This window comes from Streptomyces sp. NPDC025651 (genome assembly GCF_055558735.1).
In genome coordinates this window covers 183,031-408,709 of record NZ_JBVHLZ010000003.1, presented here as the reverse complement: position 1 = coordinate 408,709, position 225,679 = coordinate 183,031, and the positions used below count along the sequence as shown (strand labels likewise).

Genomic DNA, 225,679 nt, shown 5'->3' with positions numbered 1-225,679 from the left:
CTCCTCGTCGGAGGCCGCGAGATCGACCTCCGCGCTGATGCCCCAGTCATGGTCGCCGTTCGGGTCGGCGAACGTCTGGCGGACGCGCCACAGACCGTGCTCAGGATCCTCCTCGATGAGCAACAGCTTGGGGCCGCGCGCGTCGGGACCGGTGCCAAGATCTTCGTACTCGTCCCAGTACTTGTCCATGGCCTCGCCCCACGCGTCCGCGTCCCAGCCGGACTCGGCGTCGAGTTCGCCCAGCTCCTCGACGTGGTCGAGGGCGGCCAGCTCGACCCGGCGGAAGAGGGCGTTGCGCACCAGGACACGGAAGGCGCGGGCGTTGGCCGTGACCGGCTTGACCTGGTCGGCCTTCTCCTGGGCCTCCTCCGCCGTCATGACCTCGGGGTTGGCCAGCTGCTCCCACTCGTCGAGGAGGCTGGAGTCCACCTGACGGACCATCTCGCCGAGCCAGGCGATCAGGTCCTCGAGGTCCTCGGACTTCAGGTCGTCCGGGATGGTGTGCTCCAGGGCCTTGTACGCGCTCGCGAGGTAGCGCAGCACGATGCCCTCGGTGCGGGCGAGTTCGTAGAAGGACGTGAACTCGGTGAACGACAGCGCCCGTTCGTACATGTCGCGGATGACGGACTTCGGGGACAGCGGGTGGTCGCCGACCCACGGGTGGCTGGTGCGGTACGTGTTGTACGCGTGGAAGAGGAGCTCCTCCAGCGGCTTGGGGTACGTGATGTCCTGGAGCCGCTCCATCCGGTCCTCGTACTCGACCCCGTCGGCCTTCATCAGGGCCACGGCCTCGCCGCGCGCCTTGTTCTGCTGGGCGGCGAGGATCTGGCGCGGGTCGTCGAGGGTGGACTCGACGACGGACACCATGTCGAGGGCGTACGAGGGCGACTCGGGGTCGAGCACCTCGAAGGCGGCGAGGGCGAAGGTCGACAGTGGCTGGTTGAGGGCGAAGTCCTGCTGCAGGTCGACCGTCAGGCGCACGATGCGGCCCGTGGCGTCCGGCTCGTCGAGCTTCTCCACGACGCCGCCGTCGAGCAGGGAGCGGTAGATCGCGATGGCCCGGCGGATGTGCCGCAGCTGCTGCTTGCGCGGCTCGTGGTTGTCCTCCAGGAGACGGCGCATCGCCTCGAAGGCATTGCCCGGGCGGGCGATCACGGACAGCAGCATGGTGTGCGTGACGCGGAAGCGGGAGGTCAGCGGCTCGGGCTCGGAGGCGATGAGCTTCTCGAAGGTCGTCTCGCTCCAGGCGACGAAGCCCTCGGGAGCCTTCTTGCGGACCACCTTGCGGCGCTTCTTCGCGTCGTCGCCGGCCTTGGCGAGCGCCTTCTCGTTCTCGATCACGTGCTCGGGCGCCTGCGCGACCACGAAGCCCGCCGTGTCGAAGCCCGCGCGCCCCGCGCGCCCGGCGATCTGGTGGAACTCCCGCGCGCGCAGGGTGCGGACGCGGTTGCCGTCGTACTTGGTGAGGGCGGTGAACAGCACCGTGCGGATCGGGACGTTGACGCCGACGCCCAGGGTGTCCGTGCCGCAGATGACCTTGAGGAGGCCGGCCTGCGCGAGCTTCTCCACCAGGCGTCGGTACTTGGGCAGCATGCCGGCGTGGTGGACGCCGATGCCGTGGCGCACGTAGCGCGAGAGGTTGCGGCCGAACTTGGTGGTGAAGCGGAAGTTGCCGATCAGGTCGGCGATCTTGTCCTTCTCCTCGCGCGTGCACATGTTGATGCTCATCAACGACTGCGCCCGCTCGACGGCCTGGGCCTGGGTGAAGTGCACGATGTACACCGGCGCCTGCTTGGTCTCCAGGAGCTCGGTGAGCGTCTCGGTGATGGGCGTCAGGCGGTACTCGTACGACAGCGGCACCGGCCGCGTCGCGGAGCGCACGACCGAGGTGGGGCGGCCCGTGCGGCGCGTCAGGTCCTTCTCGAACATGCTGACGTCGCCGAGCGTCGCCGACATGAGGATGAACTGCGCCTGGGGCAGTTCGAGCAGCGGGATCTGCCAGGCCCAGCCGCGGTCCGGCTCGGCGTAGAAGTGGAACTCGTCCATCACGACCTGGCCGATGTCGGCGTCCTTGCCGTCCCGCAGCGCGATCGAGGCGAGGACCTCGGCCGTGCAGCAGATGACGGGGGCGTCGGCGTTCACCGACGCGTCGCCGGTCAGCATGCCGACGTTCTCGGTGCCGAAGAGCTTGCACAGGTCGAAGAACTTCTCCGACACCAGCGCCTTGATGGGCGCCGTGTAGAAGGTGACCTTGTCCTGGGCGAGCGCGGTGAAGTGCGCACCCGCCGCGACCAGGCTCTTGCCGGAGCCGGTCGGCGTGGACAAGATCACGTTTGCCCCGGAGACCACCTCGATCAGCGCCTCCTCCTGGGCCGGGTAGAGAGTGATGCCCTGGTCCTCGGCCCACGACGAGAAGGCTTCGAAGAGGGCATCGGGGTCGGCGTCCGGCGGCAGCTGATCAATAAGGGTCACACCCCCATCTTGCCTTCCTTCTCACCCGATCAGGGAACCGGAGGTTCTTACGAAGATCACGAACGCTACGCTGTGTCGCCAACGGGGCGTCAGAACAATGGAAATGGGGCGGGCAACAGCAATGATGGGACCGGCACACTCACTCTCGGGGGCGGCGGCCTGGCTCGGAGTCGGTGCGGCCGCGGCGGCCGCGGGGCACACGATGCCCTGGCCGGTCCTCCTCGTAGGGGCGCTGATCTGCGCCGGAGCGGCCCTCGCGCCCGACCTCGACCACAAGTCGGCGACCATCTCGCGCGCCTTCGGCCCGCTCTCGCGGGGCCTGTGCGAGATCGTCGACAAGCTCTCCTACGCGGTCTACAAGGCGACCCGCAAGCAGGGGGACCCGCGCCGTTCCGGCGGTCACCGCACGCTCACGCACACCTGGCTCTGGGCGGTGCTGATAGGAGCGGGCACCTCGGCGCTCGCGATCTTCGGTGGGCGCTGGGCCGTGCTCGCGATCCTCTTCGTCCACATGGTGCTCGCCATCGAAGGCCTGCTGTGGCGGGCCGCCCGCGGGTCGAGCAGCGACGTGCTGGTGTGGCTGCTCGCCGCGACGAGCGCCTGGATCCTGGCGGGTGTCCTGGACAAGCCGGGCAACGGCTCGGACTGGCTGTTCACCGCGCCCGGTCAGGAGTACCTGTGGCTGGGGCTGCCGATCGTGCTCGGCGCGCTGGTGCACGACTTCGGGGACGCCCTCACCGTCTCCGGGTGCCCGATCCTGTGGCCCATCCCCATCGGCCGCAAGCGCTGGTATCCGATCGGGCCGCCGAAGGCGCTGCGGTTCCGGGCCGGCAGCTGGATCGAGCTCAAGGTGCTGATGCCGGTGTTCATGCTGCTCGGGGGAGTGGGCGGCGCGGCCGCGCTCAACTTCATCTGAGGGCCGGACTCCGCCGGTGCGCCCGCCCTTGCCCACGGGGCGGGCAGGCCCTCACCGAGCCGCACACCGGAGGCCACCGTCCTGGACCCGACCACGGCTTGTCACACAGAGTGCAACTGGTCACACGGAGTGTGCCCTGGTCGTCGTGGTGGAGGACGGCGGACGGGCTCATGCCACGCGTGGGCCGTCCAGGCGTCCCAGGCACTCCTGGTGCTCTTGGTGCTCCTGGTCCGGCGCCCACTGAGCCCGGCCGGGCGCCGGTGTCCCGGGCACCCGGCCGGCAAGGCTGCGGCCGTCCATCCCTACCCGTGCCAGGACCGCCACAGCGCCGCGTACGCGCCGTTCGCCGCCACCAGTTGGTCGTGGCTGCCCAGCTCGCTGATCCGGCCGCTCTCGACCACCGCGATGACGTCCGCGTCGTGCGCGGTGTGCAGCCGGTGGGCGATCGCCACCACCGTGCGGCCGTCGAGGACGCGGGCGAGCGAGCGCTCCAGGTGCCGTGCCGCGCGCGGATCGAGGAGCGACGTCGCCTCGTCCAGGACCAGCGTGTGCGGGTCGGCGAGGACCAGGCGCGCCAGGGCGATCTGCTGGGCCTGGGCGGGCGTGAGCGCGAAGCCGCCCGAGCCGACCTCGGTGTCCAGGCCCTCGTCGAGAGCGCGTGCCCAGTCGGCCGCGTCGACCGCGCCGAGCGCCGCCCACAGTTCGGCGTCCTGCGCCCCGGTCCTCGCCAGGAGGAGGTTGTCGCGCAGGGAACCCACGAAGACGTGGTGCTCCTGGTTGACGAGGGCCACATGGGCGCGCACCTCCTCCGCCGGCATGGCCGACAGCTCCGCGTCGCCCAGGGTCACTCGGCCGGTGCGCGGTCCGTAGATCCCGGCGAGCAGCCTGCCCAGAGTCGACTTGCCCGCGCCGGACGGGCCGACGAGGGCGACGCGCGAGCCGGGCTCGACGGCGAGGGACACCTCGCGGAGCACGTCGACGCCCGGGCGGTAACCGAAGTGCACGTCGTCGGCGAGCACATGGCGTCCGTCCGGAGTCACCGAGGCGTCACCCGAGTCAGGCTCGATGTCGCGGACGCCGACGAGGCGGGCCAACGACACCTGGGCGACCTGCAGCTCGTCGTACCAGCGCAGGATGATCCCCAGCGGGTCGACGAGCATCTGCGCGATGAGGACGCCCGCGGTCAGCTGACCCACGTCGATCCAGCCCTGGAGGACGAAGACACCGCCGATCATCAGCGTCGAACAGAGCACGATCGTGTGGGTGAAGGTGATCACCGGGAAGAGGACCGACCGCAGAAAGAGGGTGTAGCGCTCCCAGGCGGTCCACTCCTTGATGCGGCGCTCCGACAGCTCGATGCGGCGCTCGCCGAGGCGGTGGGCCTCCACGGTCCGCCCCGCGTCCACGGTCTCGGCGAGGGCGGCGGCCACGGCGGCGTACCCGGCGGCCTCCGAACGGTAGGCGGCGGGCGCCCGCTTGAAGTACCACCGGCAGCCCACGACGAGCAGCGGCACCGCGACGAGCACCGCGGGCGCCAGCGGCGGCGCGGTCACGACGAGCCCGCCGAGCAGCAGCGCCACCCACACCACGCCGATGGCGAGCTGCGGCACCGCCTCGCGCATGGCGTTGGCGAGGCGGTCGATGTCCGTGGTGATCCGCGAGAGCAGATCACCGGTGCCGGCCCGCTCCAGGACACCGGGCGGCAGTCCTACGGAGCGCACGAGGAAGTCCTCGCGCAGATCCGCCAGCATCCGTTCGCCGAGCATCGCGCCGCGCAGCCGCACTTCACGTACGAAGAGGGCCTGGACGAGGAGCGCGACCGCGAACAGGCCGATGGTGGGTTCCAGATGGAGGTCGCCCGCGCCGTCCGAAACCTTCTCGACCAGGTCGCCGAGCAGATAGGGACCGACCATCGAGGCGACCACCGCGACGGTGTTCACGCCGATCAGCAGCAGAAAGGCACCCCGGTGGCGCTGGAACAGCTCGCGCACATAGGTACGTACGGTCGCTGCCGAGCCGATGGGCAGGGTCTCCGCCGTGGTGGGGGCCGCCGGGTCGTACTCCGGTGGCGCCAGGCCGATCATGCCGTCTCCTCGATGTCGAAGTCCGTGTCGAAGTCCGTGTCGAAGGTGGTGTCGAAGTCCGTGCCGCGGTCCCTCTTGGCTTCCGCGGCGACCAGCTCCGCCTCGGTCTCACGGGTCACGACCGCGCGGTACCGCGGTTCGGTGTGGACCAGTTCGCGGTGGGCGCCCACCGCGGCGACCTCGCCGTCGGCCAGGAAGACGACGCGTTCGGCGCGGTCCAGGAGCAGCGGCGAGGAGGTGAGGACCACCGTGGTGCGGCCCATGCGCAGCCGCCGGATGCCGTCGGCGACACGGGCCTCGGTGTGCGAGTCGACGGCGGACGTCGGCTCGTCGAGCACCAGGGCCTCGGGGTCGGTGACCAACGACCGGGCCAGGGCGAGGCGTTGGCGCTGTCCTCCGGAGAGGGAGCGGCCGCGTTCGGTGAGGTGGGCGGCCATCGGGTCGTCGTCCACCGACGTCTGCGCCAGCGCGTCCAGGACGTCCGCGCACTGCGCCGCTTCCAGTGCCTCCTCGGCGCTGACGGCTCCCGACGCGGGTACGTCGAGGAGCGCGCGCAGCGTTCCCGAGAGCAGGATCGGGTCCTTGTCCTGGACCAGGACGGCGGTGCGGGCGGTGGACAGCGGCAGATCGTCGAGCGGTACGTCCCCGAGACGCACGGACGGCAGCTCCGCGGCCTCCTCGAACGCCGGGTGTCCGCCGAGTCGTTCGGCGAGGCGGCCGGCCTCGTCCGGGTCGCCGCACACCACCGCGGTGAGCCGCCCGGACGGGGCGAGCAGCCCGGTCGCAGGGTCGTACAGGTCACCGGCCGGCACGCCGGGAACGACGCCCGCGCCGGACGCCGCGCCCGCGCCGGATGCCGCGCCCACGTCGGACGCCGCGCCCACGTCGGACGCCGCGCCCGCGTCCGAAGCCGCGCCCGCCGCCCGCGGCCCCGTCCCGGACCCCGCCCCCTCCACTGCCCGCTCCAACGACAGCACCCGAGCGGCCCGCTTCGCGGAAGGCCGGGAGAAGGAGTACGCCATGGCGATCTCCTCGAAGTGCCGCAGCGGATAGTTGAGCATCATGACGGCGCTGTAGACGGTGACGAGTTCGCCCACCGTGATGCGGCCCTCGCGGGCGAGGTACACGCCGTGCCAGACGACCGCGATCAGCAGCAGCCCCGGCATCAGGACCTGGATCGCCGAGATCGCCGCCCACATCCGGGCGCTGCGCACCGCGGCCGTGCGGACCTCCTGCGAGGCGCGGCGGTAGCGGTCGAGGAAGAGCTCCTCGCCTCCGATGCCGCGCAGCACGCGCAGTCCGGCGACGGTGTCCGACGCCAGTTCGGTGGCGCGCCCCGCCTTCTCGCGCTGGAAGTCGGCCCGGCGCGTGGCGCGGGGCAGCAGCGGGATCACGGCGAGGGCGAGCACAGGGATGCCCACGGCGACGACGACGCCGAGCGCGGGCTGGTACACGACGAGGCCGACGCAGACCAGCACGACCGTGAGGGCGGCCGCCGCGAACCGCGACAGCGCCTCCACGAACCAGCCGATCTTCTCGACGTCGCCCGTGGAGACCGCGACGACCTCACCGGCGGCGACGCGTCGGGTCAGTGCGGAGCCCAGCAGCGCGGTCCTGCGGGCAAGGAGCTGCTGGACGCGGGCCGCCGCCGTGATCCAGTTGGTGACGGCGGTGCGGTGCAGCATCGTGTCGCCCACCGCGGTGGCGACCCCGAGGAGGCCGATCAGCGCACCCGCGAGGGCGAGCCGCTCTCCGGAGCCGTCGAGCACGGCCTCGACGGCGATGCCGACCATGTAGGGCAGGCCCGCGATGGAGGTGAAGTGCAGCAGGCCCCAGGCAAGGGACTTGAGCTGCCCGCCGAGCTGGTTGCGGCCCAGCCACAGCAGGAAGCGCGGCCCCGACCGGGCATCCGGCACGCCGGGGTCGGTATACGGAAGATCGCGAATCTGCATGACGTCCCAGAACTCGGTGCGGCGGTCGTCTGCCCCGGCGAAGCGAACGGGGAGCGGACGGCGGTAACAAACCGTGAAAGGTTCGCCTCGCAGGGTGGTCCGAAGCAAACGGTTTTCCGCCCCGGGGTAAAGAATCGGTCCCCTTCCTCCCGTGAGCCGCCGGCCCGGCCAGGGGTGTCGCGACCGGGTGCGACCATGGACCGATGCGAATAGCCGGTGCGGTGCGAGCGGTGGTCGCGGCAGCGGCCTGCGGTGTCCTTGCGACGTCTGTGACGTCCTGCGCGGGCGGGAGCGACGACGCGTCGAAGCAGGAGAACCGCGGCGCGGGGCACGGCAAGAGCGCGGAGGGCGGGGCCGACGCGCGAGCGGCCGACCTCAAGCGCATCCCCGACGTCGGCGACCGTCTGCAGTCCAAGATCCCCAAGAACTCGCGCCAGGTCGTGGCGGTGTACGGCGACGGCGTGAACTGGGCGAAGTCGACCGTCGTCCTGTACACGAAGTCGGGGAGCTCGGACGACACCTGGGAGGAGGTCCGCAGCTGGCCGGGGCACAACGGCAAGAAGGGCTGGACCACCGACCACCACGAGGACGACAAGCGCAGCCCGGTCGGCGTGTTCACGCTCACGGACGCGGGAGGCGTCCTCGCGGATCCGGGCGCCAAGTTGCCGTACACGCAGTCGTCGTCCATGCAGGCCCCGCACTACTGGCCCAAGACGCACTGGCACGACTTCGACTACGTCATCGCGATCGACTACAACCGCGCCAAGGGCACCCCGCCGAACGACCCGACGCGGCCGCAGGGTCAGTCCAAGGGCGGCAGCATCTGGCTGCACATGGACCACGGCAGCGGCACGTCGGGCTGTGTGAGTCTGTCCAAGTCGGGCATGGAGTACCTCCTTCGTACGCTCGATCCGAAGCAGCACCCGGTCGTGGTGATGGGGGACAGGATGAACCTCAAGGCGTGAGCGCCCCCTTGAGGGGTGTCCCCGAGCCGCGGGCGGTGCCATCGCGGTCATCGCCGGACGTCGCCATTGCGGTGATCGCCAACTGCCCATAGAAATCCCCCATGAGAAGACGCGTCATGTCCATGCTCGCCGGGGCCACGCTTGCGGCGAGCACCCTCCTCGGTGCGGGTCCGGCCGCGGCCGACACGCCCCCTCCGGAGTTCGGCACCGACTGGCACGACCCGGTCACCGCCGCGCCCCCGATCCCGAAGCCGCACACCAAGTCCTGCGAAGTGACCGTCGCCGAGGCGCAGTTCAAGGACTTCACGCCCTACAAGGGCGACTACACGCCGCCCGGCGCATGCGGCCGAGGCCGCTGGGGCAAGGTGGTCCTGCGCCTCGACGGAAAGGTGAAGGGCAGGCAGTACGACCGGCTCGGCTACCTCCGTATAGGGGGCGTAGAAGTCTTCCGTACGTCCACTCCGGAGCCGTCGGAGGACGGCATCGCCTGGTCCGTGGAGAAGGACGTCACCCGCTACAGCGAGACGCTGAGCCGCGACCAGCGGGTCGAGATGCTCATCGGGAACGTCGTCAACGACACCTACACCGGGATCATCGACGTCAAGGCCACGCTGACGTTCTACGAGCCGGAGAAGCGGGAGGAGCCGAAGGGGCCGCCGCGGCCGAACACGACTCCCGACCGCGTCATCCCCCTCGGCGACGGCACCGCCGGAACCACCCTCACCACACCCCGTAACAGCGAACGGATCGTCGCCGAGGTCTACGCCACCGGTTCCGGCGGCGGCTGCGAGGAGTACTGGTACCTGACGGTGCCCGATGCCGCGCCCTACTCCTGCAAGGCGGACCAGGGCCCCTACCGCGAGGTGCAGGTCAAGGTCGACGGCAAGACGGCGGGCATCGCCGCGCCGTTCCCGACGGTGTGGACCGGCGGCTGGTCCAACCCCTTCCTCTGGTACGTGATTCCGGGGCCCCGCGCCTTCGACATCAAACCCATCGAGTACGACCTGACGCCGTTCGCGGGCATGCTCAACGACGGCCGCCCGCACCAGGTGGAGGTCTCCGTCGTCGGCGTACCGAAGGCGCAGACGGGCTGGAGCACCCCGGTGAACGTCCTGGTCTGGCAGGACGAGAAGAGCGACCACGTCACGGGCAGGCTCACCCGCCACGAGGAGGGCGACCTCGCCAACGAGGCCACGTACACGCCCGGTTCGCCCACGGCCGAGCACCGCCTCGACACCGAGGGCGGCCACAGGCTCAGCGTCTCCGGCTATGTGAACACCTCCCACGGGCGCGTCACGACGACCGTCGACCGCACCCTCGCGAACACCTCCGTCCACCGCTGGACCGAGGGCGAGGCGTCGGACGCGCTCAAGGCGACCTGGACCGACCGCGAGACGGTCACCACGGGCGGCCGGTCGGTGCGCACCGACCGGACGTACACGATGGACGGCACCACCACCCTCGGGGACGGCGACCGGCTGCGCACCGAGATCTCCCTGGGCGACCGCGCCGAGAGCGTCACCAGGCACGGCGGTCGGCGCACCAACTGGTCGGTGCTCGACGACCGTTACGACGGCGACGCGACGTACACGGTGAACGTCCCGCGCGACCAGCGGCACGCCGTCGGCACCTCGCGCGAGCGCTACCGGCTGATCGGCGACGCGAGCTGCCACGACCGCACGCTGGCCACGGTCCAGGGAGCCCTGACGGAGGACAGGCAGCGGTGCTGACCGCACGCTGCTGACCGCAAGTCCCCGCCCGCAAGCCGCTGTCCGCGAGAGGCTTGCGGGCGCCCGCTCTTGGAGCAAGATCCAAGATTTACGCCGATGCGGGCCCCGCGCGGGCTCGGCCGTCCAACGGCGTGGACCGCGTCGTGGACGCGATGCGCGTCGCCACGAACCTGCTCGGCAACCGCGTGGCCGTCTTCGTGGTCTCCCGCGCGAAGGAGCCCGGCGGTGCCGAGGTGAGCACCGCCGGGCTCAAGTCCCGTGCCCCGGCTACTCCTTGGGCTTCTGCGAGTCCACTCCCGGACGTGCCTTCTGCCACAGTCCGCGAGTGAAGTCCGGGATCGCCTGAGGCGCGCCCTTCGCCTTGATGGACAGATGGCTCAGCGGCACGGGTGCCGTCCACGTCGCCGCGTCGTACACGTCGAAGTCGGGGACGAGGCCGAGCTGCATGGTCTGCATCAGGCGGAAGATCATGATGTAGTCCATGCCGCCGTGCCCGCCCGGCGGGTTGGAGTGCTCCTTCCACAGCCAGTGGTCGAACTCGGCGGCGTACTTGCCGAAGTCGCCCCACTCGTCGTTCGTGTGGTCCGGCTCGATGTAGATGCGCTCGGGGTAGTCCTCGAAGACGCCCCGCGTGCCGCCGAGGCTGTTGATGCGGCTGTAGGGGTGGGGCGTGGAGACGTCGTGTTCGAGGCGGATGACCCGCCCCTTCGCCGTCTGGACGAGGCTGATCGTGCGGTCGCTCTCGATGTACGTCTCCTTCCAGCTCGGGTCGCCCGGCGGCATGTGCTCCTTGCGGTACTCGGCGAGGCCGAGGGCGGGGGTGCCGAAGCTGGAGATGTGCGTGACGCGGTCGCCGCGGTTGACGTCCATGTAGTTGGCCGTCGGGCCGAAGCCGTGGTTGGGGTAGAGGTCGCCGCGCAGCCGGGTGTGCCACAGGCGGCGCCACGGGCCCTCGTAGTAGTCGGGGTCGAACATCAGGCCGCGCAGATCGTGGTTGTAGGCACCGGCCGCGTGCAGCAGGTCGCCGAACTTGCCCGCGTGCGCCATCCGCAGCACGCGCATCTCGTTCTTGCCGTAGCAGCAGTTCTCCAGCTGCATGCAGTGTCTGCGGGTCCGCTCCGACAGGTCGACCAGTTCCCACAGCTCGTCCAGGCGCATCGCGATCGGACACTCCACACCGACGTGCTTGCCGTTCAGCATCGCCGACTTGGCCATCTCGAAGTGGAAGCCCCACGGCGTCGCCACGTACACGAAGTCGAGGTCGCCGCGCTTGCACAGGTTCTCGTAGTCGTGCTCGCCCTTGGTGTAGGTCGCCGGGGCCGGCTGGCCCGCGGCCGTGACCTTCTTCGCGGCGGCCGCGGTCTTCTCCTTGACCGGGTCGCAGAGCGCGACGACGCGCACGCCGGGTATCGCGAGGAACAGGTCGATCATGGAGCCGCCGCGGTTGCCGAGCCCGATGATCCCGACGCGCACCGTGGAGCGCCGGTCGAACGGTACGCCGATCATGGTGGCGCCCTTGCGGGCGGGCGCGGCGTCGGCTGCCGCCGCGGCGGTCTCCGGGGCGTCCGCCTGGGCGGCCCCGGCCGTGAAGGCGCCGAGGCCGAGCCCCGCGCCCGCGAGACCTGCCGTGCGGAGCACCGCACGCCGTGAGTGGCCGTCGGCGGTGGTGTCGGTCGTTTCGTCCGGGAGCGGTGTCGCGTTCTCGTCGTGCATCGGACCTCCGTCGTCGTGGTCTCTACCACTGGGCGGAAGTCACCTTGATGGCGGTGCGGACGACACGCAAGAGGCTGTAGTGATCGGAGAGTTGGACTTATCGCGCGGGGACGGGATCGCGCGTCGACGAGTGGGCGCCCCCCCCCGGCGCCGACTTCATCAGGGACGGGTCGCGCGCTCCAGCTCAAGCAGCACGGAGTAGTAGCCGCGACCCGTCGCGTGGTCCATGCCGACCTCGCACATGCGGTTCGCCGACAGGTGCGCGTCGAAGGGGCGGGCGGCGACCTCCGCCGCCTCCTTCGCGGTGGCCGACTCCGTGAGTTCCTTGTGGAGCATGCCGCGGTCGCCCGCGAAGGCGCAGCACCCGGCGTCGTCCGGGACGACCACCTCGTCCGCGCACGCCTCGGCCACCGCGCGCAACTGCGCCTCGTCGCCGAGGTGGCGCATGGAGCAGGTGGGGTGCAGCACGGCTGAGCCGACCGTGCGGCGCACGGTGAGGTGGGGGAGCAGTTCGTCGGCGGCCCAGACGATCGAGTCGACGATCGTCAGTTCCCGGTGCAACGCGCGGTTGTCGTCGGTCAGATAGGGCACCACCTCGTGCGCGATGCCGAGCGTGCACGACGAGGCGTCGACGACCAGCGGCAGGCGGCCGCCCGCGGTCCAGCCCCAGGCCGCCTCGACGATGCGGTTGGCCATGACCCTGTTGCCCGCGTCGTACCCCTTGGAGTGCCAGATCGTCGCGCAGCACGTCCCCGCGACGTCGTCCGGAATCCACACCGGCTTGCCCGCGCGCATGGAGACGGCGACGACGGCCTCGGCCAGGGAGCGGTCGCCGGGCCCGCCGAAGATGCGGTTGACGCACGCCGGGTAGTAGACGGCCGACGCGCCCACGCGCGCGGTGCGCGGCAGTCCGCGCGCCGCGGCCCCGGGGATCTGCGGCAGCCACTCCGGTACGAGGTCGGGGCGCACGGCCTTGCGGGCGGTGCGGGTCACCGCGGTGAGCAGGCGGTCGCCGATCCTGTCGGCGGCGGCCACCGCGAGCCGCACGGACGCCTCGACGGCCTTGAAGTTCTTGGCCGTGAGGGCGGCGATCCGCTCCTCGCGCGGCGAGTGACGGGCGTGCCGGAGGTCCTTCATCAGGGCGCCGGTGTCGATGCCGACCGGGCAGGCGAGCTTGCACGTCGAGTCGCCCGCGCAGGTGTCCACGGCGTCGTAGCCGTACGCCTCGACGAGGCCGTCCTCGACGGGGGAGCCCGCGGGCTGGCGCATCATCTCGCGGCGCAGCACGATGCGTTGGCGCGGGGTCGTGGTCAAGTCCTCGCTGGGGCAGGTCGGTTCGCAGAAGCCGCACTCGATGCACGGGTCGGCGATCGGCTCCACCGTGGGGATGGTCTTCAGGCCGCGCAGATGGGCCTTGGGGTCGCGGTCGAGGACGATGCGGGGCGCGAGGACCCCGTCGGGGTCGATGACCTGCTTCGTGCGCCACATCAACTCGGTTGCCTGCGGCCCCCATTCGAGCTCCAGGAAGGGCGCGATGTTGCGGCCCGTGGCGTGCTCGGCCTTGAGGGAGCCGTCGAAGCGCTCCACGGTCAGGCGGCAGAAGTCGTCCATGAAGGCGGCGTAACGCTCCACGTCGGCGGGGACCGCCGCGTCGAAGGCGAGCAGGAAGTGCAGGTTGCCGTGGGCCGCGTGGCCCGCGACGGCGGCGTCGAAGCCGTGCCGCGTCTGCAGGTCGAGCAGGGCCTCGCAGGCCTCGGAGAGCTTTCCCGGGGGCACCGCGAAGTCCTCGGTGATCAGGGTCGTGCCCGAGGGGCGGGAGCCGCCGACGGCGGTGACGAAGGCCTTGCGCGCCTTCCAGTAGCCGCCGATCGTCTTCGCGTCGCGTGTGAACGTGTTGGTCACCGAGGCGACGGGGGCGACCAGTTCGAGCCCTTCGAGGGCCTTGACCGCGGCCGCTTCGTACGCCTCCTGCGTGGCCTCGTCCGGGGCGCGGAACTCCACGAGGAGCGCGGCCGTCGCCTTCGGGAGCCCGGCCCAGTCGGCGGGCACCCCCTGGACGCTGACCGAGGCACGCAGCGTGTTGCCGTCCATCAGCTCGACGGCGAGCGCGCCCGCCGCGTTGAACACCGGAACGGCCGCGGCGGCCGCGGGCAGCGAGGGGAAGAAGAGCAGGGCGGTACTGGTGTGCCGGTCCAGCGGCAGGGTGTCGAAGACGACTTCGGAGATGAAGCCGAAGGTGCCCTCGGAGCCGACCATGAGGCCGCGCAGGATCTCCACGGGGGTCGTCCCGTCGAGGAAGGCGTCCAGGCGGTAGCCGTTGGTGTTCTTGATCTGGTACTTGGCGCGGATGCGGGCGACCAGCTCGGGGTCCGCCTCGATCTCCCGCTTGATGGCGAGCAGACCCTGGCACAGGGCGGGTTCGGCGTGCGCGAGCCGGTCGTCCGCGTCCGGCTCGGCCGTGTCGACGACCGTCCCCGAGGGCAGGACGAAGGTCAGCGAGGCGACGGTGCGGTAGGAGTTGCGGGTGGTGCCCGCGGTCATGCCGGAGGCGTTGTTCGCGACGACCCCGCCGATGGTGCAGGCGATGGCGCTCGCCGGGTCGGGGCCGAGCACCCGGCCGTGGCGGGAGAGCGTGGCGTTGGCGCGCAGTACCGTCGTCCCGGGGCCGATGCGGGCCCGCTCGCCGTCCCCGAGCACCTCGATGCCCGACCAGTGCTTGCGTACGTCCACGAGGATGTCCTCGCCCTGGGCCTGGCCGTTCAGGGACGTCCCCGCCGCGCGGAAGACGACCTCGCGGCCCTTGCCGTGCGCGTACGACAGGACGGTCGAGACGTCGTCGATGTCCTCGGCGACGACCACGACCTGCGGCACGAAGCGGTAGGGGCTCGCGTCGGAGGCGTACCGCACCAGGTCGGAGACCTTTGTCAGGACCTTGTCCGCGCTCAGGAGCGCGGTCAGCTCGCAGCGCAGGGGCTCCGGGGTGCCCGAGGCCTGCCCGTCGGGCACGCGGTCGGGCGAAGGGCCCCGCGCGGGCGACGTGGGGCGCAGGGCGTCCGGATCGGGCTCAAGGAGCGGCATGGGCTCTCCCTCGGCGGTGTCAGCAGCGGCCGTCCGGGTCGTCGAGCAGGGCGGACAGCAGACCGCCGAGCACCTCGCGCTGTTCGGCGGTCAGTGGAGCCAGGATGTCCTCTGCGGCGGCCCGGCGCGCGCTGCGCAGCTTCTTCAGGGCGTCCTGCCCCGCATCCGTCAGTTCGATCCGGATGACGCGGCGATTGCTCGGATCCGGCACGCGGCGCACCAGGCCGCCCGACTCCAGGCCGTCGACCAGGCTCGTGACGGCGCGCGGAACCACTTCCAGGCGCTGGGCGAGGTCGGCCATGCGCGGAGGCGCGTCGTAGTGCGCGAGGGTGCGCAGCAGACGGGACTGGGCAGGGGTGACTCCCACCGGCTCCAGATGGCGCTTCTGGATGCGGTGCAGCCTGCGGGTGAGCCGCAGCAGCTGTTCGGCGAGGGGGCCGTCGGTGTCCGGGGCGCTCATGAGTCGGTGTCCGGGGTGCTCATGACGGGAAGATTATCAGGACCTTGTGCATTGTGAGTATAGGTAACAGTGAGCTATGCTCCCTGAAGTTTTTCATCGTTCACCGATGTCCGTCCCCTGACCCCCGCACCCCGTAGGAGCCCATGCGTCACGACGAACCGACCTGGACGCCGCCGCCCCAGGCCCCCGGCCAGGAGCCGCCGCGCCAGATGCGCCGCATCCTTCGCCTCTTCCGTCCCTACCGAGGCCGCCTCGCGATCGTGGGCCTGCTGGTCTGCGCCGCCTCCCTCGTCTCGGTCACCACGCCCTTCCTCCTCAAGGAGATCCTCGACACCGCCCTGCCCGAAGGCCGCACGGGCCTGCTGAGCCTGCTCGCGCTCGGCATGATCCTCGGCGCGGTCGTCACGAGCGTCTTCGGCGTCCTGCAGACGCTGATCAGCACCTCCGTGGGGCAGCGGGTCATGCACGACCTGCGCACCGCCGTCTACGGCCGGCTGCAGAGCATGTCCCTGGCCTTCTTCACCCGGACCCGCACGGGTGAGGTCCAGTCCCGCATCGCCAACGACATCGGCGGCATGCAGGCGACCGTCACCTCCACCGCCACCTCCCTCGTCTCCAACCTCACGAGCGTGATCGCGACGGTCGTCGCCATGCTCGCCCTGGACTGGCGCCTGACCGTCGTCTCGCTGCTCCTGCTGCCGGTGTTCGTGTGGATCAGCCGCCGCGTGGGCCGCGAGCGCAAGAAGATCGCCACGCAGCGCCAGAAGCAGATGGCCGCCATGGCCGCGACCGTCACCGAGTCGCTCTCGGTCAGCGGCATCGTCCTCGGGCGCACGATGGGCCGCGCCGACTCCCTCACCCGGTCCTTCGCCGACGAGTCCGAGCGCCTCGTCGACCTGGAGGTCCGCTCGAACATGGCGGGGCGCTGGCGCATGGCGGTCATCACGGTCGTCATGGCCGCCATGCCCGCCGTCATCTACTGGGCCGCGGGCATCGCCTTCCAGGCGGGCGGCCCCACCGTCTCGATCGGCACGCTCGTCGCCTTCGTCTCGCTCCAGCAGGGCCTGTTCCGGCCGACCGTGAGCCTGCTCTCCACCGGCGTGCAGATCCAGACCTCGCTCGCGCTCTTCCAGCGCATCTTCGAGTACCTCGACCTGCCCGTCGACATCACCGAGCCCGAGAGGCCGGTGCGCCTGGACAAGGTCAAGGGCGAAGTCCGCTTCGAGGGCGTCGAGTTCCGCTACGACGAGAAGTCCGGGCCCACGCTCCAGGGCATCGACCTCGCGATACCCGCCGGCGGCAGCCTCGCGGTGGTCGGCCCCACGGGATCCGGCAAGTCGACCCTCAGCCACCTGGTGCCCCGGCTCTACGACGTCACCGGCGGCCGCGTCACCCTCGACGGCGTCGACGTGCGCGACCTCGACTTCGACACCCTCGCCCGCGCCGTCGGCGTGGTCTCCCAGGAGACCTACCTCTTCCACGCCTCGGTCGCGGACAACCTCCGCTTCGCCAAGCCCGACGCCACCGACGAGGAGCTCGTCGCCGCGGCCCGTGCCGCCCAGATCCACGACCACATCGCGTCCCTGCCCGACGGGTACGACACGGTCGTCGGCGAGCGCGGCCACCGCTTCTCCGGCGGCGAGAAGCAGCGTCTGGCCATCGCCCGCACCATCCTGCGCGACCCGCCGGTCCTCATCCTCGACGAGGCGACCAGCGCGCTGGACACCCGCACCGAGCGGGCCGTGCAGGAGGCCATCGACGCCCTGTCCGCGAACCGGACCACCCTCACCATCGCCCACCGGCTCTCCACCGTCCGCGGCGCCGACCAGATCGTGGTCCTGGACGCGGGCCGCGCCGTCGAGCGCGGCACCCACGAGGAGCTCATGGAGCGCGACGGCCGGTACGCCGCCCTCGTCCGCAGGGACGCCCAGCTGGAGCCGACCGCATGAGACCGGGGCCGACCGCGTGACGAGCGGAGCCGACTGCATGACGATATGCCGGGAATGCCCGCATCTGCGGGTTACCGTGCCCGCATGCAGACCAAGACTCCGCGACGGGGCACGATTCGACTGACGCGGCGGGGCAGGATCGCCCTGATCGCGACCGGAGCCGTCGCGGCGGCCACCGCCGTGGCGGTGCCGCTGCTGCTCCCGGACGACGCCGCACGGCCCGAGTCGCTGACCATTCCCGAGGGCTGGCGCTCGGGCCAGGTGTACGCGGCCGTGGACAAGGCCCTCAAGGTGCCCTCGGGCACGACGAAGAAGGCCCTTCCCAAGGCCGACCTGAAACTCCCGAGCGACGCCGGGGGCAACCCCGAGGGGTACCTCTTCCCGGCGACGTATCCGATCAGCTCCCAGTCGACGCCGGCGTCCGTGCTGTCGTACATGGTGAACACGGCGAACAAGAAGTTCAGCGGCGGGCACGTCACGGCGGGCGCCGACCGCAACGCCGTGAACGTGTACCAGACCGTCACCATCGCGAGCATGGTCGAGGCCGAGGCGGGCTCGAAGGCGGACATGGGCAAGGTCGCCCGGGTCATCTACAACCGGCTCGACCAGGGCATGCCGCTGCAGATGGACTCCACCATCAACTACGCCCTGAACCGCTCCACGCTGGCCACCAGCGACCGCGACACGAAGATCAGCAGCCCCTACAACACCTACGCGCGCATGGGCCTGCCGCCGACGCCCATCGGCAACCCCGGTGAGGAGGCGATGCGGGCGGCGACCAGCCCGACGCCGGGGGACTGGCTGTACTTCGTGACCGTGAAGCCGGGGGACACGCGCTTCACGTCGAGCTTCGAGCAACACCAGAAGCATGTCGCGGAGTTCAACAAGAACCAGGCGAGGTAGCCGCGTTCGCCTCCCGCGCCCCTCCTGGCCGGCTCCGCCTTGACTTCAACCGCGGTTCAGGTACGACGCTTTCCTCCGGCCACGTCACCGCAGCCCCAGGAGGAGCCGGCCATGCCCGCACCGACCCCCGCAGCCTTCCCCGACGTCCGGCGCCCGGACGCGGGCACGATCCTCGTCAGTTCCTGGATCATGCCCACGCCGGACGTCCAGCGGCAGGCCGCGGACCTCGTCGTCCGGGGGTGGCAGGACGAGGAGCGCCCGGACGCGATGCTCTCGATCACCACGTTCCTGAGCGAGGACGGCACCCAGGTCCTCGTCTACGCGCAGTGGACGGACGACGATGCGCACCTCGCATGGGCGCGGGCCCGGCGCGCCCAGAGCGTCAGTGAGGTCGACCGGATCGTGCCCGGCATCGAGCGCCCCGGCCTCGTGCGCTACGCGCTCCACGGCAGCTACGCGCCCGAGGAGAGCGCGGGCCGCACTCCCGGCGCCCTGGTCACCCCCACGTTCGAGACCGAAGGGCCCGACAGCCAGCGCGCCCTCGCCGACACCGTCATCGCGATGCTGGAGCGGCTGCGCCCGCCCGGCCTGCTCGCGGCCCACTTCCACGCGAGCAAGGACGGCCACAGGGTGCTCAACCACGCGGAGTGGGAGGACCTGACGGCCTGGCGGCGCTTCGCCGAGCAGGGCGGAGCGCATGAACTGGCCGAGGCCATCGCGCGGTTGGACGGCGTGACCACGGCCCACCGCCGGTTCGGCGCGCCCCACTACCTGCCGCACAAGAGCCTGGTGAACGTGGCCGCGCCCTGAGCGGCGTACGAGGGGCACGAGAAGGGGATGCCGGTCGGCGTGTTCCGGCCTCTTGTGCCCTGCGGGACGGCGCGAGAGGCTGGCGTGCGCTCCGCGCCGCACCATCGGCAACGACCGCACCGAGCACCGCACATGACCCGACCCCACCCCTGGTCAACGAAAGGTTCAGGTGCACCGGGAATGAGAATGCCCTCCCGTCGGCGGCCGGCAGCGGTGCTGCTGTCCGCCGCGCTCATGGCCGCCGGACTCCAGCTCGGCGTCGCCCCTTCCGCCACCCACGCGGCCTCCGGCGGCTCCGCCGGGGACGTACGGCTCGCGAGCGGCTCCGAGGCGGCCGTGCCGGACGGCTGGATCGTCGTGCTGAAGGGCGACCGCTCGGCGGCGGCCGCCGACGCCGTGCCCTCCGTGGCGCGCGAGCTCATCGGCCGGGCCGAAGGCGCGCGGCTCGGACACGTGTACCGGGCGGCGCTGCACGGCTTCTCCGCGCGGATGAGCCGGACGCAGGCCGAGCGGCTCGCCGCGGACCCCCGTGTCGCGTACGTCCGTCAGGACACCCGCCTCAGGATCGACGCCCCGCGCTCCGTGCGGCCCGCGGCCGACACCACGCAGCCCAACGCGCCCTGGGGCCTGGACCGCATCGACCAGCGCCGCCTTCCGCTGTCGACCACGTACACCTATCGCACCACCGCTCCCGGCGTGAGCGTGTACGTCATCGACACCGGACTGCGCACCACGCACACGGAGTTCGGCGGGCGCGCCTCGGTCGGGGTCGACACCGTGGGCGACGGCCGCAACGGCGACGACTGCCACGGCCACGGCACCCACGTGGGCGGCGTCGCCGCGGGCAGGACGTACGGGGTGGCCAAGCAGGCCAGGCTGGTGGCGGTGCGCGTCCTGGACTGCCAGGGCTCGGGCACCACCTCGGGAGTCGTCGCCGGCATCGACTGGGTGACGAAGAACGCGAAGCGGCCCGCCGTCGCGAACATGAGCCTCGGCGGTGGGGCGAACCAGGTCCTCGACACGGCGGTGCGCAACTCGATCAGTTCCGGGGTCACCTACGCCGTCTCGGCGGGCAGTGCCGCTCAGTCCGGCGGCGCCTGCAACACCTCGCCCTCGCGGGTGGCCGAGGCGATCGTCGTCGGCGCCAGTGACAGCGGTGACCGCCGGGCTTCGTCGTCCAACTACGGCGCGTGTGTCTCCTTGTTCGCGCCCGGTGTACTGATCCCGTCCGCCTCGAAGGACAGCGACACGTCCACCACGACGCTCAGCGGTACGTCGATGGCCACCGCACACGTGACCGGCGCGGCCGCGCTCCACCTCGCCTTCCGGCCGAAGGACACTCCGGCGCAGGTGAAGAAGGGGATCGTCGACAACGCCACCACGGGAGCGCTGCAGGGCAGCCCGCCGGTCGTGCCGGACAAGCTGCTCTACACGCTGTACCTGCCCTAGCGTCCGGGAGGGGGCGCCCTCACACCGCGACCGGCGCCCCCGCCAGCAGCCGCCGAATGTCCCGTACCGCCGCACGGCCCGCGCGATTGGCACCGATCGTGCTGGCCGAAGGCCCGTACCCGACCAGGTGGACGCGGGGGTCGGCGGCGGCGCGGGTGCCCTCCATCCTGATGCCGCCGCCCGCCTCGCGCAGACGCAGCGGCGCGAGGTGCTCGATCGCCGGGCGGAATCCCGTGGCCCAGAGGATGACGTCGGCGTCCACGCGGCGGCCGTCGTCCCACTCGACGCCCGTCGGCGTGATCCGGTCGAACATCGGCAGCCGGTCGAGCACCCCGTCGGCCCGCGCCTGCCGGATCGCGTCGTTCACGGGCAGCCCCGTCACCGACACCACGCTCTTCGGCGGCAGGCCCTGGCGTACGCGCTCCTCGACCAGGGCGACGGCCGAGCGCCCCCAGTTCTCGTCGAAGGGGCCCTCGCGGAACACCGGCTCGCTCCGGGTGACCCAGGTGGTCGCCGCCGCGTACGGGGCGATCTCCATGAGGTGCTGCGTGCCGGAGGCGCCGCCACCCACGACGATCACCCGCTGGCCCTCGAACGCCTCGGGCCCGGGATAGATCGCCGTGTGCAACTGCCGCCCGCGGAAGGTGTCCTGGCCCGGGTAGCGGGGCCAGAACGGCCGGTCCCAGGTGCCCGTCGCGTTGATCAGCGCGCGCGTCGACCAGGTGCCCGCCGAGGTCTCCACGAGGAGCCGCCCGGCGTCGCCCTCGCGGACCTCGTGCACGTCGACGGGGCGCCGCACCCGCAGGCCGAAGCGGCGCTCGTACTCCTCGAAGTACTCCCCGATGACCTCCGACGACGGGCGCGCGGGGTCCGCGCCCGTGAGCTCCATGCCAGGGAGCGCGTGCATGCCGTGGACCTTGGCGTACGTCAGTGAAGGCCACCGGAACTGCCAGGCGCCGCCGGGCCGGGGCGCGTGGTCGAGGACCACGAAGTCCCGGTCCGGCGCGAAGCCGACCCGCCGCAGGTGGTAGGCGCCGGACAGACCCGCCTGCCCGGCGCCGACGACGACCACGTCCACGTCCTGTACCGCCGTCGTGGCGGCTGCGTCTCGTACCCCGATGTCGTTCACGTTTCTACTAACTCCCTCGGGGGCCGAGATCTTCCCGACGCGCCGGGCCGCTCAGCGCCCGCTCGCTGAGCGCCCGCCCGCCACCAGCAGCGGAGCGCCGCCGGGAGCGGAGGCCGGACGGCCGTTCGCCGCGGGCACGCCGGTCAGCGGCGACGCCGGGATCCGCGCCAGCAGGCCGCGCGCGGCCAGGTCGGGGATGACGCCCTCGCCGAACCAGTACGCCTCCTCCAGGTGCGGATAGCCGGACAGCACGAAGTGCTCGACGCCGAGCGCGTGGTACTCCTCGATGCGGTCGGCGACGTCGGCGTGGCTGCCGACCAGCGCCGTGCCCGCGCCGCCGCGGACCAGGCCCACGCCCGCCCACAGATTGGGCGAGATCTCCAGCCTGTCGCGGGAGCCGCCGTGCAGCGCGAGCATCCGCTGCTGGCCCACCGACTCGCTGCGGCCGAGCGCCTCCTGGGCGGCGGCGACGGTGTCCGCGTCGAGGTCGTCGAGGAGCCGGTTCGCGGTCGCCCACGCCTCGGCGGACGAGTCGCGGGAGATGGTGTGCAGACGGATGCCGAACCGGACCGTGCGCCCCTCCTTCTCGGCGAGCCCCCGGATCCAGTCGATCTTCTGCCTGACCTGCTCGGGCGGCTCGCCCCACGTCAGATACACGTCCGTGTGCCGCGCCGCGACGGGACCGGCCGCCGCCGACGAACCGCCGAAGAAGATCTCCGGCAGCGGGTCCGGCGGCAGCGCGGTGAGCCCGCCCTCGACCTGGTAGTGCTCGCCGGTGAAGTCGTAGGGCTCGCCGCTCCACACGCCCCGTACGACCGAGAGGAACTCATCCGTGCGGGCGTAGCGCCGGTCGTGGTCCACGTGGTCGCCGAACCGCCGCTGTTCGGTCGAGTCGCCGCCGGTGACCACGTTGAGCAGCAGCCGCCCGCGCGTGATGCGCTGATACGTCGCCGCCATCTGCGCGGCAAGCACGGGGGAGATGACACCGGGGCGGAACGCCACGAGGAACTTGAGCCGCTCCGTGTGCTGGGCGAGCGCGACCGTCGTCAGCCAGGCGTCCTCGCACCACGTGCCGGTCGGCGTGAGCACCGCCTCGAAGCCCAACTGCTCGGCGGCCTTGGCGATCTGGGCCAGATACTCGATGTCGGGCGCGCGCACACCGCTGACCGGAGTGACCCGGGAGCGCGTGATGCCGCCGTCGGTGTAGGCGTGCCGGTCGACGAGGGTGCGGCCGTCGCCGCCGGTCGGCAGGAACCAGTGGAGGTGGACGGTCATGGTTCAGGACTCCTTGCTGTTCTTGCCGCTGTTCTTGCCGTACGAGCGCGGCTCGGTGGTGGAGGGCGGCAGGTCGTCGTTGAAGCGGGTGTCGACGAAGTCGCCGAAGTCGATGCGGCGCGGGATCAGCTTCAGAGCGGTGAAGGTGTCCGCGATCTCCTGCTCGGAGGCGACGACGTTCTTGTCGACGGCCACCGGGATCCGGGTGCCGTTGGTGCGCTTGACCGCGTCGAGCGCCACCTCGTAGGGCAGGCCGGTGTCCTTCGCCCAGACCTTCGCCCAGGCCTTCGGGTGCTTGAAGACCCAGTCCTGCGCCCGCCGCAGCCGCTTGAGGTAGTCGTCGATCGCCTCGGACTTCTCCTTGTCGTCGAGCGCGCCGGGCGCCGCCACCTGGAAGCTGAGCCCGTTCACCAGGCCGTCGCCGTCGGTCAGGACGCGGCCCTTCCGCGCCCGCAGGACCTGCGAGGTGTACGGGTCCCAGACCGCCCACGCGTCGACCTTGCCGCCGGTGAACGCGGCCAGCGCGTCGGCCGGCTGCAGGTACTTGACCTCGACGTCCTCGAAGTCGAGCCCGGCCTTCTTCAGGGACGCGATCAGCTGGAAGTGCGCCGAGGAACCCTGGGCGACGGCGACGGACCTGCCCTTGAGGTCCTCGGTCTTCTTCAGGGGCGAGTCGCCCGGCACGAGGATGGTCTCGCCGTCCGCCGTGCCGTGGCTCGCGGCCACCACGGAGATCTTCGAGTTCGCGCCCGCCGCGAACACCGGCGGGGTGTTGCCGACGGCGCCGATGTCGACGGCCTTGGCGTTGACGGCCTCCAGGAGCGGAGGCCCGGAGGTGAAGGTCGACCAGCGGATCTTGTAGTCCAGGTCGTCGAGCTCCCCGGCGGCGCGCAGCACGGCTTCAGAACCGCCCCTCTGGTCACCGACGTTGAGGGTGAGCGACCCCTTCCCGTCGGTGCCGCCGCCCGAGCCGCCGACCGACGTACCGGCGGACGAGGTGTCGGAGCAGGCGGCCAGCAGCAGGGCCAGGGGGAGGAGCAGGGCGGCGGGGGCGAGGTGGGGGCGTGGTCGTCGCATGGGCGGTTCCGTTCGGTGCGATGAGGGGGGCGGGAGCGTCAGGAGGGTGTGGTGGTTGCCTCGGCGGGCGTCTCGGTGGGCGCATCGGTGGGCGCCTCGACGCCGAGCCGCTGGAGCAGCTCCGCGCGGAGCTCGGCGAAGCGCGGATCGGCGATCCCGCGCGGACGCTCCAGATCGATCTCCTTCTCGTACGCGATGACACCGCCGTCCATGACCAGCACCCGGTCGGCGAGCAGCACGGCCTCCTCCACGTCGTGCGTGACGAGCAGCACGGCGCAGCCGCGCCGCTGCCACAGCTCGTCGACGAGCCGCTGCGCCTTGATGCGGGTGAGGGCGTCGAGCGCGCCGAACGGCTCGTCGAGCAGGAGCAGATCGGGTTCGCGCACCAACGCGCGGGCCAGCGAGGCGCGTTGGGCCTCGCCGCCGGAGAGCGTCTTGGGCCAGGCGTTGCCGCGGTGTGTGAGGCCCACTTCGGTCAGGGCCCGTTCGGCTGTCTCGCGGTCGGGCTTGCCCGGCAGGCCGAGCAGGACGTTGCGCCACACCCTCTTCCACGGCATGAGCCGGGGCGCCTGGAACGCGACGGCCTTGCGGCGCGGCACGAGCACGGTGCCCTCGATGTCGCGGTCGAGCCCGGCGAGCACGCGCAACAGCGTCGACTTGCCGCAGCCGCTGCGGCCGAGGAGCGCCACGAACTCGCCCTGGCGGACGTCGAGTCGGAGGTCGTCGATGACGGCGCGGCCGTCGAAGGAGCGGGTCAGCCCGTCGACGCGGACGGCGGACGACGCGCCGCGGGCGGGGGGCACGGGACTCACCGGCCGGTGAACGTCGGTCGCCATTGCAGCAGCAGCCTTTCGAGGGTGCGGACGATGAAGTCGGCGATCAGGCCGAGGAAGGCGTAGACGATCAGGCAGACCACGATCACGTCGGTGCGCAGGAAGTCGCGGGCCTGCACCATCAGGAAGCCGATGCCCGCGTCGGCGTTGACCTGCTCGGCGAAGACGAGGGCGAGCCAGGCGATGCCCAGCGAGTAGCGCAGTCCGGTCATGGCACCCGGCAGCGCGCCGGGCAGTACGACGTGCCGCACGAGCCCCCACCGCGAGAGGCCGAGCGACTCCCCGGCCTCGATCAACTGCGCGTCCACGCCCCGGATTCCGGCGTACACGTTGAGGTAGAGGGGGAAGGAGACGCCGAGCGCGATGATGGCGATCTTGGGTGTCTCGCCGATGCCGAACCAGATGATGAAGAGCGGGATGAGTCCGACGAACGGCACGGTGCGCAGCATCTGCACACCGGCGTCGACGAGGTCCTCGCCGATGCGGAAGAGCCCGGAGACGAGCGCGAGGGCCGTGCCGATCACGGTGCCGAAGAGCAGCCCGACGGCGACGCGCTGGAGCGAGACCCCCATGGCGGACGGCAGGGAGCCGTCCCCGATCAGATCACCGGCGACCTGCGCGATGGTCCCGGGAGGGGCGAGCACGTCACTGGTCAACACGCCGGTGGCGCTGAGGACTTGCCAGAGCGTGAGCAGGAGGAGGGGCCCGGAGGTGCGGCGCAGCCAGCGGGGGACACGGGCGCGGCGGCTGGAGGAGGGGACGAGGGCTTCGAGCTCGGGCTCGGGTCCGGGACCCGTCGCAGATTTCGATATGCCTGATATATCGGATGTGTCGGGTGACGGATGGGGCGGGGCATGGCTGATGCTCATGGGGCTCCACGGCAGGAGGGGAGGGGCCCGGCAGTCGGAGATGCGCCTCAGTCACCCTCGGGCGGGCAGATCGGGCATCCGCGGGGGAGGGCGTACGAGAACGGCGAGAGGGCGGCCGACGGACCGGAGAGAGGTGAGGAGAAGGGTGAAACGAGTGAGAAAGGGCGTCAGCGGCCGCGGCGACACGCGGAGGAGGCCACCCGCAGCAGGTCGATGTGACCGCGCGTGGTGAGCAGGGCTGAACGCAACATGCCGCCGAACGTAGCCAGATGGCGTACACACGGTCAATGGCGTCTCGGAAGGTGGACGTCCCGTATCGCCGATTGGAAGGAGGGGTGGGGGAGGATGGGCGTATGCCCGATGGATTCACCACCCAAGTCCTGCATGTCGCGACCGGCTCCGCCGAAGCCGTCGTCGACCTCACCCACGACTGCGAGGCCTTCCTGCGCGAGGCGGCCGCCGGCCGCGACGGCCTCCTCAACGTCTTCGTGCCGCACGCCACGGCGGGCATCGCGATCCTGGAGACGGGCGCGGGCAGCGACGACGATCTCCTCGCCGCCCTGCACACCCTGCTCCCCGCGGACGACCGCTGGCGGCACCGCCACGGCAGCCCCGGTCACGGCCGCGACCACGTCCTGCCGGCCCTGGTCCCGCCGCACGCGACCCTGCCGGTCGTCGGCGGCAGCCTGGAGCTCGGGACGTGGCAGTCGGTCTGCCTCGTCGACACCAACAAGGACAATCCCCACCGGCAGGTTCGGCTGTCGTTCCTCGGGTGAGGCCGCCCGGTGGAGGGGTGTCCAAGGCCTGACCGCAGGGCGTTCGAGGGGTCCGTTTCCCGGATCGGCAGAGCTGACGATACGTCAAATAGGTCATCCGTCCCGGACTCTTGACTGGTTGTCAGGGCCGGGCCATCCTCGACGGGACCTACGCGCGAGTAAGTTGGTGCGTGCCCATCCCGGACAGCGAAGGTAGCCCCGGATGACCCTCCTCCGCAGACGCGGACTCTTTGCCGCTGTCGTCACCCTCCTGCTGGCTCTCACCGTCGGCTCCCCGCCTGCCGCGGGCGCCGACGCCCCCTGGTGGGAGCCCACCGCGCGGCCCGCCGCCGACTCCCAGATCAACGTCACCGGCGAACCCTTCCGCGGTGCGGACGGCGAGGGCCGAGTCCGCGGCTTCGTCGACGGCCACAACCACCTGATGTCCAACGAGGGCTTCGGCGGCCGCGTCATCTGCGGCAAGGCGTTCTCCACCGAGGGCGTCGCCGACGCCCTCAAGGACTGCCCCGAGCACTACCCCGACGGCTCGCTCGCTCTCTTCGAGAACATCACCGGCGGTTCGGACGGCCACCACGACCCGGTGGGCTGGCCGACGTTCAAGGACTGGCCGGCCCACAACTCCCTGAGCCACCAGCAGAACTACTACGCATGGCTGGAGCGCGCCTGGCGCGGCGGCCAGCGGATCCTGGTCAACGACCTGGTCTCCAACGGCCTGTTGTGCTCGATCTACGTCAGGGACCGCGGCTGCGACGAGATGGACTCCATCCGCCTCCAGGCCCGCAAGACCTACGAGATGCAGGACTACATCGACAAGATCTACGGCGGAAAGGGCAAGGGCTTCTTCCGTATCGTGACCGACTCGGCCCAGGCCCGGCAGGTCGCCGCGGAGGGCAAGCTCGCCGTGGTGCTCGGTGTCGAGACCTCGGAGCCCTTCGGCTGCAAGCAGATCCTGGACGTCGCCCAGTGCGGCAAGGACGACATCGACCGCGGTCTGGACGAGCTGCACGAGCTGGGTGTGCGCAGCATGTTCCTGTGCCACAAGTTCGACAACGCGCTCTGCGGGGTGCGCATGGACTCGGGCGCCATCGGCACGGCCGTGAACATCGGCCAGTTCCTCTCCACCGGCACCTTCTGGAACACGGAGAAGTGCAGCGGTCCGCAGCACGACAACCCCTCCGGCAACGCGGCCGCCCCGGCAGAGGTGGCCAAGCTGCTTCCCGCGGGCGCCGAGGTCCCCACGTACGACAGCGACGCGCAGTGCAACAAACGCGGGCTCACCCGCCTCGGTGAGTACGCGGTCAAGGGGATGATGAAGCGCAACATGATGCTCGAGGTCGACCACATGAGCGTCAAGGCGGCCGACCGCGCCCTGGACATGCTGGAGTCGGCGGACTACCCCGGCGTGCTCTCCAGTCACAGCTGGATGGACGACGGCTGGCTGGAGCGGGTCTACCGCCTCGGCGGCTTCAAGTCCTCGTACATGTCCGCGGCCGACAGCTTCGCCAAGGAGTCCGCCGGCACCGAGCCGCTGCGCAGGAAGTACGGCGTCGGACTCGGCTACGGCACCGACATGAACGGCGTCGGCGGCTGGCCGGGACCGGTCGGACCCGACGCTCCCAACGCGGTCAAGTACCCCTTCCGCAGCGCCGACGGCGGCTCCGTCGTCGACCGGCAGCGCACCGGCGAGCGCACCTGGGACCTCAACACCGACGGCGCGGCCCATGTCGGCATGGTGCCCGACTGGATCGAGCAGATGCGGCTCAGCGGCGGCAAGGACACGGTCCGGGACCTGATGGACGGTGCGGAGTCCTACCTCCGCACCTGGAAGGCGACCGAACGCCACAAGCCCGCCCCCGACCTCGCCGCCGGCGCCCCGGCGAACGCCAGCTCGACGGAGTGGAACCCGTTCACCAGCTACGCCGCCGGGAAGGCCGTGGACGGCGACACCGGCACGCGATGGGCGAGCGGCTGGTCGGACGACCAGTGGCTGCGGCTCGACCTCGGCAGCTCCCGCACGGTCGGCAAGGTCTCCCTCGACTGGGAGAAGGCCTATGCGCGGGGTTACCGGATCGAGGTCTCCGAGGACGGGACCACGTGGCGGAGCGTGTGGTCCACGGACGCCGGGAACGGAGGCCTGGACAACGCGGTGTTCAGCCCGGTGCAGGCCCGGTACGTCCGTGTCCACGGCGTGACGCGGGCGACCAAGTACGGCTACTCGATCAACGAGGCGGCGGTGTACGGCCGCTGAGCTACTCCCGCACCAACGTCAGGATCTGGTCCGCGACGACGTCCAGCACGTCACCCGCCTTCTCCTCGTCGCCGAGCACGAGGAAGTTGAGGGTGAGACCGTCGGTCAGCGCGGCCAGATACCTGGCGGCCGCGCGTTCGGGCACGGCCAGCTCCACGCCCAGGATCGCGGGGAGCTGACGGATCACCTTGGTGTGGGCCTGGACGTAGCGCTCGTACTGCCGCCGGGCGAGGTGCTCGTAGCCGGGCTCCCGCAGCGCGTACTGGGTGAGTTCGTACGTCAGCATGTGCTCTCCCGGATTGGCCAGCACATGGTCCCAGTACGCCTGGAGCCCGGCGCGGATCGTCTCACGCAGGGTGGGTCCGGGGACGAGCGTGCTGAGGACGTCCGACTCGGAGTGCTCGGAGATGGTGTCCATCACCGCTTCGAGCAACTCCTGCTTGGAGTCGAAGCAGTAGTGGAAGACGCTCAGCGAGACGCCTGCCTCCGCCACGACGGACCGTGTCGTGGTCTTCGCGACGCCGTCGCGGGCCATCACCCGGATCGCGGCCTCGACCAGTTGCCTGCGCCGCTGAGCCGACGGCATCCGCCCCATGGCGCCTCCTCCCCTGACCGGCGTCAGCATACGTCGCGGGGGGTGCGGCGCAACGGGCCGCCGGGAGGGTGGGCCGATGATGCCACCGGCCGTCCGGGGGTGTGGATAGAGTCGCGAGGGGCAACTGGCCGCGACGACAAGGTGGTTGAAGGTGGGGCGGCGGTACTTCGTTGCGTTGGGAAGCGGTCGGTACCGCCATCTCCCACAGGATGCGCAGCTGCAGTCCGTGGCAGGCGACGTGCGGGCGATCGCCGAGCTGTTCACGTCGTTCGGGTACCAGGCCGTGCTCCCTGGGCTGGGGCAGTACGACGGAGCCGAGCAGATCCGGCAGAAACTGCGGCACTGGTCGGCGGACGCGGACCTGGTGGCCGACGACGTGGTGGTCGTCTACTTCGCGGGCCACGGCGTGGTGGAGGACCGGGACCGTCACTACCTGCTCTGCTGGGATTCGCAGGAAGAGGACTTGGCGACCACCGCGCTGGCCACGGAGGATCTGCTGCGGATTCTGTGCCGCGGAGAGCTGCGCCATCTGCTCCTCGTTCTCGACACCTGCGCGGGCGGCGCCGGCAGCGCCGAGGCGTCGGCCGTCGCCCTCCAGTCGATCGCCTACCGCAACACGGGCATGCGGGCGTCGGCGGGGCTGTGGTTCCTCGCGTCCGCGCGGCGGAAGGACATAGCCGAGGACGGCGCCTTCGTGACGGCGCTCGCCGAGGCGGTGCAGACGACGACCGAACGCACCGGTCAGCGTCAGCAGTTCCTCGATCTCACCGAGCTGGTCAAGGCGGTCAACGAGCGCTTCGAGCGTGAGGGCCGGGGCCAGCGTGCCGAGTTGGCCAGCGGACTGGTCACCGGGCTCGCCCCCTTCCTGCCGAACACCGGGTATCAGGAGGGGTTACCGCCGCTCGGCACCGACCTCGAGGTGCAACGCCGGGTCGCGGAGCGGGACCTGACGGAGCATTTCGGGCCGCGGTCGCGCGGGGTGGAGTTCGAGTCGGAGCAGGGCCTCTACTTCAGTGGCCGGGAGCGTGTGCTCTCGGAGTTGGTGGAGTGGCTGACGACGGCGGACGGGGACGGTCGGGGACGCGTGGTCACCGGCAGCCCGGGGTGCGGCAAGTCGGCAGTGCTGGGGCGGCTCGTCGCGCTGTCCGACACGCGCTACCGGGCCAGGTTCGACCTGCCGAACCTGGCGTCGGGAACGGTGGTGCCGGAAGGATGCGTCACGGCGGCGGTGCACGCCCGGCACAAGCGGCTCGAAGAGGTCGTCGAGCGGATCGCCACGGCACTGGGCACCGAAGCGGACGGCGCCGCCGCCCTGCTGCAGGAACTGACCAGACGCGGTCGGCTGGGCCACACCTCGGTCATCGTGGTGGACGCCGTGGACGAAGCGGGATCGGACACCGCGGCGGACGCCGGCGGCCACGGCGAACCGCGCCGCGTCACCCGTGAGCTGCTCCGCCCCATGTCCGAGATCGCCGGAGTGCGTCTGCTCGTGGGCACCCGTCAGGAACTGGTCGCGCCTCTCGGCCCGACCTTCACCGTGATCGACCTGGACCGCGCCGAGTACCGGGCCGGTGAGGACGACGTCGCCGACTACGTCGCCCGTGTCCTCCTTGCCACCGAGGAGGCCAACGTGGGTACGCCCTACCGAGGGCTGCCCGAGCTGGCCGCGACGGTCGCCCGCGGTGTCGCCAAGAAGGCCGCGGGCGTGTACCTCTACGCGAGAACCACGGCCCGCACGCTGCGTTCGGACCGGCTCGCGGTGGATGTCGCGAGCCCCGGCTGGGCCGACGCGTTGCCCAGCGAGGTCGGGGAGGCCTTCGACGACTACCTCGCACGGTTCGGGCCCGACGAACCGAGAGTGCGCCGGATGCTGCTCGCCCTGGCCTTCTCCGAGGGCAAAGGGCTGCCTCGGGGCCGGGTCTGGACGTCCTTGAGCTCGGTGATCTCGGGACGGCCCTGCACGGAGGAGGACGTCGCATGGGTCCTCGACGTGGCCGAGGCGTACGTCGCCGAGGTCATCGACGACGATCAGCGTTCCGTCTACCGGCTCTATCACAAAGCCCTCGCCGAGCACCTGCGCGCGACGGCGGACCGCCCTCCCGCGGACATCCAGCGCTCGGTCGTCCAGGCCCTGTGTTCTCTGGTTCCCACCTCGCCGGACGGGCGCCTGGAGTGGTTCGCGGCCATACCGTACGTACGCCAGCACCTGTCCACTCACGCTGCCGCGGCCGGGCAGCTCGGTGACCTCATCGAGGATCCGGGGTTCCTCCTGGCCAGTGAACCGCTGTCCCTGCTACGGGCCTTCGCCTCCATCGAGGGCGACCGGTCCCGCCGCATTCGCGGTTCCTACGAGCAGGTGGCGCACCGGCTCACGGCCGACCGCCCCCTCGGCGAGCGCGCGGCCGATCTCCAACTCTCCGCCCGACGGTGCGAGGCCGACCGGCTGGCCGACCGGATCGAGGAACTCGGTGTCGACCTGCCCTGGTCCGCCAGGTGGGCGTGGTGGTCGACCAGCGGTGTGCACAGGCTGCTCAGCGGCCATGCGAAGTCCGTGCGCTGCGTCGCCGTCGGTGGCCTGGACGGCCGCCCGATCGCGGTGACGGGCAGCATGGACGGCACCGCCCGTGTGTGGGACCTGACCTCGCAGCGGCAGATCGGGGATCCGCTGCGGGTGGGGATAGCGGTGAGTGCCGTCGCCATGGGGGATCTCGGCGACTACACCGTGGCGCTCACCGGCGGACAGGACGGCACCGTCCGGGTCTGGGACCTGTCGGCGGGCCAGGAGCACGGCACGCCGCTCACGGGCCACACCAATCAGGTACAGAGCATCGTGGTGGGTGACATCGACGGCCATCCCGTGGTGCTCACGGCGAGCGCCGACGGTACGGCGCGGGTGTGGGACTTCGTCACCCGCAGACAGCTGGGCGCCGCGCTGAGCGCCCATCGACGCACCGTATGGGACGCCGACCTGGGCGAGTTGGACGGCCGCCCGATCGCGATCACAGGCGGTGACGACAAGGCGGTGCACGTGTGGGACCTGAGCGAGGTGCTGCGCGGCGGTGACGCCCGGCCGGACGGCAGCCCGCTCATCGGTCCCGCACAGGCGGTCACCGCGGTGTGTCTGGCGCGGCTGGACGGCCGGACCGTGGCCCTGGTCGGTGACCGTTCGGGCATGCTCAGCCGCTGGGACGTGGAATCCCGCCGCCAGATCGGGGAACCGGTGATGGCGCACGTCTACTACGTCCGCAGCGGTGTCACCTCCGCGGAGGTCGGCGAGTTCGACGGCCGTCCCGTGGCGCTGACCAGCGGCCGCAGGGAAGCTCGGGTGTGGGATCTGCGGACCCTGCAGCAGCTGGGGCATCCTCTGCGCGGTCATGTCGAGGACATCACGGCGGCGGCCTTCACCAGTCGGGCGGACACCTCTCTCGCGGTCACCGTCGGGCAGGACCGCACGGCCCGCATCTGGGATCTGACCGCGGATCAACCTGTCGAGGGGCATGCCGGGCCCGTCTGCTCGACCGCTTTCGCCACGGTGTGCGGTCGTGCTCTCGTACTGACCGGCGGGGAGGACGGTACGGCGCGGCTGTGGGACGCCCGCACGCGAACGCAGGTGTGCGCCCCGATGGAGGGGCATTCGGGGCCGGTGCTCGCAGTGGCGCTCAGTGAGGTGCGAGGGCGCGTCGTGGTGGCCACGGCGGGGGACGACACCACGGTCCAACTGTGGGACCCGTTCGGGGAGAAGGCCCTGGGGAGGCCTCTTGTCGGGCACACCAACGCGGTGCGATGTCTGGCGTTCGGTGAGTCGGGCGGCACCCCGGTCGTGCTGAGCGGCGGTGAGGACGGCACGGTCCGCATGTGGGCCGTCACGCGTGGGGCCGCCGTCGGCCACCCCTTGGAAGGCCACATCGGAGGCATCCGCCACCTCGCGGTGCGCGTGGTCGGCAGTGGCATGGAGATCGTCCTCGCCACCCAGCTCGGCCATGCGTACGTCTGGCAGGTGACGGGTTCTTCCGATCGGGACCGGGTGAAGCTGAAGGCCCACTTCGACGTCGAGGACCTCACTCCCGCGGCCCGGGCTGTGGGAGTGGCGTTCCACGAGAGCTCTCCCGTCGTGCTGACCGTGCTCGAAGGCAACCAGCTGTACGTGCACGGCGTGGAGACCCGCGGGGTGCTCGCCGGGCCGATGATCGGCCACACGGAGTACGTGATGGTGGGTGCTCTCACGCGCGTCGGGCGGCGCACTCTCGTCGCCTCCTTGGCCTTCGACGACACCACGCGGGTCTGGGACATGGAATCCGCCGCTCCGCTGGGACTTCCGCTGGAGAGCTACACGCGGATGGGATCGGGTCTCGACCGGACGGCGCCTGCCCTCGGGCAGATCGACGGCACCCCGGTCGCGGTCGTGGCGACGTATCGCGAGGTGCGCGTCTGGGACCTCACCACCATGTCGCCCATCGGGGAGCCGCTGAACGGGGCGGAGTCGAGCCTGCTCTCGGCCGACATCCTGTGCACCCGGGACGGGCGGGACGTCGTGGTCACCGGCAGCACGGACGGCGTGGTGCGCACCCACGACCTCGACGACGGCCGTCAGGTCGCGGCCCATCTGTCCTCGGCCTCGATGTCGGTGTACAGCGTGACGGCGGGCTCGTCGGCCCGGGACAGCATCGTCGTGCGCTGCAGCTTCACCGAAGCGGAGGTGTGGAGCCTGGAGCGCCGGCGACGGCTGGGCAAGCGCTCCGGGTCGACGTGGAGAGCCTGCGTACACGAGGCGGGCGGCCGCGCGATGGTGATCTCCGTGGCCGCCGACTACGTGCTCCACGCCTGGGACTTGTACACGCACGCGCCCGTGTGTCCTCCGATGACCGGGCACACCGCGGAGGTCATGTCCGTGCGGGCCGCGCGCGTGGGCGGACGACACCTCGTGGCGAGCGCCTCGCTGGACGGCACGGTGCGCGTCTGGGACCTGGCGACGGGGGATCCCGTCGGGGAACCCTTCGGCGGTCATGCGATGGGCGCGTTCGGCCTGGAGATGGCGCGGACCGACAGGGACGTGATCATCACAGGAGCCGGCAACGGCGTACTGCGGTTCTGGAACGTGGACGACGGAAGCGATGCGGATGTGGTCCTGGAGCCGTTCCCGTCCGCGATCCACGCGATCCGTGTCGCGGAGGTGGCGGGCATCCCCACCATGGTGGCCGCGGACCGGCGCGGCCTGATGCGGGTCTGGACTCCGGGCTCGCCGGCCTGGAACGCCGAGCTCGACATCGGCAGCGCCATCCGGGGCGTCTCGCTCGACAGCGCGGGCCGGGTCTGTGTCGCCACCTTCATGGGCGTGGTCATGCTCAGGATCCACCCCGAGGAACCCGCGGAGCAGGGGAGTACGTCATGAGCCGGGTCGTTCTCGTGCACGGAATCGCCCAGCAGTACAAGGGCGAGGAAACGCTGCTCGCCGACTGGTACCCGGCGCTGGCCGATGGCATCTTCCTGGCCTCGGGCGCTCGACTTCCGCGGGAAGACGTCTCGATGGCCTTCTACGGGGACCTCTTCCGGCCCGCGGGCCACCGAGGGCTCGGAATTCCGGATCTTGACGCCTCGGACGTCATGGAGGGCCTGGAACGCGATCTGCTGAGGCAGTGGTGGACGTACGCCGCCGAGATCGATCCGCGGGTCCCGGGCCCGGATGCCCCGGCCCGGCTGCGGACCCCGCATCTCGTGCAGCGGGCTCTGGACGCGCTCAGCCACTCCGCCTTCTTCGCCGGGATCAGCGAGCGGCTCCTCATCTGGAGCGCCCGGCAAGTGCGTGTCTACTTCACCGATGCCGAGGTCCGGTCAGCCGTTCAGCGTCGGATCGAGCACCGCGTGACGCCGCGGACCGAGGTGATCGTCGCCCATTCGCTGGGCTCGGTGGCCGCCTACGAGGCCTTGTGCGCCCATCCGCACTGGCACGACCTCGCCTTCGTCACCCTGGGATCTCCCCTGGGCATACGCAATCTGGCCTTCGACAGGCTCACGCCCAGGCCCGTCGACGGCCAGGGGCACTGGCCGGAGCCGTTGAAGAGCTGGATCAACGTGGTCGACCGGGGTGATGTGGTGCCCATCGTGAAGAGGCTTGCCATGAGGTTCGGGGACCGGGTGGAGGACGTCTCGATCCACAACGGCGCCAAGGCTCATGACGTGGCCAGGTACCTCACGGCCCGGGAGACGGGGCACGGGATCGCCGAGGCCCTCACGCTGCTCCCCTGAAGGGCGGCCGGTCCACCGGTCGGCAGTCCGGGCACACCCCCCGGTACGTCACCTCGGCCGCCGAGACCGTGAAGCCGAAGCGTTCCGCCGGGGGCAGGGCCGACAAGGGGTCGCCCGTGGGGTGGACGTCGCGGATCGTGCCGCAGGACGAGCAGATCAGGTGCTGGTGGGGGCGGTGGGCGTTCGGGTCGTAGCGTTTGGCGCGGCCGTCGGTGGCCACCTCGATGACCTCGCCCAGGGAGACGAGCTCGCCGAGGGTGTTGTAGACGGTGGCGCGGGAGATCTCCGGCAGCCGGGCCGTGGCCTGTGCGAGCACCTCGTCCGCGGTCAGGTGGACATGGTCGCCGTCGAGTACCTCGGCGACCACCCGGCGTTGGGCCGTCATCCGCCAGCCCCGTCCGCGTAGTCGTTGCAGCAGGTCACTCATGCCCACCAGCCTCACTGTGCATCGTCCGACGAATGATTCCGTCCGGGCCTGTCTGTCGTATTGACTTGGATTTGGTCCATCGTAGGATCGGTTCCGGCCGACAGCCAAGGGACAGGGGCAGGACAACAGCAGGGAAACACATGTGAGTTAGGGAAACCTGCCGGCTCTCCCTTTCACGCGTGCGTGCGGTCCTCCACCACGACCTGGTGCGCCGGTCGTACGGTGGGCCCTGCTCCGGCTGTTCCACCGTCCTCAGCTCCTGAGCACCGTGATCCGCCCCGTCCGGAAGGATTCCCATGACTGAGAACCACGACGCGATCGTCACCGACCCGAAGCCCGAGGAGACAGGTGGCTGCCCGGTCGCGCACGGACGCGCGCCCCACCCCACCCAGGGCGGCGGAAACCGGCAGTGGTGGCCGGAGCGGCTCAACCTGAAGATCCTCGCCAAGAACCCCGCCGTGGCCAACCCGCTCGGCGAGGAGTTCGACTACGCCGAGGCGTTCAACTCCCTTGACCTGCCTGCCGTGAAACGGGACATCGCGGAGGTCCTCACGACCTCGCAGGACTGGTGGCCCGCCGACTTCGGCAACTACGGCCCGCTGATGATCCGCATGGCCTGGCACTCCGCCGGTACGTACCGCATCAGTGACGGCCGCGGCGGCGCCGGTGCCGGACAGCAGCGTTTCGCGCCGCTCAACAGCTGGCCGGACAACGCGAGCCTGGACAAGGCCCGTCGGCTGCTGTGGCCGGTCAAGAAGAAGTACGGCAAGAACATCTCCTGGGCCGACCTCATGGTCCTCACCGGCAACGTCGCCCTGGAGACCATGGGCTTCAAGACCTTCGGCTTCGCCGGTGGCCGCGAGGACGTGTGGGAGCCCGAGGAGGACGTGTACTGGGGCCCCGAGACCGAGTGGCTCGGCGACGCGCGCTACACCGGCGACCGCGAGCTGGAGAACCCGCTCGGCGCCGTCCAGATGGGCCTGATCTACGTCAACCCCGAGGGCCCCAACGGCAACCCGGACCCGATCGCCGCCGCCCGCGACATCCGTGAGACGTTCCGCCGCATGGCGATGAACGACGAGGAGACCGTCGCGCTGATCGCCGGTGGCCACACCTTCGGCAAGACCCACGGTGCGGGTCCCGCGGACAACGTGGGCAACGACCCCGAGGCCGCCCCGATGGAGCAGCTGGGCCTCGGCTGGAAGAGCACGTACAACACGGGTGTCGGCAAGGACGCCATCACCTCCGGCCTCGAGGTCACCTGGACCGAGACGCCGACCCAGTGGAGCAACCTGTTCTTCAAGAACCTCTTCGAGTACGACTACGAGCTCGGCAAGAGCCCGGCCGGCGCCCACCAGTGGGTGGCGAAGGACGCCCCGGAGATCATCCCCGACGCCTTCGACCCGTCGAAGAAGCGCCGCCCGACGATGCTGACCACGGACCTGTCGCTGCGCTTCGACCCGATCTACGAGCCGATCTCCCGGCGCTTCTACGAGAACCCGGAGGAATTCGCGGACGCCTTCGCCCGCGCCTGGTACAAGCTGACGCACCGTGACATGGGCCCGGTCGTCCGCTACCTCGGCCCGGAGGTCCCCTCCGAGGAGCTGCTGTGGCAGGACCCGCTGCCGCAGCGCACGGGTGAGGTCATCGACGCCGCGGACATCGCCACCCTCAAGGAGCGGATCCTCGGCTCCGACCTCACCGTCTCGCAGCTCGTCTCCGCCGCCTGGGCCGCGGCCTCCTCCTTCCGCGGCAGCGACAAGCGCGGCGGTGCCAACGGCGCCCGCATCCGCCTGGAGCCGCAGCGCAGCTGGGAGGTCAACAACCCGGACGAGCTCGCGCAGGTGCTGAGCACGCTCGAAGGCATCCAGGAGTCCTTCAACTCCGCGGGCGGCAAGCAGGTCTCGCTGGCCGACCTGATCGTGCTCGCGGGCAGCGCGGCGGTCGAGCAGGCGGCCAAGGACGGCGGCGTCCAGGTCGAGGTGCCCTTCTCGCCGGGCCGTGTGGACGCCGCGCAGGAGCAGACGGACGTGGAGTCGTTCGCCGCGCTCGAACCGACCGCCGACGGCTTCCGCAACTACGTCGGCAAGGGCAACCGCCTCCCGGCCGAGTACCTGCTGCTGGACAAGGCGAACCTGCTGACCCTCAGCGCGCCCGAGCTGACCGTCCTCGTCGGTGGCCTGCGCGTCCTCGGCGCCAACCACGCCCAGTCCAAGCACGGCGTCCTCACCGACAGGCCGGGCACGCTGACCAACGACTTCTTCGTCAACCTGCTCGACCTGGGCACGACGTGGAAGTCGACCTCCGAGGCGCAGGACCAGTTCGAGGGCCGCGACGCCTCCGGCGCGGTCAAGTGGACCGGCACCCGCGCCGACCTGGTCTTCGGCTCGAACTCCGAGCTGCGCGCCGTCGCCGAGGTCTACGCGAGCGACGACGCGAAGGAGAAGTTCGTGAAGGACTTCGTCGCGGCGTGGGCCAAGGTCATGGACCTGGACCGGTTCGACCTGGCCTGATCGGCCGGACCGGCCCGGGTGTTCCGGCCGGTCCGCGTGTGAGGTGACCTGACGTGACGTCCGGGTCGGCCCGTTGGTCCTGGCCGGCCCGGACGTTCGTCCTCGCGCGGGCCGAGCGCGCCCCGTCCGCGACGGTCTGCGCACCCCGGTCCGGACAGGACGACCGGCCGGTCGTACGCTCATCAAGCAGCCCTATGAGAAGCCATAAGCCAAGCTTATGGGGTCATAAATCGGACCCGCCTACTTACTTAGGCTTGCCTTAGTTTAGGCTTCCCTCGAGTCACTCCATCACCGCTCGAAGGGAACCTCACCATGCCTCGCCCTCTGCGGGTGGCCATTGTCGGAGCCGGTCCGGCCGGCATCTATGCCGCCGACGCGCTGCTGAAATCCGCAGTGGCGGACGAGCCCGGTGTGTCGATCGACCTCTTCGAGCGCATGCCGGCGCCGTTCGGTCTGATCCGCTACGGCGTCGCCCCCGACCACCCGCGCATCAAGGGCATCATCACCGCCCTGCACCAGGTGCTCGACAAGCCCCAGATCCGCCTCTTCGGCAACGTCGACTACCCGCGCGACATCAGCCTGGACGACCTGCGCACGTTCTACGACGCGGTGATCTTCTCCACCGGCGCGACGGCCGACCGGGCGCTCGACATACCCGGCATCGACCTCGACGGCTCGCACGGCGCCGCCGACTTCGTCTCCTGGTACGACGGCCACCCCGACGTCCCGCGTACCTGGCCGCTGGAGGCGGAGAAGGTCGCCGTCCTCGGCGTCGGCAACGTCGCCCTCGACGTGGCCCGCATCCTCGCCAAGACCGCCGACGAGCTCCTTCCGACGGAGATCCCGGCGAACGTGTACGACGGCCTGAAGGCCAACAAGGCCCTGGAGGTCCACGTCTTCGGGCGCCGCGGCCCGGCCCAGGCCAAGTTCAGCCCCATGGAGCTGCGGGAGCTGGACCACTCGCCGAACATCGAGGTCATCGTCGACCCCGAGGACATCGACTACGACGACGGCTCGATCGCCACGCGGCGCGGCAACAAGCAGGCCGACATGGTCGCCAAGACCCTGGAGAACTGGGCCATCCGCGACGTCGGCGACCGGCCGCACAAGCTCTTCCTGCACTTCTTCGAGTCGCCGGTCGAGATCCTCGGCGAGGACGGCAAGGTCGTCGGCCTGCGCACCGAGCGCACCGCCCTCGACGGCACCGGCAACGTCAAGGGCACCGGGGAGTTCAAGGACTGGGACCTCGGAGCGGTCTACCGCGCCGTGGGCTACCTCTCCGACGAACTGCCCAAGCTCCCCTGGGACGTCGCCTCCGGCACGGTCCCCGACGAGGCGGGCCGGGTGATGGAGGAGACCGGCGAGCACCTGCAGTCGACGTACGTCACGGGCTGGATCCGCCGTGGCCCCGTGGGCCTCATCGGCCACACCAAGGGCGACGCGAACGAGACGGTCGCCAGCCTCCTCGACGACCGCGAGAACGGCCGGCTGCACACCCCGGACGCGCCCGCCCCGGAGGCCGTGGAGGCGTTCCTCAACGAGCGGAACGTCCGCTTCACCACATGGGACGGCTGGTACCGCCTGGACGCCGCGGAGAAGGCGCTGGGCGAGCCGCAGGGCCGTGAGCGCGTGAAGATCGTCGAGCGCGAGGACATGCTCAGGGCGAGCGGCGCCTGAGGGCGCTTCGGCCGGTGGACGAGTGCGGGGTCTGCCGCGCGGGCGTGAGCCGCGCGGCAGACCCCGCATCAGTGCGCCGGCGGCGTGGAGAGATGACGGGTGTCTCCCACGGCGACGACCTGACGGTTGTGGAAGAAGTCGTCCTCGCGCAGCACCGTGATGCTGCCCGACGGCGCGCGGAAGCTGACCGAGCCCACCGAGTCGTACGGCATCCTGATCCACGCCGCCACGACGAACGTCAGCGCGAAACCGTGCGTGACGACCACCTGGTGTCCTGCGGGGCGCGCCAGGATCTCCTCCGTCGCGGCGTACACGCGCCGCGCGCACGAGCCCCTGGTCTCCGCGCCCGGCACGCCCTCGTGGTGCCCCATGCGGTCGCCGTCCGCGGGCGGTGGCACGAACCGCCGGTCCAGCCACTCCTGGGGTCTGCCCTCCGCCTCGCCGTAGGACTTCTCCCGCAGTCTGCGGTCGAGGAGCGGTGTCACGCCGAACCGTCCGGCGACCTCGTCGGCCGTCTGGCTCGCCCGCCGCAGGTCCGACGAGATCACCTCCACGTCCGCGCCGTCGGGGATCTCGGCGCGCAGGGCCCGCGCGATGGAGGCCGCCGCGCGCCTGCCCGCGGGCGTGAGGTGAGAGTCGTGCCAGCCGCCGACCACCTTCTCGACGTGGTGGGTCGCCTCGGGATGGGCGACCACGAAAACGCTCCGCATCAGCGCATTCCTTTCCTGTGGGTCCTTGTCCTGCTCTTGTCCGGTGAGGCCTTCATGTGTCCGGTGGGGCCTTCATGGATGTCACATCCACGCGGGCTGACTCGTCCTTGAGGTGTATCCGCACACGATCGCAAGGAGTGCACCATGGAAGCCCGTTTGAACCTTCTCGGCAGCCCGCTCGCGACCAAGTCCCTCAAACACCTCGTCACGGCGGGCAAGGCGCTGGGGGAGTCGACGGTGCCGGTCACGACCCAGGAGCTGGTGCGGCTGCGCGCCAGCCAGATCAACGGTTGCGGCTTCTGCGTCGACATGCACACCAAGGAGGCCGCGCACGCCGGCGAGAGCGCCCAGCGCCTCCACCTGGTCGCCGCCTGGCGCGAGGCCACCGTGTTCACCGACGCCGAGCGCGCCGCCCTGGAGCTCGCCGAGCAGGGCACCCGCATCGCCGACGCGGCCGGCGGCGTCACGGACGAGGCGTGGGCCGAGGCCGCCAAGCACTACGACGAGGAGCAGCTCGTCGCGCTGGTGTCGATCATCGCCGTCATCAACGCCTTCAACCGGCTGAACGTCCTCGTCCAGCAGCCCGCGGGCGACTACCGGCCCGGCCGGGTCGGGTGACGCGGACGCTCACCGGGAGCCTTCCGCAAGGCAGTTGAGAGGTCGTCGCGCAGGTACGTCAACCGGTTCCGGCCGAAGCCCGGCGCCGCCCCGCCGCTCGACGGGGTGGCGCCGGGCTGCAGTCTGTGTGCGCAAGGCCGCGGCACAGGGTGGGGAATGCGCCGTTTTCACGGCTCCGAACTGGCCTGATTGCCTGCGCACGCAGGCGTGTTGGGTCCGGGCCCACGTAGCATGACCAGTCGATCCAGGGGGCGCGGGCGGGGCGCGAGGAGCGGGAGTGTGGATCAGGGAGCGGGGGCGGTGCGGGGCAAGGACCCATGGAGATGGGCGTGGACACGGACATGCACTACCGCTTGCTGGGACCGGTCGAGGCGTGGCGCGAAGGCCGACGCCTCACACTCGGCGGGCCCAAGCCCCGGGCGCTGCTCGCCGCGCTGCTCCTGGAGCCGGGGCGCGTGGTCTCCGCCGAGGCGCTGATCGACGTGATCTGGGGTGACAGCCCGCCGGACACGGCGAGGTCACTGATCCAGTCGTACGTCTCCGCGCTGCGCAGGGCGCTGTCCGCCGACGTCATCGAGACGCAGCCGCCGGGCTATCTGATCCACGCGGACGCCGATCTCGTGGACCGCGCCGCGTTCGATCGGCTCACGGCGCAGGGGCGGCAGGCGGCGGCCGCCGGGGACCACGCCGCCGCGGCCCGGCTCCTGAGCGAGGCCCTCGCGCTGTGGCGCGGCCCGGCACTCGGCGGAATCGGCGAGACGCTGCGGGCCATGGCCGACCAGCTGGAGGAGGCCAGGCAGGCGGCCCTGGAGGAGCGGATCGCCGCGGACCTCGCCCAGGCGGGCCGCGAGACGGAGCTGGTCGGCGAGCTCACCGCCCTGGTCGCCACGCACCCCACGCGCGAGCGTCTGCGCGGCCAACTGATGCTCGCCCTCTACCGGTTGGGCCGCCAGGCCGACGCGCTCGCGGTGTACGCGGAGGGGCGCGACGTACTCGCCGATGAGCTGGGGATCGACCCCGGGCCCGGGCTGCGCTCCATGCACGAGGCGATCCTGCGGGCGGACGCGTCGCTGCTGCCCGCCCCGCGGATCGAGGCGGCCGCCGACACCGCCCCGGCCCGCGGCGACGAGCCCTATGGCGCCCCCGCCGCCGAAGGGCTCCCCGAGGACGCCGTCCCCGCGGTCGCGCCGCCGCCCCCGCCGGCTCTTCTGCCGCCCGCCATCGGGGACTTCACGGGCCGCGCCGAGCAGCTGGGCGAGGTGCGGGCCGCGCTGATGGCTCCCGGGCCGCGCGAGGCCATGCCCGTCGTCGTGGTGTCCGGGCCCGGCGGCGTCGGCAAGTCCGTCCTCGGCGTCACGGCCGCGCACCGGGCCGCCGACGCCTACCCCGACGGACAGCTCTACGCCGAACTGCGGGGCGCCACCGACCCCGTGGCGCCCGGCGAGGTGCTCGGCCGCCTGCTGCGCGCCCTGGGGGCCAACCCGCCGGAAGGCGACGCCGAACGCAGGGACCTCTTCCGCAGCCTGGTGGCGGGCCGCCGCCTCCTGCTCGTCCTCGACGACGCGGGCAGTGAGGCCCAGGTGCGCCCGCTCCTTCCCGGCAGCGCCACCTGCGGGGTGCTGATCACCGCGCGCGCCCGGCTCGGCGCCCTGCCCTGCACCCACCGCACCGACCTCGACGTGCTCGACACGGGGCCGGGCACCGACCTGCTCGCCCGGATCGCGGGGGAGCGGCGCGTGCGCGAGGAGCCCGCCGCCGCCCGTCGCATCGTCGAGCTGTGCGGCGGCCTCCCGCTCGCCCTGCGCATCGCGGGGGCGCGCCTTGCGACCCGCAGCCACTGGACGGCGCGCATGCTCGCCGAGCGGCTGGCCGACGAGCGCCACCGCCTGGACGAACTCGCCGTCGGCGACCTGGAGGTGCGGGCCGGCCTCGGCCTGAGCTACCGCGCCCTGGACGAGCCCGCCCGCACCGCCCTGCGCCGCCTCGGCCTGCTGGCCGCGCCCGACGTCGCCTCCTGGGTGGTCGCCGCGCTGCTCGACGTGGAGGAGGCCGCGGCCGAGCGCGTCGTGGAGCAGCTCATCGACGCCCAGCTGCTGCACTGCACCGTCGTGGACCGGGCCGGACAGCCCCGCTTCCGGCCGCACGACCTCGTCCGTGTGTACGCGGCCGAGCGCGCCGAGGCCGAGGACACGCCCGCCGAGCGCGCCGCCGCCGTCGGCCGGGCCCTCGGCGCCGGGCTCTGGCTCACCGGCCGCGTCGCCTCCGCCACGCCGTCCGGCGCGGTCGAACTGCACCGCGGCTTCCTCGACTCGTCGGGCCCGGTCGGCGCGGCGGGCAGCACCATGCGCGCTCTCGTGCGGCCGGTCGGGCCCGAGGCGACCCGGCGGGCGCTGGCCGACCCGGCCGCCTGGTTCGAGGCCGAGGCCGACGCGTTCGCCGCCGCCGTCGAGCGAGCCGCCGCCTACGACCTGCACACCCTGGCCTGCGAGGCCGCGGCCGCCCTGTGCTCGTCCGCGTACGCCGTCGGCAATCGCTTCGAGGCCTGGTGGCGCAGTCACGACGCGGCGCTGGCCGCCGCCCGCCGCGCCGAGGACCGCTCCGGCGAGGCCCTGCTGCTCATCGGGCTCGGTCAACTCCGATACGAACAGGACAGGTTCGCCGAGTCGCAGGACTACTTCCGGCAGGCCGCCGGGATCTGCGCCGACCTCGGCGACGCGCGCGGCCGGGCAGCCGCCCTCGCCGGGCTGGGCAGTTCCCTGCGGGAGGCGGGAAAGCTGCGCGCCGCGCTCGACGTCCTCGGCCGGGCCGTCGAGGGCTTCCGCGGCCTCGGCGACGACCCGGGCCTCGGGCTCTCCTGCCGCTTCGCGGGCACCGTCCACCTCGAACTGGGCGAGACCGAGGAGGCGTTCGCCCTCCTCGACGAGTCCCTGAAGGCCTACCGCAGGCTCGGCAGCCGCCGCGGCGAGGCGCTCACCCTGCGCTCGCTGAGCCTGGTGCACCGCGCGCTCGGCGCGTACGAGCAGGCCGAGGAGCTCGCCGACCGGGCGGTGGTCCTCCTGACCGCCATCGGGGATCCGCTCATGCTGGCGTACGCCGTGCAGGCGCGTGCCAAGTGCCGGATGCGCCGGGGGTGTTCGGCCGAGGCGGAGGCCGAGCTGCGGGGCGTCCTCGACACCTGCCGCGCGCACCGTGACCGCTTCGGAGAGGCCCTCGCCCTGCGCACCCTCGGCGAGTGCGAGCTCGCCCGGGGGCGCGCGGACGCCGCCGTGCGGCGGCTCACCGCGGCGGCCGACCTGTGGTCGGCCCTGGAACTGCCGCTGGCCCGCGCCCGCACCCTGCGGGACCTCGCCGCGGCGCGGGAGGCTTCGGGCGAGCGCGCCGAGGCGCTCGCCCTGCGCGCCGAGGCGCGGGACGTCTTCGGCGCGTACGAGGCACGGGAACGGTACGAGCCGGGCATCTGACCCACAACTGCCCCACAACGGCGCCCCCTCCCACCCCACTTGAGGCAGATTTGCAGAGAACTTGCAGCGGTGTGCGTCAGGATCTCCGTGTCGGCGGCGCACTGAGGCCGACAGCAACGGGGGATCCAACGGGGGAAAGGCCACTGTTGCCGCACACGGCCCATACGACCGAGGCAGTCGGCCGTATGGGCCGTACGGCGCGTGGAGCCGCTGCAGGGATCGGGGGACTCCGGGGGCGGGCAGCAGCCCGCCCCCGGAGCTGTGTCCGCGACTCCTTTCACGAAGACGCCAGCCAAGAGGGGCCCCGAGCATGCCGCCGATCATCCTCATGAACGATCCCCGGGTCGTGGACATACCGGTCCACGACTGTGGTGAGGCCCTCGTCGACCTGCGCAACCTGCCGTTCGTGGAGGTCGACGACCGCCTCGCCGACCCGGCCGGCGCCTACGCCCAGCTGCGTGAGGGCGTCGCCTGGCGGCTGGCCCGCGCCGCCCGGCTGCTGCCCGAGGGCCTTCGCCTGCTGATCACCGAGGGGTATCGGCCGCTCGACCTGCAGATCAGATACTTCGAGGAGTACGCGGCCGAGCTCAGGAGGGCCAACCCCGACTGGTCGGACGACCACCTGCACCGCCAGACGAGCCGCTCCCTGTCACCGCCCGAGGTCGGCCCGCACGTCGCGGGCGCCGCCGTCGACATCACCCTGTGCACGACCGCGGGCGCCGAACTGGACCTCGGCACCCCGGTGAACGCCAGCCCCGAGGAGAGCGACGGCGCCTGCTACACCGACACCGACCGGATCTCGGCGGCGGCTCGCCGCAACCGCCGCACCCTCGCCGCGGCCCTGGCCACGGCGGGCCTGGTCAACTACCCCACGGAGTGGTGGCACTGGTCCTACGGCGACCGCTACTGGGCCCTGGAGACCAGGGCCCCGATCGCCCACTACGGGCCGGTGGCCTTCGGGTCCTAGGCCGACGCGCGGCCGATCCTGTCGACCAGTTCGGCGGCGAGCGGTGCCGCCGATGCCGGGTTCTGGCCGGTGATCAGGTTGCGGTCGACGACCACGTGCGGTGCCCACGGCTCGCCTGCCTCGACGTCGATCCCGGCCTCGGTGAGCCGGTCCTGGAGCAGCCACTTCGCCCGGTCGGCGAAGCCCGCCTGGGCCTCCTCGACGTTGGTGAACGCGGCCACCCGATAGCCCGTGAACGTGTTGGTGCCGTCGGCGCCCACCGCGGCGAGCAGCGCGGCGGGGGCGTGGCAGACCACGCCGAGCGGCTTGCCGGACTCCAGGGCGCGCGTGAGGAGCCTGCCGGAGTCGGCGTCGGCGGAGAGGTCCTCCATGGGGCCGTGACCGCCGGGGAAGAAGACGGCGGCGTACTCGTCGAGGTCCACCTCGGAAAGTTTGACGGGGCGCCGGAGTTCGGTGAACGCGGCGAGCGAGGCGGTGACCGCGGCCGCTCCGTCCTGGCCGCCGTTGAACTCCGGGGTGAGGGAGGCGGGGTCGACCGTGGGCACGACGCCGCCCGGGGTGGCGACGACGGCCTCGTGGCCCGCGGCCTTGAACGCCTCGTACGGGGCGACGGCCTCCTCGGCCCAGAAGCCCGTGGGGTGCGGGGTGCCGTCGGCCAGCGTCCAGTGGTCGACGCCGGTCATCACGAAAAGGATCTTCGACATGGGTGCGCTCCGAGGATGGGGGTCGATGTCTCGACGGTAGACCGGTCGGACCGCGCTCTCCACCGCGGAAGCGGCGCGCGGCATGGGGATGTCGGTTCCAGGGGGGAGCGGCGGCGCCGGGAACAGTCTGTCCTGCGTACGGCGTTGGAGTCGTCGTTGGGACGCCGGTGCCGGGATGCGGGCGCCGGGGCGACGGTGGCGGAGAGGGCTCGTGGTGCGCGGCGAACGGAGCGGTTCGACGGTCTCCGTCGTGCTGGACACGATGCGGCTCCTGCTGTCCCTCGACGCCGAGCGCGGCGCGCGGGCCGCGGCGGCCGCGCTGCCCGAAGCGGGGCGCCGGGTGCCGGAACTGTCGGCCGAGCCCGCGAGCCTGGCTGCCCGGGACGGTGAACTGCTCGCCGCCCTGGCCGAGTTGTGCGAGGTCATCGGCTGGATCCTCTTCGACGCGGGGTTCCACCGCCGCGCGCACCGCGCGAACGCGCACGCTCTGGCCCTCGCCGATCTGTGCGGCGACCGCTGGACGGCCCGGCTCGTCCTCCTGAACCACAGCATGCTCCAGGCCCATACCGGCCGCCCCCGAGCCGCCCTGGAGACCGCGGCACGCGTGAGAGGGCCGCGCCCGCTCCCGGCGAGGGTCGACGCGCTCGTCCTGATCCGCCGCGCCCACGCCATGGCCGCGCTGGGCGAAGGACGCGAACCGGTGGACCTGATCTCCCGTGCCCGGAGCCGCTTCCTGGACGGCATGTCCCCGGACGACCCCGCCTGGGCCTGGTGGATCGACGAGACGGAGCTGATCGGCCACCAGGGCTGGGTGCTCGCCCGGCTGCGCCGCTGGGACCGCGCGCTTGCGCTGCTGCACCGTGCGGCCACCACCCCCGGCGGCCCCTCCTACCGAGACCTGTTCCGCGCGGAGTTGCTCGCGGCCTTCGCCGGGGCCGGGGCCTGGCGCGACGCCGAGGACCTCATCGCGGACCTCGCGCCCCGCGTCCCCGGCATCGGATCGGCGCGTACGACGGAGTCGCTCGGCGGGACGGCGAGGAAGCTGCTGCGCGGCCGTGCTGACGTACCGGCCCCGCTGCGCGACGCGGCAGTCCACCTCCTGGAGGCGCTCAGCGACCAGGAGCGCCGGCCCGCAGCCCGTCCATGACGAGGTCCATGAGGCGCCCGGCGCGCGCCTGCCAGTCGCTGTGCGGATCGATGTGCCAGAGCCCGGCGATGGCGAGAAGGAAGTCGTCGGGAGTCACGCCGGGCCGGATGGTGCCCGCGTCCTCGTTGGCCTTGAGCAGGAGGCCGACGGCTTCGGTGAGCGGGCCGCGCCCCACCCCGGCCAGGCTGCCGAGGGTGCTGGTGGCGCTGCGGATCGCGTCGGCCAGACCGGCCTTGGCCATCGCGTACCGGACGAGGCGGTCCATCCACTCGCGCAGGGCCTGGTCGGGCTCCCTGGAGCGCAGCAACTGGCAGGCGGCGCCGCAGACTTGCTGGACCTCGAAGCGGTACACCTCAAGCACCAGTGCCTCGCGGTTGGGAAAGTTGCGGTAGAACGTGCCCTGGCCGACGCCCGCCTTCTTCGCGATCGCGCTGAGCGGCGCGTCGCTCGACTTCGTCAGCTCCGCCAGGGCCACTTCCAGGATGCGTTCGCGGTTGCGCTGCGCGTCCGAGCGCAGCGGCGAGTCCTTGTGCTGCCCCACTGGCTCTCCCTCCGCGCTCCGGGACGCGATGGTCCCTTGCTAAGCGGACAGCTGTCCGCTAAGTTCTCAAGCTAACGGACAAGTGTCCACTTACTTGGGTTCACCATAGCGGCTGACCGGCCGCCGGGAACCGACCGCGGCCGAAGCGGTGCCGCGGTCCCTCCTCTGTACAGCGCCACGCCCTCCCGAACTCCCCGCCGGGACCGCCTCGTTCGACGCGATTCGCGAAAGAAGGCTGCTCATGGCTCCATCGACGTCCAGTGCCGTCACCCTGAACATCAACGGCGAGAAGCACACACTGTCCGTCGACCACCGCACCACCCTGCTCGACGCCCTGCGCGAGCGGCTCGATCTGACCGGCACCAAGAAGGGCTGCGACCAGGGCCAGTGCGGCGCCTGCACGGTCCTGATCGACGGCCGCCGTGCCGTCTCCTGCCTGCAGCTCGCGGTCGCCGCCGAGGGGCGCGAGATCACCACCATCGAAGGCGTCGCGGACGGCGACCGGCTGCACCCCGTGCAGCAGGCGTTCCTCGACCTCGACGGCTTCCAGTGCGGCTACTGCACACCGGGCCAGATCTGTTCCGCCCTCGGTGTGATCGAGGAACACGCGGCGGGCTGGCCGAGCGCCGCCACCACCGACGTACGGCCCGAGGCGGGCGTGCCCGAGCTCACCGCGGAGGAGATCCGCGAGCGGATGAGCGGCAACCTCTGCCGCTGCGGCGCGTACGTGTCGATCGTGCAGGCCGTCGAGAAGGCGGCGCGCGCCGAGGAGGGAGCGGCATGAGGGACTTCGACTACCAACGGGCGTACGACGTGCCCGGCGCGCTCGCCGTGCTCGGCGCCGACCCCGACGCCCGCTACCTCGGCGGCGGCACCAACCTCGTCGACCTGATGAAGACCGGCGTCGAGCGGCCCGCGCTCCTCGTCGACGTACGCGAACTGCCCCTGGACCGGATCGAGATCGCCGAGGACGGCGGGCTGCGCATCGGCGCGACCGTCACCAACAGCGACCTCGCCGCCCACCCCGAAGTGCGGCGCCGCTACCCGGCGTTGGCGCAGGCCGTCCTCGCCGGCGCGTCGGGCCAGCTGCGCAACATGGCGACGGTGGGCGGGAACCTCCTCCAGCGCACCCGCTGCGGCTACTTCACCGACCTGAGCAAGCCGTGCAACAAGCGCGTCCCCGGCAGCGGCTGCGCCGCCCTGGAGGGCGAGCACCACAACCACGCCATCCTCGGCGCCACCGAGCACTGCGTGGCCGTGCACCCCTCGGACATGGGCGTGGCCCTCGCCGCCTTCGACGCCGTCGTCCACTACGAATCGGCGGACGGGCCGGGGGAGTTGCCGCTCTCCGCGTTCTACCTGCCCGTGGGGGACACCCCGCACCTGGAGACCGCGCTGCCCTCCGGCGCGCTGATCACCGGCCTCACCCTGCCGCCCGCCCCGGTCGCCGCCGTCTCCCGCTACCGCAAGGTGCGCGAGCGCGCCTCGTACGCGTTCGCGATCGGCTCGATCGCCGCCGCCCTGGACGTACGGGACGGTGTCGTACGGGAGGTGCGCATCGCCTTCGGTGCCGTCGCGTCACGGCCGTGGCGCGCCCACGAGGCGGAGCGGGTGCTGACCGGCGGCCCGGCGAGCGCCGAGGCCTTCGCCGCCGCGGCCGACGCCGAACTGGCGGCCGCCCGTGCCCTGCCCGACAACGGCTACAAGGTGACGCTCACGCGCAACCTCGTCGTGGCCGTGCTCACCGAACTCGCCGAGGAGGCCGCCCGATGACCACGACCGCCGCAACCGCCGCGGTGACCGGCGCCGTCGGTGCCGCGCACACCCGCATCGAGGGCCGCGACAAGGTCACCGGCGCGGCGCGGTACGCCGGCGAGCTGCCCTTCGCCGGCCTCGCCCACGGCTGGCTCGTGCTGTCCACGATCGCCCGCGGCCGCGTCCGCTCGGTCGACGCGGAGCCGGTCCTCGCGATGCCCGGCGTCCTGACGGTGCTCCACCACGGCAACGCCCCGCGCGTCGACGGCAGTTACGAGGGCATGCTGGGACGGCCCGACCCGATCGTCGCGCTCTTCCAGCACGACCGCGTGCCCTTCGTGGGCTGGCCGGTGGCGCTGGTCGTCGCCGAGACGTCCGAGCAGGCCAGGGAGGCCGCCGAGGCGCTGGTGGTCTCCTACGAACAGGAGCCGCACGACGTCGAGTTCTACGCCGGGCGCCCCGGCACGTACACGCCGGACACCGAGGGCATGCGCACCGAGAAGGGCGAACTGGAGGCCGAACTCGCCGCGTCCGCCCATGTCGTGGACGCCGAGTACAGCACGCCCGAAGAGCACCACACCCCGATGGAGCCGCACGCGGCGACCGCCCGCTGGGACAACGGCCGCCTCGAAGTCGTCGACTCCAACCAGGGCAGCACCTGGATCGCGGGCGAGCTGTCGAAGCTGTTCTCGCTCGACCCCGCCTCGGTGCGGGTGTTGTCCGAGCACGTCGGTGGCGCCTTCGGCTCCAAGGGCCTGCGGGTCCACCAGGTCGCCGCCGTGATGGCGGCGACGGTTCTCGACCGGCCCGTCCGCGTCGTGCTGACCCGCCGTCAGATGTTCTCGCTCGTCGGCTACCGCAGCCCCACCACCCAGCGCGTCCGCCTCGGCGCCGAGCCGGACGGGCGGCTGCGGGCCTTCGACCACCAGGCGCAGAGCCTGTCGTCGACCGTCCATGAATTCGTGGAGGCCAGCGCCGGGTTCGCGCGCGCGATGTACGCCGCCGACGCGCACCACACCGTCAACCGTCTCGTACGCCTCGACGTGCCGACGCCGACCTGGGTGCGGGCCCCGGGCGAGGCGCCGGGGTCGTTCGCCGTGGAGTCCGCGCTCGACGAGCTCGCGGAGAAGTGCGGCATCGACCCCGTCGCGCTGCGGGTCCGCAACGAACCCGATGTGGGCCCGGTCTCCGGGCTGCCGTTCAGCAGCCGTAACCTCCTCACCTGCTTCGAGGAAGGCGCGCGCAGGTTCGGCTGGGCGGACCGGGACCCACGGCCCGGCGTGCGCCGCGAAGGGCGCTGGCTGATCGGCACCGGCACGGCGTCGGCCACCTTCCCGGTGCTCGTCGGGCCGAGCACGGCGGCCGTCACGGCGGAGGCCGACGACACCTTCACGGTGCGCATCACCGCGGCGGACGTCGGCACCGGTGCGCGGACCGCGCTCACGCTGATCGCCGCGGACGCCCTCGGGGTGCCCACGGACCGCGTCCATGTCCGCATCGCCGACAGCGACTTCGGCCCCGCGATGATCGCGGGCGGCTCGATGGGCACCCGGTCCTGGGGCTGGGCCATCACGCTGGCCGCGCGCGAGCTGCGCGAGAAGCTGGTTCCCGGCGGGCACATTCCGCCGGAGGGCATCACGGTGCGGTCCGACACGAGCGCGGCCATCAGCGCGCTCACGCAGAAGGAACGCCACTCCTTCGGCGCACAGTTCGCCGAGGTCGCCGTGGACGTCACCACCGGCGAGGTACGGGTGCGGCGCATGCTCGGCATCTTCGCGGCGGGGCGGATCATCAACCCGCTGACCGCGCGCAGCCAGCTCGTCGGCGGCATGACCTGGGGCCTGTCCATGGCGCTGCACGAGGAGGCGGTCAGGGACCGGACCTCGGGCTCGCTCGTGGGTCCCGACCTGGCGGGCTACCACGTCGCCGCGCACGCCGACGTTCCGCACATCGAGGTGGACTGGGTGGACGACCCCGACGTGGACGACCCCGTCGGCATCAAGGGCATCGGGGAGATCGGCATCGTGGGCGCGGCGGCGGCCGTCGCCAACGCGGTGTGGCACGCGACGGGCGTCCGGCACAGGGCTCTGCCGATCCGGCCGGACCGTGTGCTGCGGGCCGGTACGGGCCCGGGGGTTGGTGCGGGTGCGGGTGCCGGTGGCGTGTTTGGGGACGACTCCCGTGCTTGACATCGCCGACGACCTGAACCGTTGGGTCCAGGAAGACCGGGACTTCGCCGTCGCCACCGTCGTGTCCGTCGGCGGGAGCGCGCCGCGCGGTCCCGGCGCCGCCCTGGCCGTCGACGGAGCGGGCAACGCCATCGGCTCGGTCTCCGGGGGCTGCGTGGAAGGCGCGGTCTACGACCTGTGCGTCCAGGCACTCCAGGACGGCGCGTCCGCGGTCGAGAGCTTCGGCTACAGCGACGAGGACGCCTTCGCGGTCGGCCTGACCTGCGGGGGCGTCATCGAGGTCCTTGTCACGCCGGTGGCCGCGGACGCGCCGGACAGGGCGGTGTTCGCCGCCGCCCTGTCGGCCGCCGTCCGTGGCGAGGAGGCCGCCCTGGTCCGCGTGTTCAGGGGCCCGGCCGACCTGCTCGGCCGGCCCCTCCTGGTGGGCCCGGACGGTCTCGACGCGGGCAGCCTGGGCGGACACCCGGACCTCGACCGCACGGCGGTGGGGGAGAGCCGCGCCCTGCTGGCGGCGGGGCGCACCGCGGAGTTCGTCGTCTCGGAGAGCGGCTCGCGGTGCGGGAGCGCGGTGACGGTGCTCGTCGAGTCGAGCGTGCCGCCGCCCCGCATGATCGTGTTCGGGGCCGTCGACTTCGCGGCGGCGCTGGTCCGCGCGGGCAAGTTCCTCGGCTACCACGTCACGGTGTGCGACGCCCGCCCCGTCTTCGCCACCCGGGCCCGGTTCCCGGAGGCGGACGACATCGTGGTCGAGTGGCCGCACCGCTATCTCCAGGACACCGCCACGGACGCCCGCACCGTCCTGTGCGTGCTGACCCACGACGCCAAGTTCGACGTACCGCTGCTCGCGGCGGCGCTGCGGCTGCCGGTCGCGTTCGTCGGCGCGATGGGTTCACGCCGCACCCACGAGGACCGCAACAGCAGGCTGCGGGACGTGGGCGTCACGGACGAGGAACTGGCCCGCCTCCACTCCCCGATCGGCCTGGACCTGGGCGCGCGAACACCGGAGGAGACGGCCCTGTCGATCGCGGCGGAGATCATCGCGTCACGCCAGGGCGGCACGGGCCTGCCGCTCAGAGGATCGAGGACACCGATTCACCATGACGCAGCGGGCGGGTCGTCGTCGGAGTGGGAGAGCGTGATGGCGTGAGGGGGCGGGTGGCCTGTTGCGCGAGTCGGGGAGGCTGTCGAACTGTCGGTGTCTTCGGGCCTCGAGCGGGGTTGGTCGTCGGGGTGGTCGTGGGTGACCGTCGGCCGGTGGTCTGTCGCGCGGGATCGTCGCCGGTGCGATCGCGTACGCCTCTTCACCACAATCCCTCCGGCGGCTCGTCCGCCTGGGCCAGCGTGATCGCCTGGTCCGTGGTGAGGTCCTCGCCCTCCAGGAGGAGGCGGGTGCAGTCCGCGTCGCCCAGGGCCTTCCGCAGGCGTTGTTCGTGGTGGGACCGGAAGCTCGTCGAACCCGCGCGGCCCAGTTCAGGGAGGCCCGCGACGGACCACAACCTGCCGCTCGCCCCCAGGAGTCGTGCCGCCCGGTCGGCCCTCCCCAGGGCCGCCTCGACCGCGCTGAGGAGGTCCACGGCCGCCGCCGTGCCGAGGCGGTCGTGGACGCGCCACTTGGCGGACAGCGCGCCGCGGGCGTGGTAGGCCGCGGAGGTCGCGTTCCCCTGGCCGAGCCGGGCGAGCGCGAGGTAGTAGTCGCCCCACGCCCGCATCCACAGCTCCCCGCACTTGTCGCACTCGGCGCGCAGCCTCCCGGCCACCGCCGCCACCCGCTCGAACGCGCCCTGCGCCGCCAGCAGATAGGCCTGCACGGCCAGCGCGGTGAGCCGGAAGAACATGGCGCCCCCGCCACCGGTGGGAGCCAGCCCCGACGGGGTGTGCAGTATCGCGGAGCGCGCGGACTCCCCGCGTACGGCCAGACTCGCGCCGTTCAGCGGCAGATGGAGGGCGGCGTCGGGCAGCCCGCGCGCCGTCGCCAGGCGGGTGTACGCCGTCGCGACCTGCTCTGCGGCGTCCAGGTCGTCATGGTCCAGGGTGATCAACCGCTGGGCCCACAGCGCGAGCACCCGCTCGGGACCCGTCCCGTCGTCCCGCCGCAGGGCGCGCTCCAGATAGGTGCGGCCCTCCTCCGCGTATCCGCAGGCGAACCAGAAGAACCAGAGCGTGCCCGCGAGTTCGAGGGCGCACGCGGGGTCCGGATCGGCGAGGCACTCCTCCAGGGCGAGCCGCAGATTGGCGTGCTCCGCGCACATCCGCTCCGCCCACGCCCGCTGCGCGGAGCCGAGCCACTCGGCCTCGCCGCGCCGGGTCAGCCACCGGTAGTAGTCGCGGTGGCGGCGCCGGACCGCCCCGCTCTCGCCGAGCCCGTCGAGCCACTGCGCGCCGAACGCCCGCAGCGTGTCCAGCATGCGAAAGCGCATGCCCGCGCCGTCCGGCTCCTGGATCACGATGGACTTCTCGGTGAGCCAGGAGAGCAGTTCGAGGACGCGCTCGGTCTCCAACGGCCCGCCGTGGCAGACGAACTCGGCGGCCTCCAGATCCCAGCCGCCCGCGAACACGGACAGCCTCGCCCACAGCAGCCGCTCCAGCGGCGTGCACAGCTCATGGCTCCAGCCGATCGCGGTGCGCAGGGTCCTGTGCCGCGCGATCCGCGGCGCGGTGCGGGCGGTGAGCAGGTCGAAGCGCGAGTCGAGGCCCTCCAGTAAACGGTCCAGGGGCATGCCGCGCAGCCGCACCGCCGCCAGCTCCAGGGCGAGCGGGATCCCGTCGAGCCGGGCGCAGATCGCCTCGATCTGCGGGCGGTTGGCGTCGGTGATCCGGAAGGAGGGCATCGCCGCGGTCGCCCGCACGGTGAACAGCGCGACGGCACTCCCGTCGTCCCCGGCCCCCGGCCCGACCGGCAGCGGATCGAGGGCGAGGACGTGCTCGCCCGGCACGGCGAGCGGCTGTCTGCTGGTCGTCAGGATCCGCAACTCCGGCACACGTGCGAGGAGTTCGCAGACCAACTGGGCGCACGGCGCCAGAATGTGCTCGCAGGTGTCCAGGACCAGCAGCACCGCCTCACCGGTCAACCGGTCGACGAGAGCGTCCAGAAGGGGGCGCACGGTCTGGCCCGGGCGCCCCAGCGCGTCCATGACCGCGTGCGGCAGCAGCGACGCGTCGGTCAGCGGGGAGAGCTCGACCAGCCAGGTGCCGTCGGGGAACCGGCGCCGCGCCTCATGGGCGGCGCGCAGTGCGAGCCGGGACTTGCCCACCCCGCCCGGCCCCGTCAGGGTCACAAGCCGCGACGCGTCCAACAACCGCGTGATGCGTGCGAGTTCAGCACCTCGTCCGATGAAGGCGTTCGCCTCCGTGGGCAGATTTCCGCTCCGGCCGTTGTCCTTGCGCACTGAAGCCGCCATGCCCCCCTCGACCTGCCGTGACGCAGATCACCATAGCCCGTTCCGGCGGGCGCCTCGGATGCGTACCGTGTAATCGTCCAGCCACATCGGGTAGCGGTGCGGCGGTCATCGTGCGGAGGGGGTGCGTGAGGATGGACACCGCTCCTGCCTTGCGAGCCGTGGGGCAGATGCGGCCAGGGGATCATCTCTTCCTCGGCTACGACACGGACGAGGAACGCGAGGCGGTGCTCGCCGCGTTCCTCCTGGACGGCCTGGCGAGCGGGCAGCGCGGACTGCTCCTGACCTCGGTCGACGCACCACCGCCCACCCTGCTCCGGTTCCTGCGCCGGCAGGGCTGCGACGTGGCGGGCGCGCTGGCGGCGGACAGGCTGCGGGTCAACTCCCGCCTCGGCGCGGCGTGCGGGCTGTGGGACCTGGACGACCTGGTGCGCCGCGAGGCCGAAGGCGCGGTGGCCGACGGGTTCCTCGGGCTGCGGGTCGCCCTGGAGGTCCTGCCCGACCAGGGCGCCGAAGCGCCGAAGGGCCTCTGCGACGCCGAGCGGCTGCTCGATCCCGTCTTCCAGGCGCTGCCCGTGCTCGGCCTGTGCCAGTACGACCGCCGGGTCTTCGACCGGCGAGAACTGGACGCCCTCGACGCCCTGCACCACGGCAGGGCGGTCGCCGACGACGTCTGGCAGGACGAACTGCTCCGCATCACAAGGACGTTCACGCCCCCCGGCCTCGCCCTGTGCGGAGAGGTGGACGACAGCAACGTCACCGCGGTGGCCCGCGCCCTGCGCGCCGAGGCCGAGCGGTCGGGGAGCCGTCCCGACGCCCCGCACCGCACCCGGCTCGACCTGCGCGACCTGACCTTCATCGACGTCTGCGCGCTGCGGCTCCTGGTCTTCACGGGCCTCGGCCTGTACGCCCTGGGCGGCAGCCTGGTCCTCGACGGCGTCGCGCCGCACGTACGGCGCGTCATGCGCGTCACCGGCTGGGACCGCATCCCCGGCCTGGACATGGGGAACGCGCAGGAGGAGTCATGACCCGCACGGGCTTCGTCCACCAGGCGCTGTGCTACGCCTCGGACGAGGAGTTCCTCTCCGGCACCCTCGGGTTCGTGCGCGACGGGCTCACCGCCGACGACGCGGTGCTCGCCGTCGTCGACCGGAACAACATCGCGCTCCTCCGGGACGCCCTCGGCGACGCGGCGCGGGAGGTCGACTTCGTCGACGCCTGGGACTGGTATCACTTCCCCGCGCGCACGCTGCGCCGCTACAACGACTACTGCACGGAGCACGAGGAGGGCGGAGCCCGTCGCGTCCGCGTCATCGGCGAGCCGGTGTGGGCGGGCCGCACGGCCCTCGAGACCCGGGAGTGGACGCGCTACGAATCACTCGTCAACGTCGCGTTCGCCGCATCGGGTCACTGGATCGTGTGTCCCTACGACGCCCGCGTCCTGCCCGACGAGGTCCTCGCCGACGTCCGGCGCACCCACCCCGAGGTGACCCTCGGCTCCGGCGGCCCGATCATCAGCCGCCGGTACACGGACCCGACGGACTTCTACGCCGAGTGCGACGAACGCAGCCGCACGCTCCCCGACATGGTGGCCCCGGACGGCCCGCCGCGGGAAGTGCCGTTCGTCCGGGGCGAGTCGGTGGCCGCCCGGCTCGCCGTCGCGGAGTTCGCCCGCCGCTGCAGGATCGCCGACGGCCGCGCCCGCGACATGGCCGCCGCCGTGCACGAGGTGGTGGTCAACGCCGTCCGCTTCGGCGGTGGCCACGGCGTGCTGCGGCTGTGGCACGACCCCGACTGGGTGGTCTGCGAGGTCGCCGACACCGGCGGCGGGCGGCCCGCCGTCTCCGTGCGGGACACCGGCTATCTGGGGCACGTGCCGCCCGACCCGCAGGCCGCGACGGGCCACGGGCTGTGGGTCGTGCGGCAGTTGTGCGACCTGGTGACCGAGCGGTTCGGCGCGACGGGCGCGGTCGTGCGGCTGCACTTCCGCCGCTGATCCGCGCCGCCGCGGCGGCGCCTGGACCCCGTCAGGGGTGGGGCCAGACCCACTCCTTGCCTGGTCAGGGGCGAAACGGTACGCGTGCGGTGCACAGTTGTGACACCGGGCCGTACCGCCCGGCCGGATGCGCCGCGGGACACGTGGGCGCCCGGAACGGGTTGTGAGGGAGCGGCGAGGTCATGCGACAGGTGAGGGCGTGGGCGGGAAGTGCCTGCGTGGGGTTCGTGCGGGCGTGTGCCGTGGCGGTCGTCAGCCTGCTGGTGCCGGCCGTGTGGGCCGCCGCCGTGGCGCTGGGCATCCGGTGGGGCGCGGCGAACCCCTGGTCGTGGGTGGCGCCGTGCGTGCTGGTGTGCGTGGGCACGCTCGCCCTGTCCCGCCCGGTGTGCCGGACCGTACGTCTGCTCGTCGCCCGGTGGACCGCCACCGTCGTCCCGGACGGATACCGGCAGGCCGTGCCGGTCACGCAACTGTCGACCGGGTTCTGGTGGAACGGCTTCGGCTATGAACGCACCCGCCGCGACGCCCTCATGGACCAGAAGTGGCGGGTGCGGTGGAAGGACCCGGCGAACTGGCGTGACGTGCGGTTCACGGCGATCGCCCCCTTCACCGCGGGCGTGGTGGCGGCCCTCCCGGCGGCCGGAGCGGCCGCGGCGGTCATCGGGCTCAGCGGCTCTGGCGCCGCGGGGTACGTCGTCGGGGCGCTCGGTCTGCTCGTGGCGGTGGCCTGCTCCCCGTACGCATGGCGGGTGATCGAGCCGGTGGCCGTCCGCTTCCTGCGCCCCTCGGCCGCGATGGTGCTGGCGGACCGGGTGGACGAGCTGACGGCCCAGCGCGCGGACACGACGGTCGCCCAGGCCGCGGAGATCCGCCGGATCGAGCGCGACCTGCACGACGGCGCGCAGGCCCGCCTGGTCGTCCTCGGGCTCTCCCTGGCGACCGCGGAGAAGCTGATGGAGAGCGACCCGGAGCAGGCCAAGGCGCTGATGCGGGAGGCGCGGGTCGGCGCCGCCACGTCGCTGACCGAACTCCGCGAACTGGTCAGGGGGATCAATCCGCCGGTCCTGAACGACCGGGGGCTGGTCGACGCCGTGCGCGCGCTCGCCCTGGACAGCCCGCTCGACGTCACGGTCGACGCCGACGCGCCCGCGCGCCTGGAGCCGCCCGTCGAGTCCGCGCTGTACTTCGGGATCGCCGAACTCCTGACCAACGCGGTCAAGCACGCCCACGCGAGGCGGGTACGGATCTCGCTCGCCCGGGACGACTCCGGCATCGTCGTCGACGTCGAGGACGACGGCCGCGGCGGCGCCGACGCGCGGGCCGGCGGCGGACTGGAAGGGCTGCGCCGCCGCCTCGCGGTCTTCGACGGCGTCCTGGAGATCACCAGCCCGGCAGGCGGCCCGACCAGGGCGAGGATGATGGTGGCATGCGAATCGTTGTAGCCGAGGACCTCTACCTCATGCGCGACGGCATGGTCCGCCTCATCGAGGCGTGCGGGCATCAGGTGGTGGCGACGGCGGCCACGGGGCCGGAGACGCTCGACGCGCTGCTGACGTGGCGGCCGGACGTGGCCGTCGTCGACGTCCGCATGCCGCCGACCCAGTCGGACGAGGGACTGCGGGCGGCGCTCGCCGCGCGCGCCGAGGTGCCCGGCCTCCCGGTCCTGATCCTGTCCCAGTACGTCGAACAGCTCTACGCCCGCGAGCTGTTGTCCGACGGCTCCGGCGGCGTCGGCTACCTCCTCAAGGAGAGCGTGTTCGATGCGGATCAGTTCATCGACGCCCTGGAACGCGTCGCGGGCGGCGGGACCGCCATGGACCCGGCGGTCATCTCCAAACTGCTGTCCAGCGGCCCCTCGAACCGACGGCTCGGCGGGCTCACCGAACGCGAGCACTCCGTACTCGCCCTCATGGCCGAGGGGCTGTCCAACCAGGCCATCGGACGGCGGCTCTTCCTCAGCGAGAGCACGATCAGCAAGTACACCACCTCGATGTTCGGCAAGCTCGGCATCACGGACGACGACGACAACAACCGCCGCGTGCTCGCCGTTCTCGCCTACCTCAACAATCCGTAGGGCTCATCGGCATCCGTAGGGCGCGTTCCGAAGGAGTCATGACGAGTCCGGCAGTTCCCTGACCTCCAGTGGACGCGTGGCCGGGCCCTGGAGGACCGAGCCGTCCGTGGCGAAGCGAGAGCCGTGGCACGGGCACTCCCACGTGGTCTCCGCCTCGTTGAACGCGACCAGGCAGCCGAGGTGGGTGCAGCGGGCGGAGACCGCGTGCAGCGCGCCCGCCTCGTCGCGGTGGACCGCGCAGCGGCGGCCCTCGACGCGGACCACCGCCCCGGAGCCCGCGGGGACGTCGGCCACGGAGTCGGCGTGGGTGGTGCGGAGCCGGTCGCCGATGAAGTGCCGTGCGACGTCGGCCTGTTGGCTCAGCAGGGCGGGCGCCTCGCGCACCGTGCTCCACAGGCGGCGCGGGTCGTACAGGTCGGACCACGGGGACTTCTGCCCGCCGATCAGCCGGGCGAGCAACTGGCCGGCCATGACGCCGCCGCTCATGCCCCAGCCGCCGAAGCCGGTCGCCACGTAGGTGTGGCGGGCGCCGGGGTGGAAGGAGCCGACCATCGGGACGCCGTCCGTGACGTCGTTGTCCTGCGCCGCCCATCGGTAGGCGGTCCCGCCGACGTCGAAGCGCTCCCGCATCCACGCGTCGAGCGCCACGAAACCGGCGGTGGCGTCGCCCGTTCCCGGGGTGAAGCCGCCGCCCGTAACGATCAGGAGACGCCCGCCGTCACCGCCGTGGGGCGTGGTCCGCACGGAGCGTTTGTCGTCCTCCTCCGTGATGTACATGCCACCCGGGTCCTGGCCCCCGGCCAGGGGAGCGGCGACCACCAGTTCACGCCGGGGCGACAGGCGGGCGAAGAGCAGCGCGCGGTCGAAGACCGGGTAATGCGTGGCGACGACGACGTCCCGCGCGGTGACCGTGCGACCCGACTCCGTGGTCACCCGGCAGGGAGTGCCCTCGCGCAGGCCGGTCACCCGGCTCCGCTCGTGGATGACACCGCCCCGAGCCCGCAGGTCCTCGGCGAGCGCGAGGAGGTAGGCACGGGGGTGGAACTGCGCCTGGTCCTCGACGCGCACCGCACCCGCCACGGGGAAGGGCAGGCCGGTCTCCTCGGTGTACTCCGCGGCAAGACCGGCCTCCCGGGCCGCGACGGCCTCCGCCCGCAGCTCCTCGGTGCGCTCGGCACGGGTGGTGTAGGTGAAGGCGGGCGAGCGTTCCAGGTCGCAGTCGATGCCGACGTCGGCGCAGACCGCCGCCACGTGGTCGACCGCCTGCTGCTGCGAGCGGGCGTAGTCGCGGGCGGCGTCGGGCCCGCGCGTGCGGCGCAGCCGCTCGTAGACCAGGGAGTGCAGGGCGGTCAGCTTCGCGGTGGTGTGGCCGGTGACCCCCGCGGCGATGCGGTCGGCCTCGAGGACGGCCACCGACCGCCCGTCGCGGGCCGCCTCCCACGCCGTGCTGAGTCCCGCGACACCGCCGCCCACCACGACGACGTCCACCTCGATGTCCTCGGCCAAGGGCGGGTGGCACGTGGTCGTGCTGGTCTCCATCCAGTACGACTCCGGGCGGCCCGGCAGCGCCCCGGGCGTCCGCCCGCTCATGCGGGGTCCGTGACGGCGTCCATGGCGGCCTCCAGGGTGTGGGCGTCCGTGGGCCGTGCGGGTTTCCACCGGGCCGCCGGGCAAACCCGGCCGCCGGTCCCCTCAGCGCTGGCGGTCGACGACGCTCTCGACGATCCTCATCAGCCGGTCGCCCGCCCGGTCGATGCTCCCGTTCTGCGTGCTGACCTGTGCGCCTTCGAGGACGAAGGTGATCTCGGCCGCGGCCTGTCCGGGGTCCGGCAGGCCGGCCGCGGCGCACATGCCGACCAGTCTGCGGGTCTGGCGGGCCTTGTGCTCCTCGATCACCTGGCGGGCCGGATGGGAGCGGTCGGGCAGCTCGGCGAGGGAGTTGATGAACGGGCAGCCCCGGTGCGAGATCGCCGGGAGGCCCTCGGCGATGAAGCGGGCCAGACCCAGGATCTGTTCCCTCGGCTGGTCGGGGTGTGCGGCCTCGACCCGGTCGAAGGCCGCCTGGTAGTCGGCGGCGACGATCCGCAGCCACTCCGCGACCAGGGCGTCCTTGGTCTCAAAGTGCCGGTAGATCGCCATCTTGGTGGTCTCGGCCTTCTCGGCGATCGCCTGGACGCCGACCCGCAGGATCCCCTCGCTCTGGAAGAGCTCCTCCGCCGCGTCGAGGATGCGCTCGCGGGGCGGCAGTTTCGCCACCCTGCTCGGTCTGCTCGCGGTCGATGCCATGGCTGCTCCGTGACGTCCGGTCGGTGGTGGGGCTCTCGGCGCCTGCTACGGTACCAGTCCGTTCCGTACGATACCGATCGGTATCGTGAGGGACTCGACGGTCTTGTTTCCTCTGCCGGGAGTGACAGTGAGAGTTGCCGAGTACGTGACCTTCGACGCGGTCGGGCTCGCCGGGCTGGTGGCCCGGGGCGAGGTGACCCCCGCCGAACTGGAGGCGGCCGCACACGAGGCGGCCGAGGCGGTGAATCCGCGGATCGACGCCGTCGTCGAGACATGGCGGGCCGACGACGAGCCCGTCCCCGGCAGCACGCCGCTGGCCGGTGTCCCCTTCCTGGTCAAGGACGTCGGGGTCGCCGTGGCCGGCCGGCGCTCCGAGCTGGGCAGCCGTCTCGCGGCGGGCAACGTCGCGGGCGCCGACTCCGCCCTGATGCGACGTCTGCGCCGCGCGGGGCTCGTGACGTTCGGGCGCACCGCGACCCCGGAGCTGGCCTACAGCATCACGACGGAACCCGCGCCCTACGGCCCGACCCGCAACCCCTGGGATCCGCGGCGCAGCGCGGGCGGTTCCAGCGGGGGCGCGGGCGCGGCCGTCGCCGCCGGGATCGTGCCGATCGCGCACGCCACCGACGCCGCGGGCTCGCTGCGCATACCCGCCGCGTACAACGGCCTGTTCGGACTGAAGCCCACCCGCGGCCGGGTCTCCATGGGCCCCGACGCCGACGAGGTCTTCAGCGGCCTCGCCGTGCAGGGCTGCGTCAGCCGCACCGTGCGCGACAGCGCGGCGCTGCTGGACCGGATCCGCGGCCCGGAACCGGGCGACCCCTACGTCGCGCAGGAGCCCTGCCGCCCCTACGCGGAGGAAGTCACCCGCGATCCGGGCCAGTTGCGGATCGGCGTCCTCCCCCAGGCGTGGGGCGGCCGCCGCACCACCGCGCCGGTGGCCGACGCCCTCTCCCGCACCGTGCGGCTGCTCGCATCCCTCGGCCACCGCGTGGAGGAGGCCGACGTCGGCCTCGGGGCCGACTGGGAGGAGTTCGTCCTCGCCGCCGCCCGGCTGATGACCGTGAACCTCACGGCCTGGATCGACGGACTCGCCGCCGCCTTGGGCCGGCCCGTCGACTCCTCGACGCTCGAACCGGAGACCCTCGAAGGCCACCGCTACGGCCGGCGGGTCAGCGGCGCCGAGTTCGTCACCGCGCTCGCGATCCGGAACCGGGTCGCCCGAAGCCTCGCGCGGTCCTTCGCCGCGTACGACGTGCTGCTCACCCCGACCCTGCCGGAACTCCCCATGCCCCTGGGCGCCTATGGCGCGGGCGGCCAGGCGCTGGACGGCCTCGGCTGGATCGACCGGCTCAACGACCGTTCGCCGTTCACCATGGCCTTCAACGTCGCGGGCACGCCCGCCATGTCCGTGCCCGTGACGGCCGACGCCGGCACGGGGCTGCCGATCGGGATGCAGTTCGCCGCCGGATACGGGGACGAGGGCTTGCTCTTCCGCCTCGCCGGACAACTCGAACAGGCGAGCCCGTGGTCGGACCGGACCCCCGGGGTGTGGGCTGGGGACCACGCGGGCCGCCCGTGTACCGGAGGGCCTCAGGGGCACACGTGCGGGCGGCACGAGAAGTCCCGACGGGAGTGAGAGGGAGTGCGATGCGTGCGGTGACATGGCAGGGCAGGCGCGACGTGCGGGTGGAGACCGTGCCCGATCCGAAGATCGAGCAGCCCACGGACGCGGTCGTACGGATCACCTCCAGCGGCCTGTGCGGCTCGGACCTGCATCTGTACGAGGTGCTCACGCCGTTCATGACGCCCGGCGACATCCTCGGGCACGAGCCGATCGGCGTGGTGGAGGAGGCCGGCGCCCAGGTGCCGAACCTGCGTCCCGGCGACCGCGTGGTGGTGCCCTTCCAGATCGCCTGCGGCAGCTGCTGGATGTGCGGCGCCGGTCTGCCCACGCAGTGCGAGACCACCCAGGTCACCGACGAGGGCATGGGCGCCGCGCTGTTCGGGTACACGCGGCTGTACGGCGGGGTGCCGGGCGCCCAGGCGGAGTATCTCCGCGTTCCCCAGGCGCAGTTCGGGCCGATCAAGGTGCCCGACGGGGCGCCGGACGACCGCTACCTGTACCTCTCGGACGTGCTCCCGACCGCCTGGCAGGCCGTCCGGTACGCCGACGTCCCGCCCGGCGGCTCGGTCGCGGTCCTCGGCCTCGGGCCCATCGGCGACATGGCCTGCCGAGTGGCCCGGCTGCAGGGCGCCGACACCGTCCTCGGCGTGGACCTGGTGCCCGAGCGGCTGAGCCGGGCCCGTGACCGGGGCGTGGAGACGTACGACCTGCGGGACTTCGACGGGCGCAAGGACCTCGTCGAGGCGATCAGGGACCGCACCGACGGCCGCGGCCCCGACGCGGTCATCGACGCGGTGGGTACCGAGGCACACGGCAGCCCGGCGGGCCGCCTCGCCCAGCAGGCGGCCACCCTGCTGCCGCGCCCCTGGGCGGTGCGCCTCGCCGAGAAGACGGGAGCGGACCGCCTCGCCGCCCTGTACACGGCGCTCGAACTGGTGCGCCGCGGCGGCACGGTCTCGCTCAGCGGGGTGTACGGCGGCATGGCGTCCCCGCTGCCGCTCCTGACGATGTTCGACAAACAGATACAGCTGCGGATGGGCCAGGCGAACGTGCGGCGCTGGGTGAACGAGATCCTGCCGCTCCTGGACGACGAGGACGTGCTCGGCGTCGACGACTTCGCCACCCACCGCCTGCCGCTGGCCGAGGCGCCGCACGCGTACGAGATCTTCCAGCGCAAGGAGGAGGGTGCGGTGAAGATCCTCATGAGGCCGTGAGGCGGGGCGTGCGGCGCGCCGATCGGCCGTGCTCCGGCGGCGCGCGTACGCCGACTCGCCGATGCTGGGCCCATGAGCCAGGGAAGCACGGCCGGCGGGGGCGGACCGCGGGCGAGGTGCGAGGGACGTCTTGCCGCCTGGTGGGCCGGGCTGCCGCCCGCGGCCGGTTCCGCCGTGATGGCCACCGGCATCATCTCCGTCGGCCTGCACCTCCTCGGCCACGAGACGCTCTCCCGGGTGGTGCTGGCCCTCGCCGGTGCCGCCTGGCTCGGGCTCGCCGCGGACTTCGCGGCCCGGCTGCTGTTCCGGCGCTCCCGGTGGCAGGCGGAGGCGGACACCCCGCCCGCGCTCACCGCCGTGGCCGCGACCTGTGTGCTGGGCACCCGCCTCGCGCTCCTGGACCGGCAGCCGCTCGCCGCGGCCCTGCTGCTGGTCGCGGCCGTGCTGTGGCTGGTCCTGCTGCCCGCCGTCGTACGCCACTGGGGGCACCGCATGCCCGGCGCCGTCTTCCTCGTATGCGTCGCCACCCAGGGCATCGCCGTGCTGGCGGGCACCTTGGCCGTCACCCTGCCCAAGGGGTGGCTCTCCGGCGTCGCGCTCGCGTTCTGCTGCCTGGGCCTGGTGCTGTACGCCGCGGCCTTCGCCCGGTTCGACCTCGACAACGTCCGTACGGGCGCCGGGGACCAGTGGGTCGCGGGCGGCGCCATGGCGATCTCGGCGCTCGCCGGGGCCAAGCTCGTCGCCGCGCCGCTGTTCACCGGCGCCCGGCACGACGCCCTGCGCACGGTGACGCTGATCCTGCTGGCGCTGGACCTGGCGTGGTACCTCGTCCTCCTCTGCGCCGAACTCCGCTGGCCCCGGCCGCGCTACGACGTCCGCCGCTGGGCGACGGTCTTCCCGATGGGGATGACGGCGGTGGCCACGCTCTCCGTGGCCACCGCGGCCGACGTCCCCTGGCTCGAGCCGCTCGGGCGGGTGCTGCTGTGGGTCGCGGTGGCGGCGTGGCTGGGCGCCTTCGTGGGGATGGTCCGTTCCGCGGTGCGGCGCGAGCGGTGACGGTTGCCGCCGGGCCCGGATGCGACGGCTACTGCCAGATCCGGATGTAGTCCACGTACATCGTGGAGTTCCAGTCGAAGACCTCGTCGTGCACGGACCCGTCGGCCCAGTTGTCGAGCACCTCGTGCGACAGGATCGGGAACTCCTTGACCTGGCTGATCAGCTTGGGGTCGGTGACGGTGCGCACGACGGTGCCGTCGTAGAGGAACTGCAGTTGTGTGGGTGTCCACTTGAGGCCGAAGGTGTGGTACCAGGTGCCGTGCAGGCCGGGCGCGTTCGCGACCGTGGACGAGGACTGGTGGTCGGCGCCGTAGCCGTCCCAGTGCAGCGTCGCCGAGTACTTGTCGGCCTGGTAGTTGGTCTCGGTGATGTCGATCTCGGCGCCGTCGCGCGCCGTGCCGTCGACGGCGCCGCCCGGCGTGAGCCCCGCGTCGGCCTGCAGCCACACCGCCGCGAGGTGCCCGTTCGTCTTCGCCGGGGTGTGCACGCGCGCCTCCAGCGTGCCGTGCGTGTACGTGAACTTGCCCTGGCTGTCGATGCGTCCACCCGAGAACTGGTGGGGCGCGAGCCGTCGTACGTCGATGGCGAGGGCGCCCTTGTTGTCGGTGCGCACGTTGGCCGGCTTGTACCACCAGCGGTCGCCCGGCGCGGCACCGGAGCGCTCCTGGTCGCGGGCGGTCCAGCGCGCCGAGCTGACCGTGGACCCGTCGAACTCGTCGCTGAACACGAGGGCTCGGGCGCCCGCGGCGCGGGCCTCGGCGCCGAGGGGCTGAGCTCCCCTTGGCGTCGCGGCGTCGACCAAGGGGGCGGCCGACGGGGAGGCGCCCCCGGCAGCCCGTGCCGGCACGGCGGCCGCGAGGGCGCAGACGCCGAACAGCAGCCCTGCGGCGGCCGCGCGGCGCCGGGCGCGTGCGACGGCTCGGTCTTCTCGCATGGCGTCACCTCTCAGGGAATCCGTCCCGCCGACAGCGACAGAAATCGCTTTCTCGACGGGTCATCGTGAGGGTGAGGTGACGGGGCGTCAAGAGATGCCGCCGAAAAGGGTGTTGAGAACCGGGGCGAGTGGTGGCGAAGGCGCTGCCGGGTCTCAGACGGGCAGGAGCCGGGCGATCAAGGTGCTGAGCTGGCGCGCGTTGCGGCACTCGTGCATCTCGACGAGGTCCGCGTACGCGTACGCCGCGGAGTCGCCCGTCGACCACTGCGAGCGCTGCTCCGGGTTGAGCCAGTACACCTGGCGGGCCCGCCCGGCGATGTGCCGCAGCGCGGGCAGGTTCGGGTCGCTCATGTTCGTACGGGCATCGCCCAGGACGAAGACCGTGGAGCGCGGGCCGACCGCGTCGAGGTACCGCTCGGCGAACTCCCCGAGGGCCGTGCCGTAGTCGCTGCTGCCGTGCCAGCCCGTGACCGTGGCCTCGCCGAGGATCCGCCCGCCCAGGCCCGCCGGGTCGGCCGCGTCGCGCGCGACCAGGTCCGTCACCTCGTCGACGCGGTTGACGAAGGCGAACACGCGCACCTTGCTGAACTGGTCGTGCAGCGCCTGCACAAGGAGCATCGTGAAGTTCGCGAAGCCCGCGACCGAACCGGACACGTCGCACAGCAGCACCAGTTCGGGGCGGACGGGACGGCGGCGGCGCAGCACCGGACGCATCGGCACACCGCCGGTCGACAGCGAGCCGCGCAGGGTGCGGCGCAGGTCGATGCTGCCGTGCGCGGCACGCCTGCGGCGGGCGGCGAGGCGCGTCGCCAGCTTGCGCGCCAACGGGTGCACGGCCCTGCGGAGTTCGTCCAGGTGGGCGCGGCCCGCCAGGAGGAAGTCGACGCGGTCGGCGGTGGTCGCCACGGCACGGCGGGCGATCTCCTCCGTGCCGCGGCGCTCGGCGACCCGGCGGCGCGCCTCCGTGCGGACGCGCTCGCGGAAGCCCTCGATGCGGCGCCGGATCTCGTCGGCCTCCAGGCGGTCCGTGAACGCGGCCTCGCCGGTGTCCTGCCCGGTGGAGCCCGCGCGCAGCGCGGCGAGGACACGGGTGAGGAGCGTCTCCGGGCGCAGCCGGCTCAGCGTCTGGTACGACGACCAGCCGTCGGAGCCCGCGGAGGAGGAGCCGTAACCGCCGAAGCCGTCCACCGCCTCGCCCGCCAACTGGGCAAGGAGCGCCTGGTCGTTGGCGGCGAGCGCGGCGACCAGACGCTCGCGCAGCGCGTCGCGCCCGGCGTCGCCGCCGTCCTTGTGCGCCGCGCCGCTTCCGCCGTCAGGGGCGCCGATGCCCAGGGGGAAGTACAGGTCGAAGACCGGGTCGAAGACGGCCCGCTGGCTCTCCTGGTGGAGCAGCGCCGCGGCGAGGCCCTCCCGCACCCGCTCCCGGTCGGCGAGACCGAGCGCCTCCAGGGCGGCCGCGGCGTCGACGGTCTCGCCCGGGCCGATCCGCAGCCCGTGCGAGCGAAGGGCCGCGACCAGGGAGGCGAGGCGACCGGCGAGTCCGTCGGTTGCCTTGGCGGGGAAGGCGGGCCCGCCCTCGGGCGGCGCCGTCACACGGCGTCCAGGTCGAGCTTGGCGGCGGCCTTGAGCACGTCGTCCTGGTGCTTGAGGACGACGCCGAGGCTGTCGCGTACGACGGTCTCGTCCAGGGAGTCGGCGCCGAGCGCGAGGAGCGTGCGCGCCCAGTCGATGGTCTCGGCGACCGACGGGACCTTGCGCAGGTCCATCGCCCGCAGCGCGCCGACCACCCGCACCAGCGAAGCGGCGAGCGCCTCGTCCAGGCCCGGCACCTTCATCCGGACGATGCGGCGCTCCAACTCCTCCTCGGGGAAGCCGATGTGGAGGAAGAGGCAGCGGCGGCGCAGCGCCTCGGACAGCTCACGGCTCGCGTTGGAGGTGAGGACGACGAACGGGCGGCGCTCGGCGCTGATCGTGCCCAGCTCCGGCACGGTGACCTGGAAGTCGCTGAGGACCTCCAGGAGCAGGCCCTCGACCTCCACGTCGGCCTTGTCCGTCTCGTCGATCAGCAGGACCTTCGGGTCGCCGTCGCGGATCGCGGTGAGCAGCGGCCGCGAGAGGAGGAACTCCTCGCTGAAGATGTCGGTGCGCGTCTCGTCCCACGACTCGTCGCGGCCCGCGGTGATGCGCAGGAGCTGCTTGGCGTGGTTCCACTCGTACAGCGCGCGGGACTCGTCGACGCCCTCGTAGCACTGCAGGCGCACGAGCGCCGCGTCCGCGACCCGGGCGACGGCCTTCGCCAGCTCCGTCTTGCCCACCCCTGCCGGGCCCTCCACCAGCAGGGGCTTGCCGAGCCGGTCGGCCAGGAAGACGGTGGTGGCGACGGCGTGCGAGGCCAGATAGCCCGTCTCGGCCAGTCGGGCGGCTACGTCGTCGACGGACGTGAAGTACCCGGTCGTCATGGGGAGTTCTCCTGGTTCCTCGGCTCGACCGGTGCCTCGCCGGGGCCCGGTCCTCGTACCTGATCAGCTCCGGGGCCCGACCACAACGGCCGGGCGCCGTTTGCGTCGAACGTCACGTCCCCGCGGTGCGGTTCCTGGCTGCTGGGTCTCATGCCGAGACCCTTCGTATGCTGGCGTCATGAGGCGGACTTCCTTTGCGAACTGGCCGTGCTCCATCGCCCGCACGATGGACCTGCTCGGCGACTGGTGGACGCCCCTCGTGCTGCGCGAGGCGTTCTACGGCATCAAGCGGTTCGACGCGTTCCAGCAGGAGCTCGGCATCGCCCGCAACACCCTGACCGACCGGCTGCGCCGCCTCGTCGACGAGGGTCTCCTGGAGAAGCGGCCCTACCAGCGCGACCCGGTGCGCCACGACTACGTCCTCACGGAGAAGGGCCGCGACTTCTTCGGCGTCCTCGCGGCCATGAACAGCTGGGGCGACCGCTGGCTGAGCGGCGAGGAGGGCGCGCCCGTCGTCTTCCACCACGACCGCTGCGGGCACGAGAGCCACGCCGAGGTCGTGTGCGCCGCGTGCAAGGAGCCGATGACGGCCGCGAACACGACCCCTCGCCTCGGCCCCGGCTACCCGCCCCGACTCGCCGAACGCCCGGACGTGCAGGCGCGGTTCAGCCGCTGAGGCGAGGGGCCGGTCGACGCGCGGAGCGTTGTTCCCTGACCCTTGACGAGTGAGTTCATCTACGCAACTCTCAAGCTCGGAAGCGACTTGAGTTCACACGTGACGTGAAGGGCGGTCGACGATGGAGTGGACGGGCGCGCGCTATGCGGACGGGCCGACGGTCGAGGTGTCGACGCGGATCGCCGCGTCGCCGGAGCGGGTGTGGGAGCTGGTCTCCGACATCGGCCTGATGCCCGCGCTGAGCGGGGAGCTGCAGTCGGTCGCGTGGGTCGACGGGGCGGGCGGGCCCGCGCTCGGCGCCCGGTTCACCGGCCGCAGCCGACACGCGTCGCTGGGGGAGTGGCAGACCACGTCGTACGTCGTCGAGTGCGCGGCGCCGCGCGTCTTCGCCTGGGCGGTGTCCGACCCCGAACGGCCCAGTGCGCTCTGGCGGTTCGGCCTGGCGGAGCGGGCCGACGGCGGCACCGGGCTGACGCAGTGGATGCGGCTCGGCCCCGGCCGCTCCGGGCTCTCCCTGGCGATCGACCGGATGCCGGACAAGGAGCAGAAGATCGTGTTCGTACGGCTGCGGGAGTTCGAGCGGAGCATGGCCGCCACCGTCGACGCGGTCAAACGCCTCGCCGAGGGGACGGCGACCGTGGAGGAGGTGCGCGCGTGATGCGTACGTCGACGACCGTCGAGGCGTCCGGGACCAACTGGCGGGAGACCGTCGACTTCGTCACCGAGGCCGAGAAGCTGGGCATGGACATCTGCTGGGTCGCGGAGGCCTGGGGCGCCGAAGCGCCCTCCCCGATCGGCTACTTGGCGGCCCGCACCGAACGGATGCTGCTGGGTTCGGGGATCATCCAGCTCGCCACCCGCAGTCCCGTGGCCATCGCCCGTGCGGCGCTGACACTCGCTCAGATCTCGGAGGGGCGCTTTCTGTTGGGCCTCGGTCCTTCGGGGCCGCAGGTGATCGAGGGGCTGCACGGCGTGCCCTTCGCGCGCCCGCTCTCCCGGATGCGCGAGACGGTGGAGATCGTCCGGCGGGCGGCGGCGGGCGAGAAGATCGCCCACGAGGGGCGGGAGTTCACGATCCCGCTGCCCGGCGGCGGGGCCAGGCCCATGCGCCTGTCGCTGCGCCCCGAACACCACCTGCCGATCTACCTCGCCACCCTCTCCCCGAGGATGCTGCGTCTGACGGGCGAGGTCGCCGACGGCTGGCTCGGCACCAGCTTCGTTCCGGAGGGTGCCAAGGAGGCCTACTTCGACCACCTGGACGCGGGCCTCGCCGCGGCTGGACGCACCCGCGCCGACCTCGACATCTGCCAGGGCGCGGAGGTGGCGTTCGCGGACGACGAGGACGCCCTGCGCGCGATGGTCGGCGGCCGCAAGAAGGAACTCGCCTTCAGCCTCGGGGGGATGGGCTCGGCCACGACCAACTTCTACAACGACGCCTACAGCAGGCAGGGCTGGGCCGAGGTGGCGGCCGAGGTCCGCGAGCGCTGGCAGGCGGGCGACCGCGACGGCGCGGCCGGCCTCGTCACCGACGAGATGGTCCTCGGGACCACGCTGATCGGCACCGAGGAGATGGTGCGCGAGCGGCTGCGGGTCTGGCGCGCCGCGGGCGTCGACACCGTCCGTCTCTATCCGGCGGGCGACACGCTGGAGGCGCGGCTCGCCACGCTGGGGCGCGCGATCGATCTCGTACGGCAGGTGGGCCCCGCGTGATCCGGCTCATGCCGGGCGACATAGGTAAAAGGGTTATGCGTCTTTCGTGGTTCTCGCATCGAGGGCTCGTGCGCGAGTTCTCGTACTCACGAGCAGAGGAATCTGTCATGGAGACGGTGAAGCCGGTGCGGACTCTTTCGGACAAGCAGGCCCTTGCGGGGGAGCAGACCCTTTCGGGGAAGGCGTCGCGTGCCGCGCGCGTGTTGGGGCGGCCCTTCGCCCTCGGTGACCTCACGCTGCGCAACCGCATCGCGATGGCCGCGGTGACCCGGCGCTTCTCCCCGGGAGGCGTGCCCGGCGAGGACGTCGCCGCGTACTGCGCCCGTCGCGCGGCCGGCGGCGCGGGGCTGATCATCACCGAGGGCACGTACGTGGCACGGGACGCGGCCCCCGCGTACGATCGCGTGCCGCACTTCCACGGCGAACAACCCCTGGCCGGTTGGGCGCGGGTGGTCGAGCGGGTGCATGAGGCGGGCGCCCGGATCATGCCCAGCTGTGGCACACGGGAGTGGTGCGCGGCGAGTCCGTGCCGCCGCTCGGCGTTCCCGCCGAAGGCCCGTCGGGGACCGACCTCGACGGGCGCCCGCACGGCAGGGCCATGCCCCTCGACGACATCGACGCGGTCGTGCGGTCCTTCGCCGAGGCCGCTGCCGCCGCCGAGCGCATCGGCTTCGACGGCGTCCAACTGCACGGCGCCCACGGCTACTTGATCGACAACTTCCTCTGGGGTGACACCGACACGCGTACCGACGGCTACGGCGGCGATCACACCTCCCGCGCCCGGTTCGCCGCGGAGATCGTCGCCGCCGTGCGCGCCGCGGTCTCGCCCGGATTGCCGTTCCTGCTGCGCTTCTCCCAGTGGAAGACCGACCGTTACGACGCCCGGATCGCTGAGAGCCCGCGGGAGTTGGAGGCGCTGCTCGCTCCGCTGGCCGCCGCGGGCGTGGACGCCTTCGACGCCTCCACGCGGCGCTACTGGCTGCCGGAGTTCGACGGCAGCGACCTGAACCTCGCGGGCTGGGCGAAGAAGCTCACCGGCAAGCCCTCGGTCGCGGTGGGCTCGGTCGGCCTCGACCAGCAGTTCGTGGGCGCGCCGAACCGTACGCAGCGGTCGGCCGGTGCCGACATCCCCCCGCTCCTCGACCGCATGGAGCGCGACGAGTTCGACCTCGTCGCCGTCGCCAGGGCGCTCCTCTCCGACCCCGAGTGGCCGGACAAGGTGCTCTCCGGCCGCCTCGACGAGGCGGTGCCCTACGACGCCTCGCTCCTGGACGCCCTGGTCTGAGCGGGGGCGGCGCCGAGCGGCGTGAAAGAGCGAGGCGTCCCGCACGAACCCCGGAGAGTGATCCACGATGACCTGGTCCGCGACAGAGCGGTATGGCCTGGAGCCGGCTCCCGGCGGCCTCGGACTCGTCCAGGACCTGCTCAACACCGTCTCCGCGGGCGCGCCCCGACGCCCGGACCTCCTCGCCGCACCGACGGCCGCCCAGGCCTGGGTCGACGAGGCGCTCGCCGCATGGACGGCCGCCACCGGGCGGACCACGCCGCGCCTTGTCCTGGACGCCGAAGGGCTGCCCGGGCTGCGCGCCCTGCGCGACGGCCTGGTGGAAGCCGCCGCGCGGGGCACACGGGGCGAGGACGGTGACCCGCCGCCGGTTCCGGAGCACACCGCCGAGACCGCGCTGCGGCTCGACGAGGACGGCGTCGTACGCCTCGAACCGCGCGGCGACGGCCTGCGCCGCCTCGTCGCGCTGATCCTCACGGCGCTCTACGAAGGCCAGCAGGCGGACACCGGGCGTCGCCTGAAGACCTGCCGCAATCCGGAGTGCCGTGTCGCCTTCTACGACCGCTCGCGCAACAACAGCGGTGCCTGGCACGACGTCAAGAGGTGCGGGAACGCGGCGAACCTACGGGCCTACCGCGCCCAGCAGCGGGAGCGGTAGGCCCTCACGGGGCGGCGATCGGCGCCCCGCTCCTCTCAGGGCTCGAACGCCGTCAGGATGAACACCGGGATCTCCCGGGCCGTCTTCTTCTGGTACTCCGCGTAGTCGGGCCAGGCCGCCACCGCCCGCTCCCACCAGGCCTTCCGCTCCTCGCCGGAGGCGATCCGCGCGCGGTAGTCCTTCTTCACCGTGCCGTCCTGCAGCTCGACGTGCGGGTGGGCGACGAGGTTGTGGAACCAGGAGGGGTTGGCGGGGTCACCGCCCTTCGACGCGACCACCGCGTACTCCCCGTCGTGCTCGACGCGCATCAGGGGGTTCTTGCGGAGCTTGCCGCTCTTGGCGCCGACCGACGTGAGCAGGATGACGGGCCTGCCCTGGATCGTCGTCCCTTCGGTGCCGCCGGAGCTCTCGTACAACTCGGCCTGCTTGCTCGCCCAGTCCCATGTCCCGGGCTCGTATTCACCAGTCAGAGGCATGCCACGTGAACGGTGTGCGGGTGGGGATTGTTCCTGCCTCCCCACGATTTTCCCCGCCCTTCACTCGTCGGGCTTCCCCGCCCTTCACTCGTCGGGCCGATGCCCGATGGCCACGCGCGCGTAGGAGTACAGCGCGGCGATCACCTCACTCCGCGACCTGCGGCCCGAGAGCACGTCCATCTGGTAACCGTCCTCCAGGGCAAGGAAGTTGCCGGCCACCAGGCGCGCCGGATCGCTCAGGGTGAAGTGGCCCTGCGCGCGTCCGAGGATGAGGATGCCCTGGTAGACGGCGATCTGACGCTCCGCCAAGGCGCTGTCCAGGGCGGCCGCCTTGGGGTCGCGCAGCGTGCGCGGCCAGTACTCGAAGAGCAGCCGGGGCAGCCGGTCCTGCGGCCCCGTCGCCACGCCGTGGGCGATGCAGTCGCGCAGCTGTTCCCGCGCGTCGTCGTGCCGCGCGGCGGCCTGTTCGCGGCCCTGGCAGAAGCGGTCGATGCCCTGCTGGAACGTCTCGTACATCAGGGCGTCGAGGTCTTCGTAGTAGTAGAGGACCGCCGCCGGGGTGACGCCCGCCTCCTCGGCCACGTCTCTGAGCCGCAGACCCTCCAGGCCGCGGCTCAGCAGGGCCCGCTCGGCGGCCTCGCTCAGCTGTGCCCGCCGTGCTTCCTGGTCCTTGCGCCGCGCCACCGCGCCCCCTTGCCGTCCGATTCTTTGAACCGGAACAAGAAGATACCTGCCCATGTCTTGACTGGGCCAGCACGCTTTCCTTAAATCTCTGTTCAGCAAATAAGGCGCAGCAATCAGGTGCAGTAATCAGGTGCAGCACTTTCCTCGTGGGAGGTCCTCATGACCGCCGAAGCCACCGGGGCGCCCCCGGACAAAGGCCTCAAGGGCGACTCCGTCGGCCTGCTCGCCACCGTCGCCCTCGGGCTCGCCTCCGTCGCCCCCGCCTACAGCATCGCCGTCACCCTCGGTCTGGTGACCCTCGTCGTCGGGGACCTCGCGCCCGCGGCGCTGCTGCTCGGCTTCGTGCCGATCCTGCTCACCGCGTTCGCGTTCCGGGCGCTCAACCGCGAGATGCCGGACTGCGGCACGACCTTCGTGTGGAACACCCGGGTCTACGGCCCGGCCGCGGGCTGGCTCGCGGGCGGCTGGATCCCGCTCGTCGCCACCGTGTTCGCCATGACGGCGCTCGCGCAGGTCGGCGCGGGCGCCCTGCTCGGCTTCGCCGGCCTGGACGCGGCGGCGGACAGCTCTCTCGCGGTCGCGGCCACCGCCGTGCTGCTGCTCGCCCTCGCCACCCTGGTCGCCTACCGGGGCGTGCGGCTCGCGGCCCGGGTGCAGTACGCGATGCTCGGGTTCCAACTCCTCGCCCTGCTCGCGTTCGGCGTCGCGGCCCTCACCCGCGACGGCGCCGCGGCGCCCACCCCGCAGTGGCTGAACCCGCTGGGCTTCGCCGACTTCGGGTCCTTCGCGGAGGCCGTCCTGCTCTGCCTGTACATCTACTGGGGCTGGGACGCGCTGATCACCTTCAACGAGGAGACCGCCGACAGCGGGCGCACCCCCGGCAGGGCGGCACTGATCTCCACCGTGCTGCTGCTCGTGACGTACCTGTTCACGGCGTTCGCCGCCCTCGCCTTCGCGGGCACGGGCGGCGCGGGCACGGGCCTCGGCAACCCGGCGGTCGCGGGTGACGTCCTCACCGGCCTCGGGCCCGCCGTGCTCGGTGACACCCTCGCCCGGTTCGTCCGGCTGGCGATCGGCCTCTCGGCTGTCGGGGCGCTGCTGACCTGTACCGCGGCGACCCCGCGCACCGCCCTGTCGATGGCGACCCACGGAGCGCTGCCGCGCGCCTTCGCCCGGATGCACCCGCGCCATCGCACACCCGCCTTCGGCACGGTGTTCTTCGGTGCCGCGGCGTCCACCGTCCTGGTCCTGCTCACCATCGTCTCCACGGACTTCCTCGGTGACGCCATCCTCTGCGTCGGCCTGCTCATCGCCCTCTACTACGGCACGACCGGCCTCGCCTGCGTCTGGTACTTCCGGCGCCAACTGCGCCGCTCACCAGGAGACTTGATGATCAAGGGCGTCATGCCCGGCCTCGGCGGACTGATGATGCTCGCGGCCTTCGCCCGCAGCGCCGTCGACATGTTCGCCCCCGCGTACGGCAACACCTCGTTCGGCGGCGTGGGAGGGGTCTTCCTCCTCGGCGCCGGCTCGATCCTCCTCGGCGCGGTCGTCATGGCCGCGCTCCGCACCCGCCATATCGGCTTCTTCCGGCACGGCCGCACGGCCGTCGCCCGCCTCACCGTCACGGAGAACTGAACCCCATGCGCACCCTGGCCATCGCCGCCGTCCAGACCACGCCCGTCCCGCACGACCCGCGGGCCAGTTTCGAGCGCTTCGCCCGCCGGGTGCGCGCGGTGCGGGAAACGTTCCCTCATGTCCGGCTCGTCGTCGTACCGGAGCTGATGCTCAGCGCCGAGGCGCCGCTCCTCGCGGACCACGCGGGGTGGATGGACCGCGTGGCCGTCACGGTCCCCGGCCCGCTCACCGACGACCTGTGCGCGCTCGCCCGCGAGACCGGGCTGTGGCTCGTCCCCGGCAGCGTGTACGAGAAGGCGGGCGACGGACGCGTCCACAACACCGCCCTGGCGATCTCCCCGTCCGGCGAGATCGCCGCTCGCTACCGCAAGGTCTTCCCCTGGCAGCCCTACGAACAGGCCGAGCCCGGGGACGAGTTCGTCGTCTTCGACCTGCCGGGGATCGGCCGCGCGGGCCTCGCCGTCTGCTACGACGGGTCCTTCCCCGAGACGGCACGGCAACTGGCCTGGCTGGGCGCCGAGGTGATCATCCAGCCCACGCTCACCACCACCCGCGACCGGGAGATGGAGCTCGTCTGCGCGCGCGCCAATGCCTGGACCAACCAGGTGTACGTCGTCAACGTCAACGCCGCCGACCAGGCCGGAGTCGGCGCCAGCGTGATCGTCGACCCGGAAGGCATCGTCCGTCAGCAGGCGGGCGGCGGCGAGGAGGTCCTGGTCGACGTCCTCGACCTCGACACGGTCACCCGCGTCCGCACCTACGGCTCGGCAGGGCTCAACCGCCCCTGGGCCCAACTGGCCCGGTACGGCGACCGCGTCAAGCTGCCCATGTACGGGGGTACGTTCCGACCGGCGCCCTGGAGCGTCGAGTAGCACCGACGGGTGGCGCGGGCCGGGGAGGACCGCTCACGGCGAGTCGACCTGATGGGCCACCGCCCACGTCCAGTACTCGGCGACGGTCTGCCGTCGCCCCTCGGCGCCCCGGGCCCGGGGGAGCGCCTCGTCCTGCGCGCCCCGCACCGGATCCCCGAGGTCCAGGGCCGGTGAGGCACCCGCGCCGGAGAGCACCGCGTGCGCACCGGCCGCCTCCCGTGCCCAGGGGTAGGTGGCGAAGACGTACGACGCACCGGGCGCGGGCTGCGACTCGCCCTCGGTGCGGGTCAGGGTGACCGTGCCGTGCAGCGCGCCCTTGAAGACCCGGCCCACGCGCACCTCGTACACCTCGCAGGGGAGGTCGGCGATGGTCCTGCGGCCGGTGTGCCGCAGCACGGTGCCGTGGAAGACGTCACGGGCCGAACCGGCGAGCTGACGGGGGTCGGAGGGGTCGTACGTGGTGGAGGCCTCGCCGGCGTGCGGTGCGGGGCGGCCCGTGGAGTGCACGCCCCAGGCCGTGCCGGCCAGGACGGCCGCCGCGGCGGCGCCCAGGGCGAGGGGGCGGAGGATTCCCATGCGTCGCCTCAGCCCCACAGCCGGTGGTAGTTCCTGCGGTCCCGTGCGCTGGGTCTGCCGTCGTTCATGTCCTCGACCTTCGGTGCCATCAACGTCGCGTACCAGGAAGGGTGTTTGTGGCAGAAGCCCAGGGCGTGACCGAGCTCGTGGGCCGCGATGGCCCGGCGGAACCGGGTCGCGCCGTAGTACTTGCCCCGGGCGAGCAGCGCGTCGTTCATCAGGAGCACGTCCGTACCTTCCCGTCCGTCCCAGTAGCCCAGGGTCTTGTGCCAGGCCCCGTCGGTCCGGTCGACGTCCGACCATTCCAGATCCGCGATGCGCGTGGCGTCGTCGGCGCGGAACGTCACCCGGTCGAGTCCCCGCGCCGACCAGACCCGGTGGGCGTGGCGGCGCGCGTCGTCGTACTTCGACTCGTCCTCCCACGCGATCTCGCCCCCGTCGACGGAGGAGCGGCCCCGGGAGTCCTTGCCCGGGCCCAGGCACGAGGCCGGACCCGCGCTCGTGGCGTGCGCCGGCGGCGCGGCGACGACCCCGAGCGCGAGGACCGCGGCCACGCCCAGGGCGACGGCGGGGCTGGAGGACAGCGACTGCATGAACGGCTCCTCGGCGTGGACGCGTGGGGACGAGGCGGGGGGAGCGGCGCCGGTCGCCGCTGCCGGTCATCCGTATCCACTCGCGGGCGTCCCGCACGCCGGCGGGGTGCCGCTCTCACTCGGTCGGGCGGGGCGCGTCAAGTGCGCCGTAGCACCCGGGTATGCAGCGAAATGTCGGACCCGGCCGCAAGCCGCCGACCTGCCATGCGTTAGAAAGGCATCAAGGATTCATCCAGGTGGCAGCCGGCCACCACGACATCGGGGGCGGTCATGGCGGGGCACGGCGTACCCGAGGAGTATCTCGACGGGTATGCGGGCATCCTGGCGGCCGCCGCGTCGACCGGGCGCCGGCTGACCCGCGACGAGCTGGACGCGCGGCGCGCGCTGGGGGAGCGGGCGGCCGAGGCGGGCCACGGGCTGCGGGCTCTGGTGGGCGCGCATCTGGCGGCGACCCGCGCGCACTGGCCCGCCGTGCGGTCCGCGTCGGCTGACGGTGTGCTTGCCGCGGCCGAGCAGGCCGTGGACGCCTTCGCCGCGGGCTACGAACGCGCCCAGCGCCTTGCCGTACGCCAAGAGGAGGCGGCCCGGCGGGAGTTCATCGACGATCTGCTGTACGGGCGCAGCGACCTGGGCCTGCTCGCCGAACGCGCCGAGCGCTTTGGATTGCGCCTCTCCTACGAACACGCGGTCGCCGTCGCCCACGGCCCCAGCGGGTACGAGGAAGGGGACGCCGTGCCGCGCGAGGTCGAGCGGGCCCTGGTCGGGCGGTTCGGCGACCGGAGCATTCTGCTGACCACCAAGGACGGCCGTCTGGTCTGTGTGGCCCCCGGCGACCAGGACGAGGTCCTGGCCTTCTTCGCGAAGTACGCGTACGCGGCGACCGACGGCGGCCGGGTCGCCATCGGCCGCCCGCAGCCGGGCCCCGGCGGCGTCGTGCAGTCCTATGAGGAGGCTCTCAACGCGCTGGACCTCGCGGAGCGCCTGGAGCTCGACGACCCGGTGCTGCGCGCCGCGGACCTGCTCGTCTACCCCGTGCTGACCCGTGACCGGCAGGCCATGGCCGATCTGGTGCTCAACACCCTCGGTCCGCTGCAGACCGCGCGCGGCGGAGCCCGACCGCTCATCGAGACGCTCGCCGCCTTCTTCGACGCGGGCTGCGTCGCGGCGGAAGCCGCCCGCCGCCTGTCGCTGAGCGTGCGCGCCCTCACCTACCGCCTGGAGCGTATCCACAAGCTGACGGGCGCCAACCCGGCCGACCCCGTGCACCGTTACACGCTTCAGACCGCGGTGATCGGCGCGCAGCTGCTCGACTGGCCCGACAGGCCCCTCTGAGCGCCGAGTCCGAGCGCCCGCCTCACTTCGGTGGCGCCGTCCCGCAGGAAAGCGGAAGCCGCCCCCGGATGGCGTCGACGCCTTCCGGGAGCGGCCGGCCGAAATCACCGACGTCGTGGACGACGTCGCCGGTGAACGGCTCGACGAGACGGTCCAGTCCTAGTCCAGCTGCGGGATCTCGATGGCGGGGCAGCGGTTCATGACCATCTCCAGGCCCGCCGCGCGGGTCCTGTCGTACGCCGCCTCGTCGACCACGCCGAGCTGGAACCACACGGCCTGCGCTCCGGCGGCGGCCGCTTCCTCGGCGACCTGGCCCGCCAGCGCGCTGTTGACGAACACGTCCACCACGTCGATCTGGAACGGCACGGCGGACAGGGACGGATATCCCTGCTCGCCGTGGACCGTCTCGGCCTTGGGGTGGATCGGCACGACCCGCTTGCCGAAGCGCTGCAGGACGGCCGCGACGCCGTACGCCGCGCGGTCGCGGTTGTTGGACAGGCCCACGACGGCCCAGGTGTCGCCGAGCTCCGTCAGGATCCTGCGCACCGTCTCCTGGTCGCCGTACATGACCTGCCTCCTCGAGAATCGCGGCCGGATGCCGTCGGGGCGGCCGTCGGTTCAGACGTTCACGCCGAAGTCCGAAGCGATGCCCCGCAGCCCACTGGCATAACCCTGGCCGACCGCGCGGAATTTCCACTCCGCGCCGTGGCGGTAGAGCTCGCCGAAGACCATGGCGGTCTCCGTGGAGGCGTCCTCCGAGAGGTCGTAGCGGGCGATCTCGTTGTTGTCGGCCTGGTTCACCACGCGGATGAACGCGTTGCGGACCTGGCCGAAGCTCTGGCCGCGGTTCTCGGCGTCGTGGATCGACACCGGGAAGACGATCTTCGAGATCTGCGCGGGCACCTGCGCGAGGTTGACCTTGACGGCCTCGTCGTCGCCCTCGCCCTCACCGGTGAGGTTGTCGCCGGTGTGCTCGACCGAGCCGTCCGGGCTGGTGAGGTTGTTGTAGAAGACGAAGTGCTGGTCGGAGACGACCTTGCCCGAGTCGTCGCAGAGCAGGGCGCTGGCGTCCAGGTCGTAGTCCGTGCCCGTGGTGGTGCGCACATCCCAGCCCAGGCCGACCAGTACTGCGGTGAGGCCAGGGGCCTCCTTGCTGAGGGAGACGTTGCCGCCCTTGGCCAGGGAAACTCCCACGATGTCCTCCTGAGGTCAGAGTTCTGGATGAGTGGTTCGACGAACGGTTCAGTGAAATCTACAGGACTGTAGAAGCAGGGTGGGACGGGGGCGTCCCGTTACGATAGGGCGCTCCCCGTCCGCCGTGGAGTACGAAAAGGCTGGAAGAAGCTGGAGGGGTTCCGGGCATGACGCGTCACGACGAGGGCGATGGACGGCAGCCGCGGCTGCGCCGTCGCGCGCAGGGCGAGCTGGAGTCGCAGGTGCTCGCCGCGCTGCACACCGCGCGCGGTCCCGTCAGCGCCGCCTGGGTGCAGGAACGGATCGGCGGGGATCTCGCCTACACGACGGTGATGACGATCCTGACCCGCCTCCTCGCGAAGGACGTGGTGACCCGGGAGCGCGCGGGCCGGTCGTTCGCGTGGATGCCCGCGAAGGACGAGGCGGGGCTCGCCGCATTCCGCATGCGCAAGGTGCTCGACGGCGAGAGCGACCGCGAGGCGGTCCTCGCCAGCTTCGTCACGACGCTGACGCCCGACGACGAACAGCTCCTGCGCGAGCTGCTCGGGCAGGCGGGCGCAGAGGCCGACGACTGACGCCCGAGGGGGTTCTTCACTGATGGGCGTCTTCGTCTTCCTGCCCCTCGTGCTGCCGCTGACCGCGTGGCCGATCGCGCGCCTTGCCGAGCAGCGCCTCCACCCGCGCGTCGCGACCCGCCTGCTCACCGCCGTCGCCGGCGTGATGGCTCTGTGCAGCACGCTCTGTCTGGCGCTCCTCATGGTCGTCGGCACCGCCCAGCTGCCGGGAAACCCCCTGCCGGACGGCTGGTCCGACCCCGAGGTGCGCGCGGCCGTCCCCTTCGACGAGGTCGCGGGCAAGGTCGCGATCCCCGCGCTGCTCGCCGTGTGCGCGGCCTGCGCGCGCACGCTCGGGCGGCACGCGCGCGTACGCCGCAGGGGGCGTCGCGCCCTCGAGGGGCTGCCCGGCACCTCCGTCGCCGTCCTGGCCGACGAGGCGTCGTACGCGTACGCGCTCCCGTCGCGCGCGGGCGGCCGTGTCGTGGTCACCACCGGCATGCTCTCGCGCCTCGCGTCCCCGGAGCGGCGGGCGCTGTTCGCCCACGAGAGGGCGCACCTGTCCGCGCGGCACCACCGGCACCTGCTCGTCACACAGCTGGCGGCCCGCGCCAACCCCTTCCTGCGGCCGCTGCGCACCTCCGTCGCCTACACCGCCGAGCGCTGGGCCGACGAGGCCGCCGCGCGCGCGGTGCGGGACCGGCGGGTCGTCGCCCGCGCGATCGGCAAGGCGGCGCTCGTCTCGCGGGGCGTGCCCGCGCCGACCCTCGCGGGGCTTGCCGCGGCGGGGCCCGTGCCGCGCCGCGTCGCCGCGCTGCTCGCCCCGGCGCCCTCCGTGCGCACCCGGCCCTCGGTGTTCACGGCGGTCGGCCTCGCCCTGTGGTGCGCGGCGTTCGGCACCGCCGTCTCCGCGATGTCCTCGGCGAACTCCGCGGTCACGATGGTCCTGATCCTGCGCGCGGCCACACCGCTCTGAGGGGGCCTCGCGCGACCGCGGGCGGACCGGCCCGAAGGCCGGTCCGGCGGGCGTCATCAGGGGCAGCTAGAGGTCGAACTCGTGCGGCGGCAGGTCCAGGGCGAAGCACGCCTCGCGCACCACGGCCTGCTCGTCCTTGTCGAAGTCGCCGTCGGCGCCGCCGATGACGATGCCGATCTGGATGACCGCACGGGCCTCCGCGGGCTTCTTCTTCGCCTTGGCGACCTCTTGGAGGACGCTCACCTTGCCGAACGCGAAGTCCGCCGTGAGCTTGTCCACGTACGCGTCGAAACGGCGGCGCAGGTCGTCCGCGGGGAAGTTCTGCAACACCTCGTTCGTGCCGATGAGCTGGGCCACGCGCTGGCGCTCGGACGGGTCGACGGTGCCGTCGGCGGCCGCCACGAGGGCGCACATCGCCATGCTGGCATCGCGGAACGCGCCGCTCTTGAGGTCGTTCTTCTTCGCCATCAGCTGGGTCTGCATCGTCGATGCGGATTCCTTGACGCGGTCCCACAGAGCCATGGGGAACTCCATTAACGTATCGATGTATCAGGGGTGTTGGACGAGGGCCCCCGCACGCTGCGGGCAGGTCCGGGGGCCTCGCCAAGTTCTACAACAGAGTAGAAACTAGCAGCCGGGGCGATAAGTTCCCGACCGGCGGAGGGTGCGCGTGATGACACCGACGGCACATGAGCTCCTGCGGACCACGGCCGACCGTCTCGCCCGCGACCCGGACGCGAACCCGTTCGTCCCGCGCGTCACCCGGGGCCGGGCGCGCCTTCGTACGATCGCGGTCCTCGCGATGGAGCAGCGGCACGTCATTCCCGCCGACCGGCGCTCGTTCCGGCACCTGGCGCTGCGGGCGGCCGAGGCCGGGGACCCGGAGTCCGCCGCCTTCTTCGAGGCCCTCGCCGACGGCGAGAACCTCGCCGAGGAACGGCTAGCGCCGCTGCTCCGGGCCTGCGCGGTGAGCGAGGCGCAGGCGACGGCCTACGAACCGGCGGCGGGCTGTCAGGCCTACGCGGCGTACGTCGCATGGCTCGCCCTGAACGCCGAACCGGTCGACGCCGTCCTCGCGCTCACCGCCAACTTCGCCTCCTGGGGCCGCTGTTGCGAGGCCGTCGCCGAAGCGCTGCGCGACCGCTACGCCTTCACCGACGAGGCCTGCGGCTTCTTCGACCTGTTCGCCGGGCCCGCGCCGGACCTCGACCGGCAGGCGCACACCGCGGTGCGGGCCGGGCTCGACCGGGGGCGCGTCACGGCGGCTCATCTGCGGCACGGGCGGCTGGTGCAGCGGTACGAGGAGATGTTCTGGGAGACGCTCGCCGACCTCGACGACGAACCGGAAACGGGCTCCGAGGGGAGCGGCTGACTCACTCCCGACGCCACTCCCGGCCCTGCAGTTCGGCAAGTTGTGCCACCAGGCCGCGGATCAGCGCGTCGAGGCCCGCTTCGAAGGCCTGGTCCGCGCGCGCCGCCTTGTCCCCGTCATGTGTGGCGCGCAGTGCCGCGGCGAGGATCGGCACATGCGGCGCGTGAGCCGAGGGGTCGATCATCAGCGGGGGCGCGACGAGGTCGAGCGCGGAGCCGAGCAGGAAGGACTCCACGCTCGTCAGGACCGCCACCAGGTGCTCCCGAGGCCATCCGCCGCGCGCCAGCGCCTCCACCACCGCCTCGTACATGGCGAGCGTCGCCGGGGAGCTGATCGTCGTGGTGGCGAGCAGATCGATGGTGTGGGGGTGGCGCGCGAACGCGTCACGGTACGAACGCGCCCACGCCGCAAGGGCATGGGGCCAGGGCAGCACGGCGAACGCGGAGACGTCCATCTCCTCGACGACCAGGCGCCGCACCCTCTCGACGACGGCCGAGCGGCCGTCCAAGTGGTTGTACAGGGACGCGGTCCGCACGCCGAGCCGACCGGCGAGCCGGGGCAGGCTGAACGCGTTCGCGCCCTCGGCGTCGATCATCGCCAGTGCCTCGCGCGCGATCAGGTCCGCGCTCAGCACGGGCCTGCGCGGTCTGCCTCTGCCGGTCATCCCCTGGCCTCGCAACTCCCGTTCCGGAAAGGGGTCTTCCCTGACGCCCCACCCGAAGAGTACGGTCCTGCCAGCTCGGACTAAAGGGTTTAGTTTTCCGGAGACCGCGACCTCGGGAGTACGCGCGTGACCGCACCCACCTCCTCCGCACCGTCCCCCGCGACCGCGTCCCGCGGCCTGAGCGACGGCGCCGTCGGGACCGGGGACCTCGTCTTCTTCGTGGTGGCCGCCGCCGCGCCGCTGACCGTCATGGCGGGCGTGGCGCCGCTGGCCATCGGCATGGCCGGGAAGGCGGCACCGCTCGGCTATCTGATCTCCGGTCTGCTGCTCGTCGTCTTCGCCGCGGGATTCACGGCGATGAGCCGGTTCGTGCGCAACGCCGGCGCCTTCTACGCGTACGTCGGCCGGGGTCTGGGACGCCCGACGGGAGCCGGCTCCGCGTACGTCGCGCTCTTCTCGTACAACGCGATCCAGGTCGGCATGCTCGCCGCCTTCGGCTGGTTCGCCGAGACGGGTGTCCAGGACCTCACCGGGGCCCATGTGCCGTGGTACGTCTGGGCGTTGGGCGGGCTCGTCGCGATCGGGGTGCTCGGCTATCTCAGGGTGACGCTCAGCGCCAAGGTGCTCGGTGTCGCCCTCGTCCTCGAGGTACTGGTCCTGCTCGTCTTCGAGGCGGGGGTCTTCGCGCACGGGGGCGGCCCGCGGGGCCTGGACCTCGGCACGCTCTCGCCCACGCACCTCGGCGCCTCGGGAGTGGGCGGCATGTTCGTCCTCGCCATCGGCGCCTTCATCGGCTTCGAGGCGACCGCGATCTACGCCGAGGAGGCACGGCGGCCCGAGCGGACCGTGCCGCGCGCCACGTACATCGCCGTGGCGTTCCTCGCGCTCTTCTACACCTTCACCGTCTGGATGATCATCAACGCGTACGGATCCGACCGCGCCCAGGCGGTCGCGAACGGGGACGGCGGAGCGGACATGGTGTTCGCCGCGACCGAACGCCTCACCGGGGCCTGGGTCGCCGACTGCATGCACGTGCTGATCATCACCAGCGCCTTCGCCGCGGCCCTCGCCTTCCACAACGGCGCGGCCCGTTACTTCTACGCGCTCGGCAGGGAAGGCCTGCTGCCGGCCCGCCTCGGCACGGTCGATGCGAGGACGCGGGCACCTGCCGTCGCGGTCGCCACGCAGTCGGGCATCGCGCTCGCCGTGCTCGTCGTGACCATGATCAGCGGGGCCGATCCGTACACGGTCACGTTCCTGTGGAGCAGCGGCTCCGGCATCCTCGGCGTGATGCTCATGCAGGCGCTGGCCGCGCTCGCCGTGTACGGCTTCTTCCGCCGCGACCGGCGCGGTGTGCCCGCCTGGCGCGTGGCCGCGGCGCCGCTGCTGGCCTGCGCGGGGCTCGCGGTCATGATCGTCCTCGTCTGCGTCAACCTCGATCTGCTCACCGCCGCCTCGGGCGGCGTCAACGCGGCCCTGATCGCGCCGCTGCCGTTGCTGTTCGCGGTGGGGGTGGGGGTGGCGCTGCGCATCAGGCGGCGCGACGCGGCGGCGTACGAGCGGCTGACGACGGTGGACGCCGAGCGGGTCTGAACGGTGCGGTGTCCGACAACCTTCACCTTTCCCCGGCAAGGAGGCACAGACAGCATGACGGCGACCACCCTCGTCTTCCTCGGCGCGGTCCGCATCGGGAGCGATTCCGACGGAGCTCCTGACACCACGGCGCTCGCCGTGCGCGACGGCCGGATCCTCGCGCTCGGCGACGAGGCCCGCGCCCTCGCCCGGAGCGCCGACGACGTCGTCGACATCGGCGGCGGACTGCTGATGGCCGCCTTCGGAGACGGCCACGCCCACCCGCTCTTCGGCGGCCTGGAGAGCTTCGGACCGCAGGTCAAGGAGCTGGACTCGATCGAAGCGATCGTCTGCGAAGTCGGGCGGTGGGCGCGCGAGCACCCGGCGGCGGAGTGGATCGTCGGCGCGTCCTACGACCCCGCGCTCGCGCCCGACGGCGAGTTCGACGCGCGCTGGCTGGACGCCGCCGTGCCCGACCGGCCCGTCGTGCTGCGCGCCCACGACTACCACACGGTGTGGTGCAACACCGAGGCGCTGCGCAGGGCCGGGGTGACGAAGACGACTCCGGAGCCGCGCCTCGGCTGGATCGTGCGCCGCGAGGACGGCGCGCCCCTGGGCACGCTCCGCGAGTGGCACGCCTGCGACCTCGTGCTCGACCAGGTGCCCTCGCGCGAGGTGGACGAACTCGTCGAGGCGGTGCGCCGCGCCGGACACGCGTACGCGCGCGCGGGCATCACCTGGGTCCAGGACGCCTGGGTCGAGCCGGAGATGGCCGAGGCCTATCTCGCCGCCGCCCGGCGCGGGGCCCTGGCCGTCCGCGTCGACCTGGCCCAGCGCGCCGACCCGGACCGCTGGCGCGAGCAGCTCGGTCCCTTCGTGGCGACACGCGCGCGCGTGTCGGCCGACGGCGGGGAGCTGCTCACCGCGCGGACGGTGAAGTTCTTCAGTGACGGCGTCGTCGAGGGAGGCACGGCCGCCATGCTCGCGCCCTACCTGGACGCGCCGCACAGCTGCGGCATGCCGGTGTGGGAGCCGAGCGCGCTCGCCGAGGCCGTGCGCGCCTTCGACGCCGAGGGCTTCCAGACGCACATCCACGCCATCGGCGACGCGGGGGTGCGCGCATCCCTCGACGCCATCGAGGCCGCGGCCGACGCCAACCCGGCCTGGGACCGGCGCCCGGTGATCACCCACGTCCAGGTGGTCGACCCGGCCGACCTGCCCCGCTTCGCCGCGCTCGGCGTCATCGCCAACTTCGAGCCCCTGTGGGCGCAGCCGGACCCGCTCCAGACCGAGCTGTCCATCCCGCGGATCGGCCAGGCGCGGGCCGCGCGGCAGTACCCCATGGGCGAACTGGCGCGTGACGGGGTGCGCCTGTCCTTCGGCAGCGACTGGCCCGTCAGCTCGCACGTCCCGCTGGAGGGCATCCAAGTGGCCGTCACCAGGCGTACGTTCACGGGGGACCCCGCGGGCGGCTGGATCCCGCACCAGCGGCTCACCGTCGAGCAGGCGCTGACCGCCGCCACGACCGGCGTCGCCCACCAGGCGGGCGCGGACGACCGCCTGGTGCTCGCGCCGGGCGCCCCCGCCGACCTGGTGCTGCTCTCCGCCGACCCGCGCACGGCGGATCCGATGGAGATCAGGCACACGCGCGTGCTGGGTACGTGGCTGGGCGGGCGGCCCACCTACCGGGCGGGGTGAACCCGACGTCCGAGGGTGTGCCCCGTACGGCTACGCCGGCGACGTGATCGGCAGGACGATGGCCGTGGCGGCGATGCCGTTCCGCACCGCCCAACGACCGGAGAACACCTTCAGCTCGACGCCCTCCACCACGGGCCCCTTGACCAGCAGGCGCGCCGTGAACGTCCCGGCCGGGTCGAGCTCCACCCGGGCCTCCTCGAAGCCGAGCCAGCGCCCGGTGAGAGGGAACCACGTCTTGTAGACGGACTCCTTGGCGCTGAACAGCAGCCGGTCCCACGGAGTGCCCGGGTAGCGGGCGCCGAGGGCGGCCAGTGCGGCGCGCTCCGAGTCGTCGGCCACCAGCTTCAGGACGTCCGGGTCGCGCAGCGCCTCCGCGGGCTCCGCGTCGATGCCGAGCGAGGTCACCTCACCGGCGCGGGCCACGACCGCGGCGCGGTACCCGGCGCAGTGCGTCATGCTGCCGACGACTCCGGCGGGCCAGCCGGGCGCGCCCCGGTGCCCGGGCAGGATGGGGGCGGGCGGCACACCGATCCGGGCCAGCGCCGTGCGGGCGCAGTGGCGCACGGTGGTGAACTCGTTGCGCCGCTTGGCCACCGCGTTCGCGACGACCGCCTCCTCCTCGGGGAAGAGGACGGCGTCCGCCGGGTCGTCGTGGGTCTCGACGACAGTGACGGGCACGTCGGCGAGCAGGGAAGCCAAGGGGCCCGCGGAATCGGGAACTTGGCGCACGGGTATCGAAGGTGACGTCACGAGAGATCACCGTACCCGGGTGGTCGGCACGCGCGCGTGGGCTGTGTCCTACGCCACCCCACCTGCCTCCCGGGTGGGGACGGCGTCCGATCAGCGCCTACGCTGGCGTGATGCAGGACGAGTACCGCACAGTGGCCCGCGAGGGCGTGCACGAGATCGAGATCAACCGCTCGCGCTTCCTGTGCGCCCTGGCACCCGCGGCCACCGAGGGGGAGGCCCAGGACTTCGTCGCGCGCATCCGCAAGGAGCACCCGACGGCCACGCACAACTGCTTCGCGTACGTCATCGGGGCGGACGCGGGCGTGCAGAAGGCCAGCGACGACGGAGAGCCCGGCGGCACCGCGGGCGTCCCGATGCTGCAGATGCTGATGCGCCGCGACATGCGGTACGTCGCCGCGGTCGTGACCCGCTACTACGGAGGCGTCAAGCTCGGCGCCGGCGGACTCATCCGTGCCTACGGAGGCGCGGTCGGCGAAGCCCTCGACGCCCTCGGCACCGTCACCCGCCGCCGCTTCCGCCTCGCCACCGTCACCGTCGACCACCAGCGCGCGGGCAAGGTCCAGAACGACCTGCGGTCGGCGGGCCGCGAGGTGCGCGACGTCCGCTACGGAGACGCGGTCACCATCGAGATCGGTCTGCCCGACGCCGACGTGGACGCCTTCCGCGGCTGGCTGGCCGACGCCACGGCGGGCAGCGCGGTCCTCGAACTCGGCGGAGAGGCGTACGGGGACGCCTGACGCGCGGGAGGCGCCCGGGCAGGCGGAAGGGAGCCCGGAGGGGAACGGTTACGGGAGTAGCCGCCCGTGATGTCCGACCCGCCCGTTAGTCTCGGGGATCATGAGGCTGCTGCACACGTCCGACTGGCATCTGGGGCGATCGTTCCACCGCGTGAACATGCTCGACGCCCAGGCCGCGTTCATCGGTCACCTCGTCGCGACCGTGCGCGAGCGTGCCGTGGACGCCGTCGTGGTGGCCGGGGACGTGTACGACAGGGCGGTCCCGCCGCTCGCGGCCGTCGAGCTCTTCGACGACGCCCTGCACCGGCTCGCGGACCTCGGCGTGCCGACGGTCATGATCTCCGGGAACCACGACTCGGCCCGCCGCCTCGGCGTCGGCGCGGGCCTCATCGACCGCGCCGGCATCCACCTGCGCACCGACCCCGCCGCCTGCGCGGAGCCCGTGGTCCTCGCCGACGCGCACGGGGACGTGGTGTTCTACGGCCTGCCGTATCTCGAACCCGCCCTGGTCAAGGACGAGTTCGGGGTGGCCAAGGCCGGGCACGAGGCAGTCCTCGGAGCCGCCATGGACCGCGTGCGCGCCGACCTCGCCACACGCGCGCGGGGCACCCGCTCCGTCGTCCTCGCCCATGCCTTCGTGACCGGCGGCCAGGCCAGCGACAGCGAGCGGGACATCACGGTCGGCGGGGTCGCGGCCGTGCCGTCCGGCGTCTTCGACGGCGTCGACTACGCGGCGCTCGGTCATCTGCACGGCTGCCAGACCATCGCCCCGCGCGTGCGCTACTCCGGCTCGCCCCTGCCGTACTCCTTCTCCGAGGCCGACCACCGCAAGAGCATGTGGCTCCTCGACCTCGGCGCCGACGGCGAGATCGAGGCCGAGCGCGTCGACTGCCCGGTGCCGCGCGCGCTCGCCCGCATCCGGGGCACCCTCGACGACCTGCTCGACGACCCGGCCCTCACCCGTCACGAGGACGCCTGGGTCGAGGCCACCCTCACCGACGCGGTGCGCCCCGACGATCCGATGGCCCGGCTCTGCGAGCGCTTCCCGCACACCCTCAGCCTCGTCTTCGACCCCGACCGGGCACCCGACGACCCCGACGTCTCGTACGCACGGCGCCTCGCGGGCCGCAGCGACCAGGAGATCGCCGAGGACTTCGTGACCCACGTGCGCGGAGCGGGCCCCGACGAACAGGAACAGGAAGTGCTGCGCTCGGCCTTCGACGCGGTCCGCGCCGACGACACCCTGCGCGAGGTCGCCCGATGAGACTCCACCGGCTCCGCATCACCGCCTTCGGGCCCTTCGGCGCCCCGCAGGACATCGACTTCGACGACCTCTCCGCCGCCGGACTCTTCCTGCTGCACGGTCCGACGGGCGCGGGCAAGACCTCCGTCCTCGACGCCGTCTGCTTCGCCCTCTACGGCTCGGTGCCGGGCGCCCGGCAGGGCAGCGGGCAGGGCATGACGCTGCGCAGCGACCACGCGCAGCCGGGCGCGCGCACGGAGGTGTGCCTCGAACTCACCGTCGCCGGACGCCGATTGGAGATCACCCGCCAGCCCCCGTGGCAGCGCCCCAAGAAGCGCGGCACGGGCACCACCACGGAGAAGGCGCAGAGCTGGCTCCGTGAGTACGACGCGGGGGCGGGGCCGGACGAGGCGCCGGGCGGCGCCTGGAAGGACCTCAGCCGGTCCCACCAGGAGATCGGCGAGGAGATCGCCCAGCTGCTCGGCATGAGCAAGGAGCAGTTCTGCCAGGTGGTGCTCCTGCCCCAGGGCGACTTCGCCCGCTTCCTGCGCGCGGACGCGGAAGCGCGCGGCAAACTGCTCGGCCGGCTCTTCGACACGCACCGCTTCGCCGCCGTCGAACAGCGCCTCGCCGAGCAGCGGCGCACCACCGAGGCCGAGGTCAAGGAGGGCGACGCGGCACTCCTGGCCGACGCGCACCGCATGCAGCAGGCCGCGGGCGACGGCGGCCAGGACACCGAACTGCCCCTGCCCGCCGTCGCCCCCGGCGACCCGGGCCTTGCCGAGGCCGTCCTGACCTGGGCCGCCGTCGCCCGCACCGGCGCCCGCGAGCGTCTGACCGTCGCGCACTGCGCGCTCGCGGCAGCCGAGTCCGCCCAGGTGGCCGCGGAGCGCCGGCTCGGTGACGTACGCGAACTCGACCGGCTCCAGGGCCGGTTCGCCGAGGCGCGGGAGCGCGCGGCGCGTCTCCACGCGCGCGCGGACGAACAGCGCGAGCGCGAAGAGCGCCTGGAGCGTGGCCGCAAGGCCGAGACGGTCGCGCCCGCGCTCTCCCTGCGCGACACCGCCGACGCGGAGCACCGCGACGCCGCGCAGGCGGAGGCACGCGCGCGTGGCCGTCTGCCCGAGACGTTCGCAGCCGCCGGCGCAGCGGGCCTCGCCGCCGCCGCGCGCAAGGCGGCCGAGGAGTTGGGCGGTCTGGCCTCGGCCCGTCGCGCCGAGCGGCGCCTCGCCGAGATCACCGCCGAGCGCGCGGCGCTGGAGCGCCAGGAGCGCGCCGACGACGACCTGCTCCAGGACGCGTCGGGCTGGCTCGACGGCTGGGAGGCGACCCGTGCCGCCCTCCAGGAGCGCATCGAGTCCGCCCAGGAAGCCGCCACGCACGCCGAGCGCCTCGCGGGGCGCCTCGAACCGGCCCAGGCCCGCCTGGACGCGGCCCGCCGCCGCGACCGGCTCGGTGAGGAGGCGGCAGCGGCACAGGAACGCGCGTTCGCCGCCCGCGAGAGGGCGAGTTCCGCCCACGAGCACTGGCTCGACCTCAAGGAACAGCGACTGACAGGCATCGCCGCCGAACTGGCCGCGCACCTGAGCGACGGCGAGCCGTGCGCGGTGTGCGGGGCGACGGAACACCCCGCCCCCGCGCGTAAGATCGCGGGACACGTGGACCGCGGCGCCGAGGAGGCCGCGCTCGCCGACCACCGCCGCGCCGAGGAGTCCCGTGCGGCCGCCGAGCGCGCACTCGGCGACGTACGAGAACTGCTCGCGGCGGCGACGGCCGCGGCGAGCGGCACGCGCGCGGACCAGGGCGGGGACGAGGGGGAGACCCCCTCGGCGAGGTCTGCCGCACCGACAGATCCGGCCACCTTGTCCGACGTGAGTGCGGTCGAGCCCACCGTCGATGAACTCGCCGCCGCCGTCGAGGAGTTGCGGCGGTCCTACGCCGAAGCGCGCGACCGCGCCTCCGGGCTGCACGCCGCCCGCGAAGCGCTCGCGCAGGCCGAGCGCGAGTACGACCGCAGGCTCGCCGGGCAGCAGGAGGCCGCGCGCCGCGCCGCGTCCAGGTCCACGCTGCGCGAAGCCTTGGAGCGCGAACAGGTGTCGCTGGACGAGGAGTTGTCCCGTGCGCGGGGCGGCACCGGCAGTGTGGCGGACCGCGCCGCCCAGTTGGAGCGGCAGGCCGCGCTGCTCACCGAGGCCGCGGACGCCGCCCGCGCCGCCGACGACACCGCCGAGCGCCTCAAGGACGCCGACGCGCGACTCGCCGACGCCGCCTTCCGCGCCGGGTTCGACACGCCGGCGGCCGCGGCCGCCGCCCTCCTCGACGACGCCCGGCACCGCGAACTCCAGCACCGCATCGACGCCTGGCGGAACGAGGAGGCCGCGGTGCGCTCCGTCCTCGCCGAACCGGACACGGCCGCCGCCGCGCAGCAGCCGCCCGCCGATCCGGCCGCCGCGCGGTCCGCCGCCGAGACCGCGTCCGCGCGGCTGCGGGCCGCCGCCTCCGCGCGCGACGCCGCCGCCCGGCGCTGCGCCGAACTCGACCGGCTCTCCGCCCGGTCGGCGGCCGGGATGCGCAGACTGGCGCCGCTGCGCGCCGCGTACGACCGCGTGGCGCGGCTCGCCGGGCTCGCCGCGGGCACCTCGGCGGACAACGAACGCAGGATGCGCCTGGAGTCGTACGTGCTGGCGGCGCGTCTGGAACAGGTCGCGGCCGCCGCGACGGTCCGGCTGCGGCGCATGTCGTCGGGGCGCTACACCCTGGTGCACTCCGACGACCGCACGGGGCGCGGCCGTTCGGGCCTCGGCCTGCACGTCGTCGACGCCTGGACGGGCCGCGAGCGCGACACCGCGACCCTGTCGGGCGGCGAGACGTTCTTCGCCTCGCTCGCGCTCGCCCTGGGCCTCGCCGACGTCGTCACGGACGAGGCGGGCGGCGTCCGGCTCGACACCCTCTTCATCGACGAGGGCTTCGGCAGCCTCGACGACCAGACCCTGGACGAGGTCCTCGACGTCCTGGACTCGCTGCGCGAGCGGGACCGCAGCGTCGGCATCGTCAGCCACGTGCCGGACCTGCGGCGGCGCGTGCACGCCCAGTTGGAGGTCGTGAAGGGGCGCGACGGCTCGACGGTGCGACTGCGGGGTACGGGAGGTCGCTGACCCTTCGCGGGCCCCGGTCGGTCAACGGTGCTGTGGTGGCGCGAAGTTGTTCGAGTGGCGGTCGGCCGCTGTAGCGTCTGGAGGCCATTGCCGGCAGTGAAGAGCGGAGCGGCCCATGCAGGGTGCAGGTGAGCGGATCGACACCTCGACGGCGCATTCGGCGCGGGTGTACGACTACATCTTGGGAGGCAAGGACCACTACCCCGTCGATGTCGAGGCGGGCGACAAGATGTGCGCGCACTGGCCGGCGCTGCCCGTGCACATGCTGGAGAACCGCCGGTTCATGCACCGTGCTGCGCACTACCTGGCCAAGGAGCGGGGCGTCCGGCAGTTCCTCGACATAGGCACCGGTCTGCCCACGGCCCCCAATCTGCACGAGGTGGTGCAGCGGGTGACGCCGGAGTCGCATGTGGTCTACGTCGACAACGACCCCATCGTCCTGGCCCACGCCCGCGCCCTCCTGCAGGGTTCGCCCGAGGGGGAGACCGCCTACGTCGACGCCGACATGCACGATCCGGACGCCGTCCTGGACAGCCCTGAGTTCCGTTCGCTGATCGACCTGAAGGAACCGGTCGGCCTGATGATCATCGGGATCCTCCACTTCATCCTGCCGCCCGAGGACCGCCGTCTGGTGCGGCGCCTGCTGGAACCGCTGCCGTCGGGCAGCTTCCTGGCGATGACCGTCGGCACCGCGGACTTCGCGCCGGGCGAGGTCGGGCGGGTGGCCGACGAGTACGCGGCGCAGGGCATGCGCATGGCCGTGCGCGACCTGCCGTCCGCCACGTCGTTCTTCGACGGCATGGACGTGGTCGACCCCGGTGTCACACAGGTCCACAAGTGGCGGCCCGGCCCTGAACAGGACGGCATCGACGACCGCGCCATCGCGATGTACGGAGCGGTGGCCCGCAAGCCGTGACGGGGAGCGTCGGCCGAGGAGCGGGCGCGCGGCCGGTCAGCGGCCGAGGGGACGGCGGGGCAGGGGAGAGGAGTAGACGACGCTCGTCGTCACGGAACCCAGTGCGCCGATCTTTCCGGAGACCTCTTCGAGGTGGTGCATCGAGCGCGCGGCGACCTTGATGACGAAGCAGTCGTCGCCCGTGACGTGGTGCGCCTCGAGTATCTCGGGCGTCGCCTCGACCAGGTCGTGGAACGGCTTGTAATTCCCGTTCGGGTAGCGCAGGCGCACGAACGCCAGGATGGGCATGCCGAGCCGCTCCGGGTCGACTACGGCCGCGTACCCCTGGATCACGCCCGCCTCCTCCAGGCGCCGCACGCGTTCGGTGACGGCGCTCGCGGACATCGAGACGGCGCGCGCCAGTTCGGCATAGCTGGCGCGGCCTTCGCGCTGGAGGACATCGAGGATGCGCCAGTCGGTGGCGTCCGTGGAATAACCGGTCATGTCCGAGAGGTAACAGGGAAATTCCCGGCCGATCAAGAGTGGGCCGAGGATTGGTCCTGGTCGCCTCCGCGCGGTGGGACGGAGCGCGGAGGCGACGCGTCTGCCGGGCGCCGGGGGGACGGGCCCCGGTCAAGTGCCCTGTCAGACGCCGGCGACGCTCTGGATCCAGGAGCGGTACGCCGTCACGTTCGTGTACGCCGTGGTGGTCTGGCGGTCACTGGTGGAGGCCACGCCGACCTGCACGCCGCCCGCCATCATCGGGCCCCCGGAGTCGCCGCCCGCGGTGATGCCGTTGCCACGCCGGGCGCAGATGGCCTGGCCCTGGTAGGCGTCGCGGCAGCCGCCGGTCACGACGACGTTGGCGACCTTGAGGAGCCGGGACTGGCAGTTGATCTCCTGGCCGCACTGGGACGTGGCTCCCCAGCCGTAGACCTGGACGGTCTGACCCGTCTGTACGGAGCCCGGGGTGCCGAGGCGCGAGTAGGTGGCCTGCACGGAGCGGTCCAGCCTGACCAGGGAGAGGTCCGATGACGAGTGGTTGTGGACGCTGACGCCGTTGGCCGTGGTGCCGCCGGTCGTCTGGTCGAGGCTGCCGATGCGGAACGACAGCCCGCCGCCGCTGACGCAGTGCTTCGCGGTGAGGATCCAGGTCGGGGCGATGATCGTGGCACTGCAGGTCTGCCGGCCGTTGGAGAAGAGCCTGGCCGCCCAGGGCGCGTCGCTTGCGTAGCCGCCGCCGATGATCGGCCGGGGCGCGTTGGTGGTCGCCGCGGGGGGCGCTTCCGCGCTCTTCGCGGTCTGGGCCGCTGCCGTGGGGGCGAGCCCCAGAACGGCGAGGGCGGTGGCCGCGAGCGCGGGGACGAGTCTGGATATTCGCACGTTCGTCTCCATTGTGTGGGGATGGAACGCCCTTGATGAGGACGCGGCCGCATAGGTATGCGGCCGGAGCGCACGGTCGGAAGGCGGGTATCTTCTGTCGCGTGCATGCCATTCCTGGCTGGGGCGAATCTGGCAGAGGAGCTGTCGAGGGCGCAAGAGTCTGGGCGCAACTCCCCTTAGGGGGAAGGAAGTTCGGAGTCCGGGTGCGGTGTCGGCATGCGGGTGCTCCACCGTGAGAGGGCATGTGAATGTCGCCCGCGGCGGGCTGTGGCGCCGTGGGTGGGCTTGCGGATCGATGCATGACCAAGCGAACTCTGGTACGGACCATTCTCGACGGCAGAGTCACGCTCCTGGCAACGCCCTTTCACGACAACCCTGTTGGCCGCCGACGTGCGGGCTGAGCGGCCCACCGATGAATCGCGGCGAGACAGCGGCAGTTCACCGGGGAATCGACGGCGCGTACGCCGAGATGCCGGGGATCGACGCTTCAGACTTCCGGCCGCCACCCGTAGATTTCTGGCCATGAACAACGCGAACATGCAGGTCAGCGCCCTTTCTTCGGTCTCTTCTCCCGCTTCTCCCTCCGCTTCGGTGCCCTCCGCTGCCGTCGTCGGCAATCCCGTCCTGCGGGTCCCGCCGGCGTCCCCGGCCGCTGCCGCCGCGTACTTCGGTGCGAGCCTCGCCTTCCACGCCGACGTCTCCGACGTGGCCTCGGCGCTCGCCGCCGAGGGCGACCCGGGCTTCGTCGTGATCGACACCCGCTCCACCGCCTCCTGGGACCAGGGGCACGTCCCCGGCGCCGTCCACCTGCCCACCGCGCTCATCCCCGAGCAGGCCGAAGCGCTGCTCGACACGTCGGTTCCGGTGGTCACCTACTGCTGGGGCCCCGGCTGCAACGGCGCCACCCGCGCGGCGCTCGCCCTCGCCCAACTCGGCTTCCAGGTCAAGGAGATGCTGGGCGGCTTCGAGTACTGGGCCCGCGAGGGCTTCGCGTTCGAGACATGGGAGGGGAGCGAGCGGCGCGACGCTGACCCGCTCACGGCGCCGGTCGACGCCGAGGACTGCGGCTGCTGAAGCGGGGAGCCGTGTCGGCGTCCCCCACCTCGGCGGCGCCCCGCAACAATCGCCGTGTGGATCGGCCCCGCGGCACGCATCATGGACTGCCATGCCTCACCTTCCGCATCCCACAGCCGACCAACTCCGCCGTGACCCGCTCCCTTTGCGCGGCCGCACCGCTCTCGTCACCGGGGCCAGTCGGCGCGGCGGCATCGGGTACGCCGTCGCGCGCCGCCTCGCCGCGTACGGCGCGGGTGTCTATCTGCACCACCACGTCCCGCACGACGCCGAGATGCCCTGGGGCGCCGACCGCCCCGAGGATGTCGTCGAGGGGGTGCGCGAGGTTCTCGGCGACGTCGATGCGCCGGTCTGCGCGGGGCCGGGCGACCTCGCGCAGACCGGTGCCCCGGCCCGCCTGATCGAGACGGCCGCCGACGCGCTGGGCGGGCGGATCGACGTTCTCGTCGCCAACCACGCGCGCAGCGGCCGTGACGGCACGCTCGACGAGATCGACGCCGCCATGCTCGACGAGCACTGGGCGGTGGACACCCGCTCCGTGATCCTGCTCGTGCAGGCGTACGCCCGGTTGCGCGCGAAGCTGCCGGACCGGACTCCCGGCGGACGGGTGGTGATGATGACCTCGGGGCAGGACATCGCCGGTGGCATGCCGGGCGAGCTGGCCTATGGCCTGCAGAAGGGCGCTCTTGCCTCGGTGACCCGCTCCCTCGCGACCGCGCTCGCCGATCTCGCCGTCACGGTGAACTGCGTCAACCCCGGCCCCGTGGACACGGATTACCTCACGGGCGAGGTGTACGCGCAGGTCGAGGCGCGGTTCCCGGCGGGCCGCTGGGGGATGCCGGACGACCCGGCCCGCCTCATCTCCTGGCTCGCCACCGACGAGGCCGCGTGGATCACCGGCCAGGTCATCGACTCGGAGGGCGGCTTCCGCCGCTGACGCCGCTTGCGCCGCCGGTGCCCGTCACATCGCCGGCGGCCAGCGCGGCGTACAGAGCCATGGTGCCCGCGGCGTCCCCCGGCACTCCGCTGACCTGGCCGTCGCCCAGCTCCACCACCCGCCAACGCCCGTCCTCGTGCGGCGCGAGGTCCGTCGTCACGAACCGGCAGCCCAGCGCCGCCACCGCGGCGCGCACACCGTCGAGTTCGGGGGCCGGGGTCTTGTCCGGAGTGTCCGGATGCGCGGTGACCAGCAGCGCCTCGCCGTCCAGCCACCACACCCGCGCCTCGCCGCCCGCGACGAACGGCTCGTACGCACGGACCACAAGACCGCCGGTCAGCGTCTCCTTCTGCAGCGCGAAGAACCGCTCCACCACCGTGGACAACCGCGCGCCGTCGGTCAGTTCGGGCACGAAGCACGCCTCGTCCCACTCGTGCTTGCGGGACTTGACGTAGTCCTTGACGATCCCGGGCCCCGGCCCGAGCGGCGCGACGAGCCGCGCGAGACGCTCGGCCGTGGGCGGCTCGCCCGGTGCCGCCGCGCACCAGACACTGCGCGGCGTGAGCGAGGCCTGCGCCAACGCGGCGTACCAACCCGGCAGTTCATGGGCGCGCGCGTACGCGGCGGCATCCGTGAGCAGGGCGCAGCCGCGCGCTACGAGCACCTGTTCCAGCTGCTCGTAGCGCGCGACCGGCACCATCCAGCCCCGGTACCAGTACGGCCCCGACCCCCGCGGCACCCGCCCGACGGCGCGTGCCGCGTCACCCGCCAGCAGCGCGTCGTGGTCGACGAGCGCGACGGCGGCACCGGTCCCGCGCGCGGCCGCGACCTCGGGCGCGAACCCCGGGTCGGGCCGCGCCGGGCGCAGAGGATCGGACGGGAAGAGGAAGGCGGCGCCCGCGGAGGCGTCCACCGCGGCGTCCGGAGAAGTACTCACAGCTTGGACAGCTCGTCCACCAGGTCGTCGAGCCCCAGCGATCCCTGGGACAGCGCGGCCATGTGCCAGGCCTTGGCGTCGAACGCGTCGCCGTGCCGCCGCCGCGCGTTCTCACGGCCGAGCAGCCAGGCGCGCTCGCCCAGCTTGTAGCCGATGGCCTGGCCGGGGATGGTCAGATAGCGGGTCATCTCGCTCGTCACGTAGTCCGTGGGACGGCTGCAGTGCGCGTCGTAGAACTCCTGGGCGAGGTCCGGGGTCCAGCGCTCTCCCGGGTGGAAGGGCGAGTCCGCCGGAATCTCCAACTCCAGGTGCATGCCGATGTCGACGATGACCCGCAGTGCGCGCATCATCTGGGCGTCCAGGTACCCGAGCCTGCGCTCGGGGTCGGTCAGGAAGCCGAGCTCGTCCATGAGCCGCTCGGCGTACAGCGCCCAGCCCTCGGCGTTGGCGCTGACGATGCCGACCGTCGCCTGGTAGCGGGAGAGGTCCGACGCGACGTGCGCCCACTGGGCGAGCTGGAGGTGGTGGCCGGGTACGCCCTCGTGGTACCAGGTGGAGACCAGGTCGTAGACCGGGAAGCGGGTGTCGCCCATCGTCGGCAGCCAGGTGCGGCCGGGGCGCGAGAAGTCCTCGGACGGGCCCGTGTAGTAGGGGGCGGCGGCGCCGCCGGGCGGGGCGATGTGGGACTCCACCTTCCGTACCCGCTCGGCGAGTTCGAAGTGGGTGCCGTCCAGCGCGTCGATGGCCTCGTCCATCAGCTCCTGCAGCCAGACCCGGACCTCCTCGACGCCCTCGATGTGCGCGCCGTGCTCGTCCAGGTGGGCCAGCGCCACCCACGGAGTGGCGGCGCCGGGCAGGATCTTCTCGGCCTCGGCCCTCATCTCGGCGAGCAGCCGGTGGAACTCCGACCAGCCGTACGCGTACGCCTCGTCGAGGTCCAGGTCGGCGCCGTTGCACTCGCGGGAGAGCAGGGCGTAGCGCTCGCGGCCCACGGTGTCGGGGGCGCCTTCGATCGCGGGCGCGTACACGTCCCGCATCCAGTCGCGCAGCGCCACGACCGAGGCGGTGGCGGCCCGCGCCGCGGTGTCCAGCTCGTCTCGGAGCGCGTCGGGGCCCGCCGACGCGAAGTCCTCGAACCAGCCGCGCCCGCCGGCGTCGCCGTCGGCCTCGCCCGCCCACTCGGTGAGCTGCCCGATGAAGGTGGCGGTGGGGCGCGGCGGCCCGAACAGCTTGCGCTCCAGGCCGAGTTCGAGCGAGGCGCGGTACCCCTCCAGCGCGGTCGGCACGGCGCGCAGCCGCTCGGCGATCGCCGCCCAGTCCTCCTCCGTGTCCATCGGAGAGACGGTGAAGATCTCCCGTACCTGATGCGGCATCGTGTGCAGATTGCCGACCGCGCGCAGCCCTTCGCCGGCCTCGTGCACGGCCAGCTGCGCGGTGAGCCGCTCCCGGAGCAGCCTGGCGCAGCGGCGTTCGATCTCGCTGTCCGCGCCGGGCGCGCGCTCCGCCTCGTCCAGCCGTGCGAGGGTCGCGCGTGCCAGGCTCGCGAGAGCCTCCTGTCCCGCGGGGGAAGTGTCGGGGAGCTTGCTGTTGCTCTCCTTGACGCCGAGGTAGGTGCCCGTGATGGGGTCGAGGGCGATGAGCTCGTCCACGTAGGCGTCGGCGACGGCGCGGGGCAGGGGGCCGGTGTTCGGATGCGGGTTCTTCGTGGCTGACATGCGGACATCCTCGTACGAGCGACGGGTGCGCGTCACCATGATTCACTCGCCGGATCCCGTGGGACGGCGGCCACGGCGTCCGGTGCGCACGGCCGCCGCCCCACGGTCGGTCAGCGCTCCGCCTGCTGGTGCCGTTCGGCGTGCTTGTCGTGCTCCTGCGGTACGTCGTACGGCAGTCGGGAGCCGACCGGTGTCGCGTCGAGGCGGGCCGTGATCACGAGCGTGCCCTCCTCGATCTGGTAGTCGAGCGGCAGGCCGAGCCCGCGCATCGCGGCGACCATCCCCGTGTTGGACGCCTGCGTGACCGCGTACACGCTCTCGCAGCCCGCCTCGACGGCCATCGTCACGAGCCGGCCGAGCAGTTGGCCGCCGATGCCGCGGCGCTGCCAGTCGTCCTCGACGAGCAGCGCGACCTCGGTCTCGTCGCCGTCCCACAGGAGATGGCCGATGCCGACGATCCGGCCGGACGCGGTCTGTACCGCGAGGGTGCGGCCGAACCGAGGGCTGAGCAGGTGGTTGAGGTAGCGGTCGGCGTCGCGCACCGGGCCGTGGTAGCGCATGCCGAGCGTGCGCTGGGAGCAGCGCTCGTGCATGGCCTTCGCGGCCTCCACGTCGCCGGTGTCGGCCCGGCGCACGGTGATGGAGTCGCCCTCCGGGAGCGTGAGGACGTCCTGGCTGCGCGGGATGCGCGGGCCCAGCCTCGTGTCGAGCTCCACCAGGGCCCGCGCGCGGGCGAACTCCGTGGGCGTGAACGGCAGATACGGCCGCTCGACGGTGATCACTTCACCGTCGGCGCCCTTGAGGCGCAGGACGGTCCCTTCGAGTACGCCGTCCACGGGAGCCCCCTGCGCGGGCGCCGTCTCGCCCTGGCGCGCCCCTGCCCGCGGGGCGGCGGGCAGCGAGCGGATGGTGCAGCGGCCCAGGAGATGCCGCAGGGCCAGCGGCAGTTCGGCCGCGTCGAGCGCGGTGCGGGTGGCGAGGCCGAGGAGGCGGGTGGGGGCGTCGACCAGGTCGTGGGCGTCGGCGCGCTCGATCCAGGTGCCGGTGCCGCCCGCCCCGGCGATCGACCGCGTGATCTCGGCGGCGGACAGCTCCGCGGGCGCGCGCAGCAGGAACTCGTCGACGGTGCCCTCGGCCAGCGGGTGTGCCTGCAGGCTCAGGATGTCCACCCGGCGCTCGGCCAGGGTCACGCACAGGGCGGCCAGGGATCCCGGCTCGTCCCGCACCGTGGTGCGCATCCGCCACAGGGCGGTCGCGCCGAGCTCGCGCGCGCCGGGCGTCCCGTCGGTGGTCGTGGGCCCGGCCTGCTCCGCGTCGGCGGGCGGCCGGGCGCCGGTATCGTGCGCCGTCGGCGGGGCGTGGTTGTGGCGCCGTGCCCACCAGGTGTGGAAGCCGACCGTGGCGAGGAGCACCACGGCCGACACCACGAGGAGGGCCGGTCCGTCGGGGCCGTGCCCGACCATGTTCGCCACGGCGTCGGCCACCGCGACGGCGGTGAACAGGGCCGCCAGTTCGACCACGTCGCGCCGCCAGTGGTGGACGGGGCGACCGTGCTTGGTCCGTGTCACGTCAGACATCTCAGCTCGCATACGGTCACTGTGCTGGACCGGTGTTGCGTGATCACGAACGATGTGTGACCGATGGGTTAAGAGCCCATCTGCACCTTTGATGGCGATTTGGGGCAACGACCGGGCGGCCCGGCCGTGGGCCCGTCCCGACCGGTCACCGCCCCGCCTTCCGCTGTCTACTGGCCCACCCGGCCCGGCTGCAGGACCTGCGTGAACAGGACCCCGCCGCCCTCCTGGCGCAGCCGCACCGTCAGCTCGCCGCTGCCCCCGTCGATGTCGACCTCGCCGAAGTACTGCGGAGTCTCGGCCGGGGAGGTGTTGGCCCGGCTCGGGGCCTTGACGAACTCCTGCCGCGGACCGAACGTCCCGTCGAGCTTCGTCGCGGGGAACCCGCCCGCGGCCAGCGGCCCCGACACGAACTCCCAGAACGGCGCGAAGTCCTTGAAGGCCGCGCGGGAGGGGTCGTAGTGCTGCGCGGAGGTGTAGTGCACGTCGGCGGTCAGCCACAGCGTGCCCGTGATCCTGCGGTGCTTGATGTGCCGCAGCAGTTCGGCGATCTGCAGCTCGCGGCCGAGCGGGGCGCCGGGGTCGCCCTGCGCCACGGCCTCGAAGTTCTCCCGGCCGTCGGCCACGACGAGACCGAGCGGCATGTCGGAGGCGATCACCTTCCACACGGCCCGCGAGCGCGACAGCTCCCGCTTCAGCCAGGCCAGCTGCCGGGCGCCGAGGATCCCGGTGGTGTCGTCGGGCTGCCTGCCCGGCGAGTTGGCGTTGCGGTAGGAGCGCATGTCCAGGACGAACACGTCCAGGAGCGGGCCGTGCCGCAGCACGCGGTACACGCGGCCGTCCTCGTCGCCCGGCGGCAGCGTGGAGATCGGGAAGTACTCGCTGAACGCCCGCAGCGAACGCCCCGCGAGGACGTCCACGTCCTTCTCCGTGTACCGCGGGTCGTCCAGGATCTGCCCCGGGTACCAGTTGTTGCGCACCTCGTGGTCGTCCCACTGGACGATGGACGGCACCTGGGCGTTGAACCGCTTGAGGTTCTCGTCGAGCAGGTTGTAGCGGAACGCGCCGCGGAACTCCGCGAGGGACTCGGCGACCTTGGACTTCTCCTCCGTGGTGACGTTCCGCCACACGCTGCCGTCGGGCAGCGTGACGCTGGGCAGGATGGGCCCGTCGGCGTAGATGTTGTCACCGCTGCACAGGAAGAAGTCCGGGTCCCGCAGGCGCATCTCCTCGAAGACGCGGTAACCGCCGCGGTCCGGGTTGATGCCCCAGCCCTGGCCCGCGATGTCGCCCGACCACAGGAAGCGCACGTCGTCCTTGCGGCTCTTCGATGTCGTACGGAACGTGCCGGGCACGGGCTCCGAGGTGCGCCGCGGATCGTCGGGGTCCGCGAGCCGCACCCGGTAGTGGATCTGCTCGCCCGCGGGCAGCCCGCGCAGCCGCGTCGTCCCGGTGAAGTCCGTGTCGGGGCCGAGCAGCGGGCCGTGCCAGCGCCGGGGGTTGCGGAACGACTCGGTGGCCGACGTCTCCACGATCATCCGGGCCGGTCTGTCGGACCGGACCCACACGAGCCCGGAATGCGCCCCCACGTCCCCGGCCTGCACGCCCCACCCGGCCTTCGGGCGCCCCGAGAGGGCGAGCGACGGAGCCGCCCCGGCCAGTGCGGGCACGGCGAGTGCCGCCGGCACGGCGAGCGAACCGCGCAGCACGCTGCGGCGGCGGGGGGACGGGCTCGGCTGACGATGCGACATGAATGCGCCTCCAGTTGACGGGTGCGACCAGTGTGCGGGGGCCCGGCCGTCGGTGCGCCACAGCGCCCACGCGAAGCACAAGTGAACAACTCCCCTCGGGCGCGGGGGAACCGCCGCGCGGGGATCGTCCGAAGAGGGCCTGCCCTCGACCTGGGTCGGCAGTCGCAGGTCTTTGGGAGGATGCCCGGGGACGCCCGTACGAGGACGGACGGCCGATGTCCCCAAGATCCACGGCTGCCTACGCTGAGGACCTCGGCACACACCCGGTGTGCCGCACTGAAGGGGGAACTCCGTGCCTGCCGACGGCCAGAGCCACATCCGCATCGCCCGCCCGTCCCGCGACCTGGCGGCGGCCGAACGCTTCTGGGTCGGCGGCCTCGGACTGGGCGTGGTCTACCGGGCGGAGGGCGGCGGCGCCCCCGGCGAGCACGACCTGCTCATGGTGGGCTGGCCCGACGCCTCCTGGCACCTCGAGCTCGTCCACGAGGCGGCCGCTCCCGTCCGGCCGCGGCCCACCGAGGAGGACCTCCTCGTCGTGTACCTGGACGAGGAGGTGCCCGAGGCACTCGTGACGCGCCTGGAGGAGCACGGCGGCACGCGTGTCCTGTCGCCCAACCCGTACTGGAACGAGTGGGGCGTCACGGTCGAGGACCCGGACGGCTACCGCCTGGTGCTCTCCACGCGCGCGTGGTCCAACTCCTGAACCTCCGCCGCGTCCTGGACCGCCTCCGCCAGGAGCCGCACGCCCTCGGTGATGCGCGCCGGTGACAGATGCGCGTACCCGAGGACCAGTCGTACGCCGTCGTCGGCCGGCCCCGTGCGGTCCGCCGCCGAGCCGTAGTCGCTCAGCGGCCGGACCGCGACGCCCGCCGCCGACGCCCGCTCCAGGAAGGCGTCCTGCGGCCCCCAGTGGGCGGGCAGCCGGGCGATGACGTGCAGCCCGGCGGCGATCCCGGTGACCCGCACCCCCGGCAGACCCGCGTGCAGCGCCGCCACCAGGGTGTCCCTGCGCTCGCGGTAGGCACGCTGGCAGCGGCGCAACTGCCGGTCGTAGTCGCCCGTTTCGACGAAGCGGGCAAGGAGCGCCTGGTCGATGGCCGGATTGCCGAGGTCGACGACCCGCTTGCGCTCGACGATCTCCTCGGTGAGGTCGTCGGGCACCAGGAGCCAGCCCAGTCGCAGCCCCGGAGCGAGCGACTTGCTCACCGACCCGGTGTACGCGACGTGTTCGGGGTCGAGCCCTTGGAGGGCGCCCACCGGGGCGCGGTCGTAACGGAAGTCCCCGTCGTAGTCGTCCTCGACGATCAGACCGTCGACGGACCGCGCCCAGTCCAGGAGTTCGGCCCGGCGCCGCGCCGAGTAGCCGATCCCGGAGGGGAACTGATGGGCGGGGGTGGTGACGACCGCGCGTACGCCCCGGCTCCGCACGGCTTGGGGCACCACCCCTTCCGCGTCCACGGGGATGCGCACCGGGGTGGTCCCCGCGGCACCGAGCAGCGTCTCGTGCTCGGGACTTCCTGGGTCCTCGACACCGATCGCCGTGTGTCCACGCGCACGGAGTGCCTGCGCGAGCAGCGTCATGGCCTGGGCGACTCCCGAGCAGACGACGACGCGCTCAGGCTCGGCGACCACTCCGCGGCGCCGCACCAGCAGATCGGCGAGGATGGTGCGCAGACGGGGAAGGCCGCGCGGATCGGGATATCCCAGCATGTGGTGCGGCAGTTCGGCGAGCACCTGGCGGTGGGCGGCGGCCCACGCGGCGCGGGGGAACAGCGACAGGTCGGGGAGGCCGGGGAGGAAGTCCACGCGCGCGTGGCCCCCGCGCGGCGCGCGATCACGGACCGCGGGCGTCGCGGACCGCACCGCGCCGCTCACCCACGTCCCCGCACCACGGTCGCTGCGCAGATAGCCCTCCGCCGTCAACTGCTCGTACGCCTGTGTGATCAGACCCCGGGAAACGCCCAGGTCGGCGGCGAGTTCACGGCTCGACGGCAGCCGGGTGCCCGCCGTGAGCCGCCCCGACCTGACGGCCTCCCGGAGGGCCGACCGCAGAACGCGGCCCCGGCTGCGGGTGGGCGCGGACGCGGCCGGCAGGAGCAGTTCCCAGGCGGCGCTCCACCGTGCGCGGTCGGCGTCGCTGTGTGCTGTCAGGGCCGTGCACCTCCTTCGGAGGACCGGAAGAACGGTCGGGGGCAAGGGAACCACGGGCGAACGTGCGGGTGGTCAGGGAGAAGTGGTCCACGAACCAGCCGTGGAAGTGGACCTCCAGGGGGTCCGCCCGGCTGCCTAGCGTCGAGGCATGAACGCGAACTCCTCACGCGGGGCGCTCTTCGCGGCCCTCGCCTGTCTCCTGGTCGGCGGCTCCTTCACCGCCAACAGCCTGCTGGGCGACTATCCGTACACGGGCGGCCAGTTCGTCCGCTACGGCCTGGCCTGTCTGCTCCTGCTGCCGTGGCTCGGCAGAGGCGGGGCCGCACCGCTGCGCCGGCTCACGCCCCGCCAGTGGGGGCGCCTCGCGCTCCTCGCGGCGGTGGGGATGGTCGGCTTCAACATGGCGATCCTGGCCGCGGAACGGTCGGCGGAACCTGCCGTACCGGGTGTCTTCGTAGGGTGCGCCCCGGTGGCCGTCGCTCTTCTTGTGCCGCTCCTGGAACGGCGTGCTCTCCAGAGGGGCGTGCTGCAGGGCGCGTTGCTCGTGGCGGCCGGGGCCTTCGTCGTGCAGGGGTGGGGCCGCACGGACGTCCAGGGGCTCCTGTTCTCGGTGGGCGCGCTCGCCGGGGAGGTCGGATTCGCGGTGCTCGCCGTCCCGGTCGTGCGTCCCCTCGGCCCCCGGCTGCTCGCGGCCACCGTGTGCGCCGTGGCGGCCGTCGAATCGGCGATCCTGGGGATGGTGGTCGACGGGAGCGGGTTCGTGCGGTGCCCCGACCGCACCGAAGGCGCCGCCCTGTTGTGGCAGGCGGTGATCGTCACTGTCGTCGGGTTCGTCCTCTGGTACACGGGCCTTCAGCGCATCGGGGCCGAGCGCGCCACGCTCTTCTCCGGGCTCATCCCGGTCGCGGCCGCCTGCACCGCGCCGCTGGTCGGCGCGGGCACGTACGGAGCGCCCCAGGCCATCGGCAGCGCCCTGGTCGGCGCCGGGGTGGCCCTGGGGTCCGGAGTGTTCGGCAGACGCCCGTCAGCGGCAGGTGTCGAGGATGACGCGGGCGACGAGAGCCGGGTCGTCGTTCATCGGGACGTGGCCGCAGCCGGGGAGCCGGACGAGACGGGCGCCGGGGATGGCGTGCTTGGCGCGGATCCCCTGGCGGCGCAGCAGCAGCCGGTCGGAGGTGCCCCAGGCGACGGTGACCGGCAGGCCCGGCACGTCGTCCTGGAAGCGGACGTCGCGCCCGGCCGCCAGCGTCGCCTCGAACCCCGTCGCGTCGCGCAGCGCGAGCGTCTCGGCGACGGCGGCCTCCGGTGAACGCCGCCAGGGACGGCTGTAGATGGTGCTCGTCAGCACCGTACGCCCGGCCGCCGAACGCGAGAGGCGCTCGATCGCGGGCAGCGGCAGAAGGCGCGCGCTCTGCCGCATCGCGAGGAGCGTGGCGAAGGCGTACCGGCGCTCGGCGGGCGTCCAGAAGCCGCCGGGGGAGAGCGCGGTGACGGAGCGCACGAGCTTCTCGCGGCCCAGCTCGAGGGCGAGCAGCCCGCCCAGGGAGTTGCCCGCCACGTGCGGGCGCTCGATCTCCAGCGCCTCGCACAGCGAGCCGAGCGCGGGGACGACCGTCGAGAGGTCGTAGGCGAGGCCGTCGGGCAGCGCGGGGGAGGCCCCGAAGCCCGGCAGGTCCGCCGCGATCACGTCGTGCTCGGCGGCGAGGATCTGGAGCACCGGGTCCCAGGCCTGCCGGTGGTGACCGATGCCGTGCAGCAGCAACAACGGCTCACCGGCGCCGGCCCGTTCGTAGGAGATCGTCACGGTGCGCGGGCCGTCGGGCGACGAGACGCTGAAGGAGACCTCTGCGGCCATGGCTGCTCCTGTCCCCGCCGCGGGCGACGGTTCCTGAGTTGCGTTAGACGGGTTGTCAGCAATAATTACTGCTCAGTAGGCCTCAGTTCAAGAGGGCGTCCACCCGGCCTTCGGCAAGGGGGTCGTGGGCGGCGCCCCGATGTGCCGTTCGCCGCACCGATTTCGCCTGGACACGGGCTGTCGCGTCGGATGGGATGGAGGGCGTGGTTACCGACAGCACGACCGATGTCTTCGAAGAGCACCGCCCTGTCCTGATGGGCGTGGCCTACCGCATGCTCGGCCGGGTGGCCGACGCGGAGGACGTGGTCCAGGAGGCCTGGCTGCGATGGTCGACGGCGGACCGCGGTCAAGTGCGCGAACCGCGCGCCTACTTGGTGCGCGTCACCACCCGGCTCGCCATCGACCGCCTGCGTCATGTGCAGTCCCGGCGCGAGGCGTACGTGGGGCCGTGGCTCCCCGAGCCCTACGTGACCGACTTCGGCCCGACCGTCCCCGACACCGCTGAGCGGGCCGTGCTCGCCGAGTCGGTCTCCCTGGCGGTCCTCGTCGTCCTGGAGTCCCTCTCGCCCCTGGAGCGGGCCGTGTTCGTGCTCCGCGAGGCCTTCGGGTTCCCCTTCGCCGAGATCGCCCAGACGCTCGACCGCAGCGAGGCCGCCGTGCGCCAGCTCGCCGCGCGCGCCCGCAAGCATGTGGACGCGGGCCGGCCGCGCTACGAAGTGGACCCGGCCGAGCGCCGCGATCTGACCGAGCGGTTCCTGGCGGCCGCGGCGGACGGGGACCTGGACGGGCTGATGTCCCTGCTCGCGCCGGACGTCCGCCTGGTCGGCGACAGCGGCGGCAAGGCCAGGGCGCCGTTGCGGATCATCGAGACCGCCGACAAGGTGGGCCGGTTCCTGCAGGGAGCCGCCCGCAAGGGCGTTCCGGACGGTGGGGCGCTGGAGTTCCGGTTCGCCGAGCTCAACGGCGCTGACTCCCTGCTGGTCCTCATCGGCGGCAAGTTGGACAGCGTGTTCCAGCTGGAGGTCGCCGACGGGCGCATCCAGAAGATCTACATCGTCCGCAATCCGGACAAGCTCGTGTCGCTCGCGTCGTAGAACCGCTCCTTCGTACCGTCCTCAACGACCCGTCACCGCAGATCAAAGCCCCCGTCCTGGGTGACGGGGGCTTTCTGCTGCGATCTTTGTGCGCCGTTCACGCGCGCGTGGCCGATTTCGCCCGCTTGGCCCCGTGCGAACTCCACATGAATGCTCTGTGGCATCACTCCTGTGCAGCCTGTAACGGAACGAGGATTGGTCTTGACCAAGGTTGAGTGCAGGCCTATGGTCGCAGGGATAGTGCAGGAACCTTTAATAAACAAGGGCGCTAAAAAGCAGCCGGCGAACGGCGATTGCGGAGGACAGGGTGGGGACCACGCAGCTCGAAACGGTGCCGGAGCCGAAGTACTGGCACCTGAAGACCGTGCTCAGTGAGGCGCTCGACTCCGAGTTCGCCGTGGGCGAGATCCTTCCGAACGAGCGCGACCTGGCCGCCCGCTTCGGTGTCGCCCGCGCCACGCTCCGGCAGGCCCTCGAGCAGCTCGAACTGGAGGGCAGGCTGCAGCGCCGCCGCGGAGTCGGCACGACTGTCGCTCCGCCGCGGATGGGCGTGGCCGTCGGATCCGCGCAGGGCACGTGGCCGGGCGCGGTCGGCGACGCCTGGCAGCCCGCGGACTGCGCGCCGGCGGTTCCGCCCGCCGAAGTGGCCAGGATGCTGGAGACCCCGGCCGACGAGCAGGTCCACACGGTGCGGCGCACCCGCGTCTCGCAGGGCCAGCCCGTCGCCGCCGAGCTGCTGTACGTCCCCACCTCGTCGGTGGCCGAGGTGACCGGCATGGACGCGCCGTCCGGTGCCGCACGCGCGCGCGTGGTGCTGCGGGAACTCGCCCGGCTCGGCCTCGAAGGACAGGACCGCGCCGTCGAGCTCGGCTCGGCCCGCGCGGACGACGCCAGGGCGCTCGACCGCCTCCCGGGAGCGCCGGTCCTCGTCGTGACGACCCGCTTCTTCGCCGAGGGGCGCACGGCCGCCGTGTCCGTGGCCACCTACCGCGCCGACACCTGCCGTCTCACCTTCGGCGACTCCGGCGGCGTGGAGATCCACCACGAATCGGAACGCCGCGCTTCCTGAACGCGCGTCCCGGATCGTGCGAGCACCGCCTGCGGGCGGTGCTCACGCATGTCGGTCCACGTGTTCGCCTGTCGGTCGGTCCACGTGTTCGTAGGTCGGCCCACGTGGTCGCACGCCACGGCACGCGGTGATCGCACGTCGGCCCACGCGATGGCTCACCGCCGCGCGGTGACGGTCCCCTCCACGGCGAACAGCTGCTCCTCGACGTGGTCGAGCGCCAGCCGCAGCGCCCCGGTCGACACCGCCGCCTCGCCGAGCGCGGACAGCGCCACCTTCGGCGGTCGCAGGCAGTAGCGCGCCAGCTCCCGGTGCAGTGGTTCCAGTACGCCGTCCAGACCGGCGGCCCAGCCGCCCACGACGACCAGCTCGGGGTCGAGGGCGAGGACCAGCGCCGCCACGTCGTGCACGAGCCGCTGGATGAACCGCTCCACGGCCTGCTTCGCCCGCTCGTCGCCCTCGCGCGCATGCGCGAAGACCGTGGCGACGGCCTGCTCGTCGAGGGGGTGCAGCGGCTCGTCCGTGGTGGAGAGCAGCGTCTCCGGAGTGACCTCCCGGCCCAGCAGATGCAGCGCGCCGATCTCCCCGGCCGCGCCACCGTACCCCCGGTGCAGCCGGCCGCCGATCAGCGAACCGGCCCCCGGACTCAGCCCCGCCAGGACGAACACCACGTCGTCGGTGTCGACCGCCGCGCCCTTCCAGTGCTCGGCCACGGCCGCGGCGTTGGCGTCGTTCTCCACCAGGACCGGGCACTTGAAGGACCGGCGCAGCCGCTCGCCCAGCTGGAGCCCCGTCCACTCGGGCAGCGCCGTGCTCAGCCGCACCGTGCCGTCCGCCTCCAATATGCCGGGGCTGCCCACGCCGACCGCGCGCAGCGAACTGCGGGCGATGCCCGCGCGGCGCAGCAGGTCCGCGACCACCGTGCGCAGGCGATCGAGGCGGTCGTCGGCGGAGGCCTCCTCGGAGACGTCCTTCGACCCCGTGCCGAGCACCGTGCCGTCCAGGTCCGAGAGGATGGCGGCCACCCGGTGCGGGCCGATCTCCAGGCCGAGCAGATGCCCCGCCTCCGCACGGAAGCGGTACTTTCGGGCGGGCCGTCCCTGGCGCCGGGCGCCGCTGTCCTCGGGCGCGGACTCCACCACGAGTCCGGCCTCGATGAGGCCCTCGACGACCCCCTCGACGGTGGGCCGGGAGAGTCCGGTCACGCGGGTGATCTCCGTGAGCGTCGCCAGGTCCGCGGCGCGCAGCGCGTGCAGCACCACCGCGGAGTTGATCCGCCGCAACAGAGAGGGGTCCCCGCCGGTCAGCCGCCCCAACGTCCGTCCTTCCAGCTCGTGCGCATGATGGCCGGATCGTACTCGTAGGACACGCCGGCGGCGAGTGCCGGGCTCGCCATGCGCGTGCGGTCAGCGTAGATCACCGCAGGGGCAGCTCGACGTGGACCTGCCACACGCCGTCGTGCGGTCCCGTGGTGGCGCGTCCGCCGAGCAGCGCGGCCCGCTCCCGTATGCCGCGCAGTCCGCTGCCGCCGCGCCCGGTGGCAGCGGACTGCGCGGGGAGTGCGTTGCGCACGCTCATCACCAGGCGGGCGTCGTCGACCGCGACGCGCAGCTCGACCGGCACCGGTCCCGAGTGGCGCAGGACGTTCGTCAGGGCTTCCTGGAGCATGCGGTAGCCCTCGCGCGAGACCGGCCCCGGCACCCGCTCCAGGGGGCCCGACATCTCGGCGTCGACCCGCGCGCCCGAGGCGCGGGCGGAGCCGACGAGGCGTTCGGCGTCGACGAGGGTGGGCCGTGCGCCCGCGGGCCGCTCGTCCTCCCGCAGGATCCGCAGGACGCGTTCCAGGTCCTCCAGGGCCGCGCGGCCGCTCTCCGCCACGGCTTCCAGGGCGCGGTCGGTGAACTCCGGGTCGGCCGCGGCCCTGGCGGCGTCCGCCTGGACGACGGCGACGGTCAGCGCGTGCCCGATGGAGTCGTGCAGCTCGCGCGCGATGCGATTGCGCTCCAGGAGCTGTTCGGTGCGCTGCTCCAGGGCGGCCAGGCGCTCCGCGGGGGAGGGGCCGAGGAGGCGGCGCGCGGCCCTCGCCATCAGGTGGCCGCCGACCACCATCAGGACGAGCACCGCGAGGACCGGCAGCAGACCCAGCGGGACGGCCGCCGGGTCCGCGGAACCCACCAGCGTCAGAGCGAGCCCGAGAAGCTGCGCCGTCGCCAGGGCCGTGGCGACGCCGACCTCCAGGCGCAGCACGAGCCAGACCGCGGTCCTCGCCCGGTCGCGCCACGAGGCGGACGGGGACACGGAGATACCCGGATCCTCCGCGGCTCCCGCCACGCGTGCGTGCCGGTCGGTGCCGCGCGGTTGCGTGCCGGGAAACAGCATCAGCCGCGCCTGCAGCCCCTCGGCCCGGCGCACGGCGGGTACCATGGCGGCCGCCACGACCAGGGGGACGGGAACGAGCAGGACGAGCAGCCAGGCGGCGGGCGTGGGAACGGGCAGGCCGGGATGGATCGCGGCGCAGATCCAGGCGACCACCGAGCCCATGAGGACGTGCAGCCACCGCGTGTACGTGACCGCGCGCGTCAGGGGTCTCAGGAAGCCGGGCATGCGGTCATCGTGCCAGGCACCACCGGTGTGACTGGGCGAGGTACCTGTCACCGTCGCCCCCGGCGACCTGGGGTCGAGCGTCGAGTTGAGCGCGATGGTTGTCACCGCCTGGGCTCCGATGTTGTCACCAGGACACGCGCCAGCGGGCGACGACCAGGCGAAACGCGCCGCAGAACCGGCTAGTTACGGACGTCTCGCCCAAGTGACCACCATCTCTCCCAGTCACAACCGGTGGCCGGTCCCGCGGCACATGACGCGTTGTCAGTGGCGCCCGCTTTACTGGATGTCATGAGTACCGCACAGCATCTCGCCGCGATCGACCTGCTGCGCTCCCGGGACTTCCCCGCGGAGCACGGCAGGTCGCAGTGCGGCTCCGAGGGTCCCGGGTACCACATCGCGGAGTTACTGACGAGCGGCTCCTTCTGGGAGGACGACGGCACCCGCAGGGACGAGACCGAGGAGCAGTACGAGGCCGAGCGCGACGGCCTGACCCTGCTCCTGGCCGACCGCTGGGGCCCGCCACAGAAGTTCAGCCTCAGCAGCCTCTTCGACCGTCTGATGGGCGCGGAGTGGAGCGAGGAGCGGGAGGAGGGCGAGGAAAGCGAGGAGATACCGGAGCCGTGGGCGCAGTTGTGCTCGGCCGTGCCTGATCTGCACCTGTGGCACGTGGACGGGCGCTGGATCGCCCTCGGCGTCGCCCAGTGGGACAAGGAGCAGCCCTTCCAACTCCTCGCCGTGATCACGGAGATCGACCCGCCGTGAGGCGACCCGACCACCTGAGGTTCTGCAGGAGGACCCGCCGACGGCCCCGTCAGAAGGCCGCCGGCTCGAAGAAGCGGGCCACGTCCGCCTCCGTCACCTGCGCCAGCTCCGCGGGGGACCAGCGCGGCCTGCGGTCCTTGTCCACCACCTGGGCGCGGATCCCCTCGGCGAGGTCCGGCGCGGCGAGCGCGGCACAGGAGACGCGGTACTCCTGCTCCAGGACCGCCTCCAGGGACGGCAGTTCCCGTGCCCGGCGCAGCGCGGCGAGCGTGGCCTTGAGAGCGGTCGGGGACTTCGCGAGGATCGTCTCCGCGGCTTCCTTCGCATGCCGGTCCCCGGACGCGTGGAGCCGGTCGACGATGTCCTCGACGGAGTCCGCCGCATAGCAGTGGTCGATCCACCCGCGGCGCTCGGCCAGTTCACCCTCCGGCGCCGCGGTCGCGTACTCCCGCACGGCGTGCGGCGCGTTCGTGCCGGCGAGCGCGGCGGTGAACTCCCGCAGCCGCTCGGACGGGACGTAGTGGTCGGCGAGGCCGCACAGCAGCGCGTCGCCCGCGCCCACCGCCCCGCCCGTCAGCGCGAGATGGGTGCCGAGCTCACCGGGGGTGCGGGTGAGCAGATAGGTGCCGCCCACGTCGGGCACGAGGCCGATGCCGGTCTCGGGCATCGCGACCCGGGAGCGCTCGGTGACCACCCGTACGTCGCCGTGCGCCGAGACACCCACGCCCCCGCCCATCACGATCCCGTCCATGACGGCGACGTACGGCTTGGGGAAGGCGGCGATACGGGCGTTGAGCCGGTACTCCTCGCGCCAGAACGCCGCCGTCGCCTCCGGGCGCCCCGCGCGCACGTCGTCGTGGATGGAACGGATGTCGCCGCCCGCGCACAGTCCCCGCTCCCCGGCGCCGGTGATCACCACCGTCGCCACCGACGCGTCCCGCTCCCACGCGTCGAGAGCCTCATGCATGATCCGGACCATGGTCTGGTTCAGGGCGTTGATGGCCCGGGGCCGGTTCAGGACGATGTGCCCCGCGTGACCTTCGCGGCGGAGCAGGACGGGGGAGTCGGCAGAGGGATCGCCGGGGGCGTCGTGCGTGACGTTCATGGTGCGGGTGGCTCCGTTGGCTCCGTTTGCGGGGGTGCGGTCAGGGGCGGTCGCCCTGGAACGCGTCGAGGATCTGTTCGGCGGCGGACGTCGCCGTCAACGTGCCCTCCCGGACGCGCTGTTCGAGGTCAGGGGCGACCCGCTGCACATCCGCGTGCGCGCGCAGCCGCCCGAGCAGCTCGTCCCGCACCATCGACCAGGTCCAGTCGACCTGCTGGTCGCGGCGCTTGTCGGCGAGGCGGCCCGTCGAGTCGAGCAGGGCGCGGTGCTGCTCGACGCGCTCCCAGAGCGTGTCGAGGCCGCTCGACTCACGGGCACTGCAGGTGAGGACCGGCGGGGTCCAGGCGGCGTCCGCGGGGTGCATCAGGCGCAGGGCGCCCGCGAGTTCACGTGCCGCCGAGCGCGCGTCCCGCTCGTGCGGGCCGTCCGCCTTGTTGACCGTGATCACGTCCGCCAGCTCCAGGACGCCCTTCTTGATGCCCTGCAGCTGGTCGCCGGTGCGGGCGAGGGTCAGCAGCAGGAACGTGTCGACCATGTTCGCGACCGCCGTCTCCGACTGGCCCACGCCCACGGTCTCCACGAGCACCACGTCGTACCCCGCCGCCTCCATCACCACGATCGACTCCCGGGTCGCCTTGGCGACCCCGCCGAGCGTCCCGGCGGAAGGAGACGGACGTACGAAAGCGGCCGGATCCAGCGAGAGCCGCTCCATCCTGGTCTTGTCGCCCAGGATGGAGCCGCCCGTGCGCGTGGACGACGGGTCGACCGCGAGCACCGCGACCCGGTGCCCCAGCGAGGTGAGCATCGTGCCGAGCGCGTCGATGAACGTGGACTTGCCGACGCCGGGCACGCCACTGATGCCGACCCGCCGCGCCTGCCCGCTGTGCGGCAGCAGTTCGGTGAGCAACCGCTGCGCCAGCGCGCGGTGCTGCGGCCGGGTCGACTCGACGAGGGTGATGGCGCGCGCGACGTACGCGCGCTTCCCGTCGAGGACGCCCTTCACATATGCGTCGATGTCGATCGTCACAGGCATGGGGTCGGCGCTCACCGGCTCACAGTTCGTGGCCGAGATCGGCCGCCAGTCGCTTCACCAGGTCGTACGCCGCGTCCGGGATCACCGTGCCGGGCGGGAAGACGGCGGTGGCGCCCGCCTCGTGGAGGGCGTCCACGTCCTGCGGCGGGATGACCCCGCCCACGACGATCATGATGTCGTCGCGGCCCTCGGCGGCGAGCTCCTCGCGCAGCGCCGGTACGAGGGTCAGGTGCCCGGCGGCCAGCGAGGAGACGCCCACGATGTGCACGTCCGCCTCGACGGCCTGGCGCGCGACCTCCGCCGGCGTCTGGAACAGCGGGCCGACGTCCACGTCGAAGCCCAGGTCGGCGAAGGCGCTGGCGATCACCTTCTGGCCGCGGTCGTGACCGTCCTGGCCCATCTTGGCGACCAGGATGCGGGGCCTGCGCCCCTCGGCCTCGTCGAAGGAGTCCACGAGCGTGCGGGTGCGCTCGACGGACGGGGACTGGCCTGCCTCGGTGCGGTACACACCGGAGATCGTACGGATCTGGCCCGCGTGCCGCCCGTACACGCTCTCCAGTGCGTCGGAGATCTCACCGACCGTGGCCTTCGCGCGGGCCGCGTCGACCGCGAGCGCCAGCAGGTTGCCCTCCAGGCCCTGGCCGGTGCCGCGCTGGGCGGCCGCGGTGAGCTTGCGCAGGGCGTCCTGGCAGACCGTCTCGTCGCGCTCCTCGCGCAGCCGCTTCAGCTTGGCGATCTGCTGGGCGCGCACCGAGGAGTTGTCGACCTTGAGGACCTCGATCTGCTCGTCGCTGTCCACGCGGTACTTGTTGACGCCGATGACGGGCTGGCGCCCGGAGTCGATGCGGGCCTGCGTGCGGGCCGCGGCCTCCTCGACGCGCAGCTTCGGGATGCCGGCGTCGATGGCCTGCGCCATGCCGCCCGCCGCCTCGACCTCCTCGATGTGCTGCCAGGCACGGCGTGCCAGGTCGTACGTCAGCTTCTCGACGTACGCGCTGCCGCCCCACGGGTCGATCGTGCGCGTCGTGCCCGACTCCTGCTGGATCAGGAGCTGGGTGTTGCGGGCGATGCGCGCGGAGAAGTCGGTGGGCAGGGCGAGCGCCTCGTCCAGGGCGTTCGTGTGCAGCGACTGGGTGTGGCCCTGCGTCGCCGCCATCGCCTCGACGCAGGTGCGCGTGACGTTGTTGAAGACGTCCTGCGCGGTCAGCGACCAGCCCGAGGTCTGCGAATGGGTGCGCAGCGAGAGCGACTTGGCGTTCTGGGGGTCGAACTGCTTGACGAGCTTCGCCCACAGCAGGCGCGCCGCGCGGAGCTTGGCGACCTCCATGAAGAAGTTCATGCCGATCGCCCAGAAGAACGAGAGCCGCGGCGCGAACGCGTCCACGTCCAGACCCGCGTCGCGCCCCGCGCGCAGGTACTCCACACCGTCCGCGAGCGTGTACGCCAGCTCCAGGTCGGCCGTCGCGCCCGCCTCCTGGATGTGATAGCCGGAGATGGAGATGGAGTTGTAGCGCGGCATCTTCTGCGAGGTGTACGCGAAGATGTCGGAGATGATCCGCATCGAGGGCTTCGGCGGATAGATGTAGGTGTTGCGGACCATGAACTCCTTGAGGATGTCGTTCTGGATGGTCCCGGCCAACTTCTCCGGCGGTACGCCCTGTTCCTCGGCCGCCACGATGTAGAGCGCGAGGACGGGCAGCACCGCGCCGTTCATCGTCATCGACACCGTCATCTTGTCCAGCGGGATGCCGTCGAAGAGCTGACGCATGTCGTAGATCGAGTCGATGGCGACGCCCGCCATGCCGACGTCGCCCGTCACACGCGGGTGGTCACTGTCGTAGCCGCGGTGGGTGGGCAGGTCGAAGGCGACCGACAGGCCCTTCTGTCCGGCCGCGAGGTTGCGGCGGTAGAAGGCGTTGGACTCCTCGGCGGTGGAGAATCCCGCGTACTGCCGGATCGTCCAGGGCTGGTTGACGTACATCGTCGGGTAGGGGCCGCGCAGATACGGCGCGACGCCCGGATACGTCCCGAGGAAGTCCAGGCCCTCCAGGTCGGCCCCGGTGTACAGCGGCTTGACCGCGATGCCCTCGGGCGTCTCCCACAGCAGGTCGCTCTCGGACCTGCCGGTGGACTCCTTCACGGCGGTCCGCCACTGCTCGGGCGAACCCTGCGCGCCCTCGACGGGGCCGAGGTCGATGGAGGAGAAGTCGGGGATCCGCATTACGCCACTCCCATGCGGTCGAGGGTGGAGGAGAGCGTGGCGACGGCGTCGCAGCCCGCGTGGACGTACGCGTCGACGTCGGCGTACTCACCGCGCCCGGCGAGGAACACCCGCTGCGCGCCCGCCGCCTTGAGGGCCCGCGCGACCGCCTCGGCCTGCTCGGCGTAGAGCGCGTCGCTGGAGCACAGGCACGCCACGGTCGCACCGCTCGCCGCGAACGCCCCGGCCACGCTCTGCTCGTCGACCGTCGCGGGCTCGTGCACGGGCTCGATGCCGCCCGCCTGGAAGAGGTTGGCGGCGAAGGTGGCGCGCGCGGTGTGCGCGGCGGCCGGACCGAGCGCGGCGAGGAAGACCCGCGGGCGCGCGCCGGTCGCGGCGAGATGAGCGTCCGAGCGGGTGCGCAGCGCTTCGTACGCCTCGTCGCGGCGGACCCGCGGCAGGCCGCCGGTCGGCGCTGCCGGGGCGGCCTCGCGCTCCACGGCGCGCTCGGTGAGCTGCGGGAACTCGCTGACGCCGGTGATGGGTTCGCGCCGCTTGGCGAGCTTCTTGCCGCGCTCGGCCCAGGTGGCGGCGAGCCGCTCGCCGATCATTCCGGAGCGCAGCGCGGCCGCCTGGCCCCCCGCGCGCTCGATCTCCTGGAAGAACTCCCAGCCCGCGTGGGCGAGTTCGTCGGTGAGCCGCTCCACGTACCAGGAGCCGCCCGCAGGGTCGATGACCCGGGCCAGATGCGACTCCTCGATCAGGATCGTCGAGGTGTTGCGGGCGATGCGGCGCGCGAACGCGTCGGGCAGACCCAGCGAGTGGTCGAACGGCAGGACCGTGACGGCGTCGGCGCCTCCGACGCCCGCGCCCAGGCAGGCCACCGTCGTGCGCAGCATGTTCACCCACGGGTCGCGGCGGGTCATCATCACCGGCGACGTCACCGCGTGCTGGTACTGCGACCCCGCGGCGGGGGCCCCGCACACCTCGGCGACGCGGGCCCACAGGCGGCGCGCGGCACGGGACTTGGCGATGGTCAGGAACTGGTCGGCGGTCGCCGCGTAACGGAACTCGAGTTGCGCGCAGGCCTCTTCGACGGAGAGCCCGGCCTCGGTCAGCTGCCGCAGGTAGGCGACGCCGGTGGCGAGCGAGGCGCCGAGCTCCTGCGCGGCCGAGCCGCCGGCCTCGTGGTAGGGCAGCGCGTCGACCGTGAGGGCGCGCAGGCCCGGGTACTCGCGGGCGCAGAGGCGCGCCAGCTCGACGGCCTCGGCCGGGTCCAACTCCACACCGGTGCGGGCCTCGTGGCCGAGCACGTCCGCGCCGAGCGCGCCACGCGCCGCGTCCTTGGTGACGCCTGCCGTCTCGTACAGACGCAGCAATTCCCGGGCGGCCGGGGCGAATTCGGCGCCCGCGTCGAGCGAGACGGGGGCGAGGTCGAGGTAGACCCCCTTCAGTACCGCGGCCAGCTCGGCCACCGGTACGCCGTTCGCGCCGACGCCGAGCCAGAGCGACGTGACGCCGTTCTCCAGGTCGCCGAGTACCGCCTCGTTCGTGCGTGCGGGGTCGGTGCTCGCGTGCCGCTGCCGGACGTCCCAGCCCGTGGCCGCGTTGCCGCCTGCCGTGCCACCCCGTACGAAGGGGGCGAAACCGGGATGTCCGACATCGGGGGCGGTGTCACGGGAGGTGTACAGGGGGCGGGTGGTGAGCCCGTCCTCGAGGGCGGTGGACAGCGCTTCCTCGGCAGCCGCGCCCGATACGTCCTTACCCGACTTGCGCAGCACGCCTTCCACCAGGCGTTGCCATTGCTCATGGGTCGCATCAGGGAACTCGGCGGCCAGTGAAAGCCCGTCGTCAGGCAGGACCGTCATGCCCCGATGCTAGGGCGGAACCCCTGGCACGCGGTGCCAAAACTGGCTGTGACCTTGCCCTCTTCCGTACACCCTTGATCTCGAACGGGCAGACGGCTAGGGGCCCGTGAGGGAGGGCTCCGAGGCCGACGTGATCCGCCGCGCCCCAGGTGACGCGGGTGCCGGGACGCCCGGGAGCGGCCGGGCCGCGGGGTGTCCCGTGACGTACTGGACGTATTCGCGCCGCAGGCGGAAACCGGCCGTCCAGGCCAGTAGGCGGCTGGGCCTGTTGTCCCGGGCGCAGGACCAGCTCGCGGTGCGGCCGCGCGCGGCGATGTCGGCGCACAGGGCGGTGACGCAGGCGAGGCCGAGGCGCTCGCGGCGGCGCTCGGGCGTGGTGAGCACCGCGACGTCCTCGTACGTCCGACCGGAGAAGTAGCCGCAGGCCACGGCGGCGACGCTGCCATCCCTGTCGAACGCGGCAAAGCCGTGTCCGGAGGCTGCGAGCCCCTCCGGGCCGCCCCAACTGGCGTGGATCCAGGTCGATTCGGGGGAGAGGGCGGCGAGCGCGGGGGCGTCGGCGGGCTCCAGGCGGCGGACGGTCACGCTCCGCTTCAGCCGCGGCGGCTCCACCGGCTCGCAGTGCACGTACACCATGCGCTCCGCCGGTACGAGGCGGTCGAAGGCGGCGCCGAGCACCGGCAGGAAGCGGGCGGGGGCCTCGACGTGGCTGTGGGCGAAGGGGGTGAGAAGGTCAGGCCGGACACCGCCGGGATCACCGCTGAGCAGCACATGGCCCGCGCACGCCACCGCCACGGCCCTCGGGTCCTCGGCCCGGTCGGCCCACCAGGAGCCGACGCCGCTCGCCTCGACGTGCTCGGGCAGCGAGGCGGGCCCGGGCGACCCGGGGGCGAACCAGCGGGGCGCGGCGGGCCGGCGGTGCGGGGACAGCTTGATCATCAGGTGCTCCTCGGGAGTGAGACCTTCGGGGTGGAACCGGGTGGCATCCGGTCATCCGGTGACTCGGTGGAAGGGCAACGGGAGTGCGACCTTCGGGTGAAACGAGGCGGAGCGGTCGGCGGGGTGTGAGCGGGTGGCGGGACCGTGAGCGGGTGGCGGCCGCCGCGACACCGGGTTCCCGCCGTGCCCGTCATCCAACTGGCCCGGGCCCGGCGGCTCAAGAGTGCACCGACGGCCCTGACGCGCCCCTGATGGACGGGCCTGTGGACGCCAGTATCGCGTCAGGGCGGGGCGCGTGTGCGTCAACGTCGCGTCATGGAGGGTCGGTTGGCACGGCGTGCCGGGCATAACGTCACCGTATGCCGCAGGCTCCGGGGCGAGCCCGCGGTGCCCGAATGCGTCTCCTTTGGAGGAACCCCATGGCAGAGCTCTTGTGCGGCGAGGACCCCGAGCCCTGTGAACCCGGCCCGGCCGGACCGCTGTTCGTCCCCGTCCGGCCGGGACCCGCGGGCTGTGTGGCCCGCCTGTTCCGCACCCCCGTCGGCGGGCGCACCGCCGTCGCCTTCACCACCCCGCAGCGTCTGAGCGCCGCCCTCGGCGACCGCCAGGCCTGGATCAGACTCTCCGAGCCCGCCCTGCGGTCCCTCACCGCGCCGCTGGGCGTCAGCGAGGTCACCGTCGACCCGCGACTCGCCGCGCACCCCGTCGGCCCGCCGCCGGTCGGCCCCCGCGAACGGTTCGGCGCCGCCTGGCGCGACTGGGACCCCCAGGCGGTGGGCGCGCTGCGGGTCACCGGCGTGGCCGCTCTGGCGGGCGCCCTGACCCTGTGGATCGGCTGACGTCGAGGCGAAGAGAGAACCCGTCATGACCACACTGCACGCAGGTCCGGTCCCGCCGCAGAGCCCTGCCGCGACGGACGCCCCGCTCCGTTCGCCCCACCTGGACCACCTGGACCACCCGAAGCACCCGAACCACCCGGACCACCCGGACCGTCCGAACCACTCGAACCATGAGCCCCCTCCGCCCCACTCCGCACCGGATGCGAGGAGCGGCCCCTCAGGAGACCGCGCCGCCGCCCCGCCCGACGTGGAACCGGCCGAACTGTCCGTGTGGCCCTCCTCCACCACCCGGCTCGCCCACGGCGACCTCGCCGTCGGCGGGGTGCCGCTGACCGGGATCGCCGAGCGCTTCGGCACCCCCGCGTACCTCATCGACGAGAGCGACGTACGCGCCCGCTGCCGCGCCTACCTGCGCGCCTTCCCGGAAGCCGACGTCCTGTACGCCGCCAAGGCGTTCCTGTGCCGCGCCATGGCGCACTGGGTGGACGAGGAGGGTCTCGGCCTGGACGTCTGCTCGGCCGGTGAGCTGGAACTCGCCGTCACCACGGGCTTCCCCGCGGAGCGCATCGTGCTGCACGGCAACGCCAAGAGCCCGGACGACCTGCGGGCCGCGCTCCGGCTCGGGGTCGGCCGGATCGTCATCGACAGCGCCTCTGAGATCGCCCGCCTCGCCGCGGCCGTGCCGACGGGCAGCCGGCAGAAGGTGATGGTCCGGGTGGTGCCCGGCATCGCGGCCGGCGGGCACGCCAAGATCAGGACGGGCACCGACGACCAGAAGTTCGGCCTGTCCCTCACGGACGGCTCGGCCCAGCACGCCGTCGCCCGCGTCCTCGGGCAGCCCACGCTCGAACTGGTGGGCCTGCACTGCCACCTCGGTTCGCAGATCACCACGGAGAAGCCGTTCCTGTGTGCCGTGCGGCGCATGGTCGGCCTGATGGCGCGGATCAAGGACCAGCACGGGATCACCCTCCCCGAACTGGACCTCGGCGGCGGGCACGGCATCGCGTACCGCCCCGGTGAGGCCTCCCTCGACATCGCCGCCCTCGCCCGCAAGGTGCGCGCCGAGCTGGTCGAGGGCTGTGCGGCGGCGGGCCTGAGCGTGCCGCGCCTCGTCGTGGAGCCGGGGCGCGCCATCGCGGGCCCGGCGGGGGTGGCGCTCTACCGGGTCCTCGCGGTCAAGCGGACCGGCGAGCGGACGTTCGTCGCGGTGGACGGCGGGATGAGCGACAACCCCAGGCCCGCGCTCTACGGCGTGCGGTACGTGCCCCGCCTGGTCGGCCGGCACTCCACGGCGGAGCCCGCGCCGGTGACGGTCGTCGGACGGCACTGCGAGGCGGGCGACGTCCTCGCCCCGGACGTCCCGCTGCCCGGCGACGTACGCCCCGGGGACCTGCTCGCCGTCCCGGTCGCCGGCGCGTACCACCTGTCGATGGCCTCCGGCTACAACCTGGTCGGCCGCCCGCCCGTGGTCGCGGTGGTCGACGGGCACGCGCGGCTGCTGGTCCGCCGCGAATCGCTGGAGGACTACCGGAGCCGTGACGTGGGTCTGTAGCGCGTCCGCAGGACATGCGAAGGCCCCGAAGCGAGTGGGTTGCTCCGGGGCCTTCGTGCGTCGCTGCCGACGCGTACGTGCGTTGCTGTCGAGGCGCGTACGTACGTCGCTGTCGCGGCGCTAGAGAATCGCGCCCGGCGTGTAGGCGGCGGCCTCGGGGTGCTCCTTGAGGAGCGCCTCGATCTGCGCGACGACGGTGGCGACCTGGTCGCTGGCGGCACCGGTGAACGACAGCTTGTCGGCCATCAGCTCGTCCAGCTGCGCCCGGTCCAGCGGGATGCGCTCGTCCGCGGCGAGCTTGTCGAGCAGTTCGTTGCGCTCGGCGCCCTGCTCGCGCATGGCGAGCGCGGAGGCGACCGCGTTCTCCTTGATGGCCTCGTGGGCCTCCTCGCGGCCGACGCCCGCGCGCACCGAGGCCATCAGGACCTTGGTGGTGGCGAGGAACGGCAGATAACGGTCCAGCTCGCGCGCCACGACCGCGGGGAAGGCGCCGAACTCGTCGAGAACCGTCAGGAAGGTCTCCAGGAGGCCGTCGAGCGCGAAGAACGCGTCGGGCAGGGCGACCCGGCGGACCACCGAGCAGGAGACGTCGCCCTCGTTCCACTGGTCGCCCGCGAGCTCGCCGGTCATCGAGGCGTAGCCGCGCAGGATGACGGTGAGGCCGTTGACGCGCTCGCAGGAGCGGGTGTTCATCTTGTGCGGCATCGCGGACGAGCCGACCTGGCCCGGCTTGAAGCCCTCGGTGACGAGCTCGTGCCCGGCCATCAGACGGATCGTCTTGGCGAGCGAGGACGGCGCGGCCGCGACCTGCACCAGGGTGGTGACGACGTCGTAGTCGAGCGAGCGCGGGTAGACCTGGCCGACGGAGGTGAAGGCGCGGTCGAAGCCGAGGTGACCGGCGATGCGGCCCTCCAGCTCGGTGAGCTTGTCGGCGTCGCCGCCGAGCAGGTCGAGCATGTCCTGGGCGGTGCCGACCGGTCCCTTGATGCCGCGCAGCGGGTAGCGGCCGATCAGTTCGTCGAGGCGGCGGTAGGCGACGAGGAGCTCGTCGGCCCCGGTCGCGAAGCGCTTGCCCAGGGTCGTCGCCTGCGCGGCGACGTTGTGGGAGCGGCCCGCCATGACCAGCTCGGCGTACTCACCGGAGAGCCTGCCGAGCCGGGCGAGAACGGCGACGGTACGGGAGCGGATCAGCTCCAGGGAGAGCCGGATCTGCAGCTGCTCCACGTTCTCGGTCAGGTCGCGCGAGGTCATGCCCTTGTGGACGTGCTCGTGCCCGGCGAGGGCGTTGAACTCCTCGATGCGGGCCTTCACGTCGTGGCGCGTGACCTTCTCGCGCTCGGCGATGGAGGCCAGGTCGACCTGGTCGAGGACGCGCTCGTAGTCGGCGATGGCGGCGTCCGGAACCTCGATCCCGAGGTCCTTCTGCGCACGCAGCACGGCAAGCCAGAGCTGACGCTCCAGCTTCACCTTCTGCTCGGGCGACCAGAGGGTGGCGAGCTCGGCGGAGGCATAACGTCCGGCGAGGACGTTCGGGATACGGGGCTTTGCAGGCGCAGCAGTCACGTGCACGGAGTTTACCTGGCCTCCGACCTGCACTTTGACCGTCCCTACAGCCTGGAACGCCCGGACCGTTGGAGCATCGTCCAGGCGACGGCCCCGCACTCGGCGAGCGGGACCGCCGTGTGGCGATTCAGCGGGACGGTCAGGAGAAGCGGCGGACGTAGACGTCCGACTTGCCGTTGGTGTCGCCGGGGACGATGTCGTCGGCGGCGGAGTGGAAGACCACCTCGCGGCCTCCGGCGCTGACCGCGTCGGTCTCGGCCGAGGCGGGCCGGTCCGAGACGGTCACGTCGGTTCCCGTCTGCAGGTCGCGCAGCGTGAGCGTCGACGGTCCCGTCGCGTCGTGCGGGGTGTGCAGGAGATAGCGGCCGGTGGGATCGATGGCCACGCCCCGTACGTCCGGGACCAGTTGGGCGGTGCCCGAGCTCACGTCGTGGACGTAGGTGTCGGAGCCCGAGAGGTAGACGACCTTGCTGCCGTCGTCACTGAGCTGGACGACGGACGCCTCCGCAGTCGGGCCCTCGAGCGGGCCGGAGGTGGTGCCGTCGGTGCGGTCCCACAGGAAGACGTCCTTCGTCTTGCCGTTCTGGTAGGCGACACGACGGCCGTCGCCGCTGAGGGACGGATGGGACGGGACGGTGTGGTCGAACGTGGCGACGGTCGCCACCCCGGCGGTGTCCCAGTCCTCGACCTGGACGCGCTGGCCGTACGTCTGCTGCCGGTAGGAGAGGCTGATATGGGCGACGTAGCGGCCGTCGGCGCTCAGCGACGGCTGGTTGCACGTGAAGAGCGAGCAGTTGGCGGTGATCGTCCTTCCCGTGCTGACCTCGTACTGGCGAATCCGGTCGCCGTTCATCCACTGCACCGGGTAGGCGACGTGCTCGCCGTTGTCGCTGATCACCGGGGGCTGCAGCGGGCTCAGGTGCCCCATCCGCGTGGTCCGGTCCGTCCGTTGGTCACGGACGAACACCTTGTCGCCTCCCGTCGAGGTGTCCGGCGTGAGGTTCTTCGCCGACGACGAGAAGACGATGGTGTGGCCGTCGGGCGTGATCGAGGCGCCGGAGGAGTTGTCGTCCCCCTGGGTGCCGTCGGCCGCGACGCTGATCCGCACGACGTCGGTCCCGCTCGCGCCCACGGCCGCGGGCGCGGCCGAGGCGGCTCCGGATAACACCGCCGTGATCGTGCAGGCGGCGACCCCCGCGCTCACGGCGGCCGGCATGCGTCTGGCACGTCCGGTGGTGCTCCGGTTCGTGTTTCCCCTCATATTCCCCCCACTTGGGACATGGTCTCCCCTCCGATTCCCCACCGGAGGACCACAAACATGCAACCGCGATCGCATTGTGGGGTCAATGCGTCACATGACGTATCAAGAGGCGTAGTTCCGGTCATGTGAGGGACGGTGCGGGCGTGCGGTGCGCACGGAGACTTCGGTGGGCGGGCTCGCGGCTGAGCTCCTACCGTCCCGAGCGCGGGATCCGTACGACCGCTGTCCCCGCCGCCAGGTCCACCGTCGTCCCGCCTGGCGGCGCCCCGTCGTCCTCGCTGTCCGGCATGACCAGCGCCGATTTCCGGGGCGCGGCCCGGTGACGGAGCTGTTCCGGCCGGGCGCCCCTCAGGCGGTCCCGTCGGCGCAGAGCACGCACTGATCGCCGGGTCCGACCGCCCGGTGTGCGTGGGGGAACGCGACGGGCGCCCTGTCGGTCCAGCGACGGCCCCAGGATCCGTAGCACTCGATCTGCTCGCAGTGCGTCTCGCACACCGCCTTGTCCCAGTACGGGACCGGCATGGGGAAGATGTTGTCCCCCGAGGAGCGGCCCGTCAGGCGGCGGCCGATCCACGGTGCGAGGTGCTGTTTGGCGAAGCGGGCGTCCGCGATGCGGCGGCTGACCCAGCGCGGGGGCACCGCCGTCGGCAGTGGACTCCGCCAGTCGTCCTGCGGGGGGTGACCGAGCTCCTGCCACACACCCTCGGCGACCCTGCGGTGCCCCTCGGCCGTGAGGTGGAGGCGGTCGACGTCCCACAGGCGCTGATCGCCGAGGACGGCCGTGCCGTAGAGGTCCACGACCACCGCGCCATGCCGTGCCGCGAGGTCGTCGATGTGCGCGAAGAGCTCCTCCATGCGCGGGCGGAACCGCTCCATCACCGGGCCGTTGCGGCCGGGACTGCGCATCAGGACCAGCTGCTTGCAGGAGGGGGCCAGGCGCTCGACGGCCTCGTCGAGCAGGTCGCGCAGCCGGTTCATGTCGCACTTGGGGCGCAGCGTGTCGTTGAGCCCGCCCACCAGGGTGACCACGTCGGCCTGCAGCGCGGCGGCGACGTCGACCTGCTCGGCGACGATCTGCCCGATGAGCTTGCCGCGCACCGCGAGGTTCGCGTAGCGGAAGCCGGGGCTCTGTGCCGCCATCCGTTCGGCGAGGAGGTCGGCCCAGCCGCGGTAACTGCCGTCGGGCAGCAGGTCCGACATGCCCTCGGTGAAGGAGTCGCCGACCGCGACGAGACTGGTGTAGTTGGCATTCATCTGCATGGCGGGAGCGATCGTATCCCGCCGGGAGAGGGAGCGGCGGGGTGTCACTTGGCCTGGTCGTCGGTGAGGTGCGCCACCACCGTCTCGCCGACCTCGGCGAACGCCTCGATCTGCTCGGGGGTCAGCAGGTCGATGAAGTGCCTGCGCACGGACTCCACGTGCGGCGCCGCCGCCGCTTCCAGGGTCCGCAGCCCTTCCCCGGTGAGGACGACGACCGCGCCCCGGCCGTCCGTCTCGCACCCCTCGCGCGTGACGAGGCCGCGCTGCTGCATGCGGGCCAGATGGTGGGAGAGGCGGCTGCGGGACCAGAGCATGCGGTCCGCGAGTTCGCTGACGCGGCGGCGGTGGTCGGGGGCGGCGCCCAGGTGGGACAGCACGTCGTAGTCCGGTTCGGAGAGGCCGCTCTGGCGGCTGAGGTCGCGCGACAGCCGGGCGTTGAGGAGCAGGAACATGCGGCGGTACGCCTGCCATGCGCGCTGTTCGCGGTCGGTCAGCCAGCGGGGTTCCTGGGTCACGTGACCACCGTAGCCAAGACTTCGTTGACATGTCATTCACATCGGTCCTACGGTGATGCATGACACGTCAATCACTTGGAGGGTCCGGCGCCGCCACCGCGCACATCGACGCCGCCACCCCGTAATGGCCACCCCGTAAAGGCCGCCCGGCAAAAGGCCACCGCGTAAGAGACCACCCGTAAAGGATCGGCACCATGCCTCGTCTCCACGTCCTCTCCGCCAGCACCCGCCCCACCTCGGCGGGGCGTCCGCTGGCGGCCTGGATCACCGAAATCGCCGCCGCCCGTTCGGAGTTCGCCGTCCGGCTCGTCGATCTCGGCGAGGTCGGTCTGCCGTTCCTCGACGAGCCCGAGTACCCCTCCCACGGCCGGTACGTCCACCAGCACACCAAGGACTGGAGCGCGACGGTGGACTCCGCGGACTGCTTCGTCTTCGTGATGCCGATGTACAACGGCGGCTTCACCGCGCCGCTGAAGAACGCGATCGACTTCCTGTACCGGGAGTGGCAGGACAAGCCGGTGGGTCTGATCAGCTACAGCGCGGGCGGGACGGGCGGCGCCCCGGCGCTGGAGATGATCCGGCCGGTACTCGAACGGGTGAGCCTTCGGCCCACGGAGCGGTCCCTCTCGATCCCCGGCATCGAGGACCGGGTCGGCCCGGACGGCCGGTTCCTCGGCACGGACGAACTCGCCGCGGAGGTCGGCGGCGTCCTGGACGAGGTGGCGCTCCTGGCCACGGCCGGGGCCGCCGCCACGTCCGCGGTCTGAGGCGTCGCGGCGGATCTGGGCAGTGGGGCGTGACGGCGGTATGCCATAGGGCAAGCCGTCGTCACGAGAGAGCGAGCCCGCCATGTGGACCGCAGCCTTCTGGAAGGCCACCGCGGAACGCGCGATCCGCACCTTCGCGCAGGCCCTCGCCGCCGTCCTGGTGGCGGGCGCGACGAACCTCGTGGACGCCCCGTGGGGCGCGGCCTTCGCCACCGCGGGCCTGGCGGCGCTCCTCGCGGTCCTGACGGCGATCGGCGCCTCGGAGGCCGGCGCGCAGGGCCCCGGCATCACGGAGAGCCCGAGGACGGCGACGGGTGGGGGAAAGCCGGTGCTGTGAGGCCGTGCGAGGCCGCGACCAGCCCCGTGACACGGCTGGCCCCGCGACGCCGCCCCCCCACCTCGCGCCCACGTAGTCGACGAGCTCCTCGACCAGGGCGGGGGAGAGATGGCTGGTCGGAACAGGCCGAGGGACAGCAGCGCCTCGGCGTGGTCCCAGGGGCAGCCCGTCGAGCCCGGCGGCGAAGGTCTCCAGGAGGGGCGGCTCCGTGTCGTCGCGCTCGTTCTCCTGGGGGAGACGGCCGATGCGGGAGGGGAGACCGACCGTGCCGCCGTCGGCCACGACGGACACCTCGCCCTCGGCGGGCGCGTACTCGCACGCCGGGCCGCACCGGCAGCGAGACCCGCTCAAGGAGGGGCCGGTCCGGACATCTCTACGACACGTCGCGCAGGACGACCGGTCCGGACGTCCGTACGACACGTCGCGCAGGACGAGTTGGCTCACGGCACACCCGCCTCGGGCATCGGCGGTCGGCCGACCTGTGCGCCCGCACCGGCCGGCCGACCCCGTCCGGTCACACAGGCTGGCCGAACAGCTCCCGCAGCACGTCCTCCATCGTGACCATTCCCGCGAGCCTGCCGTCCGAGCCGAGCACCGCGGCCACATGCGTACGGCTGCCCCGCATGGCGGTCAGCACGTCGTCCAGCGGCGTGGCCTCACGGACCTGGGCGATCTTCCGCATGTCCGGCACCCGGAACGGCAGATCCCGCGGCGCCCGGTCGAGGGCGTCCTTGACGTGCAGATAGCCGACGATGCGGCGGCCGTCGTCGACCACGGGGAAGCGGGAGAAGCCGGACTCGGCCGAGAGCTGCTCCAGCTGCTCCGGGGTGACGCCCACGCGCGCGTAGACCACGTCCTCCAGGGGCAGGACCACGTCCCTGACCGGGCGGCGGCCCAGTTCGAGCGCGTCGTGCAGCCGCTCCTGCGCGCGGTCGTCGATCAGGCCCGCGTCCGAGGAGTCCTTGACCATCCGGGCGAGTTCGTCGTCGGAGAAGCTCGCCGACACCTCGTCCTTCACCTCCACGCGCAACAGCTTCAGCAGGCCGTTGGCGAACGCGTTGATCGCGAAGATCACCGGGCGCAGCGCCCGCGCGAGCGCCACCAGCGGCGGCCCGAGCAGCAGCGCCGAGCGCACCGGCTCGGCGAGCGCGATGTTCTTCGGGATCATCTCGCCGAGCAGCATGTGCAGATACGTCGCCAGCGTCAGCGCGATGACGAACGAGATCGGGTGGACCAGGCCGTGCGGCACCCCGACCGCGTCGAACGCGGGCTCCAGCAGATGCGCGATGGCGGGCTCGGCGACGATGCCGAGGACGAGGGTGCACAGCGTGATGCCGAGCTGCGCGGCGGCGAGCAGCGCGGACACGTGCTGCAGGCCCCAGAGCACGCTCTTGGCGCGCTTGTCGCCGTCCTCCGCGTACGGCTCTATCTGGCTGCGGCGTACGGAGATGAGCGCGAACTCGGCACCGACGAAGAAGGCGTTCACGACGAGCGTCGCGAGGCCGATCAGCAACTGGACGGCGATCATCGGGCGTCCTCCTCGTGGGCGTCGGTGGCAGACGGGGCGTGCAGCAGGACGCGGGCCGCGCGCCGCCCCGCGGCGTCGACGACGTCGAGCCGCCAGCCGCCCACCTCGACGCTGTCGCCGACGGCCGGGATGCGGCCGAGCTCCGTGGCGACGAGCCCGGCGAGCGTCTCGTAGGGGCCGTCGGGCGCCCGCAGGCCGACTCGCGCGAGCTGGTCGGTGCGCGCCGCGCCGTCGGCGGAGTAGAGGGTGCGGCCGTCGTCGTCGGTGCCCGCGTGGGCGATGTCGGGCGTCTCGTGCGGGTCGTGCTCGTCCCGCACCTCGCCGACGACCTCCTCGACGATGTCCTCCAGGGTCGCGACCCCGGCGGTGCCGCCGTACTCGTCGATGACCACGGCCATCGTGCGCTTGCCGGAGAGCCGGTCGAGGAGCCGGTCGACGGTCAGCGTCTCCGGCACGAGCAGGGGCTCCCGCATCAGCTCGGCGACGGACACGCGGGGCCTGCGCTCGGCGGGCACCGCGAGGACGTCCTTGATATGGGCGACGCCGACGACCGTGTCGAGGTTGCCGCGGTAGACGGGGAAGCGGGAGAGCCCGGTCGCGCGCGTGGCGTTCGCGACGTCCTCACAGGTGGCGTGCGTGTCGAGGGCCATGACCTGGACGCGCGGCGTCATCACGTTCTCCGCGGTGAGGTCGGCGAGGTTGAGCGTGCGTACGAACAGCTCGGCGGTGTCCGCCTCCAGCGAGCCCTCCTTGGCGGAGTGGCGGGCGAGGGCCACCAGCTCCTTGGGGCCGCGCGCGGAGGCCAGCTCCTCGGCGGGCTCCATGCCGAAGCGGCGTACCGAACGGTTCGCGGTGTTGTTGAGATGGGCGATGAACGGGCGGAAGGCGGCGCTGAAGACGCGCTGCGGCGTGGCCACCCGCTTGGCGATGGCGAGCGGCGAGGAGATGGCCCAGTTCTTGGGGACCAGCTCACCGATGACCATCAGGAAGACCGTCGACAGGGCGGTGCCGATGACCAGGGCCACCGAGGAGGCCGCCGAGCCCGGGACGCCGAGGCCGCGCAGCGGTCCCGCGATCAGCTTGGCGATGGACGGTTCGGAGAGCATGCCGACCACCAGGTTGGTGACCGTGATGCCGAGCTGGGCCCCGGAGAGCTGGAAGGTGAGGTTCTTGACGGCCTTGAGGGCGCCCGCGGCGCCGCGCTCGCCGCGCTCGACGGCCCGCTCGAGTTCGCTGCGCTCGACCGTCGTGAGGGAGAACTCCGCCGCGACGAAGACACCACACGCCAGGCAGAGCAGGAGCGCCACGAGGAGCAGGAGCACTTCGGTCATCGGGTCACCTCCGTCCCATGATCGGGCAGGGCCGGGAGGAATGCGCGATGTCGGGTACTGGGAGGCTCGCCCATGGGCGGACGCTCACACCTTTCAGTCGGTACGAATGGTGTGTCCATGGTAAAGGACCAGCAAAACGGCTCGAACGCGTGACAGAGGGAGGGGCCGGGTCAGTCCGCGAGGTGCTTCACCCAGCGGCTCCACTGCGGCTCGGGGGCGTAGCCCGCCGCGCGCCAGGTGTGGTGGGCGAGGTCGTTGCGGTCCAGGACCATCGCGTCGCCGCGCCGCCCGCCGAGCCGTACGAACCGCTCCTCCGCGGCGGCGAGCAGCGCGGAGCCCACGCCCCTGCGGCGGTGGTCCGGGTGGACGGCGAGGCGGTAGAGGTGGCAGCGCCAGCCGTCGAAGCCCGCGATGACCGTGCCCGCGAGGTCGCCGTCGCGCTCGGCGAGGATCAGGGCCTCGGGGTCGCGGTCGACGAGCCGCTCCACGCCGGAGCGGTCGTCGCTGATGCTGGTGCCCTCGGCGGCCACCTTCCAGAAGGCGAGCACCGCGTCGAGGTCGGCGGGCGTCGCGGCCCGTATACGGAGATCGTCCATGGGGCCATCCCAGCACCGGGGCGAGCCGTGACGCGCGGGATTTTCATGATGTGGACAGGGCGCGGACGGGGGGAGGGGAGCGGTCACCCGCGAGCGCAGTCGGGCGCCGCTCAACTGCCGCTCAACTCCTCGATGACCGGGCCGAACGCCTCCATCGCCGGCTCCAGCACGGTGATGTTCGAGAAGCCGAACCGCTCGCGCTGGACGCGCAGTTGCTCCGCCATCTCCCGTACCGTGCCGATCAGCAGGATCGGCAGGTCCAGGGCCTGGTCCTCCGTGAGGTGAGGGATCAGGTGGAGGGAGGGGCGGATGGTGGCCCTGCGGTCCCGGGTCACCTCGACCACCTGGATCAGGAGGTTCATCTCGGCCGGTTCGGCACGGTTCTCGGCGAAGCGGCGGTACGCGGCGACGCGCTCCTCGAAATCGTCGGGGGACAGGACGGACAGCGTGCCGTCGGTGCGCGCATGTGCCCCGGTGAACGCCGCGATGTCGGCGTGCTCGGCGGTCAGTTCCAGCATGCGGTCGCCGTTGCCGCCGATCAGCAGTGGCGGGCGCGGCTTCTGCACCGGCCGGGGCGCGTGGTCCTCGGCGCCGAGGAGCTTGTCCAACTCCTCGATCGTGCGCCGGAGACGGGCCACGCGCTTGCCCGGTGAGTCGAAGGGCAGGCCCGCGCGGTCGTGTTCGTCCTTGACGTATCCGGTGCCGAGCCCCAGTTCCAGGCGGCCGCCCGTGAGCGCGTCCGTCGTGGCCACCTCGCGCGCGAGCAGGGTGGGATTCCAGAAGCCGACGTTGAGGACACAGGTGCCGACCCGGGGGCGTTCGGTGGCCTCGGCCGCGGCGACGACCGAGGGGAAGGGGGCGGGCATGCCGAGGTGGTCGGCGACCAGGATGACGTCGTAGCCGACCTCTTCGGCCCTGCGGCATTTCCCGCGCCACTCATCGCCTGTCGAAGGGGCCATCATGGTGACGCCGAAGCGGAACGGGCGAGACATGAACTCTCCTCGTCTGTCGGAGACTTGACGGTCTCGTGCACGTGGACGTCCCGCCCGTCAGTCCATCACTCGTGCGCGATCGCCGCCAGTACGTTCATGCGTGACGCGCGCAACGCCGGCAGCAGCGCCGCCGCGAGGCCCACCACCACCGAGCCGATCACCACCGCGACGACGGTCGTCCAGGGGAACGCCAGCTCCTTCATGCCCTGCAGCGCGAGGACCTGCTGCACGGCGACGCCCCAGACCAGACCGAGCGCGAGGCCGAGCAGCGCCCCGAACACGGCGATCACCACCGACTCCAGACGGATCATGCGGCGCAGCTGGCGTCGCCCGAGCCCGATCGCGCGCAGCAGCCCGATCTCCCGGGTGCGCTCCACGACCGACAGGGCAAGGGTGTTGACCACGCCGAGCACCGCGATGACGATCGCGAGGCCGAGCAGCGCGTAGACGAGATAGAGCATCACGGCGATCTGCTGCCGGATCAGCTCCTTGTAGTCGGCCTGGTCGCGCACCTGCACCTGCGGATACGGATCGAGCGTCTTCTCCAGGCTCGCGCGCAGCGCCTGCGCGTCCGTGCCGGAGGCCGCGTTGACGTACAGCGCGGAGTCCTGGCCGCCCGGCACGTACTTCTCGACCGTGCCGAGGCCCATGAAGAGCCCGCCCTCGACACCGAAGCCCTCGGGGGACTCCTCGTCGGTGAGCGCGGCGACCGTCAGCTTCGCCGTGCGGCCGCCGGGGAACCGCACGGGCAGCGCGTCCCCGAGCCGCACCTCGTGCTTCTCGGCGAAGTCCTGGTCCATGCCGATGCGCCCGGGAGCCAGCGCGGCGCGTGAACTCCCCTGTGCGTACGAGATGTTGGCGACGTCGTCGAGCCCCGCGTCGTAGCCCGCGGCGGTCGACTCGACGTTCTTGCCGTCGGGCAGCGTCAGTTCGACCGGCGTGAAGCGCTGGCGTACGACGAGCCCGGCGCCCTCGGTGTCCTCGACCTTGTCGACGATCTCGGAGGAGAAGGGCATGAAGTTGCTGTTCTGCACGACGAAGTCCGCGCCGAGGGTCTTGTCGATCTGCCGGTCGAACGACTTCGTCATGGAGGCGCTCGCCACCGACAGGCCCCCGACCAGGGCGAGCCCCACCATCAGCGCGGCGGCCGTGGCCCCCGTGCGGCGCGGGTTGCGCAGCGCGTTGCGCTGGCTCATCCGGCCGATCGGACCGAAGACCGCGGGGAACGCGCCGCCGAGGACCCGGATCACCGGACGCACCAGGAGCGGTCCCGCGATCACGGTGGCGACGAGGGTGAGGACGACGCCGAGACCGAGCAGGGACGCCGCCGACGCGGTCTTCTGCGCGGTCGCGCAGCCCACGAGGGCGGCGGCGCCGGCCACCGCGACGACGGAGCCCACGACGGCCCGCACCTTCAACGGCCGCCCCACACCCGCGATTTCCGCGTCGGCGAGCGCCGCCATCGGCGAGACCTGAGCCGCCCGCCGGGCCGGCAGGTACGCGGCGACGAACGTGACGCCGACCCCGACGACGTACGCGGCGACGGGCGTGGCCCAGCCGATGACCATCTCCGTCGACTTCAGGTTCATGCCGAACAGGCCCATCAGCTCGATCAGGCCGAGGGCCAGACCGATCCCGGCGGCCAGGCCCAGCGTCGAGCCGACCAGGCCGAGCAGCAGCGCCTCGGTCAGCACGGAGCGGCGCACCTGCCTGCGGTCGGCGCCGAGCGCCCGGAGGAGCCCCAGTTCGCGGGTGCGCTGGGCGATCAGCATCGAGAAGGTGTTGACGATCAGGAAGACGCCCACGAGCACGGCGATGCCGGCGAAGCCCAGCATCACGTACTTGATGACGTCCAGGAAGCCGCCGAGCTGCTCCGCCGCGGACTCGGCCTGTTCGTCGGCGGTCTCGAAGTCGTAGCCGGAGCCCAGTTCGGCGGCGATCCTGCGCTTGAGCTCCGTGTCGCCGACGCCCTCGGCGGCGGTCACGGAGATGCTCGTCGCCTCCTTCGTCGAGCCGAGGAGCTCGCGTTGGGCGGTCTCCGTGTCCAGGAAGACGAGGGCGGCGCCGGGGTTGGTGGTGGTGAACGTGGCGATGCCGACGACCTCGACCTCGAACGAGCCGGGGCGGGCCTGAACGGTGAGGGTGTCGCCGATCCCCACGTCCTTCTTGTCGGCCGTGTCCGCGTCGAGCACGGCCTGGCCCGCGCCGCGCGGGGCGTGGCCGGAGGTGAGCTCCACGGGGCTGCGGTCCGTGCGGTACCAGTTGGTGGCGATGGTGGGCGCGCCGGTGGTCGGGCCCACCGATTCGTTGTCGCCGTCGACGACGACGATGTTGTCGACCGACGCGTCGACGTGCGCGTCGGCGACCCCTTCGACCTTCGCCACCCGCTCCTTGAGGCTCGCGGGCACCGTCGGCGTCCGCCCCGAGGGCACCGCTTCGTCGAGGTCGTCCTTCGGAGCGACCGTCACGTCGGCCGACGTGGAGGCGAAGAGCCGGTCGAAGGTGCGGTTCACCGTGTCCGAGAAGATCAGGCTGCCCGCGACGAACGCGACCGAGAGGAGGACGGCGAGTGCGGAGAGCACGAGCCGGCCCTTGTGCGCGAGGAAGCTCCTGAGCGTCGCCTTCAGCACGACGGCCCCCGGCTCAGCTCTGCTCGGTCGCGCGGTCGGCGCCTTCGGCGGGCGCGCGCGGAGCGGGAGGCACCGCGTGCATGGCGTCGAACCGCTTCATGCGTTCGAGCACCGCTTCGGCCGTCGGCCGCGCCATGTCGTCCACGATCCGCCCGTCGCCGAGGAAGAGGACCAGGTCGGAGTGGGCGGCGGCGCCGGGGTCGTGGGTCACCATGACCACGCTCTGGCCGAGCTGGTCGACCGCGTCGCGCAGGAAGCCGAGGACCTCCAGGCCGGCCCGCGAGTCGAGGTTGCCCGTCGGCTCGTCGGCGAAGATCAGCTCGGGCTTGGCGGCGAGCGCCCGCGCGCAGGCCACCCGCTGCTGCTGCCCGCCGGACAGCTGCGCGGGGCGGTGCTTGAGCCTGTCCCGCAGCCCGAGGGTGTCGATGACGTGCTCCAGCCACGCACGGTCGGGCCGCTGCCCCGCGATGTCCATGGGGAGTGTGATGTTCTCCAGGGCGTCGAGCGTGGGGATGAGGTTGAAGGACTGGAACATGAACCCGATGCGGTCGCGTCGCAGCCGGGTCAGCTCGCGTTCCTTGAGGCCCGTGATCTCCGTGTCGCCGAGCCACACCTGACCCGCCGAGACGCTGTCGAGCCCGGCCAGGCAGTGCATGAGGGTGGACTTCCCCGAACCTGAGGGCCCCATGACGGCCGTGAAGCGCTCGCGGGCGATGTCCACGTCGACCGAGTCGAGGGCGAGCACGGTCGTCTCGCCCGAGCCGTACGCCTTGGTCAGGCCGCGGGCGCGCGCGGCGATCCCGGTGGGCTCCGCGTGGCCCGTGGACGGTGCCGAAGCAGGTGTGGACAAGGCCGCCTCCTGGGTTGTGGCCGTTCCAACTCCCGTAGTTTTGCGAAGAGTAGTGGGGTGTCCCGGGTGTCCGGAATCCCCCTTGGGGTGGGCCCTGAGACGTATGTAAGGGGCATGGTCCTGGCCCCCTTGTGGTGCTAGCGCCCCGACGCTAGCTTGACGGTATGGCGAAGACTCAGCTGAACGTGCGGGTGGACGAGGACACCGCCCGGGCCGCGCGGGAGCGCGCGCTGGCCCGTGGCATGAGCGTGAACCGCTACATCGAGGAACTCGTCAAACAGGACGCGGGAGAAATCGGGCACACGTTCGTCGAGGCCGCCGCCGACTTCATGAAGCAGTACGAGTCGGTCTTCGCCGAGGAGTTCGGTGTCGAGCGAGAAGGCCGTCGCTGAGCCGTTGAACCTCAGAATCGATCTTGCCTGGCTCCTGATGATCGCCGAACACAAGACGCCCGGAGACCCCCAGGTCACCGACTGGGGCGCGCTCGTCGCCGCCATCAGCAGACACGAGGCGGAGATATTCGGCATGCCCGTCTACGAAACGCCCCACGACAGGGCGGCCGCCCTCCTCCAGGTCCTGCTCCACATCCCCGCCCTCGAACGCTCCAACGCGCTCTTCGCCTCCTCCGTCGCCTACGCCTATCTCGTCTCCAGCGGTCTGAAGGTCGTCACCTCTCCCGAGCAGGTGCGCGACCTGGCCCGCCTGGTGAAGGAGGACGGCGCGAGCGTCCACGCCATCGCGGAGCAGCTGCGCCAGTGGAGCCTGTGAGGTCCGCGCGCCGCGGCGCGTCAGAGCTGCCTACACCTCGCGGTCCGGACGCCGTGCCGTGCCGATCACGCAGTACGAACTGGGCAGGCGCGGCCCCTTCGCCGGCACGAGGACATGGCGGTACGCGCCGAGTTCGAACCCCGCCTCGCGCAGCGGGCCCAGTGTGTCGCGCGAGACATGGCAGCCGCCGAACAGCGGTGGCCACACCGTGCGGTCCAGGACGCGCTGGGCGGCCGCCATCAGCGCGCCCGGCGCCCGTCCGTGCTCGAAGAACCGCAGCTCGCCGCCGGGGCGAAGGACCCGGCGCAACTCGCCGAGCGCCCGCGGCACATCGCGCACACTGCACAGCACCAGGGACACGACGGCCGCGTCGAACGCCTCGCTCTTGACGGGCAGCGCCTCGGCGGCGCCCGGCACCACATCGACGGGCACGTCGGCGCGCAGAGCCGCGGAGACGGCCAACTTCCGCAGGATGCGCTCCGGTTCGATAGCGACGACCTCGGCGACCTCGCGCGGATAGTGCGCGAAGTTCAGGCCGTTGCCCGCGCCGACCTCGATGACCCGACCGGAGAGCCCGGCGAGCAGTTCCTTGCGGTGTACGGAGATGACGGGCTCGGCGGCCACGCTGTGACGTGCGTAGAAGCGGGCGAAGACGGGGTGGTGCACGGCGTCCCTGTGGGCCGGCTTGGCGGCGCGCGGTGACATGGGCCCTCCTCGGCGGAGCGAGCGGTTACCGAAAAAGCGAGCGGTTACCGCAATGGTGCCCCGGTGGGGCCCGTTCCCCTCCTGCGGACACGACCCGGGTGAGCCTCGGGTGAACGAGGGCGGCACGCCTGTGACGGTGAGGGAACAAAGGGGCGGGCGCCCCCAGAGGTGCGCCCGCCCCAAGGCCCCGACGGCTCACCGTCAAGGGCTCAACGCGCCAGAGCCCCCGGCGCCTCCCGGGACGTGAACGCCGCCGCGTCCCACGTGCCGCCCAGCTCGGGAGCCAGCCAACTTGCGGCCGCGGCACGGAAGTCCGGCCCTTCGAGCGACCCCGCACCCTCCGGGATCGCCCCGACGAGCGGCGTGCCCGCGTCCTTCGGCAGATCCGCGAGGTTGCAGCGGGACGCCAGGTCGGGGACGGCCGGCCAGCTGCCGACCAGCGGGCCCAGCTGACGCACGCCGCGCACCCGCAGCGCCTCGGCCGTCAGCGCCGTCGTGTTCAGCGAGCCGAGGCCCGCCGAGACGACCATCAGGACAGGCGCGCCCAGGAGCCGGGCCGCGTCCGCCAGCGTGCCGCCCTCGTCGTCGAGGCGTACGAGCAGTCCGCCCGCCCCCTCGACCAGGACCAGATCGTGCTCGGTCGCCAGCTTCGCCGCCGCGTCGGCCACGTCCTGCGGGTGGATCTGCGCGAGACCGGCACGCCGCGCCGCGACGTCCGGCGCCAACGGCTCGGGGTAGCGGGCGAGTTCGCGCGTGGTGATGCCGTCGCCCGCGAGCCGCGCCACCTCCTGCGCGTCGCCGGGTTCACCCGGCGCGACCCCGGTCTGCGCGGGCTTGAGCACGGCCACGCCGCGCCCCGCCGCACGGGCGACGGCGGCCACCGCGGCCGTGGTCACCGTCTTGCCGATCTCCGTGCCCGTACCGGACACCACGATCACGGTCATGTCAGCCCTCCTTCGCCGCGGCGCACACCGCGCGGGCGACGCGTGCCACGTCGTCGTCGCTCGTGACGAACGGCGGCATCGTGTAGATCAGGTCGCGGAAGGGCCGCACCCACACGCCTTCGCGCACCGCCGCGCGCGTCGCCGCCTTCATGTCCACCGGGTGGTCCAGCTGGACCACGCCGATCGCCCCGAGGACGCGGACCTCCCGTACGGAAGGGAGCGCGGCCGCCTCCGCGAGGCCCTCACGCAGACCGGTCTCGATGCGCTTGACCTCGGTCTGCCAGTCCTGGCCGAGCAGCAGGTCGATCGAGGCCCCCGCCACTGCGGAGGCCAGCGGATTGCCCATGAACGTCGGCCCGTGGGCCAGGACCGGCACCTCGCCCTGCGAGATGCCGTCCGCGACGCGCGGCGTGCACAGCGTCGCCGCCATCGACAGATAGCCGCCGGTCAGCGCCTTGCCGAGGCACATCACGTCCGGGGTGACGCCCGCGTGGTCGGCCGCGAACAGCGTGCCCGTGCGGCCGAAGCCCGTCGCGATCTCGTCGAAGACCAGCAGGACGTCATGGGCGTCGCACGCCTCCCGGAGCGCGCGGAGGTAACCGGGGGAGTGGAACCGCATGCCGCCCGCCCCCTGCACCACGGGCTCCACGATCACACCGGCCAGTTCGTGGGCGTGCGCCCCGATCAGCTCGTGGAGATGGCCGGCGTAGGACTCGTCGTACGCGTCGAAGCCGCTGGGCGGCGCGTCCGCGAACACCTGCTGCGGGAGGACGCCCTGCCACAGCTCGTGCATGCCCCCCTTGGGGTCGCACACGGCCATCGGCTGCCAGGTGTCGCCGTGGTAGCCACCGCGCCACGTCAGCATCCGCCGCTTCTCGGGGCGGCCGAGCGAACGCCAGTGCTGCAGGCACATCTTCACCGCGACCTCGACCGCGACCGACCCCGAGTCGGAGAGGAAGACGTGCTCCAGACCGCCGGGCGTGATGTCGACGAGACGCTTGGCGAGCGTGACGGCGGGCTCGTGCGTGAGGCCGCCGAACATGACGTGGCTCATGCGGTCCAACTGGCCGCGCACCGCGTCGTTGAGGGCGGGGTGGTTGTAGCCGTGGATCGCCGACCACCAGGACGACATGCCGTCGACCAGTTCGGTGCCGTCCGCGAGACGCATCCGTACGCCGCTCGCCGACTCGACGACCAGCGGCTCCTGCTGACCGGGCATCGGCCCGTACGGATGCCAGACGTGCTGCCGGTCGAGTGCGAGCAGGTCGGCCGTGGACAGGTCAGGCATTGGGCGCCAGGTCCGTTCCCGCGCCCCTGCGGCGCACCGCCACCAGGTCCGTGCGCGCCTCGCCGGCTTCCGGGGTCTGCGCCAGGGGCTCGGCCTCGGCCGACCCGCAGGGGCCGCACCCGCCGCCCGCCTCGTGCGGACCGCAGCCTCCCTCGTGCGAACCGCAGCCCGCGGCCGCGGCGGCCGCGTTCACGCGGTGCTTCGGCAGCGTCACCTGGTCCGTGCCCTCGACCTCGAAACCGGCGTCCGCGATCATCGCCAGGTCGTCCTTGCCCGCCTGGCCCTCACTGGTCAGATAGTCGCCCAGGAAGATCGAGTTGGCGATGTTCAGGGCGAGCGGCTGCAGCGAGCGCAGATGGACCTCGCGGCCGCCCGCGATGCGCACCTCGATGTCCGGGCAGACGAAGCGGACCATGGCGAGGATGCGCAGGCAGCGCTGCGGCGTGAGGTTCCACGCCTTGGCGAGCGGCGTGCCCTCGAAGGGGATGAGGAAGTTCACCGGCACCGAGTCGGCGTCGAGCTCGCGCAGCGCGTACACCACGTCGACCAGGTCCTCGTCGCTCTCGCCCATGCCGGCGATCAGCCCCGAGCAGGCGGAGAGACCCGCCGAGTGCGCCTTCTGGACGGTGTCGACACGGTCGGCGTACGTGTGCGTCTTGGTGATGTCCCCGTACGTCGCCTCGGAGGTGTTGAGGTTGTGGTTGTACGCGTCCGCGCCCGCGCCCCGCAGCCGCTCCGCCTGACCGTCCGAGAGCAGCCCGAGGCAGGCGCACACCTCGACGCCCTCGTTCGCCTCCTTGACCGCCGCGATGGTCTGCGCGACCCGGTCGACGTCGCGGTCCGTCGGCCCGCGGCCGCTGGCCACCAGGCAGACCCGCTTGGCGCCGCCCGCGACGCCGGCCGCCGCGGCCTCGGAGGCCTCGTCGGGCTTCAGCCAGGTGTACTTGAGGATCTCGGCCTTGGAGCCGAGCCGCTGCGAACAGTACGAGCAGTCCTCCGGGCACAGACCCGACTTGAGGTTGACCAGATAGTTGAGTTTCACCCGTCGTCCGAACCACTGCCGCCGTACCTTCCCGGCGGCAGCCACTACGTCCAGAAGATCGTCGTCGGAGGTGGCCAGCACGGCCAGCGCCTCTTCGCGGGTCGGCAGTTCGCGCCGAAGCCCCTTGTCCACCAGCGTGTTCAGCAGGTTCATGGCGCTGATCCTTACGTACGGCAGCATGTCCGGCCAAGGAGAGTTCGCACAACAGAAACGGTTTGAGGTGTGGGTATTGCCACATCCTGGCCGGGGAGCAAGGCCGCTAGGGTCTGTGGAATGTCTACAAACAGGCACTCCGTGACGGGGGCTGCGTCCCCCGTGTCCGCTGCGTCCTCGCCGTCTTCTGCGTCTTCTGTGTCTTGTGCGTCTTCTGCGTTCGACTGGATCGACGAGCAGGCGCGGCTGCGCGCCGAAGCCGGGCTGGTGCGCACCCTGCGGCCGCGCCCCGCCGAGGCGGACGGCCTCCTCGACCTGGCGAGCAACGACTACCTGGGGCTGACCCGCAACCCCGAGGTCACCGAGGGCGCGGCCGCCGCCGCCCTGCGGTGGGGCGGCGGTGCCACCGGCTCCCGGCTCGTCACGGGCACCACGGAGCTGCACGCCGAACTGGAGCGTGAGCTCGCGCGGTTCTGCGGCTTCGAGGCCGCGCTCGTGTTCTCCTCCGGCTACGCGGCCAACCTCGCCGCGGTCACCGCGCTCGCCCCGCACGGCACGCTGATCGTCTCCGACGCGGGCAACCACGCGTCCCTCATCGACGGCTGCCGGCTGGCGCGCGGGACGACACAGGTGGTGCCGCACGCCGACCCCGAAGCGGTGCGCAAGACGCTGGACGCGCACGCGGGACCCGCCGTCGTGGTGTCCGACTCGGTGTTCTCGGTGGACGGCGACATGGCTCCGCTGTCCGAACTCGCCGAGGCGTGCCGGGAGTTCGGCGCCGGTCTCGTCGTCGACGACGCCCATGGGCTCGGTGTGCTCGGCGACGGCGGCCGGGGCGCGCCGCACGCCGCGGGGCTCGCGGGGGCAGCCGACACCGTGGTCACCCTCACCCTCTCCAAGTCCTTCGGCAGCCAGGGCGGCGCCGTGCTCGGCTCCGCCAAGGTCATCCAGCACCTGGTGAACGCCGCCCGCACCTTCATCTTCGACACGGGTCTCGCGCCCGCGGCGGTGGGCGCCGCGCTCGCGGCCCTGCGGCTGCTGCGCCGTGAGCCCGAACGCGCCGCGCGGGCCCGCGAGGTCGCCGCGGAACTGCACCGGCGCCTCACGGCCGAGGGGCTCGCGGCGGTACGTCCGGACGCCGCCGTCGTCTCCGTGCGCGCGCCGTCACCCGAGCAGGCCGTGCGCTGGGCGGCCGACTGCCGGGCCGCCGGGCTCGCCGTGGGGTGCTTCAGGCCGCCGTCGGTGCCGGACGGGATCTCACGGCTGCGGCTGACCGCCCGTGCGGACCTCACCGACGCGCAGATCGTCGATGCCGTACGAGTGATCAGCCGCAACGCGCCGCGGTGAGGCGTGCCGGGCCCGCGAAGGGCCGGGCTCTGCTCACCGCAGGCTGATGAGGAACGACTCCCAGGGGCCGGGGGAGAAGAGCAGGGCTGACCCCGCGATGTTCTTCGAGTCACGCACGGCGCACAGGCCGGCCAGCGGACCCGAGTCGAGTGTGGCCGTCTCGACGCAGTTGTTCATTCCGTTGCTGTAGCTGCTGCGCTGCCACTGCGCACCTTGAAGGGTCGTGCCGGAAGGTACGTACCGAGGCATTGCGGTCATTGTGCCTCCTCAAGAGCCGTCGCTTAGCCCGGCGATGAAATCGGTTGATTCCTCAAGTGAAAGCGCCTGTACCTGAAGGGAGTTGAAGGCCTCCGTGTACGCCTGAAGGTCTTCTTTCCGTTCGAGGTAGAGGCTACTCGTCAAATGGTCGAGAACAACCACATCCAGATCAGCAATGTTCGGAAATGAAAAAATAACGAAAGGTCCGATCAGGCCCGCATGCTCTCCGGCGGCGAACGGCAGCACCTGAAGTCTCACGTGCGGTAACAGGGCGACCTCTCGTAACCGTGCCAACTGCCCTGCGAACACCCGTTCCCCACCCACCGGCCGACGCAGCACGGCCTCGTCCAGGATCACGCTCAGCCGCAGCGGCGGATCCGCGCGCAGCACGTCCTGCCGGGCCAGCCGCACCTCCACCAGGGCGTCGACCTGCTCCTCCGGCAGGCCGCCGAGCGCGGCCCTGGTCACCGCGCGCGCGTACTCCGGGGTCTGCAGCAGGCCGGGGACCACGGTGGTTTCGAGCGTGCGCACCCAACTCGCCTGCGATTCGAGGCTGATGAAGTCGCGGTATGTGGCGGGCAGCAGGTCGCGGTAGGCCTTCCACCAGTGGTGGCGCCCCATGCCCGGGTCATCGGCGCCCGCGAACGCGACCAGCAGATCGCTGAGTTGGGGATCCTTCACCTCGTACGCCGTCAGCAGCAGCCGCACGTCGGCGGCCTTGACGCCGCTGCGGCCCGTCTCGATCCGGCTCACCTTCGACTGGTGCCAGCCCACCTTGGCCGCGGCCTGGCTGCTGGTGAGTCCCGCGTGGGTGCGCAGCGCGCGCAGTTCGGCGCCGAGCTGGCGGCGGCGCACCGCGGGGCCGAACTGCATGCCCGTCTCCTTCCGGGTGACGCCGTCGGATATCCCGGCGGCAGGGCGGGGGCAGTAGGCGACAGTAGAGGAAGGACCAGCCTCTCGCCCAAATACGTTCTGCCGTAGCAGAGTTCACCGCTTCGAGCGACAGATATATGCACATCTCGGTGGATCGCCGCCCGTGACCGGCCAAGGAGTGGCAGGCTGGCGCGAAGCACCAGTTCGGGACTGTCCTCGAGTCATCCGCGACGAGTCGGAGACCGGTCCCGAGGGGAAAGGGACAGCGTCGCCATGGCAGATCACCAGGAAGCCTCCGTCACTCTGCCGAGCGATCCTGCCTCGGTCCCCGCGGCCCGCAAATACGTCTCGCGCGTGCTCGCCGAATGGGGCCTGCCCGGCGACGCCGAAGTGGCCGACACCATCAGGCTGATCGTCTCCGAGCTCGCCACGAACGCCGTGCAGCACACCCTGGGGCAGTCGCCGACCTTCACGGTGGACGTCGAGCTCGACCGGGACGAGCAGCTGCGGATCGGCGTCACCGACAGCCACCCCCGCTACCCCAAGCGGCTGCCCGCGGCCGTCCAGCAGGACAACGGCCGCGGCATGGTCATCATCCGCTGGCTGGCCGCCGAGTGCGGCGGCAGGCTCTCGGTCAGCCCCACCGACGAGGGCGGCAAGACCGTGTGGATCGCACTGCCGTGGACGGCACGCGTCCAGGGCAGACACCGCGACCCCGCGCACTGACCGCCGCGCGGGTCAGGCGGCGGTCGCCGAGCGCCCGAAGACACCGCGCAGCAGGGCCCGGAAGGATTCGGCCGCCGGGCTCGACTCGTCGGTGCGGTGCACGACGGAGATGGTGCGCCGCAGGTCGCCGGGTTCCAGGAGCCGCGTGCCGACGGGCGTCGCGGCGGTGCGCGCCACCATCTCCGGCACCACGGCGACACCGAGCCCCGCACTGACCAGGGCGCACACCAGCGCGTACCCCGGCGTGTCGACGAGGACCGCGGGCGCGGCACCGGCTCGCGCGAGGGCCCGCTCCACGGCCTGCCGGGGCGGATGGTCCGGAGCCATGCTGATGAGCGGCTGCCCGGCGAGGTCGGCGAGCGGCAGCCGGGAGGTCGCGCCGCTGAGCGCGTGGCCGGGCTGGGTCACCAGGACCAGCTCCTCGACCAGGACCGGCTCGGCCGACACGGCGGCGGGCAGCGGCACCGGGTCGGCCGGCTCATAGGTGTGCGTGAGGGCCAGATCGACCTCGCCCGCCGCCACGGCCGCGACACCGAAGGGCGGTTCGTGTCCCGTCACCGTCAGCTCGACATCGGGGTGGGCCCTGCGGAAGGCGCTCAGGACGGGCGGCAGCAGATGGATGCCCGCCGTCGGGAAGGTCGCCACGCGCAGCCGCCCGCCCGAGAGCCCGGCGAGCCGCGCCAGTTCGTGCCGTGCCCGCTCCATCTCGTCGAGCACCCGGCGGGCGTGGCCCACCAGGAGCTCACCCGCGCCGGTCAGCCGGGCCCCGCGGTGGTGACGTACGAGAAGCGCGGTGCCCGCTTCCCGCTCCAGTTTGGCGAGTTGCTGGGAGAGCGCGGGCACGGTGTAGCCGAGGCGCTCGGCGGCCCGCGTGATCGAACCGGCCTCGGAGACCGCGACGAGCGCGGCGAGACGCGTGGGGTCGTACATGGAAGCTCCCTGAACGCCTGCTTAAGGCAGACCCAGAATATTCCACATACCTGCTGAAGGCTTCGGCCGGGCACGCTGGGCCCATGGACGCACAACTGGTCGCCTTCACCGGCGTCGCCGCGGGCATGGTCGCCATGCCGGGCGCCGACTTCACCGTCGTCGTACGCAACGCCCTGGTCTCCCGGCGGGCCGGAGTGGCCTGCGCGGTCGGTGTCGCGGGCGGGCTCCTGGTGCACACGGCGCTGGCGGTCGCGGGCGTCGCCGCGGTCCTTGCCGCCGTGCCCGCGCTCTTCAGGGCGCTGCAACTGATCGGCGCCCTCTACGTACTGGTGCTCGCCTCCCGCGCGCTGCGGTCGGCGGCGCGGCCGCGCACCGGATCGGCGGGCGAACCTGCGGCCCAGGGCGGCGGTCTGCGCGAGGGCTTCCTGACCAACGCCCTGAACCCCAAGGCGTCGATCACCTTCCTCAGCGTGCTGCCCCAGTTCGTGCCGGACGGCAGCCCCGCGATGCCCAGGACTCTGCTGCTCGCGGCGATCGTGGTGGCGCTGGCCCTGCTGTGGTTCCCGGTCGTGGCGCTGCTCGTGGACCGGCTCGGCCGGTGGCTGCGCAGGCCGCGCACCGCCCGCGCCGTCGAGGCCGTCACCGGCACCGCACTGGGCGCACTGGGCCTGGTGCTCCTCATCGAGCCCCTGATGGTGTGAGGCCGGGCCTGGAACGGTTCCCCGAAACCGCGATCGGCGCGCTCCTGGCACCGGCACCTGACGGTGCGAGGAGCGCGCCGACCGACTGCGGCGGGGTCAGCGGACCCGGCCGTACCAGACGCTGTTGGACCAGATCTTCTCCAGACGCACCACGGTCCCCGTCTTCGGGGCGTGCCAGATCTTGTTGTTACCCGCGTAGATCCCGACGTGGTAGACGTTCCGGCCGGAGTGGAAGAACACCAGGTCGCCCTTGGTGCGCTGGGACTTCGAGATGTGCTTGGTCTTGTTGTACTGCGCGGCGGCGGTGCGCGGCAGCTTCTTGCCCGTCTTCTTGAAGGAGTAGAGCGTCAGACCCGAGCAGTCGAACCGGGTGGGACCCGCTGCCCCGTAGCGGTACGGGGAGCCCTTCTTGGACGCCGCGATCTTGAGCGCCTTCGTCCCGTGTGTGGCCGCCTCGGCCTCCGACGCGAGCCCGGGGGCCACGACGGTGCCGCCCACGACGGCGAGCGTGAGGACCGATGCGGCACCGGTCCTGCTGAGCAGCGACGGAACATGATTCAGCGCAGTCATGCGCAACCCTTCGTCAGCCGCCTGTGAAGGATGACCTGTCGGGTTCGGGCAGGCGAAGATGCCCGGCCGCGTCGTGCTCTGCGGCTTCACCCCAAGGGCGTCGTCCGGACTTCCCGGACGGGCCCGTCATGCCTGGGTCCTCCACTCCTGCCGTTGCACCGATGTCGACCGGTCATCCGGGTGGCGGCAGGACTCGGCGTCCGCCCGGACCGCCCCGCCGCTGTGGCGGGGGCTTGTCGTCGGAAGGGATCTTGACCCGACAAGGGCGAAAAAACCGAGCCGAAACGGTGTTTTGTGAGGCTCCTCACGACTGACCCGTTCGGGTGGACACCGACGAATCCGGGTTGCGGAGGCATGGCCCGACGACGGCTCGACCAGCATCGGAATGTGCCATTCCGTCCGTGCTGTACACACCTGGCGCAACTCTCCAGGGCCTGCCGGCGGGCGCCCCGCTACGTCGTCCGAGGTAGCCCGTCTGGTCCGTTTCGAAGCGGTCCGGGACGTTCCGCGGAAGGGTGCGGGGCGCTCCGCGCGGGGTCAACTGCCGGGCGGGGGCGGCACGGTGACCCGCAGGGAGCGCCGTTCGCCGTCGAGGACGCGCAGGGCGTCGGCGAGCGTGGCGGTGTGCACCTCGCTCTCGCCCCGCTGGTGCATGAGCGTGAGCGCGTCCCGCAGGGCGGTCGCCCTGCCGACCAGGGCCTGGGCGGCACGCAGGCCGCGGTAGGTGTGCTCGGCGCGCGCCGGGTTGATCCTGCCGACCAGGTCGACGACCTCGAGATAGCGGTCGATCAGGTCGGCCTCGGCGCGGGTGAGCGCCGGCAGGGGCGGCAGTTCGGGCGGCAGCATCGAGGGCTCACCTCGGGTCGCGCGTGGCGAGCGAGGTCTTGCGGTTCGGGATGATCCGGTCCACGAGCCCGTACTCCAGTGCCGCCCGGGCGTCGAGGATCTTGTCCCGCTCGATGTCCGCGGTGATCCGCTCGGGGCTCTGCCCCGTGTGCCGAACGAGCATCTCCTCCAGCATCCGTCGGCTGCGCAGCATCTCGTCGGCCTGGATCGCGAGGTCGCTGGCCTGACCCTGGAACGGCTCGGCGACGGAGGGCTGATGGATCAGCACGCGCGCGCCGGGCAGCGCGAACCGTTTGCCGGGGGTGCCCGCGGCCAGCAGCACGGCGGCGGTGGACGCGGCCTGACCGAGGCAGGTCGTCTCCACGTCGCAGGTGACGAACTGCATCGTGTCGTAGATCGCGGTCATCGCGGTGAACGAGCCGCCGGGGGAGTTGATGTAGAGGGAGATGTCGCGGTCCGGCGCGAGGTATTCCAGGTGCATGAACTGGGCCATCACGTCGTTCGCCGAGGTGTTGTCGATGGGGGTGCCGAGGAAGACGATCCGCTCTTCGAGGAGCTTGGAGTACGGATCCAGGGTCCGCGTCCCCCGAGCTGGTGCGTTCGGTGAACTCGGGCAGGACGTAACGGGCGGACGGACGGTTCATGGCACGCCTCTCTTCTTCCGGTCGCGGAGCGGTCCGGTCTCTGTAAAAAATGTACAGGACGTACGTTCCGTGGGGGTGGGGAAAAGTGATGTCGGGCCGTACGGGATCCGCGTTCCCCTTTTCGGGTCATGGGACGAGACGCGACGGAACGGGATGAACGGGCGCTCCTCACCCTCGAAGTGGACGTCGTCCACGGACTGGGGCCGGTGGGGGCAGGAGAGGTGCGGACGGTGACCGACCCCGCGGTGCGCGCGGGCCTGCCCTGGTCTCCGGGAGCGCGGGTGCTGGCGCTGGGGGCGGGCGTCGCTCTCCCGGATGACCGCCGCGACAGTGGGGGCGGCTTCGGGGGGGCGACGGCTTCGGGGGTGGCGACGACGCTTCGGGGGCGCAGGGGAGCCGTATGCGCCGGGTGAGGCCCCGGCCGTCCTCGTGCGGTTGGCCTCCGCCCTGAGGGCGGCCGGTGAGCCCGCCTCGGTCGAGGGCGGCCCCTGCTCCACCTTCCCGGACCCGCTCGTCGTGGACCCCGCCGCGCCCCTGCCCCTCCTGCTCTCGGACGAGCAGGGGCGGGACGCCGCACGGCAGTTGACCCGCCCCGGCACCTGGCAGCCAGGCGAGTGGGCGGAGCTGATCTGCGGAGCGGCGGGGGAGTGGGCGATGGCCGTGCACGACGGCGCGCCCGTGTCGATCTGTCACACCCCGGCCGGGAACGCCCACGCGGCGGAGGCCGGCATCTGGACCCGCCCGGACTTCCGCGGTCGCGGCCTCGCCCCGGCCACGGTCGCCGCCTGGTCCCGTCGTGTGCGCCGTGACAGAGAGGTGCTGTTCTACAGCACCACGGTCGCCAACCGGGCCTCCCGCTCGGTGGCCCGCGCTCGCGGCCTCACGCCGCTCGGCTGGATCTGGACGGTCTGCTGAGCGGTCCCGTCGGGGGGTGTCACACCCAGGGGTCGGGCAGGAGGTCGCTCTCCGTGGTCTGCGCGAGCGGGCGGACGCGGCATGCCGAGCCGGACTCCGCGATCAGGACGTCGGGCAGGTGATCCTCGAGAAAGCGCAGGTGACCGATGGTGCCGACCGTCGTCGTCCGCGCCGCGAGCCAGGTGGCGAGGAAGCGCAGGGCGTCGAACTCGTCGGGGTGCACTTCCTGGCGGGCGGTGAGGGACCAGCCTCGCTCGCTCTGCCGCAGTTCGCCGATCAGTACACCCTCGATCCGCGCCGCGGGTCCCCTGGCCGAAAGTAGCGGGTACTCCTCAAGCGGCAGGTACTCCTCAAGCGGCGGGTACTCCCCGCCGTCGGGGTCCTGCGCGTCCGGCTCCTGGCCCATGTGCCACCTGATGAGGGCGAGGTCATCGGCGGGCAGGTCGTGGGGCAGGTCGAGGGCCAGCTGCAGCTCGTGGAGATCGCTCATGCCCGCAGCCTGGGAACGGCGGCGTCTAAGCTGGGTGCATGGCCTACGAGATTCCGGTGACGCAAGCCCGCGCAGAGCTCGCGGAGCTGATCAACCGCGTCGTCTACGGCGGCGAGCGGGTCGTGGTCACCCGCCACGGCAAGCCGCTCGTGGCGCTCGTCTCCGCCGCCGACCTGGAGCGCCTCGAAGCACTCCCGGACGCCCCGGAGGAGCCGACGGTCAGCACCGTCACGTCGATCGGCTCCGTGTCGTCCACGCCCTCGGAGCCACAGCGGTTCGGTATCGCGGCCGAGCATCGGGGACCCAACGCGTCGTAGCCGAGGGGTAGTTGACCGCGACGAGGCGCGTGCGAAGCCGGGCCCGACCCGGCTCGGCCCGTACGTGTGAGACCGCACGCCCCCGTCCGCTACAGCGGGGGGCGCGCGGCCGTTCTTGTTTCACGCGACGCCCGGGTTTCGCGTGCCGCGCGGGTTTCGCGTGCCGCGCGGGTTTCACGTGCCGCGCGGGTTTCACGTGCCGTGTGGATTTCCCGTGCCCCGCGAGTTTCATATGCCGCGCGGATTACCTGTCTGCAGGTTCCTTCCCTTGCCGCACGGGCCCGCGCGCCTCAGCCGGTCGGCGCCGCCTGCGGCCGTGGCGCGGGCTCCTGCGCGAGAGGCGTGCGTCGCCCGCGCGGCGTGCCGATCAGGACCCCGGCGAGCCCGAGCGCGGCCCATGCGCCGAGGGTCAGGGCGGGCCCCGCGGCCGCCGCGCCGTCGAAGAAGGACACCGAGCGCAGCAGTGATCCCCCGGCTCCCGGCGGCAGCAACTGCCCGATGAATCCCACCGGTTCGGGCAGCAGCTGCGGCGCGGAGGTCACGCCGGAGAAGGGGTTGCCGAGCAGCACCATCAGCAGGGCGCCCACGCCGATGCCCGCCGGGCCGAGCAGGGCCGCGAGCCCGGCCACGGTGCCGCTCACGGCGAGGGTGGAGAGGCTCAACGCCCCTGCCTCCGCCCACCAGTTGCCCGTCAGTACGCCCAGCCAGCCGTGGGTGAGCGCGGCCGCGACGGTACCCACGAGGAGGGCGGTGACGATCAGCGTGGCAGCCGCGCGCACGCCGCGCAGGCCCCGCAGCGTGACGAGGGCGCCGGCCGCGACGCCGGCGATGGCCAGCGGCAGCACGCTCGACCCCAGTGCCGAGCCCCGGGGGTCGGTCGCCGGTGCGGGCACCACGTCGACCACCGGCACCGCGGCCGACCCGGTGCCGCCCTGCTCCTGCACGGCCTGCTGGAGCAGTTGGGCGACGACCGGACTCGCGGCCGTCGCGGTGAGCAGCTTGGGGCCCCGGGGTGTGGCGACGACCGCGCCGTACACGGTCCGGTCCTCGATGGCGGCCCTTGCCTCGGCCTCATCGGCGTAACGGCGTATCGCGAACGCGCCCTCGTGCGGCCCGAGTTGCTGGGTGAGGGGCCCCGCCGCGGCGGCCGGGCCCGCGACGCCGAGGGGCAGGTCGCGGGGTGCGGTGCGGGCCGCGGGCCAGGCGAAGGCCCAGAGTGCGACGGTCACGAGCAGGGGGACCAGGACGGCCACCATCACCATGCGAGGGCCCTGCGGAGGCGTGCCGGCGGGCGGTGTGGACATGAGGTTCTTCCTCCAGCGGGAGAGGGGAGGGCGGTGGTCCGCGTCCGCGACCCAAAGAGAAGGATCGTTCGTTTTACGGAGTGGGCCCACTGTCCTGCCGTCGGGCGGCCTTGTCAAGAATGAATGTTCGTTTTACGTTGAGGGCATGGCTCGCGTATCCCAAGAACACCTCGACGCACGCCGTCGGCAGATCCTCGACGGGGCGGCGCTCTGCTTCGCGAGGGGCGGCTTCCACGCCACGTCGATGCAGGACGTCCTCAAGGAGGTGGGCCTCTCGGCGGGCGCGGTGTACCGCTACTTCCGCGGCAAGGACGAGCTGATCGCCGCCATTGTCTCCGAGGTGCTCGCCGACATCGGCGGGATCTTCGAGTCGGCCGCGCGGCAGAGCCCGCCGCCCCCGCCGGACGCCCTGGTGGCCCAGGTGCTCGCGGAGGTCCTCGACCTGCGGCCCGGGATGCGGGAGGGTGCGCGGTCCTACTTCCCGCGGCTGATGGTCCAGGTGTGGACGGAGACCCTCCGCAACGAGGAGCTGTCCGCTCTCATCGCGGACGGCTACGCGAAGGCGCGCGGCGCCTGGGTGGCGATCGTCGAGGGGTATCAGGAGGCGGGCGTGATGCGCGCCGACATCCCCGCCGACCATGTCGCACGGACCATGATCGCTGCGGTGCAGGGGTTCGCCGCGCAGTACGCCCTGTTCGACGAGGTGCCCGTCGAGGCGCTGCGGGACGGACTTCGGGCGTTGATGAGCATGGGGCGGCCGGTCGAGGCCTGATCGACGGTTGGGTATGGCGCGGACCAGCCCATGGTCATGGGCCGGTCAACTACTGGTTAACCTCGTTGAAACTCCTCCCAACTACCCTCCCGTGGCACGCCACCAGCGGATTTCGTAACCAGGGTGCGCAAGATCGCGCGCATTGGCTGTGTGTTACATCTATATCCGTCGCGGTGGCCGCGGCAGCCGGACCCCGCACGGTTCGGAGCGAGGACTGTGAGGTGGGACGCGTGCAACTGACCCCGCACGAGCAGGAGAGACTGCTCATCCATGTGGCCGCGGACGTGGCCGAGAAGCGAAGGGCGCGGGGGCTGCTGCTCAACCACCCCGAGGCGATCGCCCTCATCACCTCCCACATCCTCGAAGGTGCCCGCGACGGCCGCACCGTCGCCGAACTCATGTCGTCGGGGCGGCGTGTGCTCACCCGTGACGACGTGATGGAAGGCATCCCCGAGATGATCCACGACGTCCAGGTCGAGGCCACCTTCCCGGACGGCACGAAGCTCGTCACCGTCCACGAGCCGATCGTCTGACGGGAGTTCGCGCCTCATGCATGCCGCAACGCACGGCACAGGTCAGGGGATGATCCCCGGGGAGATCCTCTTCGCGGACGAGCCCGTCCCCTTCAACGAGGGGCGCGAGGTCACCCGCCTCACCGTCCTCAACGCCGCCGACCGGCCCGTCCAGGTCGGCTCCCACTACCACTTCGCCGAGGCCAATCCGGGTCTGGACTTCGACCGCGACGCCGCGCACGGGAAGCGGCTCAACATCGCCGCGGGGACCGCCGTGCGCTTCGAGCCCGGAATCCCCGTCGACGTCGAACTCGTCCCGCTGGCCGGCAAGCGCATCGTGCCCGGACTCCGCGGTCTGGTCGGAGGTGCCCTCGATGCCTGAGCTGTCCCGTGCCGCGTACGCCGATCTGTTCGGCCCCACCACCGGTGACCGGATCCGGCTCGCCGACACCGACCTGCTGATCGAGATCGAGGAGGACCGCGCGGGCGGCCCCGGGCGCTCCGGCGACGAGTCGGTGTTCGGCGGCGGCAAGGTCATCCGTGAGTCGATGGGGCAGTCCCGCACCACCCGCGCCGAGGGTGCCCCGGACACCGTCATCACCGGTGCGGTCATCATCGACCACTGGGGGATCGTCAAGGCCGACGTCGGTATCCGCGACGGCCGCATCACCGGCGTGGGCAAGTCCGGCAACCCGGACACGATGGACGGCGTCCACCCCGACCTCGTCATCGGCCCCGAGACCGAGGTCATCGCGGGCAACGGCAAGATCCTCACCGCGGGCGGCATCGACACCCACATCCACTTCATCTCGCCGACCATCGTCGACGAGGCCCTCGCCTCCGGCGTCACCACGCTCTTCGGCGGCGGCACCGGGCCCGCCGAGGGCAGCAAGGCGACGACCATCACCCCTGGCGCCTGGCATCTGGCGCGGATGTTCGCGGCGCTGGAGTCGAGCCCGGTCAACATCGGCTTCCTGGGCAAGGGCAACACCGTCTCCGCCGAGTCGATGCACGACCAGCTCCGCGCCGGAGCCGTCAGCTTCAAGATCCACGAGGACTGGGGCGCGACGCCCGCCACGATCGACGCCTGTCTGAACGTGTGCGAGGAGACCGGCGCCCAACTCGCCGTCCACACCGACACGTTGAACGAGGCGGGCTTCGTGCAGGCCACCTTCGACGCGGTCGCGGGGCGCACCCTGCACGCCTTCCACGTCGAGGGCGCGGGCGGCGGTCACGCCCCCGACATGATCACGGCCGTCTCGCTGCCCAACATGCTGCCGAGCTCGACCAACCCCACCCGGCCGCACACCGTCAACACCGTCGAGGAACACCTCGACATGCTGATGGTCTGTCACCACCTCAACCCCGCCGTGCCGGAGGACCTCGCCTTCGCGGAGTCCCGCATCCGGCCCACCACCATCGGGGCCGAGGACATCCTCCACGACCTCGGCGCCATCTCGATCATGTCCTCCGACTCCCAGGCCATGGGGCGCATCGGTGAGGTCATCATGCGTACGTGGCAGACCGCGCACGTGATGAAGCGGCGACGGGGCTTCCTGCCGGGGGACACCCGCGCCGACAACCACCGCGCGCGTCGCTATGTCGCCAAGTACACGATCAACGCGGCCGTCGCCCAGGGCATCGACCACGAGATCGGCTCCGTCGAGAGTGGCAAGCTCGCCGACCTGGTGCTGTGGGAACCGGCGTTCTTCGGCGTCAAGCCGCAGGTCGTCCTCAAGGGCGGACAGATCGCGTACGCGCAGATGGGCGACGCCAACGCGTCCATCCCGACCCCGCAGCCGATCCTGCCGCGCCGCATGTACGGGGCGCACGGCAGGGCCCCGTCGCTCAACTCGATCAACTTCGTCACCCAGTCGGCGCTGGACGACGGGCTGCCCGAACGCCTGTGCCTGGACAAGCCGTTCGCGCCGATCCGCTCGACGCGGGGACGCACCAAGGCCGACATGTACGAGAACGACGCGCTGCCCCGGGTCGAGGTCGCCCCCGACAGTTTCGCCGTGACCATCGACGGCGAGCTCGTCGAACCGTCGCCCGCCGCGGAACTACCGCTCGCGCAGCGGTACTTCCTCTTCTGACGGCCCCGACCGACGACCTGGCGACGATCACATGTCACGAGCAGCACTCCTCGTCCTGGCGGACGGCCGCTTCCCCGCCGGCGGGCACGCCCACTCCGGTGGGGCCGAAGCGGCCGTCAAGGCGGGCCGCGTCACCGGCGCCGCGAGCCTGGAGGCCTTCTGCCGGGGGCGGCTGCACACCTCCGGGCTCGTGTCGGCCGCCCTGGCGGCGGCCGCCGCTCTCGGCGTCGATCCGGTCGCCCTGGACGCGGCGGCCGACGCCCGCACGCCCTCGGTGGCGCTGCGCATCGCGGCGCGACGCCTCGGCCGACAGATGATGCGGGCGGCCCGCGCCACCTGGCCGCACCCCGAACTCGACGCTCTGGCGCGTCAGTTCCCCAAGGGGTCCCATCAGCCCGTCGTCCTCGGACTCACCGCCCGCGCCGCCGGGCTGGGGCCCGAAGACGCCGCGTACTGCTCGGCGTACGAAACGGTCAGTGGCCCCGCGACCGCCACGGTGCGGCTGTTGAGCCTCGACCCCTTCGACGCCACGGCGGTCCTCGGCAGGATCGCGCCGGACCTCGACCGCGTGGCGCTCCGGGCGGCCGACGCGGCGAGACGCGTCGCCGAGGAGGGCGTCGACGCGCTGCCGGCGGCCTCGGCGCCGCTGCTGGAGATCAGCGCGGAGGCGCACGCGGCTTGGCCGGTACGGCTCTTCGCGTCCTAGCCGCGGACCGCCCCAGGCGGCCGACGGAGTCCAAGAGACCCGCGCCCCACACACCACACGCACCAACTCGCACCACCACCGCGAAGGAGCAGCACCATGCACCTCGACCACTCCCACGACGGCCCCGCCGCCGTCTCCGCCGACGCCCACCGCCCCGACGGAACCCGCCGCGCGGTACGCGTCGGGCTCGGCGGACCCGTCGGTTCAGGCAAGACCGCGACGGTCGCCGCGCTGTGCCGCGCGCTGCGCGACGAACTCTCCCTGGCCGTCGTCACGAACGACATCTACACCCGCGAAGACGCCGACTTCCTGCTGCGCGAGGCCGTCCTGCCGCCCGAGCGCATCACCGCCGTGGAGACCGGCGCCTGCCCGCACACCGCGATCCGCGACGACATCTCCGCCAACCTGGAGGCCGTGGAGGACCTGGAGGACGCGGTGGGGCCGCTCGACCTGATCCTCGTCGAGTCCGGCGGCGACAACCTCACGGCCACCTTCTCCAAAGGCCTCGTCGACGCGCAGATCTTCGTCATCGACGTCGCGGGCGGCGACGACATCCCGCGCAAGGGCGGCCCCGGTGTCACCACCGCGGACCTCCTCGTCGTGAACAAGACCGACCTCGCTCCGTACGTCGGCTCCGACCTTGCCCGGATGGCGGCCGACGCGAAGGCGTCGCGCGCCGAACTCCCCGTCGTCTTCCAGTCGTTGAGGTCCGAGGAAGGCGTGGGCCCGGTCGCCGCGTGGGTGCGCGAGCAGTACGCCGCGTGGACCGCGTCGGCGTGACGGTGGACCTCGCCCCACGGGGCGACGCGGCCATGGGCACGGGCCTGCGGGCGGGGCGCGGCGGCGCGGGCATCCGCGCCACGGCTCGCGTCGAGGCGCGCGCCGACGGGCGGGGCGGCACCGCCCTGCCCGTGCTCGACGGCGAGGGCCCGCTCGCGCTGCGCCGGACCCGCTCCACCGGCGCGGCGGCACGGGTGACGCTCGTCGGCGCGATGAGCGGGCCCCTCGGCGGCGACCACCTCACGGTGGAGGCCGCGGTCCACGAGGGGGCGGCGCTGTGCGTCGGCTCGGCGGCGGCCACCATGGCACTGCCGGGCCAGAGCGAGTCGGCGGCACGTTACGACGTGCGCCTCAGGGTGGCCGACGGCGCCGAACTGCACTGGCTTCCTGAACAGTTGATCTCCGTACGCGACAGCGACCTGAGGGTCACGACTCGTGCCGAGCTGTCCGGGGGCGCGCGCCTGGTCCTGCGCGAGGAGCAGGCGCTGGGCCGCACGGGCGAGCCCTCGGGCCGCCTCACGAGCCGCCTGGTGGTGTGCCGGGCGGGAGTCCCGCTCCTGGACCAGGAACTGTCCTGCGGCCCAGGCGCCCCCGGCGGCTGGGACGGCCCGGCGGTCCTGTCCGGGCACCGGGCGGTGGGCCAACTGGTCGTGGTCGACCCGCAGTTCGAACGGGCCAAGCCGCGGCCGAAGCCGCTGGGGGAGTGGGCGGCGCTGACCCCCTTGGCAGGCCCGGCGGTCCTGGTCACGGCAGTGGCGCCGGACGCGCTGCGGGTACGTCGAGTGCTGGACGAGGCGTTGAGCCACCTGGGCTGAGAAGCCTTCGACGCGACGATCCCGCAATCGTGGGCGCGTCGCTGACGGCGGCCTTGGCGGCACGCTCGATCTCCGCGCGCCGTACCTCCCAGAAGCCCGCGTCGTGCCGCTCGGTGGCGTACTCGGCCCTGGTTCCGGTGGAGGCATCGAGCTGCTCGCGCAGGATGTCGGCGTGTCCGGCGTGCCGAGTGGTCTCGGACGGCACATGGACCATGACGTTGAACAACTTCACGTCGGTGCGCGGCTACCAAGGCACGTGCCCGACGATCTCCTCGCGCGTCTCGTCCTCGGCGGCCCACATCTCGACGCTGCCCTGCCCCGGTGTCGTCCCACCGGGGCAGGGGGTCGGGAAACGGCCGCCCGCAGATCGTTGTGATGTGCGCTGCTCGTCCCGCGGCGAAGCGCAAGGCCCCGGCCCGACCTGTGAGCAGTTCGGGCGACGCCGTTTATAGGATCGGCAAAGAACGCCTGTCGTGGCTGTTGTCAGGGACCCTGCAGCCGCAAGGATCCCCCGTACTGATCGAATCGGCTCGAATCGATGTGCGGGAGGCCCCACTTGAGAAGGACGTCAGGGACCAGACGGACGGCGGTGCTCGGGGTCGCGGGTTCTCTCGTCGCGGTCACGTTGACAGCGGGTGCCGTCGCGGCCCCGACCGCCAGCGCCGATGCCGAAGGCAGGGCCGAAGCCGACGCGAACGGCGCCTCCGTCCCCCGCTTCGGCAAGGGCCGCGAGGCCCGTGGTGTCGACCTCGCCGTTCGGCGTGCTGCCGAGGCCGGTGTCGCGTGGCGGGACTGTCCCGCCGATTGGGGCCTGGAGAAGCCCGTCCAGTGCGGGTGGGTGACCGTCCCGCTCGACTACGCCGAGCCGGACGGCAGGAAGATCAAGATTGCCGTCGATCGCATCGGGAACACCGGGGCCAAGGACGAGCGGCAAGGCGCCCTCCTCTACAACCCCGGTGGCCCCGGCGCCTCCGGGCTCCGCTTCCCGCGGCGCGTCGTCACGAAGAACAAGCTGTGGGAGAAGACCGCCAGGGCCTACGACTTCGTCGGCTTCGATCCGCGCGGCGTCGGACGCTCGGCCCCCGTCTCGTGCGTGGACCCGCAGGAGTTCGTCAAGGCGCCCAAGCTCGACCCGGTCCCCGACAGCGAGGCCGACAAGCGCGTCCAGCGGCGGCTCGCCGCCGAGTACGCCGACGGCTGCCAGGAACGCAGCGGCGCCCTGCTCCCGCACATGACGACGCCCAACACCGCCCGCGACCTCGACGTCATCCGCGCCGCCCTGGGCGAGAAGAAGCTGAACTTCCTCGGGGTCTCCTACGGCACCTACCTCGGCGCCGTCTACAGCACCCTGTTCCCGACCCACGTACGCCGTATGGTCTTCGACTCCGTGACCAACCCCCGTACGGACAAGGTCTGGTACGAGAACAACCTCGACCAGGACGTGGCGTTCGAGAAGCGCCTCGTCGACTGGATGACGTGGGTGGCGAGGAACGACGCCGCCTTCCACCTCGGCGACACCTACGACAAGGTCCGCGCCCAGTGGGACAAGCTGCGCGCCACCGCGAAGAAGCAGCCCCTGGACGGCGTCGTCGGCCCGGCCGAGCTGCACTCCTACTTCCAGAACGCGCCCTACTACGACTCCTACTGGGTCGAGATCGCCACGAACTGGAGCAAGTACGTGGCGGGCGCCCCGGGGCCCCTCGTCGCTGCCGCGAGCCCCGACATGTCCGACACCGCCGGCAACATCGCCCAGGAGAACGGCAACGCCGTCTACACGGCCGTCGAATGCGCGGATGCCAAGTGGCCCCGCAGCTGGCAGAAGTGGGACCGTGACAACACCCGCCTCCACGCGAAGTACCCCTTCTTCACCTGGGGCAACGCGTGGTTGAACCTGCCCTGCGCGACCTGGTCGAGCGAGCGGCAGCGCCCGCTGGAGATCCACACCCGCAAGGGGCTGCCGAAGACGCTGATCGTCCAGTCCACCCGTGACGCGGCCACCCCGTACCCGGGCGCCGTCGAACTGCACAAGCGCCTCAAGGGCTCCCGCCTGGTCACGGAGAAGGACGCCGGTTCGCACGGCATCACCAACATCCCCAACCCGTGCCTCAACGACCGCGTCGACAGCTACCTGTTGACCGGCGAGCTGGACGCCTCGGACGTGACGTGCGGGCCGCACGCCACGCCGAAGCCGTGAGGGGCGCTCAAGCAGGCGAGGCGGGCATGGGCGGCCGTACCGCCGGTTCGAGCAGCGACAGCGTCCGCCGCTCCGCGTCCAGGCCGACGCGGAGGCCGCCCGGCATCGGCAGGTTCGCGCCGGCGTGCCCGAACTCGACGTTGCCGAGGACCGGGACCGGTCGAGGACACCGAGGTGCCGCAGCACCTGGGGGCAGCTCCACCCATGCGCTGCCTGGGCGCCCGTCTCGTCCCAGAACAGCACCGCGCCGTCGGAACCATTCGAGCGGCGGCGCGAAACGCGTCGCCTGCGCCAGCACGAGGCGATCGAGCACCCCGCCGATCGCCTCCGTGCCGGTCAGCAGCGTCGAGCAGAGCCTGTCGAGTTCCGCTCTGCGCGCCGCGGGCACGGTCTGCCACGCCCCGCCGAATCCGGGCGTGGCCAGGTCGGCGTGGAACCCGACCAGGCCCGTGCGCGCGTAGAGCACCAGATGCAGCAGCGAGATGTCGCTGTAGCCGAGGATCGGCTCGGGATCGGCAGCGATCGTGTCGACGTCGATCAGGTCGAGGTATCCGAGCACCGTCGAGCCGCCGTCATGCGTGACGATCGCGCGCACCTCGGGATCACGCAGAAGGGCGTTGAACTCCTCGGGGATCTCCTCCGGCGGGGCCGCGCTCCACCAGTGCTGCCGCCCCGCTTCGAGCAACGGAGCCCGACGCACGTTTCATCGGCGCGGCGTCCCTCCTCTCCGCGCAAACACGCGACACATTTACCGGCTGAGCCAGCCGTCCTCCGCCGCGTAGTCGAAGAGACCGGCATCCGGGCCGTAGTTCGCGGCCATCTCCGGGAACGCCTCGCGCCAGTCGTTGCCCCGCAGCCGTTCGACGAGCCAGCCGACCGTCTCCTCAAGGCTGTCGGCGTACGTCGTCACCGCGCGGTAGCCCAGCTCGCGCTCCGCGGCCGACATGTCGTAGACCACCGGATGGCCCGTGGACCAGGGTGTGACGCCGACGTTCGGGACGGGGGCGTCGCCCGGCACGGTCACCGTCTCGACCGACCCGCTCGGCACGTCCATCACCGTGTCGATCGCCGCCCCGATCTCCGCGACCGTGGGGGCCTCGGGGTCACCCGCGTTCAGCACCCGGGAGCCGGGCCGCGCGGCGGCGAGCCGCACCAGCTCCGCGATGTTGTGGACGCTGACGGGATGGAAGCGGCTCTGCCCGCCGTGGGCCAACACGCGCGTGCGCCGCCCGTCCAGGTTCCGCTTCACGAAGTAGATCTCGCGGGGCGCGCGGGAGTGCGGTCCGTGGATCGCGCCGGCCCGCAGCAGGGTCACCGGCAGCCGCTCGCCGAGCGTGAGCAGTTCGCGCTCCAACGCGATCTTGCGGGTGCCGTACGTCGCTTCGCCGGGCGCCACCGTGGGCTGGGTCTCCAGGATCGGCACGGGGTACCGGGGGAATCCGTCGGGGTCGTCCTGGGTGTCGAAGCTGCGGCCCCGCTCGTCCTCGTAGACGGCGCCGCTGGAGAGCACCACGGCCGACCCGACGCGGTCGGCGAGGCCCGCGTACTGCCGGGCGTGCTCCGCCGTGAAGGCCGTCATGTCGACCACGAGGTCCACGCCGTCGCCCACGGCCTCGGCGAGCGCCGCGTCGTCCTCCCGGTCCAGACGTGCCGTCCGGACGTCCTTGGGCCACCCGGCGTCGCGGCCCGCGCCTCGTGACGCCGCCGTCACCGCCCAGCCGTCCTCGGCGAGCGCCCGTACCGTCACGCGCCCGGTCTGTCCCGTCGCACCGATCACCATCGCGTTCTTCATGGTCGGACCGTACGTTTCCGAAGGTGGCCGGGGGAGCGGGATCTGCTGACAGCAGAGGCGCCGGATCAGGGGCATTCCCGGCCCAGGACGGCCCCTCGGCTCAGCTCAGCGGCATCCTCGGGAACTTCCGCGGTTCCTTGAGGCCCGCCGCGGCCCGTTCGGCCTCCTCCGCCTTCACGACGGCGGCGTACTTGTCGACGTACTCCTGTCCGGAGAGCCCGAGGATCGCGTACATGATCTCGTCCGTGACGGCCCGCAGGACCGCCTTCTCGTTGTCCATGCCGACGTAGCGGGTGAAGTCGAGGGGCTCGCCGAAGCGGATCGTCACGCGCTTGAACTTGGGGACCTTCTGGCCCGGCGGCTGCGCCTCGAACGTGCCGATCATCGCGCACGGCACCACCGGCACCTGCGCCTTGAGCGCCATCGCGGCGACGCCCACCTTGCCCTTGTACAGCCGGCCGTCGTGCGAGCGGGTGCCCTCCGGATAGATGCCGAGCAGCTCGCCCTTGCCCAGCACGCCGAGCCCCTCACGGATCGCGGCCTGGCCCGCCTCCTTGCCGGAGCGGTCGACGGGGATCTGCCCCGCGCTGCGGAAGAACGCGGCCGTCAGGCGGCCCTTGAGCCCCGGGCCCGTGAAGTACTCGGCCTTCGCGAGGAAGGTGATGCGGCGCTTGATGATCGCGGGCATCAGGAAATGGTCGGAGAACGACAGGTGGTTGCCCGCGACGATCGCGGCGCCGTTCTCTGGCACATGCTCCAGGCCCTCGATTCTGGGCCGGAACATCAGCCGCAGCAGCGGGCCGAGGATCACGTGCTTGAGCAGTAGGTAGAACATGGCGGCAGCCTTCCCCCTGGTCCCGGTGCCGACGCACAGTAGTCAATCGACGGCGCGGATGCGAGAGCCCGTTCGGGCCCTTGCGCGCGCCCGCGCGGGGGACCGACCGGCGCGGCGGCTCGACGTCCGGCACGGGCGGAGGGTGCTCTGGCCTCTCCCCGACGTCACCGTCCGTCCCCGGAGGTCACCGATGCGCCCGCTCACCGTCACAGCCGCCGCCCTGCTCGCGCTCGCCGCCGCAGCCCCCGCCGCGCAGGCGACCGCGGAGATCCCGCCCCCGCAGCGCGGCCTCTTCCTCACGGTCTCGGGAGCGGACAACACCTGGATCCGGGGAGTGCTGCTGCGCTGCGTGCCCGAGCCTTCGGGGCCCCACCCGCAGGCGGCCAAGGCCTGCGAGGCGATCGCTCTGGCGAAGGGGGACCTGGACGAGCTGCCCGACGACCCGCACGCCTGTACCAAGGAGTTCGACCCGGTCACGGTGAGCGCGACGGGGACGTACCGGGGCCGGATGACCGGCTGGCACAAGACGTACCCGAACGCCTGCGTGATGGACGCGGACACCGGTTACGTCTTCCGGTTCTGAGGCGTCTCGACCCTTCCGAGGCGTCTCGGCCGACCCGAGTCGGCATGGCCCCGCAAGGCTGTCACGCGGCACGGCGCCCACGTGGTGCGCGACAGGGCCGTTTACGTGGTGCGCGACAGGGCCGTTTACGTGGCGCGCGACAGCACCATCGCCAGCGTGATCAGGCCGAGCACCACCCAGCCGAACCACAGCCAGCCGTTGCTCCCGAGCGTCACCGTGTAGGCCGTCACCATGACCAGGCCTCCGATGGTGAACGCACCCATGGTCTTCGTGGAACCGGGCATCGCTCAGCCTCCTCCCGGCAGCCCTGTGCGCGTACGCGCCGCGGCTGCGGTCCGAGGACCATCGTCCCCCGTGGAACCCGGTTGCCGCTAGCGTCCGCGTGCGGCCAGTGAGGCCAGGTAGGCGTTGTACTCCTCGAGCTCCTTGTCGCCGTTGCGGTCCGCGGCCCGGTCCTTGCGCCGGGCCTCGCGCTCCTCGGACTTGCGCCACTGGAAGAGCAGGGCCACCAGGACCACCACGGACGGGATCTCGCTGAAGGCCCAGGCGATGCCGCCCGCGGCCTCTTGGTCGGCGAGGGGATCGATGCCCAGCGAGGCGGGCGGGTGCATGTACGTGCCGATCATCGGCTGCGTCGCCATCATCAGCGCGATGCCGAAGAACGCGTGGAACGGCATGCCCGCGAACAGCTCCAGCATCCGCATCACGTAGCCGGGGCGGTGCGGCCCCGGGTCGACGCCCATGATCGGCCAGAAGAAGACCAGGCCGACGGCGAGGAAGTGCACCATCATCCCGATGTGGCCCGCCTTGGACTCCATCAGGGTGTCGAAGAGCGGCGTGAAGTAGAGCGCGTACAGGCTCGCGATGAAGAGCGGGATCGTGAACGCGGGGTGCGTGATGATCTTCATGTACCGGCTGTGCAGCAGCCAGAGCAGCCACTCGCGCGGGCCCTTGCTGCCGCGTGCCGCCACCGGCAGCGCGCGCAGCGCCAGCGTGATCGGCGCGCCGAGCAGCAGCAGGATCGGCGACAGCATGCTGATGATCATGTGCTGCACCATGTGCACGCTGAACATGACCATGCCGTAGTCGTTCAGCTTGGTGCACATCACCAGGAGGATGGTGAGGATGCCGAGGACGAAGGAGATCGTGCGGCCCACCGGCCACTTGTCACCGCGCCGCACGAGCCGCGTCACGCCCCACCCGTACAGGGCGAGGGCCACCAGGCAGCCGATGAGGAAGAAGGGGTCGGCCGAGAGTTCGAGGCCTCGCCCCAGCGTGAACGGCGGCAGATCCATGTTCATGCCGTGCCCGCTGTGATCCATCCAGTGGCTCCTGATTCGTGCGGATTGTGCGACGTGTTCGGCACAAGAGTAGAACTGCCCCCGGCCGCTGACGCGACCGGGGGCAGATAGTTCAACAGGTGATGACTTGGCCGCCGTGCGGGCGGATCGACCGGACCTACAGCACGCACTCCGCTTCGGCGTACCGCTCGTCGGGCACGGTCTTCAGTGTCTCGACGGCCTCGGCGAGCGACACCATCGTGATGTCCGTGCCGCGCAGCGCGGTCATCCTGCCGAACTCGCCGCGGTGCACGGCCTCGACGGCGTGCCAGCCGAAGCGGGTCGCGAGGACGCGGTCGTACGCGGTGGGGGTGCCGCCGCGCTGGACGTGCCCGAGGATGACCGGCCGCGCCTCCTTGCCCAGGCGCTGCTCCAGTTCGAGGGAGAGCTGGCGGGCGATGCCGGCGAACCGCTCGTGGCCGTAGACGTCCTTGCCGCCCTCGTCGAACTCCATGGAACCGGCGCGGGGCTTGGCGCCCTCGGCGGCCACGACGATCGCGAACTTCTTGCCCGCGGAGAAGCGTTCGCCGACCTTCCGCGCCAGCTCCTCGATGTCGAAGGGGCGCTCGGGGACGACGATCGCGTGCGCGCCCGCGGCCATGCCCGAGTGCAGGGCGATCCAGCCGGTGTGACGGCCCATGACCTCGACGATGAGGACGCGCTGGTGCGACTCGGCGGTGGTCTTGAGCCGGTCGAGGGCTTCGGTCGCGACGCCGACGGCGGTGTCGAAGCCGAAGGTGACGTCGGTGACCGCGATGTCGTTGTCGATGGTCTTGGGCACCCCGACGATGGGCAGACCCGCGTCCGACAGGAGCCGGGCCGCCTTGAGCGTGCCCTCGCCGCCGATCGGGATGATCGCGTCGAGGCCGAGCTCGGCGACGTGCCCCCTGGCCCGCTCCACGCCGTCCCGCAGATGGGCGGGCTGCACGCGCGAGGAGCCGAGAATCGTTCCGCCGCGGGCGAGGATGCCGCCCACCGCGTCGAGGTCGAGCTTGCGGTAGTCGCATTCCAGGAGGCCTTTCCAGCCGTCGTGGAAACCGATGACCTCGTCGCCGTGGTCCGCCACCGCGCGGTGCACGACGGAGCGGATGACGGCGTTCAGTCCGGGGCAGTCGCCGCCGGAGGTCAGGACACCAATGCGCATAGCCCGGAATACCTTTGCAACGTGGGCCGATGACCGGACCACGTCGTCCGGTGGGGTTCCCGCCACCCTATAGGCGGCGGGGGGCCGCACCGCACCAGGCGTCCGAAGGCTGGACGCCCCCGCTCACATGTGCGGGCGGGGCGTCAGGCGGGCCTTCGGACGGGGGTGTTACGCGGGCTGCTGGGCGGCGGCGATGCGCTCGTTGCGCAGGGCCTCGTACCAGCGGTCGTCCGTCGGGGGCAGCGCGTTCACATCGAGGGCCAGCTTGAGCAGCAGGTCCGCGATGAGCGGGTTGCGGGCGAGGACGGGGCCGTGCATGTACGTGCCGAAGACCGTGCCGTTGTAGGCGCCCTCGGTGCCGTCGCCCGTGCCGTTGCCGCGGCCGAGCTGGACGCGGGCGAACGGGCGCGCGGACGGTCCCACGTGCGTGACGCCCTGGTGGTTCTCGAAGCCGGTCAGCTGGGGCAGGCCCAGCTGCGGGTCGATGTCGGCGAGCACGTCACCGACGCACCGCTCGCCCTCGCCGCGCGTGGAGACCACGTCGAGCAGGCCGAGGCCCGGCTCGCGCTGGCCGAGGTCGTTGATGAACTCGTTGCCCAGGATCTGGTAGCCGGCGCAGACCGAGAAGACGATCGCGCCGTTGCCCACGGCGCGCTGCAGGCCGCCGTCGCGGCGCAGCCGCTCGGCCGCAAGGCGCTGGGGGCGGTCCTCGCCGCCGCCGATCAGGTAGATGTCGCCGGAGGTGGGCACCGGCTGGTCGCTGCGTACGTCGTACCGCTCGACCTGGAGGCCGCGCTGGCGGGCGCGGCGCTCCACGACCAGGGCGTTGCCCTGGTCTCCGTACGTGCTGAGCAGGTCGGGGTAGACCCACACCAGCCGCAGGCTGTTGTCGCTCATGCTCATTCGTCCCTACGAAGGTTTTGAGGGGCCGGTGGGGTCAGTTGCCGACGCGGCGGCGCAGGTCCTGGAACGCGGTGTAATTCGCGATCGTCTCGATGCGTCCCGGCGGGGCGAGCTGCACCGCCTCGTCGACGCTCTCGCAGACGCGGAAGTCCAGGCCCGCGACCTCCAGGCGCACGGCGAGGTCCAGCTTGCGGTCGCCGAGCACGAAGATCGGGTGGCCGGCGAGGCGGGTGTAGTCCACGTCCCACAGCCAGGAGGTGTCCGTGCCGTCCGCGCCGCGGGCGTTCACGGAAAGGATCACCGGGGTCGGCGGCGGGTCGATCAGCGAAAACGTTTCGAGCCAGCCCGCGGGGTTCTTCGCCAGGAGCAGGCGCAGATCGCGGCCCTGGAACTGCACGACGTCATAGCGCCCCGCGACGGCCTGCACCTGGTACATGCGCTCCAGGGCGACCTGCGGCGGCACGCCGAAGACGGCGGCGACGGCGGCCGACGACGCGGCGTTGGCCTTGTTCGCGCGGCCGGGCAGCTGGAGGTGGATCGGCCAGGCCGAGCCGTGCGGGTCCAGGACGTGGTCGCCGGAGAGCACCCAGCTGGGCGCGGGGCGGCGGAAACCGCACTCGCCGCAGAACCAGTCGTCCCCGGGGCGCTGCATGACGCCGCCGCAGGACGGGCACGACCAGGCGTCGTCCTTCCACTCCTGGCCCGCGGCCACCCACACCACGTTCGGCGAGGAGGAGGCCGCCCAGACGACCAGCGGGTCGTCGGCGTTGGCGATGACGACGGCCTTGGAACCGGCCAGGCCCTCGCGCCACTTCTCGGCGAGCATGCGGGTCTCGGCGGCGCGGTCCAGTTGGTCGCGCGAGAGGTTCAGCAGCGCGATCGCCTTCGGGTCGACGTCACGGGCGACGCCCGCGAGGTACTTCTCGTCGACCTCGATCACGCCGAACCGCGCGTCGGAGCCGCCGGCGAGAGCCGAGGTGATTCCTGCGGGCATGTTCGCACCGAGGGCGTTCGACACGACCGGGCCGCTGGCCCGCAGTGCCTCCGCGATCAGACGCGTGGTGGTCGTCTTGCCGTTGGTGGCCGACACGAGGACGACGTCCAGGTGCGTGGCGAGCCGTCCGAGCAGCTCGGGGTCGAGCTTGAGGGCGACCTTGCCGCCGATCACCGATCCGCTGCCTCGTCCCGCGGCGCGCGAGACCGCCGCGGCCGCCTTGCCCGCCGTCACGGCCAGCTTGGCCCGCGGCGACAGCGGGTCCGTGTTGCCTGACATCTGTCGAGATCCTCCTTGCGTACGGCGCCGCGCCTGCCCCCGGCATCGTTTCTCTGCTCAGCCTATCGAGATCCACTGACAAGCCCGAATCACGGCACCACCTCGATGCCGCTCCGCCACCTGGACCGTACTCTTGCCGCCATGCGACACGGCTCGATCCCCGGCGCCTCGGGGCGCGTACGACCCATGACCCTGCTCGGCGACCCCGTGCTGCACACGGCCTGCGAGGACGTCACCGACTTCGGGCCCGAACTGGCGCGCCTGGTCGAGGACATGTTCGCGACGATGTACGCCGCGAACGGCGTGGGCCTGGCCGCGAACCAGATCGGCGTGGCCAAGCGGGTGTTCGTGTACGACTGCCCGGACGACGAGGACGTCCGTCATCTCGGGTACGTGGTCAACCCGAGGCTCGTCGAGGCGGACGGCGTGACGGTGCGCGGCCCCGAGGGCTGTCTTTCGCTGCCCGGCCTCGAAGCGGGCACGCCGCGCTTCGACCACGCGGTGGTCGCGGGCGTCGACGCGCACGGTGAGCCGGTGGAGGTGCACGGGACGGGCTGGTTCGCGCGCTGCCTCCAGCACGAGTGCGACCACTTGGCGGGCCGGGTCTACACCGACCGCGTCACGGGCTGGCGGCGCCGCAGGGTGCTGCGGGCCGCCGCCAGGGCCTCCTGGAACGTGACGTCGGCCTAGGCCCGCCGCCGGGTCAGAAGCCGGGGCCGCCGACGCGGTTGCCCGCGGCCGCGAGTCTGCCCCACAGCAGATCGGCGAGGCTGCGCACCAACTGCGCGCGCGGGCACGGCCGTTCGCCGAGCCACCAATCGCCGGCCGCGTGCATCATGCCGACGATGCCGTGGCCCCAGACCCGGGCGAGCTCGGCGCTCTCCGGGCCGAGGTCGACGCGCTCCTCGATGACCTCGGCGAGCTCCTCGCCGAGGCGGCGCAGCAGGGGAGCGGAGTGCAGTCCGACGTCGAAGCCCTGGTCGCCGGGTGAGGGCGATTCCGACGGATGCATCAGGAAGCGGTAGACCTGGGGGCGTGCCTCGATCGCCGAGAGGTAGGTGTCGAGCGTCGCCTCGACCCGCTCCCTGCGCTCGGCGGGGGCGTCCAGGGCGGCGCGCAGGGCTTCGAGCAGCGCGTCGGTGTGCCGCTTGGCGAGCGCCGCGTACAGGCCGCCCTTGTCGCCGAAGTGGCGGTACAGGATCGGCTTGGTGATGCCCGCTTCCGCGGCGATGGCGTTCATCGAGGCGCCGGGGCCGTCGCGGAGGACCACCCGGTCCGCGGCCTCGAGCAACTCCCGACGCCGGTGCTCGGCGGACCGCTGCTGATCGGTCCGCTGCGTGGTCTCCATGGCTTCTCCCCGCCCGTGCTGAATCGGTGACGCACGCGCAACGTAACACCCGGGGACCTGAGCGCATCGAACGGGCTGCCGGGAGTTGACATGGACTACTGGCCAGTAACAGACTTCGGTTACCGCAAGTAACGCCCGCAGTTGATCGCAGGTCCTGGAGGGGTCATGGCCGAGTTCACCATGGAGCTCAACGACGAACAGAAGGAGGTCCGGGACTGGCTCCACGGGTTCGCCGCCGATGTGATCCGCCCCGCGGCCGCCGAGTGGGACGAGCGCGAAGAGACCCCTTGGCCCATCATCCAGGAAGCGGCGAAGCTCGGGATCTACTCCCTCGATTTCTACGCCCAGCAGTTCTTCGACCCCTCGGGCCTCGGTATCCCGATGGCGACGGAGGAGATCTTCTGGGGCGACGCCGGGATCGGCCTGTCCATCATGGGCACCGGCCTGGCCGCCGTGGGCGTGCTCGCCAACGGAACCGAGGAGCAGATCGGCACCTGGATCCCGCAGATGTACGGCGACGTGAACGACGTCAAGGTCGCCGCCTTCTGCTCCTCCGAGCCGGACGCCGGGTCCGACGTGGCGGCCATGCGCACCCGCGCCGTCTACGACGAGGCCAAGGACGAGTGGGTCCTCAACGGCACCAAGACCTGGGCGACCAACGGCGGCATAGCCAACGTCCACGTCGTCGTCGCGGTCGTCGACCCGGAGCTCGGCTCCAAGGGGCACGCCTCCTTCATCGTGCCGCCGAACACCCCGGGTCTGTCCCAGGGGCAGAAGTTCAAGAAGCACGGCATCCGCGCCTCGCACACCGCCGAGGTCGTCCTGGAGGACGTGCGTGTTCCGGGCCACTGCCTGCTCGGCGGCAAGGACAAGCTGGACGAGCGCCTCGCCCGCGCGCGGGAGCGTGCCAAGAGCGGCGGCGAGCGCGTGAAGAACGCCGCGATGGCCACCTTCGAGGCCTCCCGCCCCGCGGTCGGCGCCATGGCCGTGGGTACGGCCCGCGCAGCGTACGAGGAGGCCCTGGAGTACGCCAAGACGCGGACGCAGTTCGGCCGCCCGATCATCGACAACCAGGGTGTCGCCTTCCAGCTCGCCGACATGCGCACGCAGATCGACGCCGCGAGGCTCCTGGTGTGGCGCGCCTCGTGGATGGCGACCACCGGCAAGAAGTTCGAGTCGGCCGAGGGCTCCATGTCGAAGCTGTACGCGAGCGAGGTCGCCAAGAAGGTCACCGCGCAGGCCGTGCAGATCCTCGGCGGCAACGGCTTCACCCGGGAGTACCCGGTGGAGCGCATGCACCGCGACGCCGCGATTTACACCATCTTCGAGGGCACGAGCGAGATCCAGCGCCTGGTCATCGCGCGCACCCTGTCGGGGATGCCGATCCGCTGACGGGCTCCGCCCGTGCGGTCGCTGTTGCACGTGAAACATCCGCCCTTGTCGCTTTTGCGGTGAGGGTGGATGTCGTGTGCGCAGCCCACCCGCAGCGGGCCGCCGATGAGCCTGAGCGGCCTGGGACTCAGACCAGTTTGTCCTTGTACGCGATGTTGGCCCGTCGGTCGCCTTCCGCGCCGGAGGCGAAGCCGAAGGTCAGACGGGGGCTGTAGCCGTCGGGGGCGGTCGCGTCAGGGACGAGCATGATGTTCATGCCCTCCGGCTCGCGGAAGGTGAGGCTCTTCAGGGCGCGGGTCAGCTCCTTCTGGGTCGCGCCGGTGTTGAGGTCGAGGCGGGTGATGTAGGTGTTGCCGGTGTCGTCCGCGTTGCCCGGGCCGCCGTTCTGGTACGCCTGGCCCTCGTAGATGTACATGTACGAGCCGTAGAGGCAGAACCCCTGCGCCACCGGCGGCTTGTAGAGGCCGGCGCGGTGGGCGAGCGGGGCGCCCAGGGGTGCCGACACGGCGGTGTCCAGGTCCCATACGGCGCACTGCTGGGTGCCGCCGCGGTCGAAGCGGACCAGGAGCCTGCGGTGGTGCGCGTCGACGACGGGGCGGGGCGCGGTGAGGGTGGTCCCGGTGCCGGGGAGCTTCGCCGGATCGGGGGTGCGGTCCTTGAACTCCATGGCCGTACGGTCGGCCGCGTCGTCCCAGTGGAAGCTGCGCGGCGGCTGGTCGGCGGGCGGGCCGAGGTACTTGATCCGGCAGATCCTCGTGCCGAACCCGGTCTTGCCGTCGGGGGCCTTGGAGTCGTACTCGATCCAGAGGTAGGGCGGGCGCCCGGCCGCCGTCGGCTCGATGCCGATCTGCGCGCCGTGCCCGAAGCCCCGCAGGTACATCCGGCCGATCTTCGTGGCGCCGTCCGCGCTGAGCGCGGTGATCGCGATGTCGCCCTCCTTGAGCCGCGTCGCGTAGGGGACGCCGTCACCCGGGTTGTACATGACCTGCGCGACGTACCAGCGCTTGTTGAGGTGGTCGTAGCCCGCGCACTGCATCACGGTCGGACACCAGGTCGGCCGGTGCATGAACACCGGGTCCGAGGGGTCGGTCAGGTCGAAGGCCTTCGACGCCGGCAGCGCGAGCGGCGCGGCGGCCTGCGCGGTGCTCCCCGCCAGACCCGCGCCGGTGAGCGCGGCCGTGGCGGCGGCTCCCGAACCGAGGCGTATGAGATCCCTGCGGCTGAGGTGTTCCCCCATCATGTTCCCTTTCACGTCGGGGAGTTGGGTGTGACGGGGGAGAGGGTAGAGGGAGGAGGTGCTCTGTGGGGCGGGTCGGGCGAGCCCGTATGGAGTGCCAGGTAAGCCCGCATGGATTGACGGGCAAGACCGCATGGATTGACGGGCAAGACCGCATGGACTGACAGGCAGGACCGCATGGATTGACAGGTAAGTTTGCAAGTTTGCCTGTCTATCTCCTACGGTTGCGGCATGAGTGGACACCCCGGAGAACCCGTCCCCGAGCAGGTCGCCACCGATCTGGCGAACGTCGTCGGACGCCTTGCGCGGCGGCTGCGCGGCGCGTCCCCGGCCGGCGGGCTCACCCCTTCGCAGCGCTCCGCCCTCTCCCGGCTCGACCGCGGCGGCCCGGCCACCACCGCCGCCCTGGCCCGCGCCGAGCTCGTACGGCCCCAGTCGATGCGGATGATCGTGGGCGCGCTGGAGTCCATGGGGCTCGTGGCGCGCGCCCCGGACCCCGACGACGGGCGCCAGTCCGTCGTCTCCGTGACCGACGAGGGGCGCCGCACCCTCGCCGACGCGCGAGCCGCCAAGAAGGGCTGGCTCTCCGTGGCCATCACCGACGAGTTCGACCCGGCGGAACGCCGCCAACTGGCCGACGCCGTCGCCCTCTTGGAGCGGCTGGTGCAGAAGTGAGAGCCGCTTCCGTCGCGCGCGGCGACCCGGCGGCGGGCGACGCGGCCGGTTTCGGGGCGCGGCTCACCGCGCCCCTGCTCCTCGGTGCGCTGCTCAACCCGCTCAACACCACGATGATCTCCACCGGCCTGGTGGCGATCGGCCACGACTTCCACGTCGGCGCCGCCGACACCGCATGGCTCGTCTCCGTCCTCTACCTCGCGAGTGCCGTCGCCCAGCCCGTGCTCGGCAGGCTCGCCGACACCGTCGGACCGCGCCGGGTCTTCCTCGCGGGACTTGTGGTCGTCGCCGCGTCGGGCCTCGTCGGGGCGCTGGCCCCCGGCTTCGGCTGGCTGCTCCTCTCCCGGCTGCTGCTCGGCATCGGGACGTCCGCCGCGTACCCGGCCGCGATGGCCGTGCTGCGCGACGAGTCCGCGAGGCTGGACCGCCCGACCCCGCGCGCCGTCCTCGGCCGCCTCTCCTTCGCGGCGCTCGGCAGCGCCGCCATAGGGCCGACGCTCGGCGGGCTCCTCGTCGCGGCCGCGGGGTGGCGCGGCATCTTCGCCGTCAACGTGCCGGTGGCGATCGTCGCGTACGCGAGCGCCCTGCTGTGGATACCCAAGGACGTGCCGCGTCAGGAGCGGGCCGAACGGGACGGGGCGGAGGGCGAAGGGGCGGACAAGTGCCGGGCGGGCAAGGGGAGTTCGGGTGGCCTCGACCCGCTGGGAATCCTGCTCTTCAGCGGCGCGCTGAGCTGTCTCGTCGTCTTCCTGCTCGACCTGCGCCACCCGATGTGGTGGCTGCTCGCCCCCGTCGTCCTGCTCTCCGCCGTGCTCACCTGGTGGCAGCTGCGGCACCCCCGGCCGTTCATCGACCTGCGCATGCTCGGCGCCAACCACGCGCTCGCCCGCACCTACCTGCGGCACGGCCTCAGCTGCCTCGTCATCTACTGCGTCATGTACGGATTCACGCAGTGGCTGGAGGAGAGCCGCCGCCTGTCGGCGCTCCACGCCGGACTCGTCATGCTGCCGATGTCCCTTGCCGCACTGGCCTGTTCACTGCTCGGGGCGCGTACGAAGGGCATCCGGGGGCCGCTGACCCTCGCCGCCGTGCTGCTCGCCGTCGGCAGCGCGCTGCTGCTGTTCACGACGGGATCGACGCCGCTCGCCGTGCTGCTCCTGGCGGGCGCCTGCTTCGGTGTTCCGCAGGGGCTCATCGGGACCGGCAACCAAGTCGCCGTGCAGCAGTACGCGCCCCCCGACGCCATCGGATCGGCCGCGGGGCTTCAGCGCACCGCCCAGTACGTCGGCGCCATCACGGCCTCCGGGCTCATCGGCCTCGCCTACGGACAGCGGGCCGACGACGGCGGGCTGCACCTCATGGCCGGCGTCGGCGCCGTCCTGGCCGTGGCCCTGGTCGTGCTGACCGTCATGGACCGCGCGCTGCGGACCACCTCGGCCGGGCGCGCACCCGCCGCCGAACGAACGACCGCAAGAGAAAGGTGACTTCCATGACCGCAACCGTTCTTGACCCCACCACCGCCCTCGTCCTCGTCGACCTCCAGAAGGGCATCACCGCACTGCCCACCGTCCACCCCTCGCGGCAGGTCGTCGAGCGTGCGGCCGTGCTCGCCGACGCCTTCCGCGAGCGCGGGCTTCCCGTGGTCCTGGTGCGGGTGACGGGCGGCGCCCCCGGACGCACCGAAGCCCCCGCGCGCGGCGGCGAGTTGCCCACGGACTGGGCGGAGCTCGTCCCCGAACTCCGGCGCGTGGACAGCGACGTCGTCGTCACCAAACAGCAGTGGGGCGCCTTCCACGGCACCGACCTCGACCTGCAGTTGCGCCGCAGGGGCGTCACGCAGGTCGTACTCGCCGGGATCGCGACGAGCATCGGAGTGGAGTCGACGGCCCGTGCGGCGCACGAGCACGGCTACCACGTGACCGTCGCCGTCGACGCCGTGACCGACATGGACGCCGACGCGCACCGCAACAGCGTGGAGAAGATCTTCCCGAGGCTCGGCGAGACGGACACGGCGGAGGCGATCGCGAAGCTGCTCGGCCAGGAGTCCGACGGCGGTCCGGTCCCTGCCGGCGGCTGACCTACGGCTGATACACGTACGGCGTGGTCGTGCAGAGCGTCGCGAAGCCGAGGCGGTCGAGGATGGGGCGGCTGTCGTCCGTGGCGTCGACCTGGAGGTAGCGGTAGCCGCGCTCGACGGCGATCTCGGCGCGGTGGGCCACCAGCGCGCGGTAGATGCCCCTGCCGCGCCAGTCCGGGGCCGTGCCGCCGCCCCACAGGCCCGCGAAGTCGGTGCCCGGGCAGAACTCCATGCGGGCCCCGCACACCGGCCGGTCACCGGCCATGGCGACGACCGCGACGATGTCGTCCGGCGTCTCGGCCAGCTGGTCGAGCACGCGCGCGGCGATGTGCTTGCTCAACTCGGCTTCGCCCTCGCCGAACGCCGCCACATGCGCCTGGGCCATGAGCTCGACACCGGCCGCGTCCGTGACCGGGAGCAGCCGGATGCCGTCGGGCAGCCCGGGGCCCGCGGGCAGGGCGGCGGCCTCGGCGACCATCACGGTCTCCACCGGATCGGCCCGGAAGCCCGCCGCGAGCAGGCGGTCGGCGAGGTCGGCGGGGTGGTCGTAGGAGTGCAGCTTCCACTCGAAGTCCCGCCCGGCGGCGGTGTAGTGGCGCACTTGCTCGGCGATCACGGCGTCCGCCGTGGACGCGTCGACGTCCGCCCACAGGACACCGTTCCAGTCGTGCGCCGATCCGGTCACCCGCACGACACCACCGGTCCGCTCGACGAGCGTCCCGGGCCCCTCGCTCTTCGCGTCGTGCCGAATCTGCCGGTCGTAGGCGGCCAGTACCGCTTCGTGATCCATGGGGATCACTTCAGCAGCGGGGCCCGGTGGCGGCAACTGGATTAACGGGCCGCGCCCATGTAACCCCTCAGGCATGCCAGCGACAGCGCAGGGCGGCCGCGGTGAAGCCGGGGCCGTAGGCCACGGCGACACCCCGTGCGTCCTGCGCGGGCGGTTCGCCGTGGGTGCGTTCGAGGACCCGGAAGATGCTGACGCCACCGAGGTTCCCCTCGTCGGAGAGGGTGGCGGTGGAGTGACGGACGTCGTGGGCGCCGAGACCGAGAGCCGTCGCCGTGTCACCGATGATGCGCGGGCTGCCGGGATGGACGACCGCGAAGTCGGGGCTGTAGGGGCCGAGCCAGTCCAGGACGGTGGGGAGCACCTCGTCGGCCGCCTTGAGGGCTCTCTTGGTGGAGTCGAAGTGGAATCCGTCCGGGGCAATGCGGCCGTGGTAATGATCGAGGCTGTCCGGCAGGACGTACTCAAGGGTGTCGTCGATGACGACCCCGGGGCCCAGGGGTGCGCTGGTGACGATCGCCGCCGCGGCCGAGTCTCCGAACAGCGCCTTGTAGATCATCGACTCGATGCTGGTGTCGTGGTGGTTGTAGACGCTGGAGATGACCTCGGCGGCCACCACGAGGACCTTGCTGCCCGGCCTCGCGGTCACGAGGTCGACCGCCCGGATGAGGGCCTGGACGCCGCCGGCGCAGGCCAGGGTGGTGAGTGCGATGTGCCGTGTGGTGGGGCGCAGGCCCAGCCGGTCCATGAGTCTGACGTCGAGATTGGGGACGGCCCAGCCGGTGCAGTGCGCCGTGACGATCGCGTCGACGTCCTGGCCGGTCAGGCCCGAGGCGTCGAGTGCGGCGGTCGCGGCGCGCTCGGCCATGGCGAGGCCGTCCTCGAAGGCGACGGTGGCACGCTCCTCGATGCCTGCCGGGCCGGCCACCGTGGGAGTGTCGACGGGGCGGGTGAAGTGACGCGTGACCACACCGCAGTTGCCCACCACGCGGAGCACCGCGCCCAGACGTGGATGATCCGGGTGATGGGCACGTATGTCGTCGGCTATCTCACCTGTGGTGACTTTGTGGTCACCGAAAACGGTCAGCGGTCTGGAGACATAGGCAGGCACGGCGTTGCTCCCACGGGCTCGGTCGGATGTGGGGGGTGCGGCACAACGTACTTCACCGCGCTGAACCCGTCGCCCCTGAAGGAGTGAGGCGTGAGAGACGTCTGTTGTGTACGGGGGTCAGATCGCCCGCATGAGTGTCAGAACGCCCGCAACATGGGCGCCCGCACATGGGCGCGCTTCTCGCCCGGGTGGAACACGAGGATGATGAGCCGGGCGCCGGGCGCCGTCATCGGCTGCGCCGCGCACATGGTGACCCAGCCCGGACCGAACTCGGCGTGCAACAGGGGGCGTTCGTCGCCGTCGGGGTGGGGGAAGGAGTCGCCGGCTCCGTAGAGAGGAGCGGCCTCCGGGTCCGCGAGGACCTCCTTCTCGATCTGCCGCAGGACCTCGTCCTCGGGCCGGGCCGCGAGCGCGGCCCGCAGCTGCGGCAGGACCAGGGGGGCCCAGGCGGTCTGCCAGTTCGTCAGGACCTCACGTCCGTCCAGGAGCATCCAGCGCATCGTGTTGGCGGGGACGTTCCTGCCGGGGAAGAGGGCCGCGAACGGCTGGTTGTAGGCGAGGAGGTCCCAGGAGGCGTCCGACACGTAGGCGATGTGCCGTATTCCTTCCACGGCCTCCTGCCACACGCCCGGTATCTCCTTCCCCGAGGTCGGGTGGAGCGGACCCGGGGGGTCCTGCAGGAGCGCGTACCTGCAGAGGGACACCCATTCCTGTTCGTTGAGGCCGAAGAGACGGGCCACGTCGCGCAGCAGCGCGGTCGGCGGATTGGGGTAATTGCCGGACTCCAGGCGGTGGTACGTCCCGAATGTGCGATGCAGCAGTTGGTCGACCTGGTGTTGGGACAGCCCTGGAGCGCGCCGGCCCTGCCCCGTGGGGCGGGCGAAGCCATGTGATTCAGGGGCAATGAGGGCGCGTCGTTCGCGGAGCAGTGCGCGGAGCGCCGTCTTGTTCATGATGGGTAATCCCTCTTGGTGCACGCCGAGTTGGAGCGTGATCAGTCTAAATATTCACATCGGCTTTGGTAGTAAACATTGCCCGAAGAAAACGATCAGTCCCTGCGGCATGATGGAGTGCGCGAGCTCGACGACCTGCAGGTTTGATCGTCGTCGGGCGCGCACGCACAACAGTGGGGCATCTTGTCCGGGGAGCCGGAGAATGGCTGAAATTCCTCGGCATTGGGTACCCCCTAGGCCTATAGAGCCGTTGTGGGAAGCGTGTGGGACGGTTGTTCGTATTCCGATCCGTGTGGTCGGAATCGGGGCAGCGCGGGACCGCGCGAACCTTCTTCCCGCACCGGTTTCGTAGGGCCACCGGCTGCGGTCGGTGCCGTCACTCGCCATTACGTAGCGGCCACGGTACCGACCGCCCGTGGGTTTCCCCGGCCGGATCACGCCGCCGCGATCAGGCCCTCCGCCTCGGCCAGGACTTCCGTGACCCGCAGACCGAACCGGACGTCGCACGGGTGCGCCACGCCGGTGCGCGCCGCCTCGGCCAGCTCGTCGACCGCCGCCAGGAAGGCATCGGTCGGTCCGTCCCACGACGGAAGCACCGCCGTGCCGCTCGTGCCGCGCAACTCCACCGTCAGACCGGCGCACTTCACCGGCGCCGTCAGACTCAGCGTCGCCGTGCTGGACGCGCCTCCCGCGTGCCGCAGGATCAGATGCGCCGTGTCCCCGGGGCCCGGCGCCGCCGTCACCGCGGTCACGTCGCCGAGTACGGGCATCAGTACCGACAGGGCGTGCGGCCCGACGTCCCACAGGCCGCCGCGGCTCGCGCGCCACGGCGAGACGGATGCCGCCGCGCCGCCGTCCGGGGCGTAGAACGAGCCGTACCAGTCCGCTCGGCCCGTGAACCAGCCGCCCGTGGCGGTCTGTTCGGCCAGCCAGGCGGAGGTGGGGGCGGCGAAGCGCAGCGTGAAGAACACCACGGACGCCACCCCGGCGCGCTCGGCCGCCTCGACGAGCTGCCGCGCGCCGTCCGGCGTCGTGGCCACCGGCTTGTCGAGCAGCAGATGGCAGCCCGCCGCCGCGGCCCGCGCGGCGAGCGGCGCCTGCACGTCGGGCGGCACCGCGAAGGCCACGGCGTCGCTCGCGGCGAACAGGTCGTCCACGTCCGCGTACGCCGTCGTCGCATGCGTGGTGGCGAGCGCTGCCGCTGCCTCGGGGCGGCGGCCCCATATGCCGCTGAAGTCGACGCCCGGGTTGTGGGCCAGGCCGGGGGCGTAGGTGGCGGAGGCCCAGGGGCCGGTGCCCACGAGGCCGATGCGGAGTCGGTTCATGGGCGGCAGTATGACCGAAGCCGCCCGAGACGGACCTCTCGCGTCCGAACCGCCCTGACCCACGCAAGGGCGGTCGAGGGTCAGGGGCGGGGCATCGGTGCGGGGGCGTGACGGACGTGACGGGCGTGCCGATTCGGGCGGAACGGTGGCATGTTCAGTGGGCACATGCCGATTTCCTGCTGGTGAATGGCCATTCACCCACTATGGTGAATTTCAATTCACCTCAGGCCGGCGGGGGAGAGTTCATGGAGGACGTCCCGATATCCGGTGATGCGCGCGGGCCTGGTCGACAGAGCGGACCGCGTGCCCGGCTGGCCGTCCCCGTCCTGGCCTTCGGCGGCACCCTCATGGCCGTCACGCAGACGGTGGTGGTGCCGCTGCTGCCCGATCTGCCCCGGCTGACCGGCAGTTCGCCGGGCGCCGTCTCCTGGCTCGTCACCGCGACGCTGCTGTCCGGAGCGGTCCTCACGCCCGTGCTCGGCCGGGCCGGCGACATGTACGGCAAGCGCCGCGTCCTGCTCATGGCCCTCGGTCTGATGGCCGCCGGATCGGTGCTCTGCGCGCTCACGTCCGCCATCGGACCGCTGATCGCCGCCCGTGCCCTGCAGGGCGCCGCCGCCGCGGTGGTGCCGCTGTCCATCAGTATCCTGCGCGACGAACTCCCGCCCGAGCGCACCGGTTCGGCGGTCGCCCTGATGAGCTCCACCGTCGGGATCGGCGCGGCGCTCGGCCTGCCGCTGGCCGCGCTCGTCGTGCAGTACGCCGACTGGCACGCCATGTTCTGGGCGACCGCCGTGCTGAGCGTCATCGGACTCGTCCTCGTGCGGTGGGCGGTGAGCGAGTCGACGGTGCGCTCGCCGGGGCGGTTCGACACCTGGGGCGCGCTGGGCCTCGCGGCCGGTCTGGTCTGTCTGCTGCTCGCGGTGTCCCAGGGCGGCCAGTGGGGGTGGGGGAGCGGCCCGGTGCTCGGTCTCTTCGCGGGCGCCGTCGTCGTCCTGTCCCTGTGGTGGCGTACGCAACTGCGCGCGGAACAGCCGCTGGTGGACCTGCGCCTGGCGGTCGGGAGGCGCGTGGCGCTGCCGCACGTGGCCGCGCTGCTCGCCGGATTCGCCTTCTACGCCAACTCGTTGGTGACCGCGCAGCTGGTGCAGGCGCCCGTGGCCAGCGGCTACGGCCTGGACCTCTCGATCGTGGCGACCGGCCTGTGCCTGCTGCCCAACGGCGTCGTCATGCTGCTGCTCTCCCCGGTGTCGGCCCGGGTCTCGACGGCCCGCGGCCCCCGGATCACCCTCGCCGTCGGCGCCGCGATCATGGCTCTCGGCTACGTCGTACGCGTCGTCGACAGCCGGGAGTTGTGGGTGGTCGTGGCGGGCGGGGCGGTGGTGGCGACCGGGACGACCTTCGCGTACTCGGCGCTGCCCACCCTGATCCTCCGGGCGGTGCCCGTCGAGCAGACCGCGTCCGCGAACGGCGTGAACGTCCTGATGCGGACGATCGGGCAGAGCGTCTCCAGTGCGGCGGTCGCCGCCGTGCTCGTGCGGCACACCTCGGTCGTCGAGGGCGCGCAGGTTCCCGCCCTCGGCGGCTATCAACTCGCGTTCGGCCTGGCCGCGACGGTCGCACTCGTCGCGTGCGCCGCCGCCCTGGCCATACCCTCGGACACGGCACCGGACGGCGAGCGACCGATCGCCGGGCGCGGGGGGTCCGCCCAGGAGACGGCTCTGGAGGGAAGGTGACCGTGGTGGACATGACGGTGGAGGAAGGCGTGACCGCGGGGTCGGGCGCCACCGCGCGGACGGGCGCGCCCTGCGCCTCCGGCCGCCGCGACGCGGAGGCGACCAAGGGGGCCATCGTCCGCGCCGTCCGGCATCTCCTCGCGCGGCACGCGCACGGCGACATCACGCTCAAGGCGGTGGCCGAACGCGCCGGTGTGAGCGCGCCGTTGATCCTCAAGTACTTCGGCAACAAGGACGCGCTGTTCTGCCAGGTCATGTCGTTCGAGACCGACGCGGACGAGTTCTTCGCCGCGCCCGTCGAGGAGCTCGGCCGCCACATGGTCCGCCACCTGCTGACCGGTCAGGCCGAGCGGGGCGCCGACCCGATCCTGCGCATCGTCTTCGCCCCGCTCCACGGCGAGCAGGGCGACATCCTGCGCGCCAACTTCCGTGCGCAGGTGGTCCAGCGGCTGAGCGAGCGGCTGCCGGGGCCGGACGCGGGGCTGCGCGCCGAGCTCGTCGTCGGCATGCTGATCGGCCTCGGCGTGATGTACGGCATCGCCCGCGGCCCGCATCTGCGCGCCGCGGAGATCACCGAGCTCACCGACCGGTACGCCCCCGGGGTGCAGGCGCTCTTGACCCCGCGGTGAACGGCGCGGCGTCGGTCGTACGTCGGTGCGCGCCGCGCCGCCGACCGGGACGAGCGCTGGCGGGCCTTCCTCGCCCCGTACCCGGCGGCCGCGGCCACGCCGCGCGCCCGGATCCTCGCCGCCTTCGACGCCTCGCGGGACTGGGCCGAGGGGCACCTGACCGAGGGCTGCGGCATGGTCGACGCGCATGCCGAGATCAGTGACCCCGCCCATCTCGCGTACCCGGTCATCGCCGGGCAGAAGGCGTGGACGCTCGCGCTCTTCACGGATCTCGTCGCGGAGATCGTCCCGCGGCGCGAGGCGGAGCGTCTGGGCCGGACGCTGATGCTGCTGCACGAGGGCGGTCTCGTGGCGCACGGTCTGCACGTCTTTCCCGGCGCCATCGAGCAGGCCCGCGACGAGGTCGAGCGGTTGCTGGATCGTTGACAAGACTTTGCCCGTGGCCGGAATGTTTCCTTCCGTGACGTGGGCCGCTCCCGTGCCGGCGCGGTGGGTGGGTGTGTCCTGCTCGCCGCGTGCTCTCTGGCCTTGGTAAAGCACGGCCGAAACCGCGGGGGTCGGCCGGGGCGGTCGTGTTGCCGGGACGTTGACCGTACGCAATCGGAGGCGCACGCTCCTTGCATAGGTGCTAGATACATCTAGTTCGCCGAGCGGAAGGAAAGCGCATGTGCGGCATTACCGGCTGGGTCTCCTTCGACCGTGATCTGACGGCCGAGTCCACCACCTTGGACGCGATGACGGAGACGATGTCCTGCCGCGGTCCCGACGACCGCGGCACGTGGACCGGCGGACCCGCCGGGCTCGGGCACCGCCGGCTGGCGATCATCGATCTGCCCGGCGGGCGCCAGCCCATGACGGTCGAGACGCCGTCGGGCACCGTCGCGATGGTCTACTCCGGCGAGACCTACAACTTCACCGAGCTCCGGCGCGTACTGACCGGCCGCGGCCACCGGTTCACCACCGAGTCCGACACCGAGGTCGTGCTGCGCGGCTATCTCGAGTGGGGCGAGGCGCTCGCCGAGCGGCTGAACGGCATGTACGCCTTCGCGATCTGGGACGCCCGCCACGACAGGCTCGTCATGGTCCGCGACCGCATGGGCATCAAGCCCTTCTACTTCTACGAGACCTCCGACGGCGTCCTGTTCGGCTCCGAGCCCAAGGCGATCCTCGCCAACCCGCTGGCCCGCGCCCGCGTCACCCTGGACGGCCTGCGGGAGGTCTTCGCCACGGTCAAGACGCCCGGCCACGCCGTGTGGGACGGCATGCGCGAGGTCGAGCCCGGCACGGTGGTGACCGTCGACCGCTCGGGGCTGCGCCGGCACGTCTACTGGAGCCTTCGGACGCGCCCTCACACCGACGGCCGGGACGCGTCGATCGCGAAGGTCCGCGAGCTGCTCGACGACATCGTGCGCCGCCAGCTCGTCTCGGACGTGCCGCGTTGCACCCTGCTCTCCGGAGGCCTCGACTCGTCGGCGATGACGGCGCTCGCCGCGCGCCGGCTCGCTGAGGCGGGCGAGACGGTGCGCAGCTTCGCCGTCGACTTCGTCGGCCAGACCGACAACTTCGTCGCCGACGAACTGCGCGGCACGCCCGACACCCCCTTCGTCCACGACGTCGCGAAGTCGGCGGGCACCGAGCACCGCGACATCGTCCTGGACTCGGACGCGCTCGCGGACCCCGAGGTGCGGGCCAAGATGATCCGCGCGCGGGACATCCCCATGGGCTTCGGCGACATGGACGCCTCGCTCTACCTCCTCTTTCGCGCCATCCGCGAGCACTCCACGGTCGCGCTGTCCGGAGAGTCCGCGGACGAGGTGTTCGGCGGGTATCTGCAGTTCTTCGACGAGGAGGCGCGCGCGGCCGACACCTTCCCCTGGCTGGTGAAGTTCGCCAACCACTTCGGCGACGACGCCGGGATCCTGCGCCCCGACCTGAACGCCGCGCTCGACCTGCCCACGTACGTCAAGGAGAGCTACGCGACGGCCGTCGCCGGGGTCCAGCGCCTGGACGGCGAGAGCGACTTCGAGTACCGGATGCGGAAGATCAGCCATCTGCACCTGACCCGCTTCGTGCGCCTTCTGCTCGACCGCAAGGACCGCGCGAGCATGGCCGTCGGCCTGGAGGTGCGCGTGCCGTTCTGCGACCACCGGCTGGTCGAGTACGTGTACAACACGCCCTGGGCGCTGAAGTCCTTCGACGGCAGGGAGAAGAGCCTGCTGCGCGAGGCGACCGCCGATGTGCTGCCGCAGTCCGTCTACGACCGGGTGAAGAGCCCCTATCCCTCCACGCAGGACCCCGAGTACGCGGTCGCCCTCCAGGGGCACGTCAAGGACCTGCTCGCCCGGCCCGGGCATCCGGTGTTCGACCTCGTGGACCGCGAGGCGGCCGCGCGGGCGGCCGAGGCGAGTGCTCCGCAGATCACCCAGCCGTCCCGGCGCGGCCTGGAGCGGACGCTGGACCTGGCGCTCTGGCTGGACCTCTACAAGCCGGAGATCGTCCTCTCCTGAGGCATGGGCAGCCCTCTCCCTGAGTGCCGCCCGCTCCTCGCCGCTCGTCCGTGCTCTCCGGTCCACCGCCCTCCGTGCTCTCCGGTCACCGCCCTCCGTGCTCCTCGGGCTCCGCCGAGGCGGCGAGGGTGTCCAGGAAGCGCTGGAGCGCGGGCGTCCCGTCCGCGTCGAGGCTCCGCTGGATCGGGGGCACGGTCGCCCCGCGCCGGGTGTCGGAGGCCCGGCACTGGCCGGGGTGCTCCGCGGCGCGGACGGTGACCGCGCGACGTATGAACTCGGCTACCGGCACCCCGAGTTGGTCCGCGTGCCGCAGGAGTGCGGCGTACTCCTCGGGCGTGAACAAGACCTGCACAGGCTTGGCACCGTCCATGGACGCATGATGCCGCTCGGGCGTGTGTGACGCGGTGCGGTTGGCATATTCGCCCTCGAAGGCGTGAAAACAGGGGAAGAAGCCGTCATGAACGCGGTGTGACCCCGACCGGACGGGGGAATCTCGGTCGGGGCCACATCATGTTCAACGATAAACCATAGGGTGGTGTTCCCAGGTGGGGGGCCTGCGCGTGTGAGCTGCGTTACCCGGGGGCGCTCTCTCCGGCGGCCCCCGGCCGCTACCGCGCCAGCATGACCACCGACGCCGTGACCCCGACCACGACGATGAAGGCGCGCATCGCCGTGGGCGGCAGGCGGCGGCCGTAGCGGGCGCCCACCAGGCCGCCGAGCGTCGAGCCGAGGGCGATCAGGCCCGCCGCCGCCCAGTCGATGTCGGCGACCACGATGAAGACGACCGCCGCGACGCCGTTCACGATCGAGGCGAGGACGTTCTTCGCGGCGTTCAGGCGCTGCAGGTCGTCCTTGAGGAAGGTGCCGAACAACGCCATGAGGAGCACGCCCTGGGCCGCGCCGAAGTAGCCGCCGTAGACACCGGTGGCGAGGACGCCGCACCACATGGGGATGCCGCCGTCGCTCCTTCCTCCGGTCTTGCGGTCCGCCAGTCTGCGGCTCAGCCAGGGCTGCAGCAGGACGAGGACGCACGCGGTCAGGATCAGGGACGGCACCACCGCCTGGAACGCGTCGGCGGGAAGCTTCAGCAGCAGCAGCGCGCCGATCAGGCCGCCGATCAGTGATGCGGTGCCGAAGCGGAGCAGGCGCTTGGACTGGCCCTTCATCTCCCTGCGGTAGCCGTACGCGGCGCTGAGCGTGCCCGGCACCAGGCCGAGGTTGTTCGACACATTGGCGACCACCGGTGGGAAGCCGAAGGCCAGCAGGGTGGGGAAGGTGATGAGGGTGCCCGAACCGACCACGGCGTTGAGTCCGCCGGCCGCCACACCGGCGACCCCGACGGCCACCATCTCCAGCGCTTCCACGCGTCACCCTTCCTGTGGAGTCGAGTCGGCCCGTGCTCCGGGGCCGTTCCGTGAACCCCGGGTCGACGCCCGTCGCCGGGTCGCCGCCCGGGCCGTCAAAGATCTTGGGCCACGGTGAAAACCCAAGTCAATCCTCGGGTTTTCTTGCATCCCCCCAAGGGATAACTTCATCCCCGTGACACTCGACGACCTCCGCGTCTTCATCGCGGTCTGCCGCGCGGGCAGCCTCAGCGCCGTCGCCCGCGACCTGTCCTGTACGCAGTCGGCCGTGAGTCAGCACGTCAAGCGCCTGGAGCGGGAACTCGGCGTGAGCCTGCTCGAACGGCACGCGCGGGGTGTGGTGCCCACCTCGGCCGGGCGGATCCTGCAGGCCGCCGCCTCCGACGGGATCGGCGGCATCGATCTCGCCGTACGCAGACTGCGCGAGCAGGTGCGCGGCGACGGCGGCGCGGTGCGGATCACCACAGGGGCCACCTCCGTACGGCACTTCATGGCCGAGGCCGTCGTCGCCTTCCGCGACCGCTACCCGCGCGTCAGCCTGGAGTTCCAGACCGTCAGCTCCAACCGCAGGAGCTTCGACGCGCTCGCCGCCGACGACCTCGACCTCGCCTGGATCACCCTGGGGGAGCCGGTGCGCGGCGTCGAGCAGCGGCCCGTCGTCGAACTGCCCTGGGTCCTCGCCGTCCGTGCCGACGACCCGCTCGCCGACCGGCCGCGGGTCGACCCCGCCGAGCTGGCCACCGCGCAGCTCATCACGCCGCCGGTGAACTCCACCTCGCGCGGGCAACTCGACGCCCACCTCGGCGAGTTGGAGGTGACGCTGCCGACGGTCACCAGCGTCGCCGACTGGGACACCGCCGTCCTCCTCGCGGAGATCGGCCTCGGCCGGGCCGTGGTGCCCGCACTGCCGGGCTGGCGCGAGCACGGCCCCGCGGGGCTGCGCCTGGTCCCGGTTCCGGAACTGCCGCCGCTCTCGGTCGGCTGGGCGGTGCGCCGCTGGGACGCGCTCAGCCCGCTGGCCCGCGCATTCGCCGACACGGTCGCCGAGCACTGCGCCCCGCTCGGCCGGGTTCCCGCTCAGGCCGGGAGCCGGGCGGCGCGCGTCTGAAGGTAGCGGGCCTCGGGGCGGCTGAGAGTGCCCTGTGCCGCCAACTGGTAGGCGGCGCGGGCCCCTTCGGTGTCGCCCGCCCGCTCCAGGAGATGGGCGCGCACGGCTTCGAGACGGTAGTGCCCCTTCAACCGGTCCTCCAGCGCCGCCAGTTCGCCGAGCCCGGCCCGCGGCCCGTGCACCATCGCGTGGGCGACGGCCCGCCCGAGCTCGGCCATGGGCTCGGGAGTGCGGCGTACCAGGACGTCGTACAGGGCGAGGATCTGTGGCCAGTCCGTGGCGTCCGCGTGCTCGGCCTCGTCGTGCAGCGCCGCGATGGCCGCCTGCAACTGGTAGGCGCCGGGCGGGCCCTGGGTCAGTGCCTCCTCGACCAGCGCCGTGCCCTCGGCGATCGCCTGCCGGTCCCAGAGAGCGCGGTCCTGCTCGTCGAGCGGGATCAGCTCGCCGTGCGGCCCCGTGCGGGCGGCGGTGCGCGCCTCGGTGAGCAGCATCAGCGCCAACAGGCCCGTCACCGCCCCCTCTTGGGGCAGCAGTCGGCGGACGGAGCGGGTCAGGCGGATCGCCTCGCGCGCGAGGTCGGCGCGGTGCAGGGCGTCGCCCGAGGTCGCCGTATAGCCCTCGTTGAAGATCAGATACAGCACCTGGAGGACCACGGCGAGCCGTGCGTCGCGGTCCCCGGGCCCAGGCTGCCGGAACGGCGTCCCCTTGATCCTCCCCTTGGCCCTGCTGATCCGCTGCGCCATCGTCGCCTCGGGCACCAGATGCGCGCGGGCGATCTCGGCCGTCGTCAGACCGCCGACGGCGCGCAGCGTCAGGGCGACCTGCGCGGTCGGGCTCAGCTCCGGGTGGCAGCACAGGAACAGCAGGGTGAGCGTGTCGTCGTCCGAGGGGGCCCGGCTCTCGCCCGGCGGGGGAGCGGTGAACGTGTCGCGCGGCGTGAGCAGCGCCGCGTCCTCCTCGCGCCGGCGCCGCGCCTCGTCGGCGCGCAGCTGGTCCATGAGCCGGCGCGAGGCGACTCTGATCAGCCAGCCCCGCGGATTGTCCGGCACCCCTTGGCCGGGCCACTGCCGCGCCGCCGCGAGCAGCGCCTCCTGCACGGCGTCCTCGGCGGTGGCGAAGTGCCCGTACCGGCGCACCAGCGCGCCGAGGACCTGCGGCGCGTGCAGGCGCAGCAGGTCCTCGACCTCCGACGTACGTCTCAACATTCGCCTCCCGAGGCGTCCTGGATCGGGCGGATCACGACGGGCGGCTCGACGAGGCCCTCGGGCCCGGGGCACGCCGTGATGCGCTTGGCGATCTCGGTGACCCGGTCGAGGCTCTCGCAGTCGACCACCCAGTAGCCGGCGAGGACCTCCTTCGTCTCGCCGTAGGGGCCGTCAGTGATCACCGGGCGGCCGTCCTTGTCCTTGCTGACGAAGCGGGCCTGCGCGGGCTCGGTGAGGCCCTGCGCGTCCACGAGCTCACCGGACTCGGCGAGATCGTTGGTGATCCCGCCCATGAAGGCGAACATGGCCTGCAGTTCCTGCTCGCTCCAGGCCGGGCTGTTCCCGGAGGGCTTGCCCGCCATCGCCTCGTAGTCCGCCTGCGAGCCCTGGACCATCACCAGATACTTCATGACTTCGCTCCTCGACTGCGCCGTCACCCCTCATGGGCGACTCTCACAGGGGACGTCGGAGCGGGCGGCGCGTTCTCGACACCTCGCGGAAGAAATTTTATCGGCGGAACGGATCGGGGGCGCGGCGGAGCGGTCCACCGAAGGCTTCTCTTCCGGGACGAGGGGGGGACGAGGGGTGGCGGTGCCCGCACTTCTCGCGTGAGGGCAACGTCGACTAGCGTTCTCCCGGGCCCGCGGAGGCGTCGGGCACGGAACGTGGGGGTGGGGGGAGGACATGGCCGTCGACGTCGGGGTCTTCCTGCCGATGTTGCGGGCGGACGGGGAGGGGCAGGCCGGGGAGTTCGCCGCGGCCGCGCGCCGCGCGGAGGAGCTCGGCTTCGAGTCCGTGTGGGCGAGCGACCACCTGGCGGGGCGCGCCCCGGTGCTCGACGCGACGGTCACGCTCGCCACGGCCGCCGCGGTGACCGGCCGCATCAGGATCGGCTACGGCGTCCTGACCGCCCCCGTCCACCAGGTCGCCCCGCTCGCCAAACAGCTCGCCACCCTCCAATTCCTCTCCGGGGGCCGGCTGCTGCTGGGCGTCGACACCGGCGGCAGCGCCTGGGCACAGTGGCGCGGAGGGTTCGCCGACGCCCCCCTGCGGGCGGCGACCGGCGTGCCGTACGAAGAGCGCGACGAGCGGACCGACCGCGTGCTCGACCAGCTGCGGAGCCTGCTCGTGGGGCACCCGACGGAGGTCGGCGGCGCGGAACTGGTCCTGAAGCCGCGCGTGAACCGGCCGCCCTTCCTCGTCGGCGGCGAGTCGGACGCCGACCTGCGGCGCGCGGTCCGGTTCGGCGGCTGGTTCCCGAACCTCGCCTCCCCCGCGTACGTCGCCCGGACGGTGCCCCGCCTGACCGCGCTGGCGGCCGGGAGCGGACGCGCCGCCCGGCCGACGGTGAGCGTCGCCGTCCCGGCGGGCCTCGATGCCGTCGGCACGCGCGAGCGCAGGCCCCCGACGGACGGAAGCGTGCTGCGCCGCTACGGCATCGACGCCGAACGCGCCGCCGCCACGCAGGTCCACGGCACACCGGAGCGGGCCGCCGAGAAGATCGTCGAGTTCGGGCGGGCCGGCGTCGACCGGCTGGTCCTCGGCTTCCCCGACGCCGACTGGCGTACGCAGTACGAACTCGCCGCCCAGGCGGCGGAGTTGGCGCGGAGCGAGCTGCCGATCCGGCGGACCGCCACCGCAGGGAACCAGACCAGTTGCGGCGGCTGGGCGCGGGTCACCCTCGACGTCGGGCGCGAGCAACGAACGTACGCCTTCGTCAATCCGCTCGGCACGGACGTCCTCGACGCCGATCTCGCCGCGGCTCTTGAGGAAGGCGTGCGCGAGGGGCTCGCGGGGGAGGCCCGCACGGTCCGTGTGCACCGTGTGTGGGTGCACGAAGTCGACGCGCACGAGCGGGTGTTCCGCGAGGCGGGCCGCTCGGCCGTGCGCGAGGCGCTGGCCGCGGAGCACAGCGGCGGGAGCCGGTGACGGGCCGCGCGCCGACCGTCTCGCTGTGGGCCAACTCCAACTACCGCGTCTTTCTGCTCATCCAGACCCTGTCCGCCCTCGGGGACTCCTTCTCGTTCGTGGCGATCCCGCTGCTCGTGCTGCACGGCACGGGCTCGGTCGTCCAGATGGGTCTGGTCACGGGCCTCACCGGGGTCGCGTCGATCGTCACGGGACTCTTCGCCGGTGTGATCGCCGACCGGTTCGACCGGCGCAGGCTCCTGATGCTCGCCGACGTGGCGCGCTGTCTGCTGTACGCGCTGATCCCGCTGGTGTGGCTGTTCGCGACGCCGATGTGGGTGATCTACACGGTCGTTCCGCTCACCGGTGGCTTCGCGATGCTCTTCCAGGTGACGTACGTGACCGTGGTCCCGGCGATCGTCGAGCCCGGCCAGATCATCAAGGCCAACGCCCACCTCTACGGCTCCTTTGCCGTCGCGACGGTCGCCGGGCCCGCCCTCGCGGGCTTCGTCACCGCGGCGTTCGGCCCCGTGGCCGCCATCGGGATCGACGCCGCGACGTTCGCCGTGTCCGCCGCGGGGCTGCTCCTCGTCAAGCTGAAGCCGACGGAAGGGAAGGAAGGGAAGGAAGGGAAGGAAGGGGAGGAAGGGGAGGAAGGGGAGGAGGAGCGGAGGGAAGGCGGCGTGCGCGGCGAGTTCCTCGCGGGCATCCGCTTCCTGTGGGCGCACCCCGTCCTGCGCCCCCTGACGATCCTGCTGTCCCTGTTCATCTTCCTCACGCACGGCATGACCGACGTCATCATCTTCCGGGTCAAGAAGGACCTCGGGCACGGCGACGACACGGTGGGCTATGTGCTGAGCGCGGGCACCGGCGGCACCCTCCTCGCCTCGTTCCTGGTCGCCCGGCTGCGCAAGGGCCTTGGATTCGGGCCGAGTTGGGTGGGTGCCATCGCGCTGGGCGGTATCGGCATCGCCGGTCTCGGACTGACCGACAGCGTGCCGGTGATCGGCGCGCTCTCGGCGGTCATGCTGCTCGCCACGGGCGTCGCGGGCATCTGCTCCATGTCCCTGCGCCAGGAGGTGACGCCCGGTCATCTCCTGGGCCGGGTCACCGCGGCGTTCTGGACCACGCACTACTCGCTCGGCCCGGTCGGGGCCGCCGCCGTCACCGCGGCGGCGGCCGGATTCGGGGTCGCCGAGGTCTGTCTGGCCGTCGGCGCCGGCGTGGTGTGCGTGGCGCTGAGCGGGACGCTGACGGGGATCGTGCGGGCCGGCCCTACTGCGAGCGCCGCGCGCCGCCGACCGGCTCCTCCTGCGGGTCCGCAGGGGGAGCGCCGCCGTTTCCGTTCCGCTTCTCGTCGCCGTGACCGGGCCACCAGGCCGCGTGGCCGATGAGGGCCGTCAGCGCCGGGGTGAAGACCATCGCCATGACGAAGGCGGCGATCACGATGCCGAAGGAGAGCGAGAAACCCATCTGGGAGAGCGTCGAGTTGCCCGCGAGCATGAGCGTCGCGAACGTACCGGCGAGGATCACGCCCGCCGAGCCGATCGTCGGGCCCGAGTGGCGCACCGCCGTGCCCGCCGCGTCGTGCGGGTTGCGGCCCTCGCGGGCCTCCTCGCGCAGGCGCGACACCATGAGGATGTTGTAGTCCGTGCCGAGCGCGACCACGAACAAGTACATGATCACGGGCAGCATGAACATCAACCCGGGCTGACTGCCGATCTGCTGGAAGATCAGCGAGGTCGCCCCGAGCGTCGCGCCGAAGCCGAGCGCGACGGACAGCATCAGGTACCAGGGCGCCACCAGACTGCGAAGGAGCAGTCCGAGGATCACCATGATGGCGAGGGCCGCCACCGGGAAGACCACCGAATAGTCGCGGTCCACCGCCTTGTTGATGTCGACGTACACCGCGGTGGTACCGCCGACGAGCGCCTGCGTACCGGCCGGGGCGTCGTCGTGGGCGGCGGGGCGCAACCGGTCCTTGACGGTCGCGAGGGCCTTGTCGGAGGCCGGCGGGTCCGAGAGGATCACGGAGTACGAGGCCGTCGTACGGTCCGGGCTCAGGCGGGGCTCGGCCACCTCGCCCACGCCCCGGACACCGGAGAGCTGTTCGCGGAAGGTGGCGGCCTCGGCCGCGGTGACCGGCTTGTCGGTGGTCGAGCTGAGGTAGACCGAGGTCGGGTCGGTGGTGCCCGCGGGGAAGCCCTTCTGGAGGGTGTCCATGGCGACCATGGACTCCTTGTCCTTGGGCAGCGAGGACCCGGCGAGGTCGAAGTTGGCCTTGTAGCCCAGTGCACCGAGCGCGAGCGCGCCCATGAACAGGGCCGAGACCACCGTCCACACGGCGGGCCTGCGGGCGATCGACGTGCCGAGCCGGGCGTAGCCCGTGCCGTGCGGCTCGCGCTGCCAGGACTTCGAGGGCCAGAACACCTTCGTGCCGAGCAGCGAGACCACCGCGGGGACGAGGGTGAGCCCGGCGAGGAGCGTGACGAACACCGCGATGGCGAGTGCCGGGCCCATGGAGCGGAGCATGCCGAGGGAGGAGAGCGTGAGGGCGGCGAACGCGACGATGACGGCGCCCGCGGCCGAGGTGATGGCCTCGCCGACCCGCTCGATGGCGTGCACCATGGCGCTCTTGGAGTCCTCGCCCGCGCGCAGCGCCTCCCGGTAGCGGAAGAGCAGGAACAGGATGTAATCGGTGCCGACGCCGAACAGGACGACGGTGAGCAGCTCCTGGATGGAGGAGTCGGCCTTCATGTCGAAGGCCTTGTTGGCGGAGGCGATCAGGCCGGTCGCCATCGGCGAGATCAGGCCGATCAGGACCACCGGCAGCAGCGCGATGATGGGGCTGCGGAAGATCACGAGCAGCAGCACGATGATGATGACGATCGTGCCGACGCCGACGAGGATGCCCGCCCGCTCGGACGCGTCGCTCTCGTCGAGCGCCTGGGCGGCGGATCCGGTGATCCCCGCCGACAGGTCGGTGTCCTTGAGCTCCGGGGTGAGGTCCTCCCGCAGTTGCTTGACCGCGTCCTGCTGCGAGGTGTCCTCGGGGCTGGTGATCTTCGGCATCGCGACGACCGACGTCTGCACCAGCTTGTTGGGCGAGACCTCGCCCGGCACGACGGCCTGCACCTCGGGGATCTTCCTGGCCTGCAGGTCCTTGGAGACGCGGGCCACGTCGGCGGAGTCGGCGGCCGTCAGCTTCTGGCCGTCGGAGCGCTCGAAGACGATGATCGCGCCGATGTTCTGCTGCTTGGGGAACTCCTTCTCCTGCACGTCGGCGGCGCGAATGGACTCGTAGTGGTCAGGAAGGAAACTCGCCTCGTCGCTGCTGGACGTGAGCTTCGGCGCCAGCGAGATCACCGCGCCGGCCACCACCACCCACGCCAGGATGATCCACCAGGGGCGGCGGACCACGAATCGGCCCAGGCCTGAGAACATCGGCTACTGCCTCTCCTCGCCCCCGAGGCATCACAGTCGTGTCCCGCCCAGCATCGGCCGGAGCGGGCGGCCCCGCCACTTGAACCGCCGTATTCCGGTCACATCCGTCGTGGCGGGGCGCCCGGGCGCCGTCAGAAGTTGATCATGTGCCCGGCCAGGCCGTGCACCGCTTCCTTGACGGCCTCGCCCAGCGTCGGGTGCGCGTGGACGTTGCGGGCGACCTCGTGGACGGTGAGGTCCCACTGCTGGGCCAGGGTGAGCTCGGGCAGCAGCTCGGTGACGTCGGGGCCGATCAGGTGCGCGCCGATGATCTCGCCGTACTTCGCGTCGCTGATGATCTTCACGAAGCCGACGGTGTCGCCGAGGCCGTGCGCCTTGCCGTTGGCCTGGAAGGGGAACTTCGCGACCTTGACGTCGAAGCCCTTCTCCTTGGCCTGCGCCTCCGTCCAGCCGAAGCTGGCGATCTGCGGCTGCGAGTAGGTGGCGCGCGGGATCATCGGGTAGTCGAGTTCCATCGTCTCGGCGTCCGCGAGGGTCTCCGCCGCCACGACGCCCATGGACTCGGCGGTGTGCGCCAGCATCAGCTTCGCGGTCACGTCGCCGATGGCGTAGATGTGCGGGACGTTCGTGCGGCAGCGGCCGTCGACGTCGATCGCGCCGCGCTCGGTGAGCTGCACGCCGGTCGCCTCCAGGCCGTAGCCGGTGACGTTCGGCGCGAAACCGATGGCCTGCAGGACCTTGTCCGTCTCCAGGACCTGCTGCTTGCCGTCCTTGCCCGTGACGGTGACCTCGACCTGCTCGCCGGACTCGTCGATCGACTCCACGCGCGTCGAGGTCAGCACGTCGATGCCGAGCTTGCGGTACTGCTTGGCCAGCTCCTTGGAGACGTCCGCGTCCTCCAGGGGCGCGACGCGGTCCAGGAACTCGACGATCGTGACCTTCACACCGTAGTTGTGCAGGACGTAGGCGAACTCGATGCCGATCGCGCCCGCGCCGGCGATCACGATCGACCGCGGCAGCGAGTCGGCGAGGATCTGCTCCTCGTACGTGACCACGCGCTCGCTGCGGCTGGTGCCGGGCAGCAGGCGGGGCGTGGCGCCGGTGGCGATGATGCAGTTGTCGAAGCCGATGGTGGCGGTCGTGCCGTCGGACTTCGCCACCTGCAGCGTGTTCGCGTCCAGGAACGTGCCCCGGCCGTCGAACTCCGTGATGCCGTTCTTCTTCATCAGGAAGTGGACGCCCTTGACGCGGCCGTCCGCGACCGTGCGGCTGCGGCTGAACGCCTCGCCGTAGTCGAAGGAGACCTGTCCGTCGACCTTGATGCCGTACGTCTTCTGCTCGTGCGTGAAGAGGTGCGCCAGCTCGGCGTTGCGCAGCAGCGCCTTCGTCGGGATGCAGCCGACGTTGAGGCAGACACCGCCCCAGTACTTCTCTTCGACGACCGCTACGCGCTTGCCCAGCTGGGCGGCGCGAATGGCGGCCACGTAGCCGCCGGGTCCTGCTCCGAGCACGACGACGTCGAAGCGGTCTTCCATGGGGAGGTCCTCTCTGGGTGGTACGGATCCGGTGGTGCGGATGGCTCTGCCACGATCATGCGCCATGCGGAGGCCCGGACGGCGGCCGGGTGGGGCACACCACAGTGCGCACCGGGGCCCGTGCCCCACGCGCGGGGCCCGGACTTCTCCCCAACCGCCGTTCCCCCTGGGGCCGTTGGACTTCCGGCGGTCGGTTCACCCGAACGTGGATCACCGGATAGTGTCACGCCAAGGAACACGTTCCGTGAATCCCACGGGAGAGGTGGAGAGCGCACTGTGGCCAGTGACAACCAGCCCGAGACGGTGTCCATTCCGTCCATCCCCTACGACATCCCGACCTCGGCGCGCGCCTACGGCTGGATGCTGGGCGGCAAGGACAACTACGAGGTGGACCGGAACTTCCTGCTCTCCACCCTGCCGTCGTTCCCCGAGTGCGTCGACATCGCCCGGCAGAACCGCGAGTTCCTCTTCCGTGTGGTGCGTCATCTGACCCGCGAGGCGGGCATCCGCCAGTTCATCGACATGGGCTGCGGACTGCCCACCGACGCCAACGTCCACCAGGTCGCCCAGCGCTTCGCCCCCGACGCCCGCGTCGTGTACGTCGACATCGACCCGATCGTCCTCGCGCACGGCCGCGCCCTGCTCGCCGACGACTCCTCCACGACCGTCATCACCGGCGACATGCGGGACCAGGACGCGATCCTCGAACACCCCGACGTGGTGCGGCTCATCGACTTCGACGAGCCGGTCGCCGTGCTCTTCCTCTCCGTGGGCCACCACCTCGTCGACGCCGACGGGCCCCACCGCATCCTGCGGACCGTCATCGACCGCGCGGCCCCGGGCAGCCTCCTCGGCTTCTCGCAGGTGGTCGCCGACGACCCCGAGCGGGGCGCGGCGATGACCGCGCACATCTCCGGCGGCGGCGTCCCCTGGCAGACCCGCACCCCCGCCGAAGTCGACGCCCTGCTGGAGGGCCTGGAGCCCATCGAGCCCGGCCTGGTCAACCTCGTCGACTGGCGCCCCGACGCCGACCAGCCGCCGCTCGCGCCGGTCGACCCGGACCTCGTGCCGTACCTCGGGGCGACCGACTCCAACAAGGGGATCTACGAGTACGGGGGAGTGCTGCGCAAGCCGTGACGGAACGAAGGGCACGGTCCACGGGCTGTTGACCTGGCGTGGGAGGCCGTCCCACAATGACGACCATGATCCAGCACCTCACCGCCGCCGTACGGACGTTCAACGTCCCGTGGCGGCGCGGGTGCGAGCGATCGGGCCGCTAGCCGCACGGACTTCGCTCCGCAGCGCCGTACGCCCGCTCTCGCACCTCGAAGGATCAGACCCCATGACCGCGCCCTCCCCGGCTTCCTTCCCTTCCCTCCCTTCCACCGCTTCCCTGCGCGAAGCACGTGTCCCCGCCGACGGCATGTACGAAGGCCGCCGCACCCTGCGCCGCCTGCCCGACGACTGGCAGGAGCGTCCGTACGCACACGTCGACGTCGTGCCGCAGGGCCGCCTCATCGGCGCCGAGATCCGCGGCGTCGACCTCGCAAGGCCCCTGACGCCCGCGCTGCGCGAGGAGTTGAACCGCGCCCTGCTGGAGTGGAAGGTGCTGTTCTTCCGCGGTGCGGGCATCACCGCGGAGCAGCAGCGCGCCTTCGCCCTCAACTGGGGCGAGTTGGAGACCAACCCGCTGCTCGCGCGCGGCTCCGCCGACGACGTCGTCCGCTTCGACAAGGGCGGCAGCGCGGCACCCACGTACGAGAACGTCTGGCACGCGGACGTCACCTTCCGCGAACGCCCGGCGCTCGGCGCGGTGTTGCAGCTGCGCGAGGTGCCGCCGTTCGGCGGCGACACGCTGTGGGCGGACATGGCCGCCGCCTACGACAACCTCTCCGACGACATCAAGGAGCGCATCGACGGCGCGCGGGCCGTGCACGACTTCATCCCCGGCTTCGCCCGCTTCTACGGGCCCGAGCGACTCGCCCCGCACCAGGACCGCTTCCCGCCCGTCAGCCACCCCGTGGTGCGCACGCACCCGGAGACCGGGCGGCGGACGCTCTTCGTGAACACCTCCTTCACGACGCACATCGTCGGCATGGAACGCGCGGAGAGCGACCGCCTCCTCGCCCACCTCGTGCGGCAGGCCCATGTCCCGGAGTACCAGGTGCGGTTCCACTGGCAGGCGGGCGACGTCGCCTTCTGGGACAACCGCGCCACGCAGCACTACGCCGTCGACGACTACGCCCCGCACCGACGGGTCGCGGAGCGCGTCGCCATCGCGGGCGACCGGCCGTACTGAGCCGACTCAGGCTCCAGCCGTCGACTCCCAGCGGATCTCGCCGTCCTGGACGGTGTCGGTGGGGGTGAGGCCGGCCGCCTTCGCGACGGCGGCGGACGCCCCGTGGTCGGGACGGACGTGCGCGACGACCGTGCGCACGTCCTGTCCCGCCAGCCAGCCCACCAGGCCGCGGGCCGCCTCGGAGGCGAAGCCGCGCCCCTGCCAGGGCGTCCCGACGACCCAGGCGATCTCCGCGCGGCGGGCTTCCTCGTCGATCGTCGCCTGCACCGTCCCGACCAGGCGCGGGCGCTCGTCCTCACGGAGGCGGAGGACCCAGTTGCACCAGGAGACGCCGGGGTCGGGCGCCCCGGCGAGCATGCGGCGGTAGCGGGCGCGCAGGGCCTCGACGTCGTCGGGGGAGCCCCCGACGAAGGTGTGCAGCGCCGGGTCTCCGAGCACCCGGGCCATCTCGTCGGCGTGCTCGACGCGCAGCGGCACGAGGTCGAGGCGGGACGTTCGTATCTCGGCGGGGATCATGGGCGCATTGTGCCGGGTTCCTCACGGGTCTTCTCGGGCGCCCTGCCGCTCCGTCGCGCCGAGCCGCGCCGCGACGGAGCGGACCGCGTCCACGAGCGCGTCCGCGATGCCGGGAAGCCTCGGTGCGGTGCGCGAGGTGGGGCCCGCCACCGCGATCACCGCGCGCAGCCGCCCGTCCACCAGGACCGGACGTGCCGCCGCCGTCACGTCGGGGAGCGTCTCGCCGCGGTTGAACGCCACGCCCGTGGCGCGGACTTCGGCCAGCTCGGCCCGCGCCGCGTCCAGCGCCACCGGATCGCCGATCAGAGTGCGCAGATACGAGTCGCGCCAGGCTTGCGGGCGGTGGGCGAGCAGCACCTTGCCCGCGCTCGGCGGGTACAGCGGGCGGCGGGTGCGCAGCGGCGCTGAGTAGCGGATCAGCTGGCGCGACTCGGCGGCCGCCGCGTACACCAGGGAATCGCCCACGGCGGTGCCGAGCATGGCGGTTTCGCCGAAGTGGTCGCGCAGCGCCCCGAGCGTGGGCAGCGCGGCGCGCGCGAGGTCCGGCGAGGTTCTCGGCAGGAGGCTCCCGAGGGCGGGGCCCAGACGGTACACGCCCTGCTCCTCGACCAGATACCCGGTCGAGACAAGGCCTTTGACCAGGCCGAACACCGACGACTTGGGAGCGTCGAGGACATCGGCGAGCTCCTGCACACGGGCGCCGCCGCGTCGTGAGACGCACTCCAGGATGCCCGTCACCCGGCTCACCGTCCTGTGCTCCCTGGGGGCCCCACCCTCGCTCATGGCCCTTCTCCCTCTGCATGGTCGTGCCCTTGACCGGCGGATCCTACGACTCCTAGCCTCCCGTATATCCGACTCGGCGATCGTATATACGAACTGAGGCTGTGATCCATGGACTTCGCCCCGACCGAGGAGCAGGAGGACATCCGCCGCGCCGTCGCCGATCTCGCCGCCCGTTTCCCGGACACGTACTGGGCGGACCACGACGAACGGGCGGCGTTTCCCCAGGAGTTCTACGACGCCTTTGCCGAGGGCGGCTGGCTGGGCATGGCGATCCCCGAGGAGTACGGCGGGGGCGGGCTCGGCGTTCTTGAGGCGTCGCTGCTGCTCCAGGAGATCGCCGCGTCCGGGGCGGGGATGAACGGATGCAGCACCCTGCACCTGACCATCTTCGGCCTCAACACCCTGGTGAAGCACGGCAGTCCGGAGCTGCGCGAGGAGATCCTGCCGCGGGCCGCCGACGGCTCGCTGCACGTCTGCTTCGGCGTGACCGAACCCGACGCGGGTACGGACACCACCCGCATCTCCACCGTGGCCCGCCGCGACGGGGACGACTACGTCATCAGCGGCCGCAAGGTGTGGATCACCAAGGCGGGTCACTCCCAGAAGATGGTCCTCATCGCCCGCACGGCGCCGCGCTCCGCGGAGCGTCCCACCGACGGCATGACGCTGTTCCTCGTCGACATCGACTCCGAAGCCGTGCGGTTGAGGGCCATCCCGAAGATGGGCCGCAACGCCGTCGCCTCGTACGAAGTGCTCATCGACGGGCTGCGCGTGCCCGCGGCCTGCCGGGTGGGGCGGGAGGGGCAGGGCTTCCGGTATCTGCTCGACGGCCTCAACCCCGAGCGGATCCTGCTCGCCCACGAGGCCCTCGGCATCGGCAGGGCGGCGCTGCGCAGGGCTACCGACTACGCACGCGCGCGTGTCGTCTTCGACCGGCCCATCGGGCAGAACCAGGGCATCGCCTTCCCGCTGGCCGAGGCCGCGACCCGGCTCGACGCCGCCGAGCTCATGGCCCGCAACGCCGCCTGGCGCTACGACCGGGGGCTGCCCTGCGGCAAGGAGGCCAACATGGCCAAGTGGCTGTGCGCGGACGCCGGTTACCGGGCCGCGGACCGGGCCGTGCAGACGCTCGGCGGGATGGGGTACGCCAAGGAGTTCCATGTGGAGCGGTACTTCCGGGAGTCCCGGCTGTTGCGTCTCGCGCCGATCAGCCAGGAGATGGTCCTCACCTACGTGTCCAGCCATGTCCTCGGCCTGCCGAAGTCCTACTAGACGTCCTGAACCACCAGACCTGCTGACGAAGTCCTCTGCCGTGCCGACGAAGTCCACGTCCTACTGATGAGGTCGCACCGATGACGAATCCGCAGCCCGCGTCCGGCACACCCCGCGGCGCTTCCGGCACGGCCGGTGGCGCCCTCGCCGGACTCAGGGTCCTGGACCTGTCCCGGGTCCTCGCGGGCCCCTACTGTGCGCAGATGCTCGCCGACCACGGCGCCGACGTCATCAAGGTCGAGCCGCCGGCAGGTGACGAGACCCGGGGCTGGGGGCCGCCGTTCGTCGCGCCGGACACCTCCGCGTACTTCAGGAACCTCAACCGCGGCAAGAAGAACGTCGTCGTCGACCTGTCGGTGCCCGAGGGGCGCGAGATCCTCGACACCCTGCTGCGCGACACCGACGTCCTCGTGGAGAACTTCAAGTCGGGCACGCTCGCCAAGTGGGGTTACCCCGACGAGGAGTTGCGCAGCCGATTCCCCGCCCTCATCCACTGCCGCGTCACCGGCTTCGGCACCGACGGACCGCTCGGCGGCCAGCCCGGCTACGACGCGGTGCTCCAGGCGTACGGCGGCCTGATGAGCGTCAACGGCGAGGCGGAAGGACCGCCGCTGCGCGTCGGCGTGCCCGTCGTCGACCAGGTCACCGGGATCCTCGCCTTCTCCGGCATCCTGCTCGCCCTGCACGAACGCCGGCGCTCCGGACTGGGCCAACTCGTCGACTGCACCCTCCTGGACACCGCGATCAGCCTGCTCCACCCGCACTCGGCGTCCTGGCTCGCGGACGGCAGCGTGCCGCGGCGCACCGGCTCCGCGCACCCCTCCATCGCGCCGTACGACTCCTTCGCCGCGGCCGACGGGCCGGTGTTCGTCGCGGTGGGCAACGACCGGCAGTTCGGCGCGCTCACGGACGTACTGGGGGTGCCGGAGCTCGCGGACGACCCGCGCTTTCGCACCAACCCGGACCGCGTGCGCCATCAGCGGGAGCTGCGGGCCGCCCTGGAGAAGGCCGTCGCCGCGCACCCGCGCGCGGACCTCGCCGCGCTCCTCACGGCCCGCGGCATCCCCGCATCGCCGGTGCACGACGTCGCCGAAGCCCTGACCGCGCCCCAGGTGCGCCACCGCGGCCTGGTCGTCGAGGCCGGCGACTACCGCGGGCTGGCCTCGCCGGTGTCCCTGTCGCGCACACCCGCGCGGGTGCGGCCGCGGGTGCGGGGCGCGGGGGCGGACACACGACAGGTGCTGGAGGGGGCGGGGTACGGCGACGAGGCGATCGACCGGGCTGTGGAAAACGGTGTCGTACGTGCTGCCGACGAGGGCCCGAGCTGCGACGACGGGTGATTGTCAGTGGCGGCTGCGAGAGTGATCGGCATGACACCACTGCTCCTGAGCGACATCGAGGCGGCCCTGAGGGCCAGTTGGGGCGCGGACACCTGTCCGCCCGACTCCACGGACATCTGGTCACCGGACAATCCCGCGCGGGACCAGTGCGGCGTCACCGCCCTGGTGCTGCACGACCTGCTGGGAGGCGATCTCCTGCGCGGCGAGGTCCATGTGGACGGCGTGCGCACGGACTACCACTGGTGGAACCGGCTGGGGGCAGGGGTGGAGATCGACCTCACCCGCGAGCAGTTCGCACCCGAGGAGATCGTGACCGAGGGCACGGTCGTGGTGCGGCCGCCGGAGATCCGCCGCTGCCGCGAGGAGTACGAGCTGCTGCGCGAGCGGGTCCTGAAGCGGCTCGACGCGTCGGCCGTGGAACGGTCGGCGGCTCAGCTCACGCCGTGAACGTCTCAGCTCACGCCGTAGACGTCGAGCCGCCCGCACATCCCGAACCTGCCCCGCACGGAAGGCTGTTCGGACCGGGGGCGGACACACTACGGCCCCCGGTGCCGTCCGACACCGGGGGCCGCCCCGCGTCCTGGCCGCCTTCCCCCACGAAAGGTGACCCGGACTCCCCTGAGTGTGGTTCAGGGTGTGATCCCGTCAGAAGGTGAGTGCGGCACCCTCCCCGAGACCGGCATCGAGTTCGCACCGGTTGCCGAAGGTGGCCGACCAGCTGACGTGTCTGCCGTTCCACACGCCGCCGACGGCCACTGTCACCGGACGCCACTCCTTGGTGCAGGCGACGGTGGACTCGGTGGCGATCAGCTGCCCGAACCGGCCGTCCACCTTGCGGAGTTCGGCGCACGCGGCAGCGGCCGCGGGGTGGCTGCCGGACGGGCGAGGCGCGCAGGTCAGCGTCACGGCGCGCTCCACCGAGGCGGATGTGGCGTCCTCGCCCTGGCCGACCGTGAGCACCAGGGCGGACGGCGCGTAGAGGCTCTTCGTGTTCGGGGCCTCGGCCTGCGCGGTGCCTGATGTCGCGGCGAGGACGCAGGTGGCCGCCGCGGCGGCCGCTCCCACGACCTTGAGGGTGCGACGCATGGTGGATTCTCCTTCGCTCGATGCGGGTGGTGACTGCGGTGAGGAGTCTCGCCGGTGCGGAGAGTGAGCGCCATGTGGATGGTCGATTTCCGGATGTGCCGCTCCGGTGAACGGTGACCGTACGGTCGTTCGGGCAGCTCAGGAGTGGTGGGATGAGGCCCCCTCGCATGTCCAGCATATGGACAAGCGGCATTGGTATAACCGAGGACTAACTCCTGACCTGCACTGATGAGAAATTGGTTCTTATTTCGACGATCTGCATCGACCGGAAATCATCGCTTCGGAGGGCGGCACCCCGCCACGGACGGATGCTCACCGATGCTCATCGGTCAGCCGGATCCACCGTCTGGGCCTGCGGGTTGGCGGCCGTGCCCTCGGTGCTGACCAGGACGACCGTCGAGGCGGGCCCGACGCCCAGGGCGGCACGGCGTTCGGCGGCACCTTCGCCGGTGAGGGCGGCCCGTGCCCCGGCCAGTGATGCGGCGCCGCACGGCCCCGACGAGAGTCCCAGACCGGCCAGGTCGCGCGCGGCCGCCGCTGCGGACTCGTCGGTGACGGCGACCGCCGCGTCCAGGCCGTCCCGCAGCACGGGCCAGGCGAGCGCGGACGGGGTGCCGCAGTTCAGCCCGGCCATGGTGGTGACGCCGGTCGGCACGCCGGTGAGCCGGCCCGCGCGGAGGCTGGTCAGTACGCCGGCGGCCACCACGGGCTCCACGGAGAGCAGTGCGGACGCCGTCGCATCGGTGTCCCTCCGTGGCGTGGGCCGGCTGCGGTAGTGCGTCACGGCGGCCTGGGCGAGCGACCCGACCCCGACCGGTACGGCGACCAGGGAGGGCGACGGGGCGCCCGCGGCGCCCAGTTGGGCGTCGATCTCGGCGAACAGGGTCGCGTACCCCTCGACGATCAGCGACGGGATCTCCTCGTACCCGTCCCACGCCATGTCCTGGACGAGCACCGAACCCGGTGCCTCGGCCGCCGCCGACGCCTCCCGCACCGCCGCGTCGTACGACCCGGCGACGGCCGTCACCTCGGCGCCCTCGCTCTTGATCGCGGCCACGGCCGCGGGGTGCACGCCGTCGGGGACGAAGACGTGCGCGTGCCCGCCGAACTGCCGCGCGAGGCGCGCCACGGCCCGTCCGTGGTTGCCGTCCGTGGCGGTGACCAGCCGCGGGGCTCCCTCGCCGGGAGACGTGCCGTGTGTGAGGCCGGCGAGGATCCGGTCGATCGCCCAGGACGCGCCGAGCGCCTTGAAGGCGGGCAGGCCGAGCCGTGTCGACTCGTCCTTGGCGAAGACGCGCCCCACGTCGAACTCGCGGGCGAGGGCGGGAAGTTCATGGAGTGCCGTCGGGGTGTAGCCGGGCAGCGAGGTGTGGAAGCGGTGGGCGTCCTGCGGGGGCGGGTCGCAGGTCCAGGCCCGTGCGTCCGGGCGCGCGTACCAGGGAAAGGAGGAAGGGGTTCCGGTCGCGGTGTCGGTCTGTCGATCCATCACGGGACCAGCGTGCTGTCCGGTCTCCCTTCGGTCCAGCACATGTTTCCCACGCATAATGATCAGAGAAATCGATGGTTCGGGGGCGTGGGTGTCGGTGTCGGTGTCGGACGAGTGGGGGCGCGGATGTTCGATCTGCACCGGCTGAGGCTGCTGCGCGAGTTGAAGCACCGCGGCACCCTCGCCGCCGTCGCGACCGCCCTGTCCTACAGCCCCTCGACCATCTCCCAGCAGCTCTCGCAGCTGGAGACGGAGGTCGGCGTCCCCCTCCTCGAACCCGTCGGGCGGCGTGTGCGCCTGACGCCGCAGGCCGAGATCCTCGTCGCGCACACCGAAGCGGTCCTGGAACGGCTGGAGCGCGCCGAGGCGGACATCGCCACCTCGCTCTCCGGCCTCTCGGGAACGCTGCGCGTCGCCTCGTTCCAGACCGCCGCCCTCGCCCTGGTGCCGACCGCGCTGACCCTGCTGCGCGAGGCGCACCCCGCGCTGCGCGTCCATGTGACGCAGGCCGAGCCCGAGGACTCGCTGCCCGCCCTGCTGGCCCGCGACTTCGACCTGGTGATCGCCGAGGAGTACCCCGGCGATCCCGACCCGCGCCCCGCGGAGCTCCACCAGGAGGACCTCTGCGACGACCCCTTGCGCCTCGCGGCCCCCATGCCCCCGGGCCGGGCCGTCCCGCACGGTACGAAGGACCCCGAGGCGGCGCTGCGCGCGTACGCCGAGCACGCCTGGGTCATGGAACCGGAGGGCAGCGCGGCCCGGCGGTGGGCGACGACGCTGTGCCGCTCGGCCGGGTTCGAGCCCGACGTGCGGTTCGAGTCCACCGACCTCCTGCTCCACCTGCGCCTGGTGGAGCTCGGCCACGCGGTCGCCCTGCTCCCCGACCTGGTGTGGATCGACCGCGAACCCGCCGTGGAACTGGGCGGGTTGCCGCGGGACCGGGGCTTCCGCCGTCTGTTCACCGCGGTGCGCGCGGGCCGGAGCACGCATCCCGCGATCGTGGCCTGCCGCGGGGCGCTGCGCCGGGCGGCCGCGAACACGTCACCGCGGGCGCGGTCCGGCGCCCTCGGAGAGGCGTGGGAACCGCCAGAGGCGCCCGGGCGCGATCACGCACAGTCCTGAACCGTCGGGAAGCCGCGCGCACGCCGTCGCGGGCCGCGGTGGAGCCCGTCGGTTCCGCGACAAGTTCGGACCTGGCCGCGATGTCCACCGGCGCCTCCAGGGAGCGGTCAACTCGCCCTGGACGCACGAGGGGCGGGGAGATCGTGCCGGTGTCCGGACACGGCTCGCCCCGTCCTCCGCGCTCACTTTCGGCCGCGCCGCGCCTGGCGCCAGGCAACGGGTGATCACTTGCGTACGTCCTCATGGGGCAAGAGGGGCACCTGAGTTCGACTGGTTCCCCTGATGCGCGTGATGACGAGGAGGAACCCTTTGAGACGTGTCTCAAGAGCGGCGACCACGGTGCTGGCGGCACTGGCGCTCGCGGCGGTGTCGCCGGGCGCGGCACACGCCGTCGACGCCCCGCCGCCCGCACCGCCACCGCAGTCCCCGGCGCCGCCCGCCAGCGACGGCACCGACCTGCCGGAAGGCTGGCGACTCACCGGCCGAGGCCTGGGCAAGGAGCTCGTCTGGACCGCACGCGAGCCGGTGCCCGTGGGAGACGCCCGGGTCGAGTTCTACGCCGGTGACAAGCTGCTCGGCAGGCCCGTGGCCGCGCAGGGCCACCAATCGTTCCGCCTGCCGCTGCACGGCGCGCGCATCGGCCCCGCGAAGGAGCTGAAGGTCCTCGCCGCCGGGCGCCGCCTGGACGAGGCCGGGATCGAGGAGGAGTCGCGCAGGCCGCGGCCTGCGTCGCCCGTGCGGCCCGCGACGCCACCCGCCGCGAACGAGGTCGACCCCGGGAAGCCGGGCCGCTACCGCACCGTCACCGGTGAGTACACGCTCAAGTCGGTGCGCCTGCCCGGCTATCCGGAGCCGGTGGAGATGGTCGCCAACGTGGTCGGCCCCGCCGACGCGCCCGGCAAGCGGCCGGTGGCGCTCTTCCTGCACGGCCGCCACGCCACCTGCTACGGCGGCGACCCGCGGGACATGAGCTGGCCCTGCGGACCCGGCACGAAGCCGATACCGAGCCACCAGGGCTATCTGCGCGCCCAGAAGCTCCTGGCCTCCCAGGGATACGTCACGATCTCCGTCGCGGCCAACGGCATCAACGGCCAGGACCACCTCGCCGAGGATGCGGGGGCGCAAGCCAGGTCCTCGCTGGTCCGGCTGCACCTCGCCCGCTGGGCGGACTGGGTCAAGAAGCCGTCCTCCGCCCCGGCGGCGGTGCGCGCCGTCGCTCCCGCGGACCTGTCCCGCGTACTCCTCGTCGGTCACTCACGAGGCGGCGAGGGCGTGAACAGGGCCGCGCTCGACAGCCGGTACCCGCCGCCCGCCGACCAGGACGCCCACCCCGGCCCAGTGCGCTGGAAGATACGCGGCAACGTGCTCATAGGCCCCACGATCTTCGGGCAGAACCCGACCCCGGACGTGCCGTCCACGACGATCCTGCCGGGCTGCGACGGCGACGTCTCCGACCTCCAGGGCGAGATCTTCGTCGACGGCACCCGCGGAGTCGGACGCGGCACTGCCCTGCACAGCGCGGTGTACATGGTCGGCGCCAACCACAACTACTTCAACAGCGAGTGGACCCCGGGGCAGGCGACCGCCCCCGCGGAGGACGACTTCCAGGAGGCGGGGGACCCGGTGTGCTCGAAGGGCGCCGCGCCCCGGCTGACCGCCCGTCAGCAGCAGGTCGCCGGAGCCACGTACATAGCCGCTTCGGCCCGGCTGTTCCTCGCGGGCGACGACCGGGTGCGCCCCCTCCTCGACGGCTCCGGCCGCCGCGCCCCCTCCGCGGACCCCGCGCAGGTGCTGACCCACGCCGTCGGCGCGCACCGCTCGGGGGCCCTGGTGCCCGGTGCCTCGACCAAGGTCACGGGCGGGCGGCTGTGTGCCCAGGTGGACAACGACGACGCTCGTGCGTGTCTGCCGTCCGCGACCGCGGGGGCGTCACCGCACTTCGCTCCGTGGCGGACCATGACGGGCGAGATCTCGCCCGAGCCCGGCCGTGACGCGGTGGCGATGCGCTGGTCGCGGGCGGGCTCCCCGGCGCGGGTGAGCCCCGAGCGCCCGATCTCCCTCGCGGGCGCGAAGAACCTGGCGCTGCGGGTGATCGTGCCGCCCAACACCACCGGGACCGAGCTGGACGTGTCCGTGGTCGACGCCCGGGGACACCGGGCGAAGCTCGGCCGGGTCCGTGTCGACGGACTGCCGGGCAGCGCCAACACGGCCTCCTACTGGGGCCGCGAGGTGCGCGTGCCGCTGTCGGCCGAGGCGCGGGCGAAGGTGGACCTCAAACAGGTGAAGACCCTGGAGCTGACCCCGCGCACCCGCTCCGGCAAGGCGTGGCTGGTCGACGCGTACGGCTGGCGCCCCGGCACCCCCGAGGTGAAGCCCGCCCCGATGCCGCGGGTCGACATCGGGCGGTTGACCGTCAAGGAAGGGGACTCCGGCGTCCGCACCTACCGCGTGCCGGTGCACGTGTCCGGCCAGGGCAGCGGCACGGTCCGGGTGTTCGCGCCGAAGCCCGGCACGGACGAGATCACCCAGCGCACGGTGACGGTGCGGCCGGGGGCGCACGACATCGACGTGCGGGTCGAGGTGCGCGGCGACACCCGCTACGGCTACGACGTCCGGCACGACGCGTTCGCCAAGGCGGTGCGCGGCGCGGTGGTCGGTGCCTACCAGGGCGGCGTGACGGCGCAGAACGACGACCCCATGCCGAAGATCACCCTCGAACCCGTCGCAGGCCGCGTCACCGAGGGCAAGCCGCTGAAGTGGCGGATGAAGCTCTCGGAGCCCGTCGACGTCGACATCTCGGCAGGCCTCTCCTTCCTGCCGGTCGACGGCGGCAGGGAACTGTCCACGCTGGACGTGGACCCGCGCTGGCTGGCGGACGAGTTCGGGGCCGAGCCCCGACCCGAACGGCCGCTGTCCGAGATGGCGAAGGGCCAAGGCCTGTTCGTCACCGTGCCCGCGGGCGAGACCAGCGCCGAACTGCGTGTGCCCACCGTCAAGGACGACGTGCGCGAGCCGGAGGAGTCCGTGAAGGGCCGGCTCTACGTCTATGACCAGAACTGGGAGCCGCAGCCCGGCCCGGAGCTCACCGGAACGGTGCGGGACGCCTCGTAGCGATCCGTGGCCAGGGGAGGGGGCGGCCGACTCGCCGGTGAGTACGCCGGGTCGGCCGCCCCCCCGCCTTCGGGGGACATGGATCAGAGGCGCCGCGCCCTCTGGTGCTCCGCCCAGGCGGCCGATGTGCTGACGAGTCGCAACACCTGCGCGCACGCGTCGAGTTCGACACGGCGTACGGAGCCCCGTCACGCGTCCAGGACGATGGCGTTCTTGGCCCGCTCGACGGACTCCTCGGCGGCGGGACCGCCCGGATTCTCCGTCGCCAGTGCCTGGTTGAGGGCGACGAAGGGCCGCATCCGCCGCTCGTAGCGGGCGAAGGCCGCGCGGTGGTCGTCGCCGTGGCGGCCGAGGGCGTCGGCGAGGACGTGGGCGCCCACCAGGGCGAGGCTCGTGCCCTGGCCGGAGAGCGGCGACGCGCAGTAGCCCGCGTCGCCGAGCAGCACCGTCCTGCCGCGCGACCAGCTGTCCAGGTGGATCTGGGCCATCGCGTCGCCGTAGAAGTCGGTGGACTCCCACATCGCCTTCAGGAGCCGGGGTGTCTCCCAGCGCAGCACGGACATGCGGTCGGCGATCAGCTTCTTCTGCCGCTCGACGGCCCGGTCCACGCGGCTCAGCGGCTCCGACTCGTAGCCGAACGTGATCCTCAACTCGGTGTTGTCGCGCACCGGGTAGACGCAGTACCCGGCGAGGCCCTCGCGGACCCACGTCTGCCAGTTGTCCAGGCCGAGGAAGTTGTCCGCGCTGAAGATGGCCAAGTGCGAGCCGAGGTGCCGTGTGAACTCCTCCTCGGGCCCGAAGGCCAGGGCCCGCACCCCCGAGTGCAGGCCGTCGGCGCCCACCACCAGGTCGAAGGTGCGGTCGGCCGCGTGCTCGAAGGAGACCCGGACGCCGCCGTCCGTCTCGTCCAGCCCGGTGATGCTGTCCCCGTAGACGAACTCGGTCTCCTCGCCCAGGAGTTCGTGCTGCATCCGGATCAGGTCCTCGCGCAGGATCTCGATGTCGTCGCTGTCCAGCCGGCCGCTGCTGTACGTGGCCTCGGTGGAGCGGTGGATCTCCTTGCCGTCGCCGTCGAGCACCGACATGCCGCGCATCCGGGTCCGCGCCGCGCGGGCCCGCTCCAGCAGGCCCATCCGGTCGACGACGTCGAGCGCGACCCCGCGGATGTCCACCGCCTGCCCGCCCTTGCGTGGTCCCGGCGCCCGCTCGACGAGCGTGGGGGCGTAGCCGCGCTCCCGAAGGAAGTGCGCGAGCGCGGATCCGGCGATGCCGGCGCCGGAGATCAGAACCGTCCTCATGGGGGCTCCTTCAGAGACTCGATGACCTGTACGCAAACTGAATGTACGGCGTACGCGCAGCGCTGCCAACTGGCCTTAAGGGCGCTCTGTTCTAGGTCAGTTGGGCTTCCGGGAGAGGCGCTGCTGCTAGGCTCTGCACTAGTACAGGCACGAGAGGCGGAAAAGAAAATTTCGGAGAGCAGCATGGACAGCGCCACCGAGCCGCCCTACCGGCGGATCGTCGCCGAGATCCGCCGCCGCGTCGCCGAGGGCGAGCTCGCCCCGGGCGACCGCGTGCCGTCCACGCGGCAGATCGCCAAGGAGTGGGGCGTCGCCCTCGCGACCGCCACCAAGGCCCTGACCGCCCTGCGCCTGGAGGGGGTTGTCGTGGCCCGCCCCCGCGTCGGCACCGTCGTGGCCCCCGGCGACGGCGCCCCGGCGGCCCCCGAGCGACAGCCGACGGCCGGACCCGAACACGAACTGACCCGGGAGCGCGTCGTGCGCGCCGCCACCGACATCGCCGACGCCGAAGGCCTGGCCGCCCTGTCCATGCGCGGGGTCGCCGCCCGCCTGGGCGTCGCCGCCATGTCTCCGTACCGGTACGTCAAGAGCAAGGACGACCTGGTGCTCCTCATGGCCGACGCGGCATTCGGCGAGGAGACGTACCCGGCCACGCCCCCCGACGGCTGGCGGGCCCGCCTCGAACTGGGCGCCCGCACCCTGTGGGCCCTGCACCGCAGACACCCCTGGCTGGCCCAGATCAGCCCGCTCACCCGCCCGCTGATGCTGCCGCACCTGATGGTGCACGCCGAGTGGTCCCTCGCGGCGCTCGACGGCCACGGCCTGGCACCGGAGGCCATGATGGACATGCACGTGCTGCTCTACAGCCATGTGCAGGGCCTCGCCGTCAGCCTGGAGCAGGAGGCGCACGCCGAGGCGGTGACCGGCCTGACCGAGGACGAGTGGATGGACCGGCAGGACGCGGCCTTCCGGGAGATCGCCGCCGCCGGCAGGTACCCGACGTTCAAGAAGGTGAGCGACGCCCTCGCGGGCGGCTACGACCTGCGCCTGGACGAACTCTTCGAGCTCGGCCTCGGCTCCCTGCTCGACGGCTTCACCGTGCGGGTCGAGGGAGCGGGGCAGGGGCGCGAGCGGCGGTAGGGCGACCGTCGCGTGGAGTGCGGCAGGGCGGCCGTTGCGTAGGGTTCTGCCATGTCCGCACCCGCCGCCGCCCCCGAACTCCAGCTCCTGCGCGCCGATCACGCCCCCGCGCTGCTCGCCTTCGAGCAGACGAACCGCGTCCATTTCGCCGCGTCGGTGCCCGACCGGGGCGACGGGTACTTCCGCGACTTCGCCGCGCGGCACGAAGCGCTCCTCGCCGAGCAGGCCGAGGGGGTCTGCTTCTTCCACGTGCTGGTCGGCGACGGGGGAGAGGTCCAGGGGCGGGTCAACCTGATCGACGTGGCGGACGGCGTCGCCGAGCTCGGCTACCGCGTCGCCGAGAAGGCCTCGGGCCGCGGCCTGGCCACCCGGGCCGTCCGGCAGGTGTGCGACCTGGCTGTCACCGCGTACGGCCTGACGGGGCTGCACGCCCGGACGACGCTCGACAACCCGGGCTCACACCGGGTGCTCACTCGCACCGGCTTCGTGCCCGCCGGGGACATCGTGCTCGACGGCCGCCCGGGGACCCGCTACACCCTGACGCTCGGAGGCCTGACGCTCGGAGGTCTGCCGCTCGGTGGCCCGCTCCAGGAAGCGGAGTAGCTCCACGGGGAAGGGCAGGACGAGGGTGGAGTTCTTCTCGGCGGCGACGGCCACCACGGTCTGCAGCAGGCGCAGTTGGAGGGCGGCGGGCTCCTCGGCCATCCCGTGCGCGGCCTCGGCCAGCTTCTTGGAGGCCTGGAGTTCGGCGTCGGCGTTGATGACGCGGGCGCGGCGCTCGCGGTCGGCCTCGGCCTGCCGTGCCATGGACCGTTTCATGGTCTCGGGCAGCGACACGTCCTTGATCTCGACGCGGTCGATCTGCACGCCCCAGCCGATGGCGGGGCTGTCGATCATCAACTCCAGTCCCTGGTTGAGCTTTTCGCGGTTGGACAGCAGGTCGTCCAGGTCGCTCTTGCCGATGATGGAGCGCAGCGAGGTCTGCGCCATCTGCGACACCGCGAAGCGGTAGTCCTCGACCTGCACCACGGCCTCGGCGGCGTCGACGACCTTGAAGTAGATGACGGCGTCGACCCGCACCGTGACGTTGTCGCGCGTGATGCCGTCCTGCGCGGGCACCGGCATCGTCACGATCTGCATGTTCACCTTGCGCATCCGGTCGACGCCGGGGACCACCATGGTGAGACCGGGCCCGCGCACCGCGCCCGAGAGCCGGCCCAGGCGGAAGACCACGCCGCGCTCGTACTGCTTGATCACGCGGGCCGCCGCCATCGCGTACACGAGACAGCCCGAGGCGACCGCGGCGCCTGCTGCCAGCAGCTCCTGGACCATGGCGGCCCCCTGACATCCGAGTCGGCCACTTATTTCACGATATGCCCGGAGATGTCCATCGGTCGAGCCCCTGGAGGCCGCTCTCCGGACCAGGGGGGGGGCGGCGGTCAGTCCGTACGCGGCCGTGACTCGTACAGCCGCGTGTAGTAGCGGCCCTCGGACTCGTGGCCGGTGGGGTCCTCACCGGCCAGGATCACCTGCCGGACGGCGTCACGCCGCTCCTCGGGGCTGGTGAACAGGCGCTGCGGATAGGTCCGCGAGGGATCCGTGACGGTGGCGAGGCCGTGTGCCGCCAGGGTGGCGACGATGCGCCGGTAGGGCACGGTGCGCAGCACGAAGGCGCTGACCCACACCGGGCCCCGCGTGCAGTCGAGCAGGGCGTCGAAGGTGCGGTGCGAGATGTAGCCGATACCCCCGGTGACCGTGATCAGACCGGTGCGGGCGACCGCGCGGCGCAGCCGGGGGCTGGGCGGGTGCCGTTCCAGGTTCTCCGCGTACGCCTCGTCCAGCAGGCCCGCGTCCAGGGCGTACCGGGTGGCGTTCTCCGCCATGTCCAGGCCGATGACCTCGGCGGCGTCGGCGCGCCGCCGCGAGGTGTAGAACTCCTTGTCGCGCTCCAGGAGCTGGGCGGGCGTGAGCGCGGCGGCCTCCTCGGAGGTGTAGTGCGCGTACAGGTCCTCCAGCGTGAGGTCGTGGTTGAGCAGCGCCGCGTTGATGCCGTACGAGCAGCACACGTCGAGGACCGTGACGGGGCCCTCGCCGCCGGGGATCCGGGCGCGCAGTTCGCGCGTGCGGCGGAAGACGGCCTGGGCGTGGTGCGGGATCTCGTACGCGTAGGGCGCCAGGGTGCGGAAGTAGGCGCGCGGGTCCGGCTGGTCGTAGATGTCGTCGAACCGGGTCTTGCCCGATGCGGTCCTTGTCCTGTGCCGGTCTGTGGCCATGGAGCACCTCCGGGGTCGAAGAACGGGTCTGGGGCAGACGTGCACCTCTACCCGACCCCTGCCACCCCCGGTAGACCTCGTGGCGGTAACCGGCCACGGCACCACCCGGCCGCGGCGTCCCCGCGACCGTCCCGCTGGCTACCCTGGAGCCGATGTTCACCTCCCAGGGTCCCACGCTGCGCGAGCTGGCCGTTGAGGCGCTCTCCTCCACCGAGCACGGCTACGACCTGCTCGCCCCCAAGTTCGACCACACGCCGTTCCGTACGCCGGACCGATTCCTGGAGGCAACGGCCGAAGCCCTGCGTCCGCTCGGCCCCTTCGGCGCGGGCCTCGACGTGTGCTGCGGGACCGGCGCGGGCGTCGAGACGCTGCTGCCGCTGTGCCGCGAGCGGGTCACCGGCGTGGACTTCAGCGCCGGGATGCTGGCCGCGGCCGCGGCCGGGGTGCCGGGGGCCCAGGACGGTCCCGCGGTCGAGTGGGTGCGGGCCGACGCCCGCGCCCTGCCGTTCGCCGAAGGATTCGACCTGGCCGTCAGTTTCGGGGCGTTCGGCCACTTCCTGCCCGCCGAGCGGCCCGCCCTGTTCGCGGGCGTCCACCGGGCGCTGCGCCCCGGCGGACTCTTCGCGTTCCCGATCGGCGCGCCGCAGCCGCTGAGCTCCCCGTGGTACTGGGCGATGCTCGGCTTCGACTCGGCGATGCGCGCGCGGAACCTGCTGTGGCGGCCGCGGTTCGTCATGTACTACCGCACCTTTGCGCTGGGCGGCGTGCGCGAGGACCTCGCCGACGCCGGCTTCGACGTGCGGCTGCTGCCCCTGGAGGAGTTCGGGCGGCGCCCCGACGGGAGCCCGCGCTGGCGCCTGGTGGTGGCCAGGAAGGCGGAGCGGGCGTAGGAATGTCGGTCACCCGGAGAGCTGTGCGGCAAGGCGCCGGTGAGTCATCCTCGTAGTCGACGGACCGCCGTCAACTGCCTTGCAGGGGGTGCCCGATGGGGAACGACCACGACGCCGGGCCGCCGGTCCCTCCCGAGTCCGCTGCCGCTCCGCCCGGCGCGACCGCCGACACGCAGGTGCCGGACCAGGCCTTCAACCGCTGCTGGCGGCCCGGCGTCTCGGGCGGCAGCCCGCGCGGCTTCCGTGAGCTGTACGTGGGCGACCACGAGCACTTCACCCTCAACCTCACGGGCTAGCGGAGGGACCGCACCGCGGTCGTCGGGGCGGGGGCGCCGCCGAGGAGATCCGCGCGCCCCGCCCGCTCCGCCCACCGCACGGCGGGCTCCATCGCCAGGGACGTCCCGAGGAACAGCGCTCCCAGCAGCAGCCACCCCGGTACGCCCCACACCACCAGGAGCCAGGTCAGAAGGAGCGGTCCAAGGGCGCGCGCGACCGGGACGCCGGTGCCGAAGAACCCCTGGTACTGGCCGACTTGGCGCGCGGGCGCCAGCGCGAAGCCGATCTGCCAGGACCCCGCGGACTGCTGCATCTCGGCGATCACCTGAAGCACCGCCCCGACGAGAAGCACCGCGGCCGCCGCCCACGGCGAGAAGCCCGCCGCCGACACCGCGAAGACCACGCACGAGGCGAACATGACGGCACCGGAGCGGCGTACGGCCCGTGAGGCCGATGCCAGGCCGGTGACGCCCCGGGCCATCCGCACCTGAAAAGCCATCACGGCAAGGGTGTTGAGGACGAACAGCGCCGAGACCAGCCACCCCGGGGCGTCGGTGCGCTCCACCGTCCACAGCGGGATCGCGAGGCTGAGCAGCGGCATCCGCAGCAGCAGGACCGCGTTGAGGAGCGTGACCACCGCGTAGGGCCGGTCACGGAGCACCGCGAGGCGCGGCCCGCCCGCACCGCGTGCCGCCGTGGCACGCGCCACCACGGGCAGCCGCAGCAGCACGGCGGCGCAGAGCAGGAAGCTCAGCGCGTCCAGGGCGAACACCGCCCGGTAGGCCCCGGCCGTGTCGTACCGCAGCGCCAGGCCGCCGAGGGCCGCGCCGACCGCGAGCCCCGCGTTGAGCGTCGACTGCAGGTGCGCGAGCACCGCCGTGCGCTCGGCCGGCGCCACGAGCCCGGCGAGCAGCGCCTGCCGGGAGGCCGCGAGGCCGCACTGCGCGACGGCGTAGAGGATCGCCGCCACGAGGAACAGCGGGAAGGAACCGATGAGGAGGAACGACCCGACGGCGGCCCCGGTGGCCAGGGCGAGCAGCACCGACGTGCCGCGCGGCCCGTGGCGGTCGGCGAGCGCGCCCAGCGGCACGCCCGCCACGGACCCGATCGCCCAGGCCACCGTGAGGCCGAGCCCGACCTGGGTGGGGGAGAGCCCGACGACACGGGTGAAGTAGAGCGCCGACGACACGTAGTACGCGCCGTCCCCGACGGAGTTGCTCAGCTGCGCGGCGGCGAGGACGCGCGGTGCGCCCGGCGGCGGAAGGACACGGATCGACACGACGCTCCCCGAGTCGGCGGCCGGACGGCCGTCCCTGGACTGACGCGTCGACGGTATGCAGCCGCTGCGGGGAGCGAGTGGGCCAATCGGCGCCCGTGGCCGTGTGCCACTTCGGTCGTCCCCGGGCCCGGCTACCCCTTGCCGTCGGCGGCCGCCTGGAGCGCGGCCACATCCAGCTTCTTCATGCCGAACATCGCCTGCTGGGCGCGCTGGGCGCGCTCCGCGTCCGGGCCGGTGACGAGCTCGCCGAGGAGGGTGGGCACCACCTGCCAGGACAGGCCGTACCTGTCCTTGAGCCAGCCGCAGGGGCCCTCCTCGCCGCCCTCGGAGAGCTTCGTCCAGTAGTGGTCGACCTCCGCCTGGTCGGCGCAGTCGATCTGGAAGGAGACCGCCTCGTCGAAGGTGAACTCGGGGCCGCCGTTGATCGCCGTGTACGGCTGGCCGTCGAGCTCGAAGTCCACGGTCAGGACGGTGCCGGCCGGGCGCGGGGCGTTCTCTCCGTAGTACGAGACGTGCTTGATCCGCGAGTTCGGGAAGACCGAGACGTAGAACCGCGCGGCCTCCTCGCTCTGCGTGTCGAACCAGAGGTTGGGGGTGATCCTGGGCATGGCTCTCTCCCTGTCTGCCGATGCGGACACCTGCGTCCGCCCGCGTGGCCGCCCGTGTGGACGTCCGCCTATGTGGACCGTCGCACCGCCCGGAACTCATCGCCACAGGGCAGCCGGATCGCGCCGCCCGCTCACCCGGCCGTGCGGACCCGCGGCTCGTGCCGCAGCGCGATGCCGAAGTGCCGGTCGTAGGCCGCCAGGACCTCCGCCTCCGTACCCAGCTCGGTGGTCTTCTTCTCCAAGCCCTCGCCCGCGGTCTCGGTGAGCTTGCGGCCGCTGAGGGTGACCCGGCCCTGCTCGGTGACGATCGAGCAGACCAGGGACCGGGTGAAGTGGGACTCGGGGGAGGTGCGGTGGTACCAGGCGCCGGCCTTGAAGTCGGCCAGCGCACGCGGGCGCCGGTCGACCAGATACTGCTTCGCGCCGTCCTTGACGACCTCCAGATCGCCCTCCGAAGTCTCCGTGAGGCGGAAGGTGCCGCCGGGATCGGTCTGTTCGCCCCGGTCCCCGAAGGCGAGCGGCAGATGGCTGTGGGCGCCGAAGCCGACGTCCGCGAGCCAGTCGCCGCCGTCCTCGGTGCGTACGCGCAGCGCCATGTGGTCGAAGGGGATGCCGAGGCGGCCCCGGTCGTCGTACACCCGTGCCTGCACGATCTCGACAGCGAAGCCGAGGGCCCTCAGAAGCGCGGCGAACGCGCCGTTGAGCTCGTAGCAGAAGCCGCCTCTGCGCGCGTCCACGACCTTGGAGACCAGGTCCTCGTCGGTGAGGACGATCTCCTCACCGAGGTGGATCGAGAGGTTCTCGAAGGGGACGGCGCGCAGATGCGCCAGGTGCAGATCGCGCAGGGCCCGTGTGGTGGGGGCGGTGGGGCGCGCGGCGCCGATGCGCCGCAGGTAGGCGTCGACCCGGTCGGTGTCGACGGCGGTCCGGTCAGCCATGATCTTCGCGGTGTCCATGTGATCAGTGTGGTCCGTGACCGGCGCCGTGGCGACGGACCCCCGACGGTGTCCGCACCGGACCTCGGTCCCAGGTCCCGGGCCCCGGCGGCCACGCGCCTCAATTCCCGGGTGACGCACGGCAGTACGTGTGTATAGTCACCGCAGAGCGCACGCCACAGCGGTGTCGCGCGACGCGAGAGCGAGGAGGTGAGCCCGATGACCACGCAGCACCCGTTCCGGGCCCTCCTGACCGCAGTCCGCGTCTGACGTCGCACACCGCACGCCGTCCATCCGGCGGGCGTCGTCGCCCGGGAGCGCCCACCCACCGCGACAGCACACGTTCCTGAGCGAAGGATCCGAACCACCCGTGACTATCACGCCCTTCCAGGTCTCCGTCGGTGACGACGTCCTCGACGACCTGCGTACGCGTCTTCGGCGCACCCTCTTCACCGAGGCCTCCGACCCCACCTCGTGGGCGGCCGGCACCGACCCCGACCACCTGCGCCGCCTCGTCTCCTACTGGGCGGACGGCTTCGACTGGCGCGCCGCCGAGGCCGCGCTCAACTCCTTCCCGCACCACACCGCCGAGGTTGCGGGCGCCCGCGTGCACTTCGTGCGTCTGCGCGGGGCACGGCCGCACGGCGCACCGGCCCCGCTGCCGCTGGTCCTGACCCACGGCTGGCCGAGCAGCTACGTGGAGATGCTGCCGCTGGCCCGGCGGCTCGCCGACCCGGGCGGCCACGGCGGCGACCCCGCCGACGCCTTCGACGTGGTCGTGCCCTCCCTGCCCGGCTTCCTCCACTCCGAGCTGCCCCAGGGGCCCTTCACCCGCAGGGGCGTCGCCGGGATCTGGCACGAGCTGATGACACAGACGCTCGGATACCGCCGCTTCGGCGCCTTCGGCGGGGACATCGGAGGAGGCGTCACCCAGTGGCTCGGCGCCCTCCACCCCGGTGAGGTCGCCGGCGTGCACATCACGTCCGCCGTGGTCGCCGCCGACTTCGAGGCGCAGCCGCCGACCGCCGAGGAGCAGGCCTACCTCGACCACCTGGAGGCGTACGACGCCGGCGACCAGGGCTACAGCGAGATCATGTGCACCCGGCCCGACACGATCGCCGCCGCGCTGCGGGACTCCCCGGCCGGACTGCTCGCCTGGATCATCGACAAGTACCGCGACTGGAGCGACTGCGACGGCGACCTGGAGGCCCGCTGGGACAAGGACACCCTGCTGACCGTCGCGACCCTGTACTGGGCCACCGGCAGCATCGGCTCGTCCTTCCGGCAGTACTACGACTACGTACGCCACAACACACCGGTGCCGCCCATCACCGTGCCCGGCGCGGTCACCCTCAGCCACGAACCCGCGTACGCGCACTACCCGAAGAGCCTCGCCGAGCGCGTCTTCACGGATCTGCGCCACTGGAGCACCCCGCGCAACGGCGGTCACTTCATGGCGCACGAGGAACCCGAGCAGGTCGCGCGTGAACTACGGGAGTTCTTCCGCCCGTTGAGGGCCACGGACTGACCCCGTCCCACCCGCGCCAACCCTTCGCGACGCCCCCGCGGTCACCGACCGCGGGGGCGTTCGCGCGTTCGAAAATGGTCCACCCTCGTACTGGGTACGGTGTACGCTTTTCCTCTCGCCCGACTCTGCTCAAGGAGCGCTCAGTGCAGGCCATACCCGCCGACAGCCACAACGTCATCCAGGTCCGTGGAGCCCGCGAGAACAACCTGCGGGACGTCTCCGTCGACCTCCCCAAGCGGCGGCTCACCGTCTTCACCGGGGTCTCGGGGTCCGGGAAGTCCTCGCTGGTGTTCGGCACCATCGCCGCCGAGTCCCAGCGCCTGATCAACGAGACGTACACGGCCTTCATCCAGTCGTTCATGCCGAGCCTCGGCCGGCCCGACGTCGACGCGCTGCGCAACCTGAGCGCGGCCATCGTCGTCGACCAGGAGCGGATGGGCGCCAACTCGCGCTCCACGGTGGGCACCGCCACCGATGCGTACACCATGCTGCGGATCATCTTCAGCCGCCTCGGCGAGCCCCGCATCGGCACCTCGGGCGCCTTCAGCTTCAACCTCCCCGACGGGATGTGCCCCGAGTGCGAGGGCACCGGCGAGGTCTCCACCGTCGACGTCGGCCAGCTGGTGGACCGCGAACTCTCCCTGAACGAGGGCGCGATCACCGTTCCGTACTACGCGGTGGACTCCTGGAGCTGGCAGATCATGGTCAACTCCGGCTTCCACGACCCCGACAAGAAGCTCAAGGACTTCACCGAGCGGGAGTGGGCCGACCTCCTCCACAAGGACCCGGTCAAGGTGAAGGTCGGCGCCAACGGCTTCACGTACGAAGGCCTGGTCTCCAAGATGCGGCGGACCTGGCTCGCCAAGGACCGCGAATCCCTCCAGCCGCACATCAAGGCCTTCGTGGACCGCGCGGTCGTCTTCGCCCGCTGCCCGGTCTGCGACGGCACCCGGCTCGCCGCGGCCGCGCTCTCCTCGAAGATCGACGGACGCAACATCGCCGAGTGCTCGGCGATGGAGATCAGGGACCTGGCCGCGTTCGTGCGCGGCCTCGACGACCCCGCCGTCGCCCCGCTGATCACGAGCCTGAGCGAACTCCTGGACTCCCTGGTCGAGATCGGGCTCGGCTACCTCAGCCTGGACCGCACCTCGGGCTCGCTCTCCGGCGGCGAGGCGCAGCGCGTGAAGATGGTCCGCCACCTCGGCTCCAGCATCACCGACGTGACGTACGTCTTCGACGAACCGACCATCGGCCTGCACCCGCACGACATCCGCCGCATGAACGACCTGCTCCTGCGGCTGCGGGACAAGGGCAACACCGTGCTCGTGGTCGAGCACAAGCCGGAGGTGGTCGAGATCGCCGACCACGTCGTCGACCTCGGACCCGGTGCCGGTGAGGCGGGCGGGGAGATCTGCTACAGCGGTGACGTCGCGGGCCTGCGCGCGTCGGGCACGCTCACCGGCCGCCACCTGGGCCACCGTGCCCGACTGCGCGAGACCGTGCGCACCCCCAAGGGCCGGCTGTCCGTCAAGGGAGCCGACCTGCACAACCTCAAGGACGTCGAGGTCGACATCCCGCTCGGGGTGCTCACCGTGGTCACCGGAGTCGCCGGATCGGGCAAGAGCTCGCTGATCCACGGCTACGTCTCGGGGCAGGGCGGCGTGGTCGTCGCCGACCAGTCGCCGATCCGCGGCTCGCGCCGCTCCAACCCCGCGACGTACACCGGGCTCCTCGGCCCGATCCGCACCGCCTTCGCCAAGGCCAACGGCGTCAAGGCGGCGCTGTTCAGCGCCAATTCACAAGGGGCCTGCGCCAAGTGCAACGGCATCGGGCTCCTCTACACCGACCTGGCGATGATGGCCGGGGTGGCGTCCGTGTGCGAGGAGTGCGAGGGCAGGCGGTTCACCGCCGAGGTGCTCACCTACCGGCTGCGCGGCAAGGACATCAGCGAGGTCCTCGGCATGTCGGTGGCCGAGGCGCACGACTTCTTCCCCTCCGGGCAGGCACACGCCATCCTCGGCCGCCTCCGGGACGTCGGCCTCGGCTATCTGCGGCTCGGGCAGCCGCTCAACACCCTCTCCGGAGGTGAGCGGCAGCGGCTGAAACTCGCCATTCACATGGCGGAGAAGTCCTCCACGTACGTCCTGGACGAGCCGACCACCGGCCTCCATCTCGCCGATGTGGACAAGCTCCTGGCTCTTCTCGACCGGTTGGTCGACGACGGGAACTCCGTGATCGTCATCGAGCACCACCAGGCCGTGATGGCGCACGCCGACTGGATCGTCGATCTCGGCCCAGGTGGCGGCCATGACGGCGGACGCGTGGTGTTCACGGGGACTCCGGCCCAACTGGTCACCGAAGCGGACACCGTCACGGCGCACCATCTGCGGGAGTACGTCGCGAGATGACGCCCAGGTCAGGGACGGCGCAGGTACGCGAAGAAAGGGAGTCGACTATTCCGCGCCAAAGGCGAAGGAACTGTTGACACGTGCCTGCTCCTTGTGGCCTAGACGGGGCGATCGCTCCTCATCCCAGGGGATGACATGCGTCGCGACGCAGTACAGCGACCGTGGGTCGATAGTCCGGCTCACAGTCGGACTTACGTCCTTCGAACGGCAGTGAGGATGGAAGGGCATCCTGCTGGACCCCCTGACGTGCGCGAATCCCGCGACAGGGGGTCGTCCCTGCCTGCCCAACCCGACGGGAGTCCCTTTCGCCGTGGCTACGTTCCTGTACAAACTAGGCCGCCTCGCCTTCCGGCGACGCCGCTATGTGGCGCTGCTGTGGGTGGCGTTGCTCGTCGGTGCGGGCTTCGCAGCCTCGGCCGCCCCCGCACCACCCGCCGACACCTTCTCGATGCCGGGAACGGAGTCGCAGAAGGCCTTCGACGTCCTGGAGAAGCGCTTCCCCGACGCCAGTGCCGACGGCGCCAGCGCCCGTGTCGTCATCCGGGCCCCCGAGGGCCAGAAGATCACCTCGGCCAAGCCCAAGGCCGAGGTCGAGAAGATGGTCGCGGCCATCGGCAAGGGATCGTCTCAGGTCGCGAGCGTCGCCGACCCGTACAAGGCGAAGACCGTCAGCAAGGACGGCACCACCGCCTACGCGTCGGTCACCTACAAGGTGGCCGCCATGGAGCTGACGGACAAGTCGCGTGACGCGCTGACCAAGGCCACCGACCAGACCCGCAAGGCGGGCCTGACCGTCGAGACCGGCGGCGACGCCATCATGGCCGAGCAGGAGATGGGCGGCAGCGCCGAACTCATCGGCATCGCGATCTCCGCGGTGGTCCTGATCCTCACCTTCGGCTCGCTGGTCGCCGCGGGCATGCCGCTCCTGACCGCGATCATCGGCGTGGGCATCGGCATCTCCGGCATCGCGGCGCTCGGCAGCGTCCTCGACCTCTCCGCCACGACCTCCACGCTCGCGATGATGATCGGCCTCGCGGTCGGCATCGATTACGCCCTGTTCATCGTCTCCCGCTACCGAGCGGAGATCGCCGAGGGCCGCGAACCCGAGGAAGCGGCGGGCCGGGCCACCGGAACCGCGGGCTCCGCCGTGGTGTTCGCCGGACTCACCGTCGTCGTCGCCCTCTCCGGCCTCGCCGTCGTCAACATCCCGATCCTCACCAAGATGGGCCTGGCCGCGGCCGGCACCGTCGTGATCGCCGTCCTCATCGCGCTCACCATGATCCCCGCGCTGCTCGGCTTCGCGGGCCGCAAGGTGCTGCGCCGCAAGGACCGCAAGAAGCCCGCGGGCGCGCTCCTGGATCCGCACGCCAAGCCCAAGCTCGGCACCCGCTGGGCGCGCTTCGTGCTTCGCCGTCCGCTCGCGGTCCTGCTCGTCGCCGTCGTCGGCCTCGGTGCCGTCGCCGTCCCGGCCACCAGCCTGGAGCTCGGCCTGCCCGACGAGGGCACGGCGGCCCCGGACAGCACCCAGCGCAAGGCCTACGACATGCTGTCCGAGTCCTTCGGCGCGGGCTTCAACGGCCCGCTGATGATCACCATCAGCAAGGACTCCGACGTGGCGGGCGCCGCCAAGACCGTCGGTGAGGAGATCGCCAAGGTCGACGGCGTCGCCGCCGTCACGCCCGCCACGCCCAACGAGGCCGGCAACACCGCGATCATGAACGTCGTCCCGAAGACCGGGCCGAGCGACCACAAGACCGAGGAACTGGTCAAGTCGATCCGCTCCACCGCCGACGGCGTCGGGGCCGACACCGGCTCCGAGGTCCTGGTCACCGGCCAGACCGCGATGACGATCGACTTCTCGCAGACCCTGGACGACGCGCTGCTCCCCTACCTCGGGCTCGTCGTCGGCCTGGCCTTCCTGCTCCTGATGCTGGTCTTCCGCTCGATCCTGGTGCCGCTCAAGGCGGCGCTCGGCTTCCTGCTCTCGGTGGCCGCCGCGCTCGGCGCCGTGGTCGCGGTCTTCCAGTGGGGCTGGCTCGCGGACATCGTGGGCGTCGACCAGCCGGGCCCGATCATGAGCATGATGCCGATCTTCATGATCGGCGTGGTCTTCGGTCTCGCCATGGATTACGAGGTCTTCCTCGTGACGCGGATGCGTGAGGCGTACGTCCACGGGGCGCGCCCCGGCGAGTCGGTCGTGACCGGCTTCACCCACGGCGGACGGGTCGTGGCCGCGGCCGCGATCATCATGATCAGCGTCTTCTCCGGCTTCATCATGGAGAACGACGACATGATCAAGATGATGGGCTTCGGTCTGGCCGTCGCCGTCCTCTTCGACGCCTTCGTGGTCCGCATGGCGATCGTGCCCGCGGTCCTCGCCCTGCTCGGCAAGTCCGCCTGGTGGCTGCCGCGCTGGCTGGACAGGCTCCTGCCGAACGTGGACGTGGAGGGCGAGAAGCTGCACAGGAGCCTCGGCGACACCGTGTCGCCCGGCGCCGAGACCGAGCGGGAGCTGGCACCTGTGGGCAGGTGACGCACCGCCGTTCCCGAGGAGCGGGCCGGACGGGACACCCCTTTGGAGGGGCGTTCCGACCGGCCCGCTCGGTCTTTGCGCCTCCTGCCCGCTCTACGCCCCCTGCGCCTCGTCGTAGGAGGCGCGGGCCGCCGCGATGGCCGGGCGGTGGTGGATCGACCAGTCGGCCAGCGCCTTGACCAGGTGTGTGAGGCTGTGGCCCAGCTCGGTCAGCTCGTACTCGACCTGGGGCGGAATCGTCGGGTACACCGTCCGCTTGACCAGGCCGTCACGCTCCAGGCGGCGCACGGTCAGGGTCAGCATCCGCTGCGAGATGTCGCCGTGGATCCGGCGCTGCAGCTCCTTGAACCTGAGCACGCCCGCGGCGAGTTCGACCACCACGTACACCGACCACTTGTCGCCGAGGCGGTCCAGGACGTCCCTGACCCCGCACTCGTCCTGCGGCGTCTCGCAGCTGATCACCGGTTCACCGGCCGGGACGGTGGTCACACCGGTGTGCCCTGCTGACATTCAAGTGCCTCCTTATGCGGCCGAGCGCCGCCGATCATGATGGTTCCCGGGCCGCTGCCGTCGGAGCGACGGCAGCGGACCGACCCACGTGGGCGACCCACGGGAGAAACCACTGACGACGGGGGAACCTTCCCATGCTCATGATCACCGGCGCCACGGGCGCCCTCGGACAGCTCGTCACCGCCCGCCTCGCCGACCGCGACGACGTCGTCCTCGGCACCCGCAACCCGGCCCCGGGCGGACGCCGCATCGACTTCGACGACCCGGCGTCCCTGGACTTCACCGGCGTCGGCACCCTGCTGATGATCTCCGCGGGGGCCGCCGAGGACGACGTCGTCATCGCCCGCCACGACGCCGCGATATCCGCCGCCGAGAAGGCGGGCGTGCGCCACCTCGTCTACACCAGCCTCAGCGGCGACGGCGACCACCTCACCTACGCGCTGGCCCACCGCTGGACCGAGCGCAGACTGCGCGACTCCTCTCTGCGCTGGACGGTGCTGCGCAACGGCCTGTACGCGGAGTTCCTCGCCGCGATCGCCGCACCGGGGCCCGACGGGACGATCGCCGCGCCGCTGGGCGGGGGACGCCTGGCCGCGGTGGCCCGCGAGGACCTCGCGGAGGTCGCCGTACGCGTGGCGACCGCGCCGGACGCGCACGTCGGCCGCACCTACGAGCTGGTCGGCGAAGAGGCCCTGGGCGGAGCCGAGCTGGCGGCCGCGCTCGGCGGCTCCTACGAACCGGACTCGCTTGCCGCGACGCGCGCCGCGATCACCGGGGCGGGCCGGGCGCTGCCCTTCCAGGTGCCGATGCTCCTGAGCACCTACTCGGCGATCACCGGCGGCTTCCTGGACGGCACGGCCATCGGGGACAACGCCCTGCGCACCCTCCTGGGCCGCGAGCCGCGCCCGGCGATCGAGGCCTACGCGCGTGCCGTGCGCGGCTGATCGGTGTCGTCGTCGAGGTGCCTCAGGTGGGTCGCGCGCAGGCGGCCCTGCCGGTCCGAGGAGCGGATCATGCTCCAGAGGTACTGCACGGGACCGATGTTGCGCGTGAGCGACCACAGCAGGATGCCGGCCGGGAGCAGCACGTACTCGGCGGGGCCCAGCGGCGGCAGCGGGCGGCCGAGCTTCCCCGCCGCCCGGCGGACGAGGTACGCGGATAGCGCGGCGTTGAGGAACGGCAGTACGGCCAGGGCGGGTTGGCCGAGCACGACCGCGGCGGCCATCAGGAACCAGTACGGGACGGGGCCGAGCAGGAAGCAGCCCGCGCTCCGGTAGATCGACGCAAGCCGGCTCAGCTCGAAGCGGAGCGGCTGGGCCGCGCGGTACTCGGGCAGCAGCCAGTGGAACTGCAGCACGTCGACCATGCCGGAGTACCAGTAGCGCTTCTGCGCGGTCACCGCGGCGGCGGACGTGGGGTGTTCGGTGTCCTCCAGGACGGGCACGACGTGGACGGGGACGCGGCGCAGCGCGAGACGGAAGCCGAGTTCGAGGTCCTCGCAGGGCGTCTGCGTGCTGAACCCGCCGACGTCGAGCGCCGTGTCCAGGCGCAGGGCGAGTCCATGGCCCTTCAAGTGGTACGAGTGCCCGAGCGGGCCCCCGCGGTGCGCGGCGCTGTTGCGGCGGTGCAGGTCGTACTCGAAGCCGAACGCCCAGCGGGTCTGGTAGTAGGCGGCGCCGACGGTGTACCAGCGGCCCGGCCCCGTGATCTCGTCCACGTTGCGCAGGGAGAGGAAGTTGATCTGGGCGGCGGCCGGGCAGGACCGCGCGACCAAGGTGTCGCCGAGCGCCTGCACCGAGTCGGGGGCCGCGGTGGAGTCGCCGTTGTAGACGACGACGTAGGTGTGTCCGGCGTCGCCCGAGCCGCGCCGGGCGACGTCCCGCATGCCCGTGTTGAACGCGGCCGCCATGCTCGGCACGTCGCTGCGGTCCATGAGGCAGGTCGCGTCGGCGAACTGGTCGCAGAGTGCCTGAGCCACGGTGTGGGTGGACACGATGCCGGGGCCGTGGGGCTCGTGGACCGAGGTGACGACGGTGATCGTCGCGCGGTACGTGGAGGCCTCGATGGACCGGCGCAGGGCCAGGAACGTCTTCTCCAGGGACTCCACTTCCTGGAAGGCGGGGATGACGTAGTGCAGTCGCATCGCGTCACGGGCCCGGCGCGTGGCCGGATCCGATGCTGCCGCGGTGGCGCGCACCTCGGCGCGCTCCCGCTCCAGGACGGTCGGCTGTCTCCACATGCGCAGCCAGAAGGCGCCGTTGCGCGCGGCCATGGCGGCCAGGACGCTGGACGAGACGATGACGAAGAGTGTGTGCACGGGGTGCAATCCGTTCGACTGATGGTGAAGGGGCCGCTGGTGACCGGGCTCGGCTAGGAGCGCGAGAGCAGCCGGGTGAGTCCGGCCGCCAGGGCGCAGAGCCCGAGCAGGGCGGCGACGAGCGTCACGGCCTCGACCAGGCCGAGACGGCCCCAGAGTGAGCCCATGACGCCGTGCGTCAGCGCGATGGTGATGCCGGTGGCGGTGCCGAGCACCGAGGTCGCGGTGGCGCGCAGGTCGTCGGGGAAGACCTGCTGGCCCCAGACGGCCAGCGTGGTCAGGGCCGCGCCGACGAAGAACTCCGCCCCGAGGTAGGCGACACCGGCGCCGAACCCGCCCCAAGTGGCGCACAGCAGCGAGAGGTTCAGGCCCAGCAGGAGGAGGCCGAGCAGCAGGCCGGGCTCCACGCGCGAGGCCCACCGGGTCGCCGCGGCACCTGCGGCCGCCGCCACGGAAAGGACCAGGAGGACCAGGCCGAGCCACTGCGTCGACAGGCCCACCACCGTCTTCGCGGCGGGCTGCCAGGTGAGGATGATGATGCCGAGGTCGACGCTGGCCAGGACGCTGAAGAGCAGCAGCGGGCGGCACTTCTCGCTCAGGACGAGGCGGATGCCCGAGGCGAGGGAGCGCCACACGGTGAGGCCGTTGCCCTTCGGGGACTCCGGCCAGCTGAGCGCCACCCACGGCGCGGCGGCGAGCAGCACGAGCCCGGCGAAGGTGACGGCGGTCCTCGTGTCCACCGTCCACGCGCCGGCCGCCACCAGGCAGGCGCCCACCGCGGCCGCCGCCCAGCGGATCGTCTCGGCGCCGCGGACGGCACCGGTGCCCCGGTCCTCCTCGCCCTCGGCGTTGAGGGTGTTGACCAGCAGTGCCTGGGCGGCGCCGGAGTGCAGCGCGAGCCCCGAGGCCCACAGCACGATCGCCGCGCCGAAGGAGAGCGCTCCGGTGGCCCGGGCGAAGAGCAGGAAACCGGCGCCCCACACCGTGAGCCCGACGACCACCAGGCGCTTGTGGCCGTAGCGGTCGCCCCAGGCTCCGCTGGGCGCCTCGAGGACCAGCGAGGTGATCGACGTACTCGCGAGGAGGCCGCCGATGACCGCGGCGGAC

The 225,679-nt window shown here is 72.2% G+C and carries 199 protein-coding genes, 4 pseudogenes and 1 riboswitch (2 of these 204 running past the window's edge); of the genes and pseudogenes, 99 read left to right on the top strand and 104 right to left on the bottom strand.

Features of this window, described 5'->3' with window-relative positions; all coding sequences use genetic code 11:
• Positions 1–2,472 carry the 5' portion of a DEAD/DEAH box helicase gene (locus ACZ4D5_RS14075; protein WP_467772603.1) on the bottom strand. 42 nt of this gene lie to the left of the window's left edge, so 2,472 of the gene's 2,514 nt are visible here — the first part of the coding sequence; its start codon is at positions 2,470–2,472; its stop codon lies beyond the left edge, outside the window.
• 121 nt (positions 2,473–2,593) lie between these two features.
• On the opposite strand from ACZ4D5_RS14075, the gene ACZ4D5_RS14070 reads away from it, so the two are divergent.
• Entirely contained in the window at positions 2,594–3,388 is a 795-nt protein-coding gene (locus tag ACZ4D5_RS14070) for a metal-dependent hydrolase (RefSeq protein WP_362337987.1), read from the top strand.
• Positions 3,389–3,690: 302 nt separating this feature from the next.
• On the opposite strand, the gene ACZ4D5_RS14065 is transcribed toward ACZ4D5_RS14070, so the two are convergent.
• Both ACZ4D5_RS14065 and ACZ4D5_RS14060 read right to left on the bottom strand, forming a co-directional pair.
• A complete protein-coding gene (locus tag ACZ4D5_RS14065; protein WP_467772602.1) occupies positions 3,691–5,472 on the bottom strand; it encodes an ABC transporter ATP-binding protein in 1,782 nt (593 codons plus the stop codon).
• On the bottom strand, positions 5,469–7,424 hold the full coding sequence (locus ACZ4D5_RS14060; RefSeq protein WP_467772601.1) for an ABC transporter transmembrane domain-containing protein: 1,956 nt from the start codon (positions 7,422–7,424) through the stop codon (positions 5,469–5,471). Before ACZ4D5_RS14060 ends, ACZ4D5_RS14065 begins: the two co-directional genes overlap by 4 nt.
• 203 nt (positions 7,425–7,627) lie before the next feature.
• On the opposite strand from ACZ4D5_RS14060, the gene ACZ4D5_RS14055 reads away from it, so the two are divergent.
• On the top strand, positions 7,628–8,389 hold the full coding sequence (locus ACZ4D5_RS14055; protein ID WP_467772600.1) for a L,D-transpeptidase family protein: 762 nt from the start codon (positions 7,628–7,630) through the stop codon (positions 8,387–8,389).
• Between the two features lie 101 nt (positions 8,390–8,490).
• Positions 8,491–10,119: a peptide-N4-asparagine amidase gene (locus ACZ4D5_RS14050; protein WP_467772599.1), complete on the top strand. Its 1,629-nt coding sequence runs from the start codon at positions 8,491–8,493 to the stop codon at positions 10,117–10,119.
• A 267-nt stretch (positions 10,120–10,386) separates the two neighbouring features.
• Here ACZ4D5_RS14050 and ACZ4D5_RS14045 read toward each other — a convergent pair whose 3' ends face one another.
• The 3 genes from ACZ4D5_RS14045 to ACZ4D5_RS14035 all read right to left on the bottom strand — a co-directional run bounded on the left by ACZ4D5_RS14045 (position 10,387) and on the right by ACZ4D5_RS14035 (position 15,370).
• Positions 10,387–11,832, bottom strand: a complete 1,446-nt coding sequence (locus ACZ4D5_RS14045) for a Gfo/Idh/MocA family protein (RefSeq protein WP_467772598.1) — start codon at positions 11,830–11,832, stop codon at positions 10,387–10,389.
• Between the two features lie 159 nt (positions 11,833–11,991).
• A complete protein-coding gene (locus ACZ4D5_RS14040; protein WP_467772597.1) occupies positions 11,992–14,910 on the bottom strand; it encodes an FAD-binding and (Fe-S)-binding domain-containing protein in 2,919 nt (972 codons plus the stop codon).
• A gap of 19 nt (positions 14,911–14,929) precedes the next feature.
• Positions 14,930–15,370 (bottom strand): MarR family winged helix-turn-helix transcriptional regulator, encoded by a 441-nt coding sequence (locus ACZ4D5_RS14035; RefSeq protein ID WP_467772596.1) that lies wholly within the window; start codon positions 15,368–15,370, stop codon positions 14,930–14,932.
• Positions 15,371–15,513: 143 nt separating this feature from the next.
• On the opposite strand from ACZ4D5_RS14035, the gene ACZ4D5_RS14030 reads away from it, so the two are divergent.
• The 4 genes from ACZ4D5_RS14030 to ACZ4D5_RS14015 all read left to right on the top strand — a co-directional run bounded on the left by ACZ4D5_RS14030 (position 15,514) and on the right by ACZ4D5_RS14015 (position 20,481).
• Complete coding sequence (locus ACZ4D5_RS14030; RefSeq protein ID WP_467772595.1) at positions 15,514–17,319, top strand: ABC transporter ATP-binding protein; 1,806 nt, start codon at positions 15,514–15,516, stop codon at positions 17,317–17,319.
• Between the two features lie 84 nt (positions 17,320–17,403).
• Positions 17,404–18,222 (top strand): endolytic transglycosylase MltG, encoded by an 819-nt coding sequence (mltG, locus tag ACZ4D5_RS14025; protein WP_467772594.1) that lies wholly within the window; start codon positions 17,404–17,406, stop codon positions 18,220–18,222.
• Positions 18,223–18,333: 111 nt separating this feature from the next.
• The gene (locus ACZ4D5_RS14020; RefSeq protein WP_467772593.1) at positions 18,334–19,032 is read left to right on the top strand and encodes an antibiotic biosynthesis monooxygenase; all 699 of its coding nucleotides are present in this window, start codon (positions 18,334–18,336) and stop codon (positions 19,030–19,032) included.
• A gap of 180 nt (positions 19,033–19,212) precedes the next feature.
• Positions 19,213–20,481 carry a S8 family peptidase gene (locus ACZ4D5_RS14015; RefSeq protein WP_467772592.1) on the top strand — a complete coding sequence of 423 codons (1,269 nt, stop codon included), beginning with the start codon at positions 19,213–19,215 and terminating at the stop codon, positions 20,479–20,481.
• 19 nt (positions 20,482–20,500) lie between these two features.
• Here the strand turns inward: ACZ4D5_RS14015 and ACZ4D5_RS14010 are convergent, their stop codons facing one another.
• The 6 genes from ACZ4D5_RS14010 to ACZ4D5_RS13985 all read right to left on the bottom strand — a co-directional run bounded on the left by ACZ4D5_RS14010 (position 20,501) and on the right by ACZ4D5_RS13985 (position 25,915).
• Complete coding sequence (locus ACZ4D5_RS14010; protein WP_467772591.1) at positions 20,501–21,610, bottom strand: NAD(P)-binding domain-containing protein; 1,110 nt, start codon at positions 21,608–21,610, stop codon at positions 20,501–20,503.
• 51 nt (positions 21,611–21,661) lie between these two features.
• Entirely contained in the window at positions 21,662–22,885 is a 1,224-nt protein-coding gene (locus ACZ4D5_RS14005; RefSeq protein ID WP_467772590.1) for an LLM class flavin-dependent oxidoreductase, read from the bottom strand.
• Positions 22,886–22,888: 3 nt separating this feature from the next.
• Positions 22,889–23,962, bottom strand: coding sequence for an ABC transporter substrate-binding protein (locus ACZ4D5_RS14000; protein WP_467772589.1), 1,074 nt, complete (start codon positions 23,960–23,962; stop codon positions 22,889–22,891).
• A gap of 38 nt (positions 23,963–24,000) precedes the next feature.
• Positions 24,001–24,798 carry an ABC transporter ATP-binding protein gene (locus ACZ4D5_RS13995; protein WP_467772588.1) on the bottom strand — a complete coding sequence of 266 codons (798 nt, stop codon included), beginning with the start codon at positions 24,796–24,798 and terminating at the stop codon, positions 24,001–24,003.
• Positions 24,771–25,664 (bottom strand): ABC transporter permease, encoded by an 894-nt coding sequence (locus ACZ4D5_RS13990; RefSeq protein ID WP_467772587.1) that lies wholly within the window; start codon positions 25,662–25,664, stop codon positions 24,771–24,773. Before ACZ4D5_RS13990 ends, ACZ4D5_RS13995 begins: the two co-directional genes overlap by 28 nt.
• A gap of 167 nt (positions 25,665–25,831) precedes the next feature.
• A complete protein-coding gene (locus tag ACZ4D5_RS13985) occupies positions 25,832–25,915 on the bottom strand; it encodes a putative leader peptide (protein WP_362638461.1) in 84 nt (27 codons plus the stop codon).
• Positions 25,916–26,017: 102 nt separating this feature from the next.
• On the opposite strand from ACZ4D5_RS13985, the gene ACZ4D5_RS13980 reads away from it, so the two are divergent.
• Positions 26,018–26,440, top strand: a complete 423-nt coding sequence (locus ACZ4D5_RS13980) for a secondary thiamine-phosphate synthase enzyme YjbQ (RefSeq protein WP_467772586.1) — start codon at positions 26,018–26,020, stop codon at positions 26,438–26,440.
• 202 nt (positions 26,441–26,642) lie between these two features.
• Complete coding sequence (locus ACZ4D5_RS13975) at positions 26,643–28,688, top strand: galactose-binding domain-containing protein (RefSeq protein ID WP_467772585.1); 2,046 nt, start codon at positions 26,643–26,645, stop codon at positions 28,686–28,688.
• Position 28,689: 1 nt separating this feature from the next.
• Here ACZ4D5_RS13975 and ACZ4D5_RS13970 read toward each other — a convergent pair whose 3' ends face one another.
• Positions 28,690–29,283, bottom strand: a complete 594-nt coding sequence (locus ACZ4D5_RS13970; protein WP_467772584.1) for a TetR/AcrR family transcriptional regulator — start codon at positions 29,281–29,283, stop codon at positions 28,690–28,692.
• 151 nt (positions 29,284–29,434) lie between these two features.
• Here ACZ4D5_RS13970 and ACZ4D5_RS13965 point away from each other — a divergent pair, with 151 nt between their 5' ends.
• Positions 29,435–34,672 carry a caspase family protein gene (locus ACZ4D5_RS13965; RefSeq protein WP_467772583.1) on the top strand — a complete coding sequence of 1,746 codons (5,238 nt, stop codon included), beginning with the start codon at positions 29,435–29,437 and terminating at the stop codon, positions 34,670–34,672.
• Positions 34,669–35,526: a hypothetical protein gene (locus tag ACZ4D5_RS13960; protein ID WP_467772582.1), complete on the top strand. Its 858-nt coding sequence runs from the start codon at positions 34,669–34,671 to the stop codon at positions 35,524–35,526. Before ACZ4D5_RS13965 ends, ACZ4D5_RS13960 begins: the two co-directional genes overlap by 4 nt.
• Here ACZ4D5_RS13960 and ACZ4D5_RS13955 read toward each other — a convergent pair.
• Entirely contained in the window at positions 35,510–35,953 is a 444-nt protein-coding gene (locus ACZ4D5_RS13955; RefSeq protein WP_467772581.1) for a Fur family transcriptional regulator, read from the bottom strand. The genes ACZ4D5_RS13960 and ACZ4D5_RS13955 overlap by 17 nt on opposite strands.
• Before the next feature lie 296 nt (positions 35,954–36,249).
• Here ACZ4D5_RS13955 and katG point away from each other — a divergent pair, with 296 nt between their 5' ends.
• Both katG and ACZ4D5_RS13945 read left to right on the top strand, forming a co-directional pair.
• Positions 36,250–38,466, top strand: coding sequence for a catalase/peroxidase HPI (gene katG, locus ACZ4D5_RS13950; protein WP_467772580.1), 2,217 nt, complete (start codon positions 36,250–36,252; stop codon positions 38,464–38,466).
• A 312-nt stretch (positions 38,467–38,778) separates the two neighbouring features.
• A complete protein-coding gene (locus ACZ4D5_RS13945; protein WP_467772579.1) occupies positions 38,779–40,143 on the top strand; it encodes an FAD-dependent oxidoreductase in 1,365 nt (454 codons plus the stop codon).
• Between the two features lie 68 nt (positions 40,144–40,211).
• Here the strand turns inward: ACZ4D5_RS13945 and ACZ4D5_RS13940 are convergent, their stop codons facing one another.
• Entirely contained in the window at positions 40,212–40,853 is a 642-nt protein-coding gene (locus ACZ4D5_RS13940) for a histidine phosphatase family protein (protein WP_467772578.1), read from the bottom strand.
• 144 nt (positions 40,854–40,997) lie between these two features.
• On the opposite strand from ACZ4D5_RS13940, the gene ACZ4D5_RS13935 reads away from it, so the two are divergent.
• The 3 genes from ACZ4D5_RS13935 to ACZ4D5_RS13925 all read left to right on the top strand — a co-directional run bounded on the left by ACZ4D5_RS13935 (position 40,998) and on the right by ACZ4D5_RS13925 (position 45,899).
• Positions 40,998–41,471 (top strand): carboxymuconolactone decarboxylase family protein, encoded by a 474-nt coding sequence (locus tag ACZ4D5_RS13935; RefSeq protein WP_467772577.1) that lies wholly within the window; start codon positions 40,998–41,000, stop codon positions 41,469–41,471.
• 329 nt (positions 41,472–41,800) lie between these two features.
• Entirely contained in the window at positions 41,801–44,932 is a 3,132-nt protein-coding gene (locus ACZ4D5_RS13930; protein ID WP_467772576.1) for an AfsR/SARP family transcriptional regulator, read from the top strand.
• Between the two features lie 310 nt (positions 44,933–45,242).
• Positions 45,243–45,899 carry a M15 family metallopeptidase gene (locus tag ACZ4D5_RS13925; protein WP_467772575.1) on the top strand — a complete coding sequence of 219 codons (657 nt, stop codon included), beginning with the start codon at positions 45,243–45,245 and terminating at the stop codon, positions 45,897–45,899.
• Here ACZ4D5_RS13925 and ACZ4D5_RS13920 read toward each other — a convergent pair.
• Complete coding sequence (locus ACZ4D5_RS13920; protein WP_467772574.1) at positions 45,896–46,603, bottom strand: type 1 glutamine amidotransferase domain-containing protein; 708 nt, start codon at positions 46,601–46,603, stop codon at positions 45,896–45,898. The genes ACZ4D5_RS13925 and ACZ4D5_RS13920 overlap by 4 nt on opposite strands.
• 211 nt (positions 46,604–46,814) lie before the next feature.
• Here ACZ4D5_RS13920 and ACZ4D5_RS13915 point away from each other — a divergent pair, with 211 nt between their 5' ends.
• Positions 46,815–47,750 carry a DNA-binding protein gene (locus ACZ4D5_RS13915; protein ID WP_467772573.1) on the top strand — a complete coding sequence of 312 codons (936 nt, stop codon included), beginning with the start codon at positions 46,815–46,817 and terminating at the stop codon, positions 47,748–47,750.
• On the opposite strand, the gene ACZ4D5_RS13910 is transcribed toward ACZ4D5_RS13915, so the two are convergent.
• A complete protein-coding gene (locus ACZ4D5_RS13910; protein ID WP_467772572.1) occupies positions 47,713–48,291 on the bottom strand; it encodes a TetR/AcrR family transcriptional regulator in 579 nt (192 codons plus the stop codon). The two genes, ACZ4D5_RS13915 and ACZ4D5_RS13910, sit on opposite strands and share 38 nt — an antisense overlap.
• 241 nt (positions 48,292–48,532) lie before the next feature.
• Here ACZ4D5_RS13910 and ACZ4D5_RS13905 point away from each other — a divergent pair, with 241 nt between their 5' ends.
• Genes ACZ4D5_RS13905 through ACZ4D5_RS13890 form a run of 4 tightly spaced genes read left to right on the top strand, consistent with a single transcriptional unit; the run spans position 48,533 to position 53,382 of the window.
• Positions 48,533–49,075, top strand: a complete 543-nt coding sequence (locus ACZ4D5_RS13905; protein ID WP_467772571.1) for a (2Fe-2S)-binding protein — start codon at positions 48,533–48,535, stop codon at positions 49,073–49,075.
• The gene (locus tag ACZ4D5_RS13900) at positions 49,072–50,064 is read left to right on the top strand and encodes an FAD binding domain-containing protein (RefSeq protein ID WP_467772570.1); all 993 of its coding nucleotides are present in this window, start codon (positions 49,072–49,074) and stop codon (positions 50,062–50,064) included. Before ACZ4D5_RS13905 ends, ACZ4D5_RS13900 begins: the two co-directional genes overlap by 4 nt.
• Positions 50,061–52,235, top strand: a complete 2,175-nt coding sequence (locus tag ACZ4D5_RS13895; protein ID WP_467772569.1) for a xanthine dehydrogenase family protein molybdopterin-binding subunit — start codon at positions 50,061–50,063, stop codon at positions 52,233–52,235. Before ACZ4D5_RS13900 ends, ACZ4D5_RS13895 begins: the two co-directional genes overlap by 4 nt.
• Positions 52,228–53,382: an XdhC family protein gene (locus ACZ4D5_RS13890; RefSeq protein WP_467772568.1), complete on the top strand. Its 1,155-nt coding sequence runs from the start codon at positions 52,228–52,230 to the stop codon at positions 53,380–53,382. The genes ACZ4D5_RS13895 and ACZ4D5_RS13890 overlap by 8 nt, the downstream gene beginning before the upstream one ends.
• 154 nt (positions 53,383–53,536) lie before the next feature.
• On the opposite strand, the gene ACZ4D5_RS13885 is transcribed toward ACZ4D5_RS13890, so the two are convergent.
• Positions 53,537–55,633, bottom strand: a complete 2,097-nt coding sequence (locus tag ACZ4D5_RS13885) for an ATP-binding protein (RefSeq protein WP_467772567.1) — start codon at positions 55,631–55,633, stop codon at positions 53,537–53,539.
• Positions 55,634–55,764: 131 nt separating this feature from the next.
• On the opposite strand from ACZ4D5_RS13885, the gene ACZ4D5_RS13880 reads away from it, so the two are divergent.
• The 4 genes from ACZ4D5_RS13880 to ACZ4D5_RS13865 all read left to right on the top strand — a co-directional run bounded on the left by ACZ4D5_RS13880 (position 55,765) and on the right by ACZ4D5_RS13865 (position 59,700).
• The gene (locus ACZ4D5_RS13880; RefSeq protein WP_467772566.1) at positions 55,765–56,658 is read left to right on the top strand and encodes an MEDS domain-containing protein; all 894 of its coding nucleotides are present in this window, start codon (positions 55,765–55,767) and stop codon (positions 56,656–56,658) included.
• A complete protein-coding gene (locus ACZ4D5_RS13875; protein WP_467772565.1) occupies positions 56,655–57,626 on the top strand; it encodes an anti-sigma factor RsbA family regulatory protein in 972 nt (323 codons plus the stop codon). Before ACZ4D5_RS13880 ends, ACZ4D5_RS13875 begins: the two co-directional genes overlap by 4 nt.
• A 182-nt stretch (positions 57,627–57,808) precedes the next feature.
• Positions 57,809–59,068 carry a sensor histidine kinase gene (locus ACZ4D5_RS13870; RefSeq protein ID WP_467772564.1) on the top strand — a complete coding sequence of 420 codons (1,260 nt, stop codon included), beginning with the start codon at positions 57,809–57,811 and terminating at the stop codon, positions 59,066–59,068.
• Entirely contained in the window at positions 59,053–59,700 is a 648-nt protein-coding gene (locus ACZ4D5_RS13865; protein WP_467772563.1) for a response regulator transcription factor, read from the top strand. Before ACZ4D5_RS13870 ends, ACZ4D5_RS13865 begins: the two co-directional genes overlap by 16 nt.
• A 36-nt stretch (positions 59,701–59,736) precedes the next feature.
• Here the strand turns inward: ACZ4D5_RS13865 and ACZ4D5_RS13860 are convergent, their stop codons facing one another.
• Positions 59,737–61,290 carry an FAD-dependent oxidoreductase gene (locus tag ACZ4D5_RS13860; protein ID WP_467772562.1) on the bottom strand — a complete coding sequence of 518 codons (1,554 nt, stop codon included), beginning with the start codon at positions 61,288–61,290 and terminating at the stop codon, positions 59,737–59,739.
• A gap of 102 nt (positions 61,291–61,392) precedes the next feature.
• The gene (locus tag ACZ4D5_RS13855) at positions 61,393–61,986 is read right to left on the bottom strand and encodes a TetR/AcrR family transcriptional regulator (RefSeq protein ID WP_467772561.1); all 594 of its coding nucleotides are present in this window, start codon (positions 61,984–61,986) and stop codon (positions 61,393–61,395) included.
• A gap of 127 nt (positions 61,987–62,113) precedes the next feature.
• On the opposite strand from ACZ4D5_RS13855, the gene ACZ4D5_RS13850 reads away from it, so the two are divergent.
• The 3 genes from ACZ4D5_RS13850 to ACZ4D5_RS13840 all read left to right on the top strand — a co-directional run bounded on the left by ACZ4D5_RS13850 (position 62,114) and on the right by ACZ4D5_RS13840 (position 65,883).
• On the top strand, positions 62,114–63,625 hold the full coding sequence (locus ACZ4D5_RS13850) for an amidase (protein WP_467773024.1): 1,512 nt from the start codon (positions 62,114–62,116) through the stop codon (positions 63,623–63,625).
• Between the two features lie 11 nt (positions 63,626–63,636).
• Complete coding sequence (locus tag ACZ4D5_RS13845) at positions 63,637–64,827, top strand: zinc-dependent alcohol dehydrogenase (protein WP_467772560.1); 1,191 nt, start codon at positions 63,637–63,639, stop codon at positions 64,825–64,827.
• A 72-nt stretch (positions 64,828–64,899) separates the two neighbouring features.
• Positions 64,900–65,883: a tellurite resistance/C4-dicarboxylate transporter family protein gene (locus ACZ4D5_RS13840; protein ID WP_467772559.1), complete on the top strand. Its 984-nt coding sequence runs from the start codon at positions 64,900–64,902 to the stop codon at positions 65,881–65,883.
• A gap of 28 nt (positions 65,884–65,911) precedes the next feature.
• Here ACZ4D5_RS13840 and ACZ4D5_RS13835 read toward each other — a convergent pair whose 3' ends face one another.
• The 3 genes from ACZ4D5_RS13835 to ACZ4D5_RS13825 form a co-directional block, all read right to left on the bottom strand.
• A complete protein-coding gene (locus tag ACZ4D5_RS13835) occupies positions 65,912–66,817 on the bottom strand; it encodes a glycoside hydrolase family 16 protein (protein ID WP_467772558.1) in 906 nt (301 codons plus the stop codon).
• A gap of 153 nt (positions 66,818–66,970) precedes the next feature.
• Positions 66,971–68,410, bottom strand: a complete 1,440-nt coding sequence (locus tag ACZ4D5_RS13830) for a VWA domain-containing protein (RefSeq protein ID WP_467772557.1) — start codon at positions 68,408–68,410, stop codon at positions 66,971–66,973.
• Positions 68,407–69,276 (bottom strand): AAA family ATPase, encoded by an 870-nt coding sequence (locus ACZ4D5_RS13825; protein WP_467772556.1) that lies wholly within the window; start codon positions 69,274–69,276, stop codon positions 68,407–68,409. The genes ACZ4D5_RS13830 and ACZ4D5_RS13825 overlap by 4 nt, the downstream gene beginning before the upstream one ends.
• Before the next feature lie 178 nt (positions 69,277–69,454).
• Between ACZ4D5_RS13825 and ACZ4D5_RS13820 the strand changes: the two genes are divergently transcribed.
• The 5 genes and pseudogenes from ACZ4D5_RS13820 to ACZ4D5_RS13800 all read left to right on the top strand — a co-directional run bounded on the left by ACZ4D5_RS13820 (position 69,455) and on the right by ACZ4D5_RS13800 (position 73,605).
• Entirely contained in the window at positions 69,455–69,952 is a 498-nt protein-coding gene (locus ACZ4D5_RS13820; protein WP_467772555.1) for a winged helix-turn-helix transcriptional regulator, read from the top strand.
• Between the two features lie 121 nt (positions 69,953–70,073).
• Positions 70,074–70,610, top strand: a complete 537-nt coding sequence (locus ACZ4D5_RS13815; RefSeq protein ID WP_467772554.1) for an SRPBCC family protein — start codon at positions 70,074–70,076, stop codon at positions 70,608–70,610.
• Positions 70,610–71,662 (top strand): LLM class flavin-dependent oxidoreductase, encoded by a 1,053-nt coding sequence (locus ACZ4D5_RS13810; protein ID WP_467772553.1) that lies wholly within the window; start codon positions 70,610–70,612, stop codon positions 71,660–71,662. Before ACZ4D5_RS13815 ends, ACZ4D5_RS13810 begins: the two co-directional genes overlap by 1 nt.
• Before the next feature lie 107 nt (positions 71,663–71,769).
• Positions 71,770–72,947 (top strand): annotated as a pseudogene (locus tag ACZ4D5_RS13805) (oxidoreductase).
• 67 nt (positions 72,948–73,014) lie between these two features.
• Complete coding sequence (locus ACZ4D5_RS13800; RefSeq protein WP_467772552.1) at positions 73,015–73,605, top strand: CGNR zinc finger domain-containing protein; 591 nt, start codon at positions 73,015–73,017, stop codon at positions 73,603–73,605.
• Positions 73,606–73,640: 35 nt separating this feature from the next.
• Here ACZ4D5_RS13800 and ACZ4D5_RS13795 read toward each other — a convergent pair whose 3' ends face one another.
• Both ACZ4D5_RS13795 and ACZ4D5_RS13790 read right to left on the bottom strand, forming a co-directional pair.
• Complete coding sequence (locus ACZ4D5_RS13795; RefSeq protein ID WP_467772551.1) at positions 73,641–74,081, bottom strand: nitroreductase family deazaflavin-dependent oxidoreductase; 441 nt, start codon at positions 74,079–74,081, stop codon at positions 73,641–73,643.
• 84 nt (positions 74,082–74,165) lie between these two features.
• A complete protein-coding gene (locus ACZ4D5_RS13790) occupies positions 74,166–74,765 on the bottom strand; it encodes a TetR/AcrR family transcriptional regulator (RefSeq protein WP_467772550.1) in 600 nt (199 codons plus the stop codon).
• A 159-nt stretch (positions 74,766–74,924) separates the two neighbouring features.
• On the opposite strand from ACZ4D5_RS13790, the gene ACZ4D5_RS13785 reads away from it, so the two are divergent.
• Positions 74,925–76,403, top strand: a complete 1,479-nt coding sequence (locus ACZ4D5_RS13785) for an APC family permease (RefSeq protein WP_467772549.1) — start codon at positions 74,925–74,927, stop codon at positions 76,401–76,403.
• Between the two features lie 5 nt (positions 76,404–76,408).
• Positions 76,409–77,275 carry a carbon-nitrogen hydrolase family protein gene (locus tag ACZ4D5_RS13780; RefSeq protein WP_467772548.1) on the top strand — a complete coding sequence of 289 codons (867 nt, stop codon included), beginning with the start codon at positions 76,409–76,411 and terminating at the stop codon, positions 77,273–77,275.
• 33 nt (positions 77,276–77,308) lie between these two features.
• Here the strand turns inward: ACZ4D5_RS13780 and ACZ4D5_RS13775 are convergent, their stop codons facing one another.
• Positions 77,309–77,851, bottom strand: a complete 543-nt coding sequence (locus ACZ4D5_RS13775) for a hypothetical protein (protein WP_467772547.1) — start codon at positions 77,849–77,851, stop codon at positions 77,309–77,311.
• A gap of 8 nt (positions 77,852–77,859) precedes the next feature.
• Positions 77,860–78,444: a zinc metalloprotease gene (locus ACZ4D5_RS13770; RefSeq protein ID WP_467772546.1), complete on the bottom strand. Its 585-nt coding sequence runs from the start codon at positions 78,442–78,444 to the stop codon at positions 77,860–77,862.
• A gap of 270 nt (positions 78,445–78,714) precedes the next feature.
• On the opposite strand from ACZ4D5_RS13770, the gene ACZ4D5_RS13765 reads away from it, so the two are divergent.
• Positions 78,715–79,776: a PucR family transcriptional regulator gene (locus ACZ4D5_RS13765; RefSeq protein ID WP_467772545.1), complete on the top strand. Its 1,062-nt coding sequence runs from the start codon at positions 78,715–78,717 to the stop codon at positions 79,774–79,776.
• 159 nt (positions 79,777–79,935) lie between these two features.
• Here ACZ4D5_RS13765 and ACZ4D5_RS13760 read toward each other — a convergent pair whose 3' ends face one another.
• Both ACZ4D5_RS13760 and ACZ4D5_RS13755 read right to left on the bottom strand, forming a co-directional pair.
• Complete coding sequence (locus tag ACZ4D5_RS13760; protein ID WP_467772544.1) at positions 79,936–80,343, bottom strand: CoA-binding protein; 408 nt, start codon at positions 80,341–80,343, stop codon at positions 79,936–79,938.
• Between the two features lie 51 nt (positions 80,344–80,394).
• Entirely contained in the window at positions 80,395–80,970 is a 576-nt protein-coding gene (locus tag ACZ4D5_RS13755; RefSeq protein ID WP_362336895.1) for a TerD family protein, read from the bottom strand.
• Positions 80,971–81,137: 167 nt separating this feature from the next.
• On the opposite strand from ACZ4D5_RS13755, the gene ACZ4D5_RS13750 reads away from it, so the two are divergent.
• Positions 81,138–81,545 (top strand): BlaI/MecI/CopY family transcriptional regulator, encoded by a 408-nt coding sequence (locus ACZ4D5_RS13750; protein ID WP_467772543.1) that lies wholly within the window; start codon positions 81,138–81,140, stop codon positions 81,543–81,545.
• Between the two features lie 22 nt (positions 81,546–81,567).
• Positions 81,568–82,500, top strand: coding sequence for a M56 family metallopeptidase (locus tag ACZ4D5_RS13745; RefSeq protein ID WP_467772542.1), 933 nt, complete (start codon positions 81,568–81,570; stop codon positions 82,498–82,500).
• Positions 82,501–82,566: 66 nt separating this feature from the next.
• Here ACZ4D5_RS13745 and ACZ4D5_RS13740 read toward each other — a convergent pair whose 3' ends face one another.
• Complete coding sequence (locus tag ACZ4D5_RS13740) at positions 82,567–83,022, bottom strand: tellurite resistance TerB family protein (RefSeq protein WP_467772541.1); 456 nt, start codon at positions 83,020–83,022, stop codon at positions 82,567–82,569.
• Positions 83,023–83,173: 151 nt separating this feature from the next.
• On the opposite strand from ACZ4D5_RS13740, the gene ACZ4D5_RS13735 reads away from it, so the two are divergent.
• Positions 83,174–83,872: a thiaminase II/PqqC family protein gene (locus ACZ4D5_RS13735; protein ID WP_467772540.1), complete on the top strand. Its 699-nt coding sequence runs from the start codon at positions 83,174–83,176 to the stop codon at positions 83,870–83,872.
• Position 83,873: 1 nt separating this feature from the next.
• Here ACZ4D5_RS13735 and ACZ4D5_RS13730 read toward each other — a convergent pair whose 3' ends face one another.
• On the bottom strand, positions 83,874–84,536 hold the full coding sequence (locus ACZ4D5_RS13730) for a TetR/AcrR family transcriptional regulator C-terminal domain-containing protein (RefSeq protein ID WP_467772539.1): 663 nt from the start codon (positions 84,534–84,536) through the stop codon (positions 83,874–83,876).
• A gap of 126 nt (positions 84,537–84,662) precedes the next feature.
• On the opposite strand from ACZ4D5_RS13730, the gene ACZ4D5_RS13725 reads away from it, so the two are divergent.
• Both ACZ4D5_RS13725 and ACZ4D5_RS13720 read left to right on the top strand, forming a co-directional pair.
• Entirely contained in the window at positions 84,663–86,129 is a 1,467-nt protein-coding gene (locus ACZ4D5_RS13725; protein ID WP_467772538.1) for an APC family permease, read from the top strand.
• Positions 86,130–86,183: 54 nt separating this feature from the next.
• Positions 86,184–87,806 carry an amidohydrolase gene (locus ACZ4D5_RS13720; protein WP_467772537.1) on the top strand — a complete coding sequence of 541 codons (1,623 nt, stop codon included), beginning with the start codon at positions 86,184–86,186 and terminating at the stop codon, positions 87,804–87,806.
• Between the two features lie 30 nt (positions 87,807–87,836).
• Here ACZ4D5_RS13720 and ACZ4D5_RS13715 read toward each other — a convergent pair whose 3' ends face one another.
• Positions 87,837–88,505, bottom strand: a complete 669-nt coding sequence (locus ACZ4D5_RS13715; protein ID WP_467773023.1) for a 4'-phosphopantetheinyl transferase family protein — start codon at positions 88,503–88,505, stop codon at positions 87,837–87,839.
• Positions 88,506–88,666: 161 nt separating this feature from the next.
• On the opposite strand from ACZ4D5_RS13715, the gene ACZ4D5_RS13710 reads away from it, so the two are divergent.
• From ACZ4D5_RS13710 to ACZ4D5_RS13695, 4 genes are all read left to right on the top strand, one after another.
• The gene (locus tag ACZ4D5_RS13710; protein ID WP_467772536.1) at positions 88,667–89,293 is read left to right on the top strand and encodes a YigZ family protein; all 627 of its coding nucleotides are present in this window, start codon (positions 88,667–88,669) and stop codon (positions 89,291–89,293) included.
• A 100-nt stretch (positions 89,294–89,393) separates the two neighbouring features.
• Entirely contained in the window at positions 89,394–90,557 is a 1,164-nt protein-coding gene (locus ACZ4D5_RS13705) for an exonuclease SbcCD subunit D (RefSeq protein ID WP_467772535.1), read from the top strand.
• The gene (locus ACZ4D5_RS13700) at positions 90,554–93,691 is read left to right on the top strand and encodes an AAA family ATPase (RefSeq protein ID WP_467772534.1); all 3,138 of its coding nucleotides are present in this window, start codon (positions 90,554–90,556) and stop codon (positions 93,689–93,691) included. The genes ACZ4D5_RS13705 and ACZ4D5_RS13700 overlap by 4 nt, the downstream gene beginning before the upstream one ends.
• Before the next feature lie 115 nt (positions 93,692–93,806).
• Entirely contained in the window at positions 93,807–94,607 is an 801-nt protein-coding gene (locus ACZ4D5_RS13695) for an SAM-dependent methyltransferase (protein ID WP_467772533.1), read from the top strand.
• Positions 94,608–94,643: 36 nt separating this feature from the next.
• Here ACZ4D5_RS13695 and ACZ4D5_RS13690 read toward each other — a convergent pair whose 3' ends face one another.
• Both ACZ4D5_RS13690 and ACZ4D5_RS13685 read right to left on the bottom strand, forming a co-directional pair.
• Positions 94,644–95,090 carry an Lrp/AsnC family transcriptional regulator gene (locus ACZ4D5_RS13690; RefSeq protein WP_362336934.1) on the bottom strand — a complete coding sequence of 149 codons (447 nt, stop codon included), beginning with the start codon at positions 95,088–95,090 and terminating at the stop codon, positions 94,644–94,646.
• A 141-nt stretch (positions 95,091–95,231) separates the two neighbouring features.
• Complete coding sequence (locus ACZ4D5_RS13685; protein ID WP_467772532.1) at positions 95,232–95,969, bottom strand: S1 family peptidase; 738 nt, start codon at positions 95,967–95,969, stop codon at positions 95,232–95,234.
• A gap of 522 nt (positions 95,970–96,491) precedes the next feature.
• On the opposite strand from ACZ4D5_RS13685, the gene ACZ4D5_RS13680 reads away from it, so the two are divergent.
• The gene (locus tag ACZ4D5_RS13680; RefSeq protein ID WP_467772531.1) at positions 96,492–97,043 is read left to right on the top strand and encodes a rhodanese-like domain-containing protein; all 552 of its coding nucleotides are present in this window, start codon (positions 96,492–96,494) and stop codon (positions 97,041–97,043) included.
• Between the two features lie 91 nt (positions 97,044–97,134).
• A complete protein-coding gene (locus tag ACZ4D5_RS13675) occupies positions 97,135–97,980 on the top strand; it encodes an SDR family oxidoreductase (protein WP_467772530.1) in 846 nt (281 codons plus the stop codon).
• Here the strand turns inward: ACZ4D5_RS13675 and ACZ4D5_RS13670 are convergent.
• From ACZ4D5_RS13670 to ACZ4D5_RS13655, 4 genes are all read right to left on the bottom strand, one after another.
• Complete coding sequence (locus tag ACZ4D5_RS13670; RefSeq protein WP_467772529.1) at positions 97,949–98,917, bottom strand: ATP-grasp domain-containing protein; 969 nt, start codon at positions 98,915–98,917, stop codon at positions 97,949–97,951. The two genes, ACZ4D5_RS13675 and ACZ4D5_RS13670, sit on opposite strands and share 32 nt — an antisense overlap.
• On the bottom strand, positions 98,914–100,632 hold the full coding sequence (locus tag ACZ4D5_RS13665; RefSeq protein ID WP_467772528.1) for a DUF885 domain-containing protein: 1,719 nt from the start codon (positions 100,630–100,632) through the stop codon (positions 98,914–98,916). The genes ACZ4D5_RS13670 and ACZ4D5_RS13665 overlap by 4 nt, the downstream gene beginning before the upstream one ends.
• A 110-nt stretch (positions 100,633–100,742) precedes the next feature.
• Positions 100,743–102,209, bottom strand: coding sequence for a GNAT family N-acetyltransferase (locus tag ACZ4D5_RS13660; RefSeq protein WP_467772527.1), 1,467 nt, complete (start codon positions 102,207–102,209; stop codon positions 100,743–100,745).
• 167 nt (positions 102,210–102,376) lie between these two features.
• Positions 102,377–103,957 (bottom strand): alkaline phosphatase D family protein, encoded by a 1,581-nt coding sequence (locus ACZ4D5_RS13655; protein WP_467772526.1) that lies wholly within the window; start codon positions 103,955–103,957, stop codon positions 102,377–102,379.
• Between the two features lie 292 nt (positions 103,958–104,249).
• Here ACZ4D5_RS13655 and ACZ4D5_RS13650 point away from each other — a divergent pair, with 292 nt between their 5' ends.
• On the top strand, positions 104,250–104,660 hold the full coding sequence (locus tag ACZ4D5_RS13650; protein WP_467772525.1) for a VOC family protein: 411 nt from the start codon (positions 104,250–104,252) through the stop codon (positions 104,658–104,660).
• Here the strand turns inward: ACZ4D5_RS13650 and pdxR are convergent.
• The gene (gene pdxR, locus ACZ4D5_RS13645) at positions 104,618–106,108 is read right to left on the bottom strand and encodes a MocR-like pyridoxine biosynthesis transcription factor PdxR (protein ID WP_467773022.1); all 1,491 of its coding nucleotides are present in this window, start codon (positions 106,106–106,108) and stop codon (positions 104,618–104,620) included. The two genes, ACZ4D5_RS13650 and pdxR, sit on opposite strands and share 43 nt — an antisense overlap.
• Positions 106,109–106,256: 148 nt before the next feature.
• Here pdxR and ACZ4D5_RS13640 point away from each other — a divergent pair.
• Positions 106,257–107,093: pseudogene (locus tag ACZ4D5_RS13640) on the top strand (DMT family transporter); the annotation flags it as partial.
• A gap of 39 nt (positions 107,094–107,132) precedes the next feature.
• Here ACZ4D5_RS13640 and ACZ4D5_RS13635 read toward each other — a convergent pair.
• Entirely contained in the window at positions 107,133–107,963 is an 831-nt protein-coding gene (locus ACZ4D5_RS13635) for an alpha/beta fold hydrolase (protein WP_467772524.1), read from the bottom strand.
• Between the two features lie 203 nt (positions 107,964–108,166).
• Between ACZ4D5_RS13635 and sigJ the strand changes: the two genes are divergently transcribed.
• Entirely contained in the window at positions 108,167–109,057 is an 891-nt protein-coding gene (gene sigJ, locus ACZ4D5_RS13630) for an RNA polymerase sigma factor SigJ (RefSeq protein ID WP_467772523.1), read from the top strand.
• A gap of 307 nt (positions 109,058–109,364) precedes the next feature.
• The gene (locus ACZ4D5_RS13625; protein ID WP_467772522.1) at positions 109,365–110,126 is read left to right on the top strand and encodes a GntR family transcriptional regulator; all 762 of its coding nucleotides are present in this window, start codon (positions 109,365–109,367) and stop codon (positions 110,124–110,126) included.
• A 155-nt stretch (positions 110,127–110,281) separates the two neighbouring features.
• On the opposite strand, the gene ACZ4D5_RS13620 is transcribed toward ACZ4D5_RS13625, so the two are convergent.
• Positions 110,282–111,439, bottom strand: coding sequence for an ROK family transcriptional regulator (locus tag ACZ4D5_RS13620; RefSeq protein WP_467772521.1), 1,158 nt, complete (start codon positions 111,437–111,439; stop codon positions 110,282–110,284).
• 100 nt (positions 111,440–111,539) lie between these two features.
• The gene (locus ACZ4D5_RS13615; RefSeq protein ID WP_467772520.1) at positions 111,540–112,727 is read right to left on the bottom strand and encodes a sensor histidine kinase; all 1,188 of its coding nucleotides are present in this window, start codon (positions 112,725–112,727) and stop codon (positions 111,540–111,542) included.
• Positions 112,728–113,015: 288 nt separating this feature from the next.
• Here ACZ4D5_RS13615 and ACZ4D5_RS13610 point away from each other — a divergent pair, with 288 nt between their 5' ends.
• Positions 113,016–113,489, top strand: a complete 474-nt coding sequence (locus tag ACZ4D5_RS13610) for a hypothetical protein (protein ID WP_467772519.1) — start codon at positions 113,016–113,018, stop codon at positions 113,487–113,489.
• Between the two features lie 49 nt (positions 113,490–113,538).
• Here ACZ4D5_RS13610 and ACZ4D5_RS13605 read toward each other — a convergent pair whose 3' ends face one another.
• From ACZ4D5_RS13605 to ACZ4D5_RS13585, 5 genes are all read right to left on the bottom strand, one after another.
• The gene (locus ACZ4D5_RS13605) at positions 113,539–114,594 is read right to left on the bottom strand and encodes an enoyl-CoA hydratase/isomerase family protein (protein ID WP_467772518.1); all 1,056 of its coding nucleotides are present in this window, start codon (positions 114,592–114,594) and stop codon (positions 113,539–113,541) included.
• A gap of 40 nt (positions 114,595–114,634) precedes the next feature.
• Complete coding sequence (meaB, locus tag ACZ4D5_RS13600) at positions 114,635–115,627, bottom strand: methylmalonyl Co-A mutase-associated GTPase MeaB (RefSeq protein ID WP_467773021.1); 993 nt, start codon at positions 115,625–115,627, stop codon at positions 114,635–114,637.
• A gap of 19 nt (positions 115,628–115,646) precedes the next feature.
• Complete coding sequence (gene scpA, locus ACZ4D5_RS13595; RefSeq protein WP_467772517.1) at positions 115,647–117,848, bottom strand: methylmalonyl-CoA mutase; 2,202 nt, start codon at positions 117,846–117,848, stop codon at positions 115,647–115,649.
• A complete protein-coding gene (mutA, locus tag ACZ4D5_RS13590; RefSeq protein ID WP_467772516.1) occupies positions 117,848–119,695 on the bottom strand; it encodes a methylmalonyl-CoA mutase small subunit in 1,848 nt (615 codons plus the stop codon). The genes scpA and mutA overlap by 1 nt, the downstream gene beginning before the upstream one ends.
• Positions 119,696–119,791: 96 nt before the next feature.
• Positions 119,792–120,634 carry a GNAT family N-acetyltransferase gene (locus ACZ4D5_RS13585; RefSeq protein ID WP_467772515.1) on the bottom strand — a complete coding sequence of 281 codons (843 nt, stop codon included), beginning with the start codon at positions 120,632–120,634 and terminating at the stop codon, positions 119,792–119,794.
• 419 nt (positions 120,635–121,053) lie between these two features.
• Between ACZ4D5_RS13585 and ACZ4D5_RS13580 the strand changes: the two genes are divergently transcribed.
• Both ACZ4D5_RS13580 and lysA read left to right on the top strand, forming a co-directional pair.
• On the top strand, positions 121,054–121,473 hold the full coding sequence (locus ACZ4D5_RS13580; protein ID WP_467772514.1) for an SAV_915 family protein: 420 nt from the start codon (positions 121,054–121,056) through the stop codon (positions 121,471–121,473).
• A 25-nt stretch (positions 121,474–121,498) separates the two neighbouring features.
• Complete coding sequence (gene lysA / locus ACZ4D5_RS13575; RefSeq protein WP_467772513.1) at positions 121,499–123,025, top strand: diaminopimelate decarboxylase; 1,527 nt, start codon at positions 121,499–121,501, stop codon at positions 123,023–123,025.
• A gap of 120 nt (positions 123,026–123,145) precedes the next feature.
• Here lysA and purB read toward each other — a convergent pair whose 3' ends face one another.
• The 5 genes from purB to ACZ4D5_RS13550 form a co-directional block, all read right to left on the bottom strand.
• Positions 123,146–124,588, bottom strand: a complete 1,443-nt coding sequence (purB, locus tag ACZ4D5_RS13570; protein WP_467772512.1) for an adenylosuccinate lyase — start codon at positions 124,586–124,588, stop codon at positions 123,146–123,148.
• 139 nt (positions 124,589–124,727) lie between these two features.
• Complete coding sequence (locus tag ACZ4D5_RS13565; RefSeq protein ID WP_467772511.1) at positions 124,728–125,804, bottom strand: WD40 repeat domain-containing protein; 1,077 nt, start codon at positions 125,802–125,804, stop codon at positions 124,728–124,730.
• A 235-nt stretch (positions 125,805–126,039) separates the two neighbouring features.
• Positions 126,040–126,228, bottom strand: a complete 189-nt coding sequence (locus tag ACZ4D5_RS13560; protein WP_467772510.1) for a DUF6191 domain-containing protein — start codon at positions 126,226–126,228, stop codon at positions 126,040–126,042.
• Positions 126,198–127,109 (bottom strand): SGNH/GDSL hydrolase family protein, encoded by a 912-nt coding sequence (locus ACZ4D5_RS13555; RefSeq protein WP_467772509.1) that lies wholly within the window; start codon positions 127,107–127,109, stop codon positions 126,198–126,200. The genes ACZ4D5_RS13560 and ACZ4D5_RS13555 overlap by 31 nt, the downstream gene beginning before the upstream one ends.
• A 44-nt stretch (positions 127,110–127,153) precedes the next feature.
• Positions 127,154–127,624 carry a MarR family winged helix-turn-helix transcriptional regulator gene (locus ACZ4D5_RS13550; protein WP_467772508.1) on the bottom strand — a complete coding sequence of 157 codons (471 nt, stop codon included), beginning with the start codon at positions 127,622–127,624 and terminating at the stop codon, positions 127,154–127,156.
• 194 nt (positions 127,625–127,818) lie between these two features.
• Here ACZ4D5_RS13550 and ACZ4D5_RS13545 point away from each other — a divergent pair, with 194 nt between their 5' ends.
• Positions 127,819–128,391 (top strand): NADPH-dependent FMN reductase, encoded by a 573-nt coding sequence (locus tag ACZ4D5_RS13545; RefSeq protein ID WP_467772507.1) that lies wholly within the window; start codon positions 127,819–127,821, stop codon positions 128,389–128,391.
• A gap of 82 nt (positions 128,392–128,473) precedes the next feature.
• The gene (locus ACZ4D5_RS13540) at positions 128,474–128,728 is read left to right on the top strand and encodes a holin (RefSeq protein ID WP_467772506.1); all 255 of its coding nucleotides are present in this window, start codon (positions 128,474–128,476) and stop codon (positions 128,726–128,728) included.
• Between the two features lie 514 nt (positions 128,729–129,242).
• On the opposite strand, the gene ACZ4D5_RS13535 is transcribed toward ACZ4D5_RS13540, so the two are convergent.
• The 6 genes from ACZ4D5_RS13535 to ACZ4D5_RS13510 form a co-directional block, all read right to left on the bottom strand.
• The gene (locus tag ACZ4D5_RS13535) at positions 129,243–130,256 is read right to left on the bottom strand and encodes a hemolysin family protein (protein WP_467772505.1); all 1,014 of its coding nucleotides are present in this window, start codon (positions 130,254–130,256) and stop codon (positions 129,243–129,245) included.
• Positions 130,253–131,587, bottom strand: coding sequence for a hemolysin family protein (locus ACZ4D5_RS13530; RefSeq protein WP_467772504.1), 1,335 nt, complete (start codon positions 131,585–131,587; stop codon positions 130,253–130,255). Before ACZ4D5_RS13530 ends, ACZ4D5_RS13535 begins: the two co-directional genes overlap by 4 nt.
• 170 nt (positions 131,588–131,757) lie before the next feature.
• Positions 131,758–132,183, bottom strand: a complete 426-nt coding sequence (locus tag ACZ4D5_RS13525) for a GNAT family N-acetyltransferase (protein ID WP_467772503.1) — start codon at positions 132,181–132,183, stop codon at positions 131,758–131,760.
• A 110-nt stretch (positions 132,184–132,293) separates the two neighbouring features.
• A complete protein-coding gene (locus tag ACZ4D5_RS13520) occupies positions 132,294–133,175 on the bottom strand; it encodes an LLM class F420-dependent oxidoreductase (RefSeq protein WP_467772502.1) in 882 nt (293 codons plus the stop codon).
• Between the two features lie 65 nt (positions 133,176–133,240).
• On the bottom strand, positions 133,241–135,805 hold the full coding sequence (locus ACZ4D5_RS13515) for an ABC transporter permease (RefSeq protein WP_467772501.1): 2,565 nt from the start codon (positions 135,803–135,805) through the stop codon (positions 133,241–133,243).
• A gap of 13 nt (positions 135,806–135,818) precedes the next feature.
• Positions 135,819–136,655 carry an ABC transporter ATP-binding protein gene (locus ACZ4D5_RS13510; protein ID WP_467772500.1) on the bottom strand — a complete coding sequence of 279 codons (837 nt, stop codon included), beginning with the start codon at positions 136,653–136,655 and terminating at the stop codon, positions 135,819–135,821.
• A gap of 164 nt (positions 136,656–136,819) precedes the next feature.
• Here ACZ4D5_RS13510 and ACZ4D5_RS13505 point away from each other — a divergent pair, with 164 nt between their 5' ends.
• A complete protein-coding gene (locus tag ACZ4D5_RS13505) occupies positions 136,820–137,047 on the top strand; it encodes an antitoxin (RefSeq protein ID WP_467772499.1) in 228 nt (75 codons plus the stop codon).
• A gap of 4 nt (positions 137,048–137,051) precedes the next feature.
• A complete protein-coding gene (locus ACZ4D5_RS13500) occupies positions 137,052–137,423 on the top strand; it encodes a fic family toxin-antitoxin system, toxin component (protein WP_467773020.1) in 372 nt (123 codons plus the stop codon).
• Positions 137,424–137,453: 30 nt separating this feature from the next.
• Here ACZ4D5_RS13500 and ACZ4D5_RS13495 read toward each other — a convergent pair whose 3' ends face one another.
• The 4 genes from ACZ4D5_RS13495 to bioB all read right to left on the bottom strand — a co-directional run bounded on the left by ACZ4D5_RS13495 (position 137,454) and on the right by bioB (position 141,555).
• The gene (locus ACZ4D5_RS13495; protein ID WP_467772498.1) at positions 137,454–138,128 is read right to left on the bottom strand and encodes a class I SAM-dependent methyltransferase; all 675 of its coding nucleotides are present in this window, start codon (positions 138,126–138,128) and stop codon (positions 137,454–137,456) included.
• A gap of 209 nt (positions 138,129–138,337) precedes the next feature.
• Positions 138,338–139,072 carry a dethiobiotin synthase gene (bioD, locus tag ACZ4D5_RS13490; RefSeq protein ID WP_467772497.1) on the bottom strand — a complete coding sequence of 245 codons (735 nt, stop codon included), beginning with the start codon at positions 139,070–139,072 and terminating at the stop codon, positions 138,338–138,340.
• A gap of 1 nt (position 139,073) precedes the next feature.
• Positions 139,074–140,360, bottom strand: a complete 1,287-nt coding sequence (locus tag ACZ4D5_RS13485) for an adenosylmethionine--8-amino-7-oxononanoate transaminase (protein WP_467772496.1) — start codon at positions 140,358–140,360, stop codon at positions 139,074–139,076.
• Entirely contained in the window at positions 140,353–141,555 is a 1,203-nt protein-coding gene (gene bioB / locus ACZ4D5_RS13480) for a biotin synthase BioB (protein ID WP_467772495.1), read from the bottom strand. The genes ACZ4D5_RS13485 and bioB overlap by 8 nt, the downstream gene beginning before the upstream one ends.
• 120 nt (positions 141,556–141,675) lie before the next feature.
• Here bioB and ACZ4D5_RS13475 point away from each other — a divergent pair, with 120 nt between their 5' ends.
• Entirely contained in the window at positions 141,676–142,902 is a 1,227-nt protein-coding gene (locus ACZ4D5_RS13475; protein ID WP_467772494.1) for an 8-amino-7-oxononanoate synthase, read from the top strand.
• 33 nt (positions 142,903–142,935) lie between these two features.
• On the opposite strand, the gene ACZ4D5_RS13470 is transcribed toward ACZ4D5_RS13475, so the two are convergent.
• Positions 142,936–143,160, bottom strand: a complete 225-nt coding sequence (locus ACZ4D5_RS13470; RefSeq protein ID WP_467772493.1) for a DUF397 domain-containing protein — start codon at positions 143,158–143,160, stop codon at positions 142,936–142,938.
• Positions 143,161–143,169: 9 nt separating this feature from the next.
• On the bottom strand, positions 143,170–144,033 hold the full coding sequence (locus ACZ4D5_RS13465) for a helix-turn-helix domain-containing protein (protein ID WP_467772492.1): 864 nt from the start codon (positions 144,031–144,033) through the stop codon (positions 143,170–143,172).
• 273 nt (positions 144,034–144,306) lie between these two features.
• Between ACZ4D5_RS13465 and ACZ4D5_RS13460 the strand changes: the two genes are divergently transcribed.
• Positions 144,307–144,759, top strand: coding sequence for an ATP-binding protein (locus ACZ4D5_RS13460; protein ID WP_467772491.1), 453 nt, complete (start codon positions 144,307–144,309; stop codon positions 144,757–144,759).
• 12 nt (positions 144,760–144,771) lie between these two features.
• Here the strand turns inward: ACZ4D5_RS13460 and ACZ4D5_RS13455 are convergent, their stop codons facing one another.
• On the bottom strand, positions 144,772–145,689 hold the full coding sequence (locus tag ACZ4D5_RS13455; RefSeq protein ID WP_467772490.1) for a LysR family transcriptional regulator: 918 nt from the start codon (positions 145,687–145,689) through the stop codon (positions 144,772–144,774).
• A gap of 83 nt (positions 145,690–145,772) precedes the next feature.
• On the opposite strand from ACZ4D5_RS13455, the gene ACZ4D5_RS13450 reads away from it, so the two are divergent.
• Complete coding sequence (locus ACZ4D5_RS13450; RefSeq protein WP_467772489.1) at positions 145,773–146,390, top strand: LysE family translocator; 618 nt, start codon at positions 145,773–145,775, stop codon at positions 146,388–146,390.
• A gap of 96 nt (positions 146,391–146,486) precedes the next feature.
• Here the strand turns inward: ACZ4D5_RS13450 and ACZ4D5_RS13445 are convergent, their stop codons facing one another.
• From ACZ4D5_RS13445 to ACZ4D5_RS13435, 3 genes and pseudogenes are all read right to left on the bottom strand, one after another.
• Positions 146,487–146,960, bottom strand: coding sequence for a C40 family peptidase (locus ACZ4D5_RS13445; RefSeq protein WP_467772488.1), 474 nt, complete (start codon positions 146,958–146,960; stop codon positions 146,487–146,489).
• 3 nt (positions 146,961–146,963) lie between these two features.
• Positions 146,964–147,140: riboswitch (cyclic di-AMP (ydaO/yuaA leader) on the bottom strand.
• Between the two features lie 357 nt (positions 147,141–147,497).
• Complete coding sequence (locus ACZ4D5_RS13440; RefSeq protein ID WP_467772487.1) at positions 147,498–147,806, bottom strand: hypothetical protein; 309 nt, start codon at positions 147,804–147,806, stop codon at positions 147,498–147,500.
• A gap of 7 nt (positions 147,807–147,813) precedes the next feature.
• Positions 147,814–148,450 (bottom strand): annotated as a pseudogene (locus tag ACZ4D5_RS13435) (ATP-dependent Clp protease proteolytic subunit).
• A gap of 435 nt (positions 148,451–148,885) precedes the next feature.
• Between ACZ4D5_RS13435 and ACZ4D5_RS13430 the strand changes: the two are divergent.
• A complete protein-coding gene (locus tag ACZ4D5_RS13430) occupies positions 148,886–149,365 on the top strand; it encodes a GNAT family N-acetyltransferase (protein WP_467772486.1) in 480 nt (159 codons plus the stop codon).
• Between the two features lie 19 nt (positions 149,366–149,384).
• Here the strand turns inward: ACZ4D5_RS13430 and ACZ4D5_RS13425 are convergent, their stop codons facing one another.
• Positions 149,385–149,855 (bottom strand): hypothetical protein, encoded by a 471-nt coding sequence (locus tag ACZ4D5_RS13425; RefSeq protein ID WP_467772485.1) that lies wholly within the window; start codon positions 149,853–149,855, stop codon positions 149,385–149,387.
• Between the two features lie 38 nt (positions 149,856–149,893).
• Between ACZ4D5_RS13425 and ACZ4D5_RS13420 the strand changes: the two genes are divergently transcribed.
• Positions 149,894–150,172, top strand: a complete 279-nt coding sequence (locus tag ACZ4D5_RS13420; protein WP_467772484.1) for a type II toxin-antitoxin system Phd/YefM family antitoxin — start codon at positions 149,894–149,896, stop codon at positions 150,170–150,172.
• A 290-nt stretch (positions 150,173–150,462) separates the two neighbouring features.
• Here the strand turns inward: ACZ4D5_RS13420 and ACZ4D5_RS13415 are convergent, their stop codons facing one another.
• On the bottom strand, positions 150,463–151,476 hold the full coding sequence (locus ACZ4D5_RS13415) for an ABC transporter permease (RefSeq protein ID WP_467772483.1): 1,014 nt from the start codon (positions 151,474–151,476) through the stop codon (positions 150,463–150,465).
• 145 nt (positions 151,477–151,621) lie between these two features.
• Between ACZ4D5_RS13415 and ACZ4D5_RS13410 the strand changes: the two genes are divergently transcribed.
• The 7 genes from ACZ4D5_RS13410 to ACZ4D5_RS13380 all read left to right on the top strand — a co-directional run bounded on the left by ACZ4D5_RS13410 (position 151,622) and on the right by ACZ4D5_RS13380 (position 157,157).
• Entirely contained in the window at positions 151,622–152,248 is a 627-nt protein-coding gene (locus ACZ4D5_RS13410; protein WP_467772482.1) for a TetR/AcrR family transcriptional regulator, read from the top strand.
• 230 nt (positions 152,249–152,478) lie between these two features.
• Positions 152,479–152,781: an urease subunit gamma gene (locus tag ACZ4D5_RS13405; RefSeq protein ID WP_362337765.1), complete on the top strand. Its 303-nt coding sequence runs from the start codon at positions 152,479–152,481 to the stop codon at positions 152,779–152,781.
• A 49-nt stretch (positions 152,782–152,830) separates the two neighbouring features.
• Positions 152,831–153,142, top strand: coding sequence for an urease subunit beta (locus tag ACZ4D5_RS13400; RefSeq protein WP_467773019.1), 312 nt, complete (start codon positions 152,831–152,833; stop codon positions 153,140–153,142).
• On the top strand, positions 153,135–154,856 hold the full coding sequence (locus ACZ4D5_RS13395; RefSeq protein ID WP_467772481.1) for an urease subunit alpha: 1,722 nt from the start codon (positions 153,135–153,137) through the stop codon (positions 154,854–154,856). Before ACZ4D5_RS13400 ends, ACZ4D5_RS13395 begins: the two co-directional genes overlap by 8 nt.
• 31 nt (positions 154,857–154,887) lie before the next feature.
• The gene (locus ACZ4D5_RS13390; protein ID WP_467772480.1) at positions 154,888–155,562 is read left to right on the top strand and encodes an urease accessory protein UreF; all 675 of its coding nucleotides are present in this window, start codon (positions 154,888–154,890) and stop codon (positions 155,560–155,562) included.
• Between the two features lie 96 nt (positions 155,563–155,658).
• A complete protein-coding gene (gene ureG, locus ACZ4D5_RS13385; protein WP_467772479.1) occupies positions 155,659–156,342 on the top strand; it encodes an urease accessory protein UreG in 684 nt (227 codons plus the stop codon).
• A gap of 32 nt (positions 156,343–156,374) precedes the next feature.
• Entirely contained in the window at positions 156,375–157,157 is a 783-nt protein-coding gene (locus ACZ4D5_RS13380; protein WP_467773018.1) for an urease accessory protein UreD, read from the top strand.
• Here ACZ4D5_RS13380 and ACZ4D5_RS13375 read toward each other — a convergent pair.
• Positions 157,087–157,371 (bottom strand): mycothiol transferase, encoded by a 285-nt coding sequence (locus ACZ4D5_RS13375; RefSeq protein WP_467773017.1) that lies wholly within the window; start codon positions 157,369–157,371, stop codon positions 157,087–157,089. The genes ACZ4D5_RS13380 and ACZ4D5_RS13375 overlap by 71 nt on opposite strands.
• A gap of 324 nt (positions 157,372–157,695) precedes the next feature.
• Between ACZ4D5_RS13375 and ACZ4D5_RS13370 the strand changes: the two genes are divergently transcribed.
• Complete coding sequence (locus tag ACZ4D5_RS13370) at positions 157,696–159,351, top strand: alpha/beta hydrolase (RefSeq protein WP_467772478.1); 1,656 nt, start codon at positions 157,696–157,698, stop codon at positions 159,349–159,351.
• A 7-nt stretch (positions 159,352–159,358) separates the two neighbouring features.
• Here the strand turns inward: ACZ4D5_RS13370 and ACZ4D5_RS13365 are convergent, their stop codons facing one another.
• The 3 genes from ACZ4D5_RS13365 to ACZ4D5_RS13355 form a co-directional block, all read right to left on the bottom strand.
• Positions 159,359–160,036, bottom strand: a complete 678-nt coding sequence (locus ACZ4D5_RS13365; RefSeq protein WP_467772477.1) for an LD-carboxypeptidase — start codon at positions 160,034–160,036, stop codon at positions 159,359–159,361.
• Between the two features lie 63 nt (positions 160,037–160,099).
• Positions 160,100–161,143 carry an NAD-dependent epimerase/dehydratase family protein gene (locus ACZ4D5_RS13360; RefSeq protein WP_467772476.1) on the bottom strand — a complete coding sequence of 348 codons (1,044 nt, stop codon included), beginning with the start codon at positions 161,141–161,143 and terminating at the stop codon, positions 160,100–160,102.
• A gap of 100 nt (positions 161,144–161,243) precedes the next feature.
• Entirely contained in the window at positions 161,244–161,978 is a 735-nt protein-coding gene (locus ACZ4D5_RS13355) for a lysophospholipid acyltransferase family protein (protein WP_467772475.1), read from the bottom strand.
• Positions 161,979–162,168: 190 nt separating this feature from the next.
• Between ACZ4D5_RS13355 and ACZ4D5_RS13350 the strand changes: the two genes are divergently transcribed.
• On the top strand, positions 162,169–162,561 hold the full coding sequence (locus tag ACZ4D5_RS13350) for an SSI family serine proteinase inhibitor (protein ID WP_467772474.1): 393 nt from the start codon (positions 162,169–162,171) through the stop codon (positions 162,559–162,561).
• A gap of 125 nt (positions 162,562–162,686) precedes the next feature.
• Here the strand turns inward: ACZ4D5_RS13350 and ACZ4D5_RS13345 are convergent, their stop codons facing one another.
• The 5 genes from ACZ4D5_RS13345 to ACZ4D5_RS13325 all read right to left on the bottom strand — a co-directional run bounded on the left by ACZ4D5_RS13345 (position 162,687) and on the right by ACZ4D5_RS13325 (position 167,221).
• Positions 162,687–162,845: a hypothetical protein gene (locus tag ACZ4D5_RS13345; protein WP_467772473.1), complete on the bottom strand. Its 159-nt coding sequence runs from the start codon at positions 162,843–162,845 to the stop codon at positions 162,687–162,689.
• Between the two features lie 87 nt (positions 162,846–162,932).
• Complete coding sequence (locus ACZ4D5_RS13340) at positions 162,933–163,883, bottom strand: cytochrome c oxidase assembly protein (protein ID WP_467772472.1); 951 nt, start codon at positions 163,881–163,883, stop codon at positions 162,933–162,935.
• A gap of 136 nt (positions 163,884–164,019) precedes the next feature.
• Positions 164,020–165,045, bottom strand: coding sequence for a 6-phosphofructokinase (locus tag ACZ4D5_RS13335; RefSeq protein WP_467772471.1), 1,026 nt, complete (start codon positions 165,043–165,045; stop codon positions 164,020–164,022).
• 168 nt (positions 165,046–165,213) lie between these two features.
• Positions 165,214–165,942: a type 1 glutamine amidotransferase gene (locus ACZ4D5_RS13330; RefSeq protein ID WP_467772470.1), complete on the bottom strand. Its 729-nt coding sequence runs from the start codon at positions 165,940–165,942 to the stop codon at positions 165,214–165,216.
• A gap of 40 nt (positions 165,943–165,982) precedes the next feature.
• Entirely contained in the window at positions 165,983–167,221 is a 1,239-nt protein-coding gene (locus tag ACZ4D5_RS13325; RefSeq protein ID WP_362337114.1) for a Mur ligase family protein, read from the bottom strand.
• 141 nt (positions 167,222–167,362) lie between these two features.
• On the opposite strand from ACZ4D5_RS13325, the gene def reads away from it, so the two are divergent.
• A complete protein-coding gene (gene def, locus ACZ4D5_RS13320; protein ID WP_467772469.1) occupies positions 167,363–167,911 on the top strand; it encodes a peptide deformylase in 549 nt (182 codons plus the stop codon).
• Between the two features lie 13 nt (positions 167,912–167,924).
• Here the strand turns inward: def and ACZ4D5_RS13315 are convergent, their stop codons facing one another.
• A complete protein-coding gene (locus ACZ4D5_RS13315; protein WP_467772468.1) occupies positions 167,925–168,569 on the bottom strand; it encodes a TetR/AcrR family transcriptional regulator in 645 nt (214 codons plus the stop codon).
• A gap of 165 nt (positions 168,570–168,734) precedes the next feature.
• On the opposite strand from ACZ4D5_RS13315, the gene ACZ4D5_RS13310 reads away from it, so the two are divergent.
• A complete protein-coding gene (locus ACZ4D5_RS13310) occupies positions 168,735–169,961 on the top strand; it encodes an acyl-CoA dehydrogenase family protein (RefSeq protein WP_055697252.1) in 1,227 nt (408 codons plus the stop codon).
• A 127-nt stretch (positions 169,962–170,088) separates the two neighbouring features.
• Here ACZ4D5_RS13310 and ACZ4D5_RS13305 read toward each other — a convergent pair whose 3' ends face one another.
• Positions 170,089–171,213 carry a hypothetical protein gene (locus ACZ4D5_RS13305; protein ID WP_467772467.1) on the bottom strand — a complete coding sequence of 375 codons (1,125 nt, stop codon included), beginning with the start codon at positions 171,211–171,213 and terminating at the stop codon, positions 170,089–170,091.
• A gap of 216 nt (positions 171,214–171,429) precedes the next feature.
• Between ACZ4D5_RS13305 and ACZ4D5_RS13300 the strand changes: the two genes are divergently transcribed.
• From ACZ4D5_RS13300 to ACZ4D5_RS13290, 3 genes are read left to right on the top strand one after another with little or no spacing between them, the layout of a single operon-like run.
• Complete coding sequence (locus tag ACZ4D5_RS13300) at positions 171,430–171,873, top strand: MarR family winged helix-turn-helix transcriptional regulator (protein WP_467772466.1); 444 nt, start codon at positions 171,430–171,432, stop codon at positions 171,871–171,873.
• Entirely contained in the window at positions 171,870–173,357 is a 1,488-nt protein-coding gene (locus tag ACZ4D5_RS13295) for an MFS transporter (protein WP_467772465.1), read from the top strand. The genes ACZ4D5_RS13300 and ACZ4D5_RS13295 overlap by 4 nt, the downstream gene beginning before the upstream one ends.
• Positions 173,358–173,362: 5 nt before the next feature.
• A complete protein-coding gene (locus tag ACZ4D5_RS13290; RefSeq protein ID WP_467772464.1) occupies positions 173,363–173,950 on the top strand; it encodes an isochorismatase family protein in 588 nt (195 codons plus the stop codon).
• A gap of 1 nt (position 173,951) precedes the next feature.
• Here the strand turns inward: ACZ4D5_RS13290 and ACZ4D5_RS13285 are convergent, their stop codons facing one another.
• The 4 genes from ACZ4D5_RS13285 to ACZ4D5_RS13270 form a co-directional block, all read right to left on the bottom strand.
• The gene (locus tag ACZ4D5_RS13285; protein ID WP_467772463.1) at positions 173,952–174,740 is read right to left on the bottom strand and encodes a GNAT family N-acetyltransferase; all 789 of its coding nucleotides are present in this window, start codon (positions 174,738–174,740) and stop codon (positions 173,952–173,954) included.
• 67 nt (positions 174,741–174,807) lie between these two features.
• On the bottom strand, positions 174,808–175,848 hold the full coding sequence (locus ACZ4D5_RS13280) for a PhlD (RefSeq protein WP_467772462.1): 1,041 nt from the start codon (positions 175,846–175,848) through the stop codon (positions 174,808–174,810).
• Between the two features lie 137 nt (positions 175,849–175,985).
• Positions 175,986–176,801 carry an MmyB family transcriptional regulator gene (locus ACZ4D5_RS13275; RefSeq protein ID WP_467772461.1) on the bottom strand — a complete coding sequence of 272 codons (816 nt, stop codon included), beginning with the start codon at positions 176,799–176,801 and terminating at the stop codon, positions 175,986–175,988.
• 434 nt (positions 176,802–177,235) lie between these two features.
• Positions 177,236–178,126 carry a Gfo/Idh/MocA family protein gene (locus ACZ4D5_RS13270; RefSeq protein WP_467772460.1) on the bottom strand — a complete coding sequence of 297 codons (891 nt, stop codon included), beginning with the start codon at positions 178,124–178,126 and terminating at the stop codon, positions 177,236–177,238.
• 245 nt (positions 178,127–178,371) lie between these two features.
• On the opposite strand from ACZ4D5_RS13270, the gene ACZ4D5_RS13265 reads away from it, so the two are divergent.
• The 4 genes from ACZ4D5_RS13265 (at position 178,372) to asnB (ending at position 182,998) form a co-directional block, all read left to right on the top strand.
• Positions 178,372–179,862 (top strand): MFS transporter, encoded by a 1,491-nt coding sequence (locus ACZ4D5_RS13265; protein ID WP_467772459.1) that lies wholly within the window; start codon positions 178,372–178,374, stop codon positions 179,860–179,862.
• Between the two features lie 11 nt (positions 179,863–179,873).
• Entirely contained in the window at positions 179,874–180,491 is a 618-nt protein-coding gene (locus tag ACZ4D5_RS13260) for a TetR/AcrR family transcriptional regulator (RefSeq protein WP_467772458.1), read from the top strand.
• 174 nt (positions 180,492–180,665) lie between these two features.
• Complete coding sequence (locus ACZ4D5_RS13255) at positions 180,666–180,917, top strand: hypothetical protein (RefSeq protein ID WP_467772457.1); 252 nt, start codon at positions 180,666–180,668, stop codon at positions 180,915–180,917.
• A gap of 239 nt (positions 180,918–181,156) precedes the next feature.
• Positions 181,157–182,998 carry an asparagine synthase (glutamine-hydrolyzing) gene (gene asnB, locus ACZ4D5_RS13250; protein WP_467772456.1) on the top strand — a complete coding sequence of 614 codons (1,842 nt, stop codon included), beginning with the start codon at positions 181,157–181,159 and terminating at the stop codon, positions 182,996–182,998.
• An 85-nt stretch (positions 182,999–183,083) separates the two neighbouring features.
• On the opposite strand, the gene ACZ4D5_RS13245 is transcribed toward asnB, so the two are convergent.
• Both ACZ4D5_RS13245 and ACZ4D5_RS13240 read right to left on the bottom strand, forming a co-directional pair.
• Positions 183,084–183,368 (bottom strand): plasmid mobilization protein, encoded by a 285-nt coding sequence (locus ACZ4D5_RS13245; protein WP_467772455.1) that lies wholly within the window; start codon positions 183,366–183,368, stop codon positions 183,084–183,086.
• Between the two features lie 238 nt (positions 183,369–183,606).
• Complete coding sequence (locus ACZ4D5_RS13240; RefSeq protein WP_467772454.1) at positions 183,607–184,362, bottom strand: sulfite exporter TauE/SafE family protein; 756 nt, start codon at positions 184,360–184,362, stop codon at positions 183,607–183,609.
• A 175-nt stretch (positions 184,363–184,537) separates the two neighbouring features.
• Here ACZ4D5_RS13240 and ACZ4D5_RS13235 point away from each other — a divergent pair, with 175 nt between their 5' ends.
• Positions 184,538–185,470: a LysR family transcriptional regulator gene (locus tag ACZ4D5_RS13235; protein ID WP_467772453.1), complete on the top strand. Its 933-nt coding sequence runs from the start codon at positions 184,538–184,540 to the stop codon at positions 185,468–185,470.
• Here ACZ4D5_RS13235 and ACZ4D5_RS13230 read toward each other — a convergent pair.
• Positions 185,440–186,675, bottom strand: coding sequence for an RNA polymerase sigma factor (locus tag ACZ4D5_RS13230; protein ID WP_467772452.1), 1,236 nt, complete (start codon positions 186,673–186,675; stop codon positions 185,440–185,442). The genes ACZ4D5_RS13235 and ACZ4D5_RS13230 overlap by 31 nt on opposite strands.
• Positions 186,669–187,085 (bottom strand): YciI family protein, encoded by a 417-nt coding sequence (locus ACZ4D5_RS13225; protein ID WP_467772451.1) that lies wholly within the window; start codon positions 187,083–187,085, stop codon positions 186,669–186,671. Before ACZ4D5_RS13225 ends, ACZ4D5_RS13230 begins: the two co-directional genes overlap by 7 nt.
• Before the next feature lie 274 nt (positions 187,086–187,359).
• Between ACZ4D5_RS13225 and ACZ4D5_RS13220 the strand changes: the two genes are divergently transcribed.
• Positions 187,360–188,604, top strand: a complete 1,245-nt coding sequence (locus ACZ4D5_RS13220; protein ID WP_467772450.1) for an LLM class flavin-dependent oxidoreductase — start codon at positions 187,360–187,362, stop codon at positions 188,602–188,604.
• The gene (locus ACZ4D5_RS13215; RefSeq protein ID WP_467772449.1) at positions 188,601–189,977 is read left to right on the top strand and encodes an MFS transporter; all 1,377 of its coding nucleotides are present in this window, start codon (positions 188,601–188,603) and stop codon (positions 189,975–189,977) included. The genes ACZ4D5_RS13220 and ACZ4D5_RS13215 overlap by 4 nt, the downstream gene beginning before the upstream one ends.
• Here ACZ4D5_RS13215 and ACZ4D5_RS13210 read toward each other — a convergent pair.
• The gene (locus tag ACZ4D5_RS13210; protein WP_467772448.1) at positions 189,859–192,027 is read right to left on the bottom strand and encodes an MMPL family transporter; all 2,169 of its coding nucleotides are present in this window, start codon (positions 192,025–192,027) and stop codon (positions 189,859–189,861) included. The genes ACZ4D5_RS13215 and ACZ4D5_RS13210 overlap by 119 nt on opposite strands.
• 131 nt (positions 192,028–192,158) lie before the next feature.
• On the bottom strand, positions 192,159–193,562 hold the full coding sequence (lpdA, locus tag ACZ4D5_RS13205) for a dihydrolipoyl dehydrogenase (RefSeq protein WP_467772447.1): 1,404 nt from the start codon (positions 193,560–193,562) through the stop codon (positions 192,159–192,161).
• 276 nt (positions 193,563–193,838) lie between these two features.
• Here lpdA and ACZ4D5_RS13200 point away from each other — a divergent pair, with 276 nt between their 5' ends.
• Together ACZ4D5_RS13200 and ACZ4D5_RS13195 are read left to right on the top strand one after the other, a co-directional pair.
• Positions 193,839–194,699, top strand: a complete 861-nt coding sequence (locus ACZ4D5_RS13200; RefSeq protein ID WP_467772446.1) for an SAM-dependent methyltransferase — start codon at positions 193,839–193,841, stop codon at positions 194,697–194,699.
• 286 nt (positions 194,700–194,985) lie between these two features.
• On the top strand, positions 194,986–195,861 hold the full coding sequence (locus ACZ4D5_RS13195) for a TauD/TfdA dioxygenase family protein (RefSeq protein ID WP_467773016.1): 876 nt from the start codon (positions 194,986–194,988) through the stop codon (positions 195,859–195,861).
• A gap of 6 nt (positions 195,862–195,867) precedes the next feature.
• On the opposite strand, the gene ACZ4D5_RS13190 is transcribed toward ACZ4D5_RS13195, so the two are convergent.
• Entirely contained in the window at positions 195,868–196,377 is a 510-nt protein-coding gene (locus ACZ4D5_RS13190; RefSeq protein ID WP_467772445.1) for a GNAT family N-acetyltransferase, read from the bottom strand.
• Positions 196,378–196,398: 21 nt separating this feature from the next.
• Positions 196,399–197,160 carry an IclR family transcriptional regulator gene (locus ACZ4D5_RS13185; RefSeq protein ID WP_467772444.1) on the bottom strand — a complete coding sequence of 254 codons (762 nt, stop codon included), beginning with the start codon at positions 197,158–197,160 and terminating at the stop codon, positions 196,399–196,401.
• 108 nt (positions 197,161–197,268) lie between these two features.
• Between ACZ4D5_RS13185 and ACZ4D5_RS13180 the strand changes: the two genes are divergently transcribed.
• From ACZ4D5_RS13180 to ACZ4D5_RS13170, 3 genes are all read left to right on the top strand, one after another.
• On the top strand, positions 197,269–198,432 hold the full coding sequence (locus tag ACZ4D5_RS13180; protein WP_467772443.1) for an acyl-CoA dehydrogenase family protein: 1,164 nt from the start codon (positions 197,269–197,271) through the stop codon (positions 198,430–198,432).
• Between the two features lie 80 nt (positions 198,433–198,512).
• Positions 198,513–199,772, top strand: coding sequence for a CaiB/BaiF CoA transferase family protein (locus ACZ4D5_RS13175; RefSeq protein WP_467772442.1), 1,260 nt, complete (start codon positions 198,513–198,515; stop codon positions 199,770–199,772).
• A gap of 30 nt (positions 199,773–199,802) precedes the next feature.
• Entirely contained in the window at positions 199,803–200,219 is a 417-nt protein-coding gene (locus ACZ4D5_RS13170; RefSeq protein WP_467772441.1) for a YunG family protein, read from the top strand.
• A 198-nt stretch (positions 200,220–200,417) separates the two neighbouring features.
• Here ACZ4D5_RS13170 and ACZ4D5_RS13165 read toward each other — a convergent pair whose 3' ends face one another.
• Together ACZ4D5_RS13165 and ACZ4D5_RS13160 are read right to left on the bottom strand one after the other, a co-directional pair.
• Positions 200,418–200,858 carry a subtilase-type protease inhibitor gene (locus tag ACZ4D5_RS13165; RefSeq protein ID WP_467772440.1) on the bottom strand — a complete coding sequence of 147 codons (441 nt, stop codon included), beginning with the start codon at positions 200,856–200,858 and terminating at the stop codon, positions 200,418–200,420.
• 322 nt (positions 200,859–201,180) lie between these two features.
• On the bottom strand, positions 201,181–202,344 hold the full coding sequence (locus ACZ4D5_RS13160) for a pyridoxal-phosphate dependent enzyme (RefSeq protein WP_467772439.1): 1,164 nt from the start codon (positions 202,342–202,344) through the stop codon (positions 201,181–201,183).
• 126 nt (positions 202,345–202,470) lie between these two features.
• On the opposite strand from ACZ4D5_RS13160, the gene ACZ4D5_RS13155 reads away from it, so the two are divergent.
• Both ACZ4D5_RS13155 and ACZ4D5_RS13150 read left to right on the top strand, forming a co-directional pair.
• Entirely contained in the window at positions 202,471–203,466 is a 996-nt protein-coding gene (locus tag ACZ4D5_RS13155; RefSeq protein ID WP_467772438.1) for a LysR substrate-binding domain-containing protein, read from the top strand.
• 309 nt (positions 203,467–203,775) lie between these two features.
• Entirely contained in the window at positions 203,776–206,577 is a 2,802-nt protein-coding gene (locus tag ACZ4D5_RS13150; RefSeq protein ID WP_467772437.1) for an alpha/beta hydrolase, read from the top strand.
• Between the two features lie 188 nt (positions 206,578–206,765).
• On the opposite strand, the gene ACZ4D5_RS13145 is transcribed toward ACZ4D5_RS13150, so the two are convergent.
• The gene (locus ACZ4D5_RS13145) at positions 206,766–207,875 is read right to left on the bottom strand and encodes an FAD-dependent monooxygenase (RefSeq protein WP_467772436.1); all 1,110 of its coding nucleotides are present in this window, start codon (positions 207,873–207,875) and stop codon (positions 206,766–206,768) included.
• A gap of 183 nt (positions 207,876–208,058) precedes the next feature.
• On the opposite strand from ACZ4D5_RS13145, the gene ACZ4D5_RS13140 reads away from it, so the two are divergent.
• Positions 208,059–209,015, top strand: a complete 957-nt coding sequence (locus ACZ4D5_RS13140) for a TetR/AcrR family transcriptional regulator C-terminal domain-containing protein (protein ID WP_467772435.1) — start codon at positions 208,059–208,061, stop codon at positions 209,013–209,015.
• A gap of 51 nt (positions 209,016–209,066) precedes the next feature.
• Positions 209,067–209,561: pseudogene (locus ACZ4D5_RS13135) on the top strand (GNAT family N-acetyltransferase); the annotation flags it as partial.
• Here ACZ4D5_RS13135 and ACZ4D5_RS13130 read toward each other — a convergent pair.
• Complete coding sequence (locus ACZ4D5_RS13130) at positions 209,472–210,347, bottom strand: slipin family protein (RefSeq protein WP_467772434.1); 876 nt, start codon at positions 210,345–210,347, stop codon at positions 209,472–209,474. The pseudogene ACZ4D5_RS13135 and the gene ACZ4D5_RS13130 overlap by 90 nt on opposite strands.
• A 107-nt stretch (positions 210,348–210,454) precedes the next feature.
• A complete protein-coding gene (locus ACZ4D5_RS13125) occupies positions 210,455–211,288 on the bottom strand; it encodes a hypothetical protein (RefSeq protein WP_467772433.1) in 834 nt (277 codons plus the stop codon).
• A gap of 152 nt (positions 211,289–211,440) precedes the next feature.
• Between ACZ4D5_RS13125 and ACZ4D5_RS13120 the strand changes: the two genes are divergently transcribed.
• Complete coding sequence (locus ACZ4D5_RS13120) at positions 211,441–212,178, top strand: class I SAM-dependent methyltransferase (RefSeq protein WP_467772432.1); 738 nt, start codon at positions 211,441–211,443, stop codon at positions 212,176–212,178.
• Positions 212,179–212,273: 95 nt separating this feature from the next.
• The gene (locus ACZ4D5_RS13115) at positions 212,274–212,474 is read left to right on the top strand and encodes a hypothetical protein (protein WP_467772431.1); all 201 of its coding nucleotides are present in this window, start codon (positions 212,274–212,276) and stop codon (positions 212,472–212,474) included.
• Here the strand turns inward: ACZ4D5_RS13115 and ACZ4D5_RS13110 are convergent.
• The 3 genes from ACZ4D5_RS13110 to ACZ4D5_RS13100 form a co-directional block, all read right to left on the bottom strand.
• Positions 212,471–213,733, bottom strand: coding sequence for an MFS transporter (locus ACZ4D5_RS13110; protein WP_467772430.1), 1,263 nt, complete (start codon positions 213,731–213,733; stop codon positions 212,471–212,473). The two genes, ACZ4D5_RS13115 and ACZ4D5_RS13110, sit on opposite strands and share 4 nt — an antisense overlap.
• Positions 213,734–213,864: 131 nt before the next feature.
• Positions 213,865–214,341, bottom strand: coding sequence for a VOC family protein (locus ACZ4D5_RS13105; RefSeq protein ID WP_467772429.1), 477 nt, complete (start codon positions 214,339–214,341; stop codon positions 213,865–213,867).
• A gap of 131 nt (positions 214,342–214,472) precedes the next feature.
• Positions 214,473–215,297, bottom strand: coding sequence for an arylamine N-acetyltransferase family protein (locus ACZ4D5_RS13100; RefSeq protein WP_467772428.1), 825 nt, complete (start codon positions 215,295–215,297; stop codon positions 214,473–214,475).
• A 349-nt stretch (positions 215,298–215,646) separates the two neighbouring features.
• On the opposite strand from ACZ4D5_RS13100, the gene ACZ4D5_RS13095 reads away from it, so the two are divergent.
• The 3 genes from ACZ4D5_RS13095 to ACZ4D5_RS13085 all read left to right on the top strand — a co-directional run bounded on the left by ACZ4D5_RS13095 (position 215,647) and on the right by ACZ4D5_RS13085 (position 221,745).
• The gene (locus tag ACZ4D5_RS13095; protein WP_467772427.1) at positions 215,647–216,804 is read left to right on the top strand and encodes an epoxide hydrolase family protein; all 1,158 of its coding nucleotides are present in this window, start codon (positions 215,647–215,649) and stop codon (positions 216,802–216,804) included.
• Positions 216,805–216,947: 143 nt separating this feature from the next.
• Positions 216,948–219,212 (top strand): ATP-binding cassette domain-containing protein, encoded by a 2,265-nt coding sequence (locus tag ACZ4D5_RS13090; RefSeq protein ID WP_467772426.1) that lies wholly within the window; start codon positions 216,948–216,950, stop codon positions 219,210–219,212.
• A 310-nt stretch (positions 219,213–219,522) separates the two neighbouring features.
• The gene (locus ACZ4D5_RS13085) at positions 219,523–221,745 is read left to right on the top strand and encodes an MMPL family transporter (protein WP_467772425.1); all 2,223 of its coding nucleotides are present in this window, start codon (positions 219,523–219,525) and stop codon (positions 221,743–221,745) included.
• 93 nt (positions 221,746–221,838) lie between these two features.
• Here the strand turns inward: ACZ4D5_RS13085 and ACZ4D5_RS13080 are convergent, their stop codons facing one another.
• Complete coding sequence (locus ACZ4D5_RS13080; RefSeq protein ID WP_467772424.1) at positions 221,839–222,255, bottom strand: winged helix-turn-helix transcriptional regulator; 417 nt, start codon at positions 222,253–222,255, stop codon at positions 221,839–221,841.
• A 134-nt stretch (positions 222,256–222,389) separates the two neighbouring features.
• Between ACZ4D5_RS13080 and ACZ4D5_RS13075 the strand changes: the two genes are divergently transcribed.
• Positions 222,390–223,199, top strand: a complete 810-nt coding sequence (locus tag ACZ4D5_RS13075) for an NAD(P)H-binding protein (protein ID WP_467772423.1) — start codon at positions 222,390–222,392, stop codon at positions 223,197–223,199.
• Here ACZ4D5_RS13075 and ACZ4D5_RS13070 read toward each other — a convergent pair.
• The gene (locus tag ACZ4D5_RS13070; RefSeq protein WP_467772422.1) at positions 223,175–224,572 is read right to left on the bottom strand and encodes a glycosyltransferase family 2 protein; all 1,398 of its coding nucleotides are present in this window, start codon (positions 224,570–224,572) and stop codon (positions 223,175–223,177) included. The genes ACZ4D5_RS13075 and ACZ4D5_RS13070 overlap by 25 nt on opposite strands.
• A 53-nt stretch (positions 224,573–224,625) precedes the next feature.
• On the bottom strand, positions 224,626–225,679 hold the 3' portion of the coding sequence (locus tag ACZ4D5_RS13065) for an MFS transporter (protein WP_467772421.1). The gene runs 149 nt beyond the window's last position; the window shows 1,054 of its 1,203 coding nt (coding positions 150–1,203); its start codon lies beyond the right edge, outside the window — the gene reads right to left on this strand; its stop codon occupies positions 224,626–224,628.

Coding starts and splice junctions, on each gene's coding strand:
- ACZ4D5_RS14070 (WP_362337987.1), top strand. CDS start 2,594: ATGATGGGACCGGCACACTCACTCTCGGGGGCGGCGGCCTGGCTCGGA.
- ACZ4D5_RS14065 (WP_467772602.1), bottom strand. CDS start 5,472: ATGATCGGCCTGGCGCCACCGGAGTACGACCCGGCGGCCCCCACCACG.
- ACZ4D5_RS14060 (WP_467772601.1), bottom strand. CDS start 7,424: ATGCAGATTCGCGATCTTCCGTATACCGACCCCGGCGTGCCGGATGCC.
- ACZ4D5_RS14055 (WP_467772600.1), top strand. CDS start 7,628: ATGCGAATAGCCGGTGCGGTGCGAGCGGTGGTCGCGGCAGCGGCCTGC.
- ACZ4D5_RS14050 (WP_467772599.1), top strand. CDS start 8,491: ATGAGAAGACGCGTCATGTCCATGCTCGCCGGGGCCACGCTTGCGGCG.
- ACZ4D5_RS14045 (WP_467772598.1), bottom strand. CDS start 11,832: ATGCACGACGAGAACGCGACACCGCTCCCGGACGAAACGACCGACACC.
- ACZ4D5_RS14040 (WP_467772597.1), bottom strand. CDS start 14,910: ATGCCGCTCCTTGAGCCCGATCCGGACGCCCTGCGCCCCACGTCGCCC.
- ACZ4D5_RS14035 (WP_467772596.1), bottom strand. CDS start 15,370: ATGAGCGCCCCGGACACCGACGGCCCCCTCGCCGAACAGCTGCTGCGG.
- ACZ4D5_RS14030 (WP_467772595.1), top strand. CDS start 15,514: ATGCGTCACGACGAACCGACCTGGACGCCGCCGCCCCAGGCCCCCGGC.
- mltG (WP_467772594.1), top strand. CDS start 17,404: ATGCAGACCAAGACTCCGCGACGGGGCACGATTCGACTGACGCGGCGG.
- ACZ4D5_RS14020 (WP_467772593.1), top strand. CDS start 18,334: ATGCCCGCACCGACCCCCGCAGCCTTCCCCGACGTCCGGCGCCCGGAC.
- ACZ4D5_RS14015 (WP_467772592.1), top strand. CDS start 19,213: ATGAGAATGCCCTCCCGTCGGCGGCCGGCAGCGGTGCTGCTGTCCGCC.
- ACZ4D5_RS14005 (WP_467772590.1), bottom strand. CDS start 22,885: ATGACCGTCCACCTCCACTGGTTCCTGCCGACCGGCGGCGACGGCCGC.
- ACZ4D5_RS14000 (WP_467772589.1), bottom strand. CDS start 23,962: ATGCGACGACCACGCCCCCACCTCGCCCCCGCCGCCCTGCTCCTCCCC.
- ACZ4D5_RS13995 (WP_467772588.1), bottom strand. CDS start 24,798: ATGGCGACCGACGTTCACCGGCCGGTGAGTCCCGTGCCCCCCGCCCGC.
- ACZ4D5_RS13990 (WP_467772587.1), bottom strand. CDS start 25,664: ATGAGCATCAGCCATGCCCCGCCCCATCCGTCACCCGACACATCCGAT.
- ACZ4D5_RS13985 (WP_362638461.1), bottom strand. CDS start 25,915: ATGTTGCGTTCAGCCCTGCTCACCACGCGCGGTCACATCGACCTGCTG.
- ACZ4D5_RS13980 (WP_467772586.1), top strand. CDS start 26,018: ATGCCCGATGGATTCACCACCCAAGTCCTGCATGTCGCGACCGGCTCC.
- ACZ4D5_RS13975 (WP_467772585.1), top strand. CDS start 26,643: ATGACCCTCCTCCGCAGACGCGGACTCTTTGCCGCTGTCGTCACCCTC.
- ACZ4D5_RS13970 (WP_467772584.1), bottom strand. CDS start 29,283: ATGGGGCGGATGCCGTCGGCTCAGCGGCGCAGGCAACTGGTCGAGGCC.
- ACZ4D5_RS13960 (WP_467772582.1), top strand. CDS start 34,669: ATGAGCCGGGTCGTTCTCGTGCACGGAATCGCCCAGCAGTACAAGGGC.
- ACZ4D5_RS13955 (WP_467772581.1), bottom strand. CDS start 35,953: ATGAGTGACCTGCTGCAACGACTACGCGGACGGGGCTGGCGGATGACG.
- katG (WP_467772580.1), top strand. CDS start 36,250: ATGACTGAGAACCACGACGCGATCGTCACCGACCCGAAGCCCGAGGAG.
- ACZ4D5_RS13945 (WP_467772579.1), top strand. CDS start 38,779: ATGCCTCGCCCTCTGCGGGTGGCCATTGTCGGAGCCGGTCCGGCCGGC.
- ACZ4D5_RS13940 (WP_467772578.1), bottom strand. CDS start 40,853: ATGCGGAGCGTTTTCGTGGTCGCCCATCCCGAGGCGACCCACCACGTC.
- ACZ4D5_RS13935 (WP_467772577.1), top strand. CDS start 40,998: ATGGAAGCCCGTTTGAACCTTCTCGGCAGCCCGCTCGCGACCAAGTCC.
- ACZ4D5_RS13925 (WP_467772575.1), top strand. CDS start 45,243: ATGCCGCCGATCATCCTCATGAACGATCCCCGGGTCGTGGACATACCG.
- ACZ4D5_RS13920 (WP_467772574.1), bottom strand. CDS start 46,603: ATGTCGAAGATCCTTTTCGTGATGACCGGCGTCGACCACTGGACGCTG.
- ACZ4D5_RS13905 (WP_467772571.1), top strand. CDS start 48,533: ATGGCTCCATCGACGTCCAGTGCCGTCACCCTGAACATCAACGGCGAG.
- ACZ4D5_RS13900 (WP_467772570.1), top strand. CDS start 49,072: ATGAGGGACTTCGACTACCAACGGGCGTACGACGTGCCCGGCGCGCTC.
- ACZ4D5_RS13895 (WP_467772569.1), top strand. CDS start 50,061: ATGACCACGACCGCCGCAACCGCCGCGGTGACCGGCGCCGTCGGTGCC.
- ACZ4D5_RS13885 (WP_467772567.1), bottom strand. CDS start 55,633: ATGGCGGCTTCAGTGCGCAAGGACAACGGCCGGAGCGGAAATCTGCCC.
- ACZ4D5_RS13880 (WP_467772566.1), top strand. CDS start 55,765: ATGGACACCGCTCCTGCCTTGCGAGCCGTGGGGCAGATGCGGCCAGGG.
- ACZ4D5_RS13875 (WP_467772565.1), top strand. CDS start 56,655: ATGACCCGCACGGGCTTCGTCCACCAGGCGCTGTGCTACGCCTCGGAC.
- ACZ4D5_RS13870 (WP_467772564.1), top strand. CDS start 57,809: ATGCGACAGGTGAGGGCGTGGGCGGGAAGTGCCTGCGTGGGGTTCGTG.
- ACZ4D5_RS13865 (WP_467772563.1), top strand. CDS start 59,053: ATGCGAATCGTTGTAGCCGAGGACCTCTACCTCATGCGCGACGGCATG.
- ACZ4D5_RS13860 (WP_467772562.1), bottom strand. CDS start 61,290: ATGAGCGGGCGGACGCCCGGGGCGCTGCCGGGCCGCCCGGAGTCGTAC.
- ACZ4D5_RS13855 (WP_467772561.1), bottom strand. CDS start 61,986: ATGGCATCGACCGCGAGCAGACCGAGCAGGGTGGCGAAACTGCCGCCC.
- ACZ4D5_RS13845 (WP_467772560.1), top strand. CDS start 63,637: ATGCGTGCGGTGACATGGCAGGGCAGGCGCGACGTGCGGGTGGAGACC.
- ACZ4D5_RS13840 (WP_467772559.1), top strand. CDS start 64,900: ATGAGCCAGGGAAGCACGGCCGGCGGGGGCGGACCGCGGGCGAGGTGC.
- ACZ4D5_RS13835 (WP_467772558.1), bottom strand. CDS start 66,817: ATGCGAGAAGACCGAGCCGTCGCACGCGCCCGGCGCCGCGCGGCCGCC.
- ACZ4D5_RS13825 (WP_467772556.1), bottom strand. CDS start 69,276: ATGACGACCGGGTACTTCACGTCCGTCGACGACGTAGCCGCCCGACTG.
- ACZ4D5_RS13820 (WP_467772555.1), top strand. CDS start 69,455: ATGAGGCGGACTTCCTTTGCGAACTGGCCGTGCTCCATCGCCCGCACG.
- ACZ4D5_RS13815 (WP_467772554.1), top strand. CDS start 70,074: ATGGAGTGGACGGGCGCGCGCTATGCGGACGGGCCGACGGTCGAGGTG.
- ACZ4D5_RS13810 (WP_467772553.1), top strand. CDS start 70,610: ATGCGTACGTCGACGACCGTCGAGGCGTCCGGGACCAACTGGCGGGAG.
- ACZ4D5_RS13800 (WP_467772552.1), top strand. CDS start 73,015: ATGACCTGGTCCGCGACAGAGCGGTATGGCCTGGAGCCGGCTCCCGGC.
- ACZ4D5_RS13795 (WP_467772551.1), bottom strand. CDS start 74,081: ATGCCTCTGACTGGTGAATACGAGCCCGGGACATGGGACTGGGCGAGC.
- ACZ4D5_RS13785 (WP_467772549.1), top strand. CDS start 74,925: ATGACCGCCGAAGCCACCGGGGCGCCCCCGGACAAAGGCCTCAAGGGC.
- ACZ4D5_RS13780 (WP_467772548.1), top strand. CDS start 76,409: ATGCGCACCCTGGCCATCGCCGCCGTCCAGACCACGCCCGTCCCGCAC.
- ACZ4D5_RS13775 (WP_467772547.1), bottom strand. CDS start 77,851: ATGGGAATCCTCCGCCCCCTCGCCCTGGGCGCCGCCGCGGCGGCCGTC.
- ACZ4D5_RS13770 (WP_467772546.1), bottom strand. CDS start 78,444: ATGCAGTCGCTGTCCTCCAGCCCCGCCGTCGCCCTGGGCGTGGCCGCG.
- ACZ4D5_RS13765 (WP_467772545.1), top strand. CDS start 78,715: ATGGCGGGGCACGGCGTACCCGAGGAGTATCTCGACGGGTATGCGGGC.
- ACZ4D5_RS13760 (WP_467772544.1), bottom strand. CDS start 80,343: ATGTACGGCGACCAGGAGACGGTGCGCAGGATCCTGACGGAGCTCGGC.
- ACZ4D5_RS13750 (WP_467772543.1), top strand. CDS start 81,138: ATGACGCGTCACGACGAGGGCGATGGACGGCAGCCGCGGCTGCGCCGT.
- ACZ4D5_RS13745 (WP_467772542.1), top strand. CDS start 81,568: ATGGGCGTCTTCGTCTTCCTGCCCCTCGTGCTGCCGCTGACCGCGTGG.
- ACZ4D5_RS13740 (WP_467772541.1), bottom strand. CDS start 83,022: ATGGCTCTGTGGGACCGCGTCAAGGAATCCGCATCGACGATGCAGACC.
- ACZ4D5_RS13735 (WP_467772540.1), top strand. CDS start 83,174: ATGACACCGACGGCACATGAGCTCCTGCGGACCACGGCCGACCGTCTC.
- ACZ4D5_RS13730 (WP_467772539.1), bottom strand. CDS start 84,536: ATGACCGGCAGAGGCAGACCGCGCAGGCCCGTGCTGAGCGCGGACCTG.
- ACZ4D5_RS13720 (WP_467772537.1), top strand. CDS start 86,184: ATGACGGCGACCACCCTCGTCTTCCTCGGCGCGGTCCGCATCGGGAGC.
- ACZ4D5_RS13710 (WP_467772536.1), top strand. CDS start 88,667: ATGCAGGACGAGTACCGCACAGTGGCCCGCGAGGGCGTGCACGAGATC.
- ACZ4D5_RS13705 (WP_467772535.1), top strand. CDS start 89,394: ATGAGGCTGCTGCACACGTCCGACTGGCATCTGGGGCGATCGTTCCAC.
- ACZ4D5_RS13700 (WP_467772534.1), top strand. CDS start 90,554: ATGAGACTCCACCGGCTCCGCATCACCGCCTTCGGGCCCTTCGGCGCC.
- ACZ4D5_RS13695 (WP_467772533.1), top strand. CDS start 93,807: ATGCAGGGTGCAGGTGAGCGGATCGACACCTCGACGGCGCATTCGGCG.
- ACZ4D5_RS13690 (WP_362336934.1), bottom strand. CDS start 95,090: ATGACCGGTTATTCCACGGACGCCACCGACTGGCGCATCCTCGATGTC.
- ACZ4D5_RS13680 (WP_467772531.1), top strand. CDS start 96,492: ATGAACAACGCGAACATGCAGGTCAGCGCCCTTTCTTCGGTCTCTTCT.
- ACZ4D5_RS13675 (WP_467772530.1), top strand. CDS start 97,135: ATGCCTCACCTTCCGCATCCCACAGCCGACCAACTCCGCCGTGACCCG.
- ACZ4D5_RS13665 (WP_467772528.1), bottom strand. CDS start 100,632: ATGTCAGCCACGAAGAACCCGCATCCGAACACCGGCCCCCTGCCCCGC.
- ACZ4D5_RS13660 (WP_467772527.1), bottom strand. CDS start 102,209: ATGTCTGACGTGACACGGACCAAGCACGGTCGCCCCGTCCACCACTGG.
- ACZ4D5_RS13655 (WP_467772526.1), bottom strand. CDS start 103,957: ATGTCGCATCGTCAGCCGAGCCCGTCCCCCCGCCGCCGCAGCGTGCTG.
- ACZ4D5_RS13635 (WP_467772524.1), bottom strand. CDS start 107,963: ATGGCCGCAGAGGTCTCCTTCAGCGTCTCGTCGCCCGACGGCCCGCGC.
- ACZ4D5_RS13615 (WP_467772520.1), bottom strand. CDS start 112,727: ATGCCCGGCTTCCTGAGACCCCTGACGCGCGCGGTCACGTACACGCGG.
- ACZ4D5_RS13610 (WP_467772519.1), top strand. CDS start 113,016: ATGAGTACCGCACAGCATCTCGCCGCGATCGACCTGCTGCGCTCCCGG.
- ACZ4D5_RS13605 (WP_467772518.1), bottom strand. CDS start 114,594: ATGAACGTCACGCACGACGCCCCCGGCGATCCCTCTGCCGACTCCCCC.
- meaB (WP_467773021.1), bottom strand. CDS start 115,627: ATGCCTGTGACGATCGACATCGACGCATATGTGAAGGGCGTCCTCGAC.
- scpA (WP_467772517.1), bottom strand. CDS start 117,848: ATGCGGATCCCCGACTTCTCCTCCATCGACCTCGGCCCCGTCGAGGGC.
- mutA (WP_467772516.1), bottom strand. CDS start 119,695: ATGACGGTCCTGCCTGACGACGGGCTTTCACTGGCCGCCGAGTTCCCT.
- ACZ4D5_RS13585 (WP_467772515.1), bottom strand. CDS start 120,634: ATGATCAAGCTGTCCCCGCACCGCCGGCCCGCCGCGCCCCGCTGGTTC.
- ACZ4D5_RS13580 (WP_467772514.1), top strand. CDS start 121,054: ATGGCAGAGCTCTTGTGCGGCGAGGACCCCGAGCCCTGTGAACCCGGC.
- lysA (WP_467772513.1), top strand. CDS start 121,499: ATGACCACACTGCACGCAGGTCCGGTCCCGCCGCAGAGCCCTGCCGCG.
- ACZ4D5_RS13565 (WP_467772511.1), bottom strand. CDS start 125,804: ATGCCGGCCGCCGTGAGCGCGGGGGTCGCCGCCTGCACGATCACGGCG.
- ACZ4D5_RS13555 (WP_467772509.1), bottom strand. CDS start 127,109: ATGCAGATGAATGCCAACTACACCAGTCTCGTCGCGGTCGGCGACTCC.
- ACZ4D5_RS13545 (WP_467772507.1), top strand. CDS start 127,819: ATGCCTCGTCTCCACGTCCTCTCCGCCAGCACCCGCCCCACCTCGGCG.
- ACZ4D5_RS13540 (WP_467772506.1), top strand. CDS start 128,474: ATGTGGACCGCAGCCTTCTGGAAGGCCACCGCGGAACGCGCGATCCGC.
- ACZ4D5_RS13535 (WP_467772505.1), bottom strand. CDS start 130,256: ATGATCGCCGTCCAGTTGCTGATCGGCCTCGCGACGCTCGTCGTGAAC.
- ACZ4D5_RS13530 (WP_467772504.1), bottom strand. CDS start 131,587: ATGACCGAAGTGCTCCTGCTCCTCGTGGCGCTCCTGCTCTGCCTGGCG.
- ACZ4D5_RS13525 (WP_467772503.1), bottom strand. CDS start 132,183: ATGGACGATCTCCGTATACGGGCCGCGACGCCCGCCGACCTCGACGCG.
- ACZ4D5_RS13520 (WP_467772502.1), bottom strand. CDS start 133,175: ATGTCTCGCCCGTTCCGCTTCGGCGTCACCATGATGGCCCCTTCGACA.
- ACZ4D5_RS13505 (WP_467772499.1), top strand. CDS start 136,820: ATGGCGAAGACTCAGCTGAACGTGCGGGTGGACGAGGACACCGCCCGG.
- ACZ4D5_RS13495 (WP_467772498.1), bottom strand. CDS start 138,128: ATGTCACCGCGCGCCGCCAAGCCGGCCCACAGGGACGCCGTGCACCAC.
- bioD (WP_467772497.1), bottom strand. CDS start 139,072: ATGACCGTGATCGTGGTGTCCGGTACGGGCACGGAGATCGGCAAGACG.
- ACZ4D5_RS13485 (WP_467772496.1), bottom strand. CDS start 140,360: ATGCCTGACCTGTCCACGGCCGACCTGCTCGCACTCGACCGGCAGCAC.
- bioB (WP_467772495.1), bottom strand. CDS start 141,555: ATGAACCTGCTGAACACGCTGGTGGACAAGGGGCTTCGGCGCGAACTG.
- ACZ4D5_RS13475 (WP_467772494.1), top strand. CDS start 141,676: ATGTCTACAAACAGGCACTCCGTGACGGGGGCTGCGTCCCCCGTGTCC.
- ACZ4D5_RS13470 (WP_467772493.1), bottom strand. CDS start 143,160: ATGACCGCAATGCCTCGGTACGTACCTTCCGGCACGACCCTTCAAGGT.
- ACZ4D5_RS13465 (WP_467772492.1), bottom strand. CDS start 144,033: ATGCAGTTCGGCCCCGCGGTGCGCCGCCGCCAGCTCGGCGCCGAACTG.
- ACZ4D5_RS13460 (WP_467772491.1), top strand. CDS start 144,307: ATGGCAGATCACCAGGAAGCCTCCGTCACTCTGCCGAGCGATCCTGCC.
- ACZ4D5_RS13455 (WP_467772490.1), bottom strand. CDS start 145,689: ATGTACGACCCCACGCGTCTCGCCGCGCTCGTCGCGGTCTCCGAGGCC.
- ACZ4D5_RS13450 (WP_467772489.1), top strand. CDS start 145,773: ATGGACGCACAACTGGTCGCCTTCACCGGCGTCGCCGCGGGCATGGTC.
- ACZ4D5_RS13445 (WP_467772488.1), bottom strand. CDS start 146,960: ATGACTGCGCTGAATCATGTTCCGTCGCTGCTCAGCAGGACCGGTGCC.
- ACZ4D5_RS13440 (WP_467772487.1), bottom strand. CDS start 147,806: ATGCTGCCGCCCGAACTGCCGCCCCTGCCGGCGCTCACCCGCGCCGAG.
- ACZ4D5_RS13425 (WP_467772485.1), bottom strand. CDS start 149,855: ATGAGCGATCTCCACGAGCTGCAGCTGGCCCTCGACCTGCCCCACGAC.
- ACZ4D5_RS13420 (WP_467772484.1), top strand. CDS start 149,894: ATGGCCTACGAGATTCCGGTGACGCAAGCCCGCGCAGAGCTCGCGGAG.
- ACZ4D5_RS13415 (WP_467772483.1), bottom strand. CDS start 151,476: ATGTCCACACCGCCCGCCGGCACGCCTCCGCAGGGCCCTCGCATGGTG.
- ACZ4D5_RS13410 (WP_467772482.1), top strand. CDS start 151,622: ATGGCTCGCGTATCCCAAGAACACCTCGACGCACGCCGTCGGCAGATC.
- ACZ4D5_RS13400 (WP_467773019.1), top strand. CDS start 152,831: ATGATCCCCGGGGAGATCCTCTTCGCGGACGAGCCCGTCCCCTTCAAC.
- ACZ4D5_RS13395 (WP_467772481.1), top strand. CDS start 153,135: ATGCCTGAGCTGTCCCGTGCCGCGTACGCCGATCTGTTCGGCCCCACC.
- ACZ4D5_RS13390 (WP_467772480.1), top strand. CDS start 154,888: ATGTCACGAGCAGCACTCCTCGTCCTGGCGGACGGCCGCTTCCCCGCC.
- ureG (WP_467772479.1), top strand. CDS start 155,659: ATGCACCTCGACCACTCCCACGACGGCCCCGCCGCCGTCTCCGCCGAC.
- ACZ4D5_RS13380 (WP_467773018.1), top strand. CDS start 156,375: ATGGGCACGGGCCTGCGGGCGGGGCGCGGCGGCGCGGGCATCCGCGCC.
- ACZ4D5_RS13375 (WP_467773017.1), bottom strand. CDS start 157,371: ATGGTCCATGTGCCGTCCGAGACCACTCGGCACGCCGGACACGCCGAC.
- ACZ4D5_RS13370 (WP_467772478.1), top strand. CDS start 157,696: ATGTGCGGGAGGCCCCACTTGAGAAGGACGTCAGGGACCAGACGGACG.
- ACZ4D5_RS13360 (WP_467772476.1), bottom strand. CDS start 161,143: ATGAAGAACGCGATGGTGATCGGTGCGACGGGACAGACCGGGCGCGTG.
- ACZ4D5_RS13355 (WP_467772475.1), bottom strand. CDS start 161,978: ATGTTCTACCTACTGCTCAAGCACGTGATCCTCGGCCCGCTGCTGCGG.
- ACZ4D5_RS13350 (WP_467772474.1), top strand. CDS start 162,169: ATGCGCCCGCTCACCGTCACAGCCGCCGCCCTGCTCGCGCTCGCCGCC.
- ACZ4D5_RS13345 (WP_467772473.1), bottom strand. CDS start 162,845: ATGCCCGGTTCCACGAAGACCATGGGTGCGTTCACCATCGGAGGCCTG.
- ACZ4D5_RS13340 (WP_467772472.1), bottom strand. CDS start 163,883: ATGGATCACAGCGGGCACGGCATGAACATGGATCTGCCGCCGTTCACG.
- ACZ4D5_RS13335 (WP_467772471.1), bottom strand. CDS start 165,045: ATGCGCATTGGTGTCCTGACCTCCGGCGGCGACTGCCCCGGACTGAAC.
- ACZ4D5_RS13330 (WP_467772470.1), bottom strand. CDS start 165,942: ATGAGCGACAACAGCCTGCGGCTGGTGTGGGTCTACCCCGACCTGCTC.
- ACZ4D5_RS13325 (WP_362337114.1), bottom strand. CDS start 167,221: ATGTCAGGCAACACGGACCCGCTGTCGCCGCGGGCCAAGCTGGCCGTG.
- def (WP_467772469.1), top strand. CDS start 167,363: ATGCGACACGGCTCGATCCCCGGCGCCTCGGGGCGCGTACGACCCATG.
- ACZ4D5_RS13315 (WP_467772468.1), bottom strand. CDS start 168,569: ATGGAGACCACGCAGCGGACCGATCAGCAGCGGTCCGCCGAGCACCGG.
- ACZ4D5_RS13310 (WP_055697252.1), top strand. CDS start 168,735: ATGGCCGAGTTCACCATGGAGCTCAACGACGAACAGAAGGAGGTCCGG.
- ACZ4D5_RS13300 (WP_467772466.1), top strand. CDS start 171,430: ATGAGTGGACACCCCGGAGAACCCGTCCCCGAGCAGGTCGCCACCGAT.
- ACZ4D5_RS13290 (WP_467772464.1), top strand. CDS start 173,363: ATGACCGCAACCGTTCTTGACCCCACCACCGCCCTCGTCCTCGTCGAC.
- ACZ4D5_RS13285 (WP_467772463.1), bottom strand. CDS start 174,740: ATGGATCACGAAGCGGTACTGGCCGCCTACGACCGGCAGATTCGGCAC.
- ACZ4D5_RS13275 (WP_467772461.1), bottom strand. CDS start 176,801: ATGAACAAGACGGCGCTCCGCGCACTGCTCCGCGAACGACGCGCCCTC.
- ACZ4D5_RS13270 (WP_467772460.1), bottom strand. CDS start 178,126: ATGAACCGACTCCGCATCGGCCTCGTGGGCACCGGCCCCTGGGCCTCC.
- ACZ4D5_RS13265 (WP_467772459.1), top strand. CDS start 178,372: ATGGAGGACGTCCCGATATCCGGTGATGCGCGCGGGCCTGGTCGACAG.
- ACZ4D5_RS13260 (WP_467772458.1), top strand. CDS start 179,874: ATGACGGTGGAGGAAGGCGTGACCGCGGGGTCGGGCGCCACCGCGCGG.
- ACZ4D5_RS13255 (WP_467772457.1), top strand. CDS start 180,666: ATGGTCGACGCGCATGCCGAGATCAGTGACCCCGCCCATCTCGCGTAC.
- asnB (WP_467772456.1), top strand. CDS start 181,157: ATGTGCGGCATTACCGGCTGGGTCTCCTTCGACCGTGATCTGACGGCC.
- ACZ4D5_RS13245 (WP_467772455.1), bottom strand. CDS start 183,368: ATGGACGGTGCCAAGCCTGTGCAGGTCTTGTTCACGCCCGAGGAGTAC.
- ACZ4D5_RS13230 (WP_467772452.1), bottom strand. CDS start 186,675: ATGTTGAGACGTACGTCGGAGGTCGAGGACCTGCTGCGCCTGCACGCG.
- ACZ4D5_RS13225 (WP_467772451.1), bottom strand. CDS start 187,085: ATGAAGTATCTGGTGATGGTCCAGGGCTCGCAGGCGGACTACGAGGCG.
- ACZ4D5_RS13220 (WP_467772450.1), top strand. CDS start 187,360: ATGGCCGTCGACGTCGGGGTCTTCCTGCCGATGTTGCGGGCGGACGGG.
- ACZ4D5_RS13210 (WP_467772448.1), bottom strand. CDS start 192,027: ATGTTCTCAGGCCTGGGCCGATTCGTGGTCCGCCGCCCCTGGTGGATC.
- lpdA (WP_467772447.1), bottom strand. CDS start 193,562: ATGGAAGACCGCTTCGACGTCGTCGTGCTCGGAGCAGGACCCGGCGGC.
- ACZ4D5_RS13195 (WP_467773016.1), top strand. CDS start 194,986: ATGTACGAAGGCCGCCGCACCCTGCGCCGCCTGCCCGACGACTGGCAG.
- ACZ4D5_RS13190 (WP_467772445.1), bottom strand. CDS start 196,377: ATGATCCCCGCCGAGATACGAACGTCCCGCCTCGACCTCGTGCCGCTG.
- ACZ4D5_RS13185 (WP_467772444.1), bottom strand. CDS start 197,160: ATGAGCGAGGGTGGGGCCCCCAGGGAGCACAGGACGGTGAGCCGGGTG.
- ACZ4D5_RS13180 (WP_467772443.1), top strand. CDS start 197,269: ATGGACTTCGCCCCGACCGAGGAGCAGGAGGACATCCGCCGCGCCGTC.
- ACZ4D5_RS13175 (WP_467772442.1), top strand. CDS start 198,513: ATGACGAATCCGCAGCCCGCGTCCGGCACACCCCGCGGCGCTTCCGGC.
- ACZ4D5_RS13170 (WP_467772441.1), top strand. CDS start 199,803: ATGACACCACTGCTCCTGAGCGACATCGAGGCGGCCCTGAGGGCCAGT.
- ACZ4D5_RS13165 (WP_467772440.1), bottom strand. CDS start 200,858: ATGCGTCGCACCCTCAAGGTCGTGGGAGCGGCCGCCGCGGCGGCCACC.
- ACZ4D5_RS13160 (WP_467772439.1), bottom strand. CDS start 202,344: ATGGATCGACAGACCGACACCGCGACCGGAACCCCTTCCTCCTTTCCC.
- ACZ4D5_RS13155 (WP_467772438.1), top strand. CDS start 202,471: ATGTTCGATCTGCACCGGCTGAGGCTGCTGCGCGAGTTGAAGCACCGC.
- ACZ4D5_RS13145 (WP_467772436.1), bottom strand. CDS start 207,875: ATGAGGACGGTTCTGATCTCCGGCGCCGGCATCGCCGGATCCGCGCTC.
- ACZ4D5_RS13140 (WP_467772435.1), top strand. CDS start 208,059: ATGGACAGCGCCACCGAGCCGCCCTACCGGCGGATCGTCGCCGAGATC.
- ACZ4D5_RS13130 (WP_467772434.1), bottom strand. CDS start 210,347: ATGGTCCAGGAGCTGCTGGCAGCAGGCGCCGCGGTCGCCTCGGGCTGT.
- ACZ4D5_RS13125 (WP_467772433.1), bottom strand. CDS start 211,288: ATGGCCACAGACCGGCACAGGACAAGGACCGCATCGGGCAAGACCCGG.
- ACZ4D5_RS13120 (WP_467772432.1), top strand. CDS start 211,441: ATGTTCACCTCCCAGGGTCCCACGCTGCGCGAGCTGGCCGTTGAGGCG.
- ACZ4D5_RS13115 (WP_467772431.1), top strand. CDS start 212,274: ATGGGGAACGACCACGACGCCGGGCCGCCGGTCCCTCCCGAGTCCGCT.
- ACZ4D5_RS13105 (WP_467772429.1), bottom strand. CDS start 214,341: ATGCCCAGGATCACCCCCAACCTCTGGTTCGACACGCAGAGCGAGGAG.
- ACZ4D5_RS13100 (WP_467772428.1), bottom strand. CDS start 215,297: ATGGACACCGCGAAGATCATGGCTGACCGGACCGCCGTCGACACCGAC.
- ACZ4D5_RS13080 (WP_467772424.1), bottom strand. CDS start 222,255: ATGTCAGCAGGGCACACCGGTGTGACCACCGTCCCGGCCGGTGAACCG.
- ACZ4D5_RS13075 (WP_467772423.1), top strand. CDS start 222,390: ATGCTCATGATCACCGGCGCCACGGGCGCCCTCGGACAGCTCGTCACC.